The 230686-nt window shown below is 63.6% G+C and carries 203 protein-coding genes and 5 pseudogenes (2 of these 208 running past the window's edge); 106 read left to right on the top strand and 102 right to left on the bottom strand.

What is annotated here, in order from left to right:
* Positions 1–1907: the 3' portion of a helix-turn-helix transcriptional regulator gene (locus QN084_RS21410; protein ID WP_069696493.1), read on the top strand. Its footprint begins 994 nt before the window's first position; 1907 of the gene's 2901 nt are visible here — the last part of the coding sequence; its start codon lies beyond the left edge, outside the window; it ends in the stop codon at positions 1905–1907.
* Here QN084_RS21410 and QN084_RS21405 read toward each other — a convergent pair.
* Together QN084_RS21405 and QN084_RS21400 are read right to left on the bottom strand one after the other, a co-directional pair.
* Positions 1904–2698, bottom strand: coding sequence for an aspartate dehydrogenase domain-containing protein (locus tag QN084_RS21405; RefSeq protein WP_021472222.1), 795 nt, complete (start codon positions 2696–2698; stop codon positions 1904–1906). The genes QN084_RS21410 and QN084_RS21405 overlap by 4 nt on opposite strands.
* A 47-nt stretch (positions 2699–2745) precedes the next feature.
* The gene (locus tag QN084_RS21400) at positions 2746–3303 is read right to left on the bottom strand and encodes a MarR family winged helix-turn-helix transcriptional regulator (RefSeq protein WP_069696492.1); all 558 of its coding nucleotides are present in this window, start codon (positions 3301–3303) and stop codon (positions 2746–2748) included.
* A 196-nt stretch (positions 3304–3499) separates the two neighbouring features.
* On the opposite strand from QN084_RS21400, the gene QN084_RS21395 reads away from it, so the two are divergent.
* Positions 3500–4018 carry a cupin domain-containing protein gene (locus QN084_RS21395; RefSeq protein WP_021472220.1) on the top strand — a complete coding sequence of 173 codons (519 nt, stop codon included), beginning with the start codon at positions 3500–3502 and terminating at the stop codon, positions 4016–4018.
* A 215-nt stretch (positions 4019–4233) separates the two neighbouring features.
* Here QN084_RS21395 and QN084_RS21390 read toward each other — a convergent pair whose 3' ends face one another.
* The 18 genes from QN084_RS21390 to QN084_RS21305 all read right to left on the bottom strand — a co-directional run bounded on the left by QN084_RS21390 (position 4234) and on the right by QN084_RS21305 (position 23419).
* Complete coding sequence (locus QN084_RS21390; RefSeq protein ID WP_069696491.1) at positions 4234–5325, bottom strand: Rieske 2Fe-2S domain-containing protein; 1092 nt, start codon at positions 5323–5325, stop codon at positions 4234–4236.
* A 3-nt stretch (positions 5326–5328) separates the two neighbouring features.
* Positions 5329–5547, bottom strand: coding sequence for a recombinase-like helix-turn-helix domain-containing protein (locus QN084_RS21385; protein WP_021472218.1), 219 nt, complete (start codon positions 5545–5547; stop codon positions 5329–5331).
* Complete coding sequence (locus QN084_RS21380) at positions 5540–6181, bottom strand: alpha/beta fold hydrolase (protein ID WP_021472217.1); 642 nt, start codon at positions 6179–6181, stop codon at positions 5540–5542. The genes QN084_RS21385 and QN084_RS21380 overlap by 8 nt, the downstream gene beginning before the upstream one ends.
* 16 nt (positions 6182–6197) lie before the next feature.
* A complete protein-coding gene (locus QN084_RS21375) occupies positions 6198–7868 on the bottom strand; it encodes a thiamine pyrophosphate-binding protein (protein ID WP_031216495.1) in 1671 nt (556 codons plus the stop codon).
* An 81-nt stretch (positions 7869–7949) separates the two neighbouring features.
* Entirely contained in the window at positions 7950–8738 is a 789-nt protein-coding gene (locus tag QN084_RS21370; protein ID WP_021472215.1) for an SDR family oxidoreductase, read from the bottom strand.
* 72 nt (positions 8739–8810) lie between these two features.
* A complete protein-coding gene (locus tag QN084_RS21365; RefSeq protein ID WP_069696490.1) occupies positions 8811–9554 on the bottom strand; it encodes a 3-oxoacyl-ACP reductase family protein in 744 nt (247 codons plus the stop codon).
* Positions 9551–10378: an alpha/beta fold hydrolase gene (locus QN084_RS21360; protein ID WP_069696489.1), complete on the bottom strand. Its 828-nt coding sequence runs from the start codon at positions 10376–10378 to the stop codon at positions 9551–9553. Before QN084_RS21360 ends, QN084_RS21365 begins: the two co-directional genes overlap by 4 nt.
* Positions 10371–11381, bottom strand: coding sequence for a VOC family protein (locus tag QN084_RS21355; RefSeq protein WP_021472212.1), 1011 nt, complete (start codon positions 11379–11381; stop codon positions 10371–10373). The genes QN084_RS21360 and QN084_RS21355 overlap by 8 nt, the downstream gene beginning before the upstream one ends.
* Before the next feature lie 32 nt (positions 11382–11413).
* A complete protein-coding gene (locus tag QN084_RS21350) occupies positions 11414–12472 on the bottom strand; it encodes a PDR/VanB family oxidoreductase (protein ID WP_069696488.1) in 1059 nt (352 codons plus the stop codon).
* A 5-nt stretch (positions 12473–12477) separates the two neighbouring features.
* Positions 12478–12822, bottom strand: a complete 345-nt coding sequence (locus tag QN084_RS21345) for a RidA family protein (RefSeq protein ID WP_021472210.1) — start codon at positions 12820–12822, stop codon at positions 12478–12480.
* Between the two features lie 40 nt (positions 12823–12862).
* Positions 12863–14422 (bottom strand): aldehyde dehydrogenase, encoded by a 1560-nt coding sequence (locus tag QN084_RS21340; RefSeq protein WP_083262080.1) that lies wholly within the window; start codon positions 14420–14422, stop codon positions 12863–12865.
* 122 nt (positions 14423–14544) lie between these two features.
* Complete coding sequence (locus QN084_RS21335) at positions 14545–15795, bottom strand: XdhC family protein (protein ID WP_083262079.1); 1251 nt, start codon at positions 15793–15795, stop codon at positions 14545–14547.
* A complete protein-coding gene (locus tag QN084_RS21330; protein WP_069696487.1) occupies positions 15788–18127 on the bottom strand; it encodes a xanthine dehydrogenase family protein molybdopterin-binding subunit in 2340 nt (779 codons plus the stop codon). The genes QN084_RS21335 and QN084_RS21330 overlap by 8 nt, the downstream gene beginning before the upstream one ends.
* Positions 18124–18657: a (2Fe-2S)-binding protein gene (locus tag QN084_RS21325; protein ID WP_069696486.1), complete on the bottom strand. Its 534-nt coding sequence runs from the start codon at positions 18655–18657 to the stop codon at positions 18124–18126. Before QN084_RS21325 ends, QN084_RS21330 begins: the two co-directional genes overlap by 4 nt.
* Entirely contained in the window at positions 18654–19547 is an 894-nt protein-coding gene (locus QN084_RS21320; RefSeq protein ID WP_069696485.1) for an FAD binding domain-containing protein, read from the bottom strand. Before QN084_RS21320 ends, QN084_RS21325 begins: the two co-directional genes overlap by 4 nt.
* 125 nt (positions 19548–19672) lie before the next feature.
* Positions 19673–20527: a TauD/TfdA dioxygenase family protein gene (locus tag QN084_RS21315; protein WP_062096780.1), complete on the bottom strand. Its 855-nt coding sequence runs from the start codon at positions 20525–20527 to the stop codon at positions 19673–19675.
* A gap of 101 nt (positions 20528–20628) precedes the next feature.
* Positions 20629–21981, bottom strand: a complete 1353-nt coding sequence (locus tag QN084_RS21310) for an MFS transporter (protein ID WP_069696484.1) — start codon at positions 21979–21981, stop codon at positions 20629–20631.
* A 247-nt stretch (positions 21982–22228) separates the two neighbouring features.
* Positions 22229–23419, bottom strand: a complete 1191-nt coding sequence (locus tag QN084_RS21305; RefSeq protein ID WP_069696483.1) for a TetR/AcrR family transcriptional regulator — start codon at positions 23417–23419, stop codon at positions 22229–22231.
* Positions 23420–23819: 400 nt separating this feature from the next.
* On the opposite strand from QN084_RS21305, the gene QN084_RS21300 reads away from it, so the two are divergent.
* The 6 genes from QN084_RS21300 (at position 23820) to QN084_RS21275 (ending at position 32635) form a co-directional block, all read left to right on the top strand.
* Positions 23820–24929 (top strand): ABC transporter substrate-binding protein, encoded by a 1110-nt coding sequence (locus tag QN084_RS21300; RefSeq protein WP_069696482.1) that lies wholly within the window; start codon positions 23820–23822, stop codon positions 24927–24929.
* On the top strand, positions 24926–26680 hold the full coding sequence (locus QN084_RS21295) for an ABC transporter permease (RefSeq protein ID WP_069696481.1): 1755 nt from the start codon (positions 24926–24928) through the stop codon (positions 26678–26680). The genes QN084_RS21300 and QN084_RS21295 overlap by 4 nt, the downstream gene beginning before the upstream one ends.
* A complete protein-coding gene (locus QN084_RS21290; RefSeq protein ID WP_021472199.1) occupies positions 26673–27776 on the top strand; it encodes an ABC transporter ATP-binding protein in 1104 nt (367 codons plus the stop codon). Before QN084_RS21295 ends, QN084_RS21290 begins: the two co-directional genes overlap by 8 nt.
* Positions 27773–28873 (top strand): threonine aldolase family protein, encoded by a 1101-nt coding sequence (locus QN084_RS21285; RefSeq protein WP_069696480.1) that lies wholly within the window; start codon positions 27773–27775, stop codon positions 28871–28873. The genes QN084_RS21290 and QN084_RS21285 overlap by 4 nt, the downstream gene beginning before the upstream one ends.
* Positions 28870–30150, top strand: a complete 1281-nt coding sequence (locus tag QN084_RS21280; protein ID WP_069696479.1) for an amidohydrolase family protein — start codon at positions 28870–28872, stop codon at positions 30148–30150. The genes QN084_RS21285 and QN084_RS21280 overlap by 4 nt, the downstream gene beginning before the upstream one ends.
* Before the next feature lie 88 nt (positions 30151–30238).
* The gene (locus QN084_RS21275; RefSeq protein ID WP_069696478.1) at positions 30239–32635 is read left to right on the top strand and encodes a thiamine pyrophosphate-binding protein; all 2397 of its coding nucleotides are present in this window, start codon (positions 30239–30241) and stop codon (positions 32633–32635) included.
* 15 nt (positions 32636–32650) lie between these two features.
* Here the strand turns inward: QN084_RS21275 and QN084_RS21270 are convergent, their stop codons facing one another.
* The 13 genes from QN084_RS21270 to QN084_RS21210 all read right to left on the bottom strand — a co-directional run bounded on the left by QN084_RS21270 (position 32651) and on the right by QN084_RS21210 (position 49361).
* Positions 32651–34114 carry a protein adenylyltransferase SelO gene (locus QN084_RS21270; protein ID WP_069696477.1) on the bottom strand — a complete coding sequence of 488 codons (1464 nt, stop codon included), beginning with the start codon at positions 34112–34114 and terminating at the stop codon, positions 32651–32653.
* Between the two features lie 95 nt (positions 34115–34209).
* Entirely contained in the window at positions 34210–35673 is a 1464-nt protein-coding gene (locus QN084_RS21265) for an APC family permease (protein ID WP_069696476.1), read from the bottom strand.
* Positions 35674–35815: 142 nt separating this feature from the next.
* Positions 35816–36505, bottom strand: coding sequence for a TetR/AcrR family transcriptional regulator (locus tag QN084_RS21260; protein ID WP_062096768.1), 690 nt, complete (start codon positions 36503–36505; stop codon positions 35816–35818).
* A 75-nt stretch (positions 36506–36580) separates the two neighbouring features.
* Positions 36581–36778 carry a hypothetical protein gene (locus QN084_RS21255; protein WP_021472192.1) on the bottom strand — a complete coding sequence of 66 codons (198 nt, stop codon included), beginning with the start codon at positions 36776–36778 and terminating at the stop codon, positions 36581–36583.
* Positions 36779–36888: 110 nt separating this feature from the next.
* The gene (locus QN084_RS21250; RefSeq protein WP_069696520.1) at positions 36889–39858 is read right to left on the bottom strand and encodes an FAD-binding and (Fe-S)-binding domain-containing protein; all 2970 of its coding nucleotides are present in this window, start codon (positions 39856–39858) and stop codon (positions 36889–36891) included.
* A gap of 113 nt (positions 39859–39971) precedes the next feature.
* Complete coding sequence (locus QN084_RS21245) at positions 39972–40940, bottom strand: sugar ABC transporter substrate-binding protein (RefSeq protein ID WP_021472190.1); 969 nt, start codon at positions 40938–40940, stop codon at positions 39972–39974.
* Between the two features lie 69 nt (positions 40941–41009).
* Positions 41010–42008, bottom strand: coding sequence for an ABC transporter permease (locus QN084_RS21240; RefSeq protein WP_021472189.1), 999 nt, complete (start codon positions 42006–42008; stop codon positions 41010–41012).
* Entirely contained in the window at positions 42005–42889 is an 885-nt protein-coding gene (locus QN084_RS21235) for an ATP-binding cassette domain-containing protein (protein WP_069696475.1), read from the bottom strand. Before QN084_RS21235 ends, QN084_RS21240 begins: the two co-directional genes overlap by 4 nt.
* Positions 42890–43211: 322 nt before the next feature.
* Positions 43212–44222, bottom strand: a complete 1011-nt coding sequence (iolG, locus tag QN084_RS21230; RefSeq protein ID WP_069696474.1) for an inositol 2-dehydrogenase — start codon at positions 44220–44222, stop codon at positions 43212–43214.
* A gap of 24 nt (positions 44223–44246) precedes the next feature.
* Positions 44247–45704: an APC family permease gene (locus QN084_RS21225; RefSeq protein WP_069696473.1), complete on the bottom strand. Its 1458-nt coding sequence runs from the start codon at positions 45702–45704 to the stop codon at positions 44247–44249.
* 32 nt (positions 45705–45736) lie between these two features.
* Positions 45737–46750, bottom strand: coding sequence for a D-2-hydroxyacid dehydrogenase (locus tag QN084_RS21220; protein WP_062096760.1), 1014 nt, complete (start codon positions 46748–46750; stop codon positions 45737–45739).
* A 32-nt stretch (positions 46751–46782) separates the two neighbouring features.
* Positions 46783–48540, bottom strand: a complete 1758-nt coding sequence (locus tag QN084_RS21215; protein ID WP_170828608.1) for an IlvD/Edd family dehydratase — start codon at positions 48538–48540, stop codon at positions 46783–46785.
* Positions 48541–48593: 53 nt separating this feature from the next.
* Positions 48594–49361 (bottom strand): SDR family NAD(P)-dependent oxidoreductase, encoded by a 768-nt coding sequence (locus QN084_RS21210; RefSeq protein WP_168529810.1) that lies wholly within the window; start codon positions 49359–49361, stop codon positions 48594–48596.
* 187 nt (positions 49362–49548) lie between these two features.
* On the opposite strand from QN084_RS21210, the gene QN084_RS21205 reads away from it, so the two are divergent.
* Positions 49549–50733 (top strand): Gfo/Idh/MocA family protein, encoded by a 1185-nt coding sequence (locus tag QN084_RS21205; RefSeq protein WP_069696472.1) that lies wholly within the window; start codon positions 49549–49551, stop codon positions 50731–50733.
* A 112-nt stretch (positions 50734–50845) separates the two neighbouring features.
* On the opposite strand, the gene QN084_RS21200 is transcribed toward QN084_RS21205, so the two are convergent.
* The 10 genes from QN084_RS21200 to QN084_RS21155 form a co-directional block, all read right to left on the bottom strand.
* Positions 50846–52201, bottom strand: coding sequence for an aldehyde dehydrogenase family protein (locus tag QN084_RS21200; protein ID WP_069696471.1), 1356 nt, complete (start codon positions 52199–52201; stop codon positions 50846–50848).
* A gap of 87 nt (positions 52202–52288) precedes the next feature.
* A complete protein-coding gene (gene iolD / locus QN084_RS21195) occupies positions 52289–54250 on the bottom strand; it encodes a 3D-(3,5/4)-trihydroxycyclohexane-1,2-dione acylhydrolase (decyclizing) (protein ID WP_069696470.1) in 1962 nt (653 codons plus the stop codon).
* A 186-nt stretch (positions 54251–54436) separates the two neighbouring features.
* On the bottom strand, positions 54437–55570 hold the full coding sequence (locus QN084_RS21190; protein WP_259362979.1) for a Gfo/Idh/MocA family protein: 1134 nt from the start codon (positions 55568–55570) through the stop codon (positions 54437–54439).
* A 98-nt stretch (positions 55571–55668) separates the two neighbouring features.
* Entirely contained in the window at positions 55669–57429 is a 1761-nt protein-coding gene (locus QN084_RS21185) for a hydantoinase B/oxoprolinase family protein (protein WP_069696469.1), read from the bottom strand.
* A 2-nt stretch (positions 57430–57431) separates the two neighbouring features.
* A complete protein-coding gene (locus QN084_RS21180) occupies positions 57432–59522 on the bottom strand; it encodes a hydantoinase/oxoprolinase family protein (RefSeq protein WP_069696519.1) in 2091 nt (696 codons plus the stop codon).
* 32 nt (positions 59523–59554) lie between these two features.
* A complete protein-coding gene (locus QN084_RS21175) occupies positions 59555–60454 on the bottom strand; it encodes a fumarylacetoacetate hydrolase family protein (RefSeq protein WP_069696468.1) in 900 nt (299 codons plus the stop codon).
* A gap of 2 nt (positions 60455–60456) precedes the next feature.
* On the bottom strand, positions 60457–61752 hold the full coding sequence (locus QN084_RS21170; protein ID WP_021472175.1) for an aspartate aminotransferase family protein: 1296 nt from the start codon (positions 61750–61752) through the stop codon (positions 60457–60459).
* Between the two features lie 54 nt (positions 61753–61806).
* A complete protein-coding gene (locus tag QN084_RS21165; RefSeq protein WP_259362977.1) occupies positions 61807–62958 on the bottom strand; it encodes a C-terminal binding protein in 1152 nt (383 codons plus the stop codon).
* A 29-nt stretch (positions 62959–62987) separates the two neighbouring features.
* Entirely contained in the window at positions 62988–64709 is a 1722-nt protein-coding gene (locus QN084_RS21160; protein ID WP_256869809.1) for a sigma-54-dependent Fis family transcriptional regulator, read from the bottom strand.
* A gap of 103 nt (positions 64710–64812) precedes the next feature.
* Complete coding sequence (locus QN084_RS21155; RefSeq protein WP_021472172.1) at positions 64813–65037, bottom strand: hypothetical protein; 225 nt, start codon at positions 65035–65037, stop codon at positions 64813–64815.
* A 135-nt stretch (positions 65038–65172) separates the two neighbouring features.
* Between QN084_RS21155 and QN084_RS21150 the strand changes: the two genes are divergently transcribed.
* On the top strand, positions 65173–65826 hold the full coding sequence (locus tag QN084_RS21150; protein WP_069696466.1) for a TetR/AcrR family transcriptional regulator: 654 nt from the start codon (positions 65173–65175) through the stop codon (positions 65824–65826).
* Between the two features lie 20 nt (positions 65827–65846).
* Here QN084_RS21150 and QN084_RS21145 read toward each other — a convergent pair whose 3' ends face one another.
* The 3 genes from QN084_RS21145 to QN084_RS21135 form a co-directional block, all read right to left on the bottom strand.
* Positions 65847–66308, bottom strand: a complete 462-nt coding sequence (locus QN084_RS21145) for a DUF1003 domain-containing protein (RefSeq protein WP_062096740.1) — start codon at positions 66306–66308, stop codon at positions 65847–65849.
* A gap of 65 nt (positions 66309–66373) precedes the next feature.
* On the bottom strand, positions 66374–68770 hold the full coding sequence (locus QN084_RS21140) for a phosphoketolase family protein (protein WP_069696465.1): 2397 nt from the start codon (positions 68768–68770) through the stop codon (positions 66374–66376).
* Between the two features lie 9 nt (positions 68771–68779).
* Positions 68780–69931 carry an acetate/propionate family kinase gene (locus tag QN084_RS21135; RefSeq protein ID WP_021472168.1) on the bottom strand — a complete coding sequence of 384 codons (1152 nt, stop codon included), beginning with the start codon at positions 69929–69931 and terminating at the stop codon, positions 68780–68782.
* Positions 69932–70056: 125 nt separating this feature from the next.
* On the opposite strand from QN084_RS21135, the gene QN084_RS21130 reads away from it, so the two are divergent.
* The 3 genes from QN084_RS21130 to QN084_RS21120 are packed head-to-tail and all read left to right on the top strand — an operon-like array spanning position 70057 to position 73972.
* Positions 70057–70878, top strand: coding sequence for a universal stress protein (locus QN084_RS21130; RefSeq protein ID WP_225740035.1), 822 nt, complete (start codon positions 70057–70059; stop codon positions 70876–70878).
* Positions 70857–73478, top strand: coding sequence for a cation-translocating P-type ATPase (locus QN084_RS21125; protein ID WP_069696464.1), 2622 nt, complete (start codon positions 70857–70859; stop codon positions 73476–73478). Before QN084_RS21130 ends, QN084_RS21125 begins: the two co-directional genes overlap by 22 nt.
* Before the next feature lie 32 nt (positions 73479–73510).
* Positions 73511–73972 carry a universal stress protein gene (locus QN084_RS21120; protein ID WP_069696463.1) on the top strand — a complete coding sequence of 154 codons (462 nt, stop codon included), beginning with the start codon at positions 73511–73513 and terminating at the stop codon, positions 73970–73972.
* 16 nt (positions 73973–73988) lie between these two features.
* Here QN084_RS21120 and pta read toward each other — a convergent pair whose 3' ends face one another.
* Both pta and QN084_RS24125 read right to left on the bottom strand, forming a co-directional pair.
* Complete coding sequence (gene pta / locus QN084_RS24130; protein WP_310649534.1) at positions 73989–74990, bottom strand: phosphate acetyltransferase; 1002 nt, start codon at positions 74988–74990, stop codon at positions 73989–73991.
* 11 nt (positions 74991–75001) lie between these two features.
* Entirely contained in the window at positions 75002–76057 is a 1056-nt protein-coding gene (locus tag QN084_RS24125; RefSeq protein WP_310649528.1) for an AAA family ATPase, read from the bottom strand.
* A 224-nt stretch (positions 76058–76281) separates the two neighbouring features.
* Between QN084_RS24125 and QN084_RS21110 the strand changes: the two genes are divergently transcribed.
* On the top strand, positions 76282–76704 hold the full coding sequence (locus QN084_RS21110; RefSeq protein WP_031216469.1) for a pyridoxamine 5'-phosphate oxidase family protein: 423 nt from the start codon (positions 76282–76284) through the stop codon (positions 76702–76704).
* On the opposite strand, the gene QN084_RS21105 is transcribed toward QN084_RS21110, so the two are convergent.
* The 4 genes from QN084_RS21105 to QN084_RS21090 form a co-directional block, all read right to left on the bottom strand.
* Entirely contained in the window at positions 76649–78574 is a 1926-nt protein-coding gene (locus QN084_RS21105) for a heavy metal translocating P-type ATPase (protein ID WP_062096731.1), read from the bottom strand. The two genes, QN084_RS21110 and QN084_RS21105, sit on opposite strands and share 56 nt — an antisense overlap.
* Positions 78567–79634, bottom strand: a complete 1068-nt coding sequence (locus tag QN084_RS21100; protein ID WP_021472161.1) for a zinc-dependent alcohol dehydrogenase family protein — start codon at positions 79632–79634, stop codon at positions 78567–78569. Before QN084_RS21100 ends, QN084_RS21105 begins: the two co-directional genes overlap by 8 nt.
* A gap of 24 nt (positions 79635–79658) precedes the next feature.
* Entirely contained in the window at positions 79659–80123 is a 465-nt protein-coding gene (locus QN084_RS21095) for a pyridoxamine 5'-phosphate oxidase family protein (protein WP_062096729.1), read from the bottom strand.
* An 86-nt stretch (positions 80124–80209) separates the two neighbouring features.
* Positions 80210–80677, bottom strand: coding sequence for a pyridoxamine 5'-phosphate oxidase family protein (locus tag QN084_RS21090; protein ID WP_021472158.1), 468 nt, complete (start codon positions 80675–80677; stop codon positions 80210–80212).
* Between the two features lie 151 nt (positions 80678–80828).
* Here QN084_RS21090 and QN084_RS21085 point away from each other — a divergent pair, with 151 nt between their 5' ends.
* Positions 80829–82544, top strand: a complete 1716-nt coding sequence (locus QN084_RS21085) for a GAF domain-containing sensor histidine kinase (protein ID WP_259362976.1) — start codon at positions 80829–80831, stop codon at positions 82542–82544.
* A gap of 36 nt (positions 82545–82580) precedes the next feature.
* On the opposite strand, the gene QN084_RS21080 is transcribed toward QN084_RS21085, so the two are convergent.
* Positions 82581–83276, bottom strand: a complete 696-nt coding sequence (locus tag QN084_RS21080) for a response regulator (RefSeq protein ID WP_069696462.1) — start codon at positions 83274–83276, stop codon at positions 82581–82583.
* Positions 83277–83518: 242 nt separating this feature from the next.
* Between QN084_RS21080 and QN084_RS21075 the strand changes: the two genes are divergently transcribed.
* The 3 genes from QN084_RS21075 (at position 83519) to QN084_RS21065 (ending at position 86316) form a co-directional block, all read left to right on the top strand.
* The gene (locus tag QN084_RS21075) at positions 83519–83881 is read left to right on the top strand and encodes an SPW repeat domain-containing protein (protein WP_031216466.1); all 363 of its coding nucleotides are present in this window, start codon (positions 83519–83521) and stop codon (positions 83879–83881) included.
* 75 nt (positions 83882–83956) lie between these two features.
* Positions 83957–85342, top strand: coding sequence for an MBL fold metallo-hydrolase RNA specificity domain-containing protein (locus QN084_RS21070; RefSeq protein ID WP_069696461.1), 1386 nt, complete (start codon positions 83957–83959; stop codon positions 85340–85342).
* A gap of 110 nt (positions 85343–85452) precedes the next feature.
* On the top strand, positions 85453–86316 hold the full coding sequence (locus QN084_RS21065; protein ID WP_021472153.1) for a universal stress protein: 864 nt from the start codon (positions 85453–85455) through the stop codon (positions 86314–86316).
* A 148-nt stretch (positions 86317–86464) separates the two neighbouring features.
* Here the strand turns inward: QN084_RS21065 and QN084_RS21060 are convergent, their stop codons facing one another.
* From QN084_RS21060 to QN084_RS21035, 6 genes are all read right to left on the bottom strand, one after another.
* Complete coding sequence (locus QN084_RS21060) at positions 86465–86905, bottom strand: pyridoxamine 5'-phosphate oxidase family protein (RefSeq protein WP_031216504.1); 441 nt, start codon at positions 86903–86905, stop codon at positions 86465–86467.
* Positions 86895–87443 carry a flavodoxin family protein gene (locus QN084_RS21055; protein WP_062096725.1) on the bottom strand — a complete coding sequence of 183 codons (549 nt, stop codon included), beginning with the start codon at positions 87441–87443 and terminating at the stop codon, positions 86895–86897. Before QN084_RS21055 ends, QN084_RS21060 begins: the two co-directional genes overlap by 11 nt.
* Before the next feature lie 17 nt (positions 87444–87460).
* Positions 87461–87910: a universal stress protein gene (locus QN084_RS21050; protein WP_062096722.1), complete on the bottom strand. Its 450-nt coding sequence runs from the start codon at positions 87908–87910 to the stop codon at positions 87461–87463.
* 75 nt (positions 87911–87985) lie between these two features.
* Entirely contained in the window at positions 87986–89299 is a 1314-nt protein-coding gene (locus QN084_RS21045) for a GAF domain-containing protein (protein ID WP_062096719.1), read from the bottom strand.
* 245 nt (positions 89300–89544) lie between these two features.
* Positions 89545–89799 carry an acyl carrier protein gene (locus QN084_RS21040; RefSeq protein ID WP_069696460.1) on the bottom strand — a complete coding sequence of 85 codons (255 nt, stop codon included), beginning with the start codon at positions 89797–89799 and terminating at the stop codon, positions 89545–89547.
* Positions 89796–90425, bottom strand: coding sequence for a 2-oxo acid dehydrogenase subunit E2 (locus QN084_RS21035; protein ID WP_083262086.1), 630 nt, complete (start codon positions 90423–90425; stop codon positions 89796–89798). The genes QN084_RS21040 and QN084_RS21035 overlap by 4 nt, the downstream gene beginning before the upstream one ends.
* Here QN084_RS21035 and QN084_RS21030 point away from each other — a divergent pair.
* The 4 genes and pseudogenes from QN084_RS21030 to QN084_RS21010 all read left to right on the top strand — a co-directional run bounded on the left by QN084_RS21030 (position 90403) and on the right by QN084_RS21010 (position 95530).
* A pseudogene (locus tag QN084_RS21030) lies at positions 90403–91568 on the top strand (erythromycin esterase family protein). The gene QN084_RS21035 and the pseudogene QN084_RS21030 sit on opposite strands and share 23 nt — an antisense overlap.
* A gap of 195 nt (positions 91569–91763) precedes the next feature.
* Complete coding sequence (locus QN084_RS21020; RefSeq protein WP_079941137.1) at positions 91764–92027, top strand: YegP family protein; 264 nt, start codon at positions 91764–91766, stop codon at positions 92025–92027.
* Positions 92028–92094: 67 nt separating this feature from the next.
* Positions 92095–94509, top strand: a complete 2415-nt coding sequence (locus QN084_RS21015; RefSeq protein WP_069696459.1) for an HAD-IC family P-type ATPase — start codon at positions 92095–92097, stop codon at positions 94507–94509.
* Between the two features lie 22 nt (positions 94510–94531).
* A complete protein-coding gene (locus QN084_RS21010) occupies positions 94532–95530 on the top strand; it encodes a zinc-dependent alcohol dehydrogenase family protein (protein WP_062096709.1) in 999 nt (332 codons plus the stop codon).
* Between the two features lie 77 nt (positions 95531–95607).
* Here the strand turns inward: QN084_RS21010 and QN084_RS21005 are convergent, their stop codons facing one another.
* Positions 95608–95814, bottom strand: coding sequence for a hypothetical protein (locus QN084_RS21005; protein WP_062096706.1), 207 nt, complete (start codon positions 95812–95814; stop codon positions 95608–95610).
* A 188-nt stretch (positions 95815–96002) separates the two neighbouring features.
* Here QN084_RS21005 and QN084_RS21000 point away from each other — a divergent pair, with 188 nt between their 5' ends.
* Positions 96003–96425: an Hsp20/alpha crystallin family protein gene (locus tag QN084_RS21000; protein ID WP_021472133.1), complete on the top strand. Its 423-nt coding sequence runs from the start codon at positions 96003–96005 to the stop codon at positions 96423–96425.
* Positions 96426–96546: 121 nt separating this feature from the next.
* Positions 96547–96804 carry a metal-sensitive transcriptional regulator gene (locus QN084_RS20995; RefSeq protein WP_021472132.1) on the top strand — a complete coding sequence of 86 codons (258 nt, stop codon included), beginning with the start codon at positions 96547–96549 and terminating at the stop codon, positions 96802–96804.
* Between the two features lie 44 nt (positions 96805–96848).
* Here QN084_RS20995 and QN084_RS20990 read toward each other — a convergent pair whose 3' ends face one another.
* The 3 genes from QN084_RS20990 to ppsA are packed head-to-tail and all read right to left on the bottom strand — an operon-like array spanning position 96849 to position 103441.
* Positions 96849–97874 carry a 6-phosphofructokinase gene (locus QN084_RS20990; protein ID WP_069696458.1) on the bottom strand — a complete coding sequence of 342 codons (1026 nt, stop codon included), beginning with the start codon at positions 97872–97874 and terminating at the stop codon, positions 96849–96851.
* Entirely contained in the window at positions 97871–101026 is a 3156-nt protein-coding gene (locus QN084_RS20985) for an HAD-IA family hydrolase (RefSeq protein WP_069696457.1), read from the bottom strand. Before QN084_RS20985 ends, QN084_RS20990 begins: the two co-directional genes overlap by 4 nt.
* A gap of 6 nt (positions 101027–101032) precedes the next feature.
* Positions 101033–103441 carry a phosphoenolpyruvate synthase gene (gene ppsA, locus QN084_RS20980; RefSeq protein WP_069696456.1) on the bottom strand — a complete coding sequence of 803 codons (2409 nt, stop codon included), beginning with the start codon at positions 103439–103441 and terminating at the stop codon, positions 101033–101035.
* Between the two features lie 127 nt (positions 103442–103568).
* Here ppsA and QN084_RS20975 point away from each other — a divergent pair, with 127 nt between their 5' ends.
* From QN084_RS20975 to QN084_RS20895, 17 genes are all read left to right on the top strand, one after another.
* The gene (locus tag QN084_RS20975; RefSeq protein ID WP_069696455.1) at positions 103569–103898 is read left to right on the top strand and encodes a DUF3040 domain-containing protein; all 330 of its coding nucleotides are present in this window, start codon (positions 103569–103571) and stop codon (positions 103896–103898) included.
* The gene (locus QN084_RS20970) at positions 103895–104359 is read left to right on the top strand and encodes a flavodoxin family protein (RefSeq protein WP_069696454.1); all 465 of its coding nucleotides are present in this window, start codon (positions 103895–103897) and stop codon (positions 104357–104359) included. Before QN084_RS20975 ends, QN084_RS20970 begins: the two co-directional genes overlap by 4 nt.
* Positions 104356–104790 (top strand): universal stress protein, encoded by a 435-nt coding sequence (locus QN084_RS20965; RefSeq protein WP_062096692.1) that lies wholly within the window; start codon positions 104356–104358, stop codon positions 104788–104790. Before QN084_RS20970 ends, QN084_RS20965 begins: the two co-directional genes overlap by 4 nt.
* 32 nt (positions 104791–104822) lie before the next feature.
* On the top strand, positions 104823–105809 hold the full coding sequence (locus QN084_RS20960; RefSeq protein WP_083262078.1) for an ABC transporter ATP-binding protein: 987 nt from the start codon (positions 104823–104825) through the stop codon (positions 105807–105809).
* Positions 105806–106576, top strand: a complete 771-nt coding sequence (locus QN084_RS20955) for an ABC transporter permease (RefSeq protein ID WP_062096687.1) — start codon at positions 105806–105808, stop codon at positions 106574–106576. The genes QN084_RS20960 and QN084_RS20955 overlap by 4 nt, the downstream gene beginning before the upstream one ends.
* The gene (locus QN084_RS20950) at positions 106573–108132 is read left to right on the top strand and encodes a DUF4389 domain-containing protein (protein WP_069696453.1); all 1560 of its coding nucleotides are present in this window, start codon (positions 106573–106575) and stop codon (positions 108130–108132) included. The genes QN084_RS20955 and QN084_RS20950 overlap by 4 nt, the downstream gene beginning before the upstream one ends.
* The gene (locus tag QN084_RS20945; RefSeq protein ID WP_259362968.1) at positions 108113–109111 is read left to right on the top strand and encodes a polysaccharide deacetylase family protein; all 999 of its coding nucleotides are present in this window, start codon (positions 108113–108115) and stop codon (positions 109109–109111) included. The genes QN084_RS20950 and QN084_RS20945 overlap by 20 nt, the downstream gene beginning before the upstream one ends.
* Before the next feature lie 9 nt (positions 109112–109120).
* On the top strand, positions 109121–109384 hold the full coding sequence (locus tag QN084_RS20940) for a hypothetical protein (protein ID WP_069696451.1): 264 nt from the start codon (positions 109121–109123) through the stop codon (positions 109382–109384).
* Complete coding sequence (locus QN084_RS20935) at positions 109351–109602, top strand: hypothetical protein (protein ID WP_259362967.1); 252 nt, start codon at positions 109351–109353, stop codon at positions 109600–109602. Before QN084_RS20940 ends, QN084_RS20935 begins: the two co-directional genes overlap by 34 nt.
* 25 nt (positions 109603–109627) lie before the next feature.
* Positions 109628–110098 carry a pyridoxamine 5'-phosphate oxidase family protein gene (locus tag QN084_RS20930; protein WP_021472120.1) on the top strand — a complete coding sequence of 157 codons (471 nt, stop codon included), beginning with the start codon at positions 109628–109630 and terminating at the stop codon, positions 110096–110098.
* Positions 110099–110103: 5 nt separating this feature from the next.
* Entirely contained in the window at positions 110104–111075 is a 972-nt protein-coding gene (locus tag QN084_RS20925; RefSeq protein ID WP_021472119.1) for an ABC transporter ATP-binding protein, read from the top strand.
* A 1-nt stretch (position 111076) separates the two neighbouring features.
* Positions 111077–112249, top strand: a complete 1173-nt coding sequence (locus tag QN084_RS20920) for an ABC transporter permease (protein WP_242703084.1) — start codon at positions 111077–111079, stop codon at positions 112247–112249.
* Positions 112246–113412, top strand: coding sequence for an ABC transporter permease (locus QN084_RS20915; protein WP_069696450.1), 1167 nt, complete (start codon positions 112246–112248; stop codon positions 113410–113412). The genes QN084_RS20920 and QN084_RS20915 overlap by 4 nt, the downstream gene beginning before the upstream one ends.
* A 90-nt stretch (positions 113413–113502) precedes the next feature.
* On the top strand, positions 113503–114006 hold the full coding sequence (locus QN084_RS20910) for a GyrI-like domain-containing protein (RefSeq protein ID WP_069696449.1): 504 nt from the start codon (positions 113503–113505) through the stop codon (positions 114004–114006).
* A 57-nt stretch (positions 114007–114063) separates the two neighbouring features.
* Complete coding sequence (locus QN084_RS20905; protein ID WP_069696448.1) at positions 114064–114933, top strand: universal stress protein; 870 nt, start codon at positions 114064–114066, stop codon at positions 114931–114933.
* Between the two features lie 91 nt (positions 114934–115024).
* Positions 115025–115372 (top strand): CU044_2847 family protein, encoded by a 348-nt coding sequence (locus tag QN084_RS20900; protein WP_021472114.1) that lies wholly within the window; start codon positions 115025–115027, stop codon positions 115370–115372.
* Between the two features lie 205 nt (positions 115373–115577).
* Positions 115578–116657, top strand: coding sequence for a TerC family protein (locus tag QN084_RS20895; protein ID WP_083262077.1), 1080 nt, complete (start codon positions 115578–115580; stop codon positions 116655–116657).
* Positions 116658–116830: 173 nt separating this feature from the next.
* On the opposite strand, the gene QN084_RS20890 is transcribed toward QN084_RS20895, so the two are convergent.
* From QN084_RS20890 to QN084_RS20880, 3 genes are all read right to left on the bottom strand, one after another.
* Positions 116831–118090: an AGE family epimerase/isomerase gene (locus tag QN084_RS20890; RefSeq protein WP_069696447.1), complete on the bottom strand. Its 1260-nt coding sequence runs from the start codon at positions 118088–118090 to the stop codon at positions 116831–116833.
* Between the two features lie 231 nt (positions 118091–118321).
* Positions 118322–119104 carry a DeoR/GlpR family DNA-binding transcription regulator gene (locus QN084_RS20885; protein WP_021472111.1) on the bottom strand — a complete coding sequence of 261 codons (783 nt, stop codon included), beginning with the start codon at positions 119102–119104 and terminating at the stop codon, positions 118322–118324.
* 71 nt (positions 119105–119175) lie between these two features.
* Positions 119176–120318 carry a Gfo/Idh/MocA family protein gene (locus tag QN084_RS20880; RefSeq protein WP_069696446.1) on the bottom strand — a complete coding sequence of 381 codons (1143 nt, stop codon included), beginning with the start codon at positions 120316–120318 and terminating at the stop codon, positions 119176–119178.
* Between the two features lie 139 nt (positions 120319–120457).
* Between QN084_RS20880 and QN084_RS20875 the strand changes: the two genes are divergently transcribed.
* The 9 genes from QN084_RS20875 to QN084_RS20835 all read left to right on the top strand — a co-directional run bounded on the left by QN084_RS20875 (position 120458) and on the right by QN084_RS20835 (position 129272).
* Positions 120458–121342, top strand: a complete 885-nt coding sequence (locus QN084_RS20875) for a carbohydrate kinase family protein (RefSeq protein ID WP_069696445.1) — start codon at positions 120458–120460, stop codon at positions 121340–121342.
* Between the two features lie 30 nt (positions 121343–121372).
* Complete coding sequence (locus QN084_RS20870) at positions 121373–122257, top strand: aldolase (protein WP_069696444.1); 885 nt, start codon at positions 121373–121375, stop codon at positions 122255–122257.
* 59 nt (positions 122258–122316) lie between these two features.
* Positions 122317–123606 (top strand): ABC transporter substrate-binding protein, encoded by a 1290-nt coding sequence (locus QN084_RS20865; protein ID WP_168529814.1) that lies wholly within the window; start codon positions 122317–122319, stop codon positions 123604–123606.
* Positions 123603–124559 carry a carbohydrate ABC transporter permease gene (locus QN084_RS20860; RefSeq protein ID WP_021472106.1) on the top strand — a complete coding sequence of 319 codons (957 nt, stop codon included), beginning with the start codon at positions 123603–123605 and terminating at the stop codon, positions 124557–124559. Before QN084_RS20865 ends, QN084_RS20860 begins: the two co-directional genes overlap by 4 nt.
* Before the next feature lie 4 nt (positions 124560–124563).
* Positions 124564–125379 (top strand): carbohydrate ABC transporter permease, encoded by an 816-nt coding sequence (locus tag QN084_RS20855; RefSeq protein ID WP_021472105.1) that lies wholly within the window; start codon positions 124564–124566, stop codon positions 125377–125379.
* Between the two features lie 19 nt (positions 125380–125398).
* Positions 125399–126838 (top strand): NAD-dependent succinate-semialdehyde dehydrogenase, encoded by a 1440-nt coding sequence (locus QN084_RS20850; protein ID WP_069696442.1) that lies wholly within the window; start codon positions 125399–125401, stop codon positions 126836–126838.
* Positions 126839–127582 carry a sulfite exporter TauE/SafE family protein gene (locus QN084_RS20845; RefSeq protein ID WP_062096641.1) on the top strand — a complete coding sequence of 248 codons (744 nt, stop codon included), beginning with the start codon at positions 126839–126841 and terminating at the stop codon, positions 127580–127582. It abuts the gene before it with no gap.
* 63 nt (positions 127583–127645) lie between these two features.
* A complete protein-coding gene (locus QN084_RS20840; protein ID WP_062096639.1) occupies positions 127646–127831 on the top strand; it encodes a hypothetical protein in 186 nt (61 codons plus the stop codon).
* 46 nt (positions 127832–127877) lie between these two features.
* A complete protein-coding gene (locus QN084_RS20835; protein WP_069696441.1) occupies positions 127878–129272 on the top strand; it encodes a phosphomannomutase/phosphoglucomutase in 1395 nt (464 codons plus the stop codon).
* Positions 129273–129298: 26 nt separating this feature from the next.
* Here QN084_RS20835 and QN084_RS20830 read toward each other — a convergent pair whose 3' ends face one another.
* The 6 genes from QN084_RS20830 to QN084_RS20805 all read right to left on the bottom strand — a co-directional run bounded on the left by QN084_RS20830 (position 129299) and on the right by QN084_RS20805 (position 136391).
* On the bottom strand, positions 129299–131413 hold the full coding sequence (locus QN084_RS20830) for an FAD-dependent oxidoreductase (RefSeq protein WP_069696440.1): 2115 nt from the start codon (positions 131411–131413) through the stop codon (positions 129299–129301).
* A 13-nt stretch (positions 131414–131426) separates the two neighbouring features.
* Positions 131427–132101 carry a bifunctional 4-hydroxy-2-oxoglutarate aldolase/2-dehydro-3-deoxy-phosphogluconate aldolase gene (locus tag QN084_RS20825; protein WP_069696439.1) on the bottom strand — a complete coding sequence of 225 codons (675 nt, stop codon included), beginning with the start codon at positions 132099–132101 and terminating at the stop codon, positions 131427–131429.
* Between the two features lie 48 nt (positions 132102–132149).
* Positions 132150–133109 (bottom strand): sugar kinase, encoded by a 960-nt coding sequence (locus QN084_RS20820; protein ID WP_170828607.1) that lies wholly within the window; start codon positions 133107–133109, stop codon positions 132150–132152.
* Positions 133106–134014, bottom strand: coding sequence for a carbohydrate ABC transporter permease (locus QN084_RS20815; protein ID WP_083262076.1), 909 nt, complete (start codon positions 134012–134014; stop codon positions 133106–133108). Before QN084_RS20815 ends, QN084_RS20820 begins: the two co-directional genes overlap by 4 nt.
* Before the next feature lie 3 nt (positions 134015–134017).
* Positions 134018–135019, bottom strand: coding sequence for a carbohydrate ABC transporter permease (locus tag QN084_RS20810; protein ID WP_069696438.1), 1002 nt, complete (start codon positions 135017–135019; stop codon positions 134018–134020).
* Between the two features lie 79 nt (positions 135020–135098).
* Positions 135099–136391, bottom strand: a complete 1293-nt coding sequence (locus QN084_RS20805) for an ABC transporter substrate-binding protein (RefSeq protein WP_069696437.1) — start codon at positions 136389–136391, stop codon at positions 135099–135101.
* Positions 136392–136669: 278 nt separating this feature from the next.
* Between QN084_RS20805 and QN084_RS20800 the strand changes: the two genes are divergently transcribed.
* The 16 genes from QN084_RS20800 (at position 136670) to QN084_RS20725 (ending at position 156417) form a co-directional block, all read left to right on the top strand.
* Positions 136670–137689, top strand: coding sequence for a LacI family DNA-binding transcriptional regulator (locus tag QN084_RS20800; RefSeq protein WP_069696436.1), 1020 nt, complete (start codon positions 136670–136672; stop codon positions 137687–137689).
* Positions 137690–137699: 10 nt separating this feature from the next.
* A complete protein-coding gene (locus QN084_RS20795) occupies positions 137700–138713 on the top strand; it encodes a Gfo/Idh/MocA family protein (protein ID WP_069696435.1) in 1014 nt (337 codons plus the stop codon).
* Positions 138714–138726: 13 nt separating this feature from the next.
* Positions 138727–140361: an acyl CoA:acetate/3-ketoacid CoA transferase gene (locus QN084_RS20790; RefSeq protein WP_069696434.1), complete on the top strand. Its 1635-nt coding sequence runs from the start codon at positions 138727–138729 to the stop codon at positions 140359–140361.
* Positions 140362–140391: 30 nt separating this feature from the next.
* Entirely contained in the window at positions 140392–142656 is a 2265-nt protein-coding gene (locus QN084_RS20785; RefSeq protein WP_168529816.1) for a GMC family oxidoreductase, read from the top strand.
* Positions 142653–143459, top strand: coding sequence for an enoyl-CoA hydratase/isomerase family protein (locus QN084_RS20780; RefSeq protein ID WP_069696432.1), 807 nt, complete (start codon positions 142653–142655; stop codon positions 143457–143459). The genes QN084_RS20785 and QN084_RS20780 overlap by 4 nt, the downstream gene beginning before the upstream one ends.
* Positions 143460–143487: 28 nt before the next feature.
* Positions 143488–145008: an aldehyde dehydrogenase family protein gene (locus tag QN084_RS20775; protein WP_069696431.1), complete on the top strand. Its 1521-nt coding sequence runs from the start codon at positions 143488–143490 to the stop codon at positions 145006–145008.
* 27 nt (positions 145009–145035) lie between these two features.
* Complete coding sequence (locus QN084_RS20770) at positions 145036–146667, top strand: GMC oxidoreductase (protein WP_083262075.1); 1632 nt, start codon at positions 145036–145038, stop codon at positions 146665–146667.
* A 176-nt stretch (positions 146668–146843) separates the two neighbouring features.
* A complete protein-coding gene (locus QN084_RS20765; RefSeq protein WP_069696430.1) occupies positions 146844–147875 on the top strand; it encodes a LacI family DNA-binding transcriptional regulator in 1032 nt (343 codons plus the stop codon).
* 87 nt (positions 147876–147962) lie between these two features.
* Positions 147963–148526: a heme-degrading domain-containing protein gene (locus tag QN084_RS20760; RefSeq protein WP_069696429.1), complete on the top strand. Its 564-nt coding sequence runs from the start codon at positions 147963–147965 to the stop codon at positions 148524–148526.
* Between the two features lie 134 nt (positions 148527–148660).
* Entirely contained in the window at positions 148661–148918 is a 258-nt protein-coding gene (locus QN084_RS20755; RefSeq protein ID WP_069696428.1) for an SHOCT domain-containing protein, read from the top strand.
* Positions 148918–150372, top strand: coding sequence for a multicopper oxidase family protein (locus tag QN084_RS20750; protein ID WP_069696427.1), 1455 nt, complete (start codon positions 148918–148920; stop codon positions 150370–150372). The genes QN084_RS20755 and QN084_RS20750 overlap by 1 nt, the downstream gene beginning before the upstream one ends.
* Before the next feature lie 179 nt (positions 150373–150551).
* The gene (locus QN084_RS20745) at positions 150552–152693 is read left to right on the top strand and encodes a heavy metal translocating P-type ATPase (RefSeq protein ID WP_069696426.1); all 2142 of its coding nucleotides are present in this window, start codon (positions 150552–150554) and stop codon (positions 152691–152693) included.
* A 108-nt stretch (positions 152694–152801) separates the two neighbouring features.
* On the top strand, positions 152802–153287 hold the full coding sequence (locus tag QN084_RS20740) for a hypothetical protein (RefSeq protein WP_021472097.1): 486 nt from the start codon (positions 152802–152804) through the stop codon (positions 153285–153287).
* 147 nt (positions 153288–153434) lie between these two features.
* Positions 153435–154061, top strand: coding sequence for a DUF305 domain-containing protein (locus tag QN084_RS20735; RefSeq protein WP_259362962.1), 627 nt, complete (start codon positions 153435–153437; stop codon positions 154059–154061).
* A gap of 103 nt (positions 154062–154164) precedes the next feature.
* Positions 154165–155046: a F510_1955 family glycosylhydrolase gene (locus QN084_RS20730; RefSeq protein WP_069696425.1), complete on the top strand. Its 882-nt coding sequence runs from the start codon at positions 154165–154167 to the stop codon at positions 155044–155046.
* A gap of 474 nt (positions 155047–155520) precedes the next feature.
* Positions 155521–156417 (top strand): hypothetical protein, encoded by an 897-nt coding sequence (locus QN084_RS20725; RefSeq protein WP_069696424.1) that lies wholly within the window; start codon positions 155521–155523, stop codon positions 156415–156417.
* A gap of 28 nt (positions 156418–156445) precedes the next feature.
* On the opposite strand, the gene QN084_RS20720 is transcribed toward QN084_RS20725, so the two are convergent.
* Both QN084_RS20720 and QN084_RS20715 read right to left on the bottom strand, forming a co-directional pair.
* Positions 156446–156946: a DUF3592 domain-containing protein gene (locus QN084_RS20720; RefSeq protein WP_069696423.1), complete on the bottom strand. Its 501-nt coding sequence runs from the start codon at positions 156944–156946 to the stop codon at positions 156446–156448.
* 92 nt (positions 156947–157038) lie between these two features.
* Positions 157039–157485, bottom strand: a complete 447-nt coding sequence (locus QN084_RS20715; protein WP_139126900.1) for a hypothetical protein — start codon at positions 157483–157485, stop codon at positions 157039–157041.
* Positions 157486–157801: 316 nt separating this feature from the next.
* On the opposite strand from QN084_RS20715, the gene QN084_RS20710 reads away from it, so the two are divergent.
* Positions 157802–159040, top strand: a complete 1239-nt coding sequence (locus QN084_RS20710; protein ID WP_168529793.1) for an IS256 family transposase — start codon at positions 157802–157804, stop codon at positions 159038–159040.
* Here the strand turns inward: QN084_RS20710 and QN084_RS20705 are convergent.
* Positions 159037–160052: pseudogene (locus tag QN084_RS20705) on the bottom strand (IS481 family transposase). The gene QN084_RS20710 and the pseudogene QN084_RS20705 sit on opposite strands and share 4 nt — an antisense overlap.
* A 518-nt stretch (positions 160053–160570) precedes the next feature.
* Here QN084_RS20705 and QN084_RS20700 point away from each other — a divergent pair.
* Positions 160571–160813, top strand: coding sequence for a hypothetical protein (locus QN084_RS20700; RefSeq protein WP_021473036.1), 243 nt, complete (start codon positions 160571–160573; stop codon positions 160811–160813).
* 200 nt (positions 160814–161013) lie between these two features.
* Here QN084_RS20700 and QN084_RS20695 read toward each other — a convergent pair whose 3' ends face one another.
* Positions 161014–161454: a hypothetical protein gene (locus tag QN084_RS20695; RefSeq protein ID WP_225740040.1), complete on the bottom strand. Its 441-nt coding sequence runs from the start codon at positions 161452–161454 to the stop codon at positions 161014–161016.
* A 253-nt stretch (positions 161455–161707) separates the two neighbouring features.
* The gene (locus tag QN084_RS20690; protein WP_069695644.1) at positions 161708–162148 is read right to left on the bottom strand and encodes a hypothetical protein; all 441 of its coding nucleotides are present in this window, start codon (positions 162146–162148) and stop codon (positions 161708–161710) included.
* 518 nt (positions 162149–162666) lie between these two features.
* On the opposite strand from QN084_RS20690, the gene QN084_RS20685 reads away from it, so the two are divergent.
* The 3 genes from QN084_RS20685 to QN084_RS20675 all read left to right on the top strand — a co-directional run bounded on the left by QN084_RS20685 (position 162667) and on the right by QN084_RS20675 (position 165979).
* On the top strand, positions 162667–164001 hold the full coding sequence (locus QN084_RS20685) for a four-carbon acid sugar kinase family protein (protein WP_083262007.1): 1335 nt from the start codon (positions 162667–162669) through the stop codon (positions 163999–164001).
* Positions 163998–165035 carry a 4-hydroxythreonine-4-phosphate dehydrogenase PdxA gene (pdxA, locus tag QN084_RS20680; protein ID WP_083262006.1) on the top strand — a complete coding sequence of 346 codons (1038 nt, stop codon included), beginning with the start codon at positions 163998–164000 and terminating at the stop codon, positions 165033–165035. The genes QN084_RS20685 and pdxA overlap by 4 nt, the downstream gene beginning before the upstream one ends.
* Before the next feature lie 92 nt (positions 165036–165127).
* On the top strand, positions 165128–165979 hold the full coding sequence (locus tag QN084_RS20675) for a DeoR/GlpR family DNA-binding transcription regulator (RefSeq protein WP_259362961.1): 852 nt from the start codon (positions 165128–165130) through the stop codon (positions 165977–165979).
* Here QN084_RS20675 and QN084_RS20670 read toward each other — a convergent pair.
* The gene (locus tag QN084_RS20670) at positions 165968–166909 is read right to left on the bottom strand and encodes a LysR family transcriptional regulator (protein ID WP_021473043.1); all 942 of its coding nucleotides are present in this window, start codon (positions 166907–166909) and stop codon (positions 165968–165970) included. The genes QN084_RS20675 and QN084_RS20670 overlap by 12 nt on opposite strands.
* Positions 166910–167031: 122 nt before the next feature.
* Between QN084_RS20670 and QN084_RS20665 the strand changes: the two genes are divergently transcribed.
* The 3 genes from QN084_RS20665 to QN084_RS20655 are packed head-to-tail and all read left to right on the top strand — an operon-like array spanning position 167032 to position 169666.
* Positions 167032–168024 carry a DUF1852 domain-containing protein gene (locus tag QN084_RS20665; protein WP_031216727.1) on the top strand — a complete coding sequence of 331 codons (993 nt, stop codon included), beginning with the start codon at positions 167032–167034 and terminating at the stop codon, positions 168022–168024.
* Positions 168025–168044: 20 nt separating this feature from the next.
* A complete protein-coding gene (locus QN084_RS20660; RefSeq protein WP_069695645.1) occupies positions 168045–169091 on the top strand; it encodes a methionine synthase in 1047 nt (348 codons plus the stop codon).
* A 2-nt stretch (positions 169092–169093) separates the two neighbouring features.
* Positions 169094–169666: a flavin reductase family protein gene (locus QN084_RS20655; RefSeq protein WP_069695646.1), complete on the top strand. Its 573-nt coding sequence runs from the start codon at positions 169094–169096 to the stop codon at positions 169664–169666.
* A gap of 399 nt (positions 169667–170065) precedes the next feature.
* Here the strand turns inward: QN084_RS20655 and QN084_RS20650 are convergent.
* Positions 170066–170655, bottom strand: a pseudogene (locus tag QN084_RS20650) (aldehyde dehydrogenase family protein); the annotation flags it as partial.
* 82 nt (positions 170656–170737) lie between these two features.
* Between QN084_RS20650 and QN084_RS20645 the strand changes: the two are divergent.
* The 7 genes from QN084_RS20645 (at position 170738) to QN084_RS20615 (ending at position 177947) form a co-directional block, all read left to right on the top strand.
* Positions 170738–170989, top strand: a complete 252-nt coding sequence (locus tag QN084_RS20645) for a hypothetical protein (protein ID WP_259362960.1) — start codon at positions 170738–170740, stop codon at positions 170987–170989.
* Positions 170986–171114 carry a hypothetical protein gene (locus QN084_RS20640; protein ID WP_259362959.1) on the top strand — a complete coding sequence of 43 codons (129 nt, stop codon included), beginning with the start codon at positions 170986–170988 and terminating at the stop codon, positions 171112–171114. The genes QN084_RS20645 and QN084_RS20640 overlap by 4 nt, the downstream gene beginning before the upstream one ends.
* A gap of 93 nt (positions 171115–171207) precedes the next feature.
* Complete coding sequence (locus tag QN084_RS20635; RefSeq protein ID WP_069695649.1) at positions 171208–173181, top strand: helix-turn-helix domain-containing protein; 1974 nt, start codon at positions 171208–171210, stop codon at positions 173179–173181.
* A 157-nt stretch (positions 173182–173338) separates the two neighbouring features.
* Positions 173339–174589 (top strand): iron-containing alcohol dehydrogenase, encoded by a 1251-nt coding sequence (locus QN084_RS20630; protein WP_069695650.1) that lies wholly within the window; start codon positions 173339–173341, stop codon positions 174587–174589.
* 36 nt (positions 174590–174625) lie between these two features.
* Positions 174626–176101, top strand: coding sequence for an NAD-dependent succinate-semialdehyde dehydrogenase (locus QN084_RS20625; RefSeq protein WP_069695651.1), 1476 nt, complete (start codon positions 174626–174628; stop codon positions 176099–176101).
* 67 nt (positions 176102–176168) lie between these two features.
* Positions 176169–177536, top strand: a complete 1368-nt coding sequence (locus tag QN084_RS20620; protein WP_069695652.1) for an MFS transporter — start codon at positions 176169–176171, stop codon at positions 177534–177536.
* 21 nt (positions 177537–177557) lie between these two features.
* The gene (locus QN084_RS20615; protein WP_139126833.1) at positions 177558–177947 is read left to right on the top strand and encodes a hypothetical protein; all 390 of its coding nucleotides are present in this window, start codon (positions 177558–177560) and stop codon (positions 177945–177947) included.
* Positions 177948–177965: 18 nt separating this feature from the next.
* Here the strand turns inward: QN084_RS20615 and QN084_RS20610 are convergent, their stop codons facing one another.
* Entirely contained in the window at positions 177966–178088 is a 123-nt protein-coding gene (locus tag QN084_RS20610) for a hypothetical protein (RefSeq protein WP_264398830.1), read from the bottom strand.
* A 198-nt stretch (positions 178089–178286) separates the two neighbouring features.
* Between QN084_RS20610 and QN084_RS20605 the strand changes: the two genes are divergently transcribed.
* From QN084_RS20605 to QN084_RS20595, 3 genes are all read left to right on the top strand, one after another.
* Positions 178287–179477 carry an FAD binding domain-containing protein gene (locus QN084_RS20605; RefSeq protein ID WP_069695654.1) on the top strand — a complete coding sequence of 397 codons (1191 nt, stop codon included), beginning with the start codon at positions 178287–178289 and terminating at the stop codon, positions 179475–179477.
* Between the two features lie 145 nt (positions 179478–179622).
* A complete protein-coding gene (locus QN084_RS20600; RefSeq protein WP_069695655.1) occupies positions 179623–180063 on the top strand; it encodes a cupin domain-containing protein in 441 nt (146 codons plus the stop codon).
* A 192-nt stretch (positions 180064–180255) separates the two neighbouring features.
* A complete protein-coding gene (locus QN084_RS20595) occupies positions 180256–182109 on the top strand; it encodes a helix-turn-helix domain-containing protein (RefSeq protein ID WP_069695656.1) in 1854 nt (617 codons plus the stop codon).
* A 15-nt stretch (positions 182110–182124) separates the two neighbouring features.
* Here QN084_RS20595 and QN084_RS20590 read toward each other — a convergent pair whose 3' ends face one another.
* The 8 genes from QN084_RS20590 to QN084_RS20555 all read right to left on the bottom strand — a co-directional run bounded on the left by QN084_RS20590 (position 182125) and on the right by QN084_RS20555 (position 190987).
* Positions 182125–183219, bottom strand: a complete 1095-nt coding sequence (locus QN084_RS20590; protein WP_069695657.1) for an XdhC family protein — start codon at positions 183217–183219, stop codon at positions 182125–182127.
* Positions 183203–184414 (bottom strand): vWA domain-containing protein, encoded by a 1212-nt coding sequence (locus QN084_RS20585; protein WP_206599694.1) that lies wholly within the window; start codon positions 184412–184414, stop codon positions 183203–183205. Before QN084_RS20585 ends, QN084_RS20590 begins: the two co-directional genes overlap by 17 nt.
* Positions 184415–184417: 3 nt before the next feature.
* Positions 184418–185305 carry an AAA family ATPase gene (locus QN084_RS20580; RefSeq protein WP_069695687.1) on the bottom strand — a complete coding sequence of 296 codons (888 nt, stop codon included), beginning with the start codon at positions 185303–185305 and terminating at the stop codon, positions 184418–184420.
* Positions 185306–185317: 12 nt separating this feature from the next.
* Positions 185318–187795, bottom strand: a complete 2478-nt coding sequence (locus tag QN084_RS20575; protein WP_083262004.1) for a xanthine dehydrogenase family protein molybdopterin-binding subunit — start codon at positions 187793–187795, stop codon at positions 185318–185320.
* A gap of 2 nt (positions 187796–187797) precedes the next feature.
* Complete coding sequence (locus QN084_RS20570) at positions 187798–188367, bottom strand: (2Fe-2S)-binding protein (protein WP_069695658.1); 570 nt, start codon at positions 188365–188367, stop codon at positions 187798–187800.
* The gene (locus QN084_RS20565) at positions 188364–189242 is read right to left on the bottom strand and encodes an FAD binding domain-containing protein (RefSeq protein ID WP_069695659.1); all 879 of its coding nucleotides are present in this window, start codon (positions 189240–189242) and stop codon (positions 188364–188366) included. Before QN084_RS20565 ends, QN084_RS20570 begins: the two co-directional genes overlap by 4 nt.
* A 393-nt stretch (positions 189243–189635) precedes the next feature.
* Positions 189636–190865: an MFS transporter gene (locus tag QN084_RS20560; protein ID WP_069695660.1), complete on the bottom strand. Its 1230-nt coding sequence runs from the start codon at positions 190863–190865 to the stop codon at positions 189636–189638.
* Positions 190862–190987 carry a hypothetical protein gene (locus QN084_RS20555; protein ID WP_259362956.1) on the bottom strand — a complete coding sequence of 42 codons (126 nt, stop codon included), beginning with the start codon at positions 190985–190987 and terminating at the stop codon, positions 190862–190864. Before QN084_RS20555 ends, QN084_RS20560 begins: the two co-directional genes overlap by 4 nt.
* 225 nt (positions 190988–191212) lie before the next feature.
* Here QN084_RS20555 and moaA point away from each other — a divergent pair, with 225 nt between their 5' ends.
* Genes moaA through QN084_RS20540 form a run of 3 tightly spaced genes read left to right on the top strand, consistent with a single transcriptional unit; the run spans position 191213 to position 193120 of the window.
* Positions 191213–192334, top strand: coding sequence for a GTP 3',8-cyclase MoaA (moaA, locus tag QN084_RS20550; protein WP_069695661.1), 1122 nt, complete (start codon positions 191213–191215; stop codon positions 192332–192334).
* 1 nt (position 192335) lies between these two features.
* Entirely contained in the window at positions 192336–192620 is a 285-nt protein-coding gene (locus tag QN084_RS20545; RefSeq protein ID WP_069695662.1) for a MoaD/ThiS family protein, read from the top strand.
* 47 nt (positions 192621–192667) lie between these two features.
* Positions 192668–193120, top strand: coding sequence for a molybdenum cofactor biosynthesis protein MoaE (locus QN084_RS20540; protein WP_083262003.1), 453 nt, complete (start codon positions 192668–192670; stop codon positions 193118–193120).
* Between the two features lie 152 nt (positions 193121–193272).
* Here the strand turns inward: QN084_RS20540 and QN084_RS20535 are convergent, their stop codons facing one another.
* Positions 193273–194775, bottom strand: coding sequence for an AAA-type ATPase lid domain-containing protein (locus QN084_RS20535; protein WP_069695663.1), 1503 nt, complete (start codon positions 194773–194775; stop codon positions 193273–193275).
* Between the two features lie 165 nt (positions 194776–194940).
* Between QN084_RS20535 and QN084_RS20530 the strand changes: the two genes are divergently transcribed.
* The 7 genes and pseudogenes from QN084_RS20530 to QN084_RS20500 all read left to right on the top strand — a co-directional run.
* Positions 194941–195987, top strand: coding sequence for an amidohydrolase family protein (locus tag QN084_RS20530; RefSeq protein WP_069695664.1), 1047 nt, complete (start codon positions 194941–194943; stop codon positions 195985–195987).
* Positions 195984–196802, top strand: a complete 819-nt coding sequence (locus QN084_RS20525; RefSeq protein WP_259362954.1) for an iron-sulfur cluster assembly protein — start codon at positions 195984–195986, stop codon at positions 196800–196802. The genes QN084_RS20530 and QN084_RS20525 overlap by 4 nt, the downstream gene beginning before the upstream one ends.
* Positions 196799–197833, top strand: coding sequence for an NAD(P)-dependent alcohol dehydrogenase (locus QN084_RS20520; protein ID WP_206599695.1), 1035 nt, complete (start codon positions 196799–196801; stop codon positions 197831–197833). The genes QN084_RS20525 and QN084_RS20520 overlap by 4 nt, the downstream gene beginning before the upstream one ends.
* A gap of 49 nt (positions 197834–197882) precedes the next feature.
* On the top strand, positions 197883–198383 hold the full coding sequence (locus tag QN084_RS20515; RefSeq protein ID WP_069695665.1) for a DUF1097 domain-containing protein: 501 nt from the start codon (positions 197883–197885) through the stop codon (positions 198381–198383).
* A gap of 52 nt (positions 198384–198435) precedes the next feature.
* Positions 198436–198753 carry a putative quinol monooxygenase gene (locus tag QN084_RS20510; protein WP_069695666.1) on the top strand — a complete coding sequence of 106 codons (318 nt, stop codon included), beginning with the start codon at positions 198436–198438 and terminating at the stop codon, positions 198751–198753.
* 55 nt (positions 198754–198808) lie between these two features.
* A complete protein-coding gene (locus QN084_RS20505; RefSeq protein WP_083262001.1) occupies positions 198809–201181 on the top strand; it encodes a thiamine pyrophosphate-binding protein in 2373 nt (790 codons plus the stop codon).
* A gap of 138 nt (positions 201182–201319) precedes the next feature.
* A pseudogene (locus QN084_RS20500) lies at positions 201320–201460 on the top strand (low temperature requirement protein A); the annotation flags it as partial.
* Between the two features lie 659 nt (positions 201461–202119).
* On the opposite strand, the gene QN084_RS20495 reads toward QN084_RS20500, so the two are convergent.
* Genes QN084_RS20495 through QN084_RS20455 form a run of 9 tightly spaced genes read right to left on the bottom strand, consistent with a single transcriptional unit; the run spans position 202120 to position 211707 of the window.
* Positions 202120–203145, bottom strand: a complete 1026-nt coding sequence (locus tag QN084_RS20495; RefSeq protein WP_069695667.1) for a zinc-dependent alcohol dehydrogenase family protein — start codon at positions 203143–203145, stop codon at positions 202120–202122.
* Positions 203146–203164: 19 nt separating this feature from the next.
* Complete coding sequence (locus tag QN084_RS20490; RefSeq protein WP_069695668.1) at positions 203165–204169, bottom strand: Gfo/Idh/MocA family protein; 1005 nt, start codon at positions 204167–204169, stop codon at positions 203165–203167.
* Complete coding sequence (locus QN084_RS20485) at positions 204157–205164, bottom strand: Gfo/Idh/MocA family protein (protein WP_069695669.1); 1008 nt, start codon at positions 205162–205164, stop codon at positions 204157–204159. The genes QN084_RS20490 and QN084_RS20485 overlap by 13 nt, the downstream gene beginning before the upstream one ends.
* Complete coding sequence (locus QN084_RS20480) at positions 205161–206036, bottom strand: sugar phosphate isomerase/epimerase family protein (protein WP_069695670.1); 876 nt, start codon at positions 206034–206036, stop codon at positions 205161–205163. The genes QN084_RS20485 and QN084_RS20480 overlap by 4 nt, the downstream gene beginning before the upstream one ends.
* Before the next feature lie 16 nt (positions 206037–206052).
* Entirely contained in the window at positions 206053–207666 is a 1614-nt protein-coding gene (locus QN084_RS20475; protein ID WP_206599696.1) for a GMC family oxidoreductase, read from the bottom strand.
* A 56-nt stretch (positions 207667–207722) separates the two neighbouring features.
* Positions 207723–208568 carry a sugar phosphate isomerase/epimerase family protein gene (locus QN084_RS20470; RefSeq protein ID WP_069695671.1) on the bottom strand — a complete coding sequence of 282 codons (846 nt, stop codon included), beginning with the start codon at positions 208566–208568 and terminating at the stop codon, positions 207723–207725.
* A 10-nt stretch (positions 208569–208578) separates the two neighbouring features.
* On the bottom strand, positions 208579–209802 hold the full coding sequence (locus tag QN084_RS20465) for a sugar ABC transporter permease (protein WP_083261999.1): 1224 nt from the start codon (positions 209800–209802) through the stop codon (positions 208579–208581).
* Positions 209799–210551 carry an ATP-binding cassette domain-containing protein gene (locus QN084_RS20460; protein WP_069695672.1) on the bottom strand — a complete coding sequence of 251 codons (753 nt, stop codon included), beginning with the start codon at positions 210549–210551 and terminating at the stop codon, positions 209799–209801. Before QN084_RS20460 ends, QN084_RS20465 begins: the two co-directional genes overlap by 4 nt.
* 37 nt (positions 210552–210588) lie before the next feature.
* Positions 210589–211707, bottom strand: a complete 1119-nt coding sequence (locus QN084_RS20455; RefSeq protein WP_069695673.1) for an ABC transporter substrate-binding protein — start codon at positions 211705–211707, stop codon at positions 210589–210591.
* A 100-nt stretch (positions 211708–211807) separates the two neighbouring features.
* Between QN084_RS20455 and QN084_RS20450 the strand changes: the two genes are divergently transcribed.
* From QN084_RS20450 to QN084_RS20440, 3 genes are all read left to right on the top strand, one after another.
* Positions 211808–213019, top strand: coding sequence for an ROK family protein (locus QN084_RS20450; protein WP_139126834.1), 1212 nt, complete (start codon positions 211808–211810; stop codon positions 213017–213019).
* Positions 213003–213932: an ROK family protein gene (locus QN084_RS20445; RefSeq protein ID WP_259362950.1), complete on the top strand. Its 930-nt coding sequence runs from the start codon at positions 213003–213005 to the stop codon at positions 213930–213932. The genes QN084_RS20450 and QN084_RS20445 overlap by 17 nt, the downstream gene beginning before the upstream one ends.
* A 109-nt stretch (positions 213933–214041) precedes the next feature.
* Complete coding sequence (locus QN084_RS20440; protein ID WP_069695675.1) at positions 214042–214818, top strand: glucosamine-6-phosphate deaminase; 777 nt, start codon at positions 214042–214044, stop codon at positions 214816–214818.
* 452 nt (positions 214819–215270) lie between these two features.
* On the opposite strand, the gene QN084_RS20435 is transcribed toward QN084_RS20440, so the two are convergent.
* Positions 215271–215558: a LysR family transcriptional regulator gene (locus tag QN084_RS20435; RefSeq protein WP_285750649.1), complete on the bottom strand. Its 288-nt coding sequence runs from the start codon at positions 215556–215558 to the stop codon at positions 215271–215273.
* Between the two features lie 59 nt (positions 215559–215617).
* Here QN084_RS20435 and QN084_RS20430 point away from each other — a divergent pair.
* A pseudogene (locus tag QN084_RS20430) lies at positions 215618–215899 on the top strand (NAD(P)/FAD-dependent oxidoreductase); the annotation flags it as partial.
* 233 nt (positions 215900–216132) lie between these two features.
* Here QN084_RS20430 and QN084_RS20425 read toward each other — a convergent pair.
* The 3 genes from QN084_RS20425 to QN084_RS20415 form a co-directional block, all read right to left on the bottom strand.
* Positions 216133–217044, bottom strand: a complete 912-nt coding sequence (locus QN084_RS20425; protein WP_264398827.1) for a 1-phosphofructokinase family hexose kinase — start codon at positions 217042–217044, stop codon at positions 216133–216135.
* A gap of 403 nt (positions 217045–217447) precedes the next feature.
* Positions 217448–218314 (bottom strand): universal stress protein, encoded by an 867-nt coding sequence (locus tag QN084_RS24205; RefSeq protein WP_083261998.1) that lies wholly within the window; start codon positions 218312–218314, stop codon positions 217448–217450.
* Between the two features lie 3 nt (positions 218315–218317).
* A complete protein-coding gene (locus QN084_RS20415; RefSeq protein WP_069695678.1) occupies positions 218318–218536 on the bottom strand; it encodes a hypothetical protein in 219 nt (72 codons plus the stop codon).
* A 766-nt stretch (positions 218537–219302) separates the two neighbouring features.
* Between QN084_RS20415 and QN084_RS20410 the strand changes: the two genes are divergently transcribed.
* The 8 genes from QN084_RS20410 to QN084_RS20375 all read left to right on the top strand — a co-directional run.
* Positions 219303–221354 carry a hydantoinase/oxoprolinase family protein gene (locus QN084_RS20410; RefSeq protein ID WP_069695679.1) on the top strand — a complete coding sequence of 684 codons (2052 nt, stop codon included), beginning with the start codon at positions 219303–219305 and terminating at the stop codon, positions 221352–221354.
* Between the two features lie 10 nt (positions 221355–221364).
* A complete protein-coding gene (locus tag QN084_RS20405; RefSeq protein ID WP_069695680.1) occupies positions 221365–223038 on the top strand; it encodes a hydantoinase B/oxoprolinase family protein in 1674 nt (557 codons plus the stop codon).
* Between the two features lie 23 nt (positions 223039–223061).
* Complete coding sequence (locus QN084_RS20400) at positions 223062–224084, top strand: sugar ABC transporter substrate-binding protein (RefSeq protein ID WP_083261997.1); 1023 nt, start codon at positions 223062–223064, stop codon at positions 224082–224084.
* A 91-nt stretch (positions 224085–224175) separates the two neighbouring features.
* A complete protein-coding gene (locus tag QN084_RS20395) occupies positions 224176–225702 on the top strand; it encodes a sugar ABC transporter ATP-binding protein (RefSeq protein ID WP_069695681.1) in 1527 nt (508 codons plus the stop codon).
* A gap of 9 nt (positions 225703–225711) precedes the next feature.
* Positions 225712–226695: an ABC transporter permease gene (locus tag QN084_RS20390; RefSeq protein ID WP_069695699.1), complete on the top strand. Its 984-nt coding sequence runs from the start codon at positions 225712–225714 to the stop codon at positions 226693–226695.
* Between the two features lie 83 nt (positions 226696–226778).
* A complete protein-coding gene (locus tag QN084_RS20385) occupies positions 226779–228098 on the top strand; it encodes a methylhydantoinase (RefSeq protein WP_069695682.1) in 1320 nt (439 codons plus the stop codon).
* Positions 228095–229177, top strand: coding sequence for a DUF917 domain-containing protein (locus QN084_RS20380; RefSeq protein WP_069695683.1), 1083 nt, complete (start codon positions 228095–228097; stop codon positions 229175–229177). The genes QN084_RS20385 and QN084_RS20380 overlap by 4 nt, the downstream gene beginning before the upstream one ends.
* Positions 229170–230686, top strand: partial view of a helix-turn-helix domain-containing protein gene (locus QN084_RS20375; protein WP_259362946.1) — the 5' portion only. The gene runs 31 nt beyond the window's last position; 1517 of the gene's 1548 nt are visible here — the first part of the coding sequence; its start codon is at positions 229170–229172; its stop codon lies beyond the right edge, outside the window. The genes QN084_RS20380 and QN084_RS20375 overlap by 8 nt, the downstream gene beginning before the upstream one ends.

Here is a 230686-nt window from a genome sequence, read left to right as displayed (position 1 = left end):
TGGCATCCGAAACACCTCCCGAGGACCGGATCCAGTGGCACCGGCTGTTCGCCGAGGCCTACTCGACAGTTCCGGGTTCAGGCGAGCTCCACCACCGGGGGGCCGCCGATCTTGCCCAACACTTCTACGGCTCCGGGAACTACGAGGAGGCCTACCGGTGGGCGCTTGAGGCGGCACGTCAGGAATCGGCCTCGCGGGACTGGAACAAGGCCCTTGCCCAGTACCACCGGGTCCTGGAGTTACGGCCCAAGGTGGTCGCTGCCGGGGAATGGCTTGACCTGTGGCAGGAAGTGCGCCGGAGCGCTTTCAATGCAGGCGCTTTCGAGGCAGAACTCGACGCTATCGAGGCCCTGCTTCGACTCCTCAACGAGCGCCTCCAGCCACTCGAGGTGGCTGCACTGATCATCAGGCGCATGCACTTGCGAATGTCCCTGGGTCTCTCCTTCCTGGATCCGGCAGAGGCCGAACGCGCCGTGCAGCTTTCGTCCGTGGAGCCTGACAGCTGGCAGCATGCCTTGGCGATGGCCGAGCTGGTTCACGCCAAACTCTGGATGGACCAATACAAGGGCTCTCCGGACTGCGCGAAGGTTGTTGAGGCGGCCCGCAAGACAGGGCATCACCGGGCTTTGAGTTTCGCGCTCACTGCCTCGGCCATGGCGGCAGTGTTCAGCGGCGACTCCGGCGCGGCCAGGGAAGCCGCCCGTGAGGGTGCCTCGGAAGCGGCCCTGGCGCAGGACTTCTGGGCCTTTTGCCATGCCTTGGCGTGGCTGGCAAATGCCACGGAAGGGTGGATCAGCGAACAGTACGGCGCCATCATGAGCTCCGGCAGGGAGGAACTTTCCCGGCTGGGCGCTCCGCATTCCTTCATGTCGAAAGTAGCTGCCGACGAGGCCGCCAGCTTCCTGGCCATTGGGTCATGGGAGAAGGCTCGAACAGCTTTACGAACAGCCATCAGTTTTGACCCCGGGCCCATGGGAGACGTCAGTGCCCGGCTCACCCTGGCCCGGCTGGATGCGTTGCAAGGCAGGACCAACGACGCCTTGGCGCACCTCGCTCGCGCCGAAGAGGTGAACCGTGAATCCGATGCCTTCGTTAACCTGAATTTCGCTGCCATTCGTTCCGAACTCAACATCATGGCGGGAAACCCCAAGGCAGGATTCGAAACAGCCGTGGCCGCTGCATCCCGGGCCGGTCATGCACCCACCATGTGCGAGTGGCTCCTGCCCTTGGCCATGAGGGCCGCCGCCGACATGATCATGCAAGCCAGGGATACCGGTGGGCCGCTGTCCGGGCTGGAAGCCGCAGTGCGGGATGTGCGGAAACGTTTCCCGGCCGCGCTCCACGAACCCGGACAGGCAACCCCCCTTTACCAACGCCAGATCAAGGCCTTCGACATGCTGTATACCGCCGAGACCGGGCGGGCACTGGCGGATAAGCGGAACGACGCAATGTGGATCGCTGCCGCCGACGCATGCAAAGAAGCCAACCTGGCATGGGAAGAGGCGTACGCCTGCCAACGCGCAGGTGAAGCCATGCTCTTCCATACCCATCATGGCCAAACGAACGCAGCAGGGATACTGCGCCGCGGGCTGGAACTGGCAACCACACTGCAGGCCGCGCCCGTGCGGACGGCGATACTGGGGTTGGCGGACCATGGACGGATACGACTCGACGCTGAACCACCCACGACGCGGAGGAACACCGGACCGTTCCCGGGCCTGACCACCCGCGAAACCGACGTTCTCGAACAACTAATCGCCGGCAGTACCTATAAGGAGATCGCCGCAGACCTTTTCATCAGCGAGAAAACCGTCAGCACGCACGTCTCCCACCTCCTGCGGAAAACTGGCTCGACAAATCGAAGGGACCTGGCGCGCAAAGCCAGTGGGCGGCGCAGGGAGGACTAGATAATTCCGCCCCGCGCGCCAACGATCAGTTCCAGTGAGCGCAGCACGGCAAACGGCACAATGCCGCTGGTACGCGGGTTTTGCGGCGATACCTGATTGCAGATTTCGAAGCGGTAGGTCCCGCTGTTCCCGGCGGCCTCGATCACGTGCGTCGTCAGCCGGGCAGCCGGGTCCACCCGCACGGACACATCCACGCCCCAGTCCGCTACGGCCAGGGCGACCGCCGCGGCCACATTGAGCGATTTCGGGAACAAGCGCGTGGCCTGGTCAGCAGGGCCTTGGTAGATTTCGAGCGGAACAGCGGTGTTCCGGATTCGATCTTCTTCCTTCTCATCCATCCACGGCTGCACCAGGGAAGCGGGCAGCTTGGTCGTCGTGATTTTGACGGCGTCATAACCCGTTGCCCGGGCTCCCGACGCCAACAGGTCCAAGCCACCGATGGAGCCGGACGTCAGGAAGAGCCTGCCCGGACCGGCTGCGGACAAGCGGCCCGAAAGATCAGGGTCCGCCAGGGCTCCCAGCGATGTGGCCAGCAGATCGACACCCGCAGACAGCACTGCCTCGCCGTGTTCGGCAAGGGCTTCCTGGCCCGCGCATTCGACCAGCACATCGCAACGCTCCAACGCCTCAGCCATGTCCAGGCGGGCCGCCGGAGCGTTTGGAACGGGACTGCGGCTGACGATGCCCTCCAGAGAGGCACCTGCCACTTTCCCTGCGGCAACATCCGCAGCCACCCGGGCCCCGATGGCCCCGTGTCCGATGATTCCAATTTTGCGGGCTACTGGCTTCATGCGTTTCCTTACTAGTGGGTTAGGTGGACATTCCGCCCCAGGACCGCCTAGGCATTGGAAGCGATCTTGTCCTGGGAGGAAGCCTTGGGGTCATAGGCGACGATGGAGGCTTCGGCCTTCTTGAGCAAGAGGGCCAGTTGTTCAATCTCTTCGGCTGAGAGGCCGGAGAGCATGTTGCGCTGCGTTTCCAGATGCTTGGAAATCACCTCATCGATGAGCTTCTTGCCGTGCTCGGTGATCTGCGCGTAGACGACGCGACGGTCCTCTTTTGATCGAACACGCTCGATGAGGTTCTGCTCCTCCATGCGGTCCAGGCGGAACGTGATCCCTCCCGTGGTCAGCATGGACGAACTTGCGAGCTCACCAGCGGTTTTGCGGTGGGGAGGCCCTGATCGGCGCAAATTTGCCAGGACGTCAAAGGACGCCAACGTGAGCCCATGCTCCTCGTAGTTCGCGTCCTGCACGGCGCGCTGCCGGGCAACGAGGCTTTGCAGGCGGCCAAAAACTCCAATGGTCCTGGCATCGAGTTCGGGACGTTCGCGACGCCAGTCCTCGATGATCGCATCTACGGCATCCGCGTCGGTGTTTTGGGGCTCGGTGGTCATGTGCTCTCTCCTTAATTTCGTCTAAGCATCTTAACACTGAGCTTTCCAGTACCCCGGCGAACCGCGCCCGTTCCCGCAAGTGTCTTGCAGCGCTTTCCATTATATCTTAGTCTTGAGATAGTTAGGACCGAGGAAGATTCACTTCCTGCAAGGCCCTTACGAAATCCGGCAATTTACCACCAGAGAGAGGTCCATCATGGGCGACGTTATCGCAAGCAAAATTCCGGAACTTGAGGAGCTGATTGACTCGTCCATCGCCTCCCGTGACAGTCGGGTAGTTGACTTCAATACGCTCAAGTTCCAGACCAAAATGGGTGAGAAGTTCCGTCGCGGCCAGGTCCGCTACATCGGTTCCGGGGCAACCGGTGACCACTCCAACGACAACAACATTCTCCAGGCAGAGCACTTCACCTTCTCCAACATGGTGCTGCCGGCCGGATGCGTTGGACCCGAGCATACGCACCCGGACGTTGAAGAGGTGTTCTTCGTGCTCGAGGGCCAGGTCGAGTTCAGCGTGCACGACGTTGAAGACGGGACCAAGAAAGCAAGCCGCGTGCTCGGCTACCGCGACCTGATCCGCGTTCCGGCCGGTGTCCCCCGGAGTTTGCGGACCGTCAGCGATGACGACGCACTCATCTGCGTCATCATCGGCGCAAAGAAGCCGGAGATCCCCTTCTACCCGCCGACGTCGGAGATGTATGGCGTGACCCGTTAGCCCCCTGGGAGCCCGGGTACCGGCGATGGCCGGTACCCGGGCTTCTTCTTGCCGGAAAACTGCAGCATCGGGAAACGTCTGCCCCGGGCGCCGGGCCAACAAAAGACCAAACGAAAAGAGCACAGGAAAGAGCCTGCAGCCCGGACTTGGTCGGACTGCAGGCTCTTGCTCACTGCATCAATTGCGCGGTGGTGGAACCACGCGCTCCACAGGCGCTATGCGGTTCCCTCTGCGAGAGTGGCTGCCTGCTTCTGTGCATCGGCGTCGTGGATGCGCCTGATCCTGGCCACGCCAAGATCGTGCTGGTACAGGTGCTCGTCCCTGTCGGCGTCGGCCGCCAGAGCCTCCAACAGCGCGCGGTCCTGTTCCAGGACCACCCAGTGCTTTTCCTCCAGTGTTGTCTTGTACATGAACCGCCAGACGTCACGCTCCCAATCGGAGACGGTCCGGGTACGCCAGTGGAACACAGCGGAGGTATCCGCATCTATGGGCGTGGACATCCCGACGATGCCGAAGGAGCCGCCGGGACCGGCTGAATCGGCGTAAGGGATCTCCAGGTCCACGTAGTCCATGGCCTCGCGGCAGTACTCCACCCAGTCGAAGTTCTTGCCGCGCTGGTCCGTCTTCTCGAAGAAGAATCCGCGGTCCGTTTCGCGGATGCGGAAGCGGGCGCTCGTGTCTCCGCCAAACATTGAATGCGATTCACGGTGCAGGAACGCCCCGTGCATGGGATCCAGGACGTTGTCCATGTAGAACCGCCACGGACTGTTCCACTCCGCGTAATTGGAGAACCACGAAATATCGGGGTTGTCCAGACGATCAGGCAACTTGAAGGGGGTTACCTCCGAGTCCGCGGTCAGTGGCATGAAAGCGAAGATCATGTCCGCGCCCTCCTCCACGGCCAGGGACGCAGTGACTGTTTTCCCCTCCAGCGCACAGCCGGGCATGCCGGGAACCGACACCACCGTTCCGTGTCCGTCCACCTGAACTCCGTGGTACTTGCATGCCACCCGGTCACCCAGGTGCTGGCCTACGGACAGGGGCGCGCTGCGGTGGGGGCAGCGATCCTCCAGCATCCGGATTTGTCCCCGGGCATCACGGAACAGCAGCCAATCCACGCCCAACCGCCGGACCTTGACCATATCCCCCTGGCCAACGAACCGGGAGGGATAGATGGCGTACCAGCGGTCCCGCAGTCCTGTGGCAGCCAGTTCTGCGGCATCGAGCTGACGCCGGGTACCGACCACCGTTATCGGCATGGCCCTGCCGGCCCTTGCCCCGGTTGAAGTTGCAGTTGCAGTTGTCATTTCCTACTCTCCCAGTCGTCGCATTTCGGAACGGAATCGGGCTTCATCCCACGGCTGGCCGTCCGGGGCATTAAGCCCCAGGTTGTTCAACCCCGAAATGACCGCCGGAAGTTCGTGGCTGCCGCTGGCGAAAATTTCGGACAGGGCGCCGGCGAGCTTCAGCTCATAGGGGTTCGGCGGACCGACACGGGACTGGTTGGCATCCAGGTATTGCTCAGGCACGGGGTTCCTCCTGTAATTGGGTGGGGAGTGATTGCGAGACGGTGTGCAGGCCTTCAGCGATCTTCATGAACGACCTGCTCCACTCGTTGAACGAGGTGGATCGGCTTTGATGTGCCGGCACGGTGGCGTTGTCGATGATGACGAAAACACCGTTGCCGATGCCGCCTGCGATGCATTGGGCTATGGAAACATCGGCGTCGATGTCGGGTGCGGCGGCAATGACCAGGGACGGTGCGCGAACCTGCCGGAGCGCTGCCACGAATCCGTCAGTGGACGTGTCCACCAGCGGGTCGCCAAGGATCATGCTCTTGACCTGTTCAGGATGCCGCGCAGCGAGGAGTATGGCACCGTAGGCGGCTGCGCCGTTGGCCAGGACATGCGCCGGGCCGGCCGTAGACTCCCGGAGCGCCTCAGAGGCCGCTTGAACCCAGGCGTCCAGTTGGCCAGGTGGTCCCCCGACGTCCAGGGCAAGACCCGTTTCAGGTTCCCAGGCACGGGCTCCCAACGTGTCCAGTTGATGCTCATCCCACTCTCCGGTCCCTGCGCCGCCGCGCAGACACACCACGTCATGCCGCGGCTCGGCCGCGTCGGGCCCAGGGCCGGCGTACGGGTCCGGATCAGTACTTGGGTTCATGTGCTCACCTGCTCTACTAGTGATCTGCGGTTGGAACGTGCACCGGAGGGACGAAGGCTCCGGGAGCAGGTTCCAAGGCATTGACATCAATTTCGATGACCGCCGGCCCCCTGAGGGCCAGCGCCTCGGCCAGGGCCGGATCGAAGGTTCCCGGCCCGCCCACCCGCCGGAACGGCAAGTCCAATGACCGGGCCAACAAGGCGAAGTCCGGTGTATGCAGGTCGACTCCTGCCTCCGCGAAACCGTTGGCCCTCTGCATGTTGCGCAGCACCCCGTAGCCGGCGTCGTTGAAGACCAACACCACGCACCAGGCGCCGGAGCCGGCCAGGGAGGCAAGCTCGCCCAGGTGAACGGCAAGACCGCCGTCCCCGGCAATGACTACCGTGGGAACCTCCGGGCGGGCGCAGGCAGCACCTATCCCCATGGCGAGTCCTTGGCCTATGCCGCCGCCGAGGGGAAAGATGTTGGTTTCGCGTGAGTACATTTCCAAGAGGCGGTTACCCCACTGGCTGGAGGGGATGGTGACGTCGCGGGCCACGACGGACCTGCGGTCCAGGCGTTCCCGGAGGCTGTGGCAGATCTCCGCGTAACCGCCAATGTAGGTGGTCAGCGCATCGCGTACCTCGCGGCGTACGTCGTGAACCTTTTGCGCCCAGCCGGGGTCCGGGGACTGGCTCGGCAACTGCTGGACGAGCGCATCCAGAATGGCGCGGGAGTCGCCCACCAGGGAGACGGTGGCCGGGTATACCCGTCCGACGGCGTCAGGGTTCAGGTCCAGCTGGATGTGGGTGGAGGGAATCTTCAATGAGTAATGCTGCGTCTCGTTGGAACGGAAATGCGTTCCAATACTGAGCAACAGGTCGGATTCCCCGAGCAGCCGGGCGCCGGCCGGAGTGGTCGCGAAGTTCCCGATGACAAGGTGGTCATCCTCCGGAACGACGCCCCGCCCTGAATTGCTGGTGAGCAGTCCTGCGCCAAGCCCGTGCAACAGGGCAGCAAGTTCCTTACCGGCTCCGGCTGCTCCTCCCCCGGCCCAAATCAGGGGCCGCTTGGCACCTGCCAGGAGACGGGCGGCTTCCGCGACGGCCCGGGTGTCGTACGCGGGGGCGGGCTTCACCCGGGCATCGACGGGGCGCTGATCGTCCGGATGGGCCAGGTACTGCAGGTCCGTGGGCCACTCGATGCTGGCCGGTGTGTGCGGGGCGGAAAGGAGGTGCGCGATCGCCTCCTCAAGGTCAGCCTCAGCATCCTTCCCGTTGAAGATGGTCCGGGCATACCCGGACACGGCGTGGAGCATTTGGAGCTGGCGTGGTACCTCGTGAATCACTCCGCGGTTGCTGCCCATGAATTCACTGTCGATCTGGCCGGTAATGTGCAGGACGCGGCTTCCCGCAGTGAGCGCCTCCACCATGGAACCAGCGGCGTTGCCGGCTCCCGTGCCCGTGCTGGTCAGGGCAACGCCGAACTTGCCGGACGCGCGGGCGTACCCGTCAGCGGCGTTGACGACCGCGGCCTCATGGCGCATGGCGACGAAGTTCAGTTCCCTGTCCACAGCTTCAACGAGGGGCAGGTTGTGAATGCTGATAACGCCGAAGACGGTGTCGATGCCGTGGCGGCGCAGCACACGGACCAGGACATCGCCTCCTGTTGGCCCCCTCGGGACGGTTGCTTCTTGTGTCAGTAACATTTCCGGTTCTCTTTCGTGGTGAACTTCCGTGGGCCGATGGGTTTCCGTTGAGGTGCAGGAGGTGTTTTCCCTGCGCCCTGCCTAGACATAGCGCCCAACGCCACCGCCGACGTCGATGGTCGCCCCAGTGGTGTAGCCGCTGTTGGGCGAGAGGAGACAGACAATATGGAACGCAACCTCCTCCGCTGTGCCGAAACGGCCCAGCTTGATGCCGCGGTCACCGGCGATTTCCGCACTCCAGGCCTCGTAGTCGAGATCGGTGCCGGCATTTTCGAAGCGTCGCCGCCACTGTCCCGTGTCCACCAGTCCCAGCAGGACCGAGTTCACGCGCGTGCCGTCCTTTGCCAGGTCTTCGGCAAGGGAATGGGTCAGGTTCAACAGCGCGGCGCGGGCGGCGGAGGTAGCGGCCAGGCGCAGCTCGGGCTGCCGGGCAAGAATGGCGTTGACATTGACCACGGACCCGTGGGCGGAGGCGCTCAAGGCGATCCTGGCCGACCGCACCATGTTGAGGACGCCGAAGATCTTCAGCTCGAACTCATCGCGCAGTTGCTGGTCCGTGGTTTCCTGGAGAGTGGCCATGAGCGATCGTCCGGCGTTGCAGACCAGCCCGTCCATGGCGCCGAACCGATCCAGCGTTCCGGCGATGAAGGCGTTGGTGGCTTCCTGGTCCGTGACGTCGCACGAGGCAAGGTGGATGGAGTCCTTGTCCGCCCAGGAAAACTCGTCGAACGCCGCGGTGAGCCGGCCGAGGTCACGGGCACAGGCGGCAACCCGCGCGCCTTCACTGAGCAAATAGCGTGCGGTGGCAAGGCCGACGCCGGAACTCGCCCCGGTGACCACCACCGTGCGGTCCTTCAGTTGCAGGTCCATGTGTGGGACTCCTTGTCTAATGGCCGGCATAGTGTGCGTTGGCCGGTTTTGTTGTGGCCGTGGTTGAGCTCATCAGTGGCCCATCACGAAGCCGCCATCCACCACGATGGTCTGGCCGGTGATGAACCCCGCGGCGTCGGAGAGCAGGAACTGGACCACTCCCGATACATCGTTGGGTTGTTGGTCCCTGGGCAGCACCCGGTTGTCTTCATAGAGCCGGTAGCGTGAGGCGGGCACCGATTCAGTGGCTTCCACCCGGGTCAACCCCGGGGCCACCGCGTTGACACGGACTCCCGATGGCCCTGCGTCGCGGGCCATGGACCGGGTCATGGCGAGCACGGCCCCTTTTGATCCAACGTAGTGGACCAGCCGTGGGCTTCCGTAGAGCGCTGCGTCAGAGGCGATGTTCACGATCGCGCCCGCCGGGGACTGGGCAAGCTGGGGGAAGAGGTGCTTGCTGACCAGCCAGGTCCCGTAGGCATTGACGGTCATCACCCTTTGGAAGAATCCTTCCTCCAGTTCCCAGAAAGTATCGCCGCCTACGCCGTCGGCCAGTGCCGCGTTGTTGACCAGCGCATCCGCGCCGCCCAGCTGCCGGACCGCCGTCGCCAGGGCCTCCACCGAAGCCTTGTCAGCTATGTCGGCGACCACCGCCGTGACATCCAGGCCGCGTTCATGGAGTGTTGCGGCGGCCCGTTCCGCGAGGTCCGCGTTCTTCTCCGCGATGACTATCCGGTCTCCGGCACGTGCCAGTCGTTCGGCAATGTCGAAGCCCAGGCCACGCCCGGATCCCGTCACTACCACCAGGCGCGTCACTGGATGCCGTCCCAGAAAGCGAGGATGGCCGCCGACATCTCAAGGGGCTTCTCCTGCACTGCCGCGTGGCCCGCATTGGGGATAATGCACAGTTCGGCGCCTGGAATCTTCTCGGCGAGGATCCTCGATTCGGGCACGCCGGTGATCACATCGTCCTGTCCGGCCAGCACGAGCGCCGGAACCCGCAACCCGGGCAGCAGGTCCGTCGTATCACACTGCGCCATCATGGTGGCCGCCGACGCGAACCCGGACAGGCGGACGGAGGCCATGTCCGCCCGGACAGCTTCGGCCACCCAGGCGGGGGCGGATGGAGAGACCAGCTTCGAGGCGCGCCGGGCTGCAATACTTTCAGGCCCGACGGCGGCCAGTTCAGGAACGCGGGCCAGCATGCGTTGCGCTGTGTCGTGCGTGGTTCCCGAACCCCGCGTGCTGTCGGCCAGGACAATGGACCGTACTGCCTCCGGCGCCCTCGCGGCTACCGTGGTGGCAATGACCCCGCCCCACGATGTGCCAAAGAGGTGTGCCGGCCCAAGGCCGAGGGTGGCCAGGATGTCCAGTACCAACGACGGATGATCCAGTCCGTCCGTTGGAGCGGCGGACTCGCCGTAACCGGGCGCATCCCAGCAGAAGGTCTGGTAGCCGTGGGCGCTCAACAGTTGGGCCAGCGCACCACAGGACGACGCGGCTCCCCCGATGCCGTGCATCAGGAAGACGGGAATCCCTTCCCCGCGAACCACGAGGGAGACTCCGTGAACGGACTTTCTGCGCTCGGCAACAGCGGGGGTCGAAGGGGCGGTGGGCGCCGGCAACGAGCCGCTACGCATGGGCTTTTTCTGTGGCAGGGGCTTTTTCAGTGGCAGGGGCCTTAGCCGGGGAGAAATAGTCCTCACGGCCGGGGACCACCAGGGACCGGTAGCCGCTGTCCGGAACGCCCGCCATGGCGCTTCGCACCGCGGTGGTCGGCGGACCTGCGGTGCCCCACTGGTCGGACAGTTCGGGCGTTCGCTCCCACGTACGGCAGAGCCAACTGTCCTCATCCACCTGGGCAACTTCGGAGGTGTATTCGCAGACCAGTCCCGCGGGGTCCGTGAAGTAGGAGAAAGTGTTGTCGCCCGGACCGTGCCGGCCCGGACCCCACTGCGGGGCAATGTTGTGCTGTTTCAGGTTGCCGATGCCGCGCATGAAGTGGTCAATGCTCTGCATCTCATAGGCCACGTGGTTGACCGAGGTCCAGGGCGCCTGGTTGAACGCGATTGCGTGGTGCTCGCTGTTGCACCGGAGGAAGGCCATCTGGTGCTCGGACCAGTCGGATATCCGCATCCCCAGCACTTGGGTGTAGAACGCGGTGGCGCGGTCGATGTCCACGGTGTTGAGGACCACGTGGGCGATCTTGCGGGGAAGGGCGCGCCGGCCGGCCGGCTCCTGGCTGACCACCGCATGGACGTTCGCGGAAAGTTCCACGAGCCTGCCTTCGGGATCCACCAGTTGCACGCCATATCCACCGGCAGCATCATCCAGGGGTCCGGGCTCACGGAAAAGCGGTATTCCCAGGGCAACGAGCTTGGTAGCCGCGGAATCGACGTCCTGCGGCGTGGCCAGTGCGAAGGAGACCCCGCCCAGGGCATTCTGCTCACCCGTTTCCAGCCTCAGGATGTGGTGTTCGGATCCGGTACCGCGGAGCCAGAATTTGTCTGTGTCCTCTTCTACCGTGGAGAGACCCCAGACTTGGTCATAGAAGTCCTTGGCCGGCTTGGTATCGGGTACTTTCAAGGACACGGAACGCAGCGAACGCAGATTGCAGACAGGCTCGCTTGAGAAAAAGTTCATGGGAATCAGCCTTCAGTCGGGTGGTGTTCGTACTAGAGATCCAAAATCAGTTCCCGGGACCGGCAACGCGAGACACAGACGAACATCGTCTTGTTCTCTGCCTGTTCAGCCGGGGAGAGCAGGAAGTCGCGGTGCTCGACGTCGCCGGCTATGACGCCGGTCTCACAGGTTCCGCAGATGCCCTCCGCGCATGAACTGGGCACGAAGATGCCGGCGTCGTTCAGGGCGTCCAGGACTGAGATGTCAGGCCCAACAGCAACGCGCTGGCTCGACCGTTGGCAGATGACGTCAAAGCTTGTGGCCTCGGTTTCCGGACCGGACACGACCTCCGGCGCTTTGAACCGCTCTATCCTCAATTGCGAATCGTCCGCCATGGCGCCGGCCACTGCCTGCATCAACGATTCAGGGCCGCAGGCATAAACCAATGCTTTTGGGGGCAGGGCACCAACTGCTTTGGGGAGATCCGCGTAGGCTCCCCCGGCTTCGTCCATGGCGTGGATGCTGATCCGGTGTGCGGGAAAGCCGGAAATTTCCGGGAGGAATGCCATGGTGGACCGGGACCGTCCCGTATAGAGGAGGGACCAGTCAGCGCCGGCTGCTTCCAGGCGCCTCGCCATGGAAATGATCGGGGTGATGCCAATGCCTCCGGCCACCAACGCATACCGCTGCGCCTGCTCGAGTTCAAAGTTGTTGCGGGGACCTTCGACTGTGAGGAGCGTGCCCACCGGCAGTTCGTCATGGATCAGCCTGCTGCCACCGCGGGAATCGGTGGTCCGCAGCACTGCCACGGTCCAGGCGGAGGAATCGTTGGGGTCCGAGCACAGGGAGTATTCGCGCGTCAGCCCGTTGGGCAAGTGGAGGCTCAGGTGGGAGCCTGGTAGCCACTGCGGGAGAGCCGCCCCCTGCGGATCAACGAAGGTGATGCTGACGACGCCGTCCGCTTCCCACCGTTTCTGCTGCACCCTCAGCGTCAGTGCTTTGGGTTCCGCAGCGATGGTCGCGGCCTGGTCTCCTGTGCCAGGACCCGACGTCAGATCGTCTGCGGTGTCCTCGGGGATGGTCGTCCCACGGTTCTGAATGTCCACGCTCATGGTCCTTAACTCCTCCGATGCGCGATTGCTTCGATCTCCACCGACGCGCCGTAGGGCAGTGCGGCAACTTCAACGAATGAGCGTGCCGGGCGGGGATTCTCGAACAGCAGCTCGTAGTGCAGGTTTGCTTCGTCCCGCAGCGTTACGTCTGTGACGAAATAGGTGGTCTTGACGACGTCCGCCAGGGACATGCCGACTGATTCCAAACGTTCGGCCAGCCTCGCGCCTGCTGCGACGAGCGCCTCCGAGCGGCCCGGTACGGCCGTGCCGTTCTCATCCACCGACAAGGCGCCGGAGACGAAGCCGAATCCGCCGGCCACGAAGGCCGGACTGTAGGGGTGGGCATTCATTGATCTACCTTTCGGAAGCTGGTGATGCGGGCCGGTTCGCTTAAAGGCCGGCCCATGGGATGGGTGCACCCGAGAGGTCCATATAGATGCTCTTCTGGCGCATGTAGGAACGAATGCCGTCGCGGCCCTTTTCGGTACCCAGACCGCTTTCCTTAAGCCCGCTGAAGGGGGTCGAAATGCTGAATTGCTTATAGGTGTTGATCCACACGGTGCCGGCGGCAATGGCCCGCGCCAACCGCCAGGCCCGGCGGTAGTCGGCAGTCCAGATGCCACAGGCCAAGCCAAAGACGCTGTCGTTCGCCTGGGCGATGAGGTCCGCTTCGTCGTCGAACGGCAGGATGACGGCCACGGGACCAAAAATTTCCTGCTGGCAGATGGCGTCCGAGTTACTGACACCGGCAAGGATGGTGGGCTCATAGAACGCCCCGCCCTGCAACCGGGACTCCGTGGGGACAGCGCCTCCGCACAAAACCTGCGCACCGGCCGACTTCGCTGCTTCGACCATGCCCGCAACGGTGTCGCGGTGTGCGAAGGCCACCAGGGGCCCGACCTGCGTAGCCGGGTCTGTGCCCGGTCCGATCCGCAACGATTTTGCCCCTTTCACGAGCCTTTCCACCACGTCGTCGTACACGGCGCGCTGGATGAAGACACGCGACCCGGCGATGCAGCTCTGACCGCTTGAGGAGAAGATGCCGTAGAGCACTCCGGCCACAGCCTGGTCCACGTCGGCATCGGCGAAAATAACCGTGGGTGATTTTCCTCCCAGTTCCAACGTGATGGGCATGATTTTTTCGGCTGCGATGTGGGCAAGTTGACGCCCCGTGGAAGTCCCGCCCGTGAAGGAGATCTTCCCAACATCCGGATGTTTGGCGACGGCGTCGCCAACTACCCGGCCAGGGCCCGGCAGCACCGACAGCAAACCGGCAGGAAGACCGGCCTGCTCACAAAGGCGGGCCAGCAGCAGCGAGACCCAGGGGGCCCACACCGGCGGCTTCACCACGACGGCGTTTCCTGCCGCGAGTGCCGGAGCCACCTTTTGCGCGTCACTGGCTATGGGTGAATTCCACGGCGTGATGGCCCCCACCACCCCGATCGGCTCATAGGTGGACATGCTGAGGTAGTTGCCCCGCGGCGGCGTCAGGGCATCTTCCATGGTCTCCAAGGCAGCTGCCGTGAAGCGGAAGGTTGCCGCCGCGCTCATGGCCAATGCCTTCGTTTCCACGAGGCTTTTGCCCGTATCAAGCGTCTGCAGCTCCGCGATCCTGTCAGCGTTGGCTTCAATCGCGGAGCTGATGCGGTGAAGGACTGCGGCGCGTTCGTGCGGGAGCCTCCTTGCCCACCCCGACGCTTTGACGGCCTCCAGGCCGGCGGCCACTGCGGCGTCCACATCGGCCGCCGTTGCTGCGTGGAGGGTGGCAAAAACTTCTGCCGTAGCGGGATTCACCGACTCGATCAGCGCACCACTACCCCGGGTCCACACTCCGCCAACAAAGATCTCGTCCCGCGTATCAGGTCCGTTGCGAAGACCGGCCGCGCCGGGTGCCCGGGTTTCTTCCCGAGCAGACCGGGAGGGGTTCTCTGTAAGGCTGTCCGTACTCATCTTCGGGTTCCGTCCATTTGTGTGTAGTGCCCACGGAGGGGTTTCAAGCGGGATGCCGCGAGCGGCTTTGCGCGAGTTACGTGAACTGCGTCATAGAAAAAGAATATCAGTCCTAAGATACTTTATGTCAAGATATTTTCGTTCTGATTGTTGCGTAGCGGCGGGAGCTGCAGTTCCTGCCCCACGCCGCAGGTAGGGGACGACGACGGCTGGCCGCCCGGGTGCGGCGCGAGGGCTGCGCGCTCCCCCAAACCCTTGTGGATGGGGTCGGACGTGAACGCCAAGGGCAGGGCGGAAGCCTGGTGCCGGGCCGCAATGACCTCCGCCATGATGGAGATCGCCGTTTCTTCCGGGGTGGAAGCCGAAAGGTCCAAGCCGATCGGCGAGCGGAGCCGCGCCAGCGACCGTTCCGTGTGGCCCAATGCCAGGAGCCTGCCCCTGCGGTCACTGGCAGTCCGGCGCGAACCCATCGCCCCGATGTACGCAAAACCTTCCCGAAGCGCCACATCGAGGACCGGAACATCGAATTTCGCATCGTGCGTCAGGACACAGATAGCAGCATCGGGCCCCAGCCGTCCCAGTGCGATTTCCTTTTGTAAGTAGCGTGCCGGTTGATCCACCACGACGTCGTGGGCTGATGGCAGCCGCTCGGGCGTGGCGAAAACGGCCCGGGCATCGCACACCGTGACGTGAAAGCCAAGAAAGGCGCCTAACCGGGCCAGGGAGGCGGAGAAGTCAACCGCCCCGAAAATCACCAGCCGGCGCGCAGGGCGGAAGACATCGATCAGCAAGGACAGGCGTTCGTCGCTGCCGGTCACGGCAGGAAGAGTGACCGACGTCGATCTTCCGGACGCTATGGCCTCCTGAACGGCACTGTCTGCGGCCTGAACAACATCCCATGCAAAGCCTGCACCGGCGAACAGTGGTGTAATGGCAGAACCCTGATGGACCAGCCCGGAGCGACCCAGCAGTTCAGGTGCGACCTCAAAAATGGTGACCATGGCGCACGGTAAATTTTCCACCAACGCCTTCTGCAAGGACGCAAAACCAGGGCACGTGGCACGCTCGAATGCTTGCACGAAAATATCCACGCTGCCGCCGCACGTGAGGCCGATACTGAACCCGTCGTCGTCGGATATACCAAAATGAAGCAGCTCCGGGACCCCGGTGGCGAGCACTGTGGCAGCCTGTTCGATCACGCTGGCCTCGATGCAGCCACCCGAAACCGAGCCGATCGGCGACCCCTCGCCGGTGACCAGCATGGACGTACCGACTGCCCGCGGCGCAGATCCCTGGGTTCGGACCACCGTGGCCATCGCGACGCGCCGTCCGTCGGAAAACGCCTCGTTGAGCGCTTCCATCACTTCACGCATCGGCCCCGACCCTGCCTTGACGCGATTGCGCAGCCCGGATGCCGTTGTAGACCCGTTCCGGCGTCATGGGCAGCGACGTGAGCTGCGCCCCGGTGGCGTCGGCAATTGCCTGGGCAATTGCAGGGGCGATAGGCAGCATCCCTCCCTCGCCCATGCCCTTGGTTCCGAAGGGCCCAGCGCCGTGGCCCTGTTCCTGGGTGATGGAGAAGAAGCGCTGCGGGATGTCCTCGGCCAACGGGACGCGGTAGAGGAGTGCTTCACCATTCAGCAGCTGGCCGTCGTCGTTATACCGCAGTTCCTCAAAGAGTGCCTGCGCGAGTCCGAAGACCGCTGCGCCTTCGTCCTGGCCCCGGCAACCAAGCTTGTTCACCACCTTGCCGGCGTCGCCACTGACGACCAGCTGCAGGACTTCCACCCGCCCGGTTTCGGGATCCACCTCAACTTCGGCAGCTGCCCAGCCGATCTCCCAAAACATGCACGGCGCCTCCAGCGGGGCGCGGCTGGAATTACGTACCTTGAAGTATCCGTCCCCGGTGAACTCGTAGCCTGTCCCGCCGAACCTGTCCATGATCAACGGCGGAAGATCATGCGTGGCACCGTCGGCATCAATGATGTGCCAGTCCTGAAGGCGGATCGATTCGCGATCCAACCGCAGCTGCTCGGCCGCTACGTCCAGCACTGAGCACTTCACGCGTTCAGCAGCCTGCAGGACCGCGTGACCCATGACGGCGATGCCCGATGAGGCATTGGTTCCTTGGTCGAAGGGGGTGTTATCGGTGTCGATGGCCGCATATTTAACACGCTTCGGATCGCACGCCAGAGTCTCCGCCACAATCTGGCACAGCGCCGAATGGCCGCCCTGGCCCATTTCCACCAGGCCACAATTGAGGAAGACATCGCCGTTGGTGGCCACTTTGACCCGGGCCTGGGCGGGCTTGTTGACGCCGCCACCGTCCTTGATTCCCATGGCGACACCCATGCCACGATTGGGCGAGCGGCTCCGGTCGCGATAGCTGATGGCGTCCGCTACGAGGTTCAAACCGTGCCGCAGGTCCGAATCGATGGGCGTTTCGCCCGGGACGAATTCCTCGCCCAGGCCCTTGGCATTTTTTAGCCGCAGTTCCAGGGGGTCGAATCCCAGCCGCTCAGCGATCAGGTCCACTTGGCGTTCACTGGCCCAGGTGGCCTGGGTCGCGCCAAAACCACGGTATGCGCCTGCCGGCACTGTATTGGTGATGACCGCCTGGCACACCGAATCGATCCGCTTCCAGCGGTAGGCCCCCGGCATCCGGTAACCGGCTTTTTCGGCCACCAACGGACTTGCATCCGCATAGGCACCGCCGTTGAGCAACACCTTGGACTGGCGGGCCACGAACTCCCCATCAGCCTTGAGTCCCGACTTGACCGTGAGGATGGCATCATGCTGGCTCAAGGTCAGGAAGACTTCCTCGGTGCTCATGCAGTAGCGCACGGGTTGGCCGCCGGACAACTGCGACAGGCGGACGGCGATAGCCTCGGTTTTTGGGCCGTTCTTGGCCCCGAAGCCGCCGCCCAGCAACGGGACGTTCACCCGGACATCGTTCTCCGGCACGCCAAAGACCCGCGCCAGCTCCCTCCGCATGGGGAACGGGCTCTGGGTGGAGGTCCACACCTCGATCTGCCCGGAGGTCGCTTCGGCCACTGTGACAAAGGGTTCCAGGTGCAGATGGTTCATCCGGGAGAACGTAAACGTGTCTTCAAAAACGTAGTCGCACTCTGCCCAGACGCCCTCGTCCCCCGTTTCGTAGCGGAACTCGTAACTCACGTTGTGCGCGGTATGTGGCGCCCCGAAGGCGCCGTCCCCGTACGCTGGAGAGACGGCGTACGGCTGCTCCGGGAAAATGGCAGGTGCTGCGGGGTCCGTTGCTTCCTTGGCACCGAAAACAGCCGGCAACTGCTGGTACTCCACCTGAATCAAATCCAGGGCCGCGATGGCTGTGCGTTCATCCACGGCAGCAACTGCCGCAACGACGTCGCCAACGTAGCGGACCGAGTCCGTAGCGACGATGGGCTGGTCCTTGACGTAGGTACCGTAGGGCTTCAAACCACCGATCTCCTCACGCGTGAGGACCGCAGTGACTCCCGCCAGCGAGCGGGCCGCCGAGGCGTCGATGCCCAGGATCCGGGCATGTGCATGCGGGCTTCTGAGGACCTTGGCATGGAGCATTCCGGCCTTCTTGATGTCCACCGTGTAGAGGGCGCGTCCGGTGACCTTGGCGGTGCTGTCCAGGCGCGGGCGGTCGCGTCCCACGATCGGCTCCCCGGCCTCGCCGGGAGTGGCTGTCCCGTTCATTCCGACGCCCGTTCCTGCTGCTCCGCGGCGGAGAGCTCTGCGGCACGTTCCACGGATTCCAGGATCATTTCGTATCCTGTGCACCTGCAGGTATTCGAACTGATCCATTCCCGGATCCGGTCCCTGTCCGGTTGCGGATCCTGCCGCAGCAGGCCAGTGGTCAGCATCAGCATGCCCGACGTACAGAACCCGCACTGGAAGCCGCCACATTCCCTGAATGCCTGCTGCTGGGCACTCAACGTGCCATCTTGGCGGGCCAGGCCCTCCACCGTTTCAACCCGGGCACCCTCGACGTCGAAGGCAAACGTGGAACAGGCGGCTACCGGAAGGTCATTCACCAGGACAGTGCAGGCACCACAGACACTGCGCTCGCACGAGGCACGAACCCCTTGCTTTCCGCAGGCGTTGCGCAACACGTCCAGGACGGTCGCGCTGGTAGGAACACGATGCCTCTCGGGGCTTCCGTTCAGTTCGAATTCGAGATCGTGGGTAACGGGTTCGTGGCCGGGCACCGGCGATTCAAGGCTCATGGCTGGCTTCCTTTCCTTTGTTTTCCGGTTGCTTGGACGAGAAGACGGCGGCAAAGCACAGACGCCAGGTGCCGGCGGTAACTGATGGATCCGGCGTAGTCGGCCGCCTCCTCCGGGAGCTGCGCTGCAAGAATCTCTGCGACAGAGGCAGGGTCGAGGTCAGCTGTTGCAGTTCCACCGGCGGGATGGGAGAGGACGGTGTGGGAGAGGACATAGGGCCGCCTGTATTCACTCCCGCAGACGGCCGTTACCGTAACGTCGCCACTGGCGTTGCTTCGCACGGCCATGGCCACTGTGCTGACCGGGCGCATGGTGCGTTCGTATCCGAACCACAGCAGGGATGCGGTGTCCACGCTGACGGCTGTCATGACACCAGGGCTCCTGCGCTCCCCCTCCCAGAGCTTCGCAACCGGGAGGGTTGCAAGGTCTCCGCCCTGAAAGTGCATGCGAGCCTGGAGGGCGGACAAAATGACCGGCATTTCATAGCGATACCGACGCGCAAGGAGGTTGCCTCCCAGGGTGCCGCGGTAACGGATCCGAACTGTTGCAATCGATCCCCAGGCCGCAGCCAGGGCCGGGAGGGAAGACAGGATTTGCGGACTCCTGCTGCCTTCGTAGTGGCTGACCAAGGAACCGATGCGCAGAGTTCCGGCGTCGTTCGAGACAGCCCGCAGTTCCTTGATTCCCTGCAGGGAAATCAGCACCTGTGGCTCCAATCCTTCGCGGATTTGGGCCATGAGGTCCGAGCAGCCCGCCGCGATCACAGCGTGTGGGTGCTGCCGGACCAGTGCCTCAGCTTCTCCCAGTGAAGCAGGCCGATGCAGAACAAACGGCGGGAGGGCGGACTGGCTCTGGGCTATCAGGCCCGCCCCTAATTTCTGGCCTCGCATTGGTCAGCCTTCTTTCACTCTCGCCATGTAGGCGCTTTCCACGGACTACCGCCGTGGTTGATTCCTGGTTTCGCAAACAACCGTCCCGGGTGGCCCGTTCGGGCCACCCGGAGCGGGCAGTTTCACTAGGCCGGGCGGTCGCCCTTCAGAGTGACCCGGTGCATCAGCCTGTAATGCGGGTGGTAGTCGCCCACTGCGTAATGCTGGGTGGAACGGTTATCCCAGATCACCAGGGAGTTGGGCTCCCACCGGAACCGGACCTGGTACTCGGGGGTCCGGGCGAGGTCCGTGAGCATGTTCCGCAGCGAGTCGCCCAGCTGCGTGGAAATACCCGTGAGGCGGGTGGTGAACAACGCATTGACGTACACGAGCTTGCGGCCCGTTTCCGGATGCTTGCGCACCACGGGGTGGGTCATGGGCGGGTATTTGCGTCGCGTTTCCTCATAGCGCGCCTCGCCATCCGGGCCTTGCCGGACGACGCCGGTCAGTTCCTTTTCCCAGTCGTGCACTCCTTCAAGCCCGTCGATGACGTTTTTTACGTTCTCCGGCAAGGCGTCATAAGCCGCGGTCATACTTGCCCAGAGGGTGTCGCCGCCGCACGGGGGAATTTCCTGCGCATGGAGGCAGGTGGCGGAGTTCGGCGTAGCCTGCCACGTCAGGTCGGAGTGCCACACGTCGGTTCCAGCAGCCCGGCCCCGGGACTCCAACACCTCAATGTGCGGATAGCCCGGAAGCGATGGGAAGAATGCGCTGACTTCCTGGGGATCGCCGAAGACCTTGGCGAACTCAATCTGGTCGTCCGGGGTAATTTGCTGGTCGCGGAGAAACAGCACTTGGTATTCAAGGAATGCTTCCCGGAGTTCCCGCCGGCACTCAGGAGTGATGCCCTCACGCAGATCCAGCCCGTGGATGTAGGCTCCGATAGTCGGTGTCGCACGTTCCACAGTGAATGTCTTGAACTCTTGATCATTGCCGCTCATGGTCGTTCCTTCCTTTTGTTTGGTCTGTTGCATGGAGCCCGTGTCCGTCAACGCTGACTGATCAGACGGGCTGCTTTTGTTGGGAATCCTTTGGTGTCGACTCATTCCGAATAGGTGGGGGCAGCAAATTCCTGCACATTGCCGTCGCTGCCCTTCCCGGCCCGCAAGGCCTTGTTTCGGATGACGCGCCCCAGCGCCAACGCACAGGTGATCGAAACCGCTCCGGCGACGAAGACGTAAATGGAGGTGGAGACCGACGCTTTCGTCGCAGCAAACAAGGCACCGGCAATAAGGGGTGCAATGGCGCTGCCGAGGAGGTTGCCAAGCGTGGTTGCCAGGGACAACCCGCTGTAACGGACCTTGGCGTCAAAGGCCGTGGAGAAGTACGCAGGCGACAATGCCCACGGGATGTACACGGCGATGGTTGCGGCGAAGTAGCAAACGGGGATCAAGCCGTACGAGCCGCCGTCGAGGGCGAAGTAGAGCGGAAAGGCAACCACCACGATGAGTACAAGGCCCCACAGGTAAACCCGCTGTGCGCCGTATTTATCCGCCATGGCACCTGCTGCGGGATTGACGAAGAAACCAACGGCCGAGGTGATGATCACCAGCACCAGCATGGAGGTCGAATCGAACTCTTCCGACTTACCGGCGTAGACGAAGTTGTACACGGTGATGAGGTAGAAGAAGATGCCCGGCACCAGGCTTGCGCCGGCTACAAGGAACACCTGCTTCGGGTGGGTTCGAAGTACCTCGATGACGGGCATGCGCACAACGCTGTGGTTAGCCTTGACTCGATCGAACTCCGGGCTTTCTGCCACCTTTACGCGGATGACCAGGCCGGTGATGACCAACACGGCACTCAGCATGAACGGAACCCGCCAGCCCCAGGCCATGAAGGCGTCCGGCGACATGGATTCCAGCGGGATGTACAAGGTCATGGCAAGGATGAGTCCCACAGCCACGCCTGCTTGCGGCCAGCTGCCAAAGAAGGCGCGCCGGCCCTGCGGGGAGTGCTCGGTAGCCATCAGCACGGCCCCGCCCCACTCTCCGCCGAGGGCAAACCCTTGGCAAAGCCGCAGGATCACCAGCAAGACGGGGGCAAACACACCTATGACGTCATAGGTAGGCAACAATCCGATGGCGACCGTGGCTATGCCCATGATCAGGATGGTGAGGACCATCATCGGCTTCCGGCCCGCCCTGTCACCGAAGTGGCCGAAGACGATGGCTCCTACGGGGCGGGCGACGAAGCCGGCGGCGAAGGTCGAGAACGCGAGCAGCGTGCCGGTTGTGGGGTCGAAGCCCGGGAAGAAGAGCTGGTTGAAAACAAGCACCGCTGCGGTGCTGTAGATAAAGAAGTCGTACCACTCGATGGTTGTGCCGATGAGGCTCGCGATGGCGACCTTTCTCGGAGAGCTGCCGCCCGATGGTTGTGGGACCACTGCACTCATATTGTGCCTCCAGGTAATTTTGCAAACAGTCGGCCCCGCTTTGCGTGGGCCCTGGTGATCAGGGCAGCCAAGGCACCTGTCTGAGAGTGAGATCTGAAGTGATGCAAATTACTTCAGTGTTGATTATCTTATTACTGAGATGTCTTGTGCGCAAGATCTCATTTTGGCAGTGGTGGAGCCCCCGAGGGGCTTCCGGCGTGGTGCGAACTGGAACCGTTTGCTGTGGGCTAGTCCCTTCGGCAGATGCTCATGACGTGGCGCCTTGATCGGCAGCGGGCACCATAATTCCCCACGCGAGGTCCTCGAGGATGTCCTGAATTCCGCGGATGTCCCGCAGGAACGGCGTACGGACGACGCTGCTGATCACATGCAGAGCTGCCTTCACGCGTACTCTGACTACTTCTTGATCCGTACCCGGATATGCGTCCTGGACCAGTGAGGCGACGTCGGCGACATAGTCGTTCTGCGCCTCCAAAAGGTTCTGCAGGTCCCGTTCGGGAACGTGCTGGCGCTCGGAGACGGCCAGTTGCAGGTATTCCGGGCAGGACAGCGAGAAGGAAATGTGCGACGACAGGATGCGCTGGAGCGCCGCGGATGAATCCGCGGCTTCAGAGAGGGCGCGCGACAAGTCCATCCAACGGACTTCCGTGGCCCGGTAAAGCGCGGCAGCGAGCATTTCTGCCTTATTGCTGAAGTGACGGTAGATGCCGGGGCCGGCTATCCCGACGTCGGCGCCGATATCGTCAAGGCTGACCGCATCAAAACCGGACCTAGCGAACTGCCGGATTGCAGCAGCCAACAGAGCCTCGCGGCGGCTGCGCGGCACGGAGAGTGCCGCACCGGCCCGACGGTCCGATTCCTTGATCGGCGGCAACGGCATATCGATCACAGTGCGGGCAAGCGTGGCGAGGTGGGTTTCCTCGTCCGCTTTCGAGAGCCGGTTCGGATGCCACGACACACTGACCATCACAGCGAACATCGCCCACGCCCGCAGATCGGCCTCTGCTGCGGGAAGCGCAGCAGAGCCGGACTGGAGCTTGCTGCTGATGGCGAACTTGGCGCCGCTGGCTATTTCGAAGCGGACCGCAGGCGGCAGGTGGCGGGATTCCCGCTCCCACAGCACGCCGTTCCCGCGATGCTCCAAAAGCGCCCGGCCGAGTGACAAGACCAACTGGCCAAGATCGCCGTCGGGCGCCTGGATGACGCTCTCCACAACAGGCTGGAGGTTCGCCGCCACGGCCTCCCGGAGCAGTTCGCCTTTGCCTGGGAAATGCCGGTACAGGGCAGACGGCTGCACAGAGACCGCCTTGGCCACATCGGTCATGCTGACTTGCGGATACCCCCGTTGCGCGAAGAGGTCCGCCGCCGCAGCGAGTATGAGGGCTCGGCGGTTGCGGGGCCGTGTACCGCGTTCCGGGGCTGTGGACGCTTTCTCCATATCTCAAGATTAATCAGATTCACTTATTGCGCAATAGCCCGCCGCGTGCCAAAGTTGAAGAACAAGCCACAGGAACTCATCTGCGTCCATGAATGTGGGTTAGTAAGCGGGCTTACTGCACATCGCCGCAGCGGGACCGCCAGTCCTTTCCCGCAGCCGAGCGGCACGGAAAGAACCTCGAAGGCCGAGGCAGATTCACTTACGGAACGTTGAGATGGTCGAAAACCGGGGGCACAGCAACAACAGTCAGCCAGGCGGCCCACCTGCCCGTGGACCCCAAGGAGCACAGGCCCCTGACCATCTCCTCGTGATATCCCCTTCGCCGCTCAAGCCAAGGGCGGCGTAAAACCAAGGGCGCCGTAGAGACAAAGAGCAACGTCCAGTGACAAAGGAGTCCCACATGAAACGACGTGCAATACTCGCCGTGGCCGCACTCTGCGGCTTCGCAGCCCTGACTGGCTGCAGCAGCAGCGGGGGTGAGACTCCCAATGCGTACGCTGCCAAGACTGACATCCCCACCGCAGCCGCCATGGATCCGGCGATCCTTGAGGCTGCAAACAAGGAAGGCTCGCTGTTGGTTTACGGCGAAGCCAACGAGGCATCCATGAAGCCGGTACTGGCCGCCTTCCAAGACCAATATCCGGGCATAAAGACCAGTTACATCAGCCTCGGCGGAACCGAAAGCTTCCAGCGCTACCTCAACGAGAAGGCCACGGGCGGAAAGACCGCAGACGTGATTGTCAGCCTGCAAGGCGCGAACTTCCTGGACCTGGTCAAGCGGGGCGACATCCAGGACTTCACGCCTCCTGCAGCTGCGCCACTGCCGGACTTCGCGAAACTCGCCCCGGGAGTCTTCGCCATGGAACTCAATCCGGTCATGGCGCTGATCAACACCACCCTCCTGCCCGAGTCCGAGCAGCCCGATTCCCTCGAGGCACTCGCCAGGATGTCCGGCGACCCTAAACTGGCGGGAAAGATCGTTACGTATGACGGCACCACGGAGTTCGGCTACACAGTCAACCACGCGTACATCGCCAAAGCCGGAGAAGCGGGATGGAAAATCCTGGACCAGCTCGGTCCGAACACCAAGGTGGAAGCCAGCGCAGGACCCATGTTCAACAAACTCCTGCAGGGCGAGTACACCATGTCCTACTTCCAATCCGGTGCCACCAGGCCGCTGCTCACCGGCGCGACCGCCAAGGTACTGAACTACAGGTTCTTCAAGGACGGAACTCCCTTCATGCCCCGCGGCGCCGGGGCGACAACAGGTGGCAAGTCCCCCAACGCGGCAAAGGTGTTCGTCAATTTCCTCATTGACAAGGCCGGCCAGACAGCCGGTTGTACCGGCGGATTCGCACCCTACCTGGACGGCGTGGACTGCCCGGTAAACCTGGCAAAGGTCACGGAGCAACTGGGCGCTGAAAACATCAACATCGCCACGTGGGATGAGGCCCTGATCAACGATTCGCCGGCGTTCAAGAACCGTTGGAAAGAGGCATTCGGACGATGAGCAGCTCCACGCTCGCCGTACCCGGGACGCAGGAGCGGCCTCCCGGGTATGGACCCATCAAGCGGGCATGGTTACCCGAAAAAGTCATCCACTACGGTGTCTGGTTGTTGACGGTCCTGCTGGTTCTCGGCCCGATCGTGCCGATTGTCTGGTCATCGCTCTGGTCCACACCCCTTTACGAGGGCGGTGGCAGCGCCACCCTTGAGAACTTCGGCAAGTTGGCGGCCGACCCCCTGTGGTGGTCGGCAGTGGCCAACAGCCTGCAGTTCGCCGTTTTCACAACCGTCGGGTCAGTGCTGGTGGGAACCACCGTCGCCCTATTGGTGGCACGGACCGACCTGCCGCTCCGGAAGCTCTACTCAGCTTTGATCGTCCTGCCCCTGGTCCTGCCCGGACTGGTGCTGATCGTTGGCTGGCAGTCGATGTGGTCGAAGAACGGATACGCCACCCACGTACTGGAGCAGTTCTCGCCTTTCAGTGTCCCCTTTGACCTCTACAGTGTTGCGGGAATGGTGGTCATGGGCACCGTCCTAGGCTCACCCGTGGTGTACCTTTTTGCCCGCGGGACGCTCTCCTCCGGTGACTCGACGCTGGAGGAAGCCGCCCGGTGCGCCGGCGCAGGTCCCCTCCGCGCCGTGCTCTCGGTGACCCTGCCCCTGCTGCGTCCGGCACTGCTGAATTCCGGATTGCTGGTGTTTGCCCTGGCCTTGGAAACACTCGGTATTCCGCTGATCCTTGGCACGTCAAAGAACATCGACATGATGTCCACCTATCTCTACCGGCAATGGACGGGAAGTGCCGACGGCGGCGGCGGAGTCCTCCCTGCAGGTGCCGTCATGCTGCTGCTCGCCGTCACCTTGCTGCTGTTGCTGCGCAACCGGCTGGCCGGGGACCTCGCCCGTTTCACCACCACCGGCGGCAAGTCATCGAGGCCTGCCAACGTCGTCAAGCTCGGCCCCCTGCGCTGGGTGCTGTCCGCCGTCGTCGGAATTGTCCTGGGCTCGGCGACCATCATTCCGCTGGGCGGCGTGGTCCTGGCCTCGGTGACCGCGGTTCTGACGCCGGCAATCAACCCGTTCAGCCTCCTCACGCTTGACCACTTTTCGGCAATCCTGACCAACCCGTTGTACACCGGAGCCATCGGCAACAGCTTGCTGATCGCCACCGTTGGTGCCGCGATCGCCACAGCCTGCATCGCAGTCATCGCACTGGTCGCCCACCGCTCCACCTTCCGGTTCCGCGGATCCCTGGAACACATCGTGCTGTATCCCCGGGCCGTCCCGGGGATCATCACCGGCATGGCCTTCTTCTGGACTTTCGCGATCCTGGATCAATCAGGAACGTTCAGGGCCACACTCTGGGCCGTGGGAATCGCCTTCGGCGTCCGGGCCCTGGCCATGGGCTACGCCGCGTTCTACCCCTCCCTTGCCGCACTGGGTGAGGACCTGGACCGGGCTGCGCGCTCCGCAGGAGCGGATTGGTGGACCGCGATGCGAACCATCATCATCCGGCTCCTGAGGCCGGCCATGGGGATTTCGTTCGTCCTGCTTTTTGTGGCCATGCTCAACGAAGCCGACGCCGCAGTCTTCCTGGTAACCCCTGAAACGCAGGTTCTGGGACTGGCCATGCTCCAAATCGCGGCCACAGGCCTCGGCGGCACCGTCGCCGCCCTCGGAGTCATCCAACTCGTCATCACCGCAGCAGTCCTGGCCGCAGGACGCCTTCTGTTTGGAGTTCGCCCCAATGTCTGATCTGGTCATTACCAACCTCACCAAGAAGTTCGGCCACCTGACGGTCCTGGACAACGTATCGGTGACCGCTTCCGACGGGCAGATCCTGACCCTGCTGGGGCCCAGCGGTTGCGGGAAGTCGACAACACTGTGGTCGGTCGCAGGACTGCTCAAGCCCGACGGCGGCAGCATCGTCGCGGGCGACCGCACCTTGTTCGATCACGGCACGTCCGCTTTCCTGCCTCCGGAACGCCGCGACTGCGGCGTGGTCTTCCAGTCGTATGCCGTGTGGCCGCACATGAAGGTCCGCGACAATGTCGGCTACCCGCTGAAGCTGCGACGGTACAAATCCGATGCACTCCGCCGCCGCGTCGACGAAGTTCTTGAACTGGTGGACCTCGCCGATCAGGCAGACCGCTACCCGCACCAGCTCTCCGGTGGTCAGCAACAACGCGTCGCCTTGGCGCGTGCCCTGGCCTTCCCTCCCCGGCTGCTGCTGCTTGACGAGCCGTTTTCCAACCTTGATGCCAAGCTGCGGGAACGGACCCGCGACTGGTTGCTCCAGCTGCAACGCAGGATTGGCGTGACCACGGTGTTCGTGACCCACGACCAAGACGAAGCGCTGGCCATGAGTGACAAGATCGCGGTCATGTCGGCCGGCATGGTCCGGCAGATCGGCACGCCTGAGCAGATCTACAACGATCCCGCCGATATATTCGTGGCCGATTTCGTGGGCACCAGCAACCTGCTGGAGGGCACGGTCATCTCCCGGTCCAAGGGAGTTTTGACGATCAAAATCGACGGATTGGACCAAGCGATCCACGTGCCGTCGTCCTTGGATTCCGACGGCGTCGTGGTTGCCGTCCGGCCTGAGGCCCTGGCCTTGTTGCCCGACGACGCACCATCCGAGGGCTATGAAATGACGGTCAACGGCCCCGTCCTGGAGAGGTCCTATCACGGCCATCACTTCAGGTACAGGGTGGGGGTCGGCGAGCAGTCGCTGGTGGTGGAAACCCGCGACCGGACGGACTCGTCCCATGTGCGCGTGGGCATCCCACGGGACGGCTATAAGTTGTTCCAACCCCGCACTGCCCCGGCAACCAAGGGCGCCCTGTGATTCCCGTCGGGTCCCCCTACCCGATCCGCATCGACCTTTTCAGCGACACGATTACCCGGCCTTCAGGGGCCATGCGGCAGGCCATGGCCCACGCCGAGGTGGGGGATGAACAAAAGGGTGAAGACCCCTCCACCAACGAACTCGTTGCCCTGGCCCGGGAACTGCTGGGCAAGGAAGAAGCGGTCTTCCTGCCATCAGGGACCATGTGCAACCAGATCTCCTACGCCCTGCACTGCCGCCCGGGCGATGCGATCCTTGTTGACGACAACGCGCACTCGCTCCGCCACGAGGAAACCGGGGCACCAGCCTTGGCCGGAGCCTTGTTCAGGCCCATCAAAGCCGATCGTGGTGTTTTCTCCGCTGACCAGCTCACAGCGGCCCTCGGGCCCGAGGGCCGGTCGATGGCCCGGAATGCGGTGCTCTCCATTGAGCAGCCTTCCAACCTCGGCGGCGGCACATGCTGGTCCCTGGAGGGCATCACCTCCGTGACCGCGGTAGCACGGGCGCATCAGATCAAGACCCACATGGACGGCGCCCGCCTGCTCAATGCGGTAGTAGCCACAGGAGTGTCCGCCCGCGATTTCTGTGCCCCGTTCGACTCAGTCTGGCTGGATCTCAGCAAGGGACTGGGTGCCCCCCTGGGAGCAGTGCTGGCAGGAGACGCGGATTTCATCAGCGAAGCCTGGCGCCTGAAACAACGGTGGGGTGGCTCCATGCGCCAGTCCGGCATCGTGGCTGCGGCCGGCACCTTTGCCCTCCGCAACAACGTGGACAGACTGGCCGACGACCACGCCAACGCCCGCCTCCTGGCTGAGCTGCTGGCCGGCCACCGCAACATCTCGATCGACCCCACGACGGTTCAGACCAACATTGTCCTCTTTGACCTGGTGGACTGCCCAGTCACTGCACCGGTTCTGGTGGAGCGCCTGCTCCGGAAGTGCGGGGTTCGAATGGGCGCTTTTGGCCCGTCCACGATCCGTGCCGTCACCCACCTTGATGTGGACACCGCAGGTGTACGCCTCGCCGCGGAAGCCCTCTGCGAATTGCTGGACGAAACCTACTCAATGCACGTGAGCAAGAAGGAGCTCCTGACATGACCACCACCATTGACGTGACGGACCGGCCCCTGCCGTTCAGCGCCCCCCGGGCTGCCCGGCACGGTGACGAAGTCACCGTATTGCTCAACGCGCGTGTTGTTGATCCCGGGACGGGCACATCCTCTTCCCCCAGCGACGTGTGGCTCCAAGCGGGGCAGATCTCCCGCGTCACCCCTGCGGGCCGGGTACCCGGCGCAGGGAATGTGCTTGACCTCAAGGGAAACTTCGTGGCTCCCGGAATGATGGATGCCCACGTCCATCTGGCCTTCGACGGCGGCGACGACCCCAAGGCCACACACCAGGCCAGCAGCGATGAAGAAATCATTGCGCAGGTTGTAGCGAACGCACGGATTGCGCTCCGGGCCGGTATCACCACAGTTCGCGACTGCGGAACGCCCAGGCGGCTGCTCGCTCCCATGCGGGCAGCACTGGGGATGGCATCGGACGTCGCAACTGTGGTTCATTGTGGTGCTCCGCTCTGCAGGGTCGGAGGGCACGCCCACGACATGGGCGGAGAAGTACGGACCCGGCACGACGTCCACACCCTGATCGCTGAACAGCACGCGGCCGGTGCCACCTGGATCAAGCTCATGGCCAGCGGCGGCGGCTTCACGCCCGGGACCAGTCCCAGCGTCTTTGAGTTCGATCCCGTGCTTCTCCGGGAGGCAGTAGTGATCGCCGGTTCCTACGGCATGAAGACCGCAGCGCACGCACACGCCAGCTCCTCCATTGCCGCCTGCATTGACGCCGGCGTCCATACGCTGGAACATGCCTCGATGCTGGGGCCCGACGAACGATGCTCCCCCGATCCCGGGCTCTTGCGCAGGGCGGCCGATGCCGGCATCCACATTGTGCCGACCGTCATAGCGGCAGACATTGTCTCGCGGCAATTGCAGGAGGGACGCCAGGTATTGGCCAACCCGCTTGACCGCAACGTGGTGGCAAGGCTCGAATCGCGGTTCACCAACGTGACGGAGTTCCTCCACTCCGGCGTGTCCATCGTGGCGGGGACGGACGCGGGCCCTGCGCACGTCACCTTCGACCTCCTTGCCCGCGAGCTGGAGCGCTACGTTGCTGCCGGCCTCACAGCACAGCATGCGCTGAAATCCGCGACCACTGAAGCCGCCTCCATGCTTGGGTTGGAGTCGCAAGTGGGACGCGTCCGGCCCGGCTTGTGGGCCGACCTCATCTTTACTTCGGCAGACCCCCTCCAAGACATCACCACCCTCCAAACGCCCCTTGGAGTTCTCAAGCGCGGACTGTTGATCGCGCACTAAGCAGCGGCGTTACCCCACAACTTTGGCGGCCCGTCTCCGCGGCATCCGCCATACCCCTGTCCCACCGACACCCCCAGTAAGGCATCGTATGAATCCAACCCCAGTCAGCGACCCCCTGGCCAGCACTGCAGCCCCGACGCTTTGCACCCCTGAATTGGAGGCCCTTGCCGCGATAGAACGACGGGTGCTGTGGCTTGCGACCTCAATCATCCATCACGCCAACAGGGTGCGCCCCAACCCTTCCGGCATCAAGGTTGGCGGCCACCAGGCCTCGAGTGCCTCCATGGCCACGATCATGACCTCTCTGTGGTTCGGGCAACTCCGCGCGGAGGACCGTGTTTCCGTGAAGCCCCACGCCTCGCCGGTGCTCCACAGCATCAACTATTTGCTGGGCAGCCTCGACGAGAAGTACCTCACCACGCTGCGTGAGTTCGGGGGCCTGCAGAGCTACCCCAGCCGCGCCAAGGATCCGGATCCCGTCGACTACTCCACGGGCTCCGTCGGCATCGGGGCCACCGCGCCCATTTGGGGTGCCATCTCGCGGCGGTACATCGAAACCGTGAGCGGGGGGACTGTGAACGGCGGGACTGTGAGCGACGGGTCTGTGAGCGGCACACCGGACAGGGGGCGCCAGTACTCGTTGGTAGGCGACGCGGAGCTCGACGAGGGCGCCATCTGGGAAGCTGTCCTGGACTCGAATGTTGCGGATCTGGGGGAAATCGTCTGGATTGTGGACCTCAACAGGCAGTCCCTTGACCGGGTGGTGCCGAACGTGGCCGCAGGCAAAATCGAGCGCCTGTTCGAGGCTGCCGGCTGGCAGGTCATCACCGTGCGTTTCGGCCACCTGCTGGAAAGCCTCCTGGGCCGGCCCGGCGGCGGCGCGCTGCGGAAGCGCATTCTCGACATGTCCAACCCGGAATACCAGCGGCTGCTGCGCTGCTCCCCCGAGGAAGTTCGACGCCGGCTCCCTGGCGGGGGCGCCGACGCTGCGGATATCGCGGAGCTGATTTCCGGCGTCGACGACCACACCCTGACCCGGGCCATCAGGAACCTCGGCGGCCACGACCTCGCCGCGCTCCGCGAAGCGTACTCCCGGATCGATGACACCCGGCCTACCGTGATCATCGCCTACACCATCAAAGGCAACGGCCTGCCTACCGAGGGCCATCCACAGAACCATTCCTCGCTGCTCACCGTGGACCAGTACCGCCAACTCGCGGACGCCATGGGCGAGGACCCCGACACACCCTGGGGACGTTTCGACGCCGACAGCACCGAGGGCCAACTGGTGCGGACCACTGCAGAAGCCCTGCGGCGCGTCGCTCAACCTGCAACGGCCCCGCCCGCCGTCCCGGTGGACTTCGGCAGGACGCCGTCGGGGACGGCAACCACGCAAGCAGCCTTGGGCCGAACCTTGCTCGACGTCAACCGTGCGGCACCCGCTGTCGCGCGCCGGCTGGTGACCGTCAGCCCGGACGTCAGTTCCAGCACCAACCTTGCCGGCTGGGTGAACAAGGTAGGCGTGTGGTCGGTAGAAGAACGGACCAACTGGTTCAGCGACGACGCCGAGACCGTCATGCACTGGCACGAAAAACCCACCGGCCAGCACATAGAACTTGGCATCGCCGAAGTGAACCTCGTGAGCCTGCTGGGCGAACTCGGCGCAACCTGGAGCCGATGGGGACAGCCGCTGTTCCCCATCGGCGTACTCTACGATCCGTTCGTGGAGCGGGCCCTGGAACCCTGGTCCTACGGCATCTATGCCGGCGGGCAATCCATTCTGGTCGGCACCCCGTCGGGGGTGACGCTGGCCCCCGAAGGCGGGGCACACCAGTCCATCAAGACCCCGTCCATCGGTTTGGAACAGCCCAACTGCACCAGCTACGAGCCCGCTTTCGCCATCGACGTCGAGTGGACGCTGCTGGCGTCCATGTCCCAACTGGGGCGCCCCGGCGGCAAATCCGCCTACCTGCGGCTCTCCACGAAACCCGTCGACCAGCAATTGGCCGCCGTACCGGCCGATCCCGCCGCCCGGGAGCGCCGCCGTCGTCAAGCAGTGGCCGGCGGCTACCTCCTGCGGGCTGCCCCTGCCCCGGCAGCGACCATCGCCGCCATGGGCGCCATGGTGCCGGATGCGCTTGCCGCCGCCGATCGCCTGGCCGCACAGGGCACCGCCGTCGACGTCGTCTGCGTCACCAGCCCGGGCCTGCTTTATGAAGCCCTGCAAGGCCGCAACGGACAAAACCCGGACGCACCCACCTGGATCCTGGACCAGATCCTGCCCGCTGAGCGGGCAGTCCCCATGGTGACCGTGCTTGATGGCCACCCCCACACCCTCGCGTTCCTCGCAGGCGTGCACCAGGTCAAGAGCCGCAACCTCGGCGTGGACGCTTTCGGACAGGCGGGCGCCGTCGACGACGTCTACCGCTACCACGGGATCGACAGCGACAGCATGGTCCGTGCTGTCCTGGACCTCGTGCAGTGACAACCGGCCCGGCGGCTAGGTCCCGCAGAAGGTGCGGTAGGGACCAAAGCCGTCGGGTGCCGGTTCAGCGAACCGCTCAAAGCCCGGCCGTTCCAGCCAGGGCGAGGTGACGGTCTCAAGCAACGCAGTAACCGGGCCGGTGTCCCCGCCGCTCGCTGCCGATAGGGCCTCCTCCACCAGGTGGTTCCGCGGGATGTAGGCGGGGTTGACCTTATCCATGGCGTCAGCGTCCGGTTTCGCTGCCTGCCACGAAGCCAGCCAGCGGTCAAAACGAGGGAGGTCCAGGACCATTCCGCGGGCGGGGGCGGCATTGCCCCGGGCCGCCTGGCCGAGCTTCCGGAAGAACGACGTGTAGTCGGCGCCTGCTTCCTGGACAATAGCCAGCAGTTCATCGACCAGTGCTGAACCGTCTTCCCCTGACGTGGCGAGGGAGAGTCCGATCTTCTTCACCATGCCCTCAGACCAAGCGGCACTGTATTGGGAGCGGAATCCTTCCAGGGCTTCGACAGCCATGGCAACACCCCGCTCCTGGTCCGGGTGGATGAGGGGCAGCAGCGATTCAGCGAACCGGGCAAGGTTCCATTCAGCCACCGGAGGCTGGTTCCGGTAGGCATAGCGGCCCGTTTCATCGATGGAGCTGAAGACCGTGCCGGGGTCGAAGCCTTCCATGAAGGCACACGGGCCGTAATCAATGGTTTCGCCCGAGATGGTCATATTGTCGGTGTTCATCACCCCGTGGATGAAGCCCACCAGCATCCACCGGGCAACGAGGGATGCCTGGGCAGTAATGACGGACCTGAGCAGGGCAAGGTATGGATTGTCCTCCTCGCCGGCTGCGGGGTGGTGGCGCTGGACGGCGTGATCGGCCAAGCGGCGGAGAAGATCCATGTCATTGGTGTTGCGGGCGTACTGGAAAGTCCCCACCCTCAGGTGACTGCCGGCCACCCGGGCAAGGACTGCTCCGGGCTGCACGGACTCCCGCTGTACGTGGGCTCCTGTTGCGACCACCGCCAGGGACCTTGTGGTGGGAATGTCCAGCGCGTGCATGGCCTCGCTGACGATGTACTCACGCAGCATCGGACCCAGAACGGCCCGGCCGTCACCGTTCCGGGCGAAAGGGGTCCGCCCCGAACCCTTCAAGTGCAGGTCACGGATCCGCCCTTCGACGTCGGTGAGCTCCCCCAGCAGCAACGCCCTGCCGTCACCAAGCCGGGGCGAATACCAGCCGAATTGGTGCCCCGCGTAAGCCTGCGCTACCGGCGCCGCACCTGCAGGGACGGCGCCGCCCAGCAGCAACCGGACACCTTCCTCGCTCCGCAGGAACGCGGTGTCCAGGCCAAGCTCCCCCGCCAGTTCCGCGTTGAGAACCACCAGCTGCGGGGCAGGCGCCTGCTCCGCCTGCCACGGCACGGACAATTCCGGGAACTCCGTGGCGAAGAGGTTTCCCAGGACAACTGTCGGCTGCGCAAATGCACTCATGCTCCCATGCTATCCGCCGCAGTCCGAACTAATCAGGATGCTTATTCCCCGTGATGCCTTCAGTCGCCGCATGATGCTCAGCGGCCGTTGGGGCATCAGTCGATCCGCTGGCGGCCAAGCCCCGCATAGATGTGGGGTCGTTTGGAGCGAAGGAACAACGCGTAGGCAATCCCGCCAAGGAAGAGGGCAAAGGTGAACGTCATGAAGATGATGGTGAGGAGCTGCGATCCCCCGATGAGCTCGGGGTAATTGGCTATGGCCAGATACGTGATCGCGCCCAGGAACAGGACGCTGATGACAGGTGCAACCACCGTCTTCCACACTGATTCCGGTGCGAAGCTGCGACGCCTGACAAAATACACGAGCACGGCGAGACTCGTAATGAACATGAGAAGCAGCACCGCGAAAGTTTCGCTGCCGCTGGCGATGGGGTAGAGAACTTCCGGGGCGACACCCAGGACGGTAAAGAGGATGATGGCCGCGGCCCAAACGATGCCCACTGCTACGGCGGAAACGTACGGCGACTTATGGCGCCGGTGAACCCGGCCCAGGAACGACGGCAGGGCGCGATCCGAGGCCAAGGCGAAGCTATACCTCGCGGCAATGTTCTGAATGGACAACATGCACGCAAGCACTGAGGTGATCAGAAGCAGAACCGCGATGTCCGCAAAGATTCTGCCGACAAGTCCAGTGACGGCATCGCTGAACAAGTTGACTGTATTGCTCTCAGCTTCTCCCTGGACCTTCTCCGGCCCAAGAAACGCGATGAACGCCCACGCTGCTACCGCGTAGAAGAGGCCGATGCCTGCTACCGCCAGGTACGTGGCGCGGGAGATGGTCTTATCCGGATCCTTGACCTCATCCCTGTAGATGACAGTGGCTTCGAAACCGAAGAAGTTCCCCACGGCAAACAACAACGCCAATCCCAAGGTGGCGTCCGTGATCGATGGCAGGGCAAATCCAACACTCTGGACGGTCTCGAGACCGTTGGCGGAGAACGAGGCGATGTCGAAAACGATGATGACGGCCACCTCGAGCAGCATCACGATAGTGAGCAGCTTCGCCGACAAATCAATGCGGTTATAAGCCAGTACCGTGGTGACAGCCGTTATTGCCAGCGCATACCAGTACCAAGCGATGTCCGGACCACCAAGGGTGCTGGCCACGAATCCTTGCAGCGTCACCCCGAAGAAGGATGGGGCGAAGAATCCGATGAAGATATAACCGATAAGCGCCAGGAACGCACCCCCCAGACCCGCAGGCTTCCCCAGGCCCGCAGTGACGAAGGAATAGAAACCACCCGGGCCTTGGACGCTGCGGCTCATCTTGACGAAACCCACAGAGAAGATCAGCAGCATGAGCGTCACGCCGATGTAAATCGCCGGTGCCGTCTGGCCGCTGAACATCAGCAGGACGGGGAGGGTACCGGCTACGGTAGCCAAGGGCGAAGAGAAGGCCAGAACATTCATTGCGAGCTCGCCGACTCCCATGTTGCCGCTGAGCCGGTTTTCCTTGTTCTGACGCGTCACCTTTGGTACGTCAAGCGAGGTGTTGTTCATGTAATCCTCATCACTGGTTGTTCAATGCTGAATGAGAGTATCGACTGGTCTCCAGCCGATGCTGTGCCGGATCGGGACACCCTTGCCGTTATCAGCCCGGCAAGGGCCGGGGTCCCGTCCGGGCCCGGATCCGCTTCGGGGTTTAGTGCGCGGCGGCGGCGACCATCCGGCCAGGAACGGGCTCCCGGCTTCCGACGTCAAGAATCGATCGGGTCAACTCGACGGCGTGGTCTGAAAGGCGTTCCAGTTCGGCTTCGGTTCCGTTCCACGCGGACCATCGTTGTGCTCCGTCGAGCACCGTGAAGACCGCTTTGATGCCTTCAGCGGTGATGCTCCTTCCCATTTCTTCCGCCGCCGCGCCGTACATGCGTTCATGCAGCTCCAGCCACGAATAGGCTTCTTCACGCGCATCCGGGTCCAGGAATGGCGCCACCTTGTCCCTGGCAACCAGGAAGTTCCAGAGATCGGCTTCAGGCCGCCGCAGCTGCTGGGCAAAATGGAAGCGCACGAGCACCTCCCAGTACTCCTCGGGACTCCTCGAGGGCAGGGCGGCGTCGAGCAGGTCATGGGCGAATCTGTACGTGAACCAGCGGAGTGACTCGGCGACAATCTCGTCCTTGCCGTGGGGAAAGCTCGAATAGAGGCTCGGAGCCTTCAAGCCAAGCTCGTGGCCCAAGGTGCGCATTGACACCGATTCGAAGCCGTGTTCCGTGGCCAGGCGAAGAAAGGCGGCCAGCGTACGGCGGCGGGCAGGAGATTCGGCGGACCAATCCCGGCGGGACAGAAACTTCTTGATGGCGGCGTTTGCCTGCTCACGCGGCGATTGACTCATGGCTTCCTCAGGATGGGATGACTCTCCCTAGAGTCTAACTAACGGTCGTTAGGCAGGGAAGGGTTCTTCGTCCCGCTATGAGCCCGGTGTTGGCCATGGCGAGGCGTCGCTGATGTCGCGCCCTTGCGCCATGTCCGGAAGGATCCGGTGGACGAGCTTCCCGGAGCGCTTCACGTGAAGGTCAGTCCGCTCGCCAAGATCGGTTTCGTTGAAGCGTGCCGATGCCCGCAACCATTCGGCGTGCCGTCCTTCTGCGAGCTTCCTGTTCATCATCGAGATCAACTCTCAAAAATAAGGGGGTTGTTGGGTCTCTTCAAGCATCAATCCCCTGCCAACGCACCAACCGTGTCAGTTTGGGACACCCGCGGCTGCGCGCCGCCCGGTCACCATGAACCAGGCACCCGCCCGGCTTCGCGGGACGGTCCGGGATCCAACGCCACCGCCAAATGGAGGCTGGAGCGATTGGAATCAAGCTGCGAGACCTGCATGGCGCAGCTGAACCCGTCTGTCAGGACCAGCGCCCCGCCGCCGGCTGCCAGCGCCGGCGCAAGGGAGTGCCGGGCTACCTGCATGGACACGTCGAAGTGTTCAGCCTCAAAGCCAAAGTTGCCGGCAACTCCGCAGCATGAGGACGACTCCACGAGCTCCGGCACACCCCAGGCTTGGAGAACGCGCTTCTGGGCGCCGGAGCCGAACACGGCGTGTTCATGGCAGTGGGTTTGCAGTACGGCCTTTTCCGGCGCTGGGGCCGTGGGCCTCCAGCCGCGTGACATCGCTTCATCAACGGCGACGGAGAACGAGCGGACCCGGGCAGCTACCCGCGCAGCCGCCGCCCCGCCCACCATCTTGGGACCCTCGTCACGGATGGTGGCCGCGCAGCTCGGTTCCAGGACCACGATGGGCCGGTCAGTTCCGTCGTCGAGCCTGGTAATCAGCCGTGCCAGCCGGCGTCGCGCCCCGTCACGTTGACCAGTGGAGATCCACGTCAGGCCACAGCAGGCGTCCGGGGTGCAGCCCACGGAGGCGCCCGAGTCGCGCAGCACCCGGGCAGCGGCCGGGACTACTTCGGGGCGGAAGGCCCGGGTGAAGCTGTCGATGAACAGGAGGAGGTCGGCATTGTCCGTGAAGCGTGCCTCACGGACCCGGCGCCGGATCCGGCCCCGCTTTGCGAAGTCCGGTAGCCGGCGTCGTGCACTGACGCCCAGCCATTCACCAACGATGCGGAAGGGGCGGACAGCGGTTCCCGCGTTGGCGATCGGCGCGATGCGCGTCAGAAACGGAAGCCAGCGCGGCAGCCAACCGATGGAGTAGTGCGTGAACGGCCTGATCTTGCCGCGGTAATGTTCATCCACCAGTTGGGATTTTGCTTCGGCGATGTCCACTCCCGTGGGACAGCCGGCGGAACACGCTTTGCACGACAAACAGAGGTCCAGGGCCTCGCGGACTTCGGGGCTGGACCAGCCGTCATGGCTGGTTCCTTTGGCCCGCACCAGTTCCTGAAGGACCCTTGCCCGTCCCCGCGTGGAGTCCTTCTCGTCCTTGGTGGCGCGGTAGCTGGGGCACATGAATCCGCCGGACGTCGCCCGGCAGCGCCCCACCCCGATGCATGCGTGCGTGTTGCCCACAAACGGGCTCACCACCGGGAGCAATTCACGGTTTCCTGCAGAATGCACGACGGCGGTACCCGGCGCCGCGTCGGGCTCGCCGTGGCCGGGGCCGGGTTGGGCAACACCCGCCAAGGCAAGCGATGCGGCGAAGGGTTCGGGGTCCACGATGATTCCGGGATTGAGGATTCCTGCAGGGTCCCATTGGTGCTTGAATGCTTTGAAGATGCCAAGCATTGCCGGTGTGTACATCACCTCCAGCAGTTCGCTGCGTGCGCGACCGTCGCCATGTTCCCCGGACAGTGATCCGCCGTGGGCCACCACGAGCTTGGCCGCCTCCCGGGTGAATTCCTCGAACGTATGACGTCCGTTGTCGCTGCGGAGATCGTAATCGAGGCGCATGTGGACGCAGCCGGCGCCGAAGTGTCCGTACATGAAAGCGGTGTAGCCGTACCTCTCCACGAGGGGCAGCAACTCCGCGAGGTAGTCCGCCAATCGATCCGGGGCAACGGCGGAGTCTTCCCAGCCCGGCCATGTTTGGATCCCGTCAATCCGGCGGGATGACAGCCCTGCCCCGTCTTCACGGACGCGCCAGAGCTTGGCCCGCTCCAGGGGTTCGGTGACCAGGGCATGATCGAGGATCCTGCCGTCGGCGGCGAGTTTGGCCAGCAGCCGCTCACAAGCAGCCGAGGCCTGCTGAATCGTGTCCCCGGGGAAGTCGACCATCAGGAACGCCTTGCCCTGCGGCAGGGAGTCAACGCTGCCGGCACCACGCCTGTGGCGCATAATGTCCACAATTGACGCGTCCAGGCCTTCGATGGCGCTTGGCTTGGCGGCGAGGATGGTCATCACGTCGCGGGCGGAATCTATGGTGTTCGCATAACCGAGGCACAGCAGCGCTGTTGTGCGCGGCTTGGGAACCAGGCGCACCTTGGCCCTGACCACGATGGCGCAAGTGCCTTCGCTGCCGGCCATGGCAGCGGCAACATCCAGGCCGTTTTCGGGCAACAGGTGTCCCAAGTGGTAACCCGAGACCTGCCTCGGGATGTTTCCCAGTTCTACCCGGAGTGCAGCCAGGTTGGCCTGGGCGAGCTCCTTCAACCCGTGGAGCAGCTCTGCTGCCCGGGCAACGGAGTGCCCGTCCCGGTGATCAACGGCGCATAGGAAGTTCCGCCCGGCGCGCAGGTAGGCACCGTCAGCCGTGACGAGCTCCACCTCCTCGACATGCTGCGTCATGCGTCCATAGGCCACTGAGTGGTTGCCGCATGCGTCGTTGCCAATCGAACCGCCCACAGTGGCCCGGGTCATGGATGAGGGATCGGGAGCAAAGGTCAACGTGCCTTCCGTGACGGACTCTATGTACGAGCGCAGCTCACCGAGGACCACGCCGGCATCCACCCACACTGCTGCCTCGCCGGCGTCGGGCTTTTCCACGGCCGCCATCCGGCGTGACAGGTCCAGCACCAAGGAAGTGCCGATCGCATTGCCCGCCATGGACGTGCCGCCGCCGCGCGGCGTGATGGATATGCCCAGGGCCGAACATTCGCGCACGACTGCCCTGACGTCGTCGACGTTTGCCGGAAAGGCTACGCCGGCAGGCCGGACGCGGTAGTTGGAGGCGTCGTAGGAGTATTCGGAGAGGCGACGCGGAGAATCGTCCACCTCGATGCCTTGCCCGCGCAGAGCGGCAAGCAGCCGCGTCAGTGTTGGGTCTCCGCCGTGGCCGTGGGGCATGATCGACTTCTCCATTTCCATAGTGGTCCTGTGGAAGTCTAGGCGGGGGCCCGCCAGGCGGACTGTGCCAAAACAGAACGGGCACAGCGGACGGAATCCACTGTGCCCGTTTCCTTATGCGGAAGTGGCTACTTCAGGAACTCGGACAGGTTGTCCTTGGTGATGAGGGTGAATGGCAAGGTGTAGCGGTTGTCCACATTGGAGCCGTTGAGGAAGTCCGTAACAACCTCCACTGCCTTGACGCCCTGCCCCGCGGAGTCCTGGCGGACCGTCGCGGACATGGTGCCGGCCTTGATGTCCTGCAAGGCAGGCTCGGTTCCGTCGACGCCGACTACTGCTTTGAACTCAGCCGTACGGCCTGCGTCCTCAATGGCCGACGCGGCACCAATGGCCATTTCGTCGTTATTGGCCACCACGGCGTCAATCTGGCCGGACGGGAAGCGCTGGAGGGTGTCTTCCATGTTGCGCTTGGCGTCGTCGCGGCTGCCCTTGGCCTGGAATTCGGCCACGATCTTGAAGTTCTTGTTGATCGTCTTGTCGAATCCGGACTTGCGGCGGTCGGTCCACGAGGCACCGTAGATGCCCGCGGCGAACACCAGGTTGCCGCCGTCGGGCATGACTTTGTTGAGGTACTCGGCCTGCATCTGGCCGGCTACGGTGTCATCGACACCGATGTAGCTCTTGTAGCCGACGTCAGAGCCTTCCGCGAACTCGGTGGACAGGATGAACAACGGGATGTTGGCAGCGATGACCCGCTTGGCGGCGTTCTGGCTGGCATCGCCGTCCAGGGGCTGCATGATAACAGCGTCCACCTGGCGGGTGAGGAGGTCCTCAACCTGGTTCAGTTCGCTGCCCACATCCTTCTTGGAGTCGGTGATGTTGAGCTTGACGCCCTTTTCTTCAGCCGTCTTCTTCATGGCGTCGGTCATGTGCGCCAAGTCCGGGTCCTGCAGGTCGAGGACCACAACACCGATGTTGTAGCTCTTCCCGGACTGTTCGGAACCGCTGGCGTTGCTGCTGCCTCCGCAGCCGGTGAGGGTCAGGGCTCCGGCAGCCAACATGGCTGTGGCCGCAGCGAGCTTGTGTCGCATTCCCATGGTTGTTCCTTTCAGTGGTTTTTGTCTGTGCGCTTGGAGATGGTGGTGTTGCGTTGGTTGGGTGCTGGACTAGTCGGATTTCCAGCGGTTCAGCAGCACGGCGAGGACGAGGATCACGCCCTGTACGCCCTGCTGGTAGTAGGAGGAAACGCCGAGCAGGTTCATGCCGTTCATGACGACGCCCAGCAGCAGGACACCGATCACGGTTCCCCGGATGGTGCCGACACCGCCGAAGAGGCTCGTGCCGCCAATCACGACGGCGGCGATCACCTGGAGCTCGTATCCGGTACCTGCCACGGGTGCGGCGCCATCCAGGCGGGCCGTCAGGACAAGACCGCCCAAGGCAGCCGTCACGCCACCGATCAGGTAGACGGTGAAGAGCACCCGGCTGGTGGAGATGCCCACTTTCTTGGCCGACTCTTCGTTGCCGCCCACGGCGTACACATGGGAGCCGAACTTGGTACGGCTCAACACGAACTCACAGATGATGGCGGCAAGCAGGAAGATGATCACAGGGACCGGAACGGGACCCAGGAAACCGGAGCCCAGCCATTCGGCCGGTCCGCTCAACCCGGAAACAACCTGCCCGTCAGTGATGACCAGGGCTGCGGTACGGGCTATGGCCATGGTGGCCAGCGTGGCCAGGAAGGGAAGGATTGCTCCCCAGACAACCATGGCTGCGCTGAGGAAACCGACCAGGAGTCCCACACCCAGGCCGGCTATCAGGGGGAGCCAGAAGGCGCCGCCACTGGCGGGTGCCAGGATGGCGAATGTCATGCCCGCCAAGCCGACGACCGAACCAACCGACAGGTCGATACCCGCGGTGATCATGATGAACGTCATTCCCAGCGCGATCAAGCCGATAATCGATGACTGCCGGACCACATTCACGATGTTGTTCAGGGTCAGGAAGTTCGGCGCGGCCGCGGCAAGGACGATGAGGATCACCACGAACAGGATGATGATCCCGTAGTCCCCAATGAACCGCTTGACCTTGGTGGCCGTCAGGCCCTCCTTGAGATCGGCGGGTCCTAATTTCGTCTTGAGGTTGTCCATGGTGAGGCTCATGAGTCGCTCCCGGTTGCAGGTCCGCCAACGGACATGGCATCAACGGCTTCCTTGCTTGACGTGCTTCCGATCTTGCGGCGGTCATCGGGGATGCCGCTTCCGGTGTCGACGTAGTCATCCAAGGTGCCGTGGGAGATCAGGTGGGCCACTTGGGCTTCCGAGACCTCGCCGACGCGGAACCGGCCCACCACCTGCCCCTGGCGCATGACGGCGAAGCGGTCTGCCACTGCGAAGGCTTCGTCGAGCCGGTGGGTAATGATGATGACTGCAATCCCCAGATCCTTGAGCCGCTGGGTGACTTCGATCAACTTGTCCACCTTGGCCACCGACAGGTTGGCAGTGGGTTCGTCCATGATGATCAGACGTGCATCGAATGCCAGGGCGCGCCCGATGGCCACGGCCTGCCGCTGACCGCCCGAGAGGCGCTTGACCTTCAGGCGCGGGTTGATGGGGATGTCCAGGCGCTCCAGCACGCGCTTGGTCTCGGATTCCATCTTCTTGCGATCGATGATCCGCACCAGCGGACCGAGGATATTCTTCTGTGGTTCCCGGCCAAGGAAGATGTTGGTGCGTACGTCCAGGTTGTCTGCCAGGGCAAAGTCCTGGTAGACCATCTCGACACCCTGATCCCGGGAAGCGGACGGCGTAGGAAACTCGGTCCGTTTTCCATCCAGCTCAATGGCGCCCCGATCGGGCTGGTAGACGCCCGTCAGCACTTTCATGAGCGTTGATTTGCCGGCGGCGTTGTCTCCTAGCAGAGCGAAGGTTTCGCCGGGCATGACATCGATGCTGACGCCGCGCAATGCGGACACCGCCCCGAATGTCTTGTGTATGTCCTTGAGGGCGACAAGTGGAGCTGTCACCGGTGGTGCATCGGTCATCTCATCCTCGATTGATAGGGCCAAGCAAATGAACCGGTGAAACACCATTGGCGATGGTCCGTCCAACCACATTGTTTGACGTTGCGGAGGCGGGAAATCCAAAGACACCCATAAACCGCGTGACCTGCGCCACTCTGTTTCACTTACTTGAACTTTGACGGACTCGACGCAACGGCGTGTGTACCACTTTGGAACACGGCTTGCGGAAATTGTTGCCATAGGAAACGAATCAATGGGAATTAGCCGGAGTTAAAAGGGAAATGCCCGGCCCGTGCACGGATTGTTGCGAAAGAATCCGTGCCCGGGCCGGGCAATCAAAGGGCTACGCTGACAAATCCACGGCAATGGCAGCGCCTGTTCGGGCTGACTTCTCCGCCGCGTCGGCCAGGACCAAGGCAGCACGGCCGTCCTCGAAGCCGGGACTCCGGGAGGGCAGGCCGCGGACAGCGCGCAGGAACTCGGCGACTTCAAGCCGGTACGCCTCCGCATAGCGCTCCAGGAAAAAGTTCTGGTACGGGCTTGTCCCCTCGACGGAACGCGTGCCCCAATGCCGCACCAGGCTGTCGTTCTTGTTGGCCACTTGGAGCAAACCGGTGGAGCCGAAGGCCTCGATGCGCTGGTCGTAGCCGTACGCGGAATGCCTTGAATTGAGGATGGTCACGAGTTCGTCGTTGGAACCCCGAAGGGTGACCACGGTGGAATCGAAGTCGCCCGCCTCCCGGATGCTTTCGCTGAAGACGTTGGCACCGCGGGCCGAGACCTCCACAATGTCCGGAAGAAAGTAGCGGGCCATGTCCAGGTCGTGGATGGTCATGTCCCGGAAAATCCCGCCGGACTGGGGCAGGTAAGCCGCCGGCGGCTCCCCTGGATCCCGGCTCGTGATGATCAACTGCTCCAAGGCACCGATCTCCCCGGCCCCCACCCGCCGCCGTAGTTCCACAAAATGCCGGTCAAAGCGCTTGTTGAACCCCAAAGCGATCGGAACATCCGCAGCAGCCGCCTTGGCCCGGAGTGCATCAACCCGGGCAATCTCCAGGTCAACAGGTTTCTCACACAGCACGGGGATATTTGCATCGATCGACTGTTCAATGAGTTCCACGTGGGTAGCGGTCGGAGAGGCCACGATGACGGCATCCACTTCCCCTGAAGCAAAGACTTCGGCGGGGTCGTCACTGACCCTGCCGCCGAACTCGGCAGCAGTCCGCTTGGCACCTTCCAGGTATGGATCGCACACCCAGGTGAGCGTCGCTTCTTCCAACGTTGCCAGGCTCATGGCATGCACCTGACCGATCCTCCCGGTCCCGAACAGGCCAACCCTGATCTGTTGCGTCATTGCAGCCCTCCAATAATGCAGTGGTTATTGATCGATCTTCTGCCGGCCTAAACGCGCATAGACCTCGGGACGCTTTGAACGCAGGAAGTATGCATAAACAATGCCGCCGATGAACAACGCAAAAGTAAATGTCATGAAAATTGCCGTCATGACGGCCGATCCACCGATCAGCTCGGGATAATTCGCAATTGCCAGATAAGTAATCAGGCCAAGGAACAGCACGCTGACGATGGGGGAAACAATGGTCTTCCACACGGATTCGGGAGCGAAACTGCGGCGGCGCACAAAGTAGACCAGCACCGCGAAACTCGTAATGAACATCAGCAGCAGGACCGAGAACGTGCCGCTTCCACTGGCGATCGGATAGAGGGCCTCGGGAGCAACCCCCACCAGGGTGAACACCACAGTGGCAACCACCCAAACGATGCCCACGCCCACCGCCGAAACATAAGGGGACTTGTGCCGTGGGTGGACGCTGCCGAGGATCCTCGGCAGCGCCCCGTCGGCAGCCAGCGAGAAGCTGTACCGGGCCGCAATATTCTGGATGGACAGCATGGAGGCCAGGATCGACGTGATCAACAGGACCACCCCGATATCGGCAAAAATCTTGCCGACCAGCGCAGTGGCTCCGTCGTTGAACAGATTCACCGTGTTTGCTTTGGCCTCGTCCTGGACATTGTCAGCGCCGAGGAATGCCGTGTAGGCCCATGCGGCCACCGCGTAGAACAGGCCAATGCCGACCACCGCCAGATACGTGGCCCTGGGAATGGTCCGGTCAGGGTTCTTCACTTCATCCCGGTAGATAACCGTCGCTTCGAACCCGAAGAAATTTCCCACGGCGAACAACAGGGCCAGGCCCAACCCGGCGTCGGTGATCCAGGGCATGGAGAACTCGACACCCTGTGACACGTCGCCCGAGGCGAACGCGGCCACATCGAAAATGACCACCACGGCCGATTCCAGCAACATGACTACCGTCAGGACCTTTGCCGACAAGTCGATGCGGTTGTAAGCCAACAGCGTGGTGACGGTGATGATGCCCAACCCGTACCAGTACCACGGAATCTCCGGACCACCCAGGGTGTTCACCACAAAGCCCTGCAGGGTGAGGGCGAACAGGGACGGCGCAAAGAAGCCGATGAAGATGTAACCCACCAGCGCCAACAGTGCACCACCAAGACCGGCCGGCTTGCCAAGGCCGGCGGTGACGAATGAATAGAAGCCGCCTGGAGCGTCCACGCTGCGGCTCATCCTGACGAACCCCACCGAGAAGATCAGGAGCATCAACGTCACCAGGAGGTAGATGCCCGGAGCGGTGTGCCCGCTGAAAAGGAGCATCACAGGCAGGGTGCCTGCAACGGTGGTCAGCGGGGAGGAGAAGGCGAGCACGTTCATCACGAGCTCGCCCACCCCCATGTTGCCGCTGAGCTTGTCTTCCTGGGTCCGGGTAGGCGTCTGCTTCCCTTTTGTTGTGCTTGACATGTAATCCTCGTCGCGAAGTTTTGAGTGCTGAATCACACTATCGACGCGGATTGTGGGAGCACTGTACCAGCTTGGGACAGGGGTTTTGGAGCGGTTCCGCCAAGCTTTTTCAGGTCCACGATGTCATTGAGCGGCTCGCCCGTCTTCCACTTCTGCAGGTTTGCTGCGAAGCAGTCCACAACTCGGCCACGCCACCCGATCAGGTCCCCGGAGGCGTGGGGCGAGACCAGGATGTTGCTGCGGCTCCAGAGTGGATTTTCAGCTGCCAACGGCTCGTTCGCGAAAACGTCCAGGGCTGCTGCACCCAGGTGCCCGGCGTCGATGGCGTCGAGCAGGTCCTGTTCCACCACCACGGCCCCGCGGCCCACATTGACCAACCGTGCTCCCTGACGCATCTTGTCAAAGCGTGCAGCGTTGAACAGCCCGCGCGTCTCCTCAGTGAGCGGCACGGTCAGCACCACGTCCTGGGCCTCCCCAAGGAGCAGGTCCAGCTCCTCGAAGGAGGCAATGGCGCCCAGTTGCTTATCCTCACGCGCTGTCCGCCCGACGACCGACACATCCATGCCCGCCGCACGCAGCAGCAGGACCGTCTCGCGCCCCACAGGTCCAGGGCCGACCACCAGGACCTTGCGTCCCAGCAACGGTTCGGTTTCCCGGTGCTGCCAGGTCCTTGCTTGCTGCAGTTCGATGGTTCGGCGCAGGTCCTTGGTGAACATCAACAGGACACCCAGGACCCACTCGGCGATGGGCCGTTCACAAACGCCGCGCGAATTGCTCACCACGATGTCGCCGTTGATGATCTCCCGGGTCATGAGGCTGTCCACGCCGATGCTCGAGGTGTGGATCCATCGCAGCTCCCCCGGACCAACGTCACGCAGAAGCTTCGTCCTGAAGTCGTTCAGGAACAGGATTTCCGCCCCGGGCAGCGCCGCCCTGAACTCTTCGGCGGACCGGACCACCACTACCTCGGCCTCGGCGTCCAGCCGCTCCACAGGAGGCAACGGCCGGCCCTCCTGGACGATGACAATTACTTTGGGTCGTGACATGCCCGTTCCCTGCCCTTCCTCGTCGCGGCTTCTCACCAGCCGCCCTGCCAGCCGCTCATCAGGCCATACGGCAGGCGCTGCGGTTCCTCATCAGGGAGGCCCTTGAGGAAATCGAAGTCGCAGCCCTCGTGAGCCTGGTTGACGTGGTCAATGAACAGTCGGCCGTAGCCGCGGCGATACTTGGGCTGCGGAAGCTTGAGGTCAGCGAGCCGGGCTTCAATCTCCTCCTGGGGGAGGTCGAGGTCCAGGCGCTGGTTTTCGACGTCCAGCACGATCGGATCGCCGTCCCGGACAATGGCCAACGGACCGCCCACGGCAGCTTCAGGGGACACATGCAGCACCGTGGTGCCGAACGCGGTACCGCTCATGCGGGCATCGGAGATCCGCACGATGTCCCGGACACCCTTGCGCAGCAGCTTTTGCGGAATGGGCAGCATGCCCCATTCCGGCATTCCGGGCGCACCCACCGGGCCGCTGTTGCGGAGCACCAGGACCGAGTCCTCCGTGATGTCCAGGTCCGGATCGTCAATCCTGCGGCCAAGGTCGTAGATGTCCTCGAAAACTATGGCCGAACCCTTGTGCTGCAGCAGGTCCTTGGAGGCTGCGCTGCGCTTGATCACCGCACCGTTCGGGGCCAGCGAGCCGCGAACGACGGCGATGCCACCGGATGCATCGAACGGCGCCTCAAGCGTGCTCACGACGACGCCGTCCGGCTCAGGTGCCGATTCGTAGCCCTTTGCGAGGGGTTCGCCCGTGACGGTCAAGGCATCCCGGTGCAACAGCGGATCCAGGGCCTTCAGTACCGTGGGGATGCCGCCGACCTCGAAGAGCTGTTTCACGAGGTATTCACCGGACGGGCGGACGTTGGCGATCCGCGGAGTGCGCTGCGAAATCTCGTGGAACCGGTCCAGCTGAAGGTCGTAACCCACCCTGCGGGCAAGTGCCAAAAGGTGAACCACGGCATTGGTGGAGCCACCTACGGCCATCAGCAACGTGATGGCGTTATCAAACGCTTCCTTGGTCAGGATCTCGCTGGGCTTCGGACCTGACAGGGCCATTTCAACGGCCCTGCGGCCAGTGGCTTCAGCGGCTTGCCCGCGCCGGGCGTCGACGGCGGGGATGGACGCACTGCCCGGGAGGCACATGCCCAAGGCCTCAACGAGGGACGTCATGGTGGAGGCCGTGCCCATTTCGCTGCAGTGCCCGGCGGAGGGCTTGGCGGCGGACTCGAGTTCGTCGAAGTCGGCCTCGGTGATCTTTCCTGCCCGCAGTTCATCGGCGTACTTCCAGGTGTCCGTCCCGACACCCAATTGCTTGCCCCGGAAGTGGGCGGGCTCCTGGGGGCCGCCGGTCAGCATGATGGTGGGTATGTCTGCGCTGGCGGCTCCCATGAGCTGCGCGGGGACGGTCTTGTCACAGCCGCCCAACAGCACGATCGCGTCGAGCGGGTAGGCACGGATGGATTCCTCGACGTCCATGGCCATCAGGTTGCGGAACTGCATGGCCGAGGGCTTCATCAGGCTCTCGCCCAAGGAGATGGTGGGAAACTCCAGCGGCAAACCACCGGCCATCAGGACGCCACGCTTCACGGCCTCGGCAAGCAGCTTGAAGTGGATGTTGCAGTTGACCAGCTCCGACCAGGAGTTGGCAATGCCAATGACCGGCCGGTCCTTAATGGCGAAGCGCGAGAAGCCTTCGGCCTGGATGGCGGTGCGGTGCACGAATCCGGTGAGGTCGTGCGGCGCAAACCAGCGTGCGCTGCGGAGATCGTTGTACTTCGAATCGGACATAACCTTCAAAGCTCCTTGGCTTGTTTGTCTTGATGAGGTGTCGGGTGAAGCTTCTAAGCGGCCGAAGTGCCGCCGTCGAACGCCATGCTGGTACCAGTGGCGAACGTGCCCTCGACGGCGAGGAAAAAGATGGCCGCCGCCACTTCTTCCGGCTCCGCTAGCCGGCTGAGCGGGACGGCGCTTTCCTTCTGCCGCAGGGCCAGAACCGGGTCCGGCGCGGCGTCCAGGCCGGTGCGCAGCATGGGCGTGTCGATCGGCCCGGGGCAGACGGCGTTGACACGGACAGAGGGCGCCAACTCAAGGGCCAGCGCCTTCGTGAGCCCCACGACGCCGGCCTTCGCGGCGCAGTAGTGGGCCAGTCCTGCAACGCCCATGGTTGCGAGGTCAGAGGCAACGTTGACAATCGCCCCTCCCCCGGACCTGCGCATGTGGAGGCCCGCTTCCTGCGCGACGTAGAAGGTGCCGGAAAGGTTGGTGTCCAGCACCTCACGCCAGCGGTCCTCGTCCAGGTCCTCAAGGGCCGCGTAGCCTGCAACCCCCGCAGCGTTGACTGCCACGTCCAGCCCGCCGAGGGCGTGAATGGCTCCCCGGACGCCGTTCCGGGCCGATTCTGCACTGGCGACGTCGGCAACCACGTGGTGCGCACCGCCGTCGAGCTCTCCCGCAACGCGCCGCAGCTCCCCCGGGCGGCGGCCCAGCAGCGCTACCCGGGCACCACGGGCAGCGAACAGTTTCGCGGTCGCTGCTCCGACGCCGGACGTCGCTCCTGTGACGATCACCCGCAAGGGTTCCGTCCGTTTCCACGGGCTGCGGTGCATCATCGTCGACGGCTCCTCTTGGTTGGCGTTGCGGGACTAGTACGTTCTACTCAAACAGCCCCGCCCCGGCCCCGGATGTCTCAGATTGAGACACAGCGCACCCTCCGTGGGTTCCTAGGCTGATGGGCAGATGCCGTCTTTATGCGCGGCACAGCACCGCCGGAAAGCGGCACAAACTAAGGAGTCCACTTTGGAAGACCAGAACCGCATTGGCGTTGGCCTCATCTCGGTGGGGTGGATGGGGCGTCTGCACTCGCGCGCCTACCTCGCTACGAAGCAGTTCTTCCCTGAACTGCCGCGCCACCCCGAGCTGGTGATCGCCGCAGACCCCGACGACGCCGGTCGCCACCACGCCGAGGACGCACTCGGCTATAAGGAAACGGCCACCGACTACCGCAAAGTACTCGAGAACCCGGACGTCGACGTTGTCTCGATCTGCTCCCCCAACTTCCTGCACCACGAAATCGCCATGGCAACCATCGAGGCCGGCAAGCACTTCTGGATCGAAAAGCCCATGGGCCGCAGTGCCCGGGAATCCCGCGAAATAGCCCAGGGCGCCGAAGCTGCAGGGCTGATCACCTCCGTGGGCTTCAACTACCGGCACGCACCGGCTGTCGCGGAAGCCCGTCGGCTCATCCGGTCTGGCGCTCTGGGCCGGATCACCAACGTGCAGATCCGCCTCCTCACGGGCTATGCCTCCGACCCGACGCAGGTCTTCACATGGCGTTACGAGCAGGCACGCGCCGGTTCGGGAGTCCTTGGCGACGTCCTGAGCCATGGCTTCGACCTTGCACAGTTCCTGGTTGGCCGGATCACCTCGCTCAACGCGGTCACCGAAACTTTCATCAAGGACCGTCCACTGCCCGCAGGCAAGTCCTCCAACTCCTTCGACATGGGCCAGGCATCGGACGTCACCCGTGAAGTGGAGAACGAGGACTACACGGCGATGTTGGCCCGTTTTGAAGGCGGCGCGATCGGTATGTTCGAATCCACCCGCGTAGCCATTGGCCCGCACGCCGAATACATCATCGAGGTGTACGGCTCGGAAGGCTCGCTGCGCTGGAACTTCGAACGAATGAACCAGCTTGAACTCGCCACGGACCGCAGCGGATACCGCACCATCATGACCCCGCCGTCCTACGGAGAATTCGGCCGCTTCCAGCCAGGACCCGGCCCCGGCATCGGATTCAACGACCTCAAGACCATCGAGGCCGCGCTGTTCCTGCGTTCCGTGGCCGAAGGCAAGCAGCTCGGCCCCTCCGCCGCCGACGGCTGGTCCGCTTCGGAACTCGTTGATGCTTCCCTGCAGAGCGCTGGTTCCGGCGGCTGGGTGGACATCCCGGAAGTGTCCGGGCAGACCACGTACGGAGCCTGAGTCCCGGGCAAAGAAGGAATCGGGGACAAAGAAGGAAACCTGGACAAAGGAGGAGGCCGGATCGCAATGATCCGGCCTCCTTCTGCTGCGTTGAAAACTACACTCCCAGGACCTACTTCGCGAAGCGGAACAGCTTCTTGTTGGCGAACTCCAACATGCCCACCTTGCCCAGTTCGCGGCCGTAGCCGGACTTCTTGACGCCGCCGAATGGCACGTCCGCACCGCTGAGGTCGTAGGCACCGACGAAGACCATGCCGACGTCGAGCTGGTTGCCGACGCGCTCGGCGCGCTCGACGTCGTCGCAGATCACCACCGAACCCAGGCCGTACGGCGAGGAGTTCGCGAGCTTGATTGCTTCCTCGTCGCTGCTGACCTTGTACAACTGGGCGACCGGACCAAACAGCTCCTCGCTGTAAACGTCCATGGACGGGGTGATGTTGGTAATCACCGTCGGAGTGAAGACGTTGCCTTGGGGCTCATTGTTGCCCACTAGGATTTCGGCGCCCTGGTCCAACGCACCCTGTACCTGGGAAGCCAGGAACTTTGTGGCCGAATCTGAGGACATCGGGCCGAAATCGCCGTTCTCGTAGGACTGGCCGGCGATGGCAGCCTTGAACTTCCCGGCGAACTCGTCAAAGTACTTGTCCAGCACCACGATCCTCTTGGAACCGTTGCACGATTGGCCCGTGTTGCCCATGCGGCCCATCACGGCCTTCTTCACTGCAAGGTCCACGTCATCGGTATCGAGCACCAGGAACACGTCGGCGCCGCCAAGCTCCAGGACGCACTTCTTCAGGGCACGTCCGGCCTGCTCCGCCACGATCGCACCCACTTGCTCCGAACCGGTCAGCGAGACACCCTGTACGCGGTCGTCCGCGATCATGGTGGAAATCTGCTGGTGGGTGGCGAACAGGTTGACGTAGGCACCCTCGGGGAAACCTGCGTCGCGGAAGAGTTCCTCCAACGCCAACGCCGACTCCGGGCACTGGCTGGCGTGGCGGACGATCACCGTGTTGCCAAGGATGATGTTGGGGATCGCGAACCGTGCCACTTGGTAGTAGGGGTAGTTCCACGGCATGATGCCCAGGATCACGCCGAGGCCCTGGTAGCGGAAGAAGGTCCTCAGTCCATCCGCCACCTCCAGTTCCTCGTCCGCGAGCCACTCTTCCGCGTGCTCGGCGAAGGCAGCTGCGATGGAACCGGAAAACTCGGCTTCCCCCACGGCCTGCTGCAACGGCTTGCCCATCTCACGGTTGATGATGGCGGCCAGTTTGTCCTTGCGCTCAACGAACAGGTCCGCGAGGCGCTTGGCCAAGACAGCGCGCTCGGCCACGGTCGTGGTCCGGGACCACTCCTGGTATGTCTTCTGTGCTGCGCCGAGTCCTGCCTCGACCTCTGCGTCGGTGGCCGCGGGGTACTCGGCATGAATGGTTCCGGTAGCCGGATCAATAACGGCAAATGAGCTCATAGTGAATGCTCCTTGGTCAGGAAGTGGGGACTGTTATCGAAAAACAAGCGGGCGGGACCGCCGATGGAGCGGTCCCGCCCGATGTGCCTAGCGCGGTTCGGGTGCGGTGGTGGCAGCGTAGTAGCGCTGGCGGGCGCGGCCTTCGAGGTGCTTGGCGGTACCTTCCTGGCTGCCCGGGCGCTGGGAGGTCATCGGCACTCCGACGTCCCAGAAAGCGCCGTTGCCGGACAGGTACCGGTACTGCTCGACGTGGGCGACGATCACGGCGGGTCCCTCAGCGGCACGGGCCTCGGCCAGGGCGCCCTCAAACTCCTCGATGGTGGTTGTTGACCACGCGGCGCAGCCCATGCTGGCCGCGTTGGCAGCGATGTCGAACTCCAGGACCGGCCCGTCAAGGCGTCCGGACCCGGCGTTGCGCTCCTTGTACTGCGTACCGAATTCACGGCCCGGGCCGCCCTTGGCGACCTGAAGCGGCCAGATGCATTGGTGGCCACGGTTGTCGACCACGATCGTGATGATCTTCTGGCGCTCCTGCACTGCGGTTACCAGTTCAGTGGGCTGCATGAAGTACGTGCCGTCACCGATGAGGACATAGACCTCACCGGGCTCGCCGTCGCGGGCGATTCGGTAGCCCAGTCCTGCGGGTATCTCATGGCCCATGCAGGAGTTGGCGTATTCGAAGTGGATTTCGGTGCCGTTTGAAGGATCCCAGGCTTTGTGGATGCCCTCCACCACGCCACCGGAGCCCAGGATCAGCGCGTCCTCGCCCGTGGTGGTCCTGTTCAAGGCGTCGATGACCTGCGCCTGGCTCATCTTCTCGCCCGGGAAGGCCTCCAGGTCGTGGTTGCGCACTTCCAGCGTGGCCTTGCGTGCATCGGCAATGTCGCTCCTGAATCCCGCCGATGTCGAATAGCCGACGGCGGAAAGGCGTTCCCGGAGGGCCGCGAGGTTCAGCCTGGCATCACCGATGACGGGGAATGATCCCATCTTGTGGGCGTCGAACGCACCAACGTTGAGGTTGACGAATTTCACGTCAGGGTTCTGGAAGAGGGAGTGCGAGGCCGTGATGAAGTCCTGCAGGCGCGAACCCACCGTAATCACGACGTCCGCGGCGTCGGCGATCTCGTTGGCACCCACTGTGCCGGTCACGCCCAGCGCACCAAGGTTCAACTCGGTGACGGGGCCGCTGCCCTTACCGGCGTACGTTTCCGAGACAGGGATGCCGAATTCGGCGCTGAAACGCGCCAGTTCTTCCTGTGCTTTGGAGTAGCGGACTCCACCACCGGCGATCAGCAGCGGACGCCGGGCGTTACGGATGATCCCGGCGGCGTCACGAAGTTCGTCCTCAACTGCCGGGCGCCGGCGAATGTGCCAGACGCGGGGGGTGAAGAAGGTCTCCGGGAAGTCGAACTCGGCACCCTGGATGTCCTGCGGCAGGCATACTACGACCGCACCGGCTTCCACCGGGTCGGTAAGGACGCGCATGGCCTCCGGAAGGGTGGACAGCAGCTGGGCCGGGTGGGTGATCCGGTCAAAGTAGCGGCTGACCGGACGGAAGCAGTCGTTGGCGGAGACATCGCGCTCCACCGGGTGCTCGATCTGCTGCAGCACGGGATCGCCAAAGCGGTTGTTGATGATGTCCGCGGGGAACAACAGCACCGGGAGGCGGTTGGTCGTGGCGGTTGCAGCACCGGTGACCATGTTGGTGGAACCAGGGCCGGCAGAGGCCGTGCAAGCCAGCGTGGCGGCACGGTTGGACGCCTTGGCAAAGCCGATGGCTGCGTGAACTGCGGACTGTTCGTTCTTGGCCTGATAGTAGGTGAAGTCGGAACCGTATTCGTCGATGCCCTGGGCCAGGCCGACGGAGTTGCCGTGGCCGAAGATGCCGTACATGCCGGGAACCAGTCGGCGCTTCTCGCCGTCCAGTTCGCTGTACTGGACCTGCAAATACTCAACGATTGCTTGTGCGACAGTGCGGCGGCGGACGGCCTTTTTGTCGGCTGCGGTCTTGACGTCTGTGCCGATGTCAGCAGCGGCTGTGGTAGTCATGCGTTCTCCTAAATTCGTAGGTGCGTCGGCATTTGCAAACCGATTCGCCCGAACCTCAGGTTTTCACTGCGGGAAAGCAACGTTGTGTCCCACTTTGGGACGCAGCCCCCTACTGCCCCGGACACGCAAAACAGCGGTCGACGGCGGCACGCGAGTACCGCCGTCGGCCGCTGTTCTGCCTGGCCTCTAGTCGAACCGGTACGGCTCCTGCGGGCCAACCGAGGGCAGCGGCCGGGGCCGCACGCAGGTGCTCTCGATATCTATGTGCTTGCCCTGCTCCGAGGAGGCTTCAAAGGCCAAGAGCACTTCCAGGACGTGGTAGGCGAAGTCGCCGCCCGTCCGGGGTTCCACGCCGTTGCGGATGGCGTAGCCGAATTCTGCCAGCCCGATGCCGCGGTAGGCATCGTCACGGTGGGTGATGGGCGTTTCGCGCCAGTCACCACCGCCGGGAGGCGTCATGTCCAGCGCGAGATCCCCCGGCTCGCCGCGGCGCAGCACGGGAGCCCCGGAGAAGTGGTCCGGGTTCGGCGCTGCCAGCGAGCCGCCGGTGCCGTAGACCTCCAGATGCGGCAGGTTGTGGTTCCAGATGTCCCAGCTGACGATCACGGTGGCGGCAGCGCCGGACTCGAAGTCAATGGTTCCCGTGACGTGGGTCGGGGTCTGGATCCGGATGACTTCCCCATCCTTGCCCGGACGGGGACGCGTCCCGGACGAACGCGGCGTGGTCGCGGAGACGCGCGACACAGGGCCGAAGAAGTTCACCAGGTTGGTGATCAGGTACGGTCCGATGTCCAGCATGGGGCCGACTCCGGGGCTGTAGAAGGGGTCGACGTTCGGGTGCCAGTGCTCGTAGCCGCGGCAGGCGAAGGACGCGAAAGCTGCCACCGGCGTGCCGATCCAGCCGTCGTCGATCAGCTTGCGGCTGGTCTGCATCCCGGAGCCCAGGAACGTGGTGGGTGCGGAACCCACCTTGACCCCGGCTTCCCGTGCTGCAGCCAGGATCTGCCTTGCTTCCTCAAGGGACGTTGCGAAGGGTTTCTCGGAGAGGACGTGCTTGCCGGCCGCGATCGCTTGGAGCGTGACGGGCGCATGAAGCTTGGGCGGCGTGAGGTTGAGGACAAGTTCCACCTCCTCATCGGCCAGCAACTCGTCGGGAGTGAGGGCCTTGGGGACATCGTATTCGGCAGCGCGCTTCCTGACCGCCTCGGCGTTCACGTCCGCGAGTGCCACGACGGCGACGTCGGGGTGGACGCCGATCTTGTCAAGGTACTGGTTGAGGACGTTTCCGACGCCGATGATGCCGACTCGAATGGGTTCCATGTGAATCTCCGTTAGTGCTTGTTGGAACATCCCGGGGCGAGGATACCCCGCCCCGGGACGTGTGGCTATAGCGCTGTGGCCGGTGGCCGGGTGGGTGGCTAAACGGCCAGGCGCTCCTGGCGTGCCTTGGCCGTGGCGGCCTCGTCCACGGCCCCGCCTGTGATGACCACGCCGTAATCGGCTGCTGCAGCGTCGAGCGTGATCCGGGATTCGCGGTAGTCGTCGAGGACTGCCAGGACGTCGCGCTCCAGCGGGTCGCCGTAGCCGCCACCGCCGGGGGTGATGGACACGACTTTCTCGCCCGACTGCAGGTCGTAGCGGCCCACCACGGGGATCTCCCGGCGTTCGCCGGTCTTGAGGTCTTCCACCCAGGCGGAGGGCCCGGCGCCATCGTGGCCGCCGCGGACGCCCTTCGGCGGGTTGATCTTGCCTTCGATGCCGTAGGTGAGGGTGACGCTTTCACCGCGGGGTTCCATGGTGACGCGGGTTGCCAGGCCGCCGCGCTGGCGGCCGGCTCCGCCGGAGTCTGCGACCAGTGTGCGTTCGTGGACGAGGATCGGGTAGCGCTGCTCGTCCACTTCCACGCTGTCGTGGTAGAGGAGGGCCCCGCAGACGGGACGCTGGTAGGTGGGCCAGCCGTCAACGTACGGGGTGGCCGGACCGCCGACGCCGCCTACCAGGATCTGGTTCACGTAGGCGTTGCCGTTGCGTTCGTCCGTTCCGGAGATCACCGACTTGGCCGGCGCCTGTCCGGCAGCACCTTCGGCAGTTCCGTAGCCGTCGTCGATCTGGGAGAAGGCGGCCTGGACGATGTTGACGACGCGGTCTGCCAGGTTGGTGGTGCCCGAGGAGCAGGAGTAGGGGTGCTTGGGAACTCCGACGGCGCAGCCGTCGCGCAGCAGCACTTCAACGCGGCGGAAAGTTCCGGCGTTGCTCGGCAGGTTTTCCGGGATGCCGGAAAGAATGCCGGCCAGTGCCGCGCCGGTTGCCGTTGCCTTGGTCAGGTTCAGGCCGTTGGGCAGGTTGTCCGGGTTGTTGCGCAGGTCGATCACGACTTTGCCCTGCTTGGGCTTGACCTCCAGGGTTGCCTGGAGCTGCACACCGCCAGGGCCTGTGCCGGGGAAAGGATCGTGGGCGGAGGTGCCGTGGAGGATGTACTCGGGCAGCTTCTCGATCGCGCTGGCGGTCAGCCGCTCGGAGTAGTCGAACCAGGCATCCACGAAGTCCACCAGGTCATCCACGCCGAACTTCTCAGCGAGTTCGTGAATGCGGCGTTCGGCAATACGCGAGGCGCCGACGGACGCCAGGTAGTCGCCGTACCACTGGTCGGGAACACGGATGCGGGAGCGGCACATGCGGATGATGTCGTCGATGTCCGTGTAGTCGCGTTGGATCCGCACGCAGGGGAAGATCAACGCGCCTTCCTCGTACACGTCCCGCGCGGTGGCGAAGAACGTGGTGGGAAGCGAGTTGCCGCAGTCGGCCTGGTGGGCCTTGGTCACGGCGGTGAAGAGGTGGCGGCCCTGGATGAAGATGGGCACCAGGATCACGTGGTCGGCTGCGTGGGAGTTACCCATGTAGGGGTCGTTGTGCAGGAACGCGTCGCCTTCGCGGATGTCCTTGTGCAGTTCAACCATGTCCTCGCCCAGCGGGCCGGCACCGAAGACGTGCACCGGCACGCCTTCGGCTGCGGCGAGCAGCTGGTTGTCCGCGGTCAGCACGGCGCAGGAGAAGTCGCGGGCCGTGTTGATGACCGAAGAGCGGGCGGAGCGGAGCAGGCCGCTGGTCATCTCGCGGACAATGCCGTCGAATGCGTTGGCAAGGACCGAGAGCTTTACGGGATCGAATTCGCGGGTCACGGTTACGCCTCCTTACGGGTGAGGTAGATGTTGGATCGTTCATCGAGCGTCGCGTCCCATTCCGGCGGTACGACGATGGTGGTGGTGGGCTGGTCGATGACGGCCGGTCCCACGATCTTGTCGCGGGGAGCGAGTGTCACGCCGCGGTAGCGCTGGGTGCTGAAGGGTTCGCCGCCAAAGACGATGTCATCCGTACGGTGGATTTCCGCGGTGCGGCTGAGTTCGCCTTCGGACTTGGTGTGCTCCGGACGCGGGATTTCCACGCGGACGCCCCATGTGATGATCTCCACGCGGCTGTCCGGATCGTGGGTGCCGTTGCGGCGGTCGTGCTCTTCGTGGAAGGCGCGCTCGATGATGCCTGCCGCATCACCGGAGGTGTCCGGGGCGGCGTCGAGGTAGACGCGGAGGTCCCAGGCCTGGCCGGGGTACCGGGCATCCACGAAGTAGGTGACCTTGGGCGCTTCGCCTACGCCGTCGAAGCGCTTCACAAAGAGCTCAGCCTTGGCTGTCAGGTCCTCCACAGCGCGGGAGGCCGAACCGGCGTCGAAACTGCGGGTGTCGTTGTGCAGCGGAGAGAGGAATTCGGTGGCGATGGGTGCCCTGTGGGCGCCGTAGGCGGCCAGGACGCCGGCGGTGGCCGGGATGAGGACGATGTCGGCTTCGAGGAGCCTTCCGATGGCAGCCGCGACCATGGCACCGGCGCCACCACCTGCAACGATCAGGGCACCGCGTGGGTCCACACCCTGTTCCAAGGACGCTTGCCGGATGGCTGTGGCCATGTGGTTGGCGGAGACATCCAGGATCGCTTGGGCGGCCTGCAGCGTGTCCATCTGCAATGGACCGGCGATGCGGGTGTCGATTGCCTTGATGGCAGCTTCACGGTCGAGGGTGAAGCCACCCTCGAAACCGTCGGCGTCGAGGTAGCCCAGTGCCACGCACGCATCGGTGACGGTCGGTTCTTCACCGCCGCGGCCGTAGGCTGCGGGGCCGGGCGTGCTTCGCGCACTTTGCGGTCCTACGCGGAGGAGGCCGCCGCCGTCGATCCATGCGATGCTGCCGCCGCCGGCGCCGATGCTGGACACGGCAACGGACGACAGGCCTGTGAGGTGGCCGACGAAGGGTTCGCCCAGCCATGCCTCGCGGGTGTGGCGAACCACGCCTTCCTCCACCAGGGAGACGTCGAAGGTTGTGCCGCCCATGTCGCAGACCACCACGGTGTCGCGGTCCGGGGCCGCCGCGGCCCCCACCAGGGGCGCCATGGACGGGCCGGAGTTCAGCAGCAGGACCGGACGGTCAAGGACATCCGCGACGTCAAGGACAGCGCCCTCGGAGGTGACCACCAGCAGATCGCCTGCAAAACCGTACTCCTGCAGGTCTGCGCGCAACTTGCCCAAATGGTCGGCCATCAACGGCTTCAGGGAGGCGTCGATCGAGGCTGCCGAGGAGCGGCGGTATTCGCGGATGGTGGGGTTGGCCTCGTTGGAGAGCGTGTAGGGAACCCCGGGAAGGATCTCGTGGATCAGTTCGGCAACCCGCTTTTCGTGGACGTCGTTGATGATCGACCACAGGAAGGAGACGGCGACGGCTTCGATCCCTTGTTCCTTGAAGGAAGCGAGGGCCTCGCGGACCTGCTCCTCGTCCAAGGGCACCAGGACGTCGCCCTCGGCGGAGATTCGTTCGGTAATTTCGAAGGTCAGGTGGCGGGGAATGTACGGCGGCGGGTAGGCAGCCTTGGAATCGAAGGCATCACGACGGCCACCTTCGCGGAGCAACAGGGTGTCTGCGAAACCGTCCGTGGTCAGCAGCGCAGTCTTGGCGACCTTGCCCGTGAGCACTGCGTTGGTGGCGTGGGTGGTGCCGTAGACAATCACGTCTGCGTTGCGGAGCACGTCGTCGCCGCTCCAGCCGACCGATTCAGCCGCGCGGCGAACCGAGGCTTCGAAGCCGGTGAACACGCGGTCGTAGGTGGTCAGCGCCTTGCCGACGGCCATGTCACCGCTGTTGGAACCGACCACGACGTCGGTAAAGGTACCGCCGGTGTCGACGGCGATCCGATACCTGGCCTCACCTGGTTGTGTTTGTACATCACTCATGGTCTTCATAACTTTCGTAGAGTTTGCAGGGGTTAGGGCTGGGGCTTGCCGACGGTGTTTCGGAGCAGTCCCACGTTCTCGATGTCGATTTCCACCGTGTCTCCCGGTTCCAGCCAGACAGGCGGGTTCCGCTTGGCACCGATGCCCTGCGGAGTTCCCGTGGCAATGACGTCGCCCGGTTCCAGGGTGAGGAAACCCGAGAGGTAGGAGACGATCCGCGCGATCGGGAAGATCTGGTGGCTGGTGTTGGCCCGTTGCACTTCGATGCCGTTGACGCGGGTGGCCAACTCCAGGTTCTGGGGATCGCCCACTTCGTCCAGGGTGACCAGTGCAGGACCCCACGGGGTTGACCCGTCAATGGCCTTGCCTGCCAGCCACTGCGTGCCGCGGTATTGCAGGTCCCGGGCGGTGACATCGTTCAGCGGGGCCACTGCGGCTACGTAGCCGAGTGCTTCTTCTTCGGAAACTTCGCTGGCCCTGCGACCGATCACCACGGCGAGCTCACCTTCAAAATCGAGGTTTTCGCTGACCCTGGCGCCGCCGATGTCGTCGTCGGGCCCCACCATGGTGGACGCGAACTTGGCGAAAACGTCCGGGTACTCGGGGAACGCACGGCCTGTCTCTGCGACGTGGTCCTTGTAGTTCAGTCCGATGCACAGCACCTTGGAGGGGTCCGGTACGGGTGTGGTCAGGCGTACACCGGCCCTGGCCCCCACATGGGCTTCCGGGTCGTGGCCGGCCAGGGCGCTGACTTCGGCTGACACGGCCTCGAGCCGGTCGCCATACAGTTCCAGAAATTCCCGGACGGACGTGGTGGCTCCGTGCACTGCCTGGCCGGAACCCTGCAGGAGCAGCTCCAGGTCGTAGACGGTGTCCTCGATCAGCACACCGCCGCGGATGCCGGATTCGTGTTCATAGGAAACGATCTTCATGGCTACTTGGCACCTTCCGTCGCGGGAGCCTGCGAGGCCACAGCCAGGACGGCGTCGGCCAGGCGGTCTGCGATGTCGGCCACCACTTTCTCGTCCATAGGCGTGGACAGGGACAGCAGGTTGGCCGGGGAACCGAGCAGTCCGCGCTCGTAGGAGGCCCACCACAGGCTGTGCTGGGTGTGTTCGTCCACCTTCTCCGCGCCGGCCGGAACCGCGCGGAGGAGTGAGCCACGGCCACGGATCTCCCAACCGGCGTCGGCCACACGGGAGTTCACCGTTTCGCGGGCGGTGTCGCCCAACTGGTTCAGGCGCTTGACTTCATCCTGGGTATAGAGGCGAAGGGCAACGGCACCGGCGGCCATGCTGACCGGGTTGCCGGAGAATGTACCTCCGTGCGGCAGGCTCCCGGGACGGCTCGGGTCAACCTCCGCCATGAGCCCGGCCTTGCCGCAAACAGCACCGACCGGGAAGCCTCCGCCGATGAGCTTTCCCGTGGTCAGCAAGTCCGGAGTAACCCCGTACTCGCCGCTGAAGCCGTTGTAGCCAAGGCGGAGGCTGATGACCTCGTCGATGATCAGGACGAGGCCGTAGCGGGTAGCCAGTTCCCGGGCGGTGCGGACGAATTCCTGGTTGATCGTCAGGAGCCCGGCCCGGTTCGGCAAGAGATCCAGGATGATGGCGGCGTATGCGTCCGGAGCGGATTCAACCGCCTGACGCAGGAATTCGACGTCGTTCAGCGGCACCGCAGTGACGTCGTCGATCACCCCGCGGGTGACACCGCGCTGGTAGGAAGGACCGCCGGGAACCAGGGCAACCTCGGAGGTGCCGTGGTAACCGCCCTTGGTAACGATGACCTTTTCGCGTCCGGTGCTGGCCCTAGCAATACGGATGGCCGACATGACGGCCTCGGTACCGGAGTTCGCGAACCGCACCTGGTCCAGTTCCGGCAGGCGGCCCAGCAACAGTTCCGCCAGTTCCCATTCGTAAAGGTTGGGGATCCCCCAGCTGGCGCCGCTGGAGAGGGCCTTGGTGGCGGCCTCGGTGATGTCGGGGTGGGCGTTGCCGTGGATCAGCGACGTGAAGTTGTTGTTTGCATCGATCAGCTCGCGGCCGCGGTCATCCCACACCCGGTAGCCCTCACCCTTGATCGCGTAGGGGCTCGGAGCGCCGGTGTAATAGGTTGAGCGCCCGTAACCGCCCGGCAAGAGCGGGAAGCCCCGCGGTCCCCGGCGCAGGTGCGGGTCCTCGACCGGGTTCTGCACCTCAAGCGTTTGTTCCAGATGGTTGGTGGTTGCCAATTCAGGTTTCTCCAGTCTTTTCAGTTCACAAGTCTTTTCAGCTCACGGGACATATCAGTTCACGAGGTCAATGAGGGGCTGGCCCGTCAGCGCAAGGCGGACCCGTTCCACGGCACCGTCCTGCAGGGCCCCCGTGGACCGGTTTGAACGCCAGGCGATGTGCGGCGTGAGGATAGCGTTGGGCGCAGAACGAAGCGGGTGGTCCGCGCCGAGGGGCTCCTGGGCGAACGTGTCGATGCCGGCGCCGGCGATATGCCCCGAGGACAACGCCCCGGCCAATGCGACTTCATCGATGAGGCCACCGCGGGACACGTTGACGATCACAGTGCCTTTGCGCATCGCGGCGAGGACGTCCGTGGAGATGAGGTTCGCGGTGTCCTCATTCAGCGGCAGATGGAGGGAGACGACGTCGGAATTCCCAAGGGTGGTTTCCAGTCCGGCCATGTCCACGAAGCTGTCCGTAACGAACGGATCGTACGCGCGGACCCGGGCCCCTACAGCTGCGTACATGCGGGCAACGTGCTGCCCGATGCGGCCCATGCCCAGGACACCGACTTCAAGCTCGGACAGCACGGGGGTGTCGTATCCGATGGTGCCGGCCCAGCCGAGGTTGTTGATCGCCGCGTTCCCGGCTGGCAGGCGACGAGCCAGTGCCAGGCCCATGGCGAAGGCGTGGGAGGCAACTTCTTCCGAGGCCGTACCGGGGACGATGGAGACCGGGATGCCCGCCTCGGTTGCTGCGGCAACGTCGATGTTGTCGTAGCCGATTCCGTAGCGGATGACTGCCCGGCATTTGGTCATCGAAGGGAAGTCCGAGGCAGTGAGCTTGGCGTAGGGGGTGATCATCACGATGTCGGCTTCGGGCAGGGCCTCACGGAAGGCTTCGGTGTCTGCCGCCGGCTTGAGTGTGTAACCGAACTCCGCCGCGAGCGCTTGCTCGCGGTCCAGGTCCGGGAAATGGTGGGGGGCCACAAGAATGGTTCCCTGGGCATCGCGGGTCATAGTGTGTTCGTCCTGTTCGTCGTCGTACCCTCGGTCGCTGCCGGCCACTCCTTGGGGCGGCCGGCGTCGGGTGATTTCCAGTACAACGCGGGAACAAGGCGCCGATCCGTACCAGATCGAGACACCGCCGTGGGACACGTGTCCCAGGGCCAGGCTTCCGCACGTGCAGGAGCCGGCCATCGCGAGGATGGCCGGCCGGTTCAAGCAGGGCTGGTTGTTATCCCGTCCAGGGATCAGAGGTCGAAACCGCGGCTGCGGAAGTAGTCCATGCGGCGATAGAGGGTGGAGCGTCCGATCTGCAGGGTTTCGGCGGCAAGGCTGCGGTTGCCCTTTGCTTCCTGGAGCGCCGTTCGCAGTTCGCTGAGCTCCGCATCCTCAAGGCGGGAGAGCCGGCCCTTCGTCAGGATGCGGTGGAATCCCTGTGGCAGGTCGTCAGCTGTGACCTCGGCGCCTTCGGCCCGTTCAACGGCATTGGAGACGACGGCCCGCAGTTGATCGATGTTCCGGGGCCAGTCAGCATGCGTGAGGGTGGTGATCAGCCTGCGGGACAGCCGCCTCTCCCCCAGTTCCTCGGCGATGGCTTTGGCGAGGTGGGGGATGTCTTCGCGCCTGTTGCGCAGGGGCGCCACGGAGATCTCAAGGACGTCGAAGGCCTCCGAGAGCAGGAGCGTGGCATCCGTGGGACGCGTGATGGTGAAGATCAGTTTGGTGTTGGAGTTAGCCCGCAGATGGTGTGCAACCTCCGTTGCTTCGTTCTGCGACAGCTCATCGGCGTGCTCCACGATCAGCGTGGCCGGAAGTTCGGTAGCTACCCGGTGCAGGACGTCCCTCAGGTTGGGGTTCCTCAGGTCTCCGCCGCGGGCATCGACCACCATCTGGCCGCCGCGTAATGATGCGATGGCGTTGGCCAGGCGTAGTTTTCCGCTGCCCAGCTCACCGATCAGGACCACCGAACGGTCTTGGTCCACCGCTTTCCGGGCAAGGTTGAGCGTGCGCTTGAATTCCGTACTCGTGCCGTTAAGGTGCTTCAGGAGCCTTTCAGCTGTGGGCTGCGGCGGTGCTTCCAATGTCAGGGCGCCCCTCGCGGCGCCTGCCCGTTGTTCCTTGCCGGGTGCATGCGGGCGGACCACGACTATTGCTCCCACGTTGGCCGCGGACAGGGTCACGGGAGAGATCTCCAGGGTGGACACCCCAGGGCCTTGAAGCATCACTTCGCAGTTCATGTCACGTCCGGAGGACATGACTGCCTTGGCGTAGCCGGAAATAATCGAGAAATCGTTGTCTGCCAGGGTGGCGGTGGCGGCGGCATTCTGCAGGGAATTCTTGCCGTCGACTGCTATCACAGGCCGGTTCCCCCGGCGCCGTGAGACCCTCAGATACTCACTCAGGAGCGCCCTTTCCTTGGACGAGGTCCGCACTTCGATGTCCCGCTCGATCCGCGAGGCAACACCCTCAAGCATCAGCAGCGTAGAGGACGGCTCCAGGCTGGGTACCCGGTTGGCGGGGAGGGTGAGGCCTATGACTGCCCGTACACGGTTGTGGAAAGGATCCCGCACCAAGGAGGCGAAGCACCAGTTTCCGCGCATGTCCTCCCGGAAGTGTTCCTCCGGGGCCAACCAGACACCACGGCCCTCCTCCAAAGCCAGTCCTTCACCGTTGCTGCCGCAGCTTTCCTCCAGCAGGGAATAGCCGGCCGGGAAACCATCGTCACGCAGGAAGTCCGCTTTGACCAGGACCCCGTTGGGGGCCGTGATGTTGACGTAGCCGCCCAGATCGGCTGCCACTTCATCGAGTTTTTGCAGGTGCGGGCCCGCCGCCGCGATGGTGTACTCGTCAACGCGCCCTTCGTCATAGAACCCGCGGTCGGCAAAGGCATCCACTCCCGCAGCACGGCTGCGGTACCAGGACCGGGCCACGATCGGGCGGATGCCGCTCAGGTCGGCATGGGGTTGCATGAGGAACAGTTCACGGACTCGGTTCGTCTCGTGAGGGGTCTCCAACGGCCAAGGGGTCAAAAGTTCAGCAGACATCGGGGCAGATCTCTTTCAGGTAAGCGTGTCAGGGAGCCAGTGCCGGGCCGGACTCGCCGGGACTGGTCTTCCGCGGGCGCCATTTAGGCAGTTTCGGACGGAAGACGCGCTCCGCGCTCCAGTCCTCGTTCCGGTACGCCTCATCCTCGATCGCACGTGCGCCGATATACGCGGCAACCATGCCGGAAAGCCCGCTGCCGAACATGTTGGTGGTGTTGTGAGCGGCCCCCACGCTCGAGTTTTCAGTGACCATGGTTCGCTCCACTCCGCCGCTTTCACAGTAACGGGACATGTGTCCCGCGCCACTTTCAGCTTACCTAACTAACAGACGTTAGGGAACATCTTTTGATAAGATTTTGCTAACGAACGGATGTTAGGATTGCGCACCATGAGCGATACCTCCTACGAAGTAGCCTGTAAGGCCTTCAAGACCCGCCTGGAAGAGTGGAACTGGGCAGGCCAGAAAGCCGGGCGGCAGAACATTCTGGAAGCGTTCCTGAAACTCGCCATAGCCCACGGCTTCAATTCGGTGTCCATGCGGACCATCGCCAACGCCGTCAACGTCAAACCGCCCAGCCTCTACTCGCATTTCCCCGAAGGCAGGGACGAGATTGTTGCCGAGTCTCTCCGCTGGCATTTTCATCGCTTTGGCGTAGCACTACTCGAAGCCGTGGACCCCGCAAAAACAGCGGACGAATTCTGGGATGCCATGGTCAGGCTTCACTTCACGCGGCAGGTCAGGCTCCCCGAGAGCAATCTCTGGGACCTGCTGGTGGCAACCGACAGGATGGCGAATATCCTGCCCACGGAATTGCGCGCCCAGGTCGATGACTGGCTCTCACTCCATGAGGAGATGTATGTCGCCGCAGCACGCGACATGGGATGTGAGGACGCCGGGGAGCACGTGAGGGTGGTGATGACGTTGCTCGAAGGGGCCACCCGCTGGACACCTGCCGACTGCGGAGACGCCGAACTCGAAAAGATGGCGGACCGTGCCGTGACGTTGTCGCGGGCGATTCTCGCGGTCAAGTTTCCGGACTGACTTCGCCTCCCTTCCGCTGCCTAGCCGGTTTCGCGACCCTCACGTGGTTCATCCGCGGCGTCCGGCCCAATCCCTTGCGTCCTCTCCAACAAAGTCCTCACGCCCTGCAGCATCTCAAGCTGTTGGCGATTGAGGGCCATGAGCCGTTCTATCTCGATCTTGGCTTGGACATCCGTTTCGAAATCATGCAAGGCCATCGCGGCGGCTATGGCATCCTGGCGCTTGGCTGCGATCAGGAGGATGGCCCCTTGCAGGCCGGCCAGCATGGACAGGAACAGGTTGAGCAGGATGAAGGGGTAAGGATCCCATGCCCGGGTTGCGAGCAGGAAGGTGTTGACCGCGGCCCAGGCGGCCATGAACAGGATGAACAACCCAACGAACGTCCAGCTGCCCATACCGTTCCGGAGGATGTCTGCGGCCCGTTCGCCCCGGGTCAGTCCTGCTTTATGTTCCCCATGCCACGTGATCCGGTGATCAGTCATGCGCACAGCTTAGGCTTTGTGCCTGCAGCCTGGAACGATGACGGGGGCCTGTCCCGCCGAACGCCCTAGTTGGCCGGATCGGTCCAGGCCCAGTCCTTCACCTCCGGCATGTCCTCGAAATGCTCCCGGATGTAGGTTGTGTGCGCCCGCAGCATGGACTCGCAGTACCCGAGCAAGTCCTCCGCCCCCGCAAGGTTCCGCGGTGTACGGCGCAGCGCTTCCATCACCAGGTGGTACCGGCTGACTTTGTTCAACACCACCATGTCGAACGGCGTGGTGGTTGTTCCTTGTTCGTTGTAGCCGCGCACATGGAAACGTTCCGGCCGGGTTCGCCCGTGGAGCAGCTGATGCAGCGCCCGTGCGTAGCCGTGCCACGCCATCACCACATCCACGTCCGAGGTGAACAGCTCTTCGAACGCATCCTGTGACAAACCGTGTGGATGGACATCCGGCGGAGTCAGCGCCATGGCATCAATGACATTGACCACCCGGAGGCGAAGCTCCGGAACATGGCGCCGGATCAGCCAGGCGGCTGCCAGCGCCTCTTGCGTGGGCACGTCACCGGCGCAGGCGAGTACGACGTCGGGACGGTGACCATCCGCGGCAGGCGTATCTGATTCGTTTCCCGCCCAGTCCCACACAGACGCACCAGCTGCCGCGTGCTTGCGGGCTTCCTCGAGTGACAGGTACTGCGGGTGCTCCTGTTTGTCGATGACCACCAGGTTGACGTAGTCCTTGCTCTTCAGCACATGCTCACCAACGGCCAGGAGGCTGTTGGCGTCCGGGGGCAGGTACACGCGCACCACCGAGCCGGACAACGACAATACCGAGTCGATGAGCCCCGGCCCCTGATGGCTGAAACCGTTGTGGTCGTTCCGCCAGCACGTGGAGGTGAGCAGGATGTTGAGGCTGGGAACCGGCGCCCGCCACGGAAGGTCACGGGAGTGCTGAAGCCACTTGGCATGCTGGATGGTCATGGAGGCGCTGACCATCGCGAACGCCTCGTAACTGGCAAACAGGCCGTACCTGCCGGTCAGGAGGTACCCTTCCAGCCACCCTTGGCAGAGATGCTCCGAGAGGACTTCCATGACCCTCCCGTCCGCCGAGACGTGCTCCAGTGTCCCGGCCGCCTGTTCCGGCACCACAAGGCAACGGTCGGTGGCTTCGAACACTGCTCCGAGCCGGTTGCTGTTCGTCTCATCCGGGCAAAACAGCCGGAAGCGTGGATCATCGGCGGTCTGTAGATAGGTGTCCCGGAGCAACTCCCCGAACGGTGCGGTGCTGTGGACCTTCACCTGGCCACGGGGCATTGCGTCGACGGCGTACGGGCCCGCATCCGGCACCGGGAGTTCCCCGCCACCGATTCCCCGCGACGCCGGAAGCGCGCCCATCCGCAAAGGTGCATCAGGCAGCAGTGCGGCGAGTTCGGCAACCAGCCGCCCGTCGTCGTCGAACAGCTTCTCCGGGCGGTAGGACCGCAACCAGGACTCCAGCTGGGCAAGGTGCCGGGGGTTTTCGCGAACGGTCGGGAGCGGTACCTGATGGGACCGGAAGGAGCCTTCGACTGGTTGGCCGTCCACTTCCCGCGGCCCTGTCCAGCCCTTGGGCGTCCGCAAGACGATCGCCGGCCAGCGCGCCGGGCCCGTCACCCCCTGTTCCCGGGCCTCGGCCTGGATCCCACGGATCCTTCCGTAAGCCCCGTCCATGGCCGCGGCCATCGAGCGGTGGACTGCGCCGGGATCGTCACCGGAGACCACCACCGGCTCCCACCCCTGGGCCCGAAGAAGCGCCGCGACCTCGGCATCCGTGCGGCAGCCGAGAACGGTGGGGCCTGAGATCTTGTATCCGTTCAGGTGGAGGATGGGCAGCACCGCCCCGTCCCTCGCCGCGTTCAGGAAGTTCGGCGCCTTCCACGAGGCCTCCAGGGGCCCGGTTTCCGCCTCGCCGTCTCCCACAACGCAGGCCGCAATCAGCTCCGGGTTGTCCATCACGGCGCCGGTGGCATGCATGAGCGAATATCCCAGCTCGCCGCCTTCGTGGATCGACCCCGGAGTAGCGGGACCAACGTGGCTGGAAATCCCGCCCGGGGTGGAAAACTGCCTCACCAGGCGCCGCAAGCCCTGAAGATCCTGCCCCACCTCCGGATAGACCTCGGAGTAGGTGCCCTCCAGATAGGTATTGGCCACGACGGCGGGACCTCCGTGACCGGGTCCGGTCACGAAAAGTACGTGGGCGCCGGTGCGCCGGATGACCCTGTTCAGGTGGGCGTAGATCAACGAGATCCCGGGACTGGTCCCCCAGTGGCCCAGCAGCCTGGGCTTGATGTGTCCGGGACGGAGCGGTTCGCGCAGGAGCGGGTTGTCCTGCAGGTAGATCTGGGCAACGGTGAGGTAGTTGGCCGCAGCCCAGTACCTGTTGAGCAGTTCCAAATCCTCTGCGGTATCCCTGGCGCTATCGACCATCTCATGACCTCATTTCTTATCGGATCCCAGCAGGGAAGCCGTCGACTCAGCGATGGCCCGTTCTTCGTCACTGGGTACGACCAGAACAGGAACAGCGGATGCGGTGGTACTGACGGTCCGGATACCTGTTCGATCGGACTGGTTGGCGTCCTCATCCCGGTTGGCGTCCTCATCCAGGGCGTAGCCCAGCGGCCGAAGCCACTCGAGGGTGGCTGCCCGGTACAGCGCCGAGTTCTCGCCGATTCCCCCCGTGAAAATGACCGCATCCGGGCCTCCGACCGCCATGGCATACGCGGCAATGTACTTGGCAAGACGGTAGCTGGACGCCTGCACGGCAAGGACAGCTCCCGGGTCGCCTCGATGGAAGCCGGCCGCGATGGTGCGCATATCTGCTGTTCCCGCCAAGGACAAGAGCCCGGAACGATGGTTCAGGATGTCATCGACGTCGCTGGCTGTGGCTCCCTCACCAAGCATCAGGAGCACGAGTGCCGGATCCAGGTCTCCGCATCGCGTGCCCATCACCAGCCCTTCCAAGGGGGTCATGCCCATCGACGTGTCAACACTGCGTCCGGCCTTCACGGCAGTCACCGACGCGCCGTTGCCGATGTGGGCCACTACCGCATTCAAGGACCCGGTCTGTTTCGCCAGGAAGCCCTTGGCATCCCGGCAGGCCAGCTCCACGGAGATCCCATGAAAGCCGTACCGCCGTATGGGGTGCGCCATGTAGGCATTCTCAGGAACGGCGTACCTCGAAGCGAAATCGGGGATGGAACGGTGAAAGGACGTGTCGAAGACGGCCACCTGGGGCAACCCGGGCCACAGATCCGCAGCAGCTTCCATGCAATCGGCGCTTGACGCATTATGGAGCGGGGCCAACGTCCCAAGGCTCCGGATCATCGCGATGACATCGTTGGTGACGGAGACGGGTGAGGTGTAACTTTCCCCGCCGTGGACCACCCGGTGCCCGATCGCATCCGGTCGGCCAAAGTCCCGCTCGACCTCCTGCAGCACCCGGCGCAAGCTCCCGCCCCGGTCTTCCTGATCATCGGCCCACTCCAACTGCCCCGAGTGCAGGACAGCGTTGCCGGTAGGGGTACAGGCCGTATCCCGTAGGTGGTATTTCAAGGATGAGGAGCCCGGATTGAGGACAAGGACGCGCATGGGATCCTTCCACAGGGGCCTTGGGACAGGAAAGCACTCTCCGGGAGACCCTATCCCGGAAAGAGGCCCATGTCAGGACCTTAGGCCCCTTGCGGGCTGATTGCGGCCGGTCAATAGTGGTGATCATGACTTCGGAGATGCAAACGGCACCTTCCAACAGGCACGTGGTGGCTGCGCTCGACGGTTCCGTCGCCGGCAGCTTCGTGGCAGACTGGGCGGCCGCGCGGGCACACGCCATGGGCGATCGGCTCACCCTGGTTCACGTCGTTCTTCCCGTCTGGGTCTTCCAAGTGCCCGACGAGCACACCCTCGCCCTCAAACGGGCCGAAGACCTTCTCGGAAGCGAAGCCGGAAGGGTCCACCAGACGTATCCGGACCTGGAGGCAGCCACGACAATTGCCACCGGAGAACCTGCCGAGGCGCTCTCTGCGCTGTCCCTGAAGGCGGGACTGATGGTGGTCGGCACAGACCGCGGCCCCGGCACCGAAGGCGAAGGATTCGGATGCGTCAGTTTCCAAGTGGCCGTGACCAGCCGATGCCCGGTGGCTGTCATCCCCCACAACGCGCCGGGGCAATCTTCGGGCGTGGTGGTTGGCGTGGATGGATCACCGGATGCGGCCGGTGCCCTGGAATTGGCCGCCGGTGAGGCCCGCCGCCTCAACGAAGAGCTGATCATTGTCCACGCCGTGGATCCGCACGCCGCCGGCGGAGGTCCTGATGACGTGGCCGGGAAATCAGCGGAATGGGTGAACCGGAACTTCCCGGATATCAGCATGCGGATCCTTAGCGACCCGGTACACACCCCGGCGGAGGCCCTCACGGAGGCTTCCCGGGGTGCCCGACTGCTGGTGATCGGGCGTAAGGGCAAGGGCGGACTCTCCGTCCTGGTGGGTTCGGTCGCACAGCACATACTCCTGAATCTCCGATGCCCGACCATCCTGTCCTAACCGGCAAGGAGGGCCTCACCTCAACCGCAGCAGCTGAACTGCTGCGGGCAACCGGTCCGAACGTGCTGCCGACTGCCAGGAAGGTTGCACAGTGGCGGAGGCTGCTGGCCGAACTTACCCACTTCTTTGCCCTGATGCTGTGGGCCGCCGCAGCCCTGGCCTACATCGCAGGCATGCCGCAACTATGCATAGCAATCATCGTGGTGGTGATCGTCAACGGCCTCTTCGCCCACATCCAGCAAGAACGCGCGCAGCACGCCGCCGAACGGCTGCAACGGCTCCTCCCTGCCGAGGTCAGCGTTCGCCGCGACGGCACGATCCGGACCGTGCATGCCAGCGAACTCGTGCCCGGCGACGTCGTGGTTCTTGCGGCCGGGGACCGCCTTCCGGCAGATATCCGGTTCCTGGAAGCTGTCGGATGCACGGTGGATGAATCAATGCTCACCGGTGAGAGCGTGGTGATCCACAAAGCGGCGGGACAGGAGGGCTGGGGCGGAACGTTCATGGTGAACGGCGACGCCGAGGGTTTGGTGACCGCGACCGCCGGGCGCACCAAACTGGCCGGGATAGCGGCCCTCACCAGTGACACCAAATCCCCTCCCACTCCCCTGACACTGGAGCTGCGAAGGATCGTGCGGCTCATCGCCCTGGTTGCCCTGGCGGTTGCGGGGCTGTTCTTTGTGGTCTCCCTCCTGGTCGGGATCCAGTGGCGCGACTCCTTTCTTTTTGCCATTGGCGTGGCCGTGGCCCTCATACCCGAGGGACTCCTGCCCACCGTCACTCTCTCCCTGGCCATGGGCGCACAAAGAATGGCCGCGAAGCAGGCGCTGGTACGGAACCTCGAGGCCGTTGAGACACTGGGCTCCACGACGTTCATCTGCACCGACAAAACGGGCACCCTGACGCAAAACCGGATGAACGCCGTCGAGGTTTTCACACCGGCCGGAACCGTGAAGGTTGAAGGAGAGGGCTACGAACCGGAGGCGCAGGTCAGCGGCGAAGCCATCTCTGCGGCCGCCGAAGCTGCCTTCTGCGCGCGCACCGCATCGCAGGGCCGGGCCGTGCTGCACGATGGCCAATGGACCTCATCCGGAGACCCCATGGAAGCGGCACTGGATGTGCTGGCCCGCAGGCTTCCCGAGGCCGGGTCCCCTTCCGCGAAGGGATCCACGGACAGGCCGCCGGAAAAGAGGTTCCCGTTCGATGCTGCACGGCGCAGGGAGTCGGCCGTCATGGGCCCTGTCCTGTACGTGAAGGGAGCTCCCGAGTCCGTCCTTCCACTGTGCAGCTCCGTGGATGCCGAGGCCTTGGCCGCCGAGGTCGAAGCCATGGCCTTGCGCGGGTTGCGGGTGATGGCAGCCGCCCGCAGGCAGCTTCCGGGCTCCCCCGCCGACTGGCTAGGACGGAGCGCAGCCGAAGCCGAGCAGGAGTTGGAGTTCCTTGGCCTGATCGGACTGCATGATCCGCCGCGGGCCGGAGTCGGCGACGTCATTGCCACGGCACGGCACGCAGGAATCCGCATTGCGATGATCACAGGCGACCACCCGGTGACCGCCGGCGCCATCGCAGCGGAAATCGGCCTGATGGGCCCGGACCGCCTGGTGGTCCAGGGCTCCGATCTTCCGGAGGACGAGCAGATGCTCGGTGCCCTGCTGGACCGGGATGGGGTGGTGGTCAGCCGGGTATCGCCCGAGCAAAAACTGCGCGTCGCCAAGGCGCTGCAATCCCGCGGCCATGTGGTTGCCATGACCGGCGACGGCGTCAACGACGGCCCGGCCCTGCGGCAGGCCGACATCGGGGTGGCCATGGGCCTCAGTGGCACCGACGTGGCCCGTGAAGCCGCGGACCTCGTCCTCCTGGACGACCACTTCGCCACCATTGTTGCCGCGATCGAGCAGGGCCGCGCTACGTATGCCAACATCCACCGGTTCCTGACGTACCACCTCACCGACAACGTGGCGGAACTGGCCCCGTTCGTGATCTGGGCGCTGTCAGGAGGGCAATTCCCCCTGGCCCTGGGCGTGCTTCAGATCCTGGCCCTGGACATCGGCACGGACCTCCTTCCCGCACTCGCGCTCGGTGCCGAGTCGCCGGGGAAGCGCGTGCTCCAGAGGCCGCCGGAAAAGAGGCACCTCATGGATCGCCAACTCATGCTCCGGGCATTCCTCATCATGGGGCCCACGGAGGCCTTCATCTCCATGGCGGCCTTCACCACCGTGCTGGTCTCCGGAGGCTGGTCCAGGAGTGAACCCCTAGACCCCGGCCTTCTCATGACCGCCTCCGGAGCCGCCTTTGCCGCGGTTGTCATCGGTCAGATGGCCACGGCATTCGCTTGCCGCAGCGCCACCACCCCGCCTTGGCAGCAAGGGTGGTTCACGAACCGCCTGCTGCTGTGGGCGGTCGCTGGCGAAATCGTTGCCCTGGCCGTCTTCTTGTTCCTGGCTCCGGTGGCAGGCCTCCTTGGACAGGCGCCGCCCACACCAGCCGGATGGAACATCGCCATTCTCGCCTTCCCGGCGGTCCTTGCGGTCGACCTGCTGTACAAGAGGCTGAGGCACCCGGCCGGGCGGTCATTGGCGATGCATGCCATTAGGCCCTAGCGTGCACCGAAAACCGCAACAAAGCTTGTCCCATGAACTCACCAAACAGCCCCCGGAGAATCATCGTCGGCGTGGACGGGTCGGAATTCTCATCGAATACCTTGACCATGGCAGGGCGGGTTGCCCCGGTTTTTGGCGTGCCGCTCGAGGTGATCACCTGCATCGGCATGTCCGACTACTACCTGACCTCGCGCTTTGAGCAGGAACTGACCAAGTTCACCTCTGAGCTCGAGGAAACCGCCAGGCAGATGGCCGAAGAGGCCGTGGACCGTGCCTTCGCCGGAAACCGGCCTGCCGACCTGACTGTCACGGTCAAGTTCGGCGAGCCGGCCAAGGTCCTGGTGGAGGAAAGCAACGACGCCCTGATGTTGATCATTGGCCGGCACGGCGGCGGTGGCTTCCTGGGGCAGGCGATCGGTTCAGTCAGCAGGGCCTGCGCCGCCCATGCCCACTGTCCAGTGCTTCTGGTAGGGGCGGACGACGTGCTGCCCTAATGGGCCTTGGGCCCGGTCACCCTTGGGCCTGTACGGCCGTGATGGCCACGGTGTTGATGATGTCCTCCACCGAGGACCCCCGGGAAAGATCGTTGATGGGCTTGCGCAGGCCTTGAAGAATAGGGCCGACGGCGATTGCGCCGGCCGAGTGCTCAACGGCCTTATAGGTGTTGTTGCCTGTGTCCAGGTCAGGAAAGATGAAGACCGTCGCCTTCCCTGCCACTGTGGACGACGGCAGCTTGGTGCTCGCGATCCGGACGTCCACCGCAGCGTCATATTGGATGGGGCCCTCCACCGGGAGGCCCGGCCGGGAAGCCCTCACCAGGGCCGTTGCTTCACGGACTTTGTCCACGGACGTGCCGGCTCCGGACTCACCGGTGGAATAGGAGAGCATGGCGACTCTGGGCTCCACACCAAAGCGTTCCGCCGTTTCAGCTGAGGCAATCGCGATCCCGGCCAACTCCCCGGCTGTGGGGTCGGGGACCACTGCGCAATCGCCGTAAACAATCACCCTGTCCGGGAACAGCATGAAGAACACCGATGACACCACTTCCTGCGGGTCTTCTCCCTTGATGAACTCCAAGGCGGGACGGATGGTGTTCGCCGTCGTGTGTGCCGCTCCGGACACCATGCCGTCCGCGCAGCCCAACCGGACCATCATCGTCCCGAAGTAGGCGGCGTCAAGCATGATTTCGCGGGCCCGTTCCATGATCATGCCCTTGTTGGCCCTGAGCTTGCAGTACTCCCGGGCAAAGCGCTCACGGTCAGGTGAGGTGGCGGGATCAATGACGGCAAGGTCCCCAAGTTCGATTCCTTGCGTGGCAGCCAGCTCGCTGACCACCTCCGGCCTGCCAAGCAGCGTCAGCCGGCAGACGTCGCGGCGCCGCAGGATATCGGCTGCCCGCAGGATCCGAACGTCCTCACCTTCGGCCAGGACAACATGGCTTGTCCGTTGCCGGGCACGTTCAATCAGGTCGTTGAAGAAGCGCAGCGGGGTGATGGTGGATGGGCGGGGCAGCGCCAGTTCTTTCAGCAGGTCCGCTTCAGGGATGTGGCGTGACCACAGGCCAGGGCGGCGGCAACCTTGCGTTTCCCTCCTGTGTGGATTTCGCTGCGGACGCTCGCCGCACCCTGCGCCACGGAGTACAGGTCCCCACGCTCAAGGAAGACCGGAAACGGGGCCCGCTCCAGCAGCCGCTTCACATGCGGGGAAGGTTGCAGGCCATCCGTCAGAATCATCCCTCCAGGGCTCGGCAGATCCGGTGCCAATGCCGACGCCAAACAGGCAAGGATGATGTCCGTGCGGTCCCCCGAGGCCAGGACCATGTCGCCGGTCTGCACGGCGGGAAGGAAGTCGTCAGCGCCCATCCCTGCAACACGGATCCGGCGGATATCCCGATCCCATTCCTTGCTGCCGGTACTTGGTACCAGCCGAAGTGACTCTGCGATGTCAGCGACGGTCGGCGTGGAGATTTCAGCTACCTCGGGGATGAGGTAGCAGGGAACGTCCGGGGCGGCTTCCCGGAGGGCTTGCTCCACCCGTTCTTCCGTGCCGGGTTCCACCCGGTTGACCACAACAGCCAGCACGGAACAACGCGCTGCCTTGAACTGCTTGAGGGCTGTGGCGACAGACTCCCCTATCCGTGCCGGCGGGACTCCCCGGCCACCGACCACTGCCAGGACGGGCAGTCCCAGGTTGCTGGCAAGGGCGGCATTCAGTTCGAACTCGCCCGCCGCGTCGGGACTCCGAAGGTCGGAGCCATCCACCACGACGGCATCGCAACTACGGGACAAGCGGCTGTAGATCCCGATCATGCGTGACACCAGCTCGTCCTGCTGCCCTGACCTCGCTTCGGCCAAGGCGGCGGGCGTTGTTGTTCCAGCCTTGCTCCGCGAGGCACCCAGCTCGTACAGCCGCCGCAGCAACAGGACTACAGGATCATCGTCGACGGCGTCTCCGGCCACCAGCGGGCGGAAGAACCCCAGGCGCCCGGCGTGGCGATGAAGTGCGTCCACCATGCCCAGCACTGCCAGTGACTTTCCGGACCCGGGTCCCGCAGACGCAATGTAGAGTCCCTGCACCATGCGGTCTCCTTTCCTGGCATGCGGCCAATTCCTGCGTGTCCAGCATTTCCTGTGACTTCAAGGGTGACGGGCAGGCGGTGATAAAGCCAGAAAGAATCCCACCCCGTGGCAGCGTCGGGGACCTTGGACCCTGTTAGGCGTCGGCGCCTGTCCCTAGGATCGCAAGTACCCCAGGTGCAGGCCACCGGTCGCGCCGCCCCATCCCTTACAGGAGGACAATGCCCATGGAAACCGACGAGCGCCCAGGCAGGATCTTGTCCGACGATGAGTCATGGAGCGTCCTGCAAAGGAACCAGCACGGCCGCCTCGCGGTCAGCGTGTTGGGAGAGCCGGACATCTACCCGCTGAACTTCATCGCGGACCAGGGCAGGTTGCTGGTGCGCACCAACCCGGGAACCAAGCTCGCTGAGCTGACGGTCAACGAGAAAGTCGCCTTCGAAGTCGAGGAAATAGGCGACGGCGAGGCGTGGAGCGTTGTCATCAAAGGAACGGCACGCGTCATCGAGTCCCAGTCGGAAATCGACGAGGCGGACAAGCTCCCCCTGAAACCGTGGATTCCTACCCGGAAGTACACCTACGTGGAGATCCGTCCTACCCGCGTGCACGGCCGGCATTTTGAGCTGGGGGACGAACCCGAGCGCTACTAGGTCCCGCTCCCTCGGGGCGGGACCCCCGGGGCTGCTTCTTCCCCAACGCCCGCAGCGCATTGAGTATGGTGGCCAGGTCCACCAGTTCCTGCAGCAGCGCCCCTGCCACGGGCACAATGAAACCCCAGGAAGCGAACACCATCAGGACCAGGCTCAGCAGAATCCCCGTCCAGATGCTGGTGCGGGCAATGCGCAGGGTGTACTGTCCGACGTCGACCGCCACCGCCACCTTGGAGAGGTCATCGAGCAGGATCACCACGTCCGCTGACTCGCTCGCCGCGGTGGCGCCGCGCGCGCCCATGGCAATTCCGACGTCGGCCGCTGCCAGGACCGGGGCGTCGTTGACGCCATCCCCGACCATCATGACCGGGCGCGTCTTCAGCCCGGCGACCGCCCTGACTTTGTCCCCGGGGAGGCACTCGGCAAGCACCGTTTCCATTCCTGCCTGGGCGGCGATGCTCCGGGCGGTGCTCTCGGCGTCGCCGGTCAGCAACAAGGATTCCCGGACACCAAGGTCCCGAAGCTTCTCCAGGGTGTCCACGGCGTTGACCCGCAAGGGATCGCTCATGATGAGGGTCCCGGCATACCTTCCGTCGACGCCCACGTAGATGGCCAACTGGCCGCCGGCCAGTTCGGACTGTTCAAAACCCGTGGTCTGCTCGCGGACGAACGCAGCTTTTCCGACCACCACGTCGTGGTAGCCCACGCGGGCGGCGACGCCGTTGGTGGCGTGCTCGGTGGCCGCCGTCGAAGGCAACAGCGGCAGTCCGCGCTCGGCAGCCGACGCCATGACCGAGGTCGCAAACACGTGGGAGGAGAACCGTTCAGCCGAGGCAGCCAACTGCAGCAGCGTCTCTTCGCTCGGTGAATCCGACCCGGCACGCCTGACGGCCACGAGGGTGGGTTTGCCGGCCGTCAGCGTCCCGGTCTTATCAAAGACAGCCGTCCTGACCTTGCTGAGCTGCTCAAGGGTCCCTGCGTTCTTGATGATCACCCCGGCCTTGGCGGCCCTGCTGGTCCCGGCAAGGAAGGCTACCGGGGCGGCTATAAGGAGCGGGCAGGGAGTAGCGACAACCAGTACCTCAACAAATCGCACGGGATCGCCGCTGATGAACCAGGCAACGCCGGCCATGGCAAACGCCACCACTGTAAAAGGGATGGCGTACCTGTCAGCCAAACGGACTGTAGGGGCCCGGCTGGCAGCCGCTTCCTGGACCAAGGCGACAATTTGGCTGTACTGCGATTCCTTGGCGGTGGCAGTCGCTTTGATGCGCACGGCCGCGGGCCCGTTGACCGTGCCGCTCAGCACGGAACCGCCCCGGGACCGTTCGACGGGCAGGCTCTCGCCGGTCAGTGCTGATTCATCGAAACTGCCCGCCCCGGACAACAGTTCGCCGTCCACCGGAACGGTCTCTGCGGGCTTGACCAGCAATACGTCACCGGGGTTGACGTCCTCCACGGCGATGTCCACCAGGTCTCCTGAGGGCTCTACCCGGTGTGCGTTGCGCGGGGAGCGTTTCAACAGATCGGTGAGCTCCCGGGTAGCGCGGCCCTGGGCGTAGTCCTCCAGGGCTTCACCTCCGGTGAGCATGAGTACGATCACCAGAGCCGCGATGTACTCACCGACGACCACCGTTGCACCGATGGCCGTGATGGCCAGCAGGTCGATGCCCCACCTGCCGCGGAAAAGATCCTTGACCATGGAACCGGCGCGGTACAGCGCAACGGCCAGGGCAAAGATGGATGCGAAGCCCTGGGCCGCGGCGTCCTGGCCACTGAGGACCAGGACAGCGACCAGTAAGCCCACCAGGAGGATCGCGCCCACAAGGGGGTACCTGCGGGCAAGGGTGAAGAGCCTGACTTCACTCATGCGCGCCACGGGACAGGACGACTTTCAGAGCTTCCGTCTCGGAGGCCCGGGAGAAGGTGTCATAGGCGTCCATGATGTTCTCGAGCGAGAAATGGTGGGTCGCGAACTTTCCGGCGGGAAGCTTCCGCTGGGCAACCAGCCTCAGCAGCATGGGAGTGGTGTTGGTGTTCACCAGCCCCATGCTGATATTGATGTTGCGGATCCACAAGTCCTGCAGGGGCAACTCAACGGGCTTGCCGTGGACACCGATGTTCGCCACGTTCCCGCCGGGCCGGACCAGTTGGAGGCACATGCCGAACGTTTCCGGGATGCCTACGGCTTCGAGGGCGACGTCCACACCGGCACCGTCGGTGAGGGCCAGCGCCTGCGACAGCCAGTCAGCGCTTGTCGGGTTGATGGTGTGCGTGGCACCAAAGTCGACGGCGCGCGCCAGCCGGCTGTCGTTGGGGTCGATGGCGATGATGGTGGCGGCGCCGCAAAGCCCCGCCGTGGCCATGGCGGCCAAACCGATAGGGCCGGCTCCAACGACGGCGATGATGTCACCGGGGGCGACCCTGCCGTCGAGGACACCGATCTCGAAAGCCGTGGGCAGAATGTCCGAAAGCATCACTGCCTCATCATCACTGACGCCTTCGGGCAGTTTATGCAGGGAGTTATCGGCATAAGGCACCCGCACGAATTCTGCCTGCGTCCCGTCAATGAGGTGCCCGAAAATCCATCCCGTACCGGGCTGCCCTTCGTCCCCCAGGCAATGGGAGAACAGCTGCTTCCGGCAATTGCTGCAATGTCCGCACGATTTTATGCACGACACTATGACGCGGTCGCCGGGCTTGAGGCCGCTGACTGAGCTTCCCACTTCCGTCACCGTCCCCACTCCTTCGTGGCCGAGGATCCGCCCAGGCACTACGGCCGGCACATCACCTTTGAGGATGTGAAGATCCGTTCCACAGATGGTGGTGGTATCGATCCGGACTATGGCGTCGGTAGGGTGGGCAATCACCGGGTCCGGAACCTCTTTCCAGGCTTTGGCTCCGGGACCGTCGTAGACCAGCGCTTTCATCGCATTGCCTTTCCGTGGTGCCCGTCAGCGGAAGGATTCCCTGCGGGCGTCATTGAGTGGTGCTTTCCAGATATCCGGACGGGTAGTGGTGAAGCGCCTGCCAGTGATGGATTCCGGAATGATCCTGACGTAGTGGTTTTTACTTCCGGCCTGCCACGGCTCAAGGTCCAGCGCCTCAGCCTCCGCGAGTTCATGGCGTTCGAGGATGACTGCTGCCCGGCCTCTGGCCACGACGCTCCAAGCCTTTGACGCTCCGGCCTCGAATCCGTCGATCTCAAGGGCCGTTGGCGCTTTCATGGCGCTCCAGTACTTCGTTCCGGCGCCCGTGCGGAAGACGATTCCCTGACCGTCAAGGACGTAGTTCACGGGGAAGATGTCAGGATGCCCCTCCACCAGGACAGCCAGTCGGCCAACGTTCATTTGGCCAAGCAGCGCCCAGCATTCTTCAGGATCCAGGCGTTCGATGGCTGTGTGTGGGGTCGATTCCATGCCCTGACGCTAACCGTGCCGGGGCGCCCCCGTTAGGGCCGTAGGTCCCGGACCGCCCTTGGGTCCCGGACCGCCGGGCCGGGAAGTCACTCGAGGCCGGCGCGGGTGGCATCATCCAGGGGGCTCCACCAGGTCAACGGCTCGGTGATCTTGAAGCGACGCCCGGTCATCGACGTCGGCACAACCCGGATGAAGTGGTCCTTGCGCCCTGCCTGCCACGGGAAAAGCAGCAGCCCGACCGTGTCAAGGACGTCCTGGGTCAGCTTGATGCTTTCGGCCTTTCCCTTGAGCACCACGCTCCACGCCACCCCCGAAGCGGTGTCCACGCCGTCGGCCTCTACGGCTACCGGTGTGGCCCCCAAAACTGTGTGGAGTTTTGTCCCCTCACCCGTCCGGAAGACCAAGGTCCCGTGGTCCACCTTGTAGTTGATGGGGAAGATGTCCGGATGGTCGCCGGCCCAGACGGCCAGCCGTCCCACCGACACGCTTCGAAGCAACTCCCAGCACTGCTTGACGTCGAGGTTTTCGATTTCGGGTACTGCACGCTTGTCCATGGCTAGACGGTAAACCCGGAAAGTGCGGTTGGACAGGGTAGAAAGGCCCGTCCCTCCCGTCCCGCGCGCAACAGTATCGCCAGCGCCGTCGGGTCCGGAGTAATCTTTGCACGACGGCGCCGCACTCCCTGGCCGGCACCGCGGAAAGACGATGATGAGCCACCCTTACCAGTCGTCACCGGACGAACCACCGGCGGCCGCCATTCCCCTTGAGGCACTCTTGCGGACCTTCATGTCCCGGGCGGACGAACTGCTCATGGCCGAGGAACGGACCCGGGGCTTGCTCGAAGCCGTGGTGACCGTTGCCGGAGAACTGAGCCTGGAAACGGTCCTGAAACGCGTGGTGGATTCGGCGTGCCACTTGCTTCATGCCCGCTACGGAGCGCTGGGCGTCATCGGCGAGGACAGCACCCTCAGCCACTTCGTCACCGTCGGTATCGACCAGGAACTCGCCGAGCGCATTGGTCCTCTTCCCACCGGCCACGGAGTACTGGGGCTCCTGATCACAGGGCCTGCACCCCTGCGCCTGCATGACCTGCGGCAACATCCCAAATCCTACGGATTTCCCGCACATCATCCGCCAATGAAAACGTTCCTCGGGGTACCCATCAGGGTCCGCGACGCCGTCTTCGGGAATCTTTACCTCACGGAAAAGGAAGGTGGAGAAGACTTCACGCCCGAGGACGAGGACCTGGCTGTGGCACTTGCCGCGGCCGCCGGCGTGGCGATTGAAAATGCCCGACTGTACGAGGACGCCCAACGGCGGGCATCCTGGCTGGAGGCCTGCATGGATGCCACCGGCTACCTGCTGGAGGACAGCAGGGAGGACCACACCGAGCACGCTGCTTTCCGCGTCGTCGCTGAGGCTGCGGCCCGCCCGACGGATGGCCTGGTGGCACTCGCACTGACTCCGGCAGACAGGAATGGTACTTACACTGTGGCCGCTGCCGTCGGCAAGGGTGCCGGCGATCTGAAGGGCCGGAAGCTGACAGTCGGTCCGACCGGGATGAAGGACATTGCTCTCACGGGGCGAAGCACCGCCGTGGATGACCCTTGGAACCTCCTTGGCCCGGGCGTGCCATCCAACCCCGCAAAATTACTGGCCGTGGACTTGAGCGCCCAAGGAACCCACTATGGCCTGCTGGTCTCGGTGCGGGACTCCGACTCCGAACCGTTCAGGCAAACGGATGTGGAAATGTCCGCTGTGTTCGGTTCGCACGTAGCCTTGGCCCTTGCCTTGGACAGAATCCGAAGGTACCGGGAAGAGTCGGTGGTCTCCACCGACAGGGACCGGATCGCACGGGACCTGCACGACCTCGTCATCCAAAGACTGTTCGCGGCAGGACTGAGCATCCAGAGCCTGCGGCGCTACACCACAGCCCCTGAAGCTCCGGACCGGATCGACGCCATCACTGATCAGCTCGATTCCAGCATCCGGGACCTGCGCAACACCATCTACTCGCTGCGGGCAGCTGCTGCCGGCCGCCAATTGGTCAGCAGCCGGATTGTCGAGACGGTGCAGTCGGCATCGGCCTCTCTCCCGTTCGCGCCCCACCTCACCCTGATCGGGGCCCTTGACGTGGTGGAGGACGAGATCGTCATCGAGCACTTGCTGGCAGTCATCTCCGAAGCCTTGAGCAACGCGGTGCGGCACTCGGACGCACAAACCATCAACGTCACCGTCGGCATGACGGCCGATGCCCTGACTGTGGAAGTCAGGGATGACGGCCGGGGCTTCCGCCATCCCGCTTCAGGAAACGGCTTGGCCAACATGGCAAAGAGGGCAGCCGACCTCAATGGTTCCTGTGCCGTCACCAGCACCCCGGGCGACGGCACATCGTTGACGTGGGCCGTTCCCCTGCGCTGACGGTCCAGTGCGCGGCTGACTCAGTGCGCGGTCTACTCAGTGCGCGGGCCCGCCGTCGGCTTCGTCGGGGCTATGCGCCATGTAGACCGCCGCCTGCGTCCGGCGTTCGAATCCCAACTTGGCCAGCAGGGAGGACACGTAGTTCTTGACGGTCTTCTCTGCCAGCAGCATCTCTTCTCCGATTTGCCGGTTGGTCAGGCCTTCGCCGACGAACTTCAGAACCCTCCGCTCCTGGGGCGTCAGTGCCGCCAGCCTGGGATCGTCCCGTTTGGGTTCGGTGAGCCCCTGCACAACCCGGGCCTTGACCGCCTCGTCGAACAGGGATTCTCCGTGCGCCGCGCGGCGCAGAGCACCCAGCAGGTCGCTGCCGCCAATTTCCTTGAGTATGTAGCCGGCCGCGCCGGCGATGATCGCTCCCCTGAGGGCCTGCTCGTCGTCGTAACTGGTGAGAATAACGCAGTTCAGCGACGAATCGACCGACCGGACGTTGCGGCATACTTCAATGCCGGTGCCGTCCGGCAGGCGCGCGTCCAGGACCGAAATGTCCGGCCGCAACGCCGGGATCCTTCGGGCCGCCTCCTCTGCCGAACCCGACATCCCTACTACCAGGAAGCCTTCGTTTTCCAACAGCTCCTGCAGGCCCCGCCGTACCAATTCATGGTCGTCAAGGATGAAGACCCGCAAAACTCCGGGAGTGTGGTCGCCGCTCGTAGCGGGCGCGTCCGCGAACATGACCCTCCCGTCCGGCGCACAGCGTGCGCCTATAGCCTCAACCCATGTAGTGGATTCTGCACCTACGTGGTGCATTCCGATTCTTGTCTGCCCGCCTGATCCAAGCAAGGGACCAAAGGCCTACGCGGGCGGTGACTTTCGGCCCTGTTGCGCAGCCCGGTGGAAGGGGAATCTGGAACTACAGGATACCGGGGACGTAACGGTTGCTTCCGGTATCAAGGAAATGAAGGAGCATGATCCCCATGAAGAAGTGGACGCGATGGCAGGATTACGTTGTTGTCGCAGCAGGCGCCTACACGGCGCTGTCGGTCCTCTGGACCTCCCAAACAGGAATGTCGACGGCGATGATGGTCACCTTGGGTGTCCTGCTGGTCATCAGCGGAGCCATCAACCTCGCCCTCCCGGGAATGCCGGTTGTTGAGTGGGCACAAGCACTGGTGGCCGTAGTCCTGCTGCTGGCCCCCTGGCTGGGCAACTACGCCTCGGCTACCGGAGCAGCCTGGACGGCATGGATCGCCGGGGCAGTCGCCTTGGTTGTCACAGCCTTTGCCATCAGGCCAAGCACCGAGGAATACCGGCACCACCACGTTGCAGCGGCACCCTGAACCCAATAACACATCCGGCGCTGCGGACTCCGCTGCGCCGGATTTTTCCTGTCCAACGGAGGTCCGGGAGGAACAATGAAGAACAGCGACGTTGCCAGCCTCAGGTTCCTGGGGGCTACAGATACAGTGACAGGATCCAGGTACCTCCTCGACCATCAGGGCACCCGCGAGCTGGTGGACTGCGGTCTCTTCCAAGGGTATAAACGCCTCCGGGAACGCAACCGCAGGCCGTTCCCGGTAAGTCCGTCGTCGATCGACGCAGTCCTCCTGACCCATGCCCACCTTGACCACACCGGGTACCTTCCCCTGCTGGTCAGGGACGGCTTCCGCGGCCCGGTCTACAGCACGCAGGGGACGAGCCAACTCTCCAAGCTTCTGTTGACGGACAGCGGGCACCTCCAGGAAGAGGAAGCGAGGCACGCCGCGCATGCCGGTTCCTCCCAGCACGACCCCGTGCTGCCCCTGTACACCGCCTTGGATGCGACGCGGTCACTGCAGAGTTTCCGACCTGTCGACTTCGACACTCCATTGCAGATAGGAACCGGCTTCGAAGCGGTATTCGTACCAGCCGGCCATATCCTTGGCGCGGCCCAGATCCGGCTCCAGGCCGGAAACGCCTCGGTGCATTTCACCGGTGATCTTGGCCGCGCGGATGATCCCTTTATGTACCCACCCCGGGACCTGGAAGCCGTTGACGTGCTCGTCACCGAATCGACCTACGGGAACCGGCAGCACCCGCCGGGCGATGCGGAAAGCGAATTAGGTGATGTGGTGAGGCGCACGGTGAAACGGGGCGGCGTCGTTCTGATAGCTGCCTTCGCCGTCGGCAGGGCGGAAACGCTCCTGCTGCAGTTGGCGCGGCTCCGACGGAAAGGCGCTATACCCGAGGTCCCTATCTATCTCAACAGTCCGATGGCCATTGATGCGTCGTACATGTACCAACAGCACCCGGAGGAGCATCGCCTCAAGCCCGAAGAATTCAATGCCATGTACCAGCTGGCCACCATGACCCGCACTGCCGATGATTCCAAGCTCCTGAACCTTCGGGGAGGGCCCATGATCATCATCTCTGCCAGCGGGATGCTCACGGGCGGCAGGGTCCTCCATCACATTGAGGCATACGGCGGGGATCCCAGGAACACGGTGGTCCTGAGCGGCTACCAGGCCGGCGGGACCCGGGGAGCCACCCTCGCGGCAGGAACACGCGACCTTCGCATCTACGGCCGGGACGTCCATATCCGGGCCGAAGTTGTGCAACTGGAAGGCTACAGCGCCCATGCCGACGCCGATGCCATCATCCGGTGGATGCGCACGGCACCGAAGGCCCCGCGGATGACGTACATCACGCACGGCGAGCCGGCAGCATCGGATGCTTTGCGGTTGCGCATCAAACACGAGCTGGGCTGGAAGGCCCGCGTCCCCGAATACCTGGAGACGATCAGCTTGAACGATCCGGATTAGGCCCTGCTCCGGGACTTAGGGCCCTAACCATCACATCAGCGCTGGTCAAGACTGGAGTGACACGACCCGGCGTCGCGACCGGGCGACCTTCAAGAAGATGAGGATCAGTCATGAGTGAGGCCATTGTCGTCGGTGTCGGCGACTCTCCCAGCAGTGAAGCGGCAATGCGTTGGGCGATGCACCGGGCGGCCGCGCTGAAGTTGCCCGTCCTCCTCGTCCATGCCGTGGACGACAGGTGGGCTTATGACGCTGTTGGCTACAACGACTGGATCCGCAACTCCGGCGCTGCCCTCCTTTCAGATGCCAAGGACCGCGCCGCCAAGATGGAACCGACGGTCAGCCTCAGCACGGACCTGGTCCACGGCGCACCCGGTTACTCGCTGCGGAAAAAGTCCAAGAAGGCCTCCATGGTGGTGATCGGTTCCGGCCACAGCTGGGTTGGTGGTTCACTCACCGACCGTGCGCTCCAGGTCGCGGCGGTCGCGCAGTGCCCGGTGGCCGTGATCGGCGAACATGACCTCAGCACCCGCCAAGGCGTGCTGGTCGGGGCGGACGGATCCGAAGAATCCATCCAGGCGGTGGGCTTCGCCGCTGCCGAGGCCGACCGGACAGGGCAGGAACTGACCGTGCTGCACGCCTTCCGGCTCCCGGATCCGTGGCTCAGCAGGGGGATGCCGGGCGGTGACTTCAACGGCATCATCGAGGAAGAAGAACGGGTGGTGCTCGCCGAGACGGTAGCCGGCCTGGCCGATACCTACCCTGACCTCACGGTCCACCAAGTGCTGCAGACAGACAGAAGCCCGGCAGAGGCGCTGCTGGGAGCTGCAAAGACCGCATCCTTGCTGGTTGTCGGCAGCCGCGGCCGCGGCAGCTTCAAACGCCTGATGCTTGGTTCCACCGCACATGCCGTTCTTGCGAAACTGCCGTGCCCGACCATCATCACCAGGGTGAAGCCGGTCAAGCACAAGGGCTGACCCCGGCGTCCCCACGCAGATCCGGCTGCCCCCGTGCTGATCACCAGCAAGGGGCAGCCGGATTTTTGCGTGGGCTGGGGGTTTGCGTGGGCGGGGAGTTTGGGTGGCCTGGAGTCTGCGTGGGCCAGGAATTTGAGGGGCACTGATCCTAGCTCAGATGCACATGGCGTCCGGAAATGAGGTCCGCCTGGATGCGGATAAACAGAGTCCGTTCACCACCGGCCCAGGGTTCGGGCATCACTTTGCCCCACAGCTCCTTGATGGTTTCTTCTTCCAGGACGTGGGAGGACGGCCCGCTGACCAGTACCGACCAGCCTTCGCTCCGGTCCGGCCAGGTGTGGTCGACCTGGAAGGACGTCTGGAGCCGGGCCGACGGTTCTCCAATGAAACCGGAAGGCGCCGTCCGAAAATAGATGGCGTGGTCACGGACCAGGTAATGCACCGGAAGAATCATCACGCGGCCATGGTGTACAAAGCCCACCCGGCCTGTTTCTTCGGACCGCAGCAGCTCCCAGCAGCGCTCGGGGGATAATTCTTCGCTGACGTGGCGGGCTCCATCGAGTCGGGCAGGCTGCGTCTCATTCATCATTTTCTCCGGTCTGTTGTTCTACAAGTAATTGCGCCAGTTCAGCACCCCAACGGGAGGCCCGGTCAATTTCCTCCTGGTCCACTGCTGGTCCGGGACCTACTTCGAAGCTCTCACCATCTGCCAGGAGCTGGAATCCGGCTTTGCGCAGTCCTTCGCTGATACCCCGCGCCGCGCTGCCGGTGATGATTTCCAGGCCATGGTTCCGCGTATCGAAGGCCACTGCGTTCTGCCCGGGCACAGCCGCGCGGGTTGCCGCCAACCATTCGCGGACGCCTACGTTGATCTGCGTACTCACGTCGAGTTCCCCGGTGGCGGATCCGACGTCGGCTGCCCGTCGCCGGGTTGAGGGCCTGCTCATGCCGTGAACGTGGGTCGGGCCGCCAACGACCACAAGATCGCATCCGATGATCCGTCCCTCCTCAACATCACCGACCGGAACGACGCTGGCAGCAACTGCCCCACCCAGTCCGTCGGCAATGGCCTCCGCGACCCGCCGGGTGTTGCCGTACATCGACTCGTAGATCACCAAAGCTTCCATTGCTCCCCTGCTGCTCCCTAGTGGACGTCTGTTTCCGGCGCATGCACCACAAGGACAGGGCAATGGGCATGGGCAACACATGCCGAGCTGACCGACCCCAGCAGGAGGCCGCCAAAACCACCATGCCCCCGACGCCCCACCACCACCATGCCGGCGTTCCGGCTGGCCTCTATGAGCCCCTGCCGGGGATGGCCGCGTACCAGGCGGGTCACCGCATTGTCCGGGAGGGCCGGGCCGAAGGCCTTCTCCACCGACTGCTGCAATATCTCAGCCGCTGCATCTTCAAAGCGACCGATCCCCACGGCAACGTAGCCGTCAACTATTTGGGGATAGTCCCAGAACGCAGTGGCCTCCACAGTCTGCCCCGTGGCATCAGCAAGCCGGCGGGCCTCACGCAGCGCTGCGATGGACGCCTCGGATCCATCAACTCCCACGACGATCCCGCTGCCCGGGGTCTCCTGGTGCATCCTTGGCCTCCTGCTCGTCTCGCGTTCCGTCAGGTCAGGATCACCCGGCGGGATGGTAAGTAACAGGGCCGAAAGTCACTCCGTCTCTCCCGGCGGATCGGCGCGGAGCTCTTCAATGGTGGCCCGCAGGGCGTGGATGATGCCGTCGAGTTCCCGGGAGACGGCCTGCATCCGTTCATGTCCGGCCGGGTCGTCGACGAACCTCTTGAGGTTCTGGATCCCAAGCCCTGCGGCGAACAAACGCTGGATCACCAGGTCGTGCAGGTCACGGGCGATCCGCTCGCGATCTGACAACACTACGTTCTGTTCCCTCCGGGCACTGGCCCGGGCAAGATCCAGCGCCAAACCGATCCTGCTGCTGAACAAAGCGCTGGATTCAAGGTCTGAATGCGTGAAGGCAGGGGCTCCCGCGGCCCTTGCGAGCATCAGCACTCCGTTGTCCGTGCCACGGTGGCCCAGCGCAGACACAAGCACGGTGCCAAGCTTCTCCGACATGCCTACTCCCAATGCCGTGGAAGCATCATGGATAAGGCGTGACTGGCCGGATTCCTGCACGGCACCGCCTACCTCGGAACCCGGCAACTCCTGGCCCGCGTACATCCCTTGGACTCCCACGGCGGACCGGCAACGCAGGGTCCCCTCCGGGTCCGGAACAGCAATCACCGCCAAGACTGAGTCCGAAGCATGCACGGCAGCTTCCCCCACGCGATCAAGGTCCGTCTGGCCGCCGTCGGGCTCTCCGGCAATCAGCAGGCTGGCGAGCTCCATACCGGCCTCCAACCAGCGCCTCCGCCGATTGCTCTCATCGAAAAGCCGGGCATTTTGGATAGCGACGCCTGCTGCAGCAGCAAGCGCCACCGCCAGGTCCTCGTCAGCGCGCGTAAAGTCCTGGCCGTTTTTCTTCTCGGTGAGGTACAGGTTGCCGAACACCGTGTCACGCACCCGGATGGGTACGCCCAGGAAAGTCTTCATGGGCGGATGGTGCGGCGGAAAGCCAACTGCCATCGGATGCTTTCCAAGGTCATGAAGACGCAGGGGCGCAGGTTCCCTGATCAGGTGACCCAGTACCCCATGCCCGGTGGGCAGGTCCCCGATCGACCTGATCCCTTCCTCATCGATACCAACGGTGATGAAGTGGCTGAGGCGCTGGTCCTCCCCTATCACCCCCAACGCCCCGAACCGCGCATCCAGCAGGAGGCAGGCAGAATTCACGACGCGGTCAAGGACTGCTTCAAGGCTCAAGTCCTCGGCAATGGACACGACGGCTGCCAGCAGGCCGTTCATCTGCTCCTGGGCATGGAGCAATTCGTCTGCACGGGCCACGAACTCCCTGAGCAGCAAGTCGACCCGGCCCTTCATAGGGGAAGTCCAGCCCTCTGTGCCTTGCATGTCCGGACCTCCTGAACCGGCTAACGTGCAAATCCAGCCGGTTTACGGTCCCCAAGATCAAGAACGCAACGATTCGTATCACGCAGCCGCAGAACCGGTCGGACAACAACCAAGTTCAGCTTCTGCCGTTAACCGGGCCGCCCCTCATCCGCAGGCGTATGCGGAATCGGGTACTTCAAGGCCATGCTAGCCATAACCGGATGACTCCGGAAGTCATGGGCTGGGGTGCCATAGCCCGCTCCGGACTAGCGGTCCCCTGCTCCGCCGGAGGCGAGATAGTCGATGAGTCCGTCCACGGTACCCACTTTGGGATAGTCGCTTTCCGGAATGTTGACGCCTGTCTGAACGTCCAAGGTTTCCACCAACCTCAGGAAATCGAGGGAATCCAGCTCAAGATCCTGTCGAAGACGGGATCGGCCTTCGACCTCGTCCAGGTCTATGTCCGGAGCAACCACGCCCAGGGCGGCTTGGACGGCATCGCGTGCTTCATCGTGGGTCATAGCTCCTCCGGTTCCTGCAGCAGCTCATTCATGCGGTTCAGGAATCGCGCACCACGCAGGCCGTCGCTGACCCTGTGATCGGCGGACAGCGTGGCAACCGCCACGTGGCGGATCCCCACCATCCCGTTCCGCGCCCAAGCCTGTTCGCTCACCCGGCCGATTCCGATCATCGCCACCTGTGGCGGATAGATCACGCCATAGACGCTCTCCACGCCCAAATCGCCAAGGTTGGTCACAGTGACCGTGGGGTCGGCCATCTCCGCGCGCAGCAAACGACCCGACCGGGCACGGCTCACCAGGTCCTTGAGCCGTTTCATGAGTTCATCCAAGGACAAGGTGTCAGCGTCGTGGATGGCCGGCGCCACCAGTCCTCCGCGCCTCAGTGCCACTGCAACTCCCAAGTGAACCGACGACGCCGGCTGGAACCCGCCGTCCTGGAAGAATCCATTCACTTCAGGCACATCACGGGCCGCCACAGCGGCTGCTTTGAGCAACAGCACGGAGGCCACCAAACGCTCCGCCACGGCCCTCTGGGCGTTGGTTGCCGTCATCCACTGGACCGCGTGTTCAAGGTCCAGTGTCTCCGTCAAGTAGTAGTGCGGGATGGTTTTCTTCGACCGCTCCATCAGCGTCCCGATGGCGCGCCGCAAAGTATCGGCCCGTTCCGGCGTGTCGTGCAGAGCCGGCGGACCGGCCAGCGGACCGGCGGGCAACCAGTGGCTCCGCGGCCATGCCGAACAGGAGCTCGACGCGGCGCAGGTCCTTGCTGCCTTTTCGCGCTGGCCAACGTGGATGTGGGCCAATGGGGAAGTAGCGCACTTCCTCGACTGGCTGCATCAATGGAACTTGGGCCGCCCTGAAGACCGGCGAACGGGGTTTTACGGGCTGGATGTCTATTCCCTGTGGGACTCCCTACGGGAAATCTTCAGCTGGCTTGAGTCCAATGCGCCGGAGTCGGTTCCCGCGGCGCTGCAGGCATGGCGTTGCTTCGTGCCATTCGGCGAGGACCCACAGCGATATGCCTCGGCTACCCGGATGGTTCCCCGCTCCTGCGAGGCGGACGTTGTGGGGCTACTGGCTGAGGTCCACCGGCAGACCTTGGGCCGGGTGGAACAGGATCCCCTGGCTTTCGACGTCATGCAGAACGCAATAGTCGCCTCAAACGCAGAACATTATTACCGGACCATGGTCCGCGGTGACGAACAGTCCTGGAACATCCGGGATTACCACATGAGCGACACCATAGACCGGCTGTCCCGCCATCACGGAGCCGGTTCGAAGGGAATCATCTGGGCGCACAATACGCACATAGGGGATGCCCGGGCGACGGACATGGCAGCCGGCGGCATGGTCAACATCGGACAACTGATGCGCCGGCGCCACCACGGTTCCGTAGTGTTGGTCGGTTTCGCCTCATACAGTGGCTCAGTGACAGCTGCGCACTCCTGGGGTGCGCCGGGCAGACCATGGACGTACCCAACGCAATTCAAGGAAGCCACGAGGACCTCCTCCACAGCGCACTGAATGGGCCGTCGGCTTTGGCCTACGGCGCCGGCCGGGCCGGACGGTGGCTCTCCACGTGGCGCGGGCACAGAGCCATCGGCGTCGTTCACAACCCTGCGCGTGAACGGGGCAACTACGTCCACACCGTCATGGGGCAACGCTATGACGGCCTCGTCTGGTTGCCCACGACGTCCGCCCTTCGGCCGCTGCACCGTGAATACCTTCCCGATGAACCGGAACTCGAAACCGAGCCCACAGGCTTTTGAGCAATGCCGGTCATCCGCCGCTGCGGACAAGGGCCGGTTTCCGCAACAGGGCCGTTCGTCCCTTATCCACTCGGCGGGAACCGTCAAGAATAGGTGGCACAAGACCCTTGGGACCCGGATGCCCACGACTTCCGACCACCAGCGCGCCCACGCCACCGGGGCAGGGGCGTTGACGTTCTAGTTGAGAGTTCCACCATGTCTGGACATTTCGAAGTTTTCGTCGATGCGTATTCCCACTTTCGGTTCCGCCTTGTTGGCCCCAGAGGAAACACCCTGCTCGAGTCAGGCCCCTACGACGACAAGCAGGCGATAGCCATCGCCATCTTCGACGTGCGCGAATGTGCAGGTACCGGCCTGGTGGAAGACCACAGCACCAAGCCCGCCCCGCGCTGGCCCCCGGCGTCGGGCCCGCACTCATCCCCGCGACGGCGGTCCACGCCAGTGGCGGCACCGCATTGAACTGTCACGCCATGGCGGGCACCATGCGTCCCGACACCATGACGCACAGGATCTAGGGCGCCGGGCCATGCAAGGACTCACCCGGGCGGACGTCGCGCTCCGCATCGACCATGGCCTGGACAACAGCGCACAACTACCAGCCAGTCGCAGCCTGCGCGCCATCATCAGGGCGAACGTCCTGACACTCTTCAATGGCCTGGTTTTTGCGGCCTTTGCGATGTTGCTCGTCCTGGGGCAATGGCAGGATGCACTCTTCGGGCTCGCCGCGATGGGAAACATCATTATCGGAGTGGTCCAGGAGTACCGGGCCAAACGGGCCCTGGACCGTTTGGCCATCCTGCACAGTGCGCCGGCAACTGTGCTCCGGGACGGGACGGAACAAGTGATCCCGGGACGGGACCTCGTCAAGGACGACATTGTGGTTTTGGGCGCCGGGGACCAGTTGTCTGCCGACGCCGTCAGCCTTGGCGACGGCAGCCTCGACGTCGACGAATCACTTCTGACGGGAGAATCCGAACCCGTCCGGAAGAGTGCAGGCCAGGTCCTGCTGTCGGGTTCATTGGTGGTGTCCGGATCGGGGTTCGCCCGGATCACCACCGTGGGCCTTGAGACCTTCGCCCAACGCATCGCGACGGAAGCCAAACGCTTCTCGCTCGTGACCTCCGAGATCCGCTCCGGAATCAACAAGGTCCTGAAAGTCATCGCATGGCTTGTCCTTCCGTTGTCTGCACTGGTCCTCAATTCCCAAATGATCCAGCACGGCGGATGGAACGCGGCGCTCGCGTCCGGCGACTGGAAGGAAGGCGTGGTGCCGGCTGTGGCCAGCACCATCGCGATGATCCCCTTGGGCCTGGTCCTGCTGACCAGCGTGGCGTTCGCCGTCGGGGCGATCCGGCTGGCCAGGCTGCGGGTCATCGTCCAGGAACTGGCCGCCGTGGAGGTCTTGGCGAGGGTTGACGTCCTGTGCCTGGATAAGACCGGGACGCTGACGGACGGCCGGATGGTTTTCGACGCAGTTCATCTGCTTGGACCGGAAGAAGAATTTCCGGAGTGGCGGGATGCCCTGGAATGCTTCGGTGCCACCCAGCGTACAAACGCGACCGCCCGCGCCTTGAAGGCCGCCTTTCCTCCGCGAAGTGCACAACCTCCCCTGGCCTCGGTACCTTTCGACCCTGCGCGGCGCTGGAGCTCCGTCACGCTCGCCGGCGCCTCAGGAGTGCCCCGGACGTGGCTCCTGGGCGCCCCCGGGGTTGTTCTTGGCACGGCTGAAGAGGCGCGTGGGCGCGCTTCCGCCTTGGCCTCCTCCGGTCTCCGGACCCTGGCTCTGGTACTGGCTGAAGGAAACGACGCCGGGAGTACCGGCGGGATTCCTTCTCCCGCCGGCGCTTCACCGGTGCTGCTCGTCACGTTTCGGGAATCGATACGGGAGGACGCCTCAGCCACGCTGGACTACTTCCGGGAACAGGGCGTACAGATCAAGATCTTTTCCGGCGACGATCCCCGGACAGTGGGACTGCTGGCCGGGAGGTTGGGACTGGGAGGCCGCCCTGCCTGTGACGCTACAACACTCCCCGCGGATCCTGAAGCCCTGGCATCCTGCGTCCAGGACAATGCTGTGTTCGGCCGGGTAGGCCCCCACCAGAAGAAGGACCTGATCCAGGCCCTTCAACGAAAAGGCCACACTGTTGCCATGACGGGCGACGGCGTCAATGACATTCCCGCGCTTAAGGTTGCCGACCTGGGCATCGCGATGGACACGGCCGCCCCGGCAACCAAGGCCGTGGCACGGCTGGTCCTGCTCGATGGACGCTTCAGCCGCCTGCCGGGCATTGTGGCCGAAGGGCGCAGGGCTATCAACAACATGGAACGGGTATCGATGCTCTTCCTCAGCAAGACCGCCTACGCCACGGTCCTGGCCGTGGCCTGCGGATTGTTGCTGCAGCCGTATCCCTTCCTCCCCCGCCAACTGTCCGCCGTCGATGGCCTGACCATTGGATTACCGTCGTTCTTCCTGGCACTCCTGCCCAGCAGTCGTCGCTACGTCCCGGGCTTTCTGAAGCGTTCCCTGTCCTTCGCGATACCGGCAGGAGTCATCACGGCCACAGCCATTCTTGGGGTCAACACCTATGCGTCCCTCAGCGGCGATCACAGGGTCCTGACAAGCCGCTCGGCCACCACCATCACCTTGACCATCATCGGATCGTGGATCCTGGCTGTGACTGCCCGGCCCCTGAACGCAACGAAGGTACTGGTCCTGGCGGGATGCTACGTGGGGATGGCAGCGGTGATGGGCCTTGATTTCCTCCGCGGGTTCTTCCTGCTCGAATGGCCTCCGCCTGACCTGCTGCTGGTCTCGGTGCTGACAGCACTGGCGGCAAGTACCGCCGTCGAGCTGGTGGGACGGTACGTCACGCGTGGCAACCACGGTGCAGACGTGACTTTCGCCTCTGGAAGGCGGGAAGGGTCCGTGCGAGCCTCCTGATATCCGACGACAAGGAAGAGTCATGCGTGCATGGTGGGTTGATGTGCCGGGGAAGATAGCGGACAAGCCTTTGAGGATGGGCGAACGCGAGGACCCGCGGCCCGGGCCGGGCGAGGTACTCCTGCGAGTGGATGTGTGCGGTGTCTGCCGCACCGACCTCCATCTCGCCGAGGGCGACCTTCCGCCCCGCCACGCCGGGGTGATCCCCGGCCACGAGGCCGTAGGGACGGTCATGGAAAGTTTCAGCGGGGGCCGCTTCTCCCGCGGGGACAGAATCGGTGTCGCTTGGCTCGGCCAGACCTGTGGCCACTGCCCCCACTGCCGGCGCGGCCAGGAGAATCTCTGCCTGGCGCCCCGATTCACGGGGTGGGACCGTGACGGCGGCTTTGCCGACCACATGACGGTGAATGAGGACTTCGCTTATGCCTTGCCTGCGCGCTTCACCAACGAACAAGCGGCACCGCTCCTGTGCTCGGGGATCATTGGCTACAGGGCCCTGGAACGGGCTGCGCTACCGCCGGGAGGGAGGCTGGGCATCTATGGCTTCGGCGGGTCCGCCCACTTGACGGCCCAAATCGCCATCAGCCAAGGCGCGTCGGTCTACGTCATGACCCGTTCGGCACAAGCCCGGGACCTGGCCCTCAGCCTCGGAGCGGTTTATGCCGGCGACGCCTACGATGCTCCGCCGGTCCCCCTGGACTCAGCCATTCTTTTTGCTCCCGTGGGCGATCTGGTTCCGGCCGCCCTGCGGGCGTTGGATCGCGGCGGAACCCTGGCCATTGCCGGCATCCACCTCACGGACATCCCGTCCCTCAATTACGAAAATGAACTCTTCTATGAACGGCAGATCCGCAGCGTCACCGCCAATACCCGGGCCGACGGCACCGCTTTCCTGGCCCTGGCCGCGGAGATCGGCCTGGCCCCTACCGTCACCACCTACGACTTCACGGAAGCGGACCGTGCGCTGGAGGATCTGGCCAACGACCGCGTCACCGGCGCTGCGGTTCTGAAGATGCGGTGACAGACCCACCGAGGCGACGCCGTTTCCGGTCCGGCGTGTTGGGCTGGCGGCCGCCGGGTGGGGGACCCGGGGCAACGTCAGCTATGAGTCTCCGTGTCATCTCCACCCAGCCGGCGCTCCAGCTTTTCTTCCGCGGCCTCCCGGCGTTTGCCGATGCGGAGCAGCCTTTGGACCAAGGGGCTGCCTTGGAGCGGGAGACCCGTCAGCCTCTTGCGGGAACGCCCTTTTCCCTGGCCGTCGTTGGGCCGTTGGGGCTCCGACTCCGGGTTGACCCGTCCACCCATAACTGACTCCTCCCTGCACCCGGCAATTCCGCGGGCATGTCCCCATCCTGCAGCAGTCCCCGGCGCAGGGTAAGGGCCGGAAGACCCCGGCGCGGGCGGGGACTTTGGACTCTGGAAGCCGCGTTGCCAAGGCGAAAAGCTGGTACTGCCGGGAAAGGTTCCGCGGCTGATAAGAGATGGAGGCTGGCATGACCGAGCTGACGAAATGGCTTGATGCGCGTCGCTCACCGATGGAGCTTATCGAGAGATTGTTCGACGGCGACAGCAGCGCCGGGGGGATCAAAGTCGAGGAAGTGGTTGACGGGAATACGTTGGTGATCCGTGCCGAACTTCCCGGCATCGACCCGGAAAAGGACGCGGAAATCACCGTCTCCGACGGCGGCCTGACCATCCGGGCCGAACGCCAGGAAAAGAAGGAGCACAAGGAAAAGGACAGCTACCGCTCGGAGTTCCGGTATGGCTCCTTTGTCCGCCGCATACCTTTGCCGGACGGCGTGAAGGAAGGCGACGTGACCGCTTCCTACAAGGACGGCGTCCTCGAAGTACGGGCACCCATCCCGGAAAAGACAGCGGCAGTTTCGCCCTCGAAGGTTCCCATCACCAGGAGTTGAGAACGTGCTGCGGGCAGGTGCGAATGGAACGGCACCTGCCCGGCCTGTCGCCAGCCGCCGCTATCAGTACACCCATGGGGGTATACCATGGAGGGCAGCAACCCACCGATGGAGCACCCTCATGGAACTGAACCCCACCGAACTCACGCCTGTGATCAACCGCCTCAAGCGCGCACAGGGGCAGCTCGCCGCCGTCACCCGCATGTTGGAAGAAGGCCGTGACTGCAAAGACGTTGTCACCCAGCTCGCCGCAGTTTCGAAGGCGCTGGACCGGGCCGGCTTCGCCATCATCGCCACGGGCCTGGAGCAGTGCATCATCCAGGAGGACCAAACGATGGACAGGAAAGAGCTGGAGAAGCTGTTCCTCTCCCTCGCCTGACGCTCGACAGTAGGGCAGCAGGGCAGCAGGGCAGCAGGGGCAGGTCACCCAAACAGCATTTCGGCCTCCAAATACCGGTCTTCCGGGACCGTGTGCAACTCACCAATCGCGGCAGCAAGGGCAACAGTGGTGATGTCCGTGCCCCGCGAGGAAACCATCACGCCCCACTCCCCCTTGGATGCTGCACGGACGGCAGCCATTCCCAACCGCGTTGCCAGGACCCTGTCGAATGCCGTGGGCGCCCCACCCCGCTGGATGTGACCCAGGACCGTGGCCCTGCATTCGATTCCCGTCAGTTCCTGGAGCTGTTCCTCCAAGAGGTATCCGATGCCGCCCAGGCGCGGACGGCCAAAGGTATCGAGTCCGCGCGGGAAGTAGGGAGCATCCTGGCCTGCTGGAACGTAGGCCTCTGCCACCACCACCAGTGGCGCCCTGCCCCGGTTCCGGGCTGACAGGACCCACGCCGCTGCCTGCTCCAGGCTCACCCGGCGTTCCGGGATCAAGATGGCGTGCGCTCCGGCGGCCATGCCTGCATGAAGGGCAATCCAACCGGCGTTGCGCCCCATGACCTCGGCAATCATGCACCTGTGGTGGGATTCGCCGGTGGTGCGCAGCCGATCGATCGCTTCGGTGGCCGTTTGCACGGCGGTGTCGAACCCGAAGGTGTAGTCCGTTGCGCTGAGGTCGTTGTCGATGGTCTTGGGGACGCCGATGACCTTGATGCCCGATTCGCCCAGGATCCGGGCAGCAGCGAGGCTGCCTTCTCCCCCCACTGCAATCAACCCATCAACGTGGTCGCGCTCCATGGATGCGATGACTGCCGGGGCTCCGCCGGACGTGATGGGGTTGGTCCGGGAGGTTCCCAGTATTGTTCCGCCCAGGCGCGAAAGGCCCCTGACCGATTCAAGGGTCAGGGGTACGGAGTTGTTGCTGAGCACGCCGCTCCAACCGTCCAGGTAGCCCACGAAGTCATACTGCCCGGTACGGACCCCGGCCAGGACTGCTCCCCGGACGACGGCATTGACGCCCGGGCAGTCGCCGCCGCTCGTCAGGATCCCCAACCTTTTCATCGCGATCCCGCCTGCAGCCTGAAACTCCGGCTCTCCCCTGCCGGCAGCATCAGTATTTGGTCGCGGACCTGGATCCGGAGCGGAGGAGCGCTGCCGGGAGAGGACGTGACCCGGATCCGTTCCGTGGTCAGTTCGATGTCCAGCCAGTGCCCCTGGGTCTTCACCGTGAAGGAAACGGCGTTGAGCCCGTGCGGCAAATTGGGGGTGAAGGTGATTCCTGAACGGTCCATCCGCAGCCCCGCGAAACTTCTTTGGATGACGTCCACCGTGCCCGCCATCGCACCCAGGTGGATACCGGCTTTGGTCGTGCCGTGCTGGGTGTCATCCAAGTCCGCGTCGAGTGCTTCGCGGTAGCTTTCCCAGGCACGGTCAGGGTCCACGGCAGCCAGGACGGAAGCGTGCGCCACCCTGCTGAGTGTCGAGCCGTGTGCTGTCCTGGCGAGGTAGTACTCAACGGTCCGCGCCAGCTGTGCCTCGGTCATGCGGTAATCCAGTTGGTGGAGCATCGCGATGAGGCCGGAACCACCCAGCAAGTACGGCAACATGAGGACGTCCGCCTGCTTGGCGAGCTTGTATCGGTTGACGTCATCGCCTTCCGCCCCCAGTATCAGGTCCAGCCGCTCTATGTTGTCGTACTCTTGCCGGTAGCCATCCCAGTCCAGCTCCCGCAAAAGATCGTACCCTTCGAACTGGCTGATCAGGCCGTCTTTGTTGAACGGCACATACATGGCCCGGGAGAGCCTGCGCCAGTGCGCCCGCTCGCGTTTGCCGACACCCAGCCGTTCCAGCAGTTCCTCCTGTTCGTGGCCCGGGAACATTGAAGTGACGTCGGCGGCCTTGCCACAAACCCACGCCGCCATGACGTTCGTGTAAGCGTTGTCGTCCAGGCCGGGAACATCCCGCCCGGGCAACCAGGTGTGGTATTCATCCGGGCCAGCCACTCCGCGGATGTGGTACCGGCGATGACCGGGATCGTGGACGGCCAGGGAGGCAAAACAGCGTGCCACGTCTATGAGCAGCTCTGCGCCGTGTCCCAGCAACCACGGGACGTCGTTGGTGGATTCGAAGTACTGCCAGGCGTTGAACGCCACTGCGAGTCCGGCGTGGACCTGCAGGTGCGAATAATCCGGCACCCACTGCCCTGAGCGCGGGTTGAAAAGCCAATCCGGTGTTTCTTCCGTGCCGTCGCTGCCGCTCTGCCACGGAAACAGCGCACCGGACAAGCCCTTTGCGACGGCGGCCCGACGGGCGGCGGGCAGCCGCCGCCAACGGTAGTCCAAGAGGGCTTTGGAAACCTCGGGCATGCGCGGGTTCAGGACCGGGAGGACAAACAGCTCGTCCCAAAACACGTGGCCGCGGTATCCCTCGCCGTGCAGTCCACGGGCGGGAACACCGACGTCGAGTTCGGCCGTGTGCGGAGTCAAGGTCTGCAGGAGGTGGAACAAGTGCAGGTTCAGCACCAGCTGAACCTGCACGGGCGCATCAAGCTCCACCTTGAACGGCCGAAGGACACGCCGCCAGGACGCTTTGTGCCGGCGCAACAGTTCTTCGAAGTCGCCCCCGGAACCTGCCAACGCAGCGGCAGCGGACGTAGCTGCCGACGAGGCTGCCCGGTCCCTGGACGTCGAGATCGCAATGATCCGGTCCACTGTGACGGGGTTGTCCTCCGAGGACCGGACCTGGAAGCTCCGGAAGTGGAAACCCGCCCGGCTTTCGGTCACTCCGGTGGACCCGGAGACGTCAACTGCCGCCGCAATGGCCACGCGCACCTGGCTTTGGGTGGTCTCCACCTCCGCGGCCAGGACCGGGCCGGCGTCGCGGGATGGCGGTATGGTCCTGTCGATCAGATGGACCTGGGAACTCAGCGGGGGCTCGGGAAGGTTGCTGTTGCGGACCAGGCAATTGACCCCGGTGGTGATATCCAGGAGCCCGCTCCAGTCGCGGGGTGTGAGCCGTGTCCGGATAGCCAGGATGTGCCGGGTGTCCATGGACACGAACCTCGTTTCTTCCAGGTGGAGATGCCTCCCGTCCGGCGCTTCCAGCAGGAGATGCCGGGTCAGGACCGCCTTTTCCATATTGAGGACGCGGCGTTCATGGAGGATCTCCAGGCCGCCCCCGGACCACCACGGGGTGCCTTCCAGGCGCAGGTCCAGGGGCAGGCAGTCGGGCAGGTTGACCATGTGCTCTTCCGCGACGGTTCCCTCGCCAATCGTGGACCAAACCCTGTTATACACACCGGCCAGATACGTTCCGGCATAGCGGCCGGGCCTGCGGTTTTCGCTGACGGCTCCCCGTATCCCCATGTATCCGTTGCCGAGGGTGGTCAGGGCTTCGCGGTGGCCCTCATGCTCAGGATCCATGCCTTCGTAGATCAGCAGCCACGGATCCCGCATCACGAGGCCCAGGTCCAGTTCGGCGAGGTTGTTGATCACCACGTCGGCACCGGCAGCTTCCAGGTCCGCCCGGTTGCCGTGCCGGTCAACGCCCACCACCAGGCCGAATCCGCCCCGGCTTGCGGCCAGCACCCCGGCGACGGCGTCTTCCACCACTACGGCGCGCCGCACGCTCACGTCCAGCCTGCGGACGGCCTCCAGGAATGTATCGGGGGCCGGTTTGCCGGCCAGGCCATGCGACGCTGCCACCCGGCCATCGATGACCACCGAGAACGAGTCCAGCAGGTTGGCGGCGGCAAGGACGGGGGTCGCGTTGCGGCTGGAGGTTACCAACGCGGTGGCGACACCGGCGTCCTTCAAGTTCTCCAGGAACCGGCCGGTGCCCGGAAAGATCTGCACGCCTCCTTCCTGCAGCCGTCTCAGGTAGGCCTTGTTCTTCCAGGCCCCAAGCCCGACGGCGGTCCAGTCGCCGCCGGCGTCCTGCGGGGTTCCCGGCGGGATGTCCACTCCCCTGGATGCCATGAGCCCGATCAGCCCTTGTTCCCGGGGCTTGCCGTCCACCAAGGCGTAGTAGTCATCCGGTGTGAAGGGGGCCCGGCTTCCATCCTTCGGGTAGCGGGGATCATTAATGATGGCTTCGTACGCCTCTTTCCACGCCGCGAGGTGAACGAGGGCCGTATTTGTCACCACTCCATCCAGGTCAAGAATGACTGCGTCGTAAGGAGCTGCAGCCGCTGCTGCGGTGGGCGACTTTTTCATTGACCGCTACAGCCATCGGAACTCGGCGTCGGCGATCAATGGCAGAGTGCGGAGGAAGGTGTCGGGGTTGAGCGAGATCGAGTCGATGCCTTCACCCACCAGGAACTCAGCGAAGTCCGGGTGGTTGCTGGGGCCTTGGCCGCAGAGTCCGATCTTGATGCCCGCCTTGTGGGCTTCCCGGATTGCTTGGGAGATCATGGCCGTCACGGCCGGGTCCCGTTCGTCAAAGAGTCCGGAGAGCTGCTCGGAATCCCTGTCAACGCCCAGGACCAGCTGGGTGAGGTCGTTGGATCCAATGGAGAAGCCGTCGAAGTACGTGGCGAACCGGGCGGCGAGGACCACGTTGGAGGGTATCTCGCACATCATGTAGACCTGCAGGCCGTCCTGCCCACGGACCAAGCCGTTGCTTGCCATGGCTTCCAGCACGGTGCGCGCTTCCTGGACGGTTCGGCAGAACGGCACCATCACAATGACGTTCCTGAAGCCTGCCTTCTCCCGGACCCGTTTCAACGCACGGCATTCCAAAGCAAAGGCCTCCCGGTATTCGTCGCTGTAATAGCGGGACGCGCCGCGGAAGCCCAGCATGGGATTTTCCTCGGGACGCTCAAAGAACGTCCCGCCAATGAGGTGGCCGTATTCGTTGCTTTTGAAGTCGGAGAGTCTCACAATCACCGGCTTGGGGTGGAACGGGGCCGCAATCTTCGCGATCCCGGTGGCCAGGACGTCAACGAAGTACTCCTCGGGATCCGCGTGGTTCGCCCACAGGGACGTGATGGTTGCAGCTTCGGCACCGTCAGTGACCCTTTCCGGGTGGACCAGGGCCATCGGGTGGACGCGGATCAGGTTGTTGATGATGAATTCCATGCGGGCCAGTCCGACGCCGGCGGCCGGCAGCCGCCACCACCGCATCGCTGCTGCCGGGCTGGCCATGTTGATCATGAGTTGGGTCCTAATGGCGGGCAGCGTCCCGGTGTCTACCTCCTCGACGTCGAACTTCAACGCCCCTTCGTAGACGCGGCCCTGTTCACCTTCGGCGCAGGAGAGGGTCACAGGGGCGCCCGGCTCCAGGGTCAGGGTTGCGTTTCCCGTACCCACCACCGCCGGCACGCCGAGTTCCCTGCTGACGATGGCCGCGTGGCTGGTGGGACCGCCATGATCGGTGACAATGCCGGCAGCCCGTTTCATGATGGGCACCCAGTCGGGATCCGTCACGCGGGTCACCAGGATGGAACCGTCGATGAAGTCCTCAAGGTCCCGGGCGTCCAGGATCCGCGACACTTTACCGGTGGTGATGGCATCTCCCACGGCCGCGCCGCGTGCCAGGACAGTTCCGCTTTCCTTGAGTTTGTACATCCGGAAGGACGTCAGCGGGCGTTGGGCCTGGACGGTCTCGGGCCGGGCCTGGACCATGAACAGTTCGCCCGTGATTCCGTCCTTGGCCCACTCCATGTCCATCGGCCGCCCGTAATGCTCTTCCACAGCGACAGCCCAGCGGGCCAGGAGGAGCACTTCAGCATCGCTGAGGACCAGCGCCTTCCGCTCCGCCTCGCTCGTGTCCACCATTTGCGTTCCGGTGTCCGCGTCCTGGCCGTAAATGAGTTTGCGCTCCTTGGTCCCGACCTCCCGCTGGATGATCGGAACAAGGTCAGGATCGGCGAGCAAAGGCTTGAAGACCTGGTACTTGTCCGGGTTGATGGTTCCCTGGACCACGGTCTCTCCGAGTCCCCAGGCCGCGCTGATCACAGCACAACGCGGAAAGCCCGACTCAGTGTCGATGGAGAACATCACCCCGGATGCGCCCAGGTCCGAGCGCACCATACGCTGGACGCCCACTGACAAAGCGACATCCAGATGCTCAAACCCCTTGATTTCCCGGTAGCTGATGGCCCGGTCAGTAAAGAGGGAAGCAAAGCAGCGCTTGCAGGCGTCCAGGACCGCTGCGGATCCCGAGACGTTCAGGTAGGTTTCCTGCTGTCCGGCGAAACTGGCATCGGGAAGATCCTCCGCCGTCGCACTGCTTCGTACTGCCACGGCCACGTCCTGCCCGCCGCCACGGCGGCAAAGTTCAGCGTAGCCGGCACTGATGGCTGCAGCGGTTTCAGGGGGGAACTCTGCCCCCAGAATGGCATTCCGGATGCGGCTTCCGGCCTCCCTCAACGACGTCTTCCGCAGGCGGTAGTCGTTGATACAACCGGCAATCAAGGACTCCAGGCCATTGTCGGCCAGGAACCGGCGGTACGCATCCGCCGTCGTTGCGAAACCTTCGGGGACCCGGACGCCGGCAGCCTGCAAAGCCCGGGTCAACTCGCCAAGGGAGGCGTTCTTCCCCCCGATCCTTGGAATGTCGGCAAGACCGGCAGCGTCGAACCACAGGACATGGGTTTTGGCCAAGGCAGCCTTCGGTGCTGAATCCATGATTGGATTCTGCGCTGGCCCGCCACGATGCGGGAGGGTCTTTGTACCCGCCGCCTGAGGTGACTTTCGGCCCTGTTTTGGTGGTGCCCCCATCGAGCATGCTGGAGGCACAAGCAGGAGGCCGACCATGGAACTTTCGCATTTCGAGAAACAGGAACTGGACAAGATCGCCCGTGGGCTGGAAGAAGACGATCCACGACTTGCCACCCTCATGAGCCTTCAGGACCTCCGGGGACACCGCTGGAAGCGGACCCAACGAGGCTTGCTGGTGGCCTTGGGCGGCCTGGGGATCCTGTTGGCCAGCCTCCCTTTGGGCAGTCCCCCGCTTGGGGTGCTGGGTTTCATGATGATGGGCGGCGGCACCTACTGGGCAACACTGCTCATGGACGACAGCCCTCTTCGACGTGCCCCGAAGAATGCGGAGAACCTCCCTAACACCCACGAGGAAATGCCATGAAAGCTGTAATCATGTACGACTCGGCCTACGGGAACACAAAGTCCGTGGCAGAAGCAATAGCAGCGGGGTTGGAGAACAGCCGGACCGTCCCGGTGTCGCAATTCCGCAGCAGCGACGTCTCAGTCGGGGACCTGCTGGTGGTCGGCAGTCCGATCAACGGCTGGCGCCCTACCGAAGCCGTCACCAAGGCCCTGGACGCAGCCGGAGCGGACGGTCTGGCCGGCGTGCTGGCTGCGGCCTTCGACACCAGGGTCAAGTTGTTCATCCATGGCGATGCCGCCAAGAAGGTCTCCCACGGACTGCAGAAAGCCGGGGCCACGATCGTGGCCCAGCCCATGCCCTTCTACGTCAAAGGCACCGAAGGGCCGCTGTTGGAGGGCGAAATCAAACGGGCCTTCTCCTGGAGCCATGAACTGGCGGCTTCGGTGAAAGCCCTCGCGTCCAGGAAGGGCACATCATGAGCAGCCGTCTTGATCCCAGCAAAATCATCGTCGGCGTCGACGGTTCCGCTGCGTCCAAGCAGGCCCTTCGCGAAGGGCAACGCCTGGCGCTCGCGCTTAACGCCCCGCTCGAAGCGTGGGGTTGCTGGGAACTTCCCTTGGGCTACGAAGGCTACCTTGCGATGGGAATTGACGGATTTGCCCACACGGCAGAGGAAAACGTCAAAGAAACCCTCAAGGAAGTGTTTGGTCCGGAGTTGCCCAAGAATGTCAGTACGCGGCTGGTCCAAGGCTCCCCCCGGGCGGCCCTGGTGGAAGGCAGCAAGCACGCCGCCCTCCTGGTTGTCGGACGGCGGGGGCACGGTGGCTTCGGCGGGCTTCTTTTGGGTTCGGTCAGTTCCGCGGTGGTAGCCCATGCCCACTGCCCGGTCGTCGTGGTCCACACACCTTAGGCATCGCGTCGGAACAAAGCAGGCCCCTTCAGATGGAAGCACAACACATCCTTCCCCAGCCTTCGCAGGAGTCTGCGGACCTGGCGAACCCTCCTGCCGCCGTCGAGTGCTCTGCGTTGAGCAAAGCGTTCGGCCGCCACGTGGCGCTGGACGCCATCGACCTCCATGTCCCTCCGGGTTCCATCTTCGGACTCGTCGGGCCCAATGGGGCGGGGAAGACCACGCTCCTGCGCATCCTCACAGGGCTGTCCCGGGCGTCGGCCGGATCCGTGCACCTGTTGGGCCGGGAACTTCGCGCCGATGACCCGGACGTGCGCCGGGATATCGGGTACCTTCCGGACGTTCCCGCGTTCTACGACCGGATGACGTCCACCCAGGCGCTTCGGCTGGCCGGCCGGTTATCCGGCCTCGACGGAGCCGGACTCAGCGGGCGCATCCGCGACACGTTGCAGCTCGTCCGGCTCGAAGCGGGCAAACAGCGCATCGGCAAGTACTCGCGCGGCATGCGCCAGCGTCTCGGAGTTGCGCAGGCTTTGATCAACGCACCAAAACTGCTGCTGCTGGACGAGCCCACCAGTGCGCTTGACCCCGCGGGCAGGAAGGAACTGCTCGATTTCCTTGTGACCTTGCGGGGCCGGACCACCGTCTTTTTCTCCACGCACATCCTCAGTGACGTCGAGCGGGTTTGCGACCACGTTGCTGTCCTGGACAAAGGGAAGGTCCTGTCCCAGTCCACCATGGAGGAACTCCGTGCCCGGCACGGCCAACAAACCATCGCCGTGGAAGTCACGGACGGGGCGGAGCAGTTGGCCCACCGGATCGCCCAAGCCCCTTGGGCGTTGTCAGTGCGGCCGGGGCCGGGCGGCGAAATCATGGTCCGGGCCACCGACCCTGTTGCTGCCCAACGTGGAATTCCTTCGCTCGTGGCGAGCGCGGGCATTGGCCTGGTCCGCCTGGACAGCGCCGAGCTCAGCCTGGAAGACGTGTTCCTTGAGCTGACGGGAGAACCAGCGCAGTGAAAACCTTCCCGGCCCTCGCCGCCAAAGAAACACAGGAGATCGTCCACACGTGGCGGATCTGGGTTCTTCCCGCGATCATCCTTGTCTTCGCGGTGAGTGGCCCACCCCTGGCGAAGATCACCCCCGAACTCCTCGCGTCCCTGACGCCACCTGGCCAACAATCCCTTGTTTTGCCGCCGGCGACGTTCGCCGATGCCTACGACCAATGGGTCAAGAACCTGTCCCAACTGGTCCTCTTCGCCATCATCATCATGTACGGCGGGATCGTCTCCACCGAGGTGCGCGACGGTACGGCCGCCTTCGTGCTGACCAAGCCCGTGCGGCGCGCCACCTTCATCACCGCCAAGGCCGTTGTCCATGCACTTTTCATCGCAGCGGTGTTCGCTGCAGGGACCACCATCACGTGGATCACCACCGGTATGGTCTTTGGCACGGCACCAGCTGCGCAGTTGTGGGGTCCGGCCTCCATGCTCTGCCTGTTCGCACTGCTGCTGCTGGCATTCATGGAGTTCTTCTCGGTGGTCATTCCGGCCCCTGCCGGCGCAGCGGGAGCCGGCCTTGGACTGTATGCCTTGCTGGCGGTGGGTGGGGCGTGGGACCCCCTGCTCAGGTTCTCCCCTGCCGGTGTGCCCGGCATCGCGGCGAGCGTGGCCGCCGGCCAAAGCCATCCCGCACCGGTGTGGCCAGTGTTGACGACGCTGATTGCGGCCGGGGTGGCCATTGCGTTGGCAGTGTTCGTTTTTCAGCGGAAGGAGCTGCAGCCATGAAGCGGCCAGGCGCGATCGTGATGCTGTCGGTTGGCATCGTGCTCTCCCTCATCGGCTTCGCCCTTGCCTCCGCCGGAGCTGCGGCGGCCTGGCTGGGCGCGGCACAGCGCGACGGCGGCTACTTTACGTCCCGAACCGAGCGCTTCACTGTCCCGTCCTTCGCACTGGTTTCGCCCCATCTGGACGCGGTCGGTGAGGGAACCCCTGAAAGGCTTCCCTTCGACGTCGGAACCCTGCGGTTACGGGCGACCGCCGCGGACCCGGAAAAGAGCATCTTCATCGGGATCGCACCCCAGGAAGACGTGGACCGCTACCTTTCCGGAGTGCATTACACGGAGTTGGAGGAAGTGAAGTTCAATCCTTTCCGGCCCGCTTACCGGGATATTTCCGGACTGTCGAGCCCGGCCCCTGCAAGCAGCCAGGACATCTGGGTTGCTTCCGCGTCGGGCCAAGGCCTGCAGGAACTGACCTGGAAGGTAGCCCCCGGCACGTGGACAGTAGTTGTCATGAACACCGACGCTGCCCAAGGTGTCTCAGCGGACCTCCAGGCAGGTTTCAGGTCCGAGCTCATCAGGCCCGCGGCTACCGGCCTGCTGGTTGCCGGCGGATTGGCATTGGTGGTTGGCTTGCCACTGCTGGTCATCGGCGCGGTGGGACTGGGACGGCGAGGGACGCCCGGGGCGCCACCACCGGTCGGGGTTCCCGGACGCGGCCCCGCCCCGGCACGTAGTGAATCGCCGGCACCAGGTGGGTCGCCGCCCCCCAGTGGATCGCCGCCGGCACCCAACTGGGACCAAGCCCAACCCGTCAGGCTGACAGGCCATGTGGACGCCGGCCTCTCCCGCGGGTTGTGGCTCGTCAAATGGCTGCTGGCCATTCCGCACTTCTTCGTGTTGTTCTTCCTGTGGTTCGCTTTCGCCGTCACAACAGTTGTGGCGTGGTTCGCCATCCTCTTCACCGGCCGGTACCCGCAGTCGCTCTTCCACTTCAACGTCGGTGTGCTGCGTTGGACGTGGCGCGTCGCGTTCTACGCCTACGCGGCAGGAGGAACGGACAAGTATCCGCCCTTCACCCTCGAGCAGGCCGACTACCCAGCCACCTTGGACGTCCAGTACCCGCAACGGCTCTCGCGTGGCCTGGTCCTCGTGAAATCGTGGCTGCTGCTGATCCCGCACTGGCTCGTCATCGGAGCCGTCACCGGTAGTGCGACGTGGGCCTGGCGCACCCAGGACGGCCCGGCAGGGGTGGTGACCGAACGCGGCGGCGGTCTGTCCCTGTTGGCCCTTCTGGTGCTCATCGCCCTGGTGATCCTGCTCTTCTCCGGACGCTATCCGCGGCCCCTTTTCGCCTTCATCATGGGGATCAACCGCTGGTCTTACCGCGTCGTGGTTTACGGCGCCCTCATGAGGGACGAATACCCGCCGTTCCGCCTGGACCAAGGACCTGACGAACCCGATCCAGCGGTCCCCCGGGACATGGACCCCCGCCCGGCCGGCCACCAAGGTCCGCCGGCCGGGCGGCCCGGAAGGCCTGACGGTGGCGGCGACCGGGGCTGAGTCACCACGCCCGGAGCAGGGACGCAGGGCACGACGCCGGGAGGTCGCCGTCGTGCTGGCAGCGACTATGATCCTCCTGGCGGCCGCCGTCACGATCGCGCTCCTGGTGGCGGGGCCCGGCGGGACGCCGTCGGCCACCACGTCCTCCGGTTCCCTGGCCCCGACCCCCGGCACCACCGGCGTCGCGTCTCCCTCCCCCACCGCCGATACGGGACCCACCGCGGTCACGGAACCCACGGCAACGACCGGCGGCCCGACGCCGCTCCCCCCGGAACCCGGCCTGACCGCGACCAGCCCCGCGCCGCCCCCGACTCCCGGTGCAACAGCCGCGCCACCCGTTCCGCCGGGGCTGCTGGGGCAGGACCTGACCATCATCCCGGGGGCCGGGAACAACATCGCCCTGACATTCGACGCCGGCGCGAACGCCGCCGGGCTGGACAGCATCCTGGCAACGCTGGCCAACAGGCAGGTGGCCGGAACGTTCTTCCTGACCGGGGCCTGGGCCGCGTCCAACCCATCCGGCGTGGCACGGATCGTGGCGTCCGGGCATCGGTTGGGAAACCACTCCATGACCCATCCCGCAATGACCCGGCTCCCGGAGCCGGCCATCGCCGCGGAAATCCGGGATGCCGAAGCGGCGATAGCCGCTGCCGGAGGCGATCCCCGGCCTTTGTTCCGCTTCCCGTTCGGAGACCGGGATGAGCGGACCATCAACGCGGTCAATTCTTTGGGCTACGTCCCTGTCCGCTGGACCGTGGACACCTTGGGGTGGAAAGGCACCAGTGGCGGCATGTCCCGGAGCGGGGTTGCAGAGCGGGTCCTGGGCAACCTGCAACCCGGCGGAATCATCCTCATGCACCTCGGCTCGAATCCCGACGACGGAAGCACCCTCGACGCCGACGCATTGGCTGACGTCATTGACGGCATCCGCGCCGCCGGGTACGGCTTTGTGACCCTCGACCGGCTGCAACAACTCTAGGAGAGTCAAATGATCCCCTTACTGCTTCTGATCGTGCTGGGCTTCGTGGCGTTGACCTCCCTGGCCGGAGGACTTGCCATGGCGCTCGGTTCCTGGCTGGGCCCCGAGAAACTCGGGTTGCCTGTTGAAGCGCAGGTGCCCCTTGAGTACCTCAATGGTTCACCCTTCAGCTCATTCGTGGTCCCCGGGCTCCTGCTGGCCCTCATTGTCGGTGGCCTGCATGTTGCTGCTTCGTGGCCATGCTGCGACGCCACCGCTTGGCGGGCCTGCTGACGGCAGCAGCGGGCTACTCGATCCTGGTCTGGATCTTCGTCCAAATGATGCTGATCCCGTTCAGTGTGCTGCAGGCGGTCTATTTCGGCGCAGGACTTGCCGAGCTTGGCCTGCTGTTGCTGATGCTCAAGGTCGCCTCCCCGCTCCCCGGCCCCTTGACCGCGGGCAAGAAAGTCACCGGTCCGCGCGCCCAAGGGACTTTGGGCCCTGTCGGGTAATCCGGACCGCCCATAGGATCGCGGCATGAACGAGAAGAACCTAGTGCCTGATCCGGAAATACTGGAGCCCGACGATTGCTGGCGGCTGCTCACCGAGACCAACGTCGGGCGGCTTTCTGTCATCGCGAACGGCCATCCGGATATCTTCCCGGTGAGCTTCGTGGTGGACGGCCGCAGCGTGGTGTTCCGTACCGGTATGGGAACCAAACAGCAGGCTATCGAGGCGGACTCGGTGGTGGCCCTCGAAGCCGATGCGGTGAGTGCCGAGTTCGGGCTTGCCTGGAGCGTCGTCATCAAGGGCCAGGCGACGCAGGCCGGCCCCTCCAGCCCCGGCCTCACCGAGGCCCGCCGGGGCATGTTCCCCTGGCAGGGGGTCGGCAAGGAACTGCTGTACGTGATAGTTCCTGACTCCATCACCGGACGGCGATTCGACCTGAGCGCAACCAACTCGTTCGACACTCCGCTCAACGAGGCCACCAGGGCAGGCCTGGAATAGGTTCCATGGTGACTGGCGGAACGACCACCACCATCACGGACAGAGTCCTGACCGTCAGCCACCTGGTCAAGAAATTCGGCGACGTCACGGCGGTCAACGACGTATCGTTTGAGATCCGCCCGGGTGAGACGTTCGGCCTCCTGGGGCCGAACGGTGCCGGGAAGACCACCATTATTTCCATGGTTGCCGGACTTTTCCCTCCCGACGGCGGCAGCGTGGACGTTGCCGGCACCGCCATGTCCCCCTCAAGCATCCAGGCCAAGCGGAACATCGGGCTGGTACCGCAGGAGCTTGCCATCTATCCGGACCTCAGCGCCCGGGAGAACCTGCACTTCTTCGGCAGGTTGCAAGGGCTGCGCGGTAAGGAGCGGGAGGCCCGGGTCACCGTAGTCCTGGATCTTCTCGGCTTGAGCGACCGGGCCAAGGAGCAAACCAAGAAGTTCTCGGGCGGCATGAAGCGGCGGCTGAACATCGGGATCGGACTGCTGCACCGTCCGCATTTGCTGATCCTGGATGAGCCGACGGTGGGCGTCGACCCGCAATCCCGCAATTCCATCCTGGACGCCGTGCATCGACTGTCCGCCGCAGGCACTGCCGTGCTGTATACCACCCATTACATGGAAGAGGCCCAACGCCTCTGCGACCGAATAGCCATCCTTGACCAGGGCAGCGTTCAGGCGGAAGGCAGCAGCGACGAACTCATCACCCTGACCGGTGGAGCTGACCGCATCGATCTGGAAGGCACCGGGGATATGGCGGCAGCGGCCCAGGCCATCAGAGGGATACTGGGCGTCAAACGGATAAGCCCGATGGGGACCTCAGGCTTGACCCTGACGGTTTCCGACGGGCCCCGCATTCTCGCCTCGATCGTGACGGGAGCTGCAACGGCCGGCATGCATGTCACGTCCGTCCAAGTGTCCAGGCCGGATCTCGAATCAGTTTTCCTCCATCTCACGGGGAAGGCACTCAGGGATTGACGTGAACGCACTCACGGCCCTGGTGGCCAACGACCTCAAGCAACGGCTCAGGGACAAATCAGTCCTGATCTTCGGCCTTTTGGTGCCCTTGGCATTGATGACCGTGCTCAACCTGGCTTTCGGGGGCTTGGGCGACGACGGTCCGGCCCTCAAGCCTGTGACCGTCATCGCCGGCGTCGAGGACGAAGGGCCGCTGGGCGATGTGGTCCTGGAATCCTTGGTTTCCTCGCCTGCCTTGGAGGTTTCCGTTCAGCGGGTGGCACCCGGCGACGTCGCCCGGACCACCCTTGACGGCGGGAGTTCACTCGGCATTGTCATCCCGCAGGGTTTCACCGAGTCACTGACAACCGGAAGCGCCGCTACCCTCCAGCTCACAAGGGGCTCCAGCCCCTCACTGGAAACCGATGTGCTCATCTCCGTGGTCAAAGAGATCGTCAAGGAGCTCCATGCCGCCTCCCTCACCGGAGCGGCAGGCCGGATCGCCGGCCTCTCCCCTGCCGCAGCAAGCGACATCGCACGGTCGACGGCGGCCGCCCTACCGCTGATGGCGCTCAAGGAAGCCACAGCACCCACTGAGCAACTACCCCTCCGCGCCTCGCTCGTGGCCGGCCAAACCGGGTTGTTCCTGCTGTTCACGGTGGGTTTTGGCGTGGTGGGGCTGTTGGTGGAAAAGGAACAAGGAACGTTTGCCCGGATCAGGTCCGTTGCGGTTCCTCCATGGACCATCACGGCGTCCAAGGCCGTGGTCGGGTTCCTGCTGGGAGCAGCCGCCAGCACGGTCCTGCTCACCAGCGGCATGGTGTTCTTCGGGGTGGCTTTCGGTTCTCCGGTAGTGGTGGGGTTGCTGGTCATGTCGGCTGCAGCAGCGGCTACCAGCCTGACCTTCATCGTGGTGCGGCTGGTGCGTTCGGCTGAACAAGCCAACGTAGCCCAGTCGATTATTGCCATGGTCCTGGGAATCGCAGGCGGCGCCTTCTTTCCCCTTCAATCCACGGGGTTCCTGGCAACGGTGCTGGAGTTGAATCCAGTGGGGGCCTTCATCCGCGGGCTGGGAATATCAGCCGGGGGCGGCGGAATCGGGGATGTCCTGGGACCCCTTGGCGTCATGTGGATCTTTGCCGCTGCCTGTACGCTCCTCTCCCGATTCATTCCCGATCGGAGCGCTGCGCAATGAACCCCGTGCTGGCCATTGCCGGTGTGGAACTCCGCCGGTTCTTCCGGGATCGGTCCAACATCTTCTTCGTCTTCATTTTTCCCCTGATGCTGATCCTCCTGCTGGGAATCCAGTTCGGGGTGGGGTCCGCGGGACCAATAGTGGCTGTGGCAGGGGGCGAGGGCACGCCCCTGGCCCGCGACCTCACGGACCGGCTCAAGGCAGAGGGCCTCACCGTCCGCCCGGACACGGCGTCCGCGGTTCGCCGCGACGTAAGCCGCGGTAGCACCGACGTCGGACTTTTCATCAGCGAGCAGGCCGCGAAAGCCTATGACGACGCCGGACCGGTGGAACTGGAGGTTCTCGCCGCGCCCGATGCTTCGGGGCAGACCGCTTTGCAGGCTGTGCGGGCAACAGTCCGGGACCTGGGCAGGACGCAACTGCAATTACGGGCCCTCATGGACGGCGGCGTGACGGAGGACGCCGCGCGCTCGGCCCTGGCGCGTGCGAAGACCTCCACCGTTGAACCCACGGTGCAGGTGATGGAATCCGACGGCGTCTCCTCGGAGTTCCGGGGCCTGGGCCGGTTCGACCTGGGCGCCGCCCAACAACTGCTGCTGTTCATCTTCCTCAGCTCCCTGACAGGTGCGGCCGCCCTGATCCAGGCGCGCCGCTACGGCGTGATCTCCCGCGCCTTGGCGGCGCCGGTGACCGCCGCCCGGACCATGACGGGACTGGCCTTGGGCAGATTCGCCATCGCAGGGGTCCAAGGCGTCTATATCCTGCTGGGTACCGCCCTGCTGTTCGGAGTTGACTGGGGGAACCTGTGGCTCGCGATGCTGGTGGTCGGTGTCTTCAGCCTTGTGGCCGCGGCCGCTGCGATGGTGGTCGGCTCGATGCTGGACCACGACGGCGCCGCAACCGGTGTGGGCATTGGTTTGGGTCTGGTGGTGGCCGGCTTGGGCGGCTGCATGGTGCCGCCTGAGTTCTTTTCCGAACCGATGGCTGCGGTGTCACGCTTCACTCCGCACCGCTGGGCCTACGATGCCATCGCTGAGGTCCAGCGGCACGAAGCGGCCTTGCTGGACATCCTTCCGCACCTGGGAGTCCTGGCAGCGATGGCTGCGGGTCTGTTGGTCCTGGGAACCTGGCTGCTCCGGCGAAGCCTGGCCAAGGCGTTGTGAGCACCAGCGCCACGGCACCGGGGCTCCCTACCCGTGGCTTAGGGTCCTTTGGCCCTGCCGCCGGGCAGGCTGTGAGGCGATTCTGGTGTTATGGCTACCATCGAACCCCAGCCCCGGCCCATCACGTCCCCGGAGCAGCACACTGCAGTGGTCCGCGAGCGCGTGGCAATGACCGGACTTACCGACTTTTTCGGCCGGGCCTTCGGTGCCGTCATGGCAGCGGCGCAGGCCCAGCATGCAAGCCCTGTTGGCCCGCCTTTTGCCATGTATCACGGCATGCCGACGGACACCGTTGATGTGGAAGCCGGGTTTCCGATCACCCCCAGCTTCACGGGTACCAGCGACGTGGCAGCCAGCAAACTGCCTGAGTCCGAAGCTTTCGAGGCCATCCATCGGGGCCCGTACGACACCCTCGAAAAAACCTACGCGCTCATCGTTGAGCGAATGAGCGCAGAGGGCAAGACGCCTTCAGACACCATGTGGGAGTTCTACCTCAGCGATCCGGTCAGGGAACCGGACCCCGCCACGTGGCAAACGCGGGTGGTGTGGCCTGTAGCCCAGGACACTATGGGTCGGCAGGCACCTGCCTCGTGAGGTCCATGCATTCCTAACGCGGCCGGACGCGGCCGGACAGAAGAAAGAAGCATCGCCATGAGCACCACCAACCCAATCGTTGTGGCCGTCAAGGATTCTCCACAAAGTGAAGCGGCCCTTGGGTGGGCCGCTTCACGGGCCCGCAAGCACCATGTGCCGTTGGTCATCCTCCATGTGGCCGACGACCACTGGTCGTTGAACCCCGCTACGTGGAACAAACAGCTCCGGAAGGCCGGAGAGGAGCTGCTGGCGTCGGCCGCCTCCCGGGTGAGCGGGCAATTCGGTATCGATGCCACCACCGAGCTGCTGACCGGCAGCGTCGCCGGCGCACTGGGCCATTACGGCCCGAACGTCGGGCTCGTGGTGGTCGGTTCCGGAAGTCCGCATCTTGGCGGCACCCTTACCGACAGGGCCCTGCAGATCGCAGGAGTTACACCGGCTCCTCTCGCAGTGGTCGGTACTGCTGACGCGGATGGCGGGAGCGGCATCGTGGTGGGCGCCGACGGCTCCGAACTTTCGCTGCGTGCGGTCGAGTTCGCCGCCGCGGAGGCGGACAGGGAAGGGGAGGAACTCACCGTCCTCCACGCCTATCAGGCTCCGGACCCGGTCAGCGACGCGGGGCTGGCACCGGCCGAGCTGGCGGAACTGATGGATGAGCAGGAACGCGTCATCTTGTCCGAAACGGTTGCGGGCCTCCGCAACACCTACCCGGACCTGGTTGTTCACAAAGTGCTCGAACCCGGCAAGGAACCGGTCCGTGCCCTCACCGATGCTGCCTCTGGTGCCCGGATGCTGGTCATGGGCAGCCATGGCCGGGGCGGCTTCGCCCGCCTGGTCCTTGGCTCCACAACCCATGGTGTACTGACCCACCTTCCGTGCCCGACCGTCGTCGTACCTCCCAGCCAGGATGGCAGCTCTACGGATTAATAGGTCCTTTGTCCCTGTTGCACCGGCAGGCCGTAACTGATCATGGGAGGGACATTGTGGGCCACCGCTTTAATTCACAACAGGAGTAGCCGTGACGGACGTACTGAGATATGAAGTTGGCGCCGGAACAGTGCTGGTGGAGGTTGAAGACGGCAGCTTCGGAGTGGACCACCCCGGGCGCAACGAACAAGGCATCCTGGATGTCGGCCGGCGCCTGGAAGACGCCCTCGCCAGCGTTCGTCCGGCCGCCACGGCCGCACTGGATTCGATGCAGGAGCTCGCTCCGGAAACCCTGGAAATCGAATTCGGCATCAAGCTCGCCGGCGACGCAGGAGCGCTCGTCGCCAAGTCAACCGCCGAAGGCCACTTCATTGTGCGGATGACCTGGAACCCGGCGGTCCAACACACCGGACACGAAGCGCCTGTGGACGTGCACTAAGCCGGGCACAGCGCCTCGCAGGATGCCCTGGGTTGAGAGGGCACGCTGCGGGGCGCTACTATTTTTTCCATCAAGGGGAGTACTCCCATTAGCGATTGATCCGTCATTACGGATGCAGCAATGCATCCCGGGTCATCGGTCCCGGTTCCATCCGGGCGGAGGAGACCTTGGCGCCTGTATCCGACGCCTACCCTTTGGAGCTCCCATGCAAGTCACACCCCTGATCTGGCTTATCACCATCGGCGTGACGATCCTCTTCTTCGTCTACGAGTTTTTTGCCCATGTGCGCAAACCCCACGAACCGGGCATCGCCGAATCCGCACGTTGGTCCGCGTTCTACATCATCCTGGCCGTCCTGTTCGGTGTCGGCATCGGCGTCGTCTCGGGCTGGACGTTCGGCGGCGAGTACTTCGCGGGTTATCTCACCGAGAAGGCCCTGTCGATCGACAACCTCTTCGTGTTCCTCATCGTGATGACCGGTTTCGCCGTACCGAAGATGTACCAGCAGAAAGTGCTGATGATCGGGATCATCATTGCCTTGATTTTGCGGGGGGCGTTCATCGCCATCGGCGCCGGACTGATCGAGAACTTCTCGTGGATTTTCTACATTTTCGGCGCGCTCTTGCTTGTCCTGGCCTACCGGCAGGCGTTCGGCGGACATGACTCCAACCGGGCCAACGGCAAGTTCATGGGCCTGGTGCGCCGTGTCCTGCCCGTGACCAACGAGTACCACGGGGACCGGCTCACCGTGAAGAAGGGCGGGACGCGCTTCATCACTCCGATGCTGCTGACGATCATTGCCATCGGCTTCGTAGACCTCATTTTTGCCGTCGATTCCATCCCCGCGATCTACGGCCTGACGAGCGAGGCGTACATCGTCTTTACAGCCAACGCCTTCGCGTTGATGGGCCTGCGGCAGCTGTTCTTCCTCATCGGCGGGTTGCTCGAACGCTTGATCTACCTCGCCCAGGGGCTTGCCGTGATCCTTGCGTTCATCGGCGTGAAGCTCGTCTTCCACGCCCTGCACGTCAATGAGCTGCCCTTCATCAACGGTGGCAAGCCGCTCCTCTGGGTACCTGAGATCCCCATCGGATTCTCGCTGCTCTTCATCGGCAGCACCATCGCCGTCGCCACCTTGGCGAGCCTGCTCAAGACCCGCCGTACTGCGGAGCGGGACAACCCCCGGCTGCCGGACGGCGCGGCCGCCGTGGACGGGGTCGCGGTGGGCGAGGCCCTTGAGTCCGCGGAGTACGACGGCGACCAGACGTCGAGCGGCCGGTCATGAAAAGTGGCCGGGATGCCAGGCGGTGCCTGGCATCCCGGCCCAGCTGCGCAGGACGGTCCCTTGGCAGGGGAAAGTCAAAAAGATCCCCCGGTCCGCCTTCCCCACTGTGATGTCTGGTGCCGGGGGTTGACGCAGCAGCCTTTGCCGGGTCCCGTTGGATTCCCGGAAACGGGTCAGCTATTCGCCTTGCCGAAACGGAGGTCCGAGTCCAGCAGCCCTGCCGCCAGCGCCGGCGCCAAACCCGGCGCCAGCGGAAGACGCGGGACCACCAGGCAGTGCCACAAGTGGTATACGTCTGCCTTGCCGGACCAGACCGTGGAGGCGACGTTGCCGTGCTCGTCCAATTCCTGCTTCCAGGAACCGTGCTCATAGTCGATGAACCAGTCCCGGGCGTGGTCCCAGATCCGCTCGTACCAGCCCGCGTAGGTCTGGTCTCCGGTGGCCATGTAGAGTGCTGCCGCGCCCCCAATGGCTTCAACGGGGACCCAGCGAATGCGGGAGGTGACAACCGGCTTGCCTTCCCAGTCCACGGAGTACACGAACCCGGGGTTGCCATCGGGCTGCCAAGCGTCGCGGATGGCGGCGTCGAACAGGCCTTTGGCATCGTCCAGAAGCCAGTCCGGAACGCTGAGGCCGCGTGCCTCCAGGCCGGCACGGAGGTGGAGGAGCAAACGGGCCCACTCGACCCAGTGGCCCGGGGTTCCGCCGTAGGCGCGGAACTGGCTGGCCCGATCGTCGGTGTTGTAGTCCGGAATCGGGTTCCATTCCGGGTCGAAGTGTTCAAAGACGCGGTAGTTGTTACTGCGTGCGAACTGGTGGATCAACACCTCGGCGATGTGGAGGGCGCGTTCGATCCAGCGGTTTTCGCCGGTCACGTCAGCAACTATGAGGTAGGCCTCAACGGAGTGCATGCTGGCGTTTCCGCCCCGGTATGCCTCGGTTTCCGTGAAGTCGCGGTTCCAGGAGTCGAAGCACATATTGGATTCGTGATCCCAGAATTTCGAGTCGGCAATCCGCAGGGCTTCTTCGAGGAGCTCCTGCGCTCCCGGGCGGCCGGCTGCAACAGCGCTGGCGGCGGCCAGGAGGACGAACGAGTGCTGGTAGCCGGATTTGGTGTCATCTACGGGACCGTTCTCATCCACCTCGGCGTACCAGCCGCCAAACTCCTCATCATGGAAGACCCCATTGAGCGCGGCGATGCCGTGGTCCGCCAACGAACCGGCTCCCGGGCGCCCCATCAGCGCGGCGATGGCAAAACTGTGCACCATGCGCGCCGTGATCCAGAGGTGGGTCGGCTTGTCGGCCTGAACCTTGCCGTAGTTGTCCAGCCAACCGAAACCGGTGGAGACCTTGCAACCGGCAGCGAAGTTGATGAGCCGGTCTGTTTCTGTTTCGAGCCAACGTGCGTGAGCGGCGCTGTTCAGCCACGTCATGTGCATCTCCTCAATAAGTTAGCGGCCACTGAGCGAGGGCCTGCTTCGATCTTAACGCTTGATGGTGGAAATCCACCAGAGAAAGTTTATTTTCCGACATTCAGTGGATGTGGGAAATCAACGCATGGGCACAGCCCATACCGGGAACGAGTCCGGACCAGGACCAGGCCCGGTGTTCGGAGCGTACGGAACGCAGCTCGTTATGTCAGCAAGCAACCCGATAGGCAGCCGTCACGCGGCTACTATCAGCCTCACTCCTGCTGCCTCCAACGCAGTCATGATCTCCGCAGGCGGTGGCGCATCCGTGACCAGGATGTCGACGGCGTCGAACGCTGCCAGCCGCGCCAGGGCGTAACGGAGCATTTTCTGATGCGTCGCAACCACCACGACCTGCTCCGCGGACGCCATCAAGGCGAGCTTTGTGGCACGTTCGACGTCCCGTTCGATATAGAAAGCCTCGTCATGGATCCCGCTGACCCCAATGAACGCTGTTTTGGCATGCAGGCCCTCGGCGGCACTGACGGTGATGGCACCGTTGAAGGCCTGGCTGTCGAGGAGCAGCTCTCCCCCAAGGCAGATCGTCCGGGCAGACGTCAGCTGCAGGCATCTCTGGATTGCGGGAGCCGAATGGGTGATGATCGTGCCCGTGAAGGTCGCGGGCAGTTCCTGCGCGATCTGGTACGTGGTTGTTCCCGCGTCCAGGATGATCGCGTCGCGTTCGGCAATGAGATCCACGCATGCCCGGGCCACGCGCCGTTTCGCGGCAGCATCCTCCCGGGCGCGGGCGGCGAAGTCAGCGTTCTGGCCGTGCCCTTCGACGGCACTGACGCCGCCGTGGACCACCTTGACCAGCCCCATCTTGGAGAGTGCGCGCGTATCGCGGCGGATGGTCATATCCGACACGTCGAAAGTCCCCGCCAGGTCGGTGGTGGAAAGGAACCCCCGCCGCCCGAGCTCGTCCAGAATGGTCCGCTGACGTGGGGTCAGCGCGGCCTCTTCCCTTGTGACGCTCATGGCTCCTCCTCTCCTGCCCCGTAAACCGACGGTCGGCGCGGCAGAGTGTTGTAATTCCAACACAATCCTAGCTACTTCTGCACAGCAACACTCGGCGCGTGGAGCTCTACGGCGCGTCCTTCAATGATGGACTGCTCTGCGGCCAGGCCCATCCGCACCGACTGGAGGCCATCAGCCACCGTGACATCAACGGGCCCCTCACCGAGGATGGCCTTGCGGTATCCGAGGTGTTCGTAATAGGTGGAGCCGTGATGCGCGCCCGCGGCCAGCACCGCTTCGTCCACGGGGACCTCATGCTTCTCCGGGCCCAGCGGGGAGCGGGGGCTGAATTCGACGGTGGCTTCCGTTTCGTCGCCTTCGATCCAGTGATTGGCGGCGACTGGAATAAGGGTCTCGATCTTGGCAGCGTCACCCACAATCGAGATCCGCTCCTGGAACTTGGAGCCCTCGGCGAACATGGAGAGCTCCAGCATGGCCCGGCGCCCACCCTTGAAGTCAACAATGACGTAGGCATTGTCCACCATATCGGAGATCAGGCCGTCATAGACCTCATCCATGTGATTGACGTCGTGGCCGCCACTGGCGTAGATGCGGGTGGGCTCGTCCTGCAGGATCAAGCGCATGAGGTCGAAGAAGTGGCAGCACTTTTCCACCAGGGTCCCTCCGGTGCGCTCCGCGAAGCGGTTCCAGGCATCCACCTTGTGCAGGAACGGGAAGCGGTGCTCGACGATCGAGAGCATGTGGATATTGCCAAGCTTGCCGCTGTGCGCGGCCTGGATGATCTCCTGGACCGGCGGCATGTAGCGGTACTCCATCGCCACCCACACTGGAGCCGTGTAGGTGGCCGCAAGTTCTTCAAGCTCGTCCGCTTGCTCCGCACTGGTGCACACCGGCTTCTCCACCAGCACAGGCAGGTTTGTCCCGCTGGCGAAGATGTCCTTCAGGATCTCCAGGTGCGTGTCGTTTGGACTGGCGATCACAAGCGCATCCACCAGCCCTGAAGCCAACAAGTCCTTGTGGGCGGAGAAGGTCTGTACGTCGTAGCCGATTTCCCGCGCGGTTTCTTCCAGGGACGACGGCGTCGGGTCCGCAACCGCGGTGATAAGACTTCCCGGGATCAAAGCCAGGTTTCGAACGTGTTCGCGCGCCATGTGGCCGGCACCGATGAGGCCATAGCGGATGGTCTGCGCTGTTTCTCCAGAGGGCAATGACATTGATCTGCTCCGTTTTCTCTGCGTTGAGTTCGTTGGGGGCGGGCGTTGCATCCCAAACATCACTATACAGAATGTGTTGTTTTTCACACATAGCGTGTGTATATTTTTTCACACCAGCCCAACTACAACGAGGTGGAACGTGCCCCAACTGTCATCCGAAACCCTGCTTTTCGTCGGGTGTGCCACATTGGACTCCATCGCCCTGGTGCAGGACTACCCCGCAGCCGACAGCCGGACCGTAGCCAGCGACTTCGCTACGGCAGGTGGCGGACCCGCGGCCACAGCGGCCGTCGCCGCGGCCCGCGCCGGAGCCAGTGCAGCTTTCGCAGGAGTTGTTGGCGCCGACGAAGAGGGCGACCGCATCATCAGTGGCCTGGAAGCCGAGGGTGTTGACACCTCTGCGGTCATCCGGAATCCGGATGCCCGGACGGGCGCCAGCGTGATTGTGGTCAGCAAAGCCACCGAAAGCCGGGCAATCGTCACGCGGCCTGTTCCTCCTGTCCGCTTTCCCGAGGGCAGCCGGTTCCATGAACTTCTGGGAACAGCTTCCTGGGTCCACGTCGATCACTTGGGCTGGAGCGCCGTCGCACATATGCCGGGCCTGCGCATCAGTGTCGACGCCGGGAACCCCATCCCCTCCTTCAGCCCGCAAGGCGTAGCACTGTATGTGCCCACGATCGAGCGGCTGCAGGCCGAATACGGCGACGACCTTTCGCCGGAAGCCCTCCTGCAAAAAGCCGTCGACGACGGCGCCAACGCCGTCGTCGCGACAGCCGGCTCCGAGGGCGCCTGGGGACTTGAAAAGGGCGGCGTGCCGTTCCACGTGCCGGCAACTCCCGCCGACATCGTCTCTACTCTGGGCGCCGGCGACGTCTACCACGGAGCCATCCTCGCGGCTGTCGCTGCAGGGCTTCCGCTCGCCGAAGCAGCTGCGTTCGCAGGACGCACCGCGTCCGCATCCTGCGCCGGACTGGACGGACGCTCCATGATTCCCCGCCAAACCATCACCCCAGTACTTACCTAAGTTCAACTCCCTAGCTGAAAGAAGCAGCCCATGAGCACTACCGACCTTTCCGCCCTCCAACGCCCCTCAGGCGCGTTCGCCATGCTCGCCGTTGACCAGCGAGAGGCGATGCGCAACATGTTCGCCGAGCACACGGACCAGCCCGTGACCGACGAGGACCTGCGGGACTTCAAGCTTGCGGCCGCACGAATCCTCACCCCCTATGCCTCGGGCGTCCTCATTGACCGCCAGTTCGCCCTGGACCAGGCCATCGAAGCAAAGGTGGTGGACCCCGGCTGCGGGCTCATCGCTTCCGCCGACCACTTCGAGTCCGCACACGATGAGCTGGTGGGCGAAGTAACCATCGACAAGCTGGTGGACCCCGGGAAGTACGCTGCCCTGGGCGCGAAAGCGCTGAAACTGCTGGTCCTCTACCGCCCGGACCAGCCCGCCGAAGGACGGGTGGAAATGGTCCGTGAATTCGTGGACAGCTGCAAGTCCGCCGGGCTGATCAGCATCATCGAACCCGTCTCCCGCAAACCGCTGGCAGGTGGCGATTTCGACTGGAACGCCGGCATCCTGGCCGCAGCCAAGGAACTGGGCAGCTTGGGCGCAGACCTTTACAAGGCTGAGGTCCCGTTCAAGGGCCAGGCTTCCGAAGCCGAAGTCCGTGCAGCCTGCGCCGAACTCAGCAAAGCCATCGACGGCCCGTGGGTGGTGCTCTCATCGGGCGTCCCCGAAGACGTCTTCCCGGAGGCCGTCCGCTGGGCCTGCCTTGAAGGCGCCAGTGGATTCCTGGCCGGACGGGCGGTCTGGGCCTCGTGCATTGGCTCACCCGATGTCATTGAATCCCTGTCCACCGACGCCGTCCAGAGGCTGCAGCGGCTCTGCGCCGTCGTCGATGAAGTGGTAACCGCCCAGCGAACCAACGCCTGATACCGACGTCCCCCCCAAACACCAACCAGGCACAGCAAACACTCAACGAGGAGAATATTGTGAGTCAGATTTCACGCAGGCAAGCCATGGCCGTTCTCGGTGCCCTCGGCCTCACCGCCACCGCCGCCGCATGCGCGGGCCCCGGCGGTTCCACAGCTCCGGGTGGCGCCACCGGCCCTTCAGCTCCGGCCACCGGCGACATCACCGGCAAGGTCTCATTCGCACACTGGCGTGGCGAAGACAAAGCAGTGTTCGACGAGCTCATCAAGCGCTTCGTTGCCAAGAACAGCGGCGCGGAAGTCGTCCAGGACATCTCGACCTCCAACGACTACAACGCACAGGGCCTGCAGAAGGTCCGCGGCGCAGCAATCGGTGACGCATTCGCCACCTTCCGCGGGGCGCAGTTCGCCAACTTCTCAGAGGCCGGCATCTATACGGAGCTCAAGAACAGCAAGGCGGTCGGCAACTACCAAAAGGGCTTGCTGTCGGCCGGGCAGTCCGGGGACAACCAGCTGGGTTTGCCCTATCAGGTAGTTTTCCCGATGCCCATGGCGAACACTGACCTTTTCGATAAGGCCGGCGCCGATCTGGCCCCGAAGGATTGGGATGCCTTCCTTGCCATGTGCGAGAAGCTCGCATCCTCCGGCGTCACGCCGATCTCCTGGCCCGGCGGTGACGTCGGTAACGGCGGACAGCTGTTCAACTGCATGATCGCCAACAACGCTCCCGTGGACGACATGTGTGCCCAGATCGAACAGGGCAAACTCAAATGCACGGACGACTGGTTCATCACCATGCTGAACCAGTACAAGGACCTGGTCCCGTTCCTGCAGGCCAACGCCACAGGTACTGCTGTGGAACCGGCGCAAAACCTCTTTTCCCAGGGGAAGGCAGCCATGCTGGCCACTGGGTCCTACCACCTCGCCGCCGTCCGAAACCTGGGCGCGTCGTTCCCCATCGAACTGGTCTTCCCCAACACTTCCAAGGGCGGCAACGGCAAATACGAGGGCGTCTACAACGCCACCTTCATCCTCGGCGTCAACTCGGCCAGCAAGCACCAGGCGGCAGCCGCAGCCTGGATCGATTTCCTGTCCGAACCCGAAAACGCGGCGTATTACGCCAATGAGACGGCCCAGCACGTTGCCGTCAAGGATGTTGACTACACCAACCCGGACCTGAAGCGCCTGAGCCCGTGGCTGGACAAGAAGACGGCGCTGGCCGCCCGGTTCCAGTTCCAGAACCTGGATGTCCGCAATGCGGTGGAGGCCAGCGCCACCGCCGTCATCTCCGGCACCAGCCCGCAGCAAGCGGCCGAAGCTGCACAGAAGATCGTGGACGAACGGCTATGAGCACCCACACCGGAATGGCTGCCAAGCGGCAAGCACCCGACAGCAGAGCGGGGGCTCCGGTGAAGAAGCGCCGGTCCCCCACGCGCGTGAATCCTGCGCTCTACCTGTTTCCGTTGCCGGCAGTGGCCATCATCGCTTTCTTCCTGGTGATGCCGACCCTCCAGGCATTCCAGTACGCGGTGACTGACTGGAACGGCTTCTCGGCGGCGTTCAACTACGTGGGCGTGGACAACTTCGTCCGGGCGTTCACCAAGGACTCGTTGTTTACCAACGCGCTGACGAACAACCTGAAGTTCGTGCTCCTGGTCGTCATCGCCCAGACAGTATTCTCGCTTCTGCTGGCGCTGCTCCTGACAAAGAACTCCCGCGGCAGCATCGTGCTTCGAGCCCTGTTCTTCTTTCCTACCATCCTGTCCTCCGTCTCCGTGGCGTTCATCTGGAAGTTCATCTACGATCCCAACTTCGGCCTGGCCAACTCGGTCCTGGGTGCAGTGGGCCTGGAAGGACTCCAAGGCTCATACCTGGGCGACAACAACCAGGCCTTGTACTGGGTAGCTGTGACGCAGGTCTGGTTCCACGCCGGGCAGATGATGGTGGTCTACATTGCGGGCCTGCAGGCCATACCGAGGGAACTCTACGAGGCCGCGGAGATGGATGGCGCAAACAAGTGGCAGCAGTTCAAGTCCATTACCTGGCCCTTCGTGGCACCCGCAACGTCCATCGTGGTCGCTTACACCACCGTGCAATCGTTCAAGGCGTTCGACCTGATCCTCGGCATCGCGGGCAATCCGCCCAAGAGCTCCCTGGACATCCTCTCCACACGCATCTACAGCACCTTCGCCAACTCGGAGTTCGGCTATGCGGCCGCCCAATCGATCATCTTCATGGCGATGATCGCTCTGGTCACCTGGCTTCAGCGTCGCTTGCTCCGGCTGACCCCGAAGGGGGAATAACAGCATGCTCGCCTCAATAAGCCGCCGCGCCATCCTCGGCATCTACGCGCTGATCATCATCGTCCCACTGACTGTGGTGGGGTTTGGCAGCTTCAAATCAACACAGGAATTGTTCGAAGGCCCCTTCAGCCTGCCGCAATCCCTCTCCCCGTCCAACTATGCCGAAGTCATTGGTGGCCAGGACCTCGGCTCGTCATTCTTGAACAGCGTGATCGTCACCGCGATATCCGTTCCGCTCACTCTGTTCATCGCCAGCCTGGCCGGTTATGCAGTGTCACGGCTCAGGGGATTCGTGTCGTGGGCCATCTTCGGATTCCTGGTCCTGGGCATGGCCATCCCGGCCCAAGCCAATATGGTCCCGCTGTATGTGCTCTTCGGTCGGCTCGGACTCCTGGACAGCCTCACGGGACTGATCCTGGCCAACGTCGTCTCAACCCTGCCGATCGCCGTGTTCATCCTGGGTGGCTTCATGCGCACCCTGCCCAAGGAACTCTACGAAGCGTCCTCGATCGATGGCACCGGCCCGTGGAAGACCTACGCCTCCATCGCCCTGCCGCTCTCGACACCATCCATTGCGGCCGCGGCCATCTTCCTGTTCGTCATCCACTGGAACGAACTGCTGTATCCGCTCCTGTTCATCCAGTCCCCCGGAAACCGCACACTGCCATTGGCACTGCTCAGTTTCCAGGGTGAATTCCAAACCAACTATCCCCTGTTGTTTGCCGGCGTCATCCTGGCTTCCCTGCCAGTCGTCGTCGCCTACATCTTCCTGCAGCGCTACTTTGTAGCGGGCATCACCGCAGGCGCCAGCAAGGGATGAGCATCCGAAAGGCAACATCGTGAACCTGAAATCAGCACACCACCTGATTAATGGGACCTGGCATTCGTCCGACTCCTCCAAGGATGTGCTGGATCCAGGCAATGGCAGCACAGTCGGGGAGGTCGCGTGGGGCGGTGCCGCGGACGCAACACGGGCCGCCGATGCAGCAGCGGAGGCTTTTGGCAGCTGGTCCCGGACCACCGTCCGGACCCGTGCAGACCTCCTTCAGAATGCGGCCGCCCTGTTGGCCGAGCGACGCAACGAACTCGCCCACACGTTGGCGTTGGAGGCCGGCAAGCGGCTACCGGAAGCCCAAGGAGAAGTGGACTTCTCCGTGGAATACTTCCGCTGGTTCGCGGAGGAAGTACGCCGCAGCACCGGAACGGTCAGCCCACCCGAGCTCAGGGGCCGGCGTCATCTCAGCACGCGCAAGCCAATAGGTGTGGCTTTGAGCCTGACCCCGTGGAACTTCCCGGTGTCCATCCAGGCCCGAAAGCTGGCGGCCATGCTCGCCGCCGGATGCACCGTCGTGGGCCGTGTCTCTGAAAAGGCGCCTCTGGCCGCCACAGGGCTCTTCGAAGTCCTTCATGACGCCGGCTTCCCTGCCGGCGTCGTGAACCTGGTCCACGGCCCGTCCCGCGAAACGACCGCAGCGCTGCTCAAGCACCCCGCCGTGCGCGCTGTCAGCTTCACCGGCTCCACCGGGGTTGGCCGCCAGATCATGGCGTCCGCCTCGGATCGCATTGTGAGGCCGCTGCTTGAACTGGGCGGTAACGCCCCGTTCATTGTGTTCGAGGATGCCGACCTTGACGCGGCCGTGGAAGGGGCGGTTCTTGGCAGGCTCCGGAACACCGGCCAATCCTGCGTAGCCGCAAACCGCTTCCTGGTTCAGGACAGCATCGCGGACGAGTTCGCCCGGAAACTGGCGGCGAAATTCGATGCGTTGACGATCGGCCACGGCGTTCCCGAGGGTGACTCGGCAGTCCCCGATCTGGGACCCGTGATCGACGACGACCGGGCGCGCGCCGTTCAGACGTTGATAGATGATGCCCTGGACCGCGGCGCACGCCGCGTCACCGAGCGCACCCAGGTCCCTGACCAAGGTTCTTTCCTGGCACCCACCCTCCTCGTCGACGTTCCTGCCGACGCGCAGTTGGTCACCGACGAGGTCTTCGGACCTGCAGCCGGTGTTGTCACCTTCGCCTCGGAGGACGAAGCCATCAGCATGGCAAACGCCACTGAAATGGGGCTTGCTGCCTACGTGTGGAGCAAGGACGCCAGGCGGGGCTGGGAAATACCTGAGCAGCTGGAGGCAGGCATCGTCGGAGTCAACGACCCCCTCCCCTCAGTAGCCTTCGCCCCTATGGGCGGTGCCAAGCAGTCGGGCCTGGGCAGGGAAGGGTCCAGCCTCGGCCTGGAGGAGTTTGAGGAGGTCCAGTACGTGGCGTGGAGGGCCTAGATGCTGACCACCGGGCTGGTCCTGGGCGCCGTCGTCATGGGCGCCGGCATGCAGCGTGTCACCGGGATGGGGTTTGCCCTGGTGGCCGCGCCGTTCCTGGTCCTGCTTTTGGGCCCGGTGGAGGGCGTGGTGCTGGTCAACGTCTGCGGAGCCGTGACCGCGGGAGCGATTATCTTCCGCGTCGTTCGGGATATTGACTGGAAACAGTACCTGGCGTTGGCTGCGTCGGCGCTGGCGGGAATCGTGCCGGCGGCCATCCTCATCCGGTACCTGCCGCCTCCGGTCCTTGAGATCTCGATCGGAGTCATCCTCGCCATCGGGCTGACAGTCCTGCTGGTGATGAAATCGGCAGTCCTCCCCCGCCGTCGTCGGTACCTCTTCGCGGCAGGCGGACTCAGCGGCTTCATGAATACCGCAGCAGGAGTGGGCGGACCGGCGGTCAGCATGTATTCCATCGCAACCCGGTGGCAGCACAAGTCCTTCGCCGCCACCATGCAGCCCTACTTCTTCACCATCGGCTCGTTTTCCCTCCTCTCCAAAGCCATCACCGCCCCCGCGTCATTTCCGGTTCTACCCATGACGATGTGGCTCGCCGTCGCGGCTGCCTGCCTGGCCGGACTGGTGCTGGGTGACCTGGCTGCCAAACGCGTTTCGGCCCGCGCAGCGCAGATTTTGCTGATCATCCTGGCCTATCTTGGCGCGGCTGCCACGATTGTGCGCGGCGTGCTGGATGCCATGGGCTGACACCGGCAGCCCACCCCAAACCATTCATCCCAAAACAATCAACCAATCAAGCAAAGGACCGTCATGTCTGTCATTTCACCCCACGGCACCCTCCAGGTATCGACCCCGAACCACGAACCCCTCTCCCTCACCATCGAGGGCGACGCCCCCTTGGCCGTGCGCGTTGAAGTGGAGAACACCTGCACGTGCGGTGCCGGCCACGCCCGGCACGTAGGTTCCTATACCGATACCGACTTCGGCACACGCTAGGCCCAAAAACCGCAAGCTATCACCACGGGTGCTTTTTAGGAGTCACATGGATCTTTCATCCGCGTTCAAGGCCTACGACGTGCGGGGCATCGTAGGTGATTCACTCACTGACGAAGCCGCCGAAGCCATAGGCGCCGCCTTCGTCGACGTCCTGGGCCTCGCCGGCCGGAAGGTTCTCTGCGGAGGCGACATGCGCCCGTCATCCCGGGGATTCGTCTCGGCGTTCTCCATCGGGGCGTCCCGCCGGGGTGCCGAGGTGTACGACCTCGGGCTGATTTCCACCGATGAGCTCTACTTTGCCAGCGGTGCGCTCGACGCCGCCGGTGCCATTTTCACGGCAAGTCACAATCCCTCCCAGTACAACGGAATCAAGATGGCCAAAGCCGGGGCCGTTCCCATTTCATCCGACTCGGGGTTGCTCGCCATACGCGATCTCGCGCAACGCTACCTGGACGGGGGTTACCCCACGGCGGAAAGGGCAGGGAATATCGCCCCGCTCGACGTCCTTGGCGACTACGCCGCGAAGCTGCGTACACTCATCGACCTGGACACCGTGCGGCCCCTCAAGGTTGTTGTCGACGCCGGGAACGGCATGGCAGGTTTGACGGTTCCGGCCGTCTTGGGCAATGAATTGCTGGACGGCCTGCCCCTCACCATTGTCCCTTTGTACTTCGAACTGGACGGGACGTTCCCGAACCACCCCGCCAACCCCTTGGAGCCGGAGAACCTGCTGGACCTGCGGGCAGCCGTCCTGGAGCACGGTGCCGATATTGGTTTGGCCTTCGACGGCGACGCGGACCGCTGCTTCGTCGTCGACGAGACAGGGCGGGCGGTATCGCCGTCGGCAATAACCGCGATGATAGCCGTCCGCGAAATTGCCCGGGCCCAGGCGCAGGGCGAGGCCGCCCCGACCGTCATCCACAACCTCATTACGTCCCGGGCAGTGCCTGAATTCGTCGAACAGGCCGGTGGACGGCCCGTCCGCACGCGCGTTGGCCATTCGTTCATCAAGGCACGCATGGCTGAGGAAAACGCTGTCTTCGGAGGCGAGCATTCGGCCCATTACTACTTCCGCGACTTCTACAACGCGGACACGGGATTGCTGGCCGCGATGCATGTCCTCGCTGCCCTTGGCGAACAGGATGCGCCCCTCTCCACGCTTGCCGGCAAGTTCGAGCCGTACTCTGCCAGCGGGGAAATCAACTCCACTGTCACCGATGCCGATCAAGCCATCGCGGCGGTTCGGAACTCCTACGAACCGGCACCCGGAGTTGCCTTTGACGAGTCGGACGGGCTGACCATAGCCGCGGAATCAGGCCACTGGTGGTTCAACGTCAGGGCATCGAACACCGAGGAACTGCTCCGCTTGAACGTTGAGGCCAATGATGCCGCAACCATGCAGTCCGTTCGGGATACTGTCCTGGATCTCATCCGGAACTGAATCCGATTGGCGGCAGGACTCCGGGATCAATACACGTTGCCATTGCTTCGGAAGTCCCTCCATACATTCTCAAAGAATTCGTCCGGCCGGGGAATTGGCCGGCGTTGCCGCCAGTGGAATTCGACAGTGGCCGGCAGCGGCGTTGCGGTCGGGCTTTCGGCGCCCCCGGCCGCGGCGTCGTTGGGGTGGATTCCCTGCCGGAAGGGAACCACCGTTTCTTGCACCTGATCATCCAGTGAGCCGTTGTCGAGCCGGAACCTGAAGATCGGAGGAAGGTCCAACTCCTTGCCCGGGTCGGTGCCATGCCCCCTGAGAGGGAGGGATCCCGAGGGGTCGGAATAGATGACCGATCCCCGCGAATGTCCATTGTGGCCGATGTAGTCTGCCATTGCCGAGAGGTAGACGTGTGCTGTGGTGAGGATGTCCCTGATGAGAAATGTCCGGCTGATGGAACGGCGGGAAGAACGATTGGCGGACACCGCCCCGACATACTCCTCCGCCCACACTGACACCTGTTTCAGGGCCTCCAGCACTGAGTCGCCGGACCGCACCGGGCCTGCTTTTTCACTCATGAGGTCCTGGACACGGGTGAGCATCCCGGCGGTGTTGTCGGGTTCGCCCTGTTCTTCCCGCTCCGTTGCACGTGCCAGAAGGTCGAAGGCCGCCTCAATAACCGGAGTGGCAGCTTCAATGAGTTCCGTGTCGGGAAGGAAAGTACTCTCGCCGTTCGCGGCAATGTACTGCGCGGCACGTGTTGCTCCAACCTGTCCGCTATTGAGGGCGGCACCTCCCGGCCGGTAGACGCCATGTGATCCGGCTGCTTCTCCGACGGGGAAGAACCCTCTGACATTGGACTGCCACCAAGCATCAACGGTGAGTCCGCCATTGTTGTGCTGGGCACAGACATCGACTTCGAGCATTTGTTCTTCAAGGTCGATGTAGGGGTTTCTGTCGAGGTAGAACCGGTAGGCGGGTTCGTTCATGTGGCGAAGCCGCTCGATGGGAGTTCCGAACAGGGCACCGGCCTTGGCGAGGTATTCCCGGGCTTCCGGTTCGAGGGCTGCAGGGTCGAAGGCCCTCCGGACCGGGTTGCTGCGAAAGTCCAGGAAGACCCTGCGGCCACGCAGTGCTGTTTCCTGATAGACCAGCAGGTCGATCAGGGATGATCCGTTGGCTGCCTTCCTGGCGTCGAACGGCCACTGGTAGCCCTTGAGGAATACCAGGGACATGAGCCGTCCGTAATCCTCAATGGTTTCGGTGAGGAATTCCCGTTCGTCGTTCCCGTCTTGGTCCGTCGAGATGAATCGCGGGATGGCTTGCATGTACGTTCCCGAGACGTTCCAGCGGGGCTTGATGGAGCCCAGGCCGAACTGCCATTCCGTGAGGTTTTTTCCGGCCACGCCTGCGCGCAAGGCCGCGCCCGTGGCGCCCCATTGACCGTTGGGAAAGACCCGCTTGGCATAGATTCCAGCGGGTCCGCCCGTTGCGTACACGATGTTCCGGCACCTGAAGAAGAGGAACGGGCACTCCTCCGAATCAAGGGAGACACCGGTCCGCAGTACCAGGAGCCCCGCAATTTTCCTTCCACCGGCACCATCGGGCGACACCACAAGGTCCACTACCCTGCATTCGTCGAAGACCCGGGTGCCATTGCGGAGAACCTTTTTCTCGAGCTTTTCCACCATTGTGCGGCTCGTGTACGGGCCCACGGACGTTGCCCGTTGGCGGGGGTCGTGGTCGGTCTTGTAGCCCACGAACTCCCCGTAACGGTTCTGCGGGAACGGCACGCCAAGGTCGCAGAGACGAATGAAGCCCCGTGCGCTGAGGGCTGCTTCGGCCAGCGCATTGTCACCGTCCATGGCACCGCCCGAGAACAGCGTCCCGGCCATCTCGCGCACGGAGTCAGGTTCGCTTCCGGAGAGGGTCAGTTTGTAGTAGGTCTGCTTGTCGGATCCGGCATTGCGCGAAGCACCGGCCCGTACCTTGTCGGCAACCATCACGATGTCGTCGTGGCCCAGTTCCCACAGCCTGTCGGCTGCGCAGTAACCGGCCGAGCCTGTTCCCACGATGACGGTGGACACGGTAACGACCGGCACCTGGTGTTTCCCGAAGGCCAGGGATTGCGGCTGTGTATCAGTCATTGTTGTCTCCGTCCTACAGGGGCAGCTGCGTCAGCAGGTTGTGGGTGGATGCCGCAGCGGCAGGTCGGGCGGCATTGGACGCGAGGAACCGCTGGACGGCCGACGCGCCCTGGTCCGTCGCGAAGTCCGAGCTCAGCCCTACGACGCTGACGCCGGAGTCCAGGTAGGCACGCGCCGTTGCCGCCTGCATTCCTCCCGTGGCGACGAAGTTGACGTCGGGGAAAGGCCCTTTCATGGCTTTGGTCCACTGATGCCCCAGCACCGAGGCAGGAAAGGCTTTCAGCCAGGTCAGTCCGAGGGCTTTGGCGCGGAGGATCTCGCTGGCGGTAGCGACGCCGGGTAGATGAGGCAGGGATCGACGGACACTTTCAGCGACAATCTCCTCATTCAGGCCCGGCGAAACGGTGAAGGAGGCGTTGGCGGCGGCAGCGGCCTCCAGTTGGGCGGTGGTCGTGATGGTTCCGGCGCCGACGGTGAGCCCGCGTTCGGATGCGGCGCTGACGACGGCGGTCAGCGCGGCAACCGCTTCCGGCGTTTCGATGGTGACCTCGACGTGTTCCACTCCAGCGTCCCATGCCCGGTTTGCCCGTCTGACGGCTTCGTGGGGAGAGAGCCCTCGTAGGACTGCGATGACCGGGACCTGGAAAAATCCTCCGGAAAACCATGTGTGGGGTAGATCGTGTGTCAAGGTTCTATCTTTCTCGGATGGGGTACTTTGCCGGGCCGTTACCTGTAGTCAGCCGGAGCTGGCGAGAGCGGTGCGGGAGGCATACGTGCGGGGCTGGTTGCCGTGGCCGGGACGGAAGTCACTGCGGGTGCCGAGGGTCCAGGCTGCGAACGAATGGCCGAGGGCGAGCCTGTCCTCGGGTGTATCGCCGCGGAGGAGACCTGCGAGGTAGCCGGCTGCGAAGGCGTCGCCGGCACCCACAGGTTCGATGACCTCCACGTTACGCGCCGGGACCCGGGCGGTGCGCTCCCCCTGGCCGTCGCGGATGAATTCCACCGCTTCCACGGAGGAGTCTTTGACCACGAGGTGCCGCGGACCCGGCAGCATGGCCGCGACGTCGGCCGCACGGGTGCATCCCCAGAGCGTTTCTGCTTCGTCCAGGCCGACGAGGACCACCGTCGCTTGCTCGGCCAGCGTCTGGAGGCGGGGGCCGGCGACGTCCACGGGCCAGAGCGCGGGACGGTAGTTCACATCGAAGGAAACCTTGTAACCCATGTCCTTGGCCTGAGTGAGGATGTGGCTGGTCAACGCTCCTGCCGTGTCCGACAGCGCCGGGTTGATTCCACTGGTGTGCACCCAACGTGTCCGCCCGGCGGGCCAGGTGTCGAAGTCCCGGGGGGACATACGGGACGCGGCTGAGCCGGACCGGTAGTAGAGGGTTCGTGCGCCATGCCCAAGGTCCGGGTCCTTGAAGTACACCCCTGTCGGGGCCGTCTCATCCCGGATGACGAGGCTGACGTCGACTCCGCGGGCGGCGAGGCCTTCGATGATCCGCTCTCCGAAAGCGTCCCGGCCAAGCCGGCTGGCCCAGGCAACCCGGTAGCCAAACTCAGCCAAGTGGGCGGCGACGTTCGATTCCGCTCCCCCGTAGCCAAGGAGGCACTCTTCCGCCGTCTTGATCGGTTCGGCGTGCGCGGGGGTGACGACGCCCATCGTCTCCCCCACGCAGATGACATCGATGGTTGTCACTTCACGGCTCCCGCCGTCAGGCCGCTGACGAAGAACTTGCCGAGGACCAGGTAGAGAAGGACTGTGGGCGCAGCGACCAGAACGGCCCCGGCCATCAGTTCCGGGTAATCCACAGTGGTGGTGCCGATGAGGTTGTTCAGGGTGACTGTGGCCGGCCAAGCGGCAGGGGACGCCAGGATGAAACCGAAGAGGAAGTCGTTCCAGATGTTGGTGCACTGGAAGATTCCCGCGACCACGAACCCGGGGATGGACAACGGCAGCATGACTTTGGTGAAGGTCTTCCAGATGCCTGCACCGTCGATTGCGGCCGCCTCGATGATGGCGTTGGGGATGCCCTCATAGTAATTCCGGAAGATCAGCGTGGTGATCGGGATGCCGTAAATGATGTGGACCAGGATCAGACCGACGAGGCTGCCTTGAAGGTTGACCAGGTTCAGGAACTGGAACACCGGGATGATAACGGCCTGGAAGGGAATGAACATACCCACCAGCAGGACCGTAAACAGGGCGTTCGATCCACGGAAGGGGAACTTCGACAGCAGGTAGCCATTCAGCGAACCGAGCAGGCAGGAGATGAGCGCCGCAGGGATGGTGATCTGCAGGGAGTTCGCCAGTGAGCCGTGGAGCTTCGTCCAGGCTCCCTTGAATGCCTCAAGGCTTGGAGCGTCAGGGAAGGCGAGGAAGAAGTTGGGAGCTCCGTTGCTGCCGGACAGGGCAGTGGCGATGATGACGTAGACGGGGACGAGCATGCCGAGGGTGGCGATGACGCAGATGCCCAGGACAACCCACCCGCCCGGGGACTTCGGCAGGCCCCGGCCCCCGGGCTTGCGGACCGCGCGCGGGGTCTTCCGGCTGCCCCGTTCGGCCGGAAGCGAGGTTTTTGCTTGCAGAGTGTCGACAGCCATTTCTTATGCCTTCCGCTCTTTCCGGTAGCCCCGGATCAGGTACGGGACGATCACAACGAGAGTCAGCAGGAGCAAGATAATTGCCATCGCTGAGGCCTTGTCGTACCGGCTGGTGAGGTAGTTGTAGATGTAGATGCCCGGTACGTCAGTGACAAACCCGGGCCCGGAGCCTGACATCGCGACCACAAGGTCGAAGATCTTCAGGGCTACGTGGAGCAGCAGGACGAAGCATGTGATGGTGGATGGCCAGAGCTGGGGAAGGACAATATGCCGCAAGCGCTGCCAGGTGTTCGCGCCGTCGACGTTTGCCGCTTCGAGGTGCTCTTCAGGGATCGAGGCAAGGCCCGCCAGGTACATGGCCATCGCAAAACCAACCAACTGCCAGGCAGCGGCGAAAATGATGGGCAGCAGCGCAACGGGGATGCCGAACTGCACTTTCAGGAAATCCGTCCCGGACGGGTTATTCAAGGCACCCAGGACTGTAGGGTCCGTGGTCCATCCGGGCGGGTCCTCTATTCCGATGCTTCGCAGGATCTCGTTGACGCCGGTGGACGGGGAGAAGATCCATCGCCATGCGACGCCGGTGACGATGAACGACAACGCGTAGGGCAGCAGGAAGACGGTGCGGAAGAGGCCCTTGCCAACACTGACGTGGTGGATGAACAGCGCTGCAATGAGACCGCCCACGATCGCCAGGACAAGGAAGATGATCGTGAAGATGACGACGTTCCGGATGTCCGCTTGGAAGCGCTGCTCCTGGATGATTTCGCCGTAGGTTCCGCCGAAGGGCTGGCGAAGTGTCAGGTCGGGGCTGGTTCCGATCTTCCAGTTCGACAGCGAAATGTAAACGGTGATGCCGATGAAGACGTACACGAAGACGAAGCTCACCAGCAGGCTGGGGGTGAAGATCAACGCGGAACGCCGGGAGGTTTTGACGTTATGGGGAACTTGTTTCTTGGACCGCGTGCCTGTGGGTGCGGGCGGTCGTGTTGTTGACGATGTCATATGAACTGATCCTGTCCGGGGTGTGGCTGCCGTGGGACCGGCAACCACACCCTTGGCGACTTGGTTGGCTTGCCCGCCGCTAGAGCTGGGTCTTCTGGGCCTGGGTCATGCTGGCAAGGAAGGCATCGACGTTGCCGCTGCCGTTGAAAGTGGATACCGCGTCGGCGTAGGTCTGGGCGAACTCAGCCGTGGCCGCCTGGCCATGGGCGATGGAGGAAACCACTGACGCCTTGGAGAAACTTTGCGCTGCTTCCTGCTGGTACTGGGACAGGGTTGAAACGTCGGCGTTCGTGACGGCCGGGATCGAACCCTTCCTGGCAGCAAATTCGGTCTGGATCTTCGGGTCCATGAGGGTCGTCAGCCAGGCCTCGGCTGCCTCTGCATGGGGAATATTCCGGGCAGGGATGGAGAACCCGTCGCCCACATAGTCGAAGATGTCCTCCTTGCCCGGGAAGGTGGCCCAGGAGAAGTCAGTTCCGGGGGTCTTTTTCGCGTTGACCAACTCGCCGTAGGCCCAGTCGCCCATGAGGCTGACCGCGCACTTACCGTCGGCCATCTTCTTCACCGCCTCATCCCATGTGACAGCGGAGTGGTCCTTGTTGGAGAGCGACAGGATGACCTTGTAGTCCTCCAGGGCCTGCTTCACCTCCGGAGAGTCGAAAGAATATTCGTTCGTGAAGAGCTTCTTGTAGTTATCTGCCCCGGTGCGGGACATGATGATGGATTCCAGCAGTTCGGCCGAGGCGAAGATGTCCTTGTCGCCAAGGCAGACAGGCGTCACGCCGGAGGCCTGGACCTGCTTGAGCGTACTGATCAAACCATCGACGCCGGCGGCCGGGTCGACCTTGGCATTGGCCTTGGCCAGCACTGCCGGATTCGTCCACAAGACGTTGCCACGGTGAACACCGATGGGAACGGTGTAGTACTTGCCGTCCACCTGTTGCGCCTCAGCGACGTCCTTGGGCAGCTTGGAAGCCCAGTCGTTCCGGGTCCACAGCTCAGTCAGGTCGGCTACCTGACCGCCGTCGACATAGCTTTTCAGCTGACCGGCAGGGTGCAGCTGCCAGGAGTCCGGCGGGCTGCCGGCCTGCAGCCGGGCCGCCAGGGCTTGCCGGGCGTTGGCGCCACCGCCACCGGATACTGCAGCGTTGTCCACCGACAGGCCCGGGGAAGCTTTCTTCACGCCGTCGATCAGTCCGTTGAGCGCCTCCGCCTCTGAGCCCGAGGTCCACCAGGAGGTGATCTCCAGCTTGTTGGAGCCGCCCCCCGGGGAACTTCCGGCGGGCTGGTTGGCCGAGCATCCCGTTACTGCAATGAGGCCCACCGCTGCCGAGACGGCGAGCGAAACCTTGATTTTGTTCCCTGCACGCATGACTACTCTCCTTTGGGTTCATGAGACGCCGGCCCGCATACGGTCGGCGTCAGCCTGCGTTGTGCTTCAGGTTACATAAGCTGGTAGATCGATGCAACAGTTTTCCTACAAGCTGCCCGTAATGCCGATTTATGGCATCTCAGTATCCCGCCCGACTCAAGGTATGGGTCCTGTAGACGCCGGAAAGCAGCTGTTGCGCATCCAGTAGATCGGTGTAGCATTCTGACCTGTCACTCGTTGAGAATAGTCCCAAGAGAAACCTCAGGAGGTGGAATCTGATGAAAAGCATCACCCTCGACGACGTCGCCAAGCTTTCGGGAGTATCTCGATCTACCGCCTCACTGGTCCTCCGGGGCAGTGCGCGCATTCCGGAGGCCACAGCCGACCGGGTGAAGCTCGCCATGGCTGACTTGGGCTACGTCTATAACCGTCGCGCGGCCAACATGCGCCGGAACGAGTCCATGACGTTGGGCCTGATCGTGACGGATATCAGCAACCCGTACTTCGCAGGCTTGACCATGGCCATCGAGGAGGCAGCCCATGCCGCCGGATACACACTCTTCGTGGGCTACAGCCGTGACGACGCCGAACGGCAGTACGCCCAAATCGAGACAATGGTCCAGCAGCAGGTGGACGGCATCTTCCTGCTGCCGGCCACAGGATCGGAACTTGCACCGGTATGCGGCATCGTCGACCGCTTGAACGTGCCCGTCCTGCAACTGGCCCGGTACTTTTCCGAGGAACTGGATTACGTCGGCCCCGACAACGTCGGCGCGGGACGGCAACTGGCCCAGCACCTCGCTTCCCTTGGTGTGACCTTCGCGGTCCTGGTCGGTGGGCCCGAAAACTCCTCGGCCCGGAAAGAACGCATCAGGGGGCTGGCAGCGGGCTTCGCCGGGACCGGCGTCGGCTTTGACGTGAACGGAACGGCTGCCACCACGAACAATGCGGCCGGCGGCGCCCAGGGCGTTGCACGAATCCTCGACCAGGGAATATGGCCTGGCTGCATCATCGCCTACAGCGACGCAGTTGCGTTTGGCGTCTACGCAGAACTGCGCCGACGCAGCCTCGAACCAGGCAGAGACGTCGCAGTGGCCAGCTTTGACGACATTGCACTATCGGAACTACTGCTACCGCCCCTGACGTCGGTAGCCACGTATCCCGGGCACATCGGCAGCCGTGCGGCGGAATCGCTGCTGAACCGGATTCGCGACTCCACTCTTCCGCCGCAGCGATCCCTCATTGAACCCGCGTTGAAAGTCCGCGCCTCCACCGCCCAATGGCGACCACGAACATAGGAGCAGAACCATGCCAGCTTTGAAATGGGGCCTCATCGGCGCCAGCGACATCGCCGCGACCCGTGTCATTGACGCGATCCGTTCCAGTGGCGGACGCATAGAGGGAGTGGTCAGCGGCTCAGCTGGAAGGGCCGAAGAATTCGCGGCTGCCCACGGACTGCCCTGCGCCACGACGGACCTGGACACATTCCTCGGCTGGGACATCGACGCTGTCTACGTTTCTTCCACGAACGACCAGCACTTCGAGCAGGCCTGTCGCGCCCTCCGCGCCGGGAAGCACGTCCTGTGCGAAAAGCCCCTCGCCCTCACCGCAGAGGAAGCCGAAACCATGGTGAACCTCGCGGACGACCTCGGCCTTGTCCTGGCCGCGAACCACCACCTCCCGGGCAGTCCCCTCCACGCAAAAGTCCGTGAGCTCGTCGCCGACGGCGCCATCGGAACAGTCCTGTCGGCGAAGGTTGCGCACGCCGTCCTGTTGCCCCGCCGTCTCCGTGGCTGGCGGCTTGGACAGAGCAAGCCGGGCAGCGGCGTCATCCTTGACATCACGTGCCACGACGCGTCCGTACTGAACCCGTTGCTAGGCAACCCTGTTGCTGTCACCGCCGTAGCTGTCCAGCAGGCGGAGTGGAACGCCGGGGGCCAGGCAGATGCCGCCATGACCGTGATCCGCTACGAACAGAACGGCAAGCCTCCGGTCCTTGCCCAAACCCACGACTCCTTTACGGTCGGTTACGCCGAGACGTCCCTGGAGGTCCACGGCACCGAAGGCACCATCAACGTCATCGATGCCATGACCCAGGACACCAAGGGGCAGGTCCTGCTCACTACCAGGAACGGTACCCGTGACGTAGACGTCGACTGCTCCGATGACCTGTATGTCATCGCTCTCCGCGCCTTCACCGCAGCGGTGGATGGGACCGGAACCCCCACCGCCGACGGCCGTGACGGCCTATTGGCACTCAAGGTCGCCCTTGCCGCGGAGAAGTCAGCAACTACCGGACGCACTGTCCGCATCAACAAATAGCAGAAAGAACGCCATGCAGAAGGTACAGCTCCTCCAGGCCCGCGAAGCAGCGGACCTCATTAGTGACGACGACGTCATCACCGTCAGCTCCTCCAGTGCCTTGGGATGCCCCGACGCTGTCCTTTCAGGGATCGGCCAGCGCTTCGACGAAACCGGCCACCCGGCCAATCTCACGTCCATCCACCCGATCGCTGCCGGGGATATGTACGGGGTCAAGGGCATCGACCACATCGCGCGCCCGGGACTGCTGCGCAAGGTCATCGCCGGGTCCTATCCCTCGGGCCCGTCCAGTGCCGAGCCGCCGCGCATCTGGCAGATGATCGAACGCGAAGAGGTTGAAGCCTACAATTTTCCGTCCGGGGTCATCTACCAGATGCATCGTACGGCCGCCGCCCGGCAGCCGGGGGTCTTCACCCAGGTAGGCCTGGACACCTTCGTCGATCCCCGTCTTCAGGGCGGACGAATGAACACCACAACCCCGGCAGCCCACGTTGAAACTGCCACGGTCGCAGGCCAGGAGTGGCTCTTTTTCCCGGCCGTGGTTCCGAATGTGGCCATTATCCGGGCCACAACCGCCGACGAATACGGAAACCTGACCTTTGAAGATGAGGGATCGCCCCTTGGAGCCCTCGATCTGGCATATGCCGCGCACAACAACGGCGGAATCGTCATTGCCCAAGTCAAGCGCGTCGCTGAAGCCGGCAGCCTCCACCCCCAGCACGTCAAGGTACCGGGCATCCTGGTTGACGCAGTCGTCATCGCCGAAGACCAGCTGCAAACCACCCTGACGCCCAATGACCCTGCAATCTCCGGCCAGCTGCGCAAGCCGCTGTCCTCGCTGCCGCACGTAGGGTTCTCGATCGAAAAGATCACGGCACGCCGGGCAGCCCAGGAACTCAAGGCCGGAGAAATCGTCAACCTCGGTTTCGGCGTGTCCGCCCTGGTCCCCCACATCCTGGTCGAGGAAGGCCAGGGCCGTGAGGTCAGCTGGGTCATCGAACAAGGTGCCGTCGGCGGCGTCCCGCTGTTGGACTTCGCCTTTGGCTGCTCCCAGAACCCCGACGCGATCATGCCCAGCATCGACCAGTTCACCCTGTTGCAGGGAGGCGGCTTCAACCGCTCGCTGCTCTCCTTCCTGGAAATCGACCGGCACGGCAACGTCAACGTCCACCACCTGCCCAAGAAGCGGCACGTCACCGCCGGAGTGGGTGGCTTCGCCGACATCACGTCCTCGGCCCCGGAGATCGTGTTCATGGGTGCCTTTACCGCCGGCAGGCGGGACATCATTGCCGGCCACAACGGGCTCGACATCCGTGCCGACGGACCCTTTACCAAGCTTGTCAACGACGTCTCGGCCGTGACATTCTCGGGGCCCCGCGCCCTGGCCCGGGGCCAAAAGGTCAAGTACATCACCGAACGCGCTGTCATGGAACTGACCGATGCAGGGCTCGTCGTCACGGAAATCGCCCCGGGCGTGCACCTGCAGAAAGACGTCCTGGACCGGAGCGAATTCCCGCTCATCGTCGCTGACGACCTGCGCACCATGGACCTCGCCCTCTTCGCCGACGCCCCCGCCGGCATCCACCTGGCCACACTGCCGCTGCACGAACGCCTTGAGCAGCGGGCCTCTTCCTTGGCCGTGCGCTGACGCCGGCGAAACCTGAAAGGACCAACCGCGATGAGAAGCTTCCGCATTCTTACCCCCTACGAGACCGAACTCGCCGATGCCATGTTCGAGGCAATGTTCCCCTCCGACGGGCACAGCCCGGACGTCCGGGAAGCCGGCGTCACCGAATACCTTGACCTCACGCTCGAAGGCTATGGACGGAAGGAACTGCCCAAATACCAGTGGCTCTTCGGCGCACTGGACCGGTTCGCCGAGGACAAACACGGACGCAACTTCGCAGCCCTGAGCCTGGATGAGCGCGCAGATGTGCTGGCCCTCCTGGAACAGGGCGAATTGACCGACCAACTGCCGGTGAAGGAACAGCGCGAACTCTTCGGACTGGTGGTCGCCCACACCCAGGAAGGCCTCTTTGCCGATCCGGCACACGGCGGCAACAAGGACGCCATCGGCTGGAAGTTCCTCAAACACCCCGGGGTGTGGCTGGAGAACTCCGCCGAGGAGAACCTCAGCTCCGAACACGTCACCAAGGGCGGCGTCATCAAGACGCTCTCCGACGCGATGCAGGAAATTCCGCGCGACGTCGAAGGGCACAAACTCAAGCAACTCGGCTACGAGAATGCCGTCAACCCGCAGATGACCGACGAGGTTGATGTCTTGCTGGTGGGTGTAGGTGCCATGGGTGGACTCAGCGCGCAGGTGTTCGCCGAGGCAGGGCTCAGCGTGGTTGGCCTCGAAGCGGGCCCGTTCCGTCCGCTGGATGAATTCCTTCCCGATGAACTGGAACACGCCTACTACACGCGCGGTGGCCTTGGCCCGAAGTTTCAGCAGGAAACACCGCGCTGGCGCGAAAACGCCGACGACGACACCCGGGAAGCAACCTTCTCGCTTGGCCGTATGGTCAACGGCGTCGGGGGATCGGCAGGGCACTACGGGTCCTGGCTCCGGCGCTTCCACCCGTGGCAGTTTGCACCCAAGAGCCACTACGACGGCCTCTACGGGCCGAATGCGCTGCCTGAGGACTGCACTTTGGCGGACTGGCCCGTCAGCTACGAGGATCTTGAACCCTTCTACACCAAACTCGAACACCTGATCGGGATCGCCGGTGACGAGTCCAACCCGTTCATCAAGCGCAGCAAGTCGCTGCCCTTGCCGGCCACCCGGCCGTTTATTCTCGGCAACAAGTTCACCGCCGCCACCCGCGCCGCGGGGCTCCACCCGCACCCTGTGCCGGTGGGATTCACCACGGAGTCCTACGGCGGGCACCCCGCCACCGGGTACAGTGCCTGGAACAACGGACTCGGTTCCTTCCGCGGTGACCGCTGGCACCCTGGCCTCGGCCCCGTTCCCGCTGCCATTGCCACCGGAAACTTTGAACTCCGCACGCACTCCCGCGTCACCCGCATCATCACCGATGAGGCCGGCGCCGCCCGCGGCGTCGAATGGATCGACCCCTTGGGCCGGGTACGCCGCCAGTACGCACGCGCCGTCATCCTCTCCGCCTACACCTACGAGAACCTGCGCCTGATGTACCTGTCCGCGGATTCACGTCACCAGGACGGCCTCGGCAACAACACCGGACAGCTCGGCATGCACTACATGACCAAAATGTTCGGCCACGTCGATGCCCTCTTCCCCGGTACGGAATTCAACCGGCACACCGGTCCCGCAGCCCAAGGCGTGGTCCTGGACGACTTCCTCTCCCCTGATTTCCGGTCCCTGGACCACGGCTTCATCGGCGGAGCGACCCTGGGCGCCGAACAGCAGGCACTCCCCCTCCAGATCGCCCGCGAAACCTTGCCGCCGGACGTTCCCCGTTGGGGCGCGAAGTACCGGGACCACCTCAAGCTGTGGTCCCAGCAAGGCGTCATCCGCATCCAGCCGGACGCACTGCCCTACGCCTCCCACAGGATCGACGTCGACCCCCGCCACCGCGATTCTTCCGGCCTGGGCATGCCCTTGGTACGGGTAACTTACCGGCTGCGTGAGAACGAGCGCCGGTTGGCTTCCTGGATGGCTGACAAAGCCACCGGGCTCCTGAAGGACATGGGGGCCACGAAGACCTGGCAGGGCCCCTACTTCACCGGAGTGGGATCCAGCCATGACCTGGGCGGTGCCCGGTTCGGCCACGACCCCGCAGGGACGGTCCTCAACGAGCACCTCGCCGTGCACGACACCCCCAACCTCTTCATGTACTCCGGTGCCGCTTTCCCCAGCTGCCCCGGGATCAACCCGACCTTGACCATCTGGGCCGTCGTGATGCGCGCAGCCGAGCACCTCGCCGGAGAACTCGGCGGCACACGAAAGGTCCAGTCATGAGCGCCCCGGCAACAACCGCACAGAACCTCGGCACGGTCACCGTCCGATACTCCCCCGACGGGCATACGGCCACGATTCTGATCGACCGGGCCACCAAGCTGAACGCGCTCACACTGCAGCTGCTGAACGAGCTCGAAGCGGCCGTACGCGACGTGGACGCCTCCACGGCCCGCTTGGTCCTCGTCCGCACCGCCGGGGAGAAGGTCTTCTGCGTCGGCGCCGACATCAACCACTTCGCCGACCTTTCCGCTGCAGGGATGTGGCGCGACTGGATTGCCACCGGGCACAGGGCCTTTGATGCCCTCGCCGGCCTGCGGCAGCCGAGCATCGCCGTCGTCGACGGCCTTGCCTTCGGCGGCGGCCTGGAACTGGCCTTGGCCTGCGACTTCCGCGTCATTGCCCGGGAAGCGAAGGTCGCCCTCCCCGAAACCGGACTGGGCACCGTCCCGGGATGGGGCGGCACCGAACGGGTCACGGAACTGGCCGGCAGGGCACGTGCCAAAGAGCTGGTCCTGACCCGTCGGCAGCTCACCGGCGACGAAGCAGTCGCCTGGGGCCTGGCTACCGCTGCGGCCCCACGTTCCGCGCTCGAAGACGCCGTTGCGGGCCTCTCGGGCGAACTGCTCGCCGGCGCCCCCGTGGGGGTGCAGCTCGGAAAGCAGCTCATCGACGCTGCGGCCGACGGCGCGCCCTCCAAGGTGCTCGAAGCCCTGGCCGGTGGCCTTGCCGCGGCAACCGCGGACCTCGCCGAAGGCGTTGCAGCGTTCCGCGAGAAGCGCACTGCCCGGTTCACCGACAACTAGAACAACACGGATTTAAGGACGTACCGACATGGAAACCAAGAACTACACCCTCGCGGACGTGGAGCCCACTTACCACCCCATGATTATCGACGGGGAGGACGCCCGGGCCAGCTCCGGCGAGACCTTCACCCGCCTCAGCCCCGCCCACGAGGTCGAAGTCACCTCATTCCCGAAGGGCACCGGGGAAGACGTAGACCGCGCAGTCACCTCCGCCCGCCGGGCCCTGGACCACGGCTGGCGCCAGTCGACCGGCGCCCAGCGCTCGAAACTGCTGCTGAAGGTTGCTGACCTGATCCGCCGGGACGCCGAACAGCTCGCCCTGGCCGAAACCCTCGAAACCGGCAAGCCAATCACCCAATCCCGCAACGAGGTAGCCAGCACCGCCGAATTGTGGGAGTACGCCGCCAGCCTGGCCCGCAACACCCAAGGCGATGCGCACAATGCCCTGGGACCGGACACCCTGGCCCTCGTCGTCCACGAACCCATCGGCGTGATCGGCATGATCACCCCCTGGAACTTCCCGCTCCTCATCATCAGCCAGAAACTGCCTTTCGCGCTGGCCGCCGGCAACACGGCGGTCATCAAGCCCAGCGAAAGCACCTCGGCCACCACCGTCATGCTGGGGCAGCTGGTCCGGGAGGCCGGCTTCCCTGCAGGCGTCGTCAACGTCGTCACCGGCAACCGTGTGGTCGGGTCCGCGATCGCTGAACATCCCGGTATCGACATGATCAGCTTCACCGGCTCCACGGGTGTTGGAAAGTCGATCGCCTCCATCGCCGGCCGCGACCTGAAGAAGGTCGAACTGGAGCTGGGCGGCAAGAACCCCCAGATCATCACGGCCAACGCCGACTTCAACGCCGCAGTGGACGCCGGTGTCTTCGGCGGGTACTTCAACGTCGGACAGTGCTGCAACTCCGGCAGCCGCCTGATCGTGCATCGCTCCATCGCTGATGAATTCTCAGCAGCCGTGGTGGAGCGCGCCTGCCACATGCGCGTTGGAGACCCGCTCAAGTCCGAAACCCTGGTCGGTTCCCTGGTCAATGACGCGCAACTCGCCGTCGTCGAACGCTACGTCGCCGAGGGCCGCGAAGCAGGAGCGCACCTGCTCACCGGCGGCGGTCTCCTCGACGCAGGGCTCGACGGCGGCCGGTTCTACCAGCCGACAGTCTTCACCGATGTCACCGCCTCCATGTCCATCGCCACAGACGAGATCTTCGGTCCGGTGCTGTCAGTCCTGCCTTTCGACACACTCGAGGAAGCCATCAGCATCGCCAACTCGACCCCGTTTGGCCTGTCGGCAGGTATCTGGAGCAACGACATTAATGAAGCGCTCACCGCCGCCCGGGACCTGCGGGCAGGCACGGTCTGGGTGAACCGGTGGATGGATGGTTACCCGGAGGTACCTTTCGGTGGCTACGGACAGAGCGGAATCGGACGCGAACTGGGCCGCCAGGCGCTGGCCGAATTCAGTGAGCTGAAGACGATCCAACTCCAGGTCGGGACGCGGAGCACCCGTTGGGTCGACGCACCCGACGGGCCCCGCCGCTAGGAACGAACACAGGAGCTCGTGAGCGATATGGCACACGCAACAATTGACGAGGCACCGCTGCCCCAGGCTTTCGACGAGCCCATCACCGCGGACGAAGTGATCCGTACCGACGTCGCGATCATCGGCTCAGGCATGGGCGGCGGCACCATGGCCTACGCCCTTAAGGACTCCGGGGCGGACGTATTGGTCATCGAACGCGGGAACCGGCTCCCCACCGAACCGCAAAACTCGGACCTCGAGGAGGTTTACCTCAAAGGCCGCTACAAGAATGCGGACACTTGGTACAACGGCCGCACAGGGGCGGGATTCAAGCCCGGCGTCTACTACTGGGTGGGCGGCAACACGAAAGTCTATGGCGCGTGCCTTCCCCGGTTCCGGGCCAGCGACTTCGAAGAAGTCCGGCACGCGGACGGGGTCTCCCCGGCATGGCCGTTCACCTACGCCGACCTGGAGCCCTATTACACCCGCGCTGAGAAGCTCTTCCAGGTCCGCGGGCAGGTGGACGAAGATCCCACGGAGCCGCCGCACTCCGAGGCCTACCCCCACCCCGCACTGGACCATGAACCGGCCATCCGGGATTTGGCCGAATCATTCCGCCGGCAGGGCCTGCATCCGTTTCGGATGGCCAACGGTTTGGACGCCGGCACCCCCGAAAAGCGGGCCCTGTGCGCAACCAGCGACGGTGCGCCCAACGAGGCGGGGCTGAAAGCGGACGCCGAAAAGATCGCCGTCGACCCCGCAATAGCCGCGGGTGTGCGGCTCATGACCGGGACCACGGTGACCAGGCTTATTCCGGGAGGCGATGGCCACACCATAGTTGCGGCACTCGCCGAGAACAACGGAAGGATCATCCGCATCGAGGCGGACAAGTTCATCCTCGCCGCTGGCGCAGTCAACTCAGCTGCCCTGCTGCTGCGGTCAGCCACCAAGGACAACCCCCGCGGGCTCGCCAACTCCTCCGGGCTGGTCGGCCGGAACTACATGGTGCACAACAGCACCTTCTTCATTGGCATCAACCCCCTCAGGATCAACCGCACATTGTGGCAGAAAACCCTTGGCCTCAATGATTGGTACGAGGCAGGCCCCACTACCCGGTACCCGCTCGGAAACCTACAGATGCTGGGAAAGCTGAGGTCCAGCATGCTCAAGATGGCCCGCCCGTGGGCGCCTGAACCCCTCCTGAAACTCATGTCGGACCGCAGCATCGACATCTACCTCACCACCGAAGACCTGCCTCGCCGGGAGAACGGCGTCAGCGTCATCGGCGGAAAGATCCATCTCTGGTGGGAACCCAACAGCCTCGCTCCCCACAAGGAGTTGGTCCGGCGCGTCAAGAGGGCAGTACGGAAGGCCGGATACCCGGTGATCCTGACCCAACGCATGGGGATCGAAACCAACTCGCACCAGTGCGGAACGGCAGTTGCCGGCCATGACCCCGCCAAGAGTGTCCTCGCCCCGGACTGCCGCGCCCATGACCTGGACAACCTTTGGGTTGTTGACAGCTCCTTCTTCCCCTCTTCGGCAGCCCTCAACCCCGCCCTGACCATCGCCGCCAACGCCCTGCGTGTCGCTGACACGATCCTGGCCGACGGCATGACCTCATGCGGAAACCGGGCAGCGAGCAAGAATCCCCTTCCTCACAGGACAGGACAGCCGTGACCTCCCACCAAGAACAAACATTCGCCCCCGCCGCGCATCACGTCTCCACCCGGTGGAGGTGGAGAGCGGCCGGTAACCCGGTGTTCCACGTCCGCGAAGACCCCACCCCGGATTGATAAAGTCGAAAGGTGGAGCGTCCTTTCTCCACCTTTCGACTTTACGGGCAGGAACAGACCATGGCACCCCGCATCACCCTTGAAGACGTGAGCAAAGCCGCGGGCGTCTCCCGTTCCACAGCGTCGCTCGTCGTCCGCGGCAGCTCGCGGATCCCCGAGTCCACGGCCGAGAAGGTCCGGCAGGCCATGAATGAGCTCGGCTACGTGTACAACAGGCAGGCGGCCAACCTGCGGCAAAGCCGCACAATGACCCTGGGCCTGATCGTCACCGAGATCATCAACCCCTACTTCGCAGAACTTGCCATGGCCGTGGACCAGATTACCCATGATGCCGGTTACACGATCTTCATCGGCTACAGCCGGGACCTCGAAGACCGGCAACACGAGATCGTCGCCTCCATGATCGAACGCCAAGTTGACGGCCTGCTCATACTTCCCGCCCTGGACACCGACCGGGAACGCCTGGCCAAACAGGTGACTGCAGCCAACATTCCCGTCGTTTTGCTGGCCCGCCACTTCCCCGGCTTCGATTACGTAGGCAGCGACAACGTCAAGGGCGCGGGGATGGTTGGAGAGCATCTCGCGGCTCTTGGAAGCAAGACGGTGGCCTTCGTGGGTGGCCGGCCTGCGCCGTCGTACAGGGAACGGGAAAAGGGCCTGCGGATCGCCCTCGAGGCCCATGGCGTGCAGCTGTGGAGCAGCGAAGAACTCCGCAGCCCGGTCACACCCGAGGGCGGCGCCGCCGCCCTCGGCAGGCTCTTCGACCGGGGTAACCTGCCCGATGCGGTGGTGGTCTACAGCGACGTCGTCGCGCAGGGGGTTTACGACGAGATGCGCCGCCGCGGCCTGGAACCGGGCAGGGACATCGCCGTTGCATCCTTCGACGACACCCGGATCGCAGCTGCCCAGGTCCCGCCCATGACGTCAGTGGCGGGCTTCCCCGGGGAGGTGGGTTCCAAGGGCACCGAAATGCTGATGGCCCGGCTGTCCGAAGGGAACGCCGACGCCCCTGCCCAGGTCACGCTCATCGAACCACAACTGAAGATCAGGTCTTCCACAGCCACCTGGCGCCCCCGAACACTGTCCGCCTAACGAGGCAGCAGCGGCGCCCCACTTAGCCGCCCTCACACCTGGCCCCCGTCACACATAGCCCCCGTCACACATAGCAAGGGACCGCCCATGAACTCAACCCCATCCCCCGCCACGCACGACGCAACGGCTCCCTTCGACCCCGATTACTTTGGCGAGCAGTCCGAACAGGCCCTGGACGCCCTCATCAAGCGGTTGGAAACCCAGGCACTAACGCTGCGTCTTGGCGGGTTCGACCAATCGGATGCTTTGGCACTGGGTCTGCTGCTCGTTGACCTGGCCACAACCCGGGCACTTCCGGTGGCCATCGACATCCGACGGGAAAAGCACATCCTGTTCCATGCCTCCCTGCCGGGGGCCACACCTGATAACGACGTATGGATAGAGCGCAAGAGCAGGACAGCCCAGCGCTGTCTGGAACCTTCCCTCCTTGTTGGGCTCAAGGGACGGCGGGGCGGGCGAAGGCTTGAGGACAACGGCTGGTTCGACGAACGGCTTTATGCGTCCCACGGTGGAGCGGTCCCGATTCATGTCGACGGGACAGGAGTGGTTGCCATAGCCACAGTGTCCGGGCTGCCACAGCAAGAGGACCATGAGCTGGTGGTCGAAGCGTTGCAGGCTTTCCTCGCTCAGGACCGCACCAAGAACAGCTGAGGATCCGGAAACGCCTGGGGCGTGGGCTGAGCCGCGTCAATTATTATCCTGGCCTCGCCGGGACCTCGGACCCTACCAGCCGCCATGGCTCCGCGCTATGACTGGAGTAAACCTCCAAAGCGGAAGGACCGGTCATGATGTGGGGTTACGGGCAAGGCATGATGTGGATGTGGCTGTGGGTTCCCCTGCTGCTGGTCGGCGTCGCGATTCTGGTTCTTCTGTCAGTCAAGGTCTTTGGCGGACACGGACCCGCCGGCCCACAGACGCCGGGGGGCATCCCGCCCACGGGGCGGAGCACGGCCCGCCGGATCCTTGATGAGCGCTTTGCCAGGGGAGAACTCACGGCGGACCAGTACCGCGAACATCTCGAAGTGCTTGGTGAGGGCCCGTAATGAAGCCCCTCAGTCGCCGTCGGGCGTTGCTCCTGGGCGGACTGGGCATAGCGGCGACTGCGGCCGGCGGGGGCGGGTTGGTCTGGACCCTGGCCTCGCGGACGACGGCCGTGCCGGGCGGCGAACTGGTTCAGCCCGCGGAAGTGCGGAGCGCGAACGGCCAGTTGCAGGTACGCCTCCAAGCAGCACCAGGACCGATGGTGTTGGGAGGACGGCAAGCCACGGCACTGGGCTACAACGGCGGTATTCCCGGCCCAACGCTTCGTTTGTTTCCAGGCGATGTGCTCCGCGTGGAACTCGTCAACAACCTTGCCCAAGCCACCAACCTGCATGTGCACGGGCTCCATGTTTCACCGGAAGGCAACGGCGACAACGTTTTTGTTTCGGTGAACCCCGGCGACGCCTTTTCCTACGGCTACAAACTCCCTGCGGACCATCCCCCGGGCGTCTATTGGTATCACCCCCACCATCACGGCATGGTAGCCGACCAGATCTTCGCCGGACTCTTCGGAGCAATCATCGTTGAGGACCGGAAACCGATTGAGTCAGCCCTGGAACGGGTGCTGCTTATTTCGGACACCACCCTTGATGGGCAAGGGAACGTTGCACAAGTGCCCATGATGGAACGGATGATGGGCCGGCAGGGTGAACTGCTCCTTGTCAACGGTCAAAGCAACCCGCACTTCGATGCCCGCCCAGGTCAGCGCGAAAGGTGGCGCATCGTCAACACCTGCGTGGCCCGCTACCTCCGGTTGCGGCTCGACGGTCAGCAAATGCAACTACTGGGCATGGACTCCGGCCGGTTCCCGGCGCCCAAGACAGTCAAGGAAGTTCTCCTGACGCCAGGAAACCGCGCTGACCTTCTGGTGACCACTTCCGACGGCGGATCGGTCCTGCGCGCGCTCTACCAGGACCGGGGAAGTATGCCGGGGATGATGGGGCAGATGCCCGGAGAACGAGGCCCGGCCGACCAGCCGGACGGTACGGCACTGGCAACTCTCCGCGTGGCCGGCGAACCGGTCCCGCAACTGCCGACGGTGCCCATCCAGGACGTACCTGAAGACCTGCGGTCAGCGGCGGTGGCGGCACGCCGGCGGATTGTACTGGCCGCCGGCATGGGCACAGGCATGATGCGCTTCACGATCAACGGCAAGGAATTCCAGGAAGCGCGGATAGACACAAGGGTGGCTTCCGGATCCGTGGAGGAATGGACGCTGACCAACGCCACTCCCATGGATCACCCGTTCCACCTTCATGTCTGGCCCATGCAGATCATCGAGGAGAACGGTCAGTCCGTGGACGATGCCATCTGGCAGGACGTGGTCAATGTACCCGCCAACGGGCGGGTGAAGGTCAGGGTGGCGTTCAAAGACTTCCGCGGGCGGTCCGTCTATCACTGCCACATCCTGGACCACGAAGACTTGGGAATGATGGGGTCCATTGAAGTCACGTAGCTCCAGCCGCGAGCACCTTGCCGCGCATACCCCCTAGGGGTATATTGATGGTGTTGTCAGTGAAGTGGTATGTCCCGGAGGGTCCGCCCTCTTTCACAGCCGTTCATCCCCAGCATCCATCGCACCTCCAGCGCCGCCTCCTGCGGCGTTGAAGCGGCCGTTTACTGGAAGAGCACGTCATGACGGAGCACACGCAGCACAACTCCCACTCACCGGTCAGGGACTCCGAACCGGACCACGCACACCACGCCGGGCACAGCCCTGAAATGCACGGCGGCCAGCACAAACAGCACCACGGCCACGGTCCGGACGACGACCATATGGTGCACAGCCATGGGCAGCATGCCGGGCACAGTACGGCGATGTTCAAGGACCGGTTCTGGTTGACCCTGGCGTTGTCCGTCCCGGTGGTGTTCTTCAGCCCGATGTTCGCCCACCTGCTCGGCTACATGCCGCCGGAGTTCCCGGGCTCGGCCTGGATCCCACCAGCGCTGGGCACCGTGATCTTCTTCTACGGCGGCATGCCGTTCCTCAAAGGAGGACTCAGTGAGCTGAAGACCAGGAAGCCGGGCATGATGCTGCTGATTGCCATGGCAATCAGCGTCGCGTTCATCGCCTCGTGGGCCACCACCCTGCGGATCGGGGACTTCGATCTGGACTTCTGGTGGGAACTGGCGCTGCTGGTCGCCATCATGCTGCTGGGGCACTGGATCGAGATGCGCGCCCTTGGTTCGGCCCAAGGTGCCCTGGATGCCCTGGCCGCTTTACTGCCTGATGAAGCAGAACGCGTCACCCCCAACGGCACGGAAACAGTCCCGGTCACCGACCTCGCTCCAGGGGATGTAGTGCTGGTCCGCTCCGGGGCCCGGATGCCCGCGGACGGGACGATCGTGGAGGGGCAGGCCGAGTTCGACGAATCCATGATCACCGGCGAGTCCAAGACCGTCGCCCGAGGGCCCGGGGACCCCGTGGTTGCCGGCACAGTCGCCACGGACAACACCGTCCGGGTGCGCGTCACCGCCGTCGGAGAGGACACAGCCCTGGCGGGTATCCAGCGGCTGGTCGCGGAAGCGCAGGCTTCCTCGTCCAAAGCCCAGGCCCTGGCCGACAGGGCGGCGGCGTTCTTGTTCTACTTCGCCACGATCGCCGGCGTCGTCACCTTCATCGCCTGGATCCTGCTCGGCAGCCTGCCCGAAGCCGTGACCCGCACTGTCACAGTGCTCGTCATCGCCTGCCCTCACGCACTGGGCCTGGCCATCCCTTTGGTCATCGCCATATCCACCGAACAAGCCGCCCGGGTCGGGGTGCTGATCAAGAACCGGATGGCCCTTGAACGGATGCGCACCGTCGACGTCGTCCTGTTCGATAAGACCGGCACCCTGACCAAAGGCGAACCTGAGCTCAAAGACATCACCGCCGTCGACGGCACCACGCCCCGGGAGCTGCTGGCAGTGGCCGCAGCCGTGGAATCCGACAGTGAACACCCCGTCGCCCGGGCCATCGTCCGCGCCGCGCACCACCAAGGCCTGGACCTGCCAACCGCGACCGGATTTTCCTCAATGACCGGCCGCGGAGTGAGGGCGATGATCGATGGCCGGACAGTGCAGGTCGGCGGGCCGGCCCTGCTCCGCGAACTCGACCTGACCGAAACCGACGCCATGGCCGCCACCACCAGGCAATGGGCCGGACGTGGCGCTGCGGTGCTGCACGTCGTAGACGGTGACCGGATCCTCGGAGCGGTGAGCCTGGAAGATGCGATCCGTCCGGAGTCACGGCAGGCAGTGAAGGCCCTGCAGGCCCGGGGCATCAAGGTGGCTCTGATCACCGGTGACGCCCGCCAGGTTGCGGATGCTGTGGGGGCCGAGCTTGGCATCGACGAGGTCTTCGCCGAGGTCCTCCCGGCCGACAAGGACAAGAAGGTCGCGCAACTGCAGGCCCGCGGGCTGAAAGTTGCGATGGTCGGTGACGGGGTGAACGACTCCCCCGCCCTGGCCCGGGCCGAAGTCGGCATCGCCATCGGCGCCGGCACCGACGTCGCCATGGAATCGGCCGGAGTCATCCTGGCCGGCAACGATCCCCGCGCCGTGCTGTCCATGGTTGATCTGTCCCGGGCCAGCTATACCAAGATGTGGCAGAACCTCATCTGGGCCACCGGTTACAACATCATCGCCGTGCCATTGGCTGCCGGCGTCCTGGCCTTCGCGGGGGTCGTGTTGTCCCCGGCAGCCGGGGCAGTACTCATGTCTGCGTCCACGATCGTCGTGGCCCTGAACGCCCAGCTTCTCCGAAGGGTGAAACTGAACCCCTCCCAGGTTCGTTAAACCAACCACGCACCGGGCGTCCCACCCCACGGATCGGGGCGGCGCCGGGGGCCGATAGGCTGGAAGCACAAGAAGCCAAGCAACCCGCACGAAAGGAAGGAGACAGTCATGCAGGCACGCCGGACCATGACCGGGACCTTCCTTAGCATCGGGCTGCTGGTGACAGTCATGGCATTGATCGCCGGTGTATTGGGGATGCACGTCATGACCGGTCTGCACACCCAACACCCCATGACCACCGCAGCAACAACAACGGTCATATCCGTTGAAACGGTGGACCATGGCACCGCCGCCCACGACCACCACCGCGGTGAGGCCGGCACCACTGATGCGGAGGCCGACGCCGGTCCGGCCGTGGGTCCGGCCGCGGGTGGACCGGCACAATGCGCCTGCTCGGGGAACTGCTCCACGGAGCATGCGATGGGCGTCTTCTGTGTCCCCTCAACCGCAACCGGCGTCCTGGCAGCCCCGCTGCCGGACACCTCCACTACAGTGCCGTCTTCATTCCGGCCTGTCGCTACAGGTTCCAGCACGCTATGGTCCTACCTGCCCGGAAGTCCTTCCCCGGGCGAACTGTCGATCAGCAGAACATAGGCACCGGCCTGCGCCCCGCCTACCCGGGGGGCACTCTGTCTTGCACCGCCCCCTCGGCGGCGCCCGGGCTTCCGGTCCGGCATTCACATATCCCGCTTTGCCGTGAGCGCCTTGGCGTTCACGAGTACCCGTTTGAAGGACTGTTCTGTGAAAACCAAAAAGCTTTTGCCCCTCTCCGCTGTTGCCTTTGTCGCTTCCCTGGCACTCGCAGGATGCAGCACCGGAACCCCCGGTTCGTCGGGGACGTCCATGCCCGGGATGGACCACGGAAATATGGGCTCCTCCAGCGCCCCCGCGCCATCTGCGCCCGCGAGCGCCGGGGACCATAACGCGGCCGACGCGATGTTCGCGCAGGCAATGATCCCCCACCATGCCCAAGCCGTGGAGATGAGCGGGATGATCCTCGCCAAGCAGGACATCCCTGCCCAGGTGAGCGCGTTGGCAACCCGTATCAAGGATGCCCAAGGCCCGGAAATCGAGACAATGACCGGTTGGTTGAAAGGCTGGAACGAGTCCACGATGATGCCCTCGGGCCACAGCATGGACGGCATGATGAGTGACGATGACATGGCCAAACTCGACGCAGCCCAGGGTACCGAGGCTGCCAAACTGTTCCTGTCGCAGATGATTGCCCACCACCGCGGTGCCGTGGCGATGGCGGAGACGGAAACCCGCGACGGCAAGAACACCGATGCCGTGAAGTTGGCCAAGGAGATCATCACCGCGCAGGAGGCAGAGATCAAGGAGATGGAGCAACTGCTGGCCGGCCTCTAGCGGCCGGCGCCGTCCTTTAGCAGCAAGCGGAGTGCCGGCCTTGGAAGGGCCGGCACTCCCTTCGTCTTTGACTCATCCCCGCCATCGAGCCCTGGAGCTTCCCATGCCTTTAGCCAAACCGTCGTTATACCGGGCCGCAGGAGTCGCCGCACTCCTCGCCTTCCTTCCTGCCATGGCTGCCTGCACCCAGCCCTCTCCGTCTTCCGGCCCTGCAGAGTCTTCACATGGGATGACGGACAACGCGCTGCCCGGCAACCACGTGCACGCGCTGGCCGTCAACAGTGAGTCCGGCCAGGTCCTGCTCGCCACCCACGAGGGTTTGTTTGACGTTACTGTTACCCCCGCGACCAAGATCGGTGACACGAACGACCTCATGGGTTTCACCGTTGGCGCCGGTGACGTCTTCTACACCTCCGGCCATCCCGGGCCCGGATCGTCCTTGCCCGACCCGCTGGGATTGATGAAATCCACCGACGGCGGGAAGACTTGGGCACCGCTCTCCCGGCAAGGAGAATCAGACTTCCACGCCCTGACAGTCACCAAGTCCGGGATTGTCGGCTACGACGGCCAACTGCGCGGGAGTGCTGACGGGAAAGCCTGGGAGGTCGCTGCTGCCGGTTTCGCCCCCGCCGTCCTGGCCGGACATGCCGGCTCTGACACGGTGCTGGCCACCACCGAGAACGGTATCCAGCGATCCACCGACGGCGGGAAGACCTGGAAAGCGGTCCCGGACGGACCAGTGATCCAGTTCGCAGCGTTCGCGGACCCCACCGAAGCCTTCGGAGTTGCTCCGGACGGGACCACGTACCACTCCGCCGACGCCGGTGTTACCTGGACCAGGAAAGGCCGCGTCGCATCCGAGGTCCAGGCCATCGCGGCAGGAAACGGATCCGGCGGGAGTCCGTCCCTGTGGGTGGCCACCGTTGATGAGCTCATGGTGTCCACCGACGCCGGTGCAACGTTCGGCCCCGTCAACGCCAACTGACCGCCGGAGGGGCACCCATAACACAGGACCTTTGCGGAGGAACGCCTGTGGCTTCACCCCCACTGATGGCGTTCTCCCACTTCATCCCACAATAAAATCGATGGTTGAATCCGGCCACGTGAGGGCGCAAACTGCCCCTAAAGGACGTGCACCGTCGCGGATACTCAATGGGTTCGGTATGCCATGCTCTACTTGCCGAAGCGCGTGAGCGGAATAAGTCGCTGGAGTCGGGGGGCCGGCGCATTGCTGCTTGGCTTGGCGTCCGCCCTGGGAGTGGGCCTCACCGCCACCGGGGTAGCGCCTCTCCCCCCAGCCCCCAGCCAAAAGGCCGTCCTGCCACCGTCGACTCCGACCCCCACCTCACGTCCGCTTCCGGATTTCGCCCCAGACAAACCCGCACCGACGAATGCTGGGGTGCTGTCGGTGAGTTATTCGGCAGTATGCAAAACGTCATCATGCACTTTCAACCCAAAGGTGACGTATCCGCCGTCGGCGGTTTGCACCTTCGACGCCGGAGACGGAACCGCCCCCATCACATTCCCATGCGGCGCCGGCACGAACCACTCCTATCCGGCCCCCGGAACCTACACCGCCCGAATCACGAACGCCCAGGGCGAGTCACAAGCCATCGAGCTCCAGATAAAGCAGGCACAACCGCCGCCAACAGAAACCGGCACGCCAAAGCCAACAGGAACCCCTGTTGTTCCTTCCACGACTCCAACAGCCAGCGGCAGCAATTCCGGCAGCCCCGTCCCCAGCGACACCGCGACGCCGGACCCCACGGCAACGTCCTCCGCCGAGCCTGGAAGTGATGTTCAGGAATATCTGGAGAAATGCCTCAAGGGCACAGTTGCCTACTCACCTCCGGCAGCCATGGAACTGGGAAGCCGCGAGGAATTCATCCTTCGGGTCGCCCTGCACGGCGCGGAAGAGAACCCGGCCACAGGCTTCCCCAGCGGCAGTCCGGTAGCCACCGAACACCCTCGGATCTGCGCCCTCATGCGCGCCGACCTCACCGGTGAAGGCTTCGACATCGAACGGCGTGGCGATTCCTCAGGCGTTATCGCCTTGCCAAGCGACGAGGTTGGCGAATGGGGCTGGTACATCACACCCAACAAACCCGGCACGCAAACGCTGACCCTCCGGCTGATCGCCCCCATTCCGAACGTCGACGGCGAATTCGAAGTTGAAACCTACACACGCAACATCAACGTCAACGTCAGCATCCTCAAAGTCGTCAGCGACGTCACCAAGGACTGGGCTGCTCCTCTGGGCATTACAGTTCCCGTCATCGTTGCTGCCATCGGAGCGCTATACCTCCGGGCACGACGGAACCGCTACAAGGCAAAGCACGCGGCCGCAACCAAATAGTTTGCCGGCAGGCCTGTTGGGGGCTTGGTCAGCGTTCAGGCCCGGAGCCGCCACTGGCCGTGGCCCGTCGCCGCCTCCGCAACCCTGAAACGAAGAGGGCGAGGCCGGACGTTGTAAAAACTACCGTCAAGATCAGGCCGACACCACCCAGAAATTCCCTGTTGCTTCCATAGCCGAGCACGACTGCCTGATCTGGTTGTTGTTCGCGATAGGAGACGGTAACCTGCTCGCCAATGTACGGGTGCTGCTCATGATCCAAGGGGGCATGGGCATAGCGATTCACGCCGTCGGCCGCCACGAATTCCACCGTGATGTCCCGGTTCGACGCCTTCCTCGCGTCGCTGAAATAGGTGATGGTTCCGGCGACGTGGACGCCGGTGCGGGCGAGCTCTTCGTCGGCGTCGACTTGCTGATAGCTGGTGATCATCAGGGCGGCGCCCAACAGCATTAGCACGACGGCGAACAACACATTCACTATGCGGCGCACGACGGACTTCGGTTTATTGAGCAGGCTTCCGGTACTGGTCACTGCGCCTATTCTGCAGTACGTGCTGTGAAAGCCCGGGGGTGAGCGGGACTACAGCCAGAAGCTCCGCCCAGTCAACGTGCCACTGGCTGGCGTCATCGTGTCGGGTGGTCCTGCATAAGCCTATAGCCGTCTTCGGGAATCTCATCGGGCCTGGCTATCGCGTGTTGTTGCTGGTCCAGAAAGAGCCTGTAGGTGGCCGCAGACGGACCATGCCCACCCTTGGCAGTTTCCACGAGGCGGTAGGCAAGAGCGTTCCACTTCCGATCCAGCAGCGCCAGAAGCCAAGCGTCACTCTCAGCCGTTGTCACTGCGACCCGAATGCCGGTATCAGCACGGTGACCAACGACGAGCACCGTGACGGTCATGCCGTCCGGGCCGCGACCTGACGTGAGCCAAGCTACACCCATCAGGTCAGCGACTATGGTGACTTGAATGAAGCCGTTCTCCATAGAAGGGACAGGACCCAGCCGCCACGTGTGACGGGCCCGCCCGTCCCCGGCATTCACCACTGCTTCGCGGAAGCCCGCCAGCGGTGCCATGTGCGTATAACGAATACGACTACACAACTCGTCCATGCGGCGCCCCTTGATCGACCCGGCCGATTACCCGGGGTCACTCCAGCTCACAGCATGCGCCCCTACCAGCGCAGAAGCAAGGGAAATCAGTCCAGGATACTCACTCTTAGAGAAGTCCAACACGATCGATGGCCTCACCGGCAGTGTGACTGGAAGCGACACTCTTCCCTGTCAACAACAGGGCCAGCGAACCACCTCTAGGTGTAATTGGGACTGTCTGATTAACGGTGGATCTGGTCTGGCCTGACCGAAAGGAAGGGCGATGACCGATGTCATCGAGATGATCGATCCTGTGACGGGAGAGATCATCGATGAGCAGCAGCTCGCGGAGCAGCTGCTGAAGCAGGCGAAGGAACAGGGTGTCGACCTCGTCGGCCCCGACGGGGTGCTGAACGGGCTCACCAAGCGGGTGCTGGAGACAGCGCTCGAGGCGGAGATGACCGAGCATCTTGGCTACGAGAAGCACGGCAACACGATCGCCGAGAACGCTCGCAACGGGATCCGATCGAAGACGGTGCTGACCGAGGTCGGTCCCGTCGAGATCGACGTTCCCAGAGACCGTGAGGGGTCGTTCGAACCGAAGATCGTCAAGAAGCGGCAGCGGCGCCTGACCGGCGTCGATGAGATCGTGCTGTCGTTGACCGCGCGGGGGCTGACGACCGGCGAGGTCGCGGCGCACTTCGACGATGTCTACGGGGCGTCGGTGTCGAAGGACACGATCTCGAGGATCACCGACAAGGTCATCGAGGAGATGACCGAATGGCAGAACCGTCCGCTGGATCGCGTCTACCCGGTGGTGTTCATCGATGCTCTGGTGGTGAAGGTCCGAGACGGCCAGGTGCGGAACAAGCCGTTCTATATCGCCGTGGGCGTTACTGTGAACGGGGAGCGCGACATCCTCGGGATCTGGGCCGGCGATGGCGGGGAGGGGGCGAAGTTCTGGCTCGGCGTGTTGACGGAGATCAAGAACCGTGGCGCCGAGGACGTGTGCATCGTCGTCTGTGACGGGCTGAAGGGTCTGCCGGAATCGATCAACACCGCCTGGCCGCTCGCGACGGTGCAGACCTGCATCATCCATCTGATCCGCAACACGTTCCGGTTCGCGTCCCGCCACTACTGGGAAGAGATGGGCAAGGACCTGCGTCCTGTCTACACGGCGCCGACCGAAGCGGCCGCTCGTGAGCGATTCGTGGAGTTCGACGCGAAATGGGGTCAACAGTATCCGGCGATCAGCAAGCTCTGGCAGAACGCCTGGTCCGAGTTCGTGCCGTTCCTGGACTGGGACGTGGAAATCCGCCGGATCATCTGCAGCACGAACGCGATCGAGTCACTCAACGCCCGGTACCGCAGAGCAGTCCGGGCGCGCGGGCACTTCCCGAACGACGCCGCCGCGCTGAAATGCCTCTACCTCGTGACCCGCTCGCTTGACCCGACCGGGCGCGGCAGGGCACGCTGGGCGACGAGATGGAAGCCGGCGCTGAACGCGTTCGCGATCGCATTCGAAGGCCGAATCAACTAATGAACGCCAAACCAGATCCACCGTTTATCGGACACACCCGTGTAATTCCCACTGAGGTTGTGAACGCGGCTGATGGGGTTTTGCCTCCGATGCCGGTATGGGTTCGGTGATGATTGTAATGGTGGAGCCATGCCGGGTAGGTGGCGGCGCGCTCGGTTTCTGAGGTGTAGGTCCGGGCGTAGGCCCATTCGGTGGCGAGGGTGCGGTTGAAGCGTTCCACCTTGCCGTTGGTTTGGGGTCGGTAGGGGCGGGTGCGCCGGTGTTTGAGGTGCGGTCCCAGGGCTGCTGCGAAGGTCCGGGAGCGGTAGCAGGACCCGTTGTCCGTGAGCACCGCTTTGACGGTGATGCCGTGGGCGGCGAAGAATGCGGCGGCTCGCAGCCAGAAGGCGGCGGCCGTTTCCTTCTTTTCGTCGTTGAGGATTTCGGAGTACGCGAGCCGGGTGTGGTCATCGACGGCATGATGCAGGTAGGCATAACCGGTCCCGGCACGGCGGTTACGCTGCCCCTTGGCGCATCCGAGGGCGCGGTGTCCGCCGCCGTCGGGGATGCGCACAAGCTTCTTGATGTCCACGTGGATCAGGTCTCCAGGGTTCTCGTGCTCGTAGCGCTGCGGTGCAGGTGTGCGAACGGGCAGACCGGTGCCCTGATCCAGGCAGGCCAGCCGGGGCATCCGGTACCGAGTCAGGACCTTGCCGACGGTGGAGCGGGCCAAGCCCAGGTGGGCCGCTATCCGGTGCGGTCCCCACCGCCGATTGAACCTCAACCCCACAATGCGGCATTCGGTGCGTACGGGGGTGCGTTTCGGGCTCCGCCGCGGGCGGGAGGACGCGTCAGCCATGCCGTCCTCACCACGGACCCTGTAGCGGTCCACCCACTTCTTGGCCGTCGCTGGTGAGCATTGAAAACGTTCCGCGGCCCGGCGCAACGTCCAGCCCTCCTCAACGACCAAACGGGCCAGCTTCGCCCTGGCCTTAGGTGTCAGATCGGCGTTGGCATGGGTAACGTAGGACAACGAGAGCCTCCTGGCGTCGAGATGAGTGTGGTAACCCAAATCGATACCGGAGGCTTTCGCCTTTTACATCACGCCACGCTGTTCACAACCTCCATGGGAACTACAGCTAGGCTGACACACCTGTGACGCCGCCGTCGGATTACGGAGGGCAGTCATGTACAGCGGAAACCCAGGAGCGCTCGAAAATCTGAACCTGCATCACCTCGGCACTGATGAACTCTGGCTCCACTACTGGTCATATGGCGGTCTAACCTTTAGATCAAACTTTAACGCCTATTTGCACCGGGCCCTGGACCTCTCCGTGGGCGAACAACAGGTTCTGGCATGGGCATTTGAGGACCTGATAACCGAAAACAGAGGATGGTTTACCCCGCCGCGGAAGGACACGCCTGTCTGACACCAAAAGCATATGCCCGCGGTCCTCATTACTCTCCGACTATCAGGGCCGTGCGCCTGATCCGCGGTGTACGGTTGGAACCGGTGAACGTTTTGTTCTCCGGTCAAAATTGCGAGGTCCCATGAACGAGTTCGAAGCCTCACTCATCGTCAAAGCTGGCGCCGAGCAACTATCCACGGCGTCAGCAGACCCCCGGTCCGAGGAAGGATACACAGCCGTGAAGGCTAACCTTTCCGAAGCCCTCGAGCACCTGGCCATGGCCCTGACTAATTTTGAAGCCAACACAACAGCCCCCAACCGTTCCACAGGCTGGGCCCAAGACCTTCGCCGGGTCGCCGATGACTTGATGGATAAGCTGGGCTGAACATTTCCACGGAGAGATAGCCTCGTGAATCATTAGCTATGGTTTCTCGATTCCTCTTCCCCGAAGCGGACCCGGGCTGTAGTCACACAGCCAGCGATACCTCCGGCCATCGCCTTGACTGCGGCCACGTCCCCTGCGTGGCTCTCCTCGTCGTTTGCCGCCGGTACCATCCCCGCGCACGGCGCCGAGGGTTCCCTCTGTTATCCATCCAGCGGTGGTGTGGCGGTTCTGATGAGGGGAGGCTGGCCGGACTGGTAGGAAGACGCGATAACAGGTTCGAGTTCGTCGATCACTGTGTGGTTCCCCGGAAGAACAACGTGGGCAAGAAACTCCGATTCGAGGGTCGCAACTCCTGCTGCCGCGGCTGCCAGCTTGGCGTCAATGGAGAGGGCGAAGGCATGCCAAAGCCTGCGGGCATCGAGTTCAAGAGTCTTAGAGGTACTTTCATGTCTGGACCAGATCGCCGCTTCACCAGGCAGGGCCGGGTTTCCCGGAGGACGCGGTGCAGAAAGGATGATCCGGAATTGCCGTCCCTGAGACCGGAACGCAAGGGCGTGCAAGTGCCCGCGTTGACTGAAAAGGACGTCCGTAGCCCCGGATTCCGCGAGAGCGCTTTCTATGTGCTGTCGTGAAGTTCCCACGCTCAAAGAATCACCACGCGTGTAAAAACTCCGGGAATCATTAGCAGCCATACTCCATCCATCCCCCCTCATATGCTCCGTTGTTATCGCACCCCGGCATCACCCCGAGGGCGCGCCACACCGCGACATGCCCGGTTAAGATTTAGTTCACCAGCAGGGCCGCCACGGGTACCGCTTGGATGAAGGCGCCCAGTTTTAACGCCAACGCACTCCCAGGCCTTTGCCGTCCCGGAGGACTTTTGGCACTGCTTCCTCAGTCGAAGCGGACTTCTGCCGCGGATGCACGTACCGCTTCGAGGCGGTGTTCCTCGATCAAGGCCAAGGCGTCCATTTCCTCTGCCCGGTTGGTGCGCTCAACTGAAGCCTGCTCGGAGACTTCCCGCAGGATCGTGCCCACGAGATGGGCCAGACCTGCTTTGAGTTCTTCCAAGTTGGTGTTGGTGATGAGGAGACGCCGGTCCGAGACGCGGAGTTCAACCTCGCTGTAGCCGGCTTCGGCGAGACGCCGGGCAGCGTCACTGCTGTGAAGAAGGTCAAGTTCCCTGGGTTGAGGTCTGCGTGAGAAGACAGCCGGGACGGTGTAGAGGGCCGAACCTTTCGCTGTGCCGATGTCATGCGGCAAAGCTGATGCGAGGACACCGCTAAGACTTAGGGCGCTATCGGCTTGGGTGGGCTGGTATGGGGTGGTGGTCATGGCGTGCGCCAACGTTTCTTGAGGATGCACTGTCGGATCCGCGAAAACGTGGGAACGGCGGCGACTGGAATTTAGACGGCCCGAGTCCGGGACACCTAGGGAGGGTCACTGCCGTCTAACCGTTCTGCGGATGCAGCACGGTCGTGGCCGCCCTCGTTGTCCCAGCTCTCCGCGGCGTCCTCATCAATGTGACTTTGGGTTGCATCAGTGGTTTTCACGGGCGCATTTGCGGGAGTGGGCTCATTGCTCGGGGATCCTGCGTTCTTGTCACGATGTCCCGACATATTCCCAGTGTACTCTCTTTCAGCGCCGAGGGCGGCCAAGGCCCGGATCTTCCGCGGCCGGCTTAAGGGGCAGGGAATAAATGGGACCGCATCATTCGCGGGAAGGTGTCCATCTCTTTGCTACGTGTGCGCATTTTGCGCAATCATCTAGCGTGATTCGCGCAGCCATGCCAGAATGCTGGAAAGCTTCCCGCTGAACAGCGGGTACCTGCCGACACGGACGAGAGGAGCGACGTGGTTTCCGTCTTTGTGCAAGCCGACGATTTCTCCGGCGCCGCCGAGGTTGGCTATTGCTTCGTCCAGCACGGCTTTTCCGCCCAGGTCGTGCTTGGAACGCGCGACGGCGGTTCCCCCTTCGCGATGGCCGGCACCGACGTTGTGGTCGTCGACTCGCACTCACGAGGGCTCCCCGATGCCACGGCGGAAGCACTGGTTCGGGACGCCTTCTCTTGTCCTGCAGCGCTGGGGGCGAAGGTTGCTTTCAAGAAGATCGACTCTCTATGGCGCGGGAACATCGGCGCCGAGGTGGCGGCACTGACTGCCTTGGGCTTCCACGCCGTGGTTGCCGGCGCTCTCCCCCAGCTGCAGCGCTCCGTTTTGCATGGAAAGCCTTTGGTGGCTGGCACTGCTTTGGCGGATACCAGGCTGTGGCAGGCCGAGATTCTTGAACCACCCGCTGATATTCCGTCGTTGTTCCGCTCTGAAGATTCCATGCCACTGCAGGCTCTTGATCTGGCCGCGGTCCGCTCAGGATTACTGCCGCAGAAAATGTCGGCCGCGCTGGAGTCCGTTCATCCCTCCATCACCGTGGTGGACGGCGAGACGGTCCACGACCTGCAGGACGTGGCGGACGCGCTGCTGCATCTTGGCTTCCAGGCCTCCAACCGCCGCATCGTCCTCGTGGGTACTGGCGGAACCGCCGACGTCCTTGCGCGGCGCCTCGCTGCGCAACATTCCGCCGCTCAACCTGCGCAAAACGCGCAATCATCGCACGCAGACGGAACCACCTCGGAAGTGCAGCCCGGCGCGAGGCCGGTGCTCGCCGTCGTCGGCTCTGCTTCGGCAACAGCACAGGCTCAACTGGAGCGGCTGGACACTTTCACCGTGGTGAGGCTGCACCCGCAGCACGCCGGTGTGAACGGCGCCTATCAAACACAGCTTGACGACGTGCAGCGATCCCTTGCGGCGGGCACAGATGTAGCCGTCACCATGGCGAAAGGAATCGTGGACCCGGCTTCGGCCGCCGGCATCGTCCGGTCCCTGTCTGCCTTCGCAGCCCAAGCAGCACGGGGAGCAACGGCCGACCTGATCCTCACCGGCGGTGAGACAGCCCGGGAAGTCCTGAACGCCGTCGGAATTCAACAATTGGTGCCGATCGCGGCCGTGCAACACGGGGCGGTACTCACCCGCGCCGATGACGGAACGCTCGTGGGCACCAAACCCGGCAGCTTCGGCGACGAGCTTGCCCTCTTGCAGCTATACAACGGAATACGGGAGCGCCGCGGCCAATCCATGCCAGTGCCTACCACTTCCCCCGCACGACTTTCGAACCAACTGGAGCAGAAATGACAACGACCGCCAGCACCACAGCAGAGCACAACAAATTGCCCTACGTAGCCGTGACAATGGGCGACGGCGCCGGGGTCGGCCCGGAGGTGGTGGTGGCCGCGGTGCTGGATCCGCAGAGCAACGCAGAGTGCCGTCCAGTGGTGATCGGCGACGCGCTGCGCCTTCGCCAGGCCGCGGACGTTTTGGGCATTGAGGCCGATATCCAGAGCATCGAAAACGTGGAGGACGCGGTGTTCACGCCGGGCCGGGTGAACGTGATCGATCTGGCGTTATTGCCCGAAGACCTGCCGTGGGGGCAGCTCTCCTCCGTGGCCGGGCACGGCGCGTATGAGTACATCCGGGTGGCCGGCGAGCTTGCGATGGCAGGTAAGGTGCAGGCCATTTGCACGGCGCCGTTGAATAAGGAGGCGCTGCACTCGGCGGGGCACATCTACCCCGGGCACACTGAACTGCTGGCGCACCTCACGGGGACCGAAGAAGTATCCATGATGCTCTCCACTCCCAAGATCCGGGTAATCCACGTGACCACGCATATCGGGCTGGTGGATGCCGTGCGCAAGATCAACCCTGACCTGGTGGAGCGCACCATCCGCCGGGGCCACGAGGCACTGGTCCGCGCGGGCATCCCCAACCCGAAGATTGGCGTCTGCGCCATCAATCCGCACGCAGGCGAGAACGGACTGTTCGGACAGGGCGAGGAAGGGGAGAAGATCGAGCCCGGCGTCAAAGCAGCACAGGCAGCCGGAATCAACGCGGTAGGTCCGCTGCCCGCGGACACACTGTTCTTCCTGGCCGGACGCGGCGACTACGACCTCGTCGTTGCCATGTACCACGATCAGGGACACGGCCCCGTGAAGGTGCTGGGGATCGAAGCCGGAGTGAACATCACCGTGGGCCTGCCGGTGATCCGGACGTCCGTGGACCACGGCACCGCGTTCGACATCGCCGGCAAGGCGATCGCCGATCCGCGGTCCATGGTCGAGGCGCTCCACCAGGCGGCTGAAATGGCCACCCGACCCGCGCCGGTCGGCTAGGTCTTTGTGGCCTGGGCGGGCGGCGGTGCGGCGGGTACTTGCGCCGGGCCGGAACTAGCATGGTAACCACGGCCACGGGAAGGAGACCGGGAATGCTGAGCGCAAACGCGCGGCGCGAGGAAATCTACCACCTCGCTGTCACCACTGGCCTTGCCTCGGTGGAGGAACTCTCCGCCCGGTTCGAGGTGACCGCCTCCACCATCCGCCGCGACCTGGCTCTCTTGAATAGCCAAGGCCGGCTGGCCCGCACCTACGGTGGCGCTATGGCGCTGGGAGCCCACCCCGAAGCATCGCTGCGGCAGCGAACAGGCGAAGCATTCGAGCAGAAGCACGCCATCGCCCGCTGGGCCGCGGCAGTGATCGTTCCCGGTGAAAGCATCCTCCTCGACGCCGGGTCCACCGTCGGAGCCCTCGCCCACGAACTGCAAAAGTTCGAGAAGCTGTCCGTCACCACACCGGGCCTGAACATCATGCAGGAACTTGCCGATTCCGACCGCATAGAAGTGGACTGCATCGGTGGCCGCCTCCGGAGTGTCAGCCAAAGCTTTGTGGGCCCACTCGCTGAAGCGGCCTTGGAACGAATGAGCTTCGACCGTGTCTTCCTCGGCGCGGACGCCGTCACGGCCGATGACGGCATTTGCGAAGCCGACCATGCCCAGACCCGCTTGAAGGAACTCATGGCCCGCCGCGGCAACCACGTCTACGTCCTCGCCGACTCGACCAAGCTCGGACTCCGGCCCTTCCACGCGTGGGCCCGGCTCGCGCTCCCATGGACCCTCGTCACGGACGACGGTGCCGAGCCTGAACAAGTCCGGAAATTCGTCGACGCCGGCATCAAGGTTGAGCTGGCCGAGGTCGCGAAGACCGCGGCAACCGGCCCGGCTGCAGACCAGGATCACCGACAGGGTAACAACCCGTCCGCTCGACCGTATTCAGTCGAGTAGCGCTACGCCGAACTCAGCAACCACGGCGCGCAATTCCTCGAGGTAGCGCTGTGCTTGGTCAGTGAGCGGAATCGAGGCGTGGCCGATCCAGCCGATCTCGATGCGTTCGTCAACGTCGAGCGGGATGGCTACGATCTCCGGGTCGAGCTCCCCGCTGATGATGCCCGTCGAGATCGTATAACCGTGGAGCCCGATCATGAGGTTGAAGATCGTGGCACGGTCGGACACCCGGATCTCCTGCTTACTGGACAGCGTGGAGAGAATCTCCTCGGCGAAGTAAAAAGAGTTGTTCGCACCCTGATCGAAGGTTAGACGCGGCAAGCCGGCGAGGTCAGCGAGAGTCGCACGCTCCTTGGAGGCGAGCGGGTGCTTTCGTGAAATGAAAATGTGCGGATCGGCGAGAAAAAGCGGAGTGAACGCGAGCCCTGATTCCCGGAGCAGCTTATCGATAACCTTCCGGTTGAAATCGTTTCGGTAGAGGATACCTATCTCGCTGCGGAGTGTCCGGACATCCTCAATGATGTCCCAGGTGCGGGACTCACGGAGCGCGAACTCGTACTCGGCCACCTCAGTGGCCTTGACCATCCGGACGAAGGCGTCCACCGCGAACGAGTAGTGCTGCGTTGAGACTCCGAGCAGACGTCGCGTTGGTGGCCTGCCAAGGTAGCGCTGCTCAAGGAGAGAGAACTGCTCGACGACCTGCCTGGCGTAGCCAAGGAACTCTGCCCCATCGGCGGTAAGGGTGACCCCGCGCGCTGAACGAAGCAGGAGCGCACGGCCCACCCTGGCCTCAAGCTCCTTCATCGCTGCGGACATTGTCGGCTGCGCTACGTAGAGGAGATCGGCAGCCGCGGAGATCGACCCCTCAGCGGCAACTTCAATGAAGTAGCGGAGCTGCTGCAGGGTCAATCCGCTTGAAATCTGAGGCATAGGGAAAGTCTATATGAACGCATAGTAAGCACGAGTTACTTGATACCCCCTGAAACTCGGCACCATGGATGCATCCCCTTTTTGAAAGGCCGTCCCGGCCCATCACCACGGATTGGCAGCGCATGGCAGACGACTTCACCTTCAGCATCACCACCACCCGCTTCGACGAGGACTACTCCCCCTCGGTTGGCTCCCGGATCACGACGAATTTCGCCAACCTGGCACGGGGCGAGCACCGCCAGGAGAATCTTCGCAACGCCCTGACCATGATGCGGCGCCGCTTTAACGACCTTGCAGACTGGGATAACCCGGACCGGGACCGTTACGCCCTCGAGCTTGAGATCGTCTCCGTGCAGATACAGCTCACCGAGGACGGAACGGATCAGCAGTTCCCGCTGTTCGAGGTCCTCGACATCCAGATCCTCGACCTGCTGAACGGAGTCCGTCACCAAGGCATCGTGGGAAACAACTTCTCCTCCTACGTCCGTGACTTCGACTTCAGCGTCGTGCTGCCGGCGGCAGCAGACGACTCGGGCAAGCCCACCGTTCCCGAGGACTTCGGCGATCTTCACGGCAAACTGTTCCAGCACTTCCTCGATTCCCCCGAAGGCCAGGAACGCTTCCCGCAGCCGCCAGTGGTCTGCATCAGCGTCTCCACGAGCAAGACGTACCGGCAAACCGGAAACCGTCACCCGGTCCTGGGGGTCGAGTACCAGCAAGACGAGTTCTCGCTGACGGACGCGTACTTCGCAAAAATGGGGCTGCAGGTCCGCTACTTCATGCCCCGCGGCAGCGTTGCACCGCTCGCCTTCTACTTCCGCGGCGACCTGCTCAACGACTATTCCAACCTGCAGCTCATCGGCACGATCAGCACCATGGAGACGTTCCAGAAGATCTACCGCCCGGAGATCTACAACGCAAACTCCGCCGCCGCCCACGTCTACCAACCGAGCCTGGGAGAGCAGGATTTCTCGCGGACCCAGATCGCTTACGACCGCGTCGAGCGCAGTCAGCTCGCAGTCACGCAGGCGAAGTACACGGAGGAGCACTTCATCACGCCCCACAAGGATCTGTTGGACCAGTGGACCGCCAACTACCCCGCCCTCGTCAACTGACCCACGGAGAATCGTCAATCATGAACACACTTTTGCCCACCACCGTTGTCGGAAGCCTGCCGAAACCATCCTGGCTCGCACAGCCAGAGACTCTGTGGTCCCCGTGGAAACTGGAGGGAGAAGCGCTGCTCGAGGGCAAGCAGGATGCTCTGCGTATCGCGCTCCACGAGCAGAGCCGACGCGGCATCGACATCGTCAGCGACGGCGAGCAAACCCGCCAGCACTTCGTCACCACCTTCATTGAGCATCTCAGCGGAGTCGACTTTGAACAGCGCAAGACCGTGCGCATCCGCGATCGCTACGACGCCAGCGTGCCGACCGTCGTCGGAGCGGTGCGCCGCGAGCGGCCGGTATTCGTCGAAGACGCAAAGTTCCTCCGCGCAGCCACGGACCAGCCGATCAAATGGACTCTTCCCGGTCCCATGACGATGGTGGACACGCTCTTCGATGACCACTACAAGAGCCGCGAGAAGCTCGCCTGGGAGTTCGCCACGATCCTGAACCAGGAGGCCAAAGAACTGGAGGCGGCCGGCGTGGACATCATCCAGTTCGACGAGCCCGCGTTCAATGTCTTCCTCGATGAGGTCAAAGACTGGGGCGTGGCTGCGCTTGAGAGAGCGGCAGAAGGGCTGCGTGCGGAGACCGCCGTGCATATCTGCTACGGCTACGGGATCAAGGCCAATACTGACTGGAAGGCGACGCTCGGCTCACAGTGGCGGCAGTACGAGGAATCGTTCCCGCTGCTGCAGAGCTCCAGCATCGACATCATTTCTCTGGAATGCCAGAACTCCCACGTGCCCATGGACCTCATCGAGCTCCTCCGCGGCAAGAAGGTCATGCTTGGGGCAATCGACGTCGCAAGCGAGACCATCGAGACCCCGGAGGAGGTCGCCGACACCCTCCGCAAGGCCCTCAAGTTCGTCGATGCGGACAAGCTCATCCCCAGCTCCAACTGCGGCATGGCACCGTTCCCCCGGGACGTCGCACTGGCCAAGCTGAGTGCCCTCAGCGCAGGGACCAACATCATTCGCGAGGAACTCGCGCGCTCCGCCCCCAGGGCGTCATAACGATGTTTCACGCCTACCCCGCAGACACTTGGTTCGGGGCTCCGACTCAAAGCTTCCCGTCTTCCCTCTCGGCCGACGACTTCAAAGCATTGTTCCGTGGCCACCCCGGAGGTGTCGCCGTCATCACGGCCGATGCCGGCGAAGGACCGGTGGCACTGACGGTGTCGTCGGTGGTGTCGGTCAGCGCGGAACCTCCGTTGCTGATTTTCTCGGTCTCGGCACTGTCCTCTGCGTCGGATGTGCTTTCCCGCGCCGAGACCGTCGTCGTGCACCTGCTGGACGCGCACGACGTCGACTTGGCGAAGTTTGGCGCAACCCCCGGCGCCGACCGCTTTGACCAGACGCACCGCTGGTCGGCCCTTGCAACCGGCGAAGCGGTGTATGACGACGTCCGCGCCTGGGTGCGCTGCGCCGTCATCGATCGCATGGAGGTAGGGACCTCCACGATCATCGCCGTTCACGCCCTGGAGTCCCGGGTGCTGCGTGACGTCCACGCGGGCGAACCCGGCGATGCTCTGGTTTACCACAACCGTTCATGGCACCGACTGGGCGAGCATTCCAGGCTTGAAGGCTGAGCGCCGCGCGTAGCCCGGGACGGGAAACCTAAGGCTCACGACGGCGGGAGGAAACTCCCGCCGTCGTCCTCGTTATGAGATACACATGTCAAGCTTGGAAACACTAATTACCCCTCTGACGAGGAGTCATGCCGTGCCCGAGGTAAGACTCGAAGGGGATTCCCGGCCTTGAATATCCGCCATTCCGGCCAGAACCTCCGCAATCCAGCCCTGTCCGGCACCGGCACGGCCTACTCCATGACCTAGATGTTGGATACTGTCCACACCCCCGAAGCTCCCCGCCAAGTGCCTCTTCAACAGCTGTTCCACCTCCCTCATCCCTTTATGGCCCGCAGCAAAAGGCCTCCAACGTTGCGATGACGGGAGGCCCCTTGCGGTTCGGGGAGTCGAACAGCGTGGTCAGCTGGCGAAGGGGTCGGCGATGCCGATGTACTGGGTATAGAGGTATTCCTCGATGCCCTCGAGGCCGCCTTCCCGGCCCAGTCCTGACTGCTTGACCCCGCTGAAGGGTGCCGCGGCGTTGGAGACCACACCGACGTTCAGGCCCAGCATGCCGGTTTCCAGGCGTTCGCCCATCCGGATGCCCCGGTTGAGGTCCCTCGTGAAGACGTAGGCGACGAGTCCGTACTCGGTGCTGTTCGCCAGCCGGACCGCCTCATCCTCGGTGTCGAAGGTGATGATCGGCGCGACGGGCCCGAAGATCTCCTCGGACAGGATCCGGGTCCCTTCACTGACGTGGAGAAGAAGCGTCGGTTGGTAGAAATAGCCTGGACCTTCCACGGGTGACCCTCCCGTGATTAGGACGGCACCATCGCTCACAGCGTCGGTGACGAGTTCGTGGACCTTGTCCCGGCTCTTCGCATCGATCAGCGGGCCCACCGTGGACTCGGCCTCGGTGTCCCGGGCCGTGGTCATGCGGCGTCCTCAACCACGACGAACGGGGCATTCCCGCCGAGCTCCATCGACATCCGCAGGACCGCCTTCGCGCTGGTTACGGACACGATTTGGCAACTCGCAGATTTGCTGGGGGCGCTGAGACTGACGTTTCTGACGGTCCTTGCCATCAGTTCGATGGTGTTCTGGATCATCACCCAACACGACCTCTGGGAAAGACCCCTGCGTGAGGACCTGCTGGAACGATACAAGGCTTCCCTATACAACACTTCCACTGTGTGGTCACTGACGATCGGCGTCGTGATCAGCTACGTCCTGCTGTTCGTTGCCGTGCTGCTGGCCGCCGTTTTCACCATCGACGACGGCCTGCTGGCTTTGACCCTGCAGCACCCGTTTCCATGTGGGACTTTATGGAAGTGGCATGGATGACCGCCTCGGCGGCGCTCATCGGTGGAGCGCTGGGCTCGGGATTCGAGTCGAAGGACGACATCCTTCGAGCGGCATACGGCCAACGGGAACGTCACCGTCGCCAGTCAGTTGAGGCAGACGAGTAGCCCGGACCAAACCAAGCGGTTCCACAATGATCCCGTTGCCGGCTACCTGTCCACGGGTTCATTCCTATAGCTGGCCCGGCTACCATTGGCGCTATGGGTGCACAAGAAGGTCCGGCCTTCCGTGCACGTGCCGCCCGGATTGACGGGCTGGCCCTGGGGCGGCTTCTCTCCCTCCTCGTCGATGGCGTCTCTGCTGAGGAACTCGAGCCCCGGCTGGAAAGCATGCAGGCGAGCAGCCTCATCGACCCGACGACGGCCGCTGCCGTGCGAAGCCTCAACACCAGGCTCTGGGAAGCAGGCAGGCGCGAGGGCCTGCTTCGCGTCCTGTATGACACCGCCACGGACCTGACGGGTATCCGCGATGTGGAGGCTGTACTCAAAGCCATCGTTCGCAGGACCCGTTCCCTCATCGGGAGCGATATTGCCTACCTGAGCCTGAATGACTACGCGACCGGGGAGTCATACATCCGGGTGACAGACGGCGCCGCAACGGCACAGTTCCGCAACATCCGGATGCCCCTCGGGGAGGGTGTCCTGGGTGCCGTGGCTACCGGCGAGGCGCCCGCACAAAGTGCTGATTACCTTCGCGACAACACCAAGACACACCTTGAGTCAAGCGATGCTGCCGTCGCGGCCGAGGGCGTCAAGGCCATCATGGGTGTCCCGTTGCGGGTCGAGGGCAAGGTCATCGGTGCCCTCCTCGTCGCCGACCGTCGTGCGCACACCTTCAGCAGTGACGATGTCGCCTTGATGGAATCCATCGGCACCCACGCCGCCGTCGCCCTCGAAAACGCCCGCCACTTCACCGAAGTGGCGGATGCACTCGCCCGGCTGGACCAAGCCCAGCGTCAAAACCTCGCGCATGTCAGGGCACTCGAGGAGCTGGCATCTCTTGACCGGCGGCTGATGGAAACGCTCGCTTCCACGGACAGCCTGCCCGCCCTGCTGCGGCTGCTGGGCGAATCGATGGACGGCGAGGTTTTCGTGGTCTCGCCAACGGGCCAACCGATGGCGGGGACCGTGCCGGGTACCGACTTCGGCAGCCCGGCCGCGTTGAGCGCCGCAGAGATGTCCGCGGCGCAGACGCTGCCCGTGCCCTTCACCGCCAACGGACTGGACTACACCGTAATGTCCGCTGTTGCCGGTGACCAGCATCTCGCATCACTCGTGGTTGCGGGGCACCTGACACAAGAGAGGACCGCGGTCCTTGAACGCAGTGCCCTGGTGCTCAGCGCCGCGCTCCTTTTTGAGCGCACCTACCAGGAAGCGCAGTACCGTCTCCAGCTCGAGCTCATCGACGAGCTCCTGAACCCCCGCTCTGAAAACGTGGAGGCAGTGAAAAGGAGGGCAGGCCGGTTCGGGCTTGCCGAGAACCTCCAACTCGTGGTCCGCGTGGTAGGAGTCAGCGATGACCAACGCCAGCGGGCGCTGGCGGTACTTAGGCGGCATACCGAGGGCCGCCCCGGCATTACCGCGCTGCACGAATCGCATCTCTGCATCATTGAGCCGCCCGCCTACGACGGCGACGGACCCGCTTCGGCAGCGATGTCCGGGAGGACAGCGGGTGGCCAGGCGATTGTCGACGCACTCAAGCGGCAGCGCATCGAGGCCACCGTGGGCTCATCTGAAGCTGTGACGGGATTCCCGCGGTTGTCGGCGGCCCACGCCGAGGCCCACGCGGTGTTGGGCGCACTGCAGGCGTTGGGACGGCATGGGGAGGCCGCCGACAAGGCCGCACTCGGCACGGCCGGCATGCTCCTCGGAGCAATGGAGAGCCCGTTTGCGGCCCAACTGCTGGCCGCCCAGCTTGGCCCGCTCCTGAACTACGACGCAATGCGCGGTACCCAACTGGTTCAGACGGCGTGGACTTTCCTTGAAAACGACAGCTCCATGGCTGCTGCGGCCAATGCCCTGCATATCCATGCCAACACGTTGCGGCAGCGGCTGGCCAGAATCGACAACATCCTGGGCGAAGACTGGCGCCGGGGCGGACGCTCATTGGACGTGCACGTCGCTTTGCGACTGTGGCGGCTGCAATCGGCGGGAGTGGGCGGGCGCACGCCCTGAAGCCGGCCGGGACACCCAACCGTGTCACTTCGCCACATGTTGACGCCATCATTATGGCGGGAACATCCATATGCTGCCTCACACGACTCTGGAACGATGAGATCCACGGCAACTGTCAGGTAGCCGAAGACCCCAAATCCCTTAGGAGTTAGTCACAATGTCGTGTGCGCATGAGGCGGGCATCCGGCCCACTACTTTCGGCGTCCTGCGGTTGCCGCGGACTGTTGTCGTCGGCGCCAGTCAGCGATTCGCCGTCGCCGGAATTGCGGCCGAAATCGGCAGCAACGTCCTGGTGTGCACGGACCCCCGGGTTGCCGCCTCAGAGGAACTGCAGGAACTGGTGCGGACCCTTGAAGGCCAAAACCTCACTGTCCGCGTGTTCGGTGAAACCGAGGCGGAACTCCCTGTCCCCGGCATCATCGCCTGCGTTGAAGAACTCAAGGGCCAGGACATCGACGTCATCATTGGGTTCGGCGGGGGAAGCTGCATGGACATGGCCAAGGTAGTGTCAGTGCTGCTGACCCACGGTGGCGTGCCCAGCGACTACTACGGCGAGTTCAAGGTCCCGGGACCGGTCAAGCCGGTGATCGCACTCCCGACGACGGCGGGCACAGGCTCGGAGGCCACGGCCATCGCCGTCGTGTCCGACCCTGGACTCGGCATGAAAATGGGCATCTCGAGCCCGCACATCATTCCGTTCGCATCCGTATGCGATCCCGAACTCACCTATTCCTGCCCGCCATCGCTGACGGCGGCCACCGGCGCAGATACGTTCGTGCACCTGATCGAATCCTTCACTGCAATCACCCGGAACCCCACCCCGACCCTTGCCAGCGAACGCGTCTTCGTTGGCAGGAATGTCCTGACCAACTCCCTCGCCCTGGACGGAATTCGTCTGGTGGGCCGCAGCCTGGCCACCGCCTACAAGGATCCGGACAATGTCGAGGCGCGCGGAGACATGATGCTGGCTGCGCTCTACGGCGGCATCGTCCTCAGCAACGCCGGAACCGCTGCTGCCCACGCCATCCAGTACCCGGTCGGCGCGCTGACGCACACGCCTCACGGCGTCGGCGTCGGACTCCTGCTCCCCTACGTCGTCCGCCACAACTTCAGTGCGATCATCCCCCAACTGGGTCAGATCGCCGAGGCCCTTGGACGTGACATCAAGGGCATGGACGCCCGGGACGCAGCGGTCGCAGGCGTCGAAGCCATCGACGAAGTAATCGCCGCCATCGAACTGCCTTCCACACTGGCCGAACTCGGCGTCAAGGAAAACGACCTTGCCCGGATCGCCGAACTGTCGCTGAACTCGAAACGGCTCATCGACAACAACCCCCTTCCGCTCAACCTCGCAGCAGTCGGGTCCATAGTGCAGGCCGCCTTTGCAGGCGACCGCACCATCCGCTGAGGCCAACACTCCCCAACAAGAAGCAAAGGTTCTGCCATGACCCTCCTTTCCACCCTGGAACCGCTTGATCTCGAAGGACTGACGGTTCCCCGCCAACTGCTCATCGCAGGACGCTGGCGGGACGCCGCGGGCGGCGGAACAGTCGACGTCGTCAACCCCTCTGACGCGACCGCCATCACTGCGATCGCCGACGCCGACGTCGCTGACGGTCTCGCCGCCGTCGACGCTGCCGCGGACGCACTGGCCGATTGGGCCGCTACTCCCCCGCGCCAACGGGCCGAAGTCCTGAGCCGCTGCTTTGACCTGATGACCGAACGAAGCGAGGAGCTCGCCCGCCTCATCTCCCTCGAAAACGGCAAGGCACTTCCGGACGCCCGCGGAGAGGTGGCCTACGCTGCGGAGTTCTTCCGTTGGTATGCCGAGGAAGCTGTCCGGATCATCGGAGACATGTCCATCTCCCCCTCCGGAACCAACCGCATACTGGTCCAGCACCAGCCAATCGGCGTTTGCGTCCTGATCACGCCGTGGAACTTCCCGGCCGCCATGGCCACACGCAAACTGGCACCGGCGCTGGCCGCCGGCTGCACTGCCGTGCTCAAACCAGCGACCCTGACGCCCCTGACCTCCCTGGCTATTGCCCAGCTGATGGTCGACGCCGGTGTCCCGGCCGGCGTCGTCAATGTTGTCACCACGAGCAAGACCAGCGACGTCATGACGCCGATACTCGCCGACCCCAGGGTGCGCAAGCTGTCCTTCACGGGTTCCACGGGCGTCGGGCGGCACCTGCTGCGCCAGGCCGCGGACAACGTCCTCAAGTGCTCAATGGAACTGGGCGGCAACGCGCCGTTCCTGGTGTTCGAGGACGCCGACTTGGACAAGGCCATCGACGGCGTGATGGTCGCCAAGATGCGCAACGGAGGCCAGGCCTGCACGGCAGCCAACCGGATCTACGTCCAACGCGGTATCCAGGCCGAGTTCGCCGGCCGCCTGGCCGCCCGCATGGCCGGCCTCACCGTTGGCCCCGGCACCGATCCCGCAACGGAAGTGGGACCCCTTGTTGACGAAGCAAGCGTCATGAAGGTCGATGCCCTGGTGCGCGACGCTCTCAACCAAGGTGCCCGCCTGCTGACCGGCGGACAGCTGCCCGCCGGGGACGGCTACTACTACCCGCCTACGGTGCTGACCAACGTGCCGCTGCACGCCCGGATGGTCAGCGAGGAGATCTTTGGCCCCGTCGCTTCCATCATCGGGTTCGACACGGAAGAGGAAGCCGTCGCGGCCGCCAACGACTCCGAGTACGGTCTCGCGGCGTATGTGTTCACCGAAGACTTCCGCCGCGGGCTGCGGATCGCCGAACGCATTGAAAGCGGCATGGTTGCTGTGAACCGCGGCCTGGTATCGGACCCGGCAGCCCCGTTCGGTGGCGTGAAGCAAAGCGGACTGGGACGCGAAGGCGCCCACCAGGGCCTGCTGGACTTCACCGAAACCAAGTACATCGCAGTGGATTGGTGAACCGGGCCCTACCTGGCGCACCGTCCTGCAACAACAACACTGTTTGACTATCGAAAAGAAAAGATCAATGACGCTCCCTTCAACGACTGCCGCCAAGACGAATCGAGTGCCCTGGCGCGTGTCCCTGGCCAGCTTCGCCGGCACCACCATTGAGTGGTACGACTACTACATCTTCGGCCTCCTGGCCGCTACCGGCGTGTTCAGCCGGCTCTACTTTCCCGAGCAGGACCCGGCCACCGGGCTCCTCCTCGCCTTCCTCACCTACGCGGTAGGCTTTGTGGCCCGTCCCTTCGGCGGCATGTTCGCCGGACACTACGGCGACAAGATCGGCCGTAAGCCGATGCTGGTACTGTCCCTGCTCCTGATGGGCTTCGCTACCCTGGCCATGGGCCTGCTCCCCACCTACTCACAGATCGGCGTTTGGGCCCCCATCCTGCTGACTGTGCTTCGCCTGGTTCAGGGCTTTGGTGCCGGCGCGGAATGGGCAGGAGCAGCCATTATCTCCACCGAACATGCCCCCGAAGGCCGCCGCGGTTTCTTCGGCAGCTTCACTCAGATGGGTGTCCCTGCCGGCATGCTGCTTGCCAACTCATCCGTTCTGGCCGTCAAGGGCAGCGTCCCGGCCGACGTCTTCGACGCCTGGGCCTGGCGCGTTCCCTTCCTGATGAGCGTGCTTCTGATCATTGTTGGCCTTGTAGTGCGGGCGAAGCTCGAAGACTCCGAGGACTTCAAAGAACTCGTTGCGAAGAAGCAGACCGCCCACAACCCGCTGGGTGATGCCCTGAAGAAGGAAAGCAAAGGCGTCTGGCTGGTGGTCGGCATGCGTCTGGCGGAAAACTCCGCCTTCTACCTCTACACCACATTCTCGGTTGTCTACATCATGCGGACCTTCGGCGCCGAGCGTGCCAACCAGGGCTCCATGTCCGTGCTGATCGCGTCCGCCATTGGCGTGATCGCGGTTCCGTTGTGGGCCGCATTGTCCGACCGGATTGGCCGCAAGCCGCTCTACCTCTTCGGCTCAATCGGCGGCCTGCTGTTCTTCCCGCTTTACTTCGTCATGACGGACACCGGAAGCGCGCTGATGGCCACGCTGGCCATCATCATCGGCCTCGCCGTCTTCCACAACTCGATGTACGGCCCGCAGGCTGCATTCTTCAGCGAGCTCTTCTCGACGAAGCTCCGCTACAGCGGCGCCTCCATGGGCTACCAGTTCGGATCGGTCCTGGCAGGGGGCATCGCACCGCTGGTTGCCGTGGCCCTGCTCAATGCAGGTGAGGGCGAACCCGGTTGGGTGATCCTGTACTTCAGCTTTATCGGCATCGTCACGGTGGTTTCGGCGGTCCTTGCGCCCGAAACTGTCAAGCGCGTCCGTGGTCGCCTCGAAGCGGCACCTGTTTCCGCAACCAACCCGTCGGACGAGGCCCGCGTGCACTAGGCGCTTGCGCCGAAGAAACCCATGAGCACCCGATGGTGCCGGGCGCGCCGAGCCCGGCAGGGCTCCCCGCCCGCCGCCCTTCGGCGTCCCCGGCGGAACTCGCGGCAAATTGAAGAAGCCGCGCAGTCGTTGGCGAAGAAACCCCGGGCCGTGGTCTTCCGCGTATCGATGCCCTTGGTTCTGCCTGGTGTGGCATCCGGAGCGCTCATGGTGCTACTGACAACCCTCAAGAAGATTCCAGCAACACTTATGCTTCGTCCAACCGGATGCGAGACCCTCGCCACGCGGCTGTGGACCCACACGTCGGTGGAGGCGTACTCGGCAGCGGCGCCCTACGCCGCACTGTTGGTGGTTCCCGCGATTACCCCGACGTGGATCCTGGTGTCACGCGTCTTCAGGGAGGCAAAGTGAGACCCGTTCGCTGTGTATCTACGTTTCACTGCTTTCACCCTCGGGGACATCCCCTGCGTCCGGAGTATCGTGCACTTTTTTCGGGATCTTGCCTTCAACATCCGCAGGTACCGGAGGATCCTTCTCTTCATGAGTCGACATGAGCCAAGCATAAGCTGCTCACCACCGATGCCCGGTAAGCAAACGGCCCTTGGGCCACACAGGAGCGTGTGTACCAACACATAGCTTGGCTGGTTCTTATGGTCTCGTGCACCTTTGTCCACACTGTCGGACAGCCCACACTGGACGTAGTGATTGTGGTTACCGATGACGCAATAAGCTGGCGAAGGAGCTAACAGAATGACTACCCATAATGGCAAGCGGGCCCTGGTCCTCGGAGGATCCGTTGGCGGCCTCACCACAGGGTTGCTGCTCAGGGAACAGGGATTCGATGTCACGATCTTCGAACGGACATCCACCGAGCTGGGCAACCGCGGCGGCGGCATCGTGCTTCAGCCGGACACCCTCAGGTGGTTCCGTGAACGAAGCAGCATCAGCCCTGAGGAAGTAAGCACTTCGACGCAATTCCTCCGCTACCTCGGCGATGGTAACGAAATCGTGTTCGAAGAGAAGGCGGAGTGGCAGTACAGCTCCTGGAGTGTCATGTACAACTCCCTGCTGGCCGACTTTGGCCGGGAGAGCTACGTCTTGGGCGAGTACGCCGTCGGATTCGATCAAGATGTTGATGGTGTAGACGTCCGGTTTGTCAGCGGCCGCAATGAACGCGCTGACCTCGTGGTCTTTGCCGATGGCATCACCTCAGTTGGCCGTAGGCGCCTCTACCCTGAAGCTGATTTGTCCTACTCAGGCTACATAGGTTGGCGCGGAACCGTCCTGGAAAGCGACGTCTCTGCGGCAACGGCAGAGCTGCTCGGAAGTTCCCTCACCTACTCGGTTGGGCCGAACACCCATATCTGCATGTACCCCATCCCCGGCCCTGACAACGGCTTTGAAGTTGGTAAGCGCCTGCTTAACTACGTCTGGTATCGAAATGTCGCCGAGGGTCCTGAACTCGACGAGATCCTGACCGACAAGCGTGGGTTTATCGGTTCCGTTTCGGTCCACCCTGGACAGGTACAGGACCGCTACATCACCGAAATGAAGACGGCTGCCAAGGAATTGCTGGCACCTGCTGCCGCCGAACTGGTCAACCTTACTGCGGAGCCGTACATCCAACCTGTCCTCGACGTGCGGTCACCCAGGATGGTTGAAGGCCGCGTGGTCCTGATCGGCGATGCCGCGTTCGCGGCCCGCCCTCACGCCGCAGCTGCGGCTGCCAAAGCAGCGGCAGATGCGTGGGCATTGGCAGAAGCTCTTGGTGAGAACGAGAGCATCACTACGGCGCTGGCCAAATGGGAACCGGGGCGACTTCAGCTCGGTAACAACCTCATCGACCGCGTCACCAGCATGGGTGCGCGGTCCCAATTCCAAAACACCTGGACCCCGGGAGACCCGGAGCTCAGGTTCGGGCTCTACGGTCCCGGCGAATAGTTCTGCCGGTGCTCCGGCGATGCGGCACTGTCCGCGACGCTACGACCATGGTCAGCCACCGTCTGAAGCTGTTCGGACATGGCAGGCGTTATGTGGTTTTCCGACACACAATCACTACGGATCCCCTGAAAGGGGCGCTGAACGCATGACTGAAACACGATTCCTCTCTGACCTCCCCCTCGCCGGCGACCTTATCGGCACCAACTTTGAAGGGTGGTCCGACGACCTTCGCCGCGAATTCGAAGAGTACGCCTTTGATGGCAATGTTGGATCCAGACTTTTGAGCGAAAACGACCGGGTTCGTGTCTGGGAGATCAGGCTTGCCCCAGGAGAGCGCTGGCACGCGCACCGGCACGTTCTGGACTACTTCTGGACGGCCGTCACAGCAGGACGAAGCCGCCAGCACACCTTCGATGGCACCACGCGGGAGGTGTCCTACCAACCAGGAGAAACCCGGCACTTCCACTTCGGTGCGGGTGAGTACCTGCTTCACGACATCGAAAACGTTGGCGACGGCGAGATCATCTTCACCACGGTCGAGCATATGAATTCGGAGAACCCACCGCTGCCGCTTGACGAAAAGTAGAAGGGCTGGTGGGAGGGTCCCGGGCTTTCGCTTTCAGCGAGAGTCCGGGACCCTTTGCTTCCCATACCTAGGTCTGGAAACATAATGCAGGCACAATGGTGTACCCCTGCACATTGCCTGGAAGGTGAGGGTGCTCGCAGGCTGGGACTTCTCTGCTGAACGCCCAATTGGGGATTCGTGAAAACTTGGAAGGTGAAAGTGCGACCGGACCGCATAGCCGAGCAGTTGCAGGGGTGGCTGCACGCTGTCGCCGAGATTGGTTCGGCGGTGAACCATGGAGCTTCACTGGATGTCCTGCTCTCGGTGATCGCCGAAACCGCCTGCCGGCTGATGGACTACGACTTTTGCGCCATCACGCTGCCAGACCCGGAGCATCGAGTGCTGTTGATCAGAGGTTCTTTCGGCCTCTCCGGGGACTACATCCGGGATGTTAACGCAACCCATCCCATTCGGCTGCATGGAGTTTCAAACCCTGCCCCTTCGAGCCAGGCATTTACCCTTGGCGTCGCGGTCCAAGTCGCAGATACCCGAACGAACCCCTCTTTCGGGCCTTGGGGCGGAGTAGCCTCAGACCAGGGCTTCCTGTCCATGATCTCGGTGCCGCTGAACACTGCAAGCGAGATCCTCGGCACACTCAATTGCTACACAACAGCCGCCCACGCCTTCTCGGAGGAAGAGGAGGCACTTTTGACGATGTTGGCCGATCAAGCTGCCATCGCCATAACGACAGCCAGATTGAAAACAGACCAAGCGCGGACCATCGAACACCTGAACCGCACGAACGCGACCCTGGAGGAACAGTACGACCTTCAGCGCCAAGGTGCGGAGGTTCACGAACGACTCACTGCCCTCGCCTTGGAAGGAGGCGGCGTTCCCACCGTTTCGGCCGCCTTGGCCGAGCTCATTGACCGTCCCGTGACGGTCCGGGGGGCAAACGGCGCGCTCCTATGCAACTCCTTGGCAGGAGCCGACTCATTGCCCGGCATCCTGACCCGGAAGACGAGCTACCAGCATCCCGAACCAGCGGCAGCAGGACCGCAACCTCAGGTTCTCGCGCAAACCGAGGTACTGTCCGGAAACGGCGTCCCAGTTTCAGTCCTCCATGCACCTGTCATGATCAAGGACGAAATCGTCGCATGGATCTGGACAAGTGGTGAACTGGAAGCGCTGGGCCCCTTGGACCGACGCACCATAGAACACGCGGCGACGGTCATGGCTCTTGAGCTGCTTCGGACCCGGACCGCAGCCGAAGCAGCCTGGAGGCATTCCGGGGAAATACTTTCGGGACTGCTCAGTGGTGCTGTCCGGGGGTCCACCGCACTTATTAACCAGGCTGCAAGTCTCGGCCACGACCTGTCGCAACCCCACGCTGTGATGGTCGCGAGGTACGACGACGGCCTTGAGGGGCCGCTGCAGTACCGGCTGGCCTCGACGCTCATGCGCCTCAGCGAGAACACTACGCCCAAGCCCCTCCTCGGTATGCACGGAGGCTACGTCGTCGCCCTTTTGCCGGTGGGTAACCAGCCGCTGGAGTCCGTCCGGGCAGTCTCCGAAGACATCCGCCGCAGCCTGGCAGGCAACAGCACGGCAGCGAAGTCGGCCATCACAGTGATCACCGGACCGGTCAACGATCCCTCCAGTTATCCCGAAACCTTCGACGTCGCCCGGGGTGCTGTCGAGCTCGCTGCCCTTCGCGGCCTGCACACCCGTACGCTTGTCCTATCCGATCTCGGCATGGCCGGCCTGTTCCTGCAAGTGCCCGACGCGTCTCGGCTCGAGAGCTACTGCGAGCAAGTCCTGGGTCCACTAAGGACCTACGACCGGGCGCAAGGTACAGCGTTGCTCCCAACGCTTTCGGCCCTGATCAGGAACGACCTCAACACCAAGTCAACTGCAGAACAGCTGTTCGTCCACAAAAACACCGTCGACCAGCGGCGGAGGCGGATCGAGGACGTTCTCGGGCTGCAGCTCACCAGCATCGACGCACTGACGCACATCAGTACTGCGCTCACGATCGACGACGTTATCCAGGCCCGTGCCACCTAGACATGTGCAGTCATTTCAGGCGTGGATCGGCATCGACAACTCGCGCAGCTGCTGTCCCGAGCCGCCCCATTTCAAGGCAATAATTTCGGCGGCGATCGACACAGCTGTTTCTTCCGGCGTTCTGCCCCGGAGATCCAAACCGATCGGTGAGGACAGCCGCTCGAGTTCGGCGGCACTCACCCCGGCGCCGCGGAGCTTATCGAGTCGGTCAAGGTGGGTACGCCGACTGCCCATTGCCCCGATGTAGGCTGCCTTGGTCCTGAGCGCCTCAACGAGTAGCGGGACGTCGAATTTCGGGTCGTGCGTCAGCACGCACAACACCGTCCGTTCGTCGACGGTCCTGGATTGAAGGAATTTGTGGGGCCATTCGACAACAATCTCGTCTGCCTCCGGGAACCGCTGCCTGGTGGCGAAGACAGGCCGGGCATCGCAAAGGGTCACGTGATAGCCGAGGAACTTGCCCATCCGCACCACAGCGGCCGCGAAATCGATGGCGCCAAAAACGATCATCTCGGGCGACGGAGCGAACGATTCGACAAACACCGTGATGTCTTCCATCCGCCGCTCGCCATGACGACCAACATGTACAACGCCGTTGAGGCCCTGAGCCAGCATTCCTTGCGAGACTTCCGTGACGCTGTGGTCCAGTGAATGCTCCCCGAAGGAGCCCCTCGCAGAATCTGCGGTGACCATCATGTGTGCTCCAACCTCAGCAAGGCCGCCGATGACCGTCGCAATCGCAACAGGGCTTCGTCTTTCCACCAGTTCCGCGACTTCCTGAAGCCTCCGGAACCTTTCAGCGGTCACCAGTTCAACAAACATTTCAATGGTGCCTCCGCACGTGAGTCCCACCGCAAATGCGTCTCCATCCGAAACCCCGTACGTTTGCCGAACAGGCAAGCCGGTGACCAGAACGTCCTGCGCGAGTTCAAACACAGCGCTCTCGACGCATCCTCCGGAGACGCTGCCCACCACGTCGCCGAACTCCGACACGGCCATCGCGGCGCCGGCCGACCGTGGTGAGGAATGCCATGTTTGTACTACTGTGGCCAGCGCGAACCGGGTGCCCTCACGGTACCAGCCGCTTATTTCCTCAAGAATGTCTCTCACTGGCGGGGCCTTTCATGGTGTTCGTTTTAGTGCCGGCCAGAACGGAGGCCAAGCTCTCCAGGCTGGCAATGTTGTGTCCGGCACGGAAGTCATCAATGTAGGGAAGGGCTGCGGCCATCCCCCGGGCGAGCGGTTGATAGCGGGGATCGGACTTCAAAGGGTTGAGCCAGATGAGCCTGTGGCAGAGGCGGTGGAGACGTTTCATGGCTGTCGCCAATACCTCCGGCTTATCGTGATCCAGACCGTCGGAGCAGATAACCATGACGGCCCCGCGCAGGGCGTTGTGCCCATGCTTGCCCTCCAGAAGCGCGGAGAAGGAACTCCCAAGACGGGTACCACCGTCCCAGTCGGAAACAATTTGCCCCACGAGTTCCAGGGCGCGGTCTGCCGACGCGGACCGTAAGGCTTCGCTGACCCGGCGTAGGTTGACACCGACGGTGAAAACCTCGACGTGCTCCCCTGCCCTGGCCAAGGCATGCGCGAAACGCAGTACTGCCTGCCCGTACGCGCCCATGGATCCCGAGACATCCAACAGGAACGTGATGGGACGTTGCCGGATCCTCCTGCGACGGCGGCGCAGCCGTGTCGGTTCCCCGTCGGTTGACAACAGAAACCTCAACGTACCGCGCATGTCCAGAAATGGGCCGGTCCGGGCCGTGGTCCGTCGCCGACTCAACCGGTGGTCCAACCGCAGGCGCAGATGACGGATGATTTGGGCGGATTCCTGCCGCTCCTCCTCAGTCATCAGGGCAAAGGATTTTACGCGGAGCCGTTCTACTTCGCTGGCAATGACCCTTGCCTCTCTTGGCAGCTCCAGTAGCTCTTCGCCGACCTGCAGGTTCGTCGGTGGCCGTTCGGCTTCCCCGGATTCCTCGGCTAAGACACCGAGGCGGGGTTTGGCAGCGGGCGGCGGATCAGCGATGGACGCATTCTCCGAAAAATACTCGTTGAATGCCAGTGCGTAGGCAGCGTAGGCGGCGGCGTCTGTAGCGAACACCGCCCTCCCTGCCCAGAACAGCTCGGCCGGGGTGAAGTCGCCGAGCTCGTGAACGGCGGCATGGAAAGTGATCGTCTGGGAGGTCGACACCGGCACCCCGCACCGGCGGAGCACGGCAGCGAAGCCTGCACACATCTGTGCCGGATCGGAACGGTCGTCAGCGTTCTTGTCCTCCCTCTGACCGGTCAGGAGCTCCATCGTTCAGTCCTGGGCAACTGGAATGACATCATCAAGGTGCGCCAGAACCGTGCGTTGGTCATCGACGTCCTTGACGAGCGCGGCCATGGCGGCTTTGGCTGACTCTCGGTCCAGGGACATGACGCCCAGCATGTGCAGGGCGCTTGCCCAATCCAGTGCCTCCCCCACGCCAGGCCGGTGCACAAGGTCAAGGCCGCGGATCCTGGCAACGGCTCCGCTTACTTCCATGGCCAGCGAGTGGGGTATGTCCGGGGCCCGGAGCTTGATGATTTCCAGCTCACGTTCGGCGTCCGGGTGATCCACCCAGCTGTACAGGCAGCGCCTCCGGACAGCATTGTGAAGCTCGCGTGTCCGGTTGGAAGTCAGGATGACCATCGGCGGCCGCGCGGCGCGCACCAATCCCACTTCAGGAATCGTCACGGCGAAGTCCGAGAGCAGCTCGAGAAGGAACGCCTCAAACTCGTCATCGGCACGGTCGAGTTCGTCGATGAGCAGGACGGCACCGTCGCCTTTCTCCAGCGCCCGGAGCAGCGGCCGGGCAATGAGGAATTCCTGGGAGAAGACGTCGCGGTGTCCTTGCCCTTCCCTGACAGCAAGCAGCTGCCTGGGGTAGTGCCAGTCATAGAGGGCCTGGCTGACGTCAATGCCTTCATAGCACTGCAACCGGATCAGTTCCCTGCCAAGCAGACTCGCGAACGCATGGGCAATTTCCGTCTTGCCTACACCGTTTTCCCCTTCCAACAGGAGTGGACGGTTCAGTTTCAGTGCCAGGAACGCTGCCATGGCGAGGTCGTCGCCTGCGAGGTAATCCACGCTGCGGAGGCTGGCCTGCAGCTGGGCCGCGCAAGCAGGGGCGCCCACCTGCGCGGCCGAACCGAGGGTATCGATCATGGGATCCACCGCCTACGGCTTCCGAGCCTTCGAAGCAAGGACGTCGGAGACAATCCGCGACGGTTTGATGGGCAGCTCCGTCACTCGCATGTCGAATTCCCGAAGCGCGTCGTCCACCGCTTGCGACAGTACGCCGGGTGTGGCCATGCGGCCTCCCTCTCCGCCTCCCTTAATACCAAATTCCGTATAGGGTGAGGGCGTCTCCACGTGGCCAAGCTTCATGGTGGGCACCTCATGTGCGGAAGGTACAAGGTAATCGCGGAAAGAAGTTGCCAGGAACTTTCCGTCCTCGTCATAGGGCAATTCCTCGAGCAGTGCCTGTCCGATTCCTTGAGCTGCGCCGCCGGTAACGTGGCCTCCCAGGGTGATAGGATTGACGATCGTTCCCGCGTCGTGCACGGCTGCGTAATCAAGGATCTTCACCATGCCGGTATCCGGGTCGACTTCGACGACGGCGATGTGGCAGTTGTGACCCATGATGGGGTAGAAGATACCCAAATCGGTCCTGTCAGGTGAGGGCAGTGTGGTGATCGGGTGGTCGTAGGTGTACTGCTCTTCCATCCCGCTGGTCATGCCTGGCGGGAGATTGAGGGCGAAGAAGTACGCGGTTGCCGCCACTTCGCCCAGGGATTGCCCCACCTCGGGAGCGCCCTTGACCTGAACACGCCCGTCCGTAACCTCAAGGTCTTCGGCCGGCACTTCGAGGGTGTGGGCGGCGATCTCGATGATCTTCTTCTGGAGCTTACGTGAAGCTCCCCGGATGGCACCGGTCACCATGACGGTGAATCGGCTTCCGCCCGGGCCCGTCCCCGGAAGCGCGTGGGCGGTATCCGCGTACCGGATATTGACCTTGGAGGGGTCGACTCCGAATTCTTCGGCCACGACCATGGCAGCGACAGTCTCGGGGCTGTTACCCCACATCGCCTGCGAGTGCAGTACTACTTGGAACTCGCCGGCCGGATCGATGGAGACTGTCGCGCTCTCCGGGCTGGATGTGATGGGGAAGGCCGGCTCGTCAAACCAGTACCAGAACTCCGTGGAACTGAAAACGCTTCGTTCCTGGGTCGAAACCAGACCGATTCCGATGTACCGGTTCTCTTCCTCCCGCAACCGCTTTTGTTCCCGTCGCCAGTGCTCAACGTCAATGAGGGACAGGGCTTCATCGAGCACGGCATCGTAGTTTCCGGAGTCGTAGAGGTTGCCGCCGGGAATCTTGTAGGGAAACTGCTCCACCTGGATGAAGTTCTTGCGGCGGATGTCCTCGGGCTTCAGCCCGGTTTCCTTTGCGGCAAGATCGACGAGGCGTTCAAGGACCCAGTTTTGCACTTCTGAACCGAAGCCCCGGTAGGCCCCCTGCTGACACTTGTTGGTCAGGACGGCCTGCAGATGGTAGCGGAGGCTGCCGATGCGGTAGGGCCCCACGGATTGTGAAAGGGCGTTGCCATGGGTGCCTACTCCGAACTGGAGGTACGCGCCATAATCGTCGACGACGTCTATGTCCAGGCCCAGGAACGTGCCGTCGGATTTCAAGGCCAGTTTGGCGTCGTAGTAACGGTCCGATGCATGATGGTCGGAGTTCAGGGTGTGGTCGAGCCGATCCTCGATGTAGGCGACCGGCTGGTTGGTCTGCAACGCCAGGAACCCAGCAAGCGTGGGGACCTTATGGGCGGTGAATTTACTGCCAAAGCTGCCGCCAGCGGGCACGGGGTTGATGGTGATGCGGTTGCTGGGGACTTTCAGCGCTGTGGCAATCAACCACACAAAGTAGCTGAAGTTCATCGAGTTGCAGTAAATCTCGAGCACGCCATTAAAGCCTGGGCGCGCGATCGCTCCCGTTGTTTCCATCGGTGTGCCGGCTGTGCGCCCCCAATGAAGGCGGTCGGAGACGATGATGTCTGCCTCATCGAAGTCTTTATCAAACTCTCCGAAGGTGAACGTGCGTTCATAGGCGAGGTTGGAACCATGGACCTCATGCACAAGCGGTGAGTCCGGGTCCAGGGCCGCCATGGGGCTGACGATGGGAGGCAGCTCCTCAAACTCCACCTTCAAAGCATCCACGGCGTCCTCGGCAATGTAGCGGCTGTCTGCGACGACGGCGACAACCGCCTCGCCGAAGTAGCGGACTTTGCCGACGGCCAAGGGGTATTGCTGGATCGTGGAGGGGCCGAAGTTCATGCAGGGATTCATTTTTTCCCGGCAGTCTTCGCCCGTGAATACTGCGACGACACCAGGAATCTTCAGCGCCTCCGTCGCATCGATCGAGACAATCCGTCCGTGCGCTATCGGGCTCCGGTACATGGCTGCGTGCTTCAGGCCGGGTATACGGACATCCGAGATGTACCCGCCCCTACCGACGAGCAGTCGGGGGTCCTCGACCCGTTTCATGCTGCGACCGATGTATTTGTACTTGCTGCCAGGAGGTGCAGGAACGCTTTCCGTACCGCTTGCGTGGTTCCCTGCGGTGGCCTGTGCGTGAGCTGTTTCGGTCATGATCAGGCCTTCCCTTCCGTAGCCGGGCTATCGCCCGTGCCGGCACCTGCGGCGATGGGTGCTGGAGATTGCTTGCTGAGCTTCCGTGCAGCACACTGAACGGAATTTACGATGTTCTGGTAGCCGGTGCAGCGACACAGAATGCCGGATATTCCATCACGAACCTCCTCGTCTGTACGGTGCTGTTGTTCGGCGAGCAGTTCCTTGGTGCGGAGGACCATGGCGGGCGTGCAGAACCCACACTGGAGACCGTGTTCCTCGTGGAAGGCCTCCTGGATGGGGTGGAGGTTGCCCGGGTCAGCTGACAGGCTCTCAACGGTCTCTACTTCGTGTCCGTTTGCCTGGACGGCGAGCATCAAACAGGACCGGACCGACTGGCCATCCAGAAGCACGTTGCAGCAACCACACGCGCCCTGTTCGCATCCGAGGTGGACGCTGACCAGTTGGAGATCTTCACGCAGCCAGTCAGCCAGCGTGGTGCGGGTGTCGACGTCGCGCGTGAATTCTTTACCGTTGACTGTTACTGTCACCGCGCGACGGTAGGCGCTGTCAGTAGTGGACTGCGTGGTCATGACTGGTCTCCCTTCTTGCCGCGGTTGACCGCAGCCCGGATGGAACGTGCAGTGATAACACCTGCAACGTGTTGCCTATAGGCTCGTGTGGCATGAATGTCATCGCCATTGCTCACCTGCTCGGTGACGGTTTGGGCGGCCAACAAGATGAGGTCCTCGCTTGGCTTCTGGCCGAGCAGCATTTGTTCAGCGACGGTGGCCCGCAGTGGCCTGTCCGCAATATTGGAGATCCCAATCGAAACCGAGGCGACGGCGCCGTCCTCGGCAAAGGTCATCTGCGTTGCAGCCGAAGCGAGAGCACGTTCGCCGACGCGGCGGGAGAGCTCTACGAAGCCATGTCCGTCGGCCCGGTGGGCACGGAACCTTATTGCGGCCAGCAGCTCGTCGGGTCCCAACGAGTTGACCCAGGATCCGACAAAAAAGTCTGGGGCCTTCACGGTCCGGGTTCCGCTCGCACCCACTACGACCATCTCAGCATCCAGGGTCACTGAGGCACAGGGTAGTTCTGTCGCCGGGTCAGCGAAGGATATGCTTCCGCCGACCGTGCCCCGGTGGCGGATTTCCGCGTGCCCGATGAAAGACACCATCTCGGCCAGCAGTGGAAGCCGGTCGTGAATGGCCGGGTTTACCTCGACCGCGTGCTGGCGAGCTCCTGCGCCGACCTCAATGTAGTCACCGTCCTGAGCGATTCGCTTCAGGTCTTCGATGCGGTTGATGTCAATCAACACCCGGGGCTTGGTCAGGCGCATGCTGATGCGTGGCATGAGGCTGAGGCCACCAGCCAGGATCATCGCGTCCGAGCCATGGTCGCGCTTCAGTTCCACCGCTTCTTCGAGCGTTTCCGGATCGTAGTAGGCGAATGCCGACGGTTTCATCGCGCTCCTTTGCTGCAGGCCGCGCGGGCGCCGAAGCTGAACGCCTCAGGGTCCTCGGCCACGTCGTTACGGGCTATCACGGGGGGCTTCATTGCTCTCCTTCAAAACGGAACCTCACAGTCGGCGCTCGGCCGATTGGGTTCTAACTCTGCCCTGTCCGGGCAATCAAACCTATGGTCCCCAAACACTGTCTTGAGCGCTTCATGTGTGTCTGCACACACATCGTGGGCTCTTCGGAGTTGATAACGTCACCTGTTGGGCCACACCTCATTGATTCAGTTGCCAGTGCCGTAGCAAAATTACTACACGTCAATTCCACCCGTTGAACTTCATGGCTGGCTGCACGCAGCCGACCCAGCAAGATGGGTCCGCCGTCCACGCTCTCGCTGCACTTTATGGCAGATCAGCCCGCTGAGGTGACTGGCGGCTATCCACGGCGGACTTCAGCGAACGGGGCAGCGCCACAATAGGAACCAGCCACAGTGCAGTGACAACGAACAGGGCCGTCCCGATCTGCTCGTGCTGAATGGCCGCGGCAAACAGGGGCGTACCCAAGACCACAAGAGTGTTTGCCAGCGCGTTGAGGAGCCCAACCGCGGCTGCCGGGCGGTCTGGCCGCCATAGCTGTGCACCCCGCAGAACCGCGGCGAACGGCAGCCCGCTTGCCAGGCCCAAACTGAGGACAACTGCCACCGCTGCAAGCGGCGTCGACGGAACGTACAACGCTGCCGTTGCCACGGCGCACACAGTTAGTGAAGCCGGTAAAACCCACCGGAGGCAGTGGGGGTACTTACTTGCAATGAACCCGCCAAGCGGCCGGCTTGCCATGGTCATCAGCAGGATGAGGGAGGCGATCACCGACGCACTTCCAAAGGGAAGATTCCAGCGGGTGTGCAGGATGACCGCGGCCCAGTTGCCGAGGACTACACCGAGCCCAAGCGTCGCCGCATGGATAGCGCCAAGCCGGTGCAATTCCCAGTCACGGAGTACGGGACGCCGGACCCGATGAATGGTTGGGTGGGGCTTGCTGGGAATGTGGGCCGGTACGCACACCCACACCAAGGTCAGGGCCAGGGCCGCAACGGCAGCACAAGTCAACCAGGCCGATCTCCAGCCCAACGCTGGCTCGAGCGCGGGAATAACGGCAATGGCGAGTCCCCCAAAACCTATCGCAGCGCCGCCAAAAGCGCCGAGTCCGACCACTCCGATCCGGGCCCTCCTCGCCAGCTCCGCACCCACCACGAAACCCACGGCACTGCCCGCCCCACCCAAAATGCGCGCCACGAAAGCAACGGGCAGCAACGGAATAGCGGCGGCGGCAAGATAGGACAGAATTACCAATGCAAGGCCGAAGAATGCCGTGCGCCTGGCACCGAAGCGGTCTACCAAATGGCCGGCTGGTAACTGCATGGCAGCATATGGAATGGCGAGCACCGTCGTGAGAAGCCCGATGGTGATGAGGTCGGTGTCGTAAGCCTCGGAAAGCCTGCCGGCATCGGCACCCGCTGCTGTCAGGCCCCAGCCCCCGGCCCCGGCTGCCAGACATGCGGCGATAAGAACCGATTTCTTACCGGCGGTGTCCCGTTCCCCCTGTGTTGCCTGGGTTGCCGGTTCGTTCGTCAAGCGTCGTAACCGATCAGCATGACGAGGTAATGCGCGTCCCGAACATCAACGCCCTGCCGTCTGGGGTCTTCGTAGAGGCTGCTGCCCAAAAGGGCGGCCAGGGTTTCAAGGGGACTGAGCATGGTTCATTCACTTCTTCCGGTTCGTTCGTGGATCCGACGGGACTTGCGTCCCAGTATGGATTCCAGCCGCTCATCCCAACATGGTCCGGGCCACATCATTTCCTCTTAGGACTGTGCCTGCACACATCCGCATCCGGCCAAATCCATGAAATCCTGAAATTCGGCGACGAGCCTTGGGGCCAGTTCGGGTGCAAGCGCTCCGGGCCCCGTGAAAGGTGGAAACACATGAAGCAATCAACCCGGCGGGCAGTAGCCCTCGGAATCCCACTCGTTCCAAGCAACAGGGCGACTGCGGGCACTCGTGGTGTTGATGAGCGTCCCGACTCCCCTGCACTCGTCGACACTTACCGGAGAACGGCACGTGATTTGCGCGTCTCCCTCACCGACCGATGCAATCTGCGTTGCCAATACTGCATGCCCGCCGAAGGACTCGAGTGGGCGCCGGGTTCACTACAGCTTTCTGATGAGGAAGTCATCAGGCTGGTAGGAGTTGCAGTTGGGCAACTCGGTGTCCGCGAAGTCCGCTTCACGGGCGGCGAGCCCCTCCTCCGCAAAGGGCTCGAGAAAATCGTTGCGGCGACCGCCTCGCTGCGAACGGACGAAGGCAAACCGCCGTCCATGTCACTGACCACGAATGGACTGGGCCTGGCGCACCGAGCCCTCGGTCTGGCCAAAGCAGGGCTCGCCCGCGTGAACGTCTCTTTGGACTCCATCGACAGAGCGACATACGCAACAATCACCCGACGTGACAGGTTGCCGGAGGTGCTGTCCGGCATCAGAGCGGCCGCAGAAGCTGGAATGGCGCCAATCAAACTGAACGCCGTACTCATACGGGGCCTGAACCACGACCAGGCGATCGAGCTTCTGTCATATGCACTGGACAACGGATACGAGTTGCGGTTTATCGAGCAAATGCCTTTGGGGCCCCACGATGCCTGGAACCGGGAACAGATGGTCTCTGCAGACGAAATCCTCTCAATTCTTCAGAAGCGGTACGCCTTGGTGCGGACCAGTCCGGGCGATCGCGGATCGGCGCCGGCCGAGACGTGGGATGTACTCGACGGCAACACCGAACGTATCCTCGGCACGGTGGGGATTATCTCTGCCGTGACCCAAAACTTTTGCGGCGCCTGCGACCGAACCCGGTTGACCGCCGACGGACAAGTACGGACTTGCCTGTTCGCCACATCAGAGCATGACCTGCGCACACCAATGCGATCCGGCGCCACAGATGATGAGCTCGCCCACATCTGGCGCACCGCACACTGGGGGAAACTGGCCGGCCATGGGATTGACGATCCCAGCTTCCTTCAGCCGGAACGGTTGATGAGCGCGATCGGAGGGTGACATGGTGGGAACACAGGACATCTCGAGCAGAACTACGCTCAACCTGTTCTACTTTGCTGCCGCAGCTGAGTCGATGGGTCGCCACGAGGAGACAGTCACGGTGCCCAGCGGGGAAAGCCTTGAGTCGGTGGTGTCCGCTCTGGTGGCTTCTCGACCGGGCGCGGGACGAGTCCTGGAGATCTGTGCGCTTCTGGTCGACGGAGTGACCTTCCGGGACAGATCGGCGCCCCTTCCCGCCCGGGACCACCTGCGAATCGATGTCCTTCCGCCGTTCGCCGGCGGCTAATCAGCTGCGCCCTTCAATGTGACGGTCTTGAAATCGAGGAAAAACGCATGACTAACCTGGCACGCCTGCTACCGGCTGCTCACCGAGTGGCCTTTGCGGAAATTCGCGACGACAAAGCGGACGTTGAGCACTGTACGTCCATCGTGGAAGATTCCGCGGCGGGCGCTGTCGTCACGTTCAGTGGCGTGGTCCGGAACCACGACGACGGGCGGTCCGTGACCGGGATCGAGTATGTCGCCCACCCACATGCCTCCACCATTCTTGGTCAAATCGCGGCGGAAATCGCCGCCCGTGCAGACATCGATGCTGTCGCGGTTCAGCACCGTGTCGGGAGGCTGGGTGTGGGCGACGTCGCACTTGCGGCCGCTGTGTCTGCTGCGCACCGTGCAGAGGCGTTCACCGCGTGCGCCGACCTCGTTGACGAGATCAAAAAGCGCTTGCCGGTGTGGAAGCGTCAGGTCTTCCCTGACGGCAGCCATGAATGGACGGGCTCAGCCTAGGTCCTGACCGGGCAGCGACGGCCGTTCCAAGGGTCAATTCCGCAGGTCAACGCTGATTCGGTGACTCTTGGAAAATGTTGGGAAATCCTAGGTGGCATGTGGCCTCAACAACGTCGCCCGGCTTTTTGGAGACAAGTAGGCACGGCGTCCGCCTACTTCGGGATTGCGATCCCAAGCCTGGCCATGCGGCGGTAGATGGTGGCCCTGCTGATGCCCAATTCTGCTGCCGCACCGCTTACTGTTACTCCGGGTGTGGAGAGGCAGCGGACGATTTCGTCGCGTTCCACCACCTCGATCCGACTCAGGTGGCGGTTTCTCCCGCCCAGAAGGTAAGCAGGGAGATGGCTCACGTCAATGGTCTCAGTCTGGACAGCGGCGGCATGAATGACGCTGAAAAGCTCATCAATGTTCTCCGGCCAGTTATGGGCCATCAGTGCTTTTTCTGCCGCGCCGGTGAAGTTGATTTCCCGCAGGCGGGTTTGGCGGGCGGCATAGCTGGCCAGGTGCAGGACATCCTCGCCTCGTTCCCGCAGGGCAGGAACAGGAATCACCGTATCGATCATGCCCGCCAGGGGTTGCGGGATATCGTCGTGCCTTGCAGCTGTGACGCCCCATGCGAGCGCTGGCGTGCTCCCGCCCTGGGAGAGGGGAAGCGACCGAACTGCCCGGATAGCTTGGGAGTGGAGTTCCTGCGCCGCCCACGCGGGCAGCAGATCTACGTTTTCGACGATCACAGCGGTAGCAGGTTTGGCCAGTTCGGGCGCCCACAAGGACAGCCACGCGTCGACGTCGGCGGGGGCAGGGACGGCCGCTGAGATGATACGGCTCCCGGGCTGAACATGCCGCAGGGCCTGCGCCAGGAGAGTTGCGCGCCCGGCACCCTGCTCCCCTACGGCGGCAACAACCCGTCCCGCCGCCAGGGCACCACTGGCCTGGTCGACGGCGTTTGTCCAGGCCGACGAAATTTTCCGCACTGTTCCCGCTGCAGGCTCGAGCTTGCCTCTCTGGATGCGGAAGACGCCACCCTTCGGTCCGGTTTTTCCTTTGCGACCCTGCGATCTTGAAAGCATCAGGGCTGAGGTGTTGCCCGCAGCTGATTCCGCCAAAGCCAGCAGCAACTGCGGGGATGAGCGGGACCATGTTGTGATGTTGACACTGCCTTCCAGCAAGCCCGTGACGGGATCGAAGACAGGAACAGCCGCGCACGTGTACGTCCGGAGACTGGCGCTGTAATGCTCTTCCGCGCGTACGAGGGTCGGGATGCGGTCCGCAAGTGCCAATCCCATGCCGTTGGTCCCGGCATCCCTTTCGGAGAATGCGAAGCCTGGTGCCAGATGCGCCTTGTCCAGCGCCCTCAAGAGGGAAGTATCTCCGCTGAAGCGGTTGAGGAGCAGACCGTTGGCATCGGTGAGCATCAGGCTTAGGGGTTCGTTTGCCAGCGTGCTGTAGAGGCCGGTGAGCACCTCCTGGCCGCATTGGAAAAAGAGCGAGTCAGCCCCTGCAGGGCCAGCCCACGTCGGATCTACTGCCTCGGCGGAAACACCGTATTCCTCGCTCCGTTGCCAGGAAGCGAGGAGGCGTTTGTCCGGGGTAGGGAGCCGGCCGGCGTCATCGTGGCCCGATCCGGGATTTCCCTGGTCCGTGTTCGGCATCATCGCCGTCCTCCTCGTATCTATACCTCGAGGCTACTTCCTCCAAGGGATCCGAGTCGAAGGGCAAGCGTCTCAAAATGAGACACACGACACATGTTGACAGCTGTTTCACCAACCTAATGTCGGTGATGTCGCGACTACGGCAGTCGCGCCGGAAGGAGACCGGACATGTACAGCAAAGACGGCGAGAACTACTTCATTGTCGACGCCCACATCGCCCTGTGGGACGCCCGCCCCGAAAACCAGCGGAACGTCCCTGGTAAACAGTTCATCGATTGCTTCTATGACTACCACCGCAACCTCTCTCCCCACGCGGAACAGTGGACCTATGAGGAATTCCTCTACCAAGGCGGCCAACGTCTCATGAAGGATCTTTTCGAGGACGGCTACGTCGACCACGCGATCTTCCAGCCTGCCTACCTCGGCGCGTTCTACAAGCACGGCTTTGCGCAGGTGGAGGAGGCGTACGGACTCGCCGCGGCGAATCCGGACAAGCTCACGTACAACCACTGTTATGACCCCCGCGATGGTGAGGCAGGCCTCGACCGGCTGCGCGCCGATCACGAAAAGATGGGCTTCAAAGGCGTTAAGCTGTACACCGCCGAGTGGCACGGAGAATCGCGTGGATACAAGCTCTCGGACCCTTGGTCCTACCGGTACTTCGAGGAGTGCCGCAAACTCGGCATCAAGAACATCCACATCCACAAAGGACCTACCGTACGCCCGCTCGACCGGGACGCATTCGACGTCGCCGACGTCGATCATGCAGCCTCAGACTTCACAGATCTGAACTTTGTGGTTGAGCACGTCGGCCTGCCCCGACTGGAAGACTTTTGTTGGATCGCCACGCAGGAGCCCAATGTTCATGGCGGCCTGGCCGTCGCGATGCCTTTCATGCACACGCGGCCGCGGTACTTCGCCCAGATCATCGGAGAGCTCATCTATTGGATCGGAGAGGACCGTATCCAATTCTCCAGTGACTATGCCATTTGGACGCCCCGCTGGCTGATTGAGCGGTTCGTTGACTTCCAGATTCCGGAAGACATGACCGAATATGCCCCGCTCACCACTGCCCAAAAGAAGAAGATTCTGGGACTCAACGCCGCAAAGATGTACGACATCCCGGTGCCCGCAGAGCTGCAGCTCCCCGCTGCAGATGAGACGAAGACAGGACCCCGACAGCCCGAACGCGCCGATCTGGCAGGCGTCCGGTGACGGCCGTGTACGTCGGTCCGGCAGTTGCATCCCGCTGGGATGTCACCGAGGAGGACATCCGCCGGGCCTTGGACGCTGTGCTCGACCCGGAACTGGATGAACCGATCACCGATCTCGGCTTCGTTCGCTCCCTCAACGTCGAGACCGTCTCCGGTGGGGCCAGGGTGGAAGTTCACCTGCGCCTTCCCACCTCCTTCTGCTCGCCCAATTTCGCCTACCTCATGGCGTCCGACAGCAAGGATGTGGTCTCTGCGCTCCCCGCGGTGACGCAGGTGGTGGTCGAGCTGGACGACCACCACGACTCCGATCTCATCAACGCCGGGCTCGCCGCGGACGCCGGCTACCGGGGCACGTTCCTGCATGAAGCCGAGGACAGCCTGGACGAGCTGCGGCGAATGTTCCAGCGCAAGGCCCACACCGCCGCGATGGAACGATGCCTCACCGATCTGTTGCGCACCAACACCGGCATCGAGGAGACGGCGTTGGGAACCATTCGTCTCCGGGACCTTCCAGCTGGACGGAAGAAGGAGGCGCTGCTGCGCCGACGCTCAGCACTTGGCTTGCCCGAGGGCGCGGATTCGATTGTCCTGGTTGACCACGAAGGGCAGCCTTATCCTCCGGACGCGGTTCCGATGGCACTGCGTCGAGCCCGCTCGACACGCATTTCCATTGATGGAAACGCACATTTCTGCCGGGGTCTGCTGCGGACACGCTATGAAGGATCCGGCGCGGACCAGACAGCACGACCCGAGGGCGCTGAAGCCGCAGACCACCACGAATTACTTCCACTTACAGTCAAGGAGATTCACCCATGAGCACCATGCGGGCCATTCAGGTCGTCGGCTACCACGAAGGCCTGAAAATGGCAGAAGTGCCGGTTCCCCAAGTCACTGGCCCCTTTGACGTCGTCGTCAGAATCGGCGGAGCCGGGGTATGCCGCACGGACCTCCACATTCTCGAGGGCCAATGGGCGGAAAAATCGCAGGTCCACCTGCCTTATACCATCGGCCACGAGAACGCCGGATGGGTGCACGCAGTCGGTAGCGCCGTTACCAACGTTAAGGAGGGCGACAAAGTCATCCTGCACCCCCTCATCACGTGCGGCTTGTGCCGTGCCTGCCGTTCCGGAGACGACGTGCACTGCGAACAGAGCAAGTTCCCCGGTATCGACACCAGCGGCGGATATGCCGAATACCTGCTGACATCCGCCCGCTCCGTCGTCAAAATCGACGACTCCCTGGAGCCTGCCGACGTCGCAGCCCTGGCCGACGCCGGCCTCACCGCCTATCACGCGGCCGCCAAGGCGGCGAAGCGGCTGACCGCAAGGGATACATGCGTTGTCATCGGCGCCGGAGGGCTGGGCCACATAGGTATTCAAGTCCTCACAGCCCTGACACCGGCCCGCATCATCGTTGTCGACCGTAATCCAGCTGCCCTGGACCTGGCCAAGAAGATCGGAGCACATGAAGGCGTGCTGGCTGACGGGTCACAAGTCGAGCAGGTCATGGCCCTCACCGGCGGTCATGGAGCGGAGGCACTCATTGACTTCGTCGGCGAAGGCGGCGCGACCGCCCAAGGCCTCGCCATGCTGCGTCAGGCAGGCGATTACTACGTAGTCGGCTACGGCGAGAACATCGACGTCCCTACCATCGACATCGTCTCAGCCGAGATCAGCATCATCGGCAACCTCGTCGGCTCCTATAACGATCTTCAGGACCTGATGGCCCTGGCGGCCCGGGGTGCCGTTACTCTTCATACCCAGAAATACGCCCTCGATGACTTCCAGCAGGCGATCAGCGACCTCGACGCGGGCAAAGTGCGCGGCCGGGCCATCCTCGTGCCCTAAAGAGACCAGCCCTGGGGGACCGACGCATCAACAAATAGAGAGAATCGACATGAAACCATACATTGGCGTAGGTATTGCCGTCGGTGCACTAGCCGGAGTCTGGACCCAGATAAGCGTCGAACTTGGCCTCATCACCTGGGTGGCGTTCGTCGCATGGGCATGCTTTTTCGCCGCAGGAGGAAACCGGGCAGGATTTTCCAAAGGACTCGCGGCCAACCTGTCAGGCGTCATCTACGGGTGGCTGGTTGCGCTACTGACCAGCTGGGCGCAATTCCCCGGCGCGCTCGCCATTGCCGTGGCTCTTGCCGCACTTGCCATGTGCCTGCAAGCAGGCTGGGCGCCGCTCTCCTTCATCCCGGGCGCGTTCGCCGGGACAGCCGTGTTCTTCGGAACGCAGCTGTCTTTTTGGCCCAGCGCCACTGCTCTCGTTATCGGCGCCGGGCTGGGATGGGTTTCGGCAATTCTGGGCGAACGTATACAAGCCCTAATCGGTAACGGCCCGGCTGCACCTGCGACCGATGAGCAGAAACGTGCAGTCGAAACAGCCTGACCACTATCTCGGACCTGTCCCTCAAAACGGGGCTTATCAAAGGGAAACAGAATTGATCTTTATCACCGCAAAATTCTCCGTCCTGCCTGCCCACGCCGACGCGTGGCCCGAAATCTCCAAGGACTTCACCTCCGCGACCAACGCCGAGGAAGGTTGCTTGTTCTTCGAGTGGTCCCGCTCCATCGAAGAACCCTGCACCTACGTCCTCATTGAGGCTTTCCGCGACGATGAGTCCGGGGCAGCCCACGTGCAGTCGGCCCACTTCCGGGAAGCTTGCGAGAAGCTTCCCGGATATCTTTCTGCGACGCCGGACATAGTCAACGTCAAGGTAGAAGGCTGGTCGAAGCTGGGGGAACTGGCAGTCAGCTAACCGGATCGACTTGAGGACTTTTCGTTTGTAACGCTTACTTGTACAGGAGACCATCATGAGGGTGGAAGATTTTCAGACCACAGCCGCGATCCCGGGCACCGCCGGACTTGGGGATGCAGGGTCCGGGACAGCAGTTCTGGAGAGTATTGCCCGGCGGGTGCGCTGGACCGCCACCGCGATTGTGGATGCCGCCAACCGCGGCCGCCCCAACGTCAGCGGCATCAAGGTCGGCGGCCACCAGTCCTCCAGCGCCTCCATGGTTGAAATCATGACCTCTCTTTGGTTCTCCGAACTGACCGAGGCGGACCGCGTGTCAGTCAAGCCCCACGCCTCCCCTGTCCTGCACGCCATCAACTACCTCCTTGGCGACTTGGACGAAAACAAACTCAGCACACTCCGGCAAAAGGGCGGCCTGCAGAGTTATCCCAGCAGGTCAAAGGACCCTGACACGGTGGACTTTTCCACCGGGAGTGTGGGTATCGGAGCCACAGCCACCATCTGGGCAGCCATGGCACACCGCTTCGTCAGCGACCGGTACGCTGCATCACGGAAATCCGGTCGCTTCATCGGACTGCTGGGCGACGCGGAGCTGGACGAGGGCGCCATCTGGGAGGCTGTCGCCGACCCCTCCGTGGGGCAACTCGGCGAGCTGCTCTGGATCGTCGATTTGAACCGGCAATCCTTGGACCGGGTGGTACCGGACTCGCAGATTATGCGCCTGCAGGGCATGTTCGAAGCCGCTGGCTGGCAGGTCCTAACCCGGAAGTGGGGAACCCGGATCCAGGAACTCTTCGCCCACCCAGGCGGTGCGGACCTACGCCGCCGGCTCGAGACCATGCCCAACGAGGAATACCAGCGCATACTCCGCTCCCCCGACTCAGAGATCTTCGACCGCTTGCGCTCCAGCGATTCGACCCCCGCCATGGAAACCCTGCTCAGTTCCCTCACCGCCACGGAACAGGCAGCCGCGGTACGGGATCTCGCAGGACATGACATCGGACTGCTACTCGACACTTACAAGCAAGTCGACCCCACCCGGCCCTCCGTCATCTTTGCGTACACAATCAAAGGCCGCGGCCTTGCCACCGAAGGACATCCGAACAACCACGCTGCGCTCCTGTCCACAGATCAGATGGAGATGTTGGCCAAAGCCTCCCGAATGAACCTTGGCGATCCATGGCGCAAATTCCAGCCGGGCACTGTCGAAGAACGGGCTTGCTCCCGAGCATCGCTCCGGCTCAGGCGCCGGCACCCCGAGCCGGCATCGTCCCCCCAAAATCCCGCTTCGCTGCCGTGGAGCTACGGTGACAGAATTTCCACGCAAGCCGCCCTGGGACGGTTCCTGTCCGACCTGAAACGGGCAGCGCCTGAGGTGGCCCACCGTGTCGTCACCTGCAGCCCCGACGTGGCCTCCTCCACCAACCTCGGCGGCTGGATCAACAAAACCGGAGTCTGGTCCGTTGGTGAACGCCAGGACTGGTTCGCGGACGACGTCGAACGGGTCCTCCGCTGGATTGAGAACTCCCACGGCCAACACATCGAACTAGGCATCGCCGAAACCAACCTCGTGGGCCTGGTCTCCGAGCTCGGTTCCACTTGGAGCCGCTGGGGCCAGCCGCTGATTCCGATCGCCACTATCTATGATCCGTTCGTGGCCCGCGCCCTCGAACCGTGGTCCTTCGGGATGTACGCCGGAGGCCAGTCCATCCTGGTCGGGACACCGTCTGGTGTGACTCTGGCACCGGAAGGGGGCGCCCACCAGTCCCTCACCACTCCCTCCATCGGTCTGGAACAGCCGGAATGTACAGCCTGGGAGCCGGCCTTCGCCCAGGATCTGGAATGGTGCATGCTCGAAGCCATGAGCCGGATCGGCATTCCCGGAGGACGCTCAGCGTACTTCCGGCTCACCACCCGCCCACTGGATCAGGCCTTGGCCGCCCTACCGACGGACGCGGTGCTGCTGGAGCGGCGCCGTAGGCACGCGGTGGCCGGCGGTTACCGGCTGAGCGACCATGACCCGGTCGAGGAAAAGGTTACTCTGGTAGGCGTCGGGGCAATGATGCCAGAGGTCATCGCCTCGGCCGCACGGCTCAAGACACTTGGCATCAGGGCGGGCGTCGTTTGCCTCACCAGCCCTGATCTGGTCTTCGAATCCCTTCAGAGCCGCAATTCGCCGAACCCTGAAACCCATGCGATCGGATTGGACATCGTTGACGCGCTCTTTCCACGACACGCCCCCTCGCCGCTCGTCACGGTCCAGGATGGACACCCGCACACCTTGTCCTTCCTGGCCGGGGCCCGAGGGGACCGCACAATCTCCCTGGGAGTAAGTGACTTCGGTGAGTCCTCCGATCTACAGGATGCCTACCGCATCCACGGCATCGACGAAGCCTCGATCGTCAACGCGGCGCTGAACCTGGTTCGCTGATATCCACCTGATGCTTGCCGGCACTGTCCGTTCCCCCTTGACTTCCCCCACCCCGTCGTCAGTCTTGCAGACAGCAGGAGGGGCGTCCGTCCGTTCCTGGTCCAGGGGAGGATACTGACGGTCCGTGCCAGGTCGCTGATGCGTTCCGCAACCCCCGGCGACCGAGTCACTCGCGTTGAGTTATTCTTCGATCTGGTCTTTGTCTTCGCGCTAACGCAGCTATCACATCATCTGCTGGGACATCTCTCCTGGGTGGGTGCCGGAGAGACGTTTGTGATTCTTCTAGCCGTCTATAAAGTGTGGGTTCGTCCCGCCGTGCTGCCAGCGCCCTTCCGACGAGTTCCTCGGCCGCGCCGCTGCCGTACATCTCGGCGGTATCAACCACGGACATCCCCACATCCAGGGCCACATGGATGCCGCCGTCTCCCGAGCAGCGTGGCCGGAGAACTCGCCCATGCCCCACGTTCCGATGCCCAGCACCGGGACAGCTTCACCGGTGGGAAAGTATCTTGCCCATCGTCACTCCCGTTGGAAATGCCCGTTCCCTCGGTGCAATGCACGACGTCAGGTGCTTCTCGTCCAGACCATGGCAACACGCGCCACGCCGGTTGTTCGCGAAGAGACCATGGACTCCGGAACAGACGAAGCACCGTGCCGACCCCCGTGCCAGCCACCGGGTGGTCGGGGTGTAATTGCGCTACGCGGACAGTGACCCTGTCCGCGTAGCACCCTGTTTTCTTCAAATCTACTCCGCCGCAGAAGAACACGACAGGTGGCCCAGGGCTTAGCTCCCGATGGTGCAAACCCGATGCCGACACGCGCCCAAACCCCTACAGAGACCGCCGGGTTACTTTCACCTCGACCACGGCACCTCGGGGAGCACTATGACTCCGGAGAGGACGTGGGTCCGGTTGAGACACGTGAGTCCTGACTTGCGTTCAGGTCGATTGCAGTGTCTGGGATTCGGCGGCCCCTGGGCGAATCTGGAGTTTGCGGCCCGTACCCTTCCGGAAGGTTTCCATGGCCGTGTCATAGTCGTCCAGGGTGAAGGCGTGGCTGAACATCGGCTTCACGTTAATGGCCCCCGCCGTGAACATCTCTACAGCCCGCCCGAAGGTGTGCCGGGCCGCCATGGACCCGACGATGTTGATTTCGTCCTTTGTGATGCTCAGCGGCGAGTACCGGGCTTTAGCATCGACTGCCGCTACTCCAAACTGCTGAAAATAGCCGCCCGGCTTCACCCGCGGCATGCCGTCTTCCATGGCCGCGATAACCCCCGTGCAGTCGATGACAACGTCCCAGTTCTCGCGATCAAGATGATCGGCACCCGTGGCAACAATGTCGACGCCAACCTCTCTGGCGAGCTGCAGGCGGCTCTCATTTGGGTCCACGACGCTCACCGATGCCGCTCCGGCGCGCGGGGCAAGCTGAGCCAACAACAATCCCATGGTGCCCGCGCCGTAAATCAGGTAGTGCTCACCGATTCTGCGCGGAAGGATGTCGAGCGCCCGTATGGCGCAGGAAATGGGTTCGATCATCGTGGCATCGAAGAGGTCTGCATCCGGGGCGAGGGCGTACACGTTTTTCGCCGGGGCGAGGATAAGCTCAGCCGACGCGCCGTGGCTGCTGATCACTCCCATTGAGTCCCAGTTGCGGCAAAGGTTGTTGCGCCCGTTCAGGCAGTACTCACATTCCCCGCAAGTCATCGTCGGATCGATCGCCACCCGGTCCCCGACAGAGAATCCGGTGACCGCCTCACCGATTGCCTCGATCGTGCCTGTGGCCTCGTGGCCGGGAATCATCGGAAATTGGCCGCCGAGGTAGTCGCCCTCGAATACGTGGATGTCCGTGCCGCACATTCCGACCGCTGCCACCCTGACCAGGATGTCCTTGGGGCCGGGGCTCGGGTCCGGCAGGTCCTTGACGGAGAGTTGGCCAGGTGATTCAAATACAACCGCGCGCATGGGCTGTCTCCTTCGTAGGTTATGCGAATAATTCAGGTGAAAGACGGACGGGAACGCCGGTGGAGGCAGATTCAAGGGCTGCGATGGCCACGGCCGTCGCTATCAGGCCGTCCCTGCCCGAGACCCTCGGCTTCCGGTCATCCCGGATGGCTGCCAGGAAATCGTCGATCATGAGCTGATTGGTATCCAAGCCCCACTGGATCCAGCCAAAGTTCCGGTCCCCGCCGAACTGGGTCAGCCGCTGGCTGAAGAGATCCGCGTCCGCCCTGCCGCCGTCCCCGACCACGGAGAGCGACATCCCGCCCCACGTCGGATAATTCAGCGGCCGGTTCCAGCTGCAATCGATGGAAGCGAAAACGCCACCAGGATATGTGAGCATTACAAGGCCGGAGGTCTCAACGGTCACCGACTCCGAGTGGACGATGCGGTTGCTGACCGCGTAGACCTCCTCCGGAGGTGTGCCAAGGATCCAACTATAGGCATCGGCAAGGTGCACGATATGGTCCATCATCGCGCCCCCGCCTGCCAGGGCGCGGTCCGCGAACCACGAGCGCTCCCGCATGGGCATGACGCTTTGATTGGTACCGGAGAACGCCCGGGCATGACCGAGTTGCCCGCCGATCACCAACTCCCTCAGCTGGCCAAGGGACTTGTCGAAGCGCAGGGGGAAGGCGGTCATCAACGGGACCCCAGCCTTCATGCAGCTGTCGACAATCGCCTGTGAGTCCTCCAGGTCCACCCCGAGCGGTTTTTCACACAGGACGGCCGCACGGGCGTCCGCCGCCTTCTCTACCATTGCGCGGTGATGCAGGGTTTCGGCGCAGACGAGCACCCCGTCAACGCCCTGGGCGAGAAGCTCATCGGCGTCCGGGTAGTACGCCACCCCATATTTCCGAGCCCAGGCGGCGCCACGGGCTGCATCCCAGTCGTAGACGCCGACGACCTGGGCCCCGGCCTCGCGCAGGTTCTGGATGTAAGCGTCAACGTGCAGATGAGCCACACCCAAAATGCCTATGCGCTCCATGTATTTACCTTTCCCATTGATTCAATCGCGACAGGCTGACCCGTCCGCGCGGATTGCCGCACGGCCGCCGCCAACTGAACCGCGGCGAGGGCGTCGCGGGCCGTGATGGCCGGACGTGCTGTTCCGTCAATTACGCCAAGGAAGTTCTGCAACTCCAGTTCGAACGGGTTGGCCGCCAGCGACATGTCACCGAGACCTGTGCTGCTGTCATTTCGTTCTTCGTGCAGCCGCAGGGCCAACGGCGTGGTGTCAGCTGATGAGCATCCAAGAACACCGTGTTCGCCTGCGATTTCGAAGCTTGTTCGGAATTCCGGGGCGGGGCTTGACCAAGAGCTTTCGATGTGGCTGATCGCACCGCCGGAGTGCTTAAGGATGGCGATTGCGTGCCCACGCGAATTCGTCGCTGATTTGGCAAACACCGAAACTACTTCTCCAGCAATCCAGCGGGCATAGTCCAGGTCGTGGATCATGAGGTCGAACGCGATTCCACCCGATTTGCTGTCGTCCTGGAACCAGCTCGCCTCGCCGCGCTCCGGGGCAAAAGACAGACGGGACAGTCGAAGCACCGCCGGTTCTCCGATTCGGCCGGCCTCGACCGCCTGCCGTGCAGCCGTGTAGTCCGGGCTGTAACGGAGAATGTGTCCGACGTGCAGGTGCACACCGGCCTCTTCGAACGCTCGGATGACCTCCAGTCCCTCTTCGACGCTGAGAGAAAGCGGCTTTTCACAGATTGCCGGCTTGCCCGCCGCGGCCGCTGCAAGGGCAAATCCCGCGTGAAGATGCGTTGGGGCGCAGATGTCCACTATGTCCACCGCTGCCAGGAACATTTGGAGGTCGTCGTAGATGTCCACTTCCCGGTCTCGCAGATACGCGGGTCGCGGCGTTGCCGACCGTGCAAGAATAGCCGTCGGCGGGGAGCCGATAGCACGCCAGGCGGCCGCGTGGACTTCCCCCATGAACCCCGTGCCGATGATCCCGACTCTGCGTCCGCTCACGCCGATATCTCCTCACGGGCTGAGGGGATGGGGTCGTTACGGAAATCCGCCCAGCCGGGATGCTGCTTCAGCCGACGCCGGATGTCTTCGTAGGCGGCAAGGGACCGCCGGAGCTTCGAATAGACGTCCCCGCCCATGGAAAATCCCTGGATACCGATAGGCCCCGTGAAGCCGGTCTTCTGAAGCAAGCCCAGCAAATAGAAATTGTCCTGTTCACCCTCGTCCAGAATCTCGATCGTGGCATCCGTGCCGTTATCGCTGGGAACCCGGCGGCTGCCGCAGAAGTTGGCCCCGGACATGTGGGGGCTGATGCGTTCGAACGTCCGTTCCGGATGTTTGCCATCGGTGAGGTACCAGTGGTGGCTGGAGAACGTGATCTTGAGGTTCGGGTGGTCGACGGCCAGGCACAGGCGCATGGCGTCGTCGAGAGTTTCCATCCAGCACCCGATGTGGTGGTACAAGGACAGCGTGATACCGCGCCGCTCCGCGATGGGTAAGAGGTTCTTCAACATTTGTTCCACGGCAGCATCACCACGCGGGTCGGAATTCGTGTGTGCCTCAGGGCTGCCGAGGATAGCAAGGTCAACAAGCGTGCAGCCATCCATCGTCTTCAGCAACTCGGAAACCCGGCGCACCCCCTCGACGTCGTCCGGACCCGACACCGAGGCATAGACACCCGTAACCTCGATCCCGAAGCGCTCTTTGATTTCAGGAATCCTCGCTACATCGGCCCAGGATTGATCGCTCCAGAGCGTGAGGTTAATGCCGTCGTAACCGAGTTCGGCCAGCATTTCGCATTTGGCCTCGAGATTGTACGAGCCAAGCGAGTTATAGAACCAGGTGTCCAGAGCGAATAGGGCATTCGACTTCATGATCTCGATATTCCCTTCAGGCACTTAGCGCCAGGTCGTGGGTTTGGTCGGTACCGGAGTCAGGACCGGCTGCGCCCCGGGCCATAGCTACGAGCCGCTCCGCAACCATGACGATTGGCAGCATGGGGTTGGCAGCGGGAATGGTGGGAAGAACCGAGGCGTCAACGACGCGCAGGCCGTCACACCCGTAGACAAGGCCGCTTTGGTCGACCACGCCGCCATTGTCGATCGGGGCCATTTTGCAGGTCCCGGTGAAGTGGTAGCCGGAAGCAATCGTTCGGTAGATCGCCGCGTCCAGAGCCTCATCGTCCGCGACCGTTTCCGCATCCATGCCCAGCGGTTCATCCAGCAAGCCTGCCAGCGGTTCCGCGGTCAGGACCCGCCATCCGCGACGGACGATCTCGCGCATGACAGCCAGGTCTATCGGATCCGAAAGGTACTTGGGGTCCACGAATGGTAGTGCGGCAGGGTCCGTAGAGGTGATCCGGACAACGCCGGTGGACCGGGGTTTGTTGATGACACAGCCGATGCCGGCCACGTTGTCCAGCCCCTCGTTACCGGCTCCGGCCATGCCGCGGGCGCCGTCTCCGGTGGTACGAACATTCAGGTAGCTGAACATGGTCAACTGTGCGTCAAGGCTATCCGGCTGCTGGCTGGTGGAGAACCGCCATACAGCCTGGAGGCTGGCATCATCAGGAGACCAGGCCCCCTCACGGGGAGGTGCCATCAGGGGCACACAGCTGTGGTCGGCCAGGTTTTCGCCAACAGGAAGGTCCGCGATAAGCGGAACGTCCATTGCGGCGAGGAGTCCGGAAGGCCCGACGCCGGAGCGCTGGAGCAGTGCTGGTGTCACAATGGCGCCAGCGGACAGTATTACCTCACCGGCCATAACGGTGCTGCCGTCCGCCAGCTCAACGCCGTTCGCCCGGACACCATCGAAAAGTACACGCGAGACGAGGGTTTCCCCCCGCACAGTGAGGTTTTCGCGGTGACGGACCGGATTGAGATAGGCGGTAGCGGTGGAGATCCGACGGTTTCCGGCACGGCTTTGGGGCACCGGGCCGACGCCCTGCGCGTCGGGGGCGTTAAGGTCCCAGCAGTCCGGCGCCCCAACGCTGCGGGCACTGTCCACGAAAGCCTTCTGCAAGCGAGCGAGTTCCGGCTCCGCCGTTCGGGTAATCGGATAGGGACCGCCCCGCCCGTGGATGCCGACGCCGGGTGCGGTGTCGTCCTCCAGGTCCCTGAAGGCTGGGAGCACGTGGTCCCAGGACCAGTCGGGGTTTCCTGCGTCAGCCCACTCTGCATAGTCTGCCGTGGCTCCGCGAAGGGCCAGTGTGCCGTTGATGGCCGAGCCGCCGCCGATGAGCCGGGCTTGAGGAACCACAATTGTTGCGCCGTTCATTTCGATGTTGAGTCCCCAGTCGTGCCGGGGATCGACCTCGGGTGCATGGCCACGCATAGGAACGTAGCGCGATTCGTGTACACCGTCCGGCGTTGCTTCCTCGGTTGGGTAATCCGGCCCTGCTTCCAACAGCAACACCTTGGTACTCGGATTTTCGGTGAGGCGTGCGGCAACGACGCAGCCCGCTGTTCCTCCGCCGACGATAATGTAGTCAAATTCATTACTCACGGGATGGCCCTCCTGACCATGATTCTTTTTTCTACGCGGGCCTGCCGTGGCTGCCGCTAGTTCTGGTTCCAGCCGAATATTCGATCCATCGAGGCGGAAGCGTTGTAGACGCTCTGTTCGGGGTGCCACCGGTATGGCGTTACTTCCGCGGAGCAATAGTCGTTGAACCCGACGTCCGTCAAGGCCCTCAGGACCTCCGGAAAGTTCACGTCGCCGGAAAGCAGGTCCACAAAGGAACTCAGTCCTCCTGGGTTCGTGCGGTAGTCCTTCACATGGACCTTGACGATCCGGTGCCCCAGGATCTCGATCCATTGCTCGGGGAATCCCGTTCCGAGCGCATTTCCAATGTCGAAGTACGAACCCACGTAGTGGCTGTCGACTTCGTCAAGGAACCCACGCATTTCTCGAGGGGTGGTCAGGAACCGGTTCCACACGTTCTCCACCCCGATACGGATGCCTGCCGCCTCAGCGAAGGGCGCCAACTCGCTAAAGGCTTCCAAGGCGCGGTCATAGGCGCGGTCATAGCGGACGGTTTCGGCATCCGGAATGAAGTCCACCCCGACATAACCTGGTACAACCAATGCCGTTTCGGCCCCGAGGACCTTGGCGGTCTCAATCTGCACCTTGGTTGCATCCAGTGCCTTTTGGCGGACGACAGGATTATCGCTCACCATGTTGTACTGCAGCTGCAGCATCGTCGCCAAAGAGTGAATTTCGATTCCCAGCTCTTCGGCGCGTCCCCTGAGGGAGACCAGTTCCTGCGGGGAACTCTCGAGGCTAAGCTTCCCGGTCTCCCCCAGAACCAGTTCCGCGCCCTGAAAACCCGCCGAGTGCGACAGCCGGAGGACTTCCTCGGGTGACGTTCCGGGTGCAAACGACCAGGCGTTGATTCCTTTTTTCATGTTTGTTTCCTTACCTGCCCTGCTTGCGCCGCATGACGGCATCGAAGATAACTGCCGCGATCAGCACTGCCCCGGTAATCATGTATTTCACGGGCGAAGGAAGCGCGAGCAGGTCCATGCCATTGGAAATGGATCCGATAACGAGGGCACCCAGGACGGCGGACCAGACACTGCCGCGGCCGCCGAAGAGGCTGGTGCCGCCGATGACGACTCCGGCGATGGCGTTGAGCAGGATTTCCCCTGCGCCGGACGTTTCGTTGACTGCCAACAACCGGGAAGCGGAAAGGATGCCGCCCAGGGCTGCAAAGGTCGAGGCAAGCACGAATACGAGAACAGTGGTGGTTTTCACGTGAACGCCAACCCGGGATGCCGCCTGGGCGTCGCCCCCTACTGTGAACAGCCGGCGGCCAAAGAGCGTGCGGCGGCAAATGAAATCCATCAACAGCACAAGTCCGAGGAGCAACAGTACGCTCAACGGAATGCCTCGGCTGGAGCTCAAGACGAGGACGGCAGTGGCCAGGACAATGGTTATTACCGCGAGTCGGATCACGTCAGCAGCAACCGCAGTGTTGTTCAAACCCATCTTGCGTCGTTTGGCACGGACCCGGAAAGTCCGAACCGACATGGCAGCTATCAGGAACGCCGTCAGCACCCAGCCGACCCACGGAGCGAAGAAAGAGCTGGTAAGCCCGCCGATGGCAGGGTCGGTAAGATTGATGGCTCCTGTGTCTCCGAGCAGCAGCAGCTGAAGACCCTGCCAGCCGATGAGGCCGCCCAAAGTCACGACAAAGGACGGGACGCCGAAGGTGGAGATGATGAGGCCGTGAATGAGCCCCACCACCGCGCCGCATCCAAGCGCGAGAAAAATCGCCCACTCGGCGGGCAGGCCCTGTGAGACGTTCAGGACCGCCATCACAGAGGCCGCGAGGCCACTTACCGTTCCGACGGAGAGGTCTATCTCGCCGATCAGCAGGACCAGGACGACTCCGATTGACATCGTCGCGACTGCCACAATCTGCAGGGCAAGGTTGGTGAGGTTGGTCGGCGAGAGAAAGGCCGGGTTCAGGATGTAGAAGACCGCCCAAATGACGGCCAGGCCGATCACCACTTGGAGAACGCCGACGCGGGTAGCATCGTCGGCGCGGACCAGTCCCCGCAGCCTGGCAGCAAGCGAGTGCTCCCTGTCCTGGGGTGACCCGGTCGGCGGCGGAGAAATCAGTACTTGAGAGCTCATGCAACTTCCTTCGGCGTTGAAAGCTGTGTGCCGGTAATCGCAGCCACAACTTCGTCTTGGTATTTCTCATCCCCGGGAAACGACCCGCCGTTTCGGCCAAGCCGGAGGACTTCAATCCGGTCAGCTACGGCAAATACCTCGGCAAGGTTGTGACTGATCAGCACCACAGCCAGCCCTCGTGCCTGGAGCCGGCGGATGAGGTCAATGACCTGGGCCTTCTGAGCTACGCCCAGGGCCGCGGTGGGTTCGTCGAGGATGACCAGCTTGGGGTTTCCCAGCAGACACCGGGCAATGGCAACAGACTGCCGCTGGCCACCGGAGAGACTGCTGATCGGTACCCGCAGGGAGCGGGGATGGACAGAAAGTTCAGCCAGCAACTGGGTGGTTTCCCGTTCCATTGCGAGTTCGTCCAGAACCGAACCTCGATGACGCTCCCTGCCCAGGAAGAGATTGGCCACGACATCGAGGTTGCTGCACACCGCCAAGTCCTGATACACCGTGGCGATGCCCAGGTCAACCGCCGCCAGTGGGCTGTCGAGATGAACTGGTTTGCCCTCAAATTCCATCACTGCGCTGTCCGGAACAACCGTTCCGGACAGCACCTTGACGAATGTCGATTTGCCGGCCCCGTTATCTCCTACCAGCGCTACGACCTCTCCCCTATTAATGGAGAAAGAGACGTCTTCCAGTGCACGGATTGTCCCGTACGTCTTCGTTACCGAATGAAAGCTCAGAAGGGCTTCCGTCATGATGCCATGACTCCTTAGTAGTCGGTGAAGGTCAGCTTTAGAGCAGCCCGGCCTTTGCGCAGGCGTCCTTGTAATCGGCGGTGCAGATGTCGTCCAGCTTCCAGAAACCCTTGGGCTCGATCATGTCCGCCACGTTCTCGGCGGTAATAACGTTGTTGGACCACAGATAGGCCGGGATCGTGGTTCCGTCGGGGCCATCCACAGTGCCATTGATCAAATTCTCGGGAGGCGTCTGGCCTTGCGCCAAAGCGACGGCAATCTTGGCTGTGTTGGCGGCGAATTCCTTGATCGGCAGGTTAATGGTGTTGTACTGCTCACCAGCAACAATTCGTTGCAGGGCTGCAGAGGCCCCGTCCTGCCCGGTGATCGGCCGGGTGGTCGGGTCAATACCGTTGGCCTTCATTGCTGCGATCACACCGCCGGCAAGTTGGTCATTGGCCGCGTAAACGCCGACGAACCCGTCTTTGCCTACCTTGGTAATCGCTTGGGACATCTGGTTCTGGGCGTTGTCGGCGGACCAGTCCTTGGTGTCATACTCGGCCGCTATGGTGAAGTTTGTTTTGTCCAGGACCGAGTGCGCCCCCGCCTTGTATTTTGAGCCGAAGGCGTCAGATGGGGAACCATTCATCATGATGAGTCCGCCCGAGGTGATTCCTTTGGCCTTCAGCCCGTCCACCAGGCTCTGGGCCTGCTGCGCTCCGATACCAGCGATGTCCGTTGTTACACCGTAGTCAACGTTCTTGCTCTGGATGATGCTGGCGTAGCTGATCACCTTCGCCCCGGAGGAATGCACCTTGTCCACGATCTGCGCGGCCGAGCGGAAGTCGACAGGAGCTATAACGACGACGGTCGCGCCGTTCGTAACCGCTGCCTCGGCCTGCTGTAACTGCGTCGCGGCTGAGCCCTTGGCGTTGTAAGTAGTAACGGAGCAGGAGGGGCAGTCGGCTTTGGCTGCAGCCTCAAACACGGGCTTGTCCTGCTGGTCCCAACGGGCAGTCACCAGGTCCGGAAGCAGCAGCGCAATCTTTCCGCTGGCACCCGCCGTCGCTGCCGGGGAAGCTGAGGGTTCGGCGCATCCGCTCAGTCCCATACCGGCTACTGCGAAAACGGCCAACACAGCAGCCGCGGACCGGTGTTTACGATAGGTTTTTTTCATGTGCAAACCTGCCTTTCTTTCGTCGTGGAAATATCTGGTGGGAGGCCTATGCGAGGGCCGATACCTTGGTTTACGGGAATTTGTCGGGTAGTTTGTTCTCGTGAGAACAAACTACCCGACGGGCACCCGCGCGGCAATACCCCTTCTTGGATCAACTGCTGCGGGACGGATGTTGAGCGCACTGCGCGCCGACGGCCCCATGACACGGTCGGATGCTACTGCGGCGGCTTCGCTGGCGCGGAGTGCCGCAGGGAAGGCGGTGGATGACCTTCAACGGCTTGCCCTGCTCCGCGCCGGGTCGACGGTGGGAGACGGCACGCCTGGCCGCCCATCCGCAACGCTTGAAATAGTTGGTTCCGGCGCCGTCGTCATCGCGTGTGTGCTCAGCTCGAACGGCCTCGACCTTGCCGTCGTCGACCTGACGCGCGCCATCAGGCTGCGGCGATTCGAGATATTCGACGCCGGCGGCATGGATCCATTGGATACGCTGGCACGAGTCGCGCGGACCATTCAGGATGTACACGCATCACTGGAGAGTAAGTGTGTGGGCGTGGGCATCTCCGTGCCGGGCGTTTTCGATCCACACACCGGCGTGGCCCGCGCCGTGCTTCCTTTGGGATGGCGCAACATCCCCATGGCCGCTGTTCTTGATAAGTCCTTGCCTGCAGACCTTCCCGTCCTGATCGCGCATGACGCCACGCTCGGGGCGCTTGCGGAGTTCCGCATGGGCGCAGGACTGGGGGCGCAGCGGCTCCTGTACCTGGCGGGGCAGCAAATCGGCGTAGGCTCCGCGCTCATCCTGGCCGACGAGCAATCGGGCCGTTCGGATCACCCGTTGCAGGCGGGACACCTGATTGTCGACCCCGCAGGTCCACAGTGCAGTTGCGGATCCAAGGGATGTTTGGAGTTGCTTGTTGACGGGCGGGCCATGATGACTGCTATGGGTGACGATTCCTTTGCGCCCTCCTCAATGGATGAAGTGCTCACTGCCCTCAGCCAGCCCGCTCCATTACCCGCGGCCATGGATCGGATCGTCGATCATTTACGAGTCGGCCTGATCAGTCTCGTCAACACCCTCTCACCGGATCGAGTCGTTTTTGCAGGGACGTTGTCCCCCTTGATGTCGAGATTTGAGACACGAATGCACGACGCGCTGGATCTCTCCGTCGTCGCCCAGATACAACCAGTGACACTTGTCAGCTCTACCTTTGGCGACGCTCAGATCTTCGGTGCCGCGGAGCTCGCTTTCGAACCGCTGCTCCGGGATCCGGAAGGCGTTCTGGAGGGGGTTGGCCGTGCAACGGGAGCTTAACCTGGGGCCAGCGAACGGCTCTGTGTTCGCCTTCGACGTCGGAGGGACCACCATTAAGGCAGCCCTCATCCATCCCGACGGGACTATGGGTCCTGTCCACCGGATGCCCACCCCCGCTGCCGGGAGAGAAACACCCTGGCGCCTCATCGACCTCATTGAGCGAACGGTGCACACTTTATCGCCTGGGTCCGGGGGCGTAAGTCACTGTGCGACCGCTGTTGTTGTCCCCGGGATTGTTGATGAGGAAACCGGTACCGGCGTCCTGGCGCACAACCTTGGTTGGAAGGATGTGCCGTTCCGGTCGATCTTCGAACAGAAACTCCAAATGCCCATATACTTCGGACATGACGTTCGAGCCGCCGGCCTTGCCGAATACCGCTTGGGTGCTGCTTCAGGGTATGAGAACGCAATCATCATGGCGTTGGGCACTGGAATAGCGGCAGCCCTTTTTGTGGATGGCAGGCTCTGCGTCGCACGGGGTAAGGCCGGCGAAGTGGGGCACCTCCGGGTTGCCGCCCACGCGGCATGCAGCTGCGGAGCGACGGGCTGCCTGGAAGCCATCTCATCCGCCGCGGCTATCGCCCGAAGATACAGTGCGCGGTCCGGAATCAAGGTTGCGGGCGCGGATGAAGTAGTCCGACGGTTGCGGGACGGTGACCGTGCCGCCGAAGAGGTTTGGGGGGAAGCGGTCGAGGCCTTGGCGGAAGCGATAGTCCAGATTTCAGCGCTGCTCGGCCCTGAAGTCGTGGTACTCGGTGGCGGCCTGGCTGAAGCCGGTACGGATCTTTTCCAGCCACTCCAAGACGCCCTGTCGGACCTGGGCGCGGCAACGCTGCCCCTCATTCTTCCCGCGTCGCTCGGCGAGGACGCAGGGGTAGTCGGCGCCGCAATCGCAGGACGCCAGCAGCTATAGACCCGCCCGCGGGCTCATCTTCCGCGCATATGCGGCCCTTTCCGCTTGTCCACTTGGCCCGTCGCTTTCAACTGGATCGAACGTCGGGCATCACCAGAAAAGGAGCACCATGGAAATTATCATCGTCGACTCGCTTGAGGAAGCCGGAGAAATCGAAGCGACACGCCTGGCGGAAACTATCGACGGAAACCCGGCTACCGTCCTCGGCCTGGCTACTGGGTCTTCCCCTTTGCCTTTGTACCAAGCACTCCGGCGACACGTTTTGTCGGGCTTGGATATGCGCAGGGTGAGTGGGTTCGCCCTGGACGAGTACGTTGGGATTTCCGCGTCCGACGAGCGGTCTTACACAGCCACGATCCAGCGTGAAGTGACCGGGCCACTGGCACTGGATCCTGAACTCGTACACGTTCCCGAAGGCGGCGCGCAGGACCCCCAGCAGGCCGCGGTCCGCTACGAGGCGTCGATCAAGTCGGCCGGAGGCATTGATGTCCAAATCCTCGGCATCGGAAGTGACGGACATCTGGGCTTTAACGAGCCTGGTTCCTCGCTCGCCAGCCGCACCAGGATAAAGACACTAAGTCAGCGGACCCGGGAAGACAACGCCCGGTTTTTCGCTACTCCTGAGGAGGTCCCGCGGCATTGCATAACCCAGGGCTTGGGAACCATCATGGACGCCCGGCATTTACTGCTGTTTGCCGGGGGACGCGCAAAAGCAGCGGCTATCGCTGCAGCACTGGAGGGCCCGGTTTCAAGCCGATGCCCTGCCTCGGTCATCCAAATGCATCCGTCCGCGACAGTTTACGTGGACACAGCGGCGGCCACCGAGCTGGAACTCGCGGATTTCTACAAGTACACCTACGCAAACAAACCCAGCCTGTCACGCTAAAACGCGGCCACTTTTCGGGAATGGGCACGGCCTTTACCACCCACTCGCGGGCATCGCACTCATGAATGCCCGTTATCCGCACCCTCCGCTGCCCCCTTGGCGGACGGAAACTCCAGGTGGGCGCAGCCTTCGACCATTGCTCGCAACCAAGCTTGTTCGGGTTGTGTTTCCTTAGGCACCTCCCAGAGCAACGAGATCGTGAATCTGGGGACCGGGATAGGTGGCCGACTCATTGTCAGTCCTGCCACTTTTGGGAATTCTTTGGCCGTATAGGTGGGGATCGTGGCGATCAAGTCTGCGTTGCGAAGAACGGTGAGGGCCCCGGCAAAGTAGCTGATGGATGCGACAGCCTTGCGCTCATAGCCTGAGTCTCGAGAATTTCATCGACGAATCCACGTTGCGCGTCGTACGAGATGCGCAAATGCCCGGTCATCGCGTAGTCCCTCGAGGGGTCAACGGATCCGACTGAGAATCCTCGGCACGAACACCAGATCGGACACCATCTTGAGGGACTGGCCGATTCTGGGTGCCCAAGCCAACGCCTTCGCCGTTGGCACCATACCGGTCCGCGATTTCTGAAACAACGGATCGTCGAAGAGAAGTCGGAGGCGTCCAAGGGCAGCGCTCACGGCTCCCTGGGTTGTATACAGCTTCGCTGCCGCCCTTGTGACGTGCCGCTCCTGCATCATCACATGAAAGACCACCAGGAGGTTCAGATCGATCTTGCGTAGATTAATCAAGATTGGGTCCTTGCAGACCCTGCCGGGCAGGGCGTCGAGGCTGTCCGCCCGATCCGCGCACCGGGGGCGGTCAAACCCACGAGGCGCCGGCGGTCATACTCGCCACCGGTTCGGCCTACAAGGAACCGGGCCTGCCGGAAGAGAAGAAACTCAGCGGCCACGGTGAGTCCTGGTGCGCCACCTGCGACGGCTTCTTCTTCCGCGAGCAGGACATCATGGTAGTCGGCGGCGGGGACTCAGCCATGGAGGAAGCAACCTTCCTGACCCGCTTCGCCAAGACCGTCACCGTCGTCGTCCGGAAGAACGAACTCCGGACCTCCCGAATCATGGCCCAGCGCGCCCCGCCAACGGGACCGTTGCAGGGGACAACCGAGGTTCAAGGAAGGACAACCGGTGCCGGTGGCTGAGGTTCGCTTCCGTCACGAAGTGCTCGTCATGCGGCTTCGTGCTGTAAACCACCACGCGCATTCTGCCTCCCCTTTTGTGGTGATGCCCAACACTCCAGAGTCCGTCCCACACCGGGTCCATGGTTGGTACAGAATGTTGCGGCAGGCAGCACCTGTATCCCTGGGGATCAGTTCATTGCAGTCGACAACTCAGCTTCCAAATGCTCCACGTCCCCGCGATAGCACAGTTCGGTAGCCGGCGCCGCGCTCCCGGCGGCGACCGCTGCTTTGAAGGCTTCCTCGGCAGAACGGCCCTGGGCGAGGCGCAGAACGAAGGCGGCAAGAAAACTATCACCTGCACCGACGGTACTGACCACCTTCACTGCCGGAACCGGCAGCCGGATAACACCGGACTCAGAGGCCAGCACAGCACCTGCCTCACCCAGCGTTAGGGCCACGTACTTAGCCGCTCCGCTGGCAACCACGGCTGAGGCGGCGTCCATCTGGCTTTGTTCGCTGCCGAGAGACGCCCCGACATACTCGCCCAGTTCGCGTTTACTGGGCTTGATGAGGAAAACCCCTTCGGCGAGGGCTTCGGCCAGGGCGGGCCCGGAGGTATCGACGATGCAGCGCGCCCCGCCCTCGCGTGCCAGGCGGGCCACCCGGGCATAGGAATCGTCCGGCACTCCCGGCGGCAGGCTGCCACTGGCCACGACGTATCCACCAGGCGGAGCCGCTTGAGTTATAAGGTCCAGGCAGGCACGCCATTCCTCTTCGCGAAGTTCGGGGCCCTCCAATACAAAGCGGAACTGCTTACCAGTAGACGTCTCGTCGACCGTGAAGTTTTCCCGGGTACTTCCCTGAACCGGCACCACAAGAGTGGGGATGCACTCGGTTTCAATAAGGCGGCGGTATGCCTCTCCGACGGGACCGCCGGCGGTATAAACCGCCAGGCTTCGTCCACCAAGCCGCTGGACTACCCTCGATACGTTGACTCCACCACCACCAGGGTCCACCCGGCTGCTACTGCAACGCAGCTTATGTACGCTGATGACACGCTCCGTTGATGTACTGATGTCCAGCGCCGGGTTTACCGTCAACGTAAGAATCTGCTGGGCGCTCCTGCCCTGTGAGGCATCCAAGCATAGGGTGATCCGCCCCCGGGTCCACAACAACCCCTCTTACGACGAGAAAGCACCACTGACCAGTTACTCCATGCTCAGGTGCGGCACCCTCTATGAAGAAAACCAACCCAAACCACTTGACGAATACCATAGGGCCCCTCCCCCGCGACAACCTTGTCGAGGCCGAAATCCGCGGAGCCGGGGCCAGCCGCGCCGCGGGTCGGAGCGCTGGGCATACAGCCGGACGGACGGTGCGGCGTGCCCAGCAGCGCCGCTGGGCTTTTCGACCTCCACGATGGTGAGCCGCCAAATTGCTTCTGACCCGGCAGGAGCCGGCTCCACGTCGAGAGTCATGATAAGGAGAGCGACTGCCGCAAGCTCAACGGTCTTTATGCGAAGGGGACCGGGACGGTACGACCAAGACCGGTGCATCAGTGTTCTCCAGGATGGCCCGGCTGACGGACCCGCGAACGATTCCCGGGATACCACTGAGACCGCGGGACCCAATCACCAGCAGCCGGGCACCGTGTGCGGCCTCGGTGATTTTATTGGCCGGCATGCCCTTAAGCGTGAAGGTGGCGCGCTGCAGGTGTGGGTGCTTGCTTCTGACCGTCCGGATGAGATCCGAGAGCCAAGGCGCCCCGCCCTGCGGAGCTCCTCCCCCGCCAACGGTGACAGCACTCAACGGAGCCTCGTGCCGCTGTGCCATCTCTGCTGCCACGGCAAGGAGTGTCGGCGCTTCCGGGGCTTCGTCTACACCCACGATGACGTGCCCGAAAAATTTATCCCCGCCAGAGGCTGGAACGCTGTCTGCGCCCGGACGCTCTTGGCTCCAGGTTTCCGGGACCACAGCGGCCCAACATGAAGAATGTGCCGTCACAGCTGCGGAGACACTGCCGAAGCGGGAACTGTAACCGGTGCGATGACGACGTCCAACGACCACAAGGCCTGCCCTGGATGACAGCCGGATTAGTACGTCCTGGGCGCGGCCTGCCACGACAAGGGCTTCTGTAGGAATGCCTCTTCCCGCAGCGTCCGTCAGGAAGGGCGCGAATGTCCGATCCGCTTGACTCACGGCTCCCCGCAAGTATCCCGCCTCAATTTCCGGGTCTGCAACACCGACCGGAGGGACAGCGTGCGCGAACACGATCTTCCACCTAAGGGCTTCCGCCTCCGTCAACGCCCAAGCCTCGGCCCCGGCGCTTCCTTTGGAACCATCAATACCGACGAGAACTGTATTTTCCATGTCTCACAATAAGGGAGCGGCCGGCAGGAAAATGGCCTGGGTTGTTGCGTTCCGCACTGCCGAATCGGCGGTTGCCGATGTGCGGGGATCCTGCAGGATCTGGTCGAAGGCGTCTTTCCAGGCCGCCTGGCGGGCCACCGCCGTGTCGGCGACAGCCCCGTCCAGATCGAGCGCGGCGTCGAAGGGCGGCCTGGCGGCAGCAGCGGTGGGTGACGTAGTCATAAGACAGTGCTATCAAGTGCGCGCGATGTGCTGACAGGGCCGTTAGACCTGTTTGCCCGGGGTGCTCGGCTGCGGCGATGATGGGCAGGGTCTTGCATTTTTTTACCGGAGCATCCCGGCAATAGGTCCAGCAAGAAGGACGCCAAGACGTGAGGCGTGAACTGGCGAGGCCAACGGGTTAGGGCAACCAAAATGCCCACCCGCTGGAACGCACCCACAAGGCCGTCCGCGACGTTAAGCCCACGAGCGCAACGAGGGAGAGTCCTGCTAGGCCAAGGCCTCCAGCCATGCCGATGAGGACCCGCGTGTTACTTCGTTGTCAAGTTTTGCTGGGTACGAAGCGCTCACTTCCTGAGACCACAGGTGCATCCAGACAGCCAGGCTAGGTCCTCCGATGACCATCAGCGCCCCGCGCTGCCCGCAGGAGCGCAGGCCGCGGCAGGATCGCGCCGCACCAGGCCCGCCGCCCAGCATCCTTTCCGCCTCCCCATGCCCCCATCCGACCAGCCTGCGCACAACTGATGCACGTGTCGCCTCTGAGGGAAGAGTGGCTCAGCGAGCGTGTCAAACATGACCCGGGAATTCCGTCCACTGATTTCTCGGGCAGCTAAAACCCCTGCCGAACCGGCCTTCCGCCTGGCTTCTTGGGCAGCAAGCCCTTTTTCCTCTCCTTGGATTGTGCAGGACGCACCGTGTCCCGAAACCCCTCATGTCTAACGTGATTTCCCACACACCAAGTTCAACCCGGAATCATGAGGAGATACATATGCCGAACTACAGGGTGTCGATGGATATCGGCGGAACGTTCACAGACATCGTCGCGTACGACCAGGCTGCAGGGACCTATGAGGCGACAAAAGCATCCACCACGCCGGGCAACTTGAGTGCCGGCGTCATCGCCGGCCTCGAATCGATTGTTACGGACCTTTCCGATGTAGAATTCCTGGTTCACGGCACCACCCAGGGACTGAACGCATTCCTTGAGCGCCGCGGTGTTTCCGTCCTACTGCTGGCGACGGCCGGCCTCGAGGATTCCTACCACATCGCCCGTGGCCCGCGCCTGGAGCTCTATAATGCCCAGTACCGGAAGCCGGCTCCGTTGGTCGAGCGGAAGGACGTCATCGGCGTCGGCGGCCGCCTCGACGCCCAAGGCCTGGAAATCCGCCCCCTCGATGAAGTTGCCGTCCGCCAGGCGGCCCGCCGTGCACTGGAAGAGGGATACGGCGCTGTGGCCGTTGCTTTTCTCTTCAGCTACAAGAACCCGGACCACGAACTTCGCGCCCGAGAAATCCTGCTCGAAGAACTCGGCGAAGACTTCACTGTCTCCCTCTCCCACGAAGCAGCGAAGGAATGGCGCGAATACGAGCGCACCTCCTCCGCCGTCGTCGAGGCCTACACCGGCCCCGTGGTCCGCAACTACCTCCTGGACCTGGAAGAAAAGCTCGCCGACCGCGGTGTGGAGGCTCCGCTGCACATCATGCAGTCCTCCGGCGGCGTACTCACCGCGGAATCAGCCCGCAAGCGTCCCCTCCAGACGCTGCTGTCCGGACCGGTTGGCGGTGCGATGGGTGACGTCGAACTGGCTGCCGTGTCCGGCAACCGCAACCTCATCGGCGTTGACATGGGCGGCACCTCCTTCGACGTCTCCCTGGTGGTCGACGGCAAACCCGACGTATCCACCGAGGCCCACCTCGAAGGCCTGCCGATGCTCATGAGCGTCGTCAACATCCACACCGTGGGAGCCGGCGGCGGCTCGGTGGCATGGCTCGAAGCCGGCGGCCTCCGGGTGGGCCCACGGTCCGCCGGCGCCACTCCCGGGCCGGCCTGCTACGGCCGCGGCGGCACCGAACCTACAGTCACCGACGCCAACCTCGTGCTGGGCCGGGTCGACCCCGACTGGTTCGCAGGCGGTCAGGTCGCCCTTGACCGGGAAGCGGCCATCACAGCCCTCAAAACCGTGGGGGACCAGCTTGGCCTTGACCCGATCGCTATGGCCGAAGGCATCTGCGACGTCGCCAACTCCCAGATGGCCCAAGCTATCCGGACCATCACCATCTCCCGCGGCATCGAACCTCGCGACTTTGCCCTGGTCGCCTTCGGGGGCGCAGGGCCCATGCATGCAGTCTTCCTCGCTAAGGAACTGGGGATCCCGGAAACCGTGGTTCCGCGCTTCCCCGGCGCGTTCTCGGCCTGGGGCATGCTGCAGACCAACATCCGCAAGGACTTCTCCGAGCCGTACTTCTACCTCGACGAAGACATCGACGTCGCCGATATGTCCGGGGTCCTGCGGCGGATGGAAGTGGAGGGACTAGGGTCCCTCGTCTCGGAGGGGGTTCCGGAGGAAAGCCGCCGGACCAATCCCTCCGTGGACGTGCGCTACCAGTCGCAGGAATTTTCGCTGAACGTTCCTCTGACCTCCGCCGACGAGCCCGAGTCAGGAGACTTCGTCGCGAACCTGGCGGCCCGCTTCTCCACCATGTACCACGAGCGCTATGGGCACTCCAACCCTGGAGCGCCAATCGAAATCGTCGCACTGCGCATGCAGGCGGTGGGCGACCTGGGCCGACTGCAAGCACCGCTCTTCCCTGCTGCCCAGAGCCCTGAGTTCAAACACGAGATGCGCCCGGTTGTCTTTGACCACTCGGAACACGAAACCACCGTGGTGCGTCGCGACGATCTGGCCGCCGGCCACGCCTTTGAAGGCCCCGCGATCATCGTGGAACAAACTGCCACCACCGTGGTGCCGCCCGGGTTCAACGTCACAGTCGACGAGTTCGGCTCCCTGGTCATCCGCATCGAAGACGCTGAAGGAAATTGAGGTACCGCAAATGACAATCACTGCAGTCAAAACCCTGGATCCCGTAACGGTTGAAATCATCCGCAACGCGCTCACCAGCGCCGCGGACGACATGAACGCCACACTGATCCGCTCCGCCTACTCACCCATCCTCTACGAAGGCGGGGACTGCGTGGTGGCGCTACTGGACACCGAACACCGCGTCCTCGGTCAGTCCGCCGGGCTCCCGCTGTTCCTCGGCAACCTCGAAACCTGTTCCATCGCCGTGGAGGAGCTCTACGGCCGCGAAGTCTGGCAGGAGGGGGACGTGTGGATCCTCAACGACTCCTACCTCGGCGGAACGCACCTAAATGACGTCACCATCTTCGCGCCAATCTTCGACAACGGCTCTGTAGTCGGTTTCGCCGCAACCCGGGCGCACTGGATGGACATGGGGTCCAAGGACGTGGGCGGTTCGATGGATGCCACCGATATCTTCCAGGAAGGCTTCCGCATGGGGCCGGTCAAGCTCATGGAGGCCGGCATCGAAACCTCCGTGGTGGACCTGATCCGCACCAACGTGCGCTTCCCCTACCAGACCATCGGCGACATGCATGCGATGATCGCCGCACTGCGGATGGGAACCACCCGGATGAAAGAACTCGTATCCAGGTACGGGATGGAGCAGCTCGATGCGGCCCGTGATGAAATCTTCCGGCAGACCGAGGAGATCGAGCGCGAAACCGTCCGCAACATTCCCGACGGCGTCTACGAAGCCGAAGGCGTGCTGGACAACGACGGCATCAACCTGGACACCCCCATCCCCATCCGGTTGAAGATCACCGTGGCCGGCGACACGGTGGACTTCGACGTCACCGGCTCGGCCGACCAGACCATGGGCCCGGTCAACTGCGGCGCAGCGCAAGCAGTTTCGGCTCTGCGCGTGGGGTACAAGCTCCTGGTCAGCCCGGACTCCAACTCCAACGGCGGATCCTTCCGCCCACTGACTACCCAGGTCCGTTCCGGCTCCGTGCTCGGCGCCGTCGCACCGGCACCCTGCCAGTGGTACTTCTCGCATCTGGGCCTGCTGATAGACCTGGTCTCCAAGGCCATGGCACCGGCCATGCCTGACCGCGTAGCCAGCGCCAGCCACGGCGACTCCATGATCATCACCGCGGCCGGCTTCGATCCCCGCTTCGGCCGGAACTTCGTCAGCATGGAAGCCACCCTGGGCGGCTGGGGCGCCTGGAAGGGCATGGACGGCGAATCCGCCATGATCAACAACGTCAACGGTTCGCTGAAGGACCTGCCTGTCGAAATGATGGAAACCCGCTACCCGCTGCGGATCAACGAATACTCCATCCGGCCGAACTCAGGCGGCCCCGGGCAGTGGCGCGGTGGCAACGGAGTGGTCCGCGAATACGAGTTCCTCGCCGACTGCGTGGTGGGTCTCTGGTTCGAAAGGTCCAAGACACCGGCATGGGGCCTCTTCGGCGGCTCCGACGCCCAGGGCCCGGAAGTGGTGATCAACCCCGGCCGCCAGGATGAGGTCCGGACACTGAAGGCCAACGCACGGAAAATCAAGGCCGGCGACGTGGTTCGTCTGGCCGTCGGGGGTGGCGGTGGATTCGGCGATGTCGCCCAGCGCTCCCGCGAAGACGTTGAGTACGACATCGTCAACGGATTCATCACCGAGGACTTCGCCAAAACCCACTACGGCTACTAATCGCCGCATCGAAAGGACTGACCGTGAAATTCAACAAGCGCCCGACCGCCGCGATGGCCCTCATGAGCCTCGCCCTGCTGGCCTCCGCATGCACCCCGCCCGCCCAAAGCAGCACCACAGAGGCATCCGCTGCAAGTGCGGACCAGAAGCTCAACGTTGGATTCTTTGGTTTTGCCAAGTCCAACGGCTTTGCCCAGGGCACGTTCCTTGGAGTGGAGCAGGCGGCCAAGGCCAACAACGCCAGCGCCACCTTCGTGGACTCCAATTTCAGTGCCCAGACGCAGGTCCAGCAGATCCAGGATGCCGTCACCTCCAAGCAGTTCGAGGTGATCGTCGTCCAGGCCAATGACAACCAGGCCCTCATCGCACCGTTGACGCAGGCCGTCCAGGCGGGCATCACGGTGGTTGTTGAATTCTCGGTCATCGGGCCCAAGTTCGACACCATCGAGCCGCAGGTGCCCGGCGCCATCAGCATCGTGGACCTGCCCACCCGCAACGGCAAGGTGCTCGGCGAGATGGGCAAGGAAGCGTGCGCCCAGGTGCCGGGCGACACCTGCAAGGTGGCCTACCTTGAAGGCTTCAAGTCCCTACCTTTGGACAACGCCCGGACCGAGGCCGTGAAGGCGGAACTGGCCACCGATCCGAAGATCAAGCTCGTGGCCAGCGTGGAAGGCGGCTACACCCAGGACAGCGGCCGGCAGGCGTTCCAGAACGTATCCCAGGCGAACCCTGATGTGGACGTGGTGATCGGCGCATCGCAGGCCATCACGGGAGCCGCCGCGGCCGCCGGGAACAGTGCCATCAAGTTCATCGGCAACGGCGCATCCGTGTCCAACGTGGAAGCGGTCCGGTCCGGCAAATGGTTCTCGATCTACGTCAGCGACGTCGTGGCCAACGGGGCCAAGGCCACCGAACTGGGGCTCGCCAAAGCCCGGGGACAGCAGGTGGAAACCGCTATCGACGAAGCCAGCCTCTCCCCCAACAACGGCAAGGGCACCAAAGAAGCACTGGATTCCCTGAACTACGTCTCAAAGTACTCGGACTAGCACAGCCCCCTTCTAACACCCCGGGGCCGAGGCCCACCGCTCCGGCCCCGGGACCCTGGCCCTAAGTTCCCTTCCACTTCCAGAGGTCAACATGGCTATACAACAGTTGGAAAAACACGAGCACGCCAGCCGGAGGACCGCCCCCGACATCACCGTCTCCGGGATCGGCAAGCGTTACGGTGCAACGCAGGTGCTGAAGGACGTCACGCTGTCGGTAACCCCCGGGGAAATCCACGGCATCATGGGGGAAAACGGCGCCGGAAAGAGCACGCTGCTCAAAATCCTGGGCGGAGCCATCACGGCGGACTCCGGCACCATGGAACTGGACGGACATCCGGTCAGGATCGCAACCCCCCGGGACGCCATCTCCCACGGGATTTCTCTCATCTCCCAGGAATTGGCCCTGATCCCTAACCTGTCGGTGCTGGAAAATGTCTTTCTGGGCCGCTGGTCGAACAGGGGGAGCCTCCTCTCCCCCAACCGGGACTGCGACCATTTCGCCCGGCTGTTGGAAGAGACCGGTTTTGAGCTGGACCCGAGAGCAACAGTGGGGACCCTTCCCATCGGACAACAGCAACAGGTGGAAATCCTGAAAGCCCTTGCCCGCGGGGCAAAGGTGCTGTGCATGGACGAACCCACCGCCGTCCTTAACGAGGCGGAAAAGGAAAAACTCCTGCAGGTCGTGAAACGGCTGGCCGGGACCGGAACCACCGTCCTGATTGTCTCCCATTACCTGGAGGAAGTCCTGGGACTGGTGGACCGGGTGACCATTCTGCGCGACGGACAGCACATCGTTACCGAAGACGCCGGGGGCCACACTCCGGAATCGCTGGTACGGCTCATGGTGGGCCGGGAGGTCGATTTCCTCATCCCGGACGTTCCGCAAGTACCGTCCGAAGCCGGGACGGTTATCCGGGTGGCCGGATTGACCAGTGCCAAGGTCAAGGACATATCTTTGGAGGTCCGCCGCGGGGAGATCCTAGGCATTGCCGGGCTGGTGGGCAGCGGCCGCAGCGAAACCCTGCTCGCCGTTTTCGGTGCCGACCGGACCACCGGCGGCCACGTGGAAATCAACGGCCGCCGCATCCGCCCCTGCTCCATCAGGGACGCCATCAAGGCCGGTATCGCCCTCATCCCCGAGTCGCGGAAAGAACAGGGTTTGGTCATGTCCCGCCCGGTCGGTGAGAACATCGCCCTCTCGACTCTGCCCGCACGCTCATGGGCCGGCTTCGTCAGGGCTCACCGGGAATGGACGGAGGTCAAGGACGTCAGCAAGGCCGTCGACCTGCGCGGAGCCCGCCCGGGACAGCCGATAGCCAACCTTTCGGGAGGTAACCAGCAGAAGGCACTTTTCGCCAAATGGCTGTTGAATCCTCCGGCGGTGCTCCTGGTGGATGAACCCACTCGGGGAGTGGACATCGCCGCCAAGGCCCGGATCCACGGCATCATCGTTGAACTGGCTGCGATGGGCACAGCAGTCATCGTGGTCAGCTCCGAGCTGGAGGAAGTGCTCGGCCTGTCCCACCGTATCCATGTCATGAGGCACGGGCGCATCGTTGCCGAGTTCGACCGAAGCGCCACCCGTGACGAAGTCATGACTTCCGCTTTTCTGAAATAGGTGAACCACATGACCACAACGTCAGCTGCCGTGCCCTCGACGGCAGGGAAAAAATTCAATCTGAACTTCAAAGACTTCGGGATCGTTTTTGGCCTGGCCGCCATCATGCTGTTCCTGACCCTGAACACCGGAACATTCCTCACCGGCCGCAACTTCATCAACTTGTTCGACCAAGCCGCCGTGGTGGGGCTGCTCGCCGCGGCAGCCACCTTGTGCATCATCAGCGGAGTCTTTGACCTCTCCTCGACCGCCACCCTCGCGGTCTCCGCCATTTCGGGCGTGATGATCACCCAACATTTCGGCGTTGCGGCCGGTTTCTTCGGGGCGTTGCTTGTGGGTGCCCTGCTCGGGTCGGTTACCGGGCTGATCGTGGTCAGCACGAAGGTCAACTCGTTCATCGGGACACTGGCGGTGAGCATCATTTACAGGGGGCTGGCCATTGTGATCACCGGCGGCGCCATCGTCGCGCCGCTTCCTCACCAACTCCCATCCTTCCAAACCTGGACCTGGCCAAGCCTCCTCGGCCTCACCGCCGGTTCGGTCCTGATGCTGGCGATGACCGTTGTGCTGGGAATTGTTCTGTGGCGCACCACTTTCGGGCGCAGGATCTACGCGGTAGGCGGCAACCAGGAAGCAGCCCGTCTCAGCGGCATCCGGACCGGTTCAATCCACGTCGCCGTCTTCGCCATCAGCGGCCTGTGCTCCGCCATGGCTGGAATGATTCTGGCCTCACGTGCCGGGTCGGCCCAGCCGGCCATGGCCATCGGCATCGAACTCACCGCTATCGCCGCCGTGGTCATCGGCGGCACCAGCATCCTGGGCGGACAAGGTGCCATGTGGAGGGCCTTCGTGGGAGTCATGATCCTCACCGTGATCAGCAACGGCTTCAACTTGCTGCACTGGGACACCACCTACCAGCAGGTGGTGACCGGCGTCCTCATCCTGGTGGCAGTCGCAGCCGACGGATTATTCTTCCGCAAATCCGCCAGATGACCGGTCAGGGTGGACCCTAGAGATATGACATGGATGTATCGCGGGGCCAGGGCCCGGCAGAACACTGAACAGGAGGCCCGGCAATGCGGTTAGGACTGATGCTCAAGGGCACCAGCTGCCGGGCGCTCGTTTTGGAGGGACGCTCCGTCGTCTCGGTAGCCGAACAACGGCAGGCCAGCAGCCTGGCGGAAGCGCTGGACAGCGTCCTGTCCTCGTTGCGACTGCAGTTCGGAAGCCAGATCACCGACGTAACGGCCGACGTCGGACGCGTCCTCGCCGCGGCCCGGCCCGGGAACGTCGTCGCTGTCCGCATCTCTCCCCGCCCTCCGGCCGACCAGTTCCATAACACCAGATTGCCTGTACACATCGAGCCCGCCGTCACCAAAACCGTGCATGTCCAGGGCGGCCACGACCTGCGAGGACGGCCGCTGGCGACGCTGGGCCTGAACGCATTCCTGCTGGAACTGCCCTCCATCCTGTCCGGGGGCCTGCGGAACATAGCCATCACCGCCGTCGGCTCCACCGCATCCGCCGAGCACGAAACCCGCATCGCGGATGCCATCCTGTCGAACAACAGCGAAACGAGGATCAGCATCTCCAGTGATTTCTACTCAAGCGCGTTCCGCGACCGGGACTACACCGCCGTCCTCAACAGCGCCCTGATGGAATCGGGCGAGGAACTGGCGGCAATGCTGGACGAGGCGGGGAAGCGCCACTTCCCCGCCGCCGCACTGTCCTATGCAAGGAACGACGGCGGCCGGGCGCCCCTGGCGCGGCTGGCAATGACCCCCGTGCATGCGCTTCGTCCTGAGGAGGCCATGACGATCCTCGGTGCGGCCACGTTGGGCGGCCTGTGTGACGGCGAAGTGGTTATCTGTACCGACGAGGGCGTGAGCGTGGGAAACATGCGCGGCGGCCTTCCTGTTGCCCGCAGCCTCATCCGGCAGGGGTATGAAGCGAGCCTCGCCACCAACGCCACCGTCGTAGAACCGTACACGGCGAACCATCCAGTCCGGCCCGGCATCAAATCGGTGGTCGCCGACATCCGCACCAGCCAGGACACCCGGCCCGAGTACGGCCTGGTACCAACACTTCCACGGGCCCGGGACCTGACCCTCGTAGGCTGTGCCGCGACACCGCTGACGGCGTGGATCGACAGGCTCGAAAAGGTCAGCGGACAAGCAGACCTGCACCGAGTGCAGCACCGGGCCGAGGAAGAAGCAAACTCGGCTGCCGTCCAGCTGGGCGCCAGCCCCACAGACACCCGCATCATCGAATCAAACGTCTACGCCATGCCCTACGGCAACCCCGGAATCGTCCGTATCCGGGTCCAGGCCGCGGGCGGCACATGCGGCTCTGAGGAACGGGCGCTTGACGCCTATGCCAGGGAGGCCACGGCATGAGCACCGTCCTCACCCCAGACGACGTAGGGCACCTCCGAACCGGCGCCCACTTCCTGGCCTGCGCCATCGATCCCACCGCCATCCACGTCTACGCCGGTATGATCCAGGAGACCATGCAGACCCGGTCCGTCGAGCTCATCACCGTGGATGAACTGGCTCCGGAGGACCTTGTGGTGTCCGTTGGCATGGTGACCCAAGGCCTGTTCATCTCCGACATGCCACCCGTGGGAGACGAATTCACCGGCTGCATCGAGGCCATCGAAACCAGGCTCGGGCGCAGGGTGCGGGCCATTTATTCGCTCGCCGCCGCCAATATCAACGGAATCATTCCCCTCATGGTGGGGCTGCAGTCCTCCCTTCCTGTAATCGACTCCGATCCCATGGGGCGGGTCTTTCCTCTGATCAGCCAGACCACCTTGAACATCGGCGGGGTGGCCATCGCCCCCATCGCGCTGATGGGAGCAACCGGTGAGCGGGCCGTGGTAGAGGCGGGTGATCCGCAGCGCGCCGAGACGCTGGTCCGCGCACTCGTCACAGAGCTCGGCGGCTGGGCCGCCACCGTGATGTATCCATGTTCTGCACGGCAGCTGGCAGAGCATGGAGTCCACGGCTCCATCAGCCGGATGATCCGCATCGGCCAGATTCTCGAAGCCGAAACCTCGGCGGAGAGCAAATTCCTGTCCCTGTCCGAGTTGCTGGGCGTGACGCGCATCGCCAGGGGGCGGGTGAGTCACATTGAAGGCCTCTCCCGCCCGACTGACCTCGGACTGCCGGCGCAGCCCTCCAGTGTGACCTTGGAGGATGAAACCACCGGACAAATTATCCGGATGGAGATCCAGAATGAGATTCTGCTGGTGCTCGTGGACGGTGCCGTCGCGGCGGCCGTGCCGGACATGGTGACGCTGCTCAATTCCGAGCACGGTTCCGTGGCCAACCTGGACGACCTTCGGGTGGGCAACGTCGTGGATGTGCTTAAGCTCAGTGCCGCGCCGCAATGGTATTCGGAGGCCGGGCTGGACCTGGCCGAACCGGCCGCGTTCGGCATTCCCCTCCAACATCCAAGGCGGCACCATGGGTAGGACCATGAAGGACACGCGGCTCGACGTTGCCGGCCTGCTGGCACACGGGTCGCTGCGCGGCACCACTCCGCTGTACCTCACCCCCGCCAGCGCCCTGGTCGAGAGCGTTGTCCTGGTCTCCCATCTCGAGGCAATCCAGCGGGTGCGGCCGAACACTGTTGTGGTCCTCTCGGCGGAAATGGGCTCGGGTGGATGGCTCGTCTCCGCCGCGCTGAGGCATGCCTGGGAACGGCGGGCCAGCGCCGTCGTCGTGGCCGGAAGCACCTATTCCAGCGCGGTGATCGGCCTGGCCGAACGGCTTGGCATCACGCTCCTGGCGGCGGAAGGAAACCCCGCCGGAGTCGCGTTGGCTTTGGCCGCCGAGATTGGTGCCGCCCTGTCAGTGATGGATGCCGAGCTCGCCCGGTTCGCCAGGGCCGTGGCCAAGGACAGTGCGCTTCCCGACGTCCTCAAGACTATCTCGCGGGAACTGGACGGGGTTAGCGTCTCGCTGGAACACGACGGCGTCGTCCTCGCCTCAACCGGCACAGCCCCACGGGACCCCGCAAAGGTCATCACGGTTGACGTGGGCGCCGTGGACGCCAGCGTTCCCTCTGCGCTCACTGCGCGTCTACCCGCCTCCGGTGTCCTCAACCTACGGCTGGTCCGATCGATCCTGGAAGTGGCTGCACCCTCTGTGAAGGCCGCCTGGTTACTGGGCAATTCCCGGGAGACGGTCCGTGCTGTTCCCACTGCGGCCTTGGCCCGGCTAAGCCAGGGCCAAGGTTCGTCCGGCAAGGACTTCGAGGAAGACCACCGGCACCTCCTTTCACAGCTTGGGTGGCGCCGGCACGAACGATACGCGGCAGTGTGGTTCTGCCACAGCGGCCTGCACACACCCGCCAACGACCTGACGGCGGTGCTGAGGCTGCTCTGGCGGAAGGTTTCACCCCGCAGCCCCCTGGCAGAGGTCGAGGACGGCTGGCTGGCACTTGTTCCAGCTGCCCACCAAGCAATTGCGGCGCAGCTCGAACTCCGGCTCAAGACACGGCTACAGCCCTCTCTGGCCGAGCTGGGCCTGGTGGCCGGCCTGTCCCGTTGGGCGTATGAGGCCCCGCCGCTTCCCTCCATCATCCAGGAGGCGCGGCTGGCTGCCGTCTCCGCCCGATCAGCGGGGCAGGGCACAGTTTTGGGCTTCATGGGCCTGGGCGTAACGGCGGCTACCACCTTCATCGACAGGGATGCCCTGGCGCTTGTGGCCGAGCTGACCCTGCCGCGGCTGATGGCTAGCCCTGACCGGGAGGCGATCGTCGCTGCGGTGGCATCCTTCCTTGACCACCGCGGCTCGGTCAGCCTTGCAGCGGCGGCCCTCGATGTGCACCGGAACACCCTCCAGGCCCGGCTGGGCCGGGCCCGGGAATTGGGCGTCCCGCTGGACAATCCGTCCCAGTTGCTGTCAGTCCATCTGCTCCTCGACGTGCTCCGGGCGGCGGCGCCCGGAAAACAAGCTTTTAAAGATCCCTACGAAAC

The organism is Paenarthrobacter sp. R1 (assembly GCF_030264015.1).
Lineage (GTDB): Bacteria > Actinomycetota > Actinomycetes > Actinomycetales > Micrococcaceae > Arthrobacter > Arthrobacter ureafaciens.
This window is presented reverse-complemented; position numbering and strand designations above follow the sequence as displayed.

Bases quoted from the DNA above. Each gene is read 5' to 3' on its own strand.
- QN084_RS20750 (WP_069696427.1), top strand. From the start codon at position 148,918: ATGAAGCCCCTCAGTCGCCGTCGGGCGTTGCTCCTGGGCGGACTGGGC.
- QN084_RS21380 (WP_021472217.1), bottom strand. From the start codon at position 6,181: ATGAACCCAAGTACTGATCCGGACCCGTACGCCGGCCCTGGGCCCGAC.
- QN084_RS21215 (WP_170828608.1), bottom strand. From the start codon at position 48,540: ATGTCCGATTCGAAGTACAACGATCTCCGCAGCGCACGCTGGTTTGCG.
- QN084_RS21260 (WP_062096768.1), bottom strand. From the start codon at position 36,505: ATGAGTCAATCGCCGCGTGAGCAGGCAAACGCCGCCATCAAGAAGTTT.
- QN084_RS20660 (WP_069695645.1), top strand. From the start codon at position 168,045: ATGAACACACTTTTGCCCACCACCGTTGTCGGAAGCCTGCCGAAACCA.
- QN084_RS20620 (WP_069695652.1), top strand. From the start codon at position 176,169: ATGACGCTCCCTTCAACGACTGCCGCCAAGACGAATCGAGTGCCCTGG.
- QN084_RS20745 (WP_069696426.1), top strand. From the start codon at position 150,552: ATGACGGAGCACACGCAGCACAACTCCCACTCACCGGTCAGGGACTCC.
- QN084_RS20970 (WP_069696454.1), top strand. From the start codon at position 103,895: ATGAAAGCTGTAATCATGTACGACTCGGCCTACGGGAACACAAAGTCC.
- QN084_RS21095 (WP_062096729.1), bottom strand. From the start codon at position 80,123: ATGGAATCGACCCCACACACAGCCATCGAACGCCTGGATCCTGAAGAA.
- QN084_RS21050 (WP_062096722.1), bottom strand. From the start codon at position 87,910: ATGCACCAGGAGACCCCGGGCAGCGGGATCGTCGTGGGAGTTGATGGA.
- QN084_RS21005 (WP_062096706.1), bottom strand. From the start codon at position 95,814: ATGGGTGGACGGGTCAACCCGGAGTCGGAGCCCCAACGGCCCAACGAC.
- QN084_RS20640 (WP_259362959.1), top strand. From the start codon at position 170,986: ATGACCGCCTCGGCGGCGCTCATCGGTGGAGCGCTGGGCTCGGGATTC.
- QN084_RS21035 (WP_083262086.1), bottom strand. From the start codon at position 90,425: ATGGAGCGGTCGAAGAAAACCATCCCGCACTACTACTTGACGGAGACA.
- QN084_RS20885 (WP_021472111.1), bottom strand. From the start codon at position 119,104: ATGAGCGTCACAAGGGAAGAGGCCGCGCTGACCCCACGTCAGCGGACC.
- QN084_RS20385 (WP_069695682.1), top strand. From the start codon at position 226,779: ATGCGGTTAGGACTGATGCTCAAGGGCACCAGCTGCCGGGCGCTCGTT.
- QN084_RS20530 (WP_069695664.1), top strand. From the start codon at position 194,941: ATGTACAGCAAAGACGGCGAGAACTACTTCATTGTCGACGCCCACATC.
- QN084_RS20960 (WP_083262078.1), top strand. From the start codon at position 104,823: ATGGAAGCACAACACATCCTTCCCCAGCCTTCGCAGGAGTCTGCGGAC.
- QN084_RS20690 (WP_069695644.1), bottom strand. From the start codon at position 162,148: ATGACCACCACCCCATACCAGCCCACCCAAGCCGATAGCGCCCTAAGT.
- QN084_RS20930 (WP_021472120.1), top strand. From the start codon at position 109,628: ATGAACGAGAAGAACCTAGTGCCTGATCCGGAAATACTGGAGCCCGAC.
- QN084_RS21140 (WP_069696465.1), bottom strand. From the start codon at position 68,770: ATGGTCGATAGCGCCAGGGATACCGCAGAGGATTTGGAACTGCTCAAC.
- QN084_RS21100 (WP_021472161.1), bottom strand. From the start codon at position 79,634: ATGAAAGCGCTGGTCTACGACGGTCCCGGAGCCAAAGCCTGGAAAGAG.
- QN084_RS21305 (WP_069696483.1), bottom strand. From the start codon at position 23,419: ATGGAGAAAGCGTCCACAGCCCCGGAACGCGGTACACGGCCCCGCAAC.
- QN084_RS21110 (WP_031216469.1), top strand. From the start codon at position 76,282: ATGGAAACCGACGAGCGCCCAGGCAGGATCTTGTCCGACGATGAGTCA.
- QN084_RS20810 (WP_069696438.1), bottom strand. From the start codon at position 135,019: ATGACATCGTCAACAACACGACCGCCCGCACCCACAGGCACGCGGTCC.
- QN084_RS20950 (WP_069696453.1), top strand. From the start codon at position 106,573: ATGAAGCGGCCAGGCGCGATCGTGATGCTGTCGGTTGGCATCGTGCTC.
- QN084_RS20545 (WP_069695662.1), top strand. From the start codon at position 192,336: ATGGTGGGAACACAGGACATCTCGAGCAGAACTACGCTCAACCTGTTC.
- QN084_RS20455 (WP_069695673.1), bottom strand. From the start codon at position 211,707: ATGAAAAAAACCTATCGTAAACACCGGTCCGCGGCTGCTGTGTTGGCC.
- QN084_RS21045 (WP_062096719.1), bottom strand. From the start codon at position 89,299: ATGCAAGGCACAGAGGGCTGGACTTCCCCTATGAAGGGCCGGGTCGAC.
- QN084_RS21290 (WP_021472199.1), top strand. From the start codon at position 26,673: ATGTCTGATCTGGTCATTACCAACCTCACCAAGAAGTTCGGCCACCTG.
- QN084_RS21000 (WP_021472133.1), top strand. From the start codon at position 96,003: ATGACCGAGCTGACGAAATGGCTTGATGCGCGTCGCTCACCGATGGAG.
- QN084_RS20880 (WP_069696446.1), bottom strand. From the start codon at position 120,318: ATGTCATTGCCCTCTGGAGAAACAGCGCAGACCATCCGCTATGGCCTC.
- moaA (WP_069695661.1), top strand. From the start codon at position 191,213: ATGAAGCAATCAACCCGGCGGGCAGTAGCCCTCGGAATCCCACTCGTT.
- QN084_RS21300 (WP_069696482.1), top strand. From the start codon at position 23,820: ATGAAACGACGTGCAATACTCGCCGTGGCCGCACTCTGCGGCTTCGCA.
- QN084_RS20515 (WP_069695665.1), top strand. From the start codon at position 197,883: ATGAAACCATACATTGGCGTAGGTATTGCCGTCGGTGCACTAGCCGGA.
- QN084_RS20805 (WP_069696437.1), bottom strand. From the start codon at position 136,391: ATGCGTGCAGGGAACAAAATCAAGGTTTCGCTCGCCGTCTCGGCAGCG.
- QN084_RS21315 (WP_062096780.1), bottom strand. From the start codon at position 20,527: ATGAGCGGCAATGATCAAGAGTTCAAGACATTCACTGTGGAACGTGCG.
- QN084_RS20915 (WP_069696450.1), top strand. From the start codon at position 112,246: ATGAACCCCGTGCTGGCCATTGCCGGTGTGGAACTCCGCCGGTTCTTC.
- QN084_RS21210 (WP_168529810.1), bottom strand. From the start codon at position 49,361: ATGATGCACCGCAGCCCGTGGAAACGGACGGAACCCTTGCGGGTGATC.
- iolD (WP_069696470.1), bottom strand. From the start codon at position 54,250: ATGACTACCACAGCCGCTGCTGACATCGGCACAGACGTCAAGACCGCA.
- iolG (WP_069696474.1), bottom strand. From the start codon at position 44,222: ATGACGCAACAGATCAGGGTTGGCCTGTTCGGGACCGGGAGGATCGGT.
- QN084_RS21150 (WP_069696466.1), top strand. From the start codon at position 65,173: ATGAGCGATACCTCCTACGAAGTAGCCTGTAAGGCCTTCAAGACCCGC.
- QN084_RS20670 (WP_021473043.1), bottom strand. From the start codon at position 166,909: ATGCCTCAGATTTCAAGCGGATTGACCCTGCAGCAGCTCCGCTACTTC.
- QN084_RS21235 (WP_069696475.1), bottom strand. From the start codon at position 42,889: ATGACCGATGCACCACCGGTGACAGCTCCACTTGTCGCCCTCAAGGAC.
- QN084_RS20610 (WP_264398830.1), bottom strand. From the start codon at position 178,088: ATGTCGACTCATGAAGAGAAGGATCCTCCGGTACCTGCGGATGTTGAA.
- QN084_RS20555 (WP_259362956.1), bottom strand. From the start codon at position 190,987: ATGCTCAGTCCCCTTGAAACCCTGGCCGCCCTTTTGGGCAGCAGCCTC.
- QN084_RS20775 (WP_069696431.1), top strand. From the start codon at position 143,488: ATGGAAACCAAGAACTACACCCTCGCGGACGTGGAGCCCACTTACCAC.
- QN084_RS21145 (WP_062096740.1), bottom strand. From the start codon at position 66,308: ATGACTGATCACCGGATCACGTGGCATGGGGAACATAAAGCAGGACTG.
- QN084_RS21015 (WP_069696459.1), top strand. From the start codon at position 92,095: ATGCAAGGACTCACCCGGGCGGACGTCGCGCTCCGCATCGACCATGGC.
- QN084_RS20390 (WP_069695699.1), top strand. From the start codon at position 225,712: ATGACCACAACGTCAGCTGCCGTGCCCTCGACGGCAGGGAAAAAATTC.
- QN084_RS20675 (WP_259362961.1), top strand. From the start codon at position 165,128: ATGCTGAGCGCAAACGCGCGGCGCGAGGAAATCTACCACCTCGCTGTC.
- QN084_RS20575 (WP_083262004.1), bottom strand. From the start codon at position 187,795: ATGACCGAAACAGCTCACGCACAGGCCACCGCAGGGAACCACGCAAGC.
- QN084_RS20990 (WP_069696458.1), bottom strand. From the start codon at position 97,874: ATGAAAAGGTTGGGGATCCTGACGAGCGGCGGCGACTGCCCGGGCGTC.
- QN084_RS21360 (WP_069696489.1), bottom strand. From the start codon at position 10,378: ATGCGTAGCGGCTCGTTGCCGGCGCCCACCGCCCCTTCGACCCCCGCT.
- QN084_RS20995 (WP_021472132.1), top strand. From the start codon at position 96,547: ATGGAACTGAACCCCACCGAACTCACGCCTGTGATCAACCGCCTCAAG.
- QN084_RS21320 (WP_069696485.1), bottom strand. From the start codon at position 19,547: ATGCGAGGCCAGAAATTAGGGGCGGGCCTGATAGCCCAGAGCCAGTCC.
- QN084_RS20470 (WP_069695671.1), bottom strand. From the start codon at position 208,568: ATGAAAAAAGGAATCAACGCCTGGTCGTTTGCACCCGGAACGTCACCC.
- QN084_RS21225 (WP_069696473.1), bottom strand. From the start codon at position 45,704: ATGTCAAGCACAACAAAAGGGAAGCAGACGCCTACCCGGACCCAGGAA.
- QN084_RS20565 (WP_069695659.1), bottom strand. From the start codon at position 189,242: ATGAAACCGTCGGCATTCGCCTACTACGATCCGGAAACGCTCGAAGAA.
- QN084_RS21370 (WP_021472215.1), bottom strand. From the start codon at position 8,738: ATGGACCTGCAACTGAAGGACCGCACGGTGGTGGTCACCGGGGCGAGT.
- QN084_RS21200 (WP_069696471.1), bottom strand. From the start codon at position 52,201: ATGAGCTCATTTGCCGTTATTGATCCGGCTACCGGAACCATTCATGCC.
- QN084_RS20925 (WP_021472119.1), top strand. From the start codon at position 110,104: ATGGTGACTGGCGGAACGACCACCACCATCACGGACAGAGTCCTGACC.
- QN084_RS21310 (WP_069696484.1), bottom strand. From the start codon at position 21,981: ATGAGTGCAGTGGTCCCACAACCATCGGGCGGCAGCTCTCCGAGAAAG.
- QN084_RS21255 (WP_021472192.1), bottom strand. From the start codon at position 36,778: ATGATGAACAGGAAGCTCGCAGAAGGACGGCACGCCGAATGGTTGCGG.
- QN084_RS20700 (WP_021473036.1), top strand. From the start codon at position 160,571: ATGAACGAGTTCGAAGCCTCACTCATCGTCAAAGCTGGCGCCGAGCAA.
- QN084_RS20655 (WP_069695646.1), top strand. From the start codon at position 169,094: ATGTTTCACGCCTACCCCGCAGACACTTGGTTCGGGGCTCCGACTCAA.
- QN084_RS21395 (WP_021472220.1), top strand. From the start codon at position 3,500: ATGGGCGACGTTATCGCAAGCAAAATTCCGGAACTTGAGGAGCTGATT.
- QN084_RS20910 (WP_069696449.1), top strand. From the start codon at position 113,503: ATGGCTACCATCGAACCCCAGCCCCGGCCCATCACGTCCCCGGAGCAG.
- QN084_RS20495 (WP_069695667.1), bottom strand. From the start codon at position 203,145: ATGCGCGCGGTTGTATTTGAATCACCTGGCCAACTCTCCGTCAAGGAC.
- QN084_RS21240 (WP_021472189.1), bottom strand. From the start codon at position 42,008: ATGAGCCTCACCATGGACAACCTCAAGACGAAATTAGGACCCGCCGAT.
- QN084_RS20630 (WP_069695650.1), top strand. From the start codon at position 173,339: ATGTCGTGTGCGCATGAGGCGGGCATCCGGCCCACTACTTTCGGCGTC.
- QN084_RS21010 (WP_062096709.1), top strand. From the start codon at position 94,532: ATGCGTGCATGGTGGGTTGATGTGCCGGGGAAGATAGCGGACAAGCCT.
- QN084_RS21245 (WP_021472190.1), bottom strand. From the start codon at position 40,940: ATGGGAATGCGACACAAGCTCGCTGCGGCCACAGCCATGTTGGCTGCC.
- QN084_RS21295 (WP_069696481.1), top strand. From the start codon at position 24,926: ATGAGCAGCTCCACGCTCGCCGTACCCGGGACGCAGGAGCGGCCTCCC.
- QN084_RS20585 (WP_206599694.1), bottom strand. From the start codon at position 184,414: ATGGAGCTCCTGACCGGTCAGAGGGAGGACAAGAACGCTGACGACCGT.
- QN084_RS20860 (WP_021472106.1), top strand. From the start codon at position 123,603: ATGAGCACCCACACCGGAATGGCTGCCAAGCGGCAAGCACCCGACAGC.
- QN084_RS20535 (WP_069695663.1), bottom strand. From the start codon at position 194,775: ATGATGCCGAACACGGACCAGGGAAATCCCGGATCGGGCCACGATGAC.
- QN084_RS21020 (WP_079941137.1), top strand. From the start codon at position 91,764: ATGTCTGGACATTTCGAAGTTTTCGTCGATGCGTATTCCCACTTTCGG.
- QN084_RS20770 (WP_083262075.1), top strand. From the start codon at position 145,036: ATGGCACACGCAACAATTGACGAGGCACCGCTGCCCCAGGCTTTCGAC.
- QN084_RS21155 (WP_021472172.1), bottom strand. From the start codon at position 65,037: ATGGTCACTGAAAACTCGAGCGTGGGGGCCGCTCACAACACCACCAAC.
- QN084_RS20465 (WP_083261999.1), bottom strand. From the start codon at position 209,802: ATGAGCTCTCAAGTACTGATTTCTCCGCCGCCGACCGGGTCACCCCAG.
- QN084_RS21265 (WP_069696476.1), bottom strand. From the start codon at position 35,673: ATGAACAACACCTCGCTTGACGTACCAAAGGTGACGCGTCAGAACAAG.
- QN084_RS21375 (WP_031216495.1), bottom strand. From the start codon at position 7,868: ATGTTACTGACACAAGAAGCAACCGTCCCGAGGGGGCCAACAGGAGGC.
- QN084_RS20800 (WP_069696436.1), top strand. From the start codon at position 136,670: ATGAAAAGCATCACCCTCGACGACGTCGCCAAGCTTTCGGGAGTATCT.
- QN084_RS20625 (WP_069695651.1), top strand. From the start codon at position 174,626: ATGACCCTCCTTTCCACCCTGGAACCGCTTGATCTCGAAGGACTGACG.
- QN084_RS21355 (WP_021472212.1), bottom strand. From the start codon at position 11,381: ATGAACTTTTTCTCAAGCGAGCCTGTCTGCAATCTGCGTTCGCTGCGT.
- QN084_RS20715 (WP_139126900.1), bottom strand. From the start codon at position 157,485: ATGGCACCGCTGGCGGGCTTCCGCGAAGCAGTGGTGAATGCCGGGGAC.
- QN084_RS20795 (WP_069696435.1), top strand. From the start codon at position 137,700: ATGCCAGCTTTGAAATGGGGCCTCATCGGCGCCAGCGACATCGCCGCG.
- QN084_RS21125 (WP_069696464.1), top strand. From the start codon at position 70,857: ATGCCCGACCATCCTGTCCTAACCGGCAAGGAGGGCCTCACCTCAACC.
- QN084_RS20380 (WP_069695683.1), top strand. From the start codon at position 228,095: ATGAGCACCGTCCTCACCCCAGACGACGTAGGGCACCTCCGAACCGGC.
- QN084_RS21180 (WP_069696519.1), bottom strand. From the start codon at position 59,522: ATGAGTGATGTACAAACACAACCAGGTGAGGCCAGGTATCGGATCGCC.
- QN084_RS20905 (WP_069696448.1), top strand. From the start codon at position 114,064: ATGAGCACCACCAACCCAATCGTTGTGGCCGTCAAGGATTCTCCACAA.
- QN084_RS20790 (WP_069696434.1), top strand. From the start codon at position 138,727: ATGCAGAAGGTACAGCTCCTCCAGGCCCGCGAAGCAGCGGACCTCATT.
- QN084_RS20835 (WP_069696441.1), top strand. From the start codon at position 127,878: ATGGATCTTTCATCCGCGTTCAAGGCCTACGACGTGCGGGGCATCGTA.
- QN084_RS20870 (WP_069696444.1), top strand. From the start codon at position 121,373: ATGAGCACTACCGACCTTTCCGCCCTCCAACGCCCCTCAGGCGCGTTC.
- QN084_RS20730 (WP_069696425.1), top strand. From the start codon at position 154,165: ATGCCTTTAGCCAAACCGTCGTTATACCGGGCCGCAGGAGTCGCCGCA.
- QN084_RS20490 (WP_069695668.1), bottom strand. From the start codon at position 204,169: ATGGAGCGCATAGGCATTTTGGGTGTGGCTCATCTGCACGTTGACGCT.
- QN084_RS20985 (WP_069696457.1), bottom strand. From the start codon at position 101,026: ATGAAAAAGTCGCCCACCGCAGCAGCGGCTGCAGCTCCTTACGACGCA.
- QN084_RS20975 (WP_069696455.1), top strand. From the start codon at position 103,569: ATGGAACTTTCGCATTTCGAGAAACAGGAACTGGACAAGATCGCCCGT.
- QN084_RS21390 (WP_069696491.1), bottom strand. From the start codon at position 5,325: ATGACAACTGCAACTGCAACTTCAACCGGGGCAAGGGCCGGCAGGGCC.
- QN084_RS20440 (WP_069695675.1), top strand. From the start codon at position 214,042: ATGGAAATTATCATCGTCGACTCGCTTGAGGAAGCCGGAGAAATCGAA.
- QN084_RS21335 (WP_083262079.1), bottom strand. From the start codon at position 15,795: ATGCGTGAAGTGATGGAAGCGCTCAACGAGGCGTTTTCCGACGGACGG.
- QN084_RS20840 (WP_062096639.1), top strand. From the start codon at position 127,646: ATGTCTGTCATTTCACCCCACGGCACCCTCCAGGTATCGACCCCGAAC.
- QN084_RS20415 (WP_069695678.1), bottom strand. From the start codon at position 218,536: ATGACTACGTCACCCACCGCTGCTGCCGCCAGGCCGCCCTTCGACGCC.
- QN084_RS21250 (WP_069696520.1), bottom strand. From the start codon at position 39,858: ATGGAGAAGTCGATCATGCCCCACGGCCACGGCGGAGACCCAACACTG.
- QN084_RS20600 (WP_069695655.1), top strand. From the start codon at position 179,623: ATGACTGAAACACGATTCCTCTCTGACCTCCCCCTCGCCGGCGACCTT.
- QN084_RS20760 (WP_069696429.1), top strand. From the start codon at position 147,963: ATGAACTCAACCCCATCCCCCGCCACGCACGACGCAACGGCTCCCTTC.
- QN084_RS20710 (WP_168529793.1), top strand. From the start codon at position 157,802: ATGATCGATCCTGTGACGGGAGAGATCATCGATGAGCAGCAGCTCGCG.
- QN084_RS20965 (WP_062096692.1), top strand. From the start codon at position 104,356: ATGAGCAGCCGTCTTGATCCCAGCAAAATCATCGTCGGCGTCGACGGT.
- QN084_RS21345 (WP_021472210.1), bottom strand. From the start codon at position 12,822: ATGAATGCCCACCCCTACAGTCCGGCCTTCGTGGCCGGCGGATTCGGC.
- QN084_RS20890 (WP_069696447.1), bottom strand. From the start codon at position 118,090: ATGACGTGGCTGAACAGCGCCGCTCACGCACGTTGGCTCGAAACAGAA.
- QN084_RS21325 (WP_069696486.1), bottom strand. From the start codon at position 18,657: ATGAGCCTTGAATCGCCGGTGCCCGGCCACGAACCCGTTACCCACGAT.
- QN084_RS21135 (WP_021472168.1), bottom strand. From the start codon at position 69,931: ATGCGCGTCCTTGTCCTCAATCCGGGCTCCTCATCCTTGAAATACCAC.
- QN084_RS20740 (WP_021472097.1), top strand. From the start codon at position 152,802: ATGCAGGCACGCCGGACCATGACCGGGACCTTCCTTAGCATCGGGCTG.
- QN084_RS20410 (WP_069695679.1), top strand. From the start codon at position 219,303: ATGCCGAACTACAGGGTGTCGATGGATATCGGCGGAACGTTCACAGAC.
- QN084_RS20815 (WP_083262076.1), bottom strand. From the start codon at position 134,014: ATGGCTGTCGACACTCTGCAAGCAAAAACCTCGCTTCCGGCCGAACGG.
- QN084_RS21340 (WP_083262080.1), bottom strand. From the start codon at position 14,422: ATGAGTACGGACAGCCTTACAGAGAACCCCTCCCGGTCTGCTCGGGAA.
- QN084_RS20765 (WP_069696430.1), top strand. From the start codon at position 146,844: ATGGCACCCCGCATCACCCTTGAAGACGTGAGCAAAGCCGCGGGCGTC.
- QN084_RS20570 (WP_069695658.1), bottom strand. From the start codon at position 188,367: ATGACCACGCAGTCCACTACTGACAGCGCCTACCGTCGCGCGGTGACA.
- QN084_RS20895 (WP_083262077.1), top strand. From the start codon at position 115,578: ATGCAAGTCACACCCCTGATCTGGCTTATCACCATCGGCGTGACGATC.
- QN084_RS21130 (WP_225740035.1), top strand. From the start codon at position 70,057: ATGACTTCGGAGATGCAAACGGCACCTTCCAACAGGCACGTGGTGGCT.
- pdxA (WP_083262006.1), top strand. From the start codon at position 163,998: ATGACAACGACCGCCAGCACCACAGCAGAGCACAACAAATTGCCCTAC.
- QN084_RS21085 (WP_259362976.1), top strand. From the start codon at position 80,829: ATGATGAGCCACCCTTACCAGTCGTCACCGGACGAACCACCGGCGGCC.
- QN084_RS21060 (WP_031216504.1), bottom strand. From the start codon at position 86,905: ATGATGAATGAGACGCAGCCTGCCCGACTCGATGGAGCCCGCCACGTC.
- QN084_RS20855 (WP_021472105.1), top strand. From the start codon at position 124,564: ATGCTCGCCTCAATAAGCCGCCGCGCCATCCTCGGCATCTACGCGCTG.
- QN084_RS20615 (WP_139126833.1), top strand. From the start codon at position 177,558: ATGAGCACCCGATGGTGCCGGGCGCGCCGAGCCCGGCAGGGCTCCCCG.
- QN084_RS20520 (WP_206599695.1), top strand. From the start codon at position 196,799: ATGAGCACCATGCGGGCCATTCAGGTCGTCGGCTACCACGAAGGCCTG.
- QN084_RS21405 (WP_021472222.1), bottom strand. From the start codon at position 2,698: ATGAAGCCAGTAGCCCGCAAAATTGGAATCATCGGACACGGGGCCATC.
- QN084_RS21275 (WP_069696478.1), top strand. From the start codon at position 30,239: ATGAATCCAACCCCAGTCAGCGACCCCCTGGCCAGCACTGCAGCCCCG.
- QN084_RS20665 (WP_031216727.1), top strand. From the start codon at position 167,032: ATGGCAGACGACTTCACCTTCAGCATCACCACCACCCGCTTCGACGAG.
- QN084_RS21175 (WP_069696468.1), bottom strand. From the start codon at position 60,454: ATGAAGATCGTTTCCTATGAACACGAATCCGGCATCCGCGGCGGTGTG.
- QN084_RS24125 (WP_310649528.1), bottom strand. From the start codon at position 76,057: ATGGTGCAGGGACTCTACATTGCGTCTGCGGGACCCGGGTCCGGAAAG.
- QN084_RS20605 (WP_069695654.1), top strand. From the start codon at position 178,287: ATGACTACCCATAATGGCAAGCGGGCCCTGGTCCTCGGAGGATCCGTT.
- QN084_RS20505 (WP_083262001.1), top strand. From the start codon at position 198,809: ATGAGGGTGGAAGATTTTCAGACCACAGCCGCGATCCCGGGCACCGCC.
- QN084_RS21120 (WP_069696463.1), top strand. From the start codon at position 73,511: ATGAACTCACCAAACAGCCCCCGGAGAATCATCGTCGGCGTGGACGGG.
- QN084_RS20845 (WP_062096641.1), top strand. From the start codon at position 126,839: ATGCTGACCACCGGGCTGGTCCTGGGCGCCGTCGTCATGGGCGCCGGC.
- QN084_RS21080 (WP_069696462.1), bottom strand. From the start codon at position 83,276: ATGTTCGCGGACGCGCCCGCTACGAGCGGCGACCACACTCCCGGAGTT.
- QN084_RS20635 (WP_069695649.1), top strand. From the start codon at position 171,208: ATGGGTGCACAAGAAGGTCCGGCCTTCCGTGCACGTGCCGCCCGGATT.
- QN084_RS20645 (WP_259362960.1), top strand. From the start codon at position 170,738: ATGGTGTTCTGGATCATCACCCAACACGACCTCTGGGAAAGACCCCTG.
- QN084_RS20755 (WP_069696428.1), top strand. From the start codon at position 148,661: ATGATGTGGGGTTACGGGCAAGGCATGATGTGGATGTGGCTGTGGGTT.
- QN084_RS21270 (WP_069696477.1), bottom strand. From the start codon at position 34,114: ATGAGTGCATTTGCGCAGCCGACAGTTGTCCTGGGAAACCTCTTCGCC.
- QN084_RS21075 (WP_031216466.1), top strand. From the start codon at position 83,519: ATGAAGAAGTGGACGCGATGGCAGGATTACGTTGTTGTCGCAGCAGGC.
- QN084_RS20480 (WP_069695670.1), bottom strand. From the start codon at position 206,036: ATGAAGTCGAATGCCCTATTCGCTCTGGACACCTGGTTCTATAACTCG.
- QN084_RS20460 (WP_069695672.1), bottom strand. From the start codon at position 210,551: ATGACGGAAGCCCTTCTGAGCTTTCATTCGGTAACGAAGACGTACGGG.
- QN084_RS20785 (WP_168529816.1), top strand. From the start codon at position 140,392: ATGAGAAGCTTCCGCATTCTTACCCCCTACGAGACCGAACTCGCCGAT.
- QN084_RS21190 (WP_259362979.1), bottom strand. From the start codon at position 55,570: ATGGAACCCATTCGAGTCGGCATCATCGGCGTCGGAAACGTCCTCAAC.
- QN084_RS20580 (WP_069695687.1), bottom strand. From the start codon at position 185,305: ATGATCGATACCCTCGGTTCGGCCGCGCAGGTGGGCGCCCCTGCTTGC.
- QN084_RS21065 (WP_021472153.1), top strand. From the start codon at position 85,453: ATGAGTGAGGCCATTGTCGTCGGTGTCGGCGACTCTCCCAGCAGTGAA.
- QN084_RS21070 (WP_069696461.1), top strand. From the start codon at position 83,957: ATGAAGAACAGCGACGTTGCCAGCCTCAGGTTCCTGGGGGCTACAGAT.
- QN084_RS20395 (WP_069695681.1), top strand. From the start codon at position 224,176: ATGGCTATACAACAGTTGGAAAAACACGAGCACGCCAGCCGGAGGACC.
- QN084_RS21090 (WP_021472158.1), bottom strand. From the start codon at position 80,677: ATGGACAAGCGTGCAGTACCCGAAATCGAAAACCTCGACGTCAAGCAG.
- QN084_RS20830 (WP_069696440.1), bottom strand. From the start codon at position 131,413: ATGACTGATACACAGCCGCAATCCCTGGCCTTCGGGAAACACCAGGTG.
- QN084_RS20540 (WP_083262003.1), top strand. From the start codon at position 192,668: ATGACTAACCTGGCACGCCTGCTACCGGCTGCTCACCGAGTGGCCTTT.
- QN084_RS21350 (WP_069696488.1), bottom strand. From the start codon at position 12,472: ATGAGCGTGGACATTCAGAACCGTGGGACGACCATCCCCGAGGACACC.
- QN084_RS20405 (WP_069695680.1), top strand. From the start codon at position 221,365: ATGACAATCACTGCAGTCAAAACCCTGGATCCCGTAACGGTTGAAATC.
- QN084_RS20935 (WP_259362967.1), top strand. From the start codon at position 109,351: ATGCTGCGACGCCACCGCTTGGCGGGCCTGCTGACGGCAGCAGCGGGC.
- ppsA (WP_069696456.1), bottom strand. From the start codon at position 103,441: ATGGATTCAGCACCGAAGGCTGCCTTGGCCAAAACCCATGTCCTGTGG.
- QN084_RS20780 (WP_069696432.1), top strand. From the start codon at position 142,653: ATGAGCGCCCCGGCAACAACCGCACAGAACCTCGGCACGGTCACCGTC.
- QN084_RS21160 (WP_256869809.1), bottom strand. From the start codon at position 64,709: ATGCAACCCCATGCCGACCTGAGCGGCATCCGCCCGATCGTGGCCCGG.
- QN084_RS21055 (WP_062096725.1), bottom strand. From the start codon at position 87,443: ATGGAAGCTTTGGTGATCTACGAGTCGATGTACGGCAACACCCGGCGG.
- QN084_RS20940 (WP_069696451.1), top strand. From the start codon at position 109,121: ATGATCCCCTTACTGCTTCTGATCGTGCTGGGCTTCGTGGCGTTGACC.
- QN084_RS21280 (WP_069696479.1), top strand. From the start codon at position 28,870: ATGACCACCACCATTGACGTGACGGACCGGCCCCTGCCGTTCAGCGCC.
- QN084_RS21330 (WP_069696487.1), bottom strand. From the start codon at position 18,127: ATGAACGGGACAGCCACTCCCGGCGAGGCCGGGGAGCCGATCGTGGGA.
- QN084_RS21400 (WP_069696492.1), bottom strand. From the start codon at position 3,303: ATGACCACCGAGCCCCAAAACACCGACGCGGATGCCGTAGATGCGATC.
- QN084_RS21040 (WP_069696460.1), bottom strand. From the start codon at position 89,799: ATGACCCACGATGAAGCACGCGATGCCGTCCAAGCCGCCCTGGGCGTG.
- QN084_RS21105 (WP_062096731.1), bottom strand. From the start codon at position 78,574: ATGAGTGAAGTCAGGCTCTTCACCCTTGCCCGCAGGTACCCCCTTGTG.
- QN084_RS21220 (WP_062096760.1), bottom strand. From the start codon at position 46,750: ATGTCACGACCCAAAGTAATTGTCATCGTCCAGGAGGGCCGGCCGTTG.
- QN084_RS24205 (WP_083261998.1), bottom strand. From the start codon at position 218,314: ATGGAAAATACAGTTCTCGTCGGTATTGATGGTTCCAAAGGAAGCGCC.